This window comes from Streptomyces nojiriensis (genome assembly GCF_017639205.1).
In the GTDB taxonomy this organism is placed as follows: Bacteria; Actinomycetota; Actinomycetes; order Streptomycetales; family Streptomycetaceae; genus Streptomyces; species Streptomyces nojiriensis.
Genome location: NZ_CP071139.1, coordinates 2731476 through 2958492 on the forward strand (window position 1 = coordinate 2731476; position 227017 = coordinate 2958492).

The following is a 227017-nucleotide window of genomic DNA, read 5'->3' on the forward strand; positions in this document are numbered from 1 at the left end:
GGTGCGCAAGCTGTCGTGGGCGCTGCTCGCGACCACCCTCGTCCTGATCGCGGCGGGCACCGTCGTGACCGGCTCCGGTCCGCACGCCGGCGACAGCAGCGAGATCAAGCGCATGCCCTTCGACTGGGACACCACCGTCCACGTGCACGCCGCTGCCGCCTGGCTGGTGTGCACGCTCGGCATCGCGCTGTGGCTGGTCCTGCGCGTCGTGGACGCTCCCGCCGACACCCGTGCCCGCGCCCGCGACCTGCTGATCGTGCTGCTCGCCCAGGGCGCGATCGGCTACGTGCAGTACGCCACCCAGGTCCCCGAGGTCCTGGTCGCCGCCCACATGCTCGGCTCCTGCCTGGTGTGGATCGCCGTGGTCCGGATCGCGCTGAGCCTGCACGAGCGGCCGGCCGAGCAGGCGGAGATCCCCGCCCAGAACGACCCGCAGCTCTCCGCCGCCTAGGTCGTCTCGTCCCTGTCCAGACGGTAGACGCGGCGGGCGTTGCCCGCCGCGACCAGGGCGGCCACCCGTTCCGCGTCCCGCCAGGACCAGGAACCCTCGGCCGCCCAGCCGCCCAGCACCCGGCCCAGCGCCTCGCGGAACACCAGGGCGCCCACCGCGTGCAGTTCGGGCAGCTGCCGGCCGCCGCTGGAGAACAGCACCTTCCCGAACGGCGCGGTCTCCAGCAGCTCCGCCAGGACCGCCGCGGCCCGCGCCCCGGTCCGCCCGAGGGCCGCGCCGGTATCGGCGTAGACGTGCGGGAAGGCCGCCGCGAGCTGCGCGGTGCGGCGGTGGTGCGGATATCCGCCGAGCAGGACCAGCCGTGTCCCGAAGCCCGCGGTGGCCCGTACGAACCCGGTCAGCGCGGCCGGGTCGGCCTCGTCCGTGTGCAGCTGGAGCGGCCGCCCCGACGCCACCGCGCTCCACAGCAGGTGGGCCAGGAGTACCGGGTCCCGGACGGCTCCGCCCCGCGGCCGCCGGGCCAGCCACCGTCCGGCCGCCCCGCGCACCGCGCCGGGACCGGGCGGCTCGGGGTCGACCGCCGGGGTGTCCCCGCGGGTGAAGGCCGTGGCACAGGTGAAGGCCACGGCCCCGGTGGCGGCGTGGTGGACGGCCTCGGCGAGATTGGCGAGGAAGGCGCCCACCGTCCCGGAGGTGTCGGCGACCTGCTCGGCCAGTAATTCGAGCCGGACCGATTCGAAGGCCTCGGCGTCCCCGGCGAGCGCCAGTTCCTTGGGTCCGGTGAGGTCACCGGGCACCCCGGTGTCGACCAGGTAGGCGGCGACGCCGGACCCCCTCAGCAGCAGCCGGGCGGTCTCGGCCGCGCCCAGCTCGCGCCGCCGCGCCAGATAGCGGGCGGGGGTGGCGTGCGGCTCCAGCCCCAGCAGCGGCGGACACCAGCGGCGCACCGCGAAGCCGGTCTGCGTGTCGAAGGAGGTGGTGCCCGCGGCGGGCGGGCCGGCCGAGCGCATCAGCTGGGCCTCGAAGGTGCCCAGGCCCAGCTCCGTACGGAGTACTCCGTGGCAGTACTGGTCCACCAGGGGCGGCGTTTCGATCATCCGGTCATCCCGTTGCGGACGTGAGGAAGGGGCTTCCACACGTCCTAACGGGTGAGCGGGGTGTGAGGTGTTGCTCGGGCTGTTGACCGAGCGGGCACTTTCGGGTCCCCCGGCCGTTCGCCCTGGTCAGGCCGCCGGGTTCGCGGCTCCGCCGATCTGGATTCCGGCCATCCGCGTCCACTCGTACGGGCCCGTGCGCACGCGCGCGGCGAACTCCCCGTCGAACTCGTCGTGGAGGGTCAGCGCGGCCTTCTCGGCGGCCAGCCGGGCCACCTCGAAGGTGGGGGCCACCAGGTCGCCCCAGCCGCCGTCCGTACCCACGAGCACGATCCGGGTGCCGGCCTGGCCGATGTGGGCGAGCTGGCCCTCGGCGCCGCCGTGCTGCTTGGCGAACGCGCCGATCTGCTTGGCCAGCTTCGCGGCCCTACGGTCCTGCTTCTTGTCCGCGGCGCCTGCGGCGGCCGCCGTGTCTGCGGTGTCTCCCATGGAACCCATGCTACCGGCGAGTAATCAACGGAGGAAGGGATCCACGGCCACCGCCACGAACAGCAGCGACACGTAGGTGATCGACCAGTGGAACAGGCGCATCTCCTTGAGCTTCGCGCCCATGATGCCCGCCTTGGCCCGGGCGTGGAGCGCGTGCGCCTCCCACAGCCACCAGCCGCCCGAGACCAGCGCGACCGCGGTGTAGAACCAGCCGGTGTAGCCCAGCGGGGTCAGCAGCAGCGAGACCGCCACCATCACCCAGCTGTAGAGGACGATCTGGCGCGCCACGGCCTTGTTGCCCGCGACGACCGGGAGCATCGGCACGCCGGCCCGCGCGTAGTCGTCCTTGACCTTCATCGACAGCGGCCAGTAGTGCGGCGGCGTCCAGAAGAAGATGACGAGGAAGAGGATGACCGCGGCCCAGGAGACCTCGTTCTTGACGGCCGACCAGCCGATGAGCACCGGCATGCAGCCCGCGATGCCGCCCCAGACGATGTTCTGCGCGGTGCGCCGCTTCAGCAGCATCGTGTAGACCACGACGTAGAAGAGGAGCGCACCGAGCGACAGCGCCGCCGACAGCCAGTTGACGAGCAGGCCGAAGAAGAGGGTGGAGACGACCGCGAGGGTGAGGCCGAAGGCCAGGCACTCCCGCGGGCTGACCATGCCGGTCACCAGCGGGCGCTGCGAGGTCCGGTCCATCAGCGCGTCGATGTCGCGGTCGATGTACATGTTCAGCGCGTTGGCGCCGCCCGCGGACAAGTAGCCGCCGAGGCAGGTCACGAGGACCAGCCGCAGCGACGGAACGCCCTGCTCCGCCAGGAACATCACCGGCACTGTGGTGATCAGCAGAAGTTCGATGATCCGCGGCTTGGTCAATGCCACGAAAGCCATGACGCGGGTCCCGAGCGGCCGGTGACCGGGGCTCGTCCCGAGCACCCCCGCTGGACGGGATTCGACGGCCGTCACGCACACCCCTGAGAGAGAATCCAGCAAGCTCCGACTCGGGCCTTTCACAACATGAAGGCCCGGTTAAGGCTTGCGCGTACCACGCCACTGTAGACGTTGCGCTTCCGTCGCCCCGCGCCGGGGTCGCCTCGTGTTGAGCCGATCGGACCGTGCATACATACGGGGGACCGGCCTCGCCGGACGCCGGTGTGCGGGTGAACGGGGGTCGGCGGCGCGGTGACGGACTGCCTGCACCCGAATAGCTGCACGCCGTTGCGGGGGTAGGCTCGGAATCGCGCCGGTGCACCGTTCGTCACCGGGATTCATACATGTGGAGAGGAGCCCTGACCCACGGTGAGCACCAAGCCGACCACCACAGAGCTCGAGTGGACCGAACTGGACCAGCGGGCCGTCGACACCGCCCGCATCCTGGCCGCTGATGCGGTCCAGAAGGTCGGAAACGGCCACCCCGGTACGGCGATGAGCCTGGCCCCCGCCGCGTACACCCTCTTCCAGAAGGTGATGCGGCACGACCCGGCGGACCCCGAGTGGGTGGGCCGCGACCGCTTCGTGCTCTCCGCGGGGCACTCCTCCCTGACGCTCTACACCCAGCTCTACCTCGGCGGGTTCGGGCTCGAGCTGGACGACCTGAAGGCGTTCCGCACCTGGGGCTCGAAGACCCCCGGCCACCCGGAGTACGGCCACACGGCCGGCGTGGAGACCACCACCGGCCCCCTCGGCCAGGGCATCGCCAACGCGGTGGGCATGGCCATGGCCGCCCGCTACGAGCGCGGTCTGTTCGACCCGGAGGCCGAGCAGGGCGCCTCCCCGTTCGACCACATGGTCTACGCGATCGCGGGCGACGGCTGCCTCCAGGAGGGCATCTCCCACGAGGCGTCCGCGCTGGCCGGCCACCAGAAGCTCGGCAACCTCGTCCTGCTGTGGGACGACAACCACATCTCCATCGAGGGTGACACGGAGACGGCCGTCTCCGAGGACACCCTGAAGCGCTACGAGGCGTACGGCTGGCACGTCCAGCGCGTCGAGCAGCAGGAGAACGGCGACCTCGACCCGAAGGCGCTGTTCGCCGCCCTCCAGGCCGCCAAGGCCGAGACCGGCCGCCCGTCCTTCATCGCGGCCCGCTCGATCATCGCCTGGCCGGCCCCGCACGCCCAGAACACCGAGGCCGCCCACGGCTCGGCGCTCGGCGACGACGAGGTCGCGGCCACCAAGCGCGTCCTCGGCTTCGACCCGGAGCAGACCTTCGAGGTCTCCGACGAGGTCATCGCCCACACCCGCAAGGCCCTCGACCGCGGCCGCGAGGCCAAGGCCGAGTGGGAGAAGGAGTTCTCCGCCTGGCGCACCGCCAACCCGGAGCGCGCCGCCGAGTTCGACCGCATCAACGCCAACGAGCTGCCCGCGGGCTGGGAGGACAAGCTCCCCGTCTTCGAGGCCGGCAAGGGCGTCGCCACCCGCGCCGCCTCCGGCAAGGTGCTCGGCGCGCTCGGCGCGGTCATCCCGGAGCTGTGGGGCGGCTCGGCCGACCTGGCCGGCTCCAACAACACCACCATCGACAAGGACTCCTCGTTCCTGCCGGTGGGGAACCCGCTGCCGGAGGCCGACCCGTACGGCCGGACCATCCACTTCGGCATCCGCGAGCACGCCATGGCCGCGTCCATGAACGGCATCGCGCTGCACGGCCACACCCGCATCTACGGCGGCACCTTCCTGGTGTTCTCCGACTACATGCGCAACGCCGTCCGTCTGTCCGCGCTGATGCACCTGCCGGTGACGTACGTGTGGACGCACGACTCCATCGGTCTGGGCGAGGACGGCCCGACCCACCAGCCGGTCGAGCACCTCGCCTCGCTGCGCGCCATCCCGGGCCTGAACATCGTCCGCCCGGCCGACGCCAACGAGACCGCCATCGCCTGGCGCGAGATCCTGCGCCGCCACACCAAGGTCTTCGGCAAGGGCGCCCCGCACGGTCTCGCGCTGACCCGCCAGGGTGTGCCGACCTACGAGCGCAACGAGGGCGCGGCCAAGGGCGGGTACGTCCTGTTCGAGGCCGAGGGCGGCCCGGCGCAGGTCCTCCTCATCTGTACCGGCTCCGAGGTGCACCTGGCCGTCGAGGCCCGTGAGCAGCTCCAGGCGCAGGGCGTCCCCACCCGGGTCGTCTCGATGCCGTCGGTCGAGTGGTTCGAGGAGCAGGACCAGGAGTACAAGGACAGCGTCCTGCCGCCGTCGGTGAAGGCCCGCGTCGCGGTCGAGGCGGGCATCGGCCTGACCTGGCACCGCTACGTCGGCGACGCCGGCCGGATCGTCTCGCTGGAGCACTTCGGTGCCTCGGCGGACGCGAAGGTGCTCTTCCGCGAGTTCGGCTTCACCGCCGAGAACGTGGCGGCCGCCGCCAAGGAATCCCTCGAAGCCGCTGCGCGCTGACGCCGGTCCGGAACCAAGTAGGAGATGTAATCCCATGACAGACGCACTCAAGCGCCTCTCCGACGAAGGCGTCGCGATCTGGCTGGACGACCTGTCCCGCAAGCGCATCACGTCCGGCAACCTGGCCGAGCTCATCGACCAGTCGCACGTGGTCGGTGTCACCACCAACCCGGCGATCTTCCAGAAGGCCATCAGCGGCGGCGAGGGCTACGAGCAGCAGCTCACCGACCTCGCGACCCGCAAGGTCACCGTGGAAGAGGCCCTGCGCATGATCACGACGGCGGACGTCAGGGACGCCGCCGACATCCTGCGCCCGGTCTACGACCGCACCGACGGCCAGGACGGCCGCGTGTCGATCGAGGTCGACCCGCGCCTGGCGCACAACACGGCGGCGACCATCGCCGAGGCCAAGCAGCTCGCCTGGCTGGTGGACCGCCCGAACACGCTCATCAAGATCCCGGCGACCAAGGCCGGCCTGCCGGCGATCACCGAGGTCATCGGCAAGGGCATCAGCGTCAACGTCACGCTGATCTTCTCGCTGGAGCGCTACCGCGAGGTCATGGACGCGTACCTGGCGGGTCTGGAGAAGGCCAAGGCCGCCGGCCTGGACCTCTCCCTGATCCACTCGGTCGCCTCCTTCTTCGTGTCCCGCGTGGACTCGGAGATCGACAAGCGCCTGGACGCGGTCGGCACGGACGAGGCGAAGGCCCTCAAGGGCAAGGCGGCGCTCGCCAACGCCCGTCTGGCCTACGAGGCCTACGAGCAGGTCTTCGCCAGTGACCGCTGGGCCGCCCTGGAGCGTCTCGGCGCCAACAAGCAGCGTGCGCTGTGGGCCTCGACGGGCGTCAAGGACCCGGCGTACAAGGACACCCTGTACGTGGACGACCTGGTCGCCCCGAACACGGTGAACACCATGCCGGAGGCCACCCTGGAGGCCACCGCCGACCACGGGCAGATCACGGGCGACACCGTGCGCGGCACCTACGAGCAGGCGCGCGCCGAGCTCGACGCGGTCGCGAAGCTGGGCATCTCGTACGACGATGTGGTGCAGCTGCTCGAGGACGAGGGCGTCGAGAAGTTCGAGGCGTCCTGGAACGACCTGCTGAAGTCGACCGAGGCGGAGCTTGAGCGCCTCGCCCCCACGGAGGCCTGAACACCTTGTCTGTAAACGGAGCGAACCCGCTTCGTGACGCACAGGACCGGCGGCTCCCGCGCATCGCGGGGCCGTCCGGCCTGGTCATTTTCGGCGTTACGGGTGACCTGTCGCGCAAGAAGCTGATGCCTGCCGTCTACGACCTGGCCAACAGAGGCCTGCTTCCGCCGGGCTTCTCGCTGATCGGGTTCGCCCGGCGCGAGTGGCAGGACGAGGACTTCGCGCAGGAGGTCCACGACGCGGTCAAGGAGCACTCCCGGACGCCCTTCCGCGAGGAAGTGTGGCAGCAGCTGGTGCAGGGCTGCCGTTTCGTCTCGGGCGATTTCGACGACGACGCCGCCTTCGAGACGCTGAAGGCGACCATCGAGGAGCTGGACAAGGCACAGGGCACGGGCGGCAACTTCGCCTTCTACCTGTCCGTCCCGCCGAAGTTCTTCCCCAAGGTGGTCCAGCAGCTCAAGGACCACGGGCTGGCGCAGAAGGAGGGCTCCTGGCGGCGTGCCGTCATCGAGAAGCCCTTCGGACACGACCTGAAGAGCGCCGAGGAACTCAACAAGGTCGTCCACGAGGTCTTCCCGCGTGACGAGGTCTTCCGGATCGACCACTACCTCGGCAAGGAGACCGTCCAGAACATCCTGGCGCTCCGCTTCGCCAACACGATGTTCGAGCCGATCTGGAACCGGTCGTACGTCGACCACGTGCAGATCACCATGGCCGAGGACATCGGCATCGGCGGCCGGGCCGGCTACTACGACGGTATCGGCGCCGCCCGAGACGTCATCCAGAACCACCTGCTCCAGCTGCTCGCGCTGACCGCGATGGAGGAGCCGGGCTCCTTCCACCCCAAGGCGCTGGTGGCCGAGAAGCTCAAGGTGCTCACCGCGGTGCAGCTGCCGGAGGACCTGGGCAAGCACACCGTGCGCGGCCAGTACGCGGCGGCCTGGCAGGGCGGCGAGAAGGTCGTCGGGTACCTCGAAGAGGACGGCATCGACCCCAAGTCGAAGACCGACACCTACGCGGCCATCCGCCTGGAGATCAACAACCGCCGCTGGGCGGGCGTCCCGTTCTACCTGCGGACGGGCAAGCGCCTGGGCCGCCGGGTGACCGAGATCGCGGTCGTCTTCAAGCGGGCCCCGTACCTGCCCTTCGAGTCGGGCGCGACCGAGGAGCTGGGGCAGAACGCCCTGGTCATCCGGGTCCAGCCGGACGAGGGCGTGACGGTCCGCTTCGGCTCCAAGGTCCCGGGCACCTCCATGGAGGTCCGGGACGTCACGATGGACTTCGCCTACGGCGAGTCCTTCACGGAGTCGAGCCCCGAGGCGTACGAGCGGCTCATCCTCGACGTGCTCCTCGGCGACGCGAACCTCTTCCCGCGTCACCAGGAAGTCGAACTGTCCTGGAACATCCTCGACCCGATCGAGGAGTACTGGGACAAGCACGGCAAGCCCGCGCAGTACCCGTCGGGCACCTGGGGGCCGGTCGAGGCGGACGAGATGCTCGCACGAGACGGACGGAGCTGGCGCCGGCCATGAAGATCGACCTCACGGAGACCAACTCCAGCAAGATCAATGCCGCGATGGTGCAGGCACGCCGGGACATCGGCACGCCGGCCATCGGCATGGTCCTCACGCTGGTGATCGTGACCGACGAGGAGAACGCGTACGACGCGCTCAAGTCGGCGAACGACGCGTCCCACGAACACCCCTCGCGGATCGTCGTCGTCATCAAGCGGGCCAGCCGCTCGCCACGCAGCCGCCGCGACGCCCGGCTCGACGCGGAAGTCCGCGTCGGGGCGGACTCCGGCAGCGGTGAAACGGTTGTGCTCCGCCTTCACGGCGAACTGGTCGACCACGCCCAGTCGGTGGTTCTCCCGTTGCTCCTGCCGGACGCCCCGGTGGTCGTCTGGTGGCCGGACGGTGCCCCCGCGGACCTGGCGGGCGATCCGCTGGGTGCGCTGGGACAGCGCCGGATCACGGACACGTACTCCTGCGAGGACCCGATCAGGGCGCTCAGCGGCCGTGCGGGGGCGTACGCCCCCGGGGACACGGACCTGTCGTGGACCCGGATCACCCCGTGGCGCTCGATGCTGGCGGCCGCTCTGGACCAGCAGGCCCTGTCGGTCGTCTCGGCGACCGTCGAGGGTGAAGACGAGAACCCGAGCTGCGAACTGCTGGCCATGTGGCTGGCGGACCGGCTCCAGGTCCCCGTCAAGCGCACGCTGTCGTCGGGCCCGGGCCTGACGGCCGTACGCCTGTCCACCAAGGACGGCGACATCGTCCTGGACCGGGCGGACGGCGCGCTGGCCACGCTGTGCATGCCGGGGCAGCCCGACCGTGCGGTGGCGCTCAAGCGCCGCGACACGGCCGAGCTCCTGGCGGAGGAGCTGCGCAGGCTGGATCCGGACAACACCTACGAGGCCTCGCTGAAGTTCGGCGTGGCACGGCTGGAGGCGTCCTCCCCGGAGCCGGTGGAGCCCGAGGCTCCGGCCAAGGCCGAGGCCGCCGCTCCGGCCAAGGCCGAACCCTCGAAGCCGGCCGCCAAGCCGGCGAAGAAGGCCTCGACCAAGTAATACCCCTGCGGGTCCGCTGCTGGGGCTCCGCCCCAGACCCCGCGCCTCAAACGCCGGCGGGGCTGAACTTCAGCCCGTCCGGCGTTTGAGGACCGGGGCCGCGCAGCGGCACCCGCACCCCCGATCTACCGACAAGGCGGCAGCACATGGGTATGACGACTCCCCAGGTCGTCGTCCACCGGGACAAGGAACTGATGGCCCAGGCCACCGCGGCCCGGCTCATCACGAAGATCGTGGACGCGCAGACGGCCCGCGGCACCGCGTCCGTCGTCCTCACCGGCGGACGCAACGGCAACGGCCTGCTCGCGGCGCTGGCCGCCGCCCCGGCGCGGGACGCGATCGACTGGTCCCGACTGGACCTGTGGTGGGGTGACGAGCGGTACGTCCCCGCCGACGACCCCGAGCGCAACCACACCCAGGCCCGCGAGGCCCTCCTGGACTCGGTCCCGGTGGACCCCGCCCGCGTGCACGTGATGCCCGCCTCGGACGGTCCGTACGGCGGTGACGTGGACGCCGCGGCGGCCGCCTACGCCGCCGAGCTGGCGAAGGCGGCCGGTCCGGAGGACCACGGTCCGGTCCCCCGGTTCGACGTGCTGATGCTGGGCGTCGGCCCGGACACGCACGTGGCCTCGCTGTTCCCGGAGCACCCGGCGGCCCGCGAGACGGAGCGCACGGTGGTCGGCGTGCACGGCGCCCCGAAGCCACCGCCCACCCGGATCTCGCTCACGCTCCCGGCGATCCGGGCGGCCCGTGAGGTCTGGCTGCTGGCCGCGGGTGAGGACAAGGCCGGGGCGGTCTCCCTGGCCCTCGGCGGCGCGGGCGAGATCCAGGCCCCGGCCGCGGCGGCGTACGGCCGCTCCCGCACCCTGTGGCTCCTGGACCGCGCGGCGGCGGCCAAGCTCCCGGCCGGCATGTACCCCCCGGCCTCTTCCTGACGACGGCCGACGCAGCAGGGCCCGCCTCCCGGTACCGGGAGGCGGGCCCTGCTCGTACCCGGGTCAGCTACGGCCGCGCAGCTTCCGGTACGTGGCCACCAGCGCCTTCGTCGAGGCGTCCAGCCCCGGCACGTCGGCGCCCTCGCTCAGCGCGGGCTCGACCCGCTTGGCGAGCACCTTGCCGAGCTCGACGCCCCACTGGTCGAAGGAGTCGATGTTCCACACCGCGCCCTGGACGAACACCTTGTGCTCGTAGAGCGCGATCAGCTGGCCCAGCACCGCCGGGGAGAGCTCGCCCGCCAGGATGGTGGTCGTCGGGTGGTTCCCGTGGAAGGTCTTGTGCGGGACCAGCGACTCCGGGGCGCCCTCGGCACGCACCTCGTCCGCCGTCTTGCCGAAGGCCAGCGCCTGGGTCTGCGCGAAGAAGTTCGCCATCAGCAGGTCGTGCTGGGCCGCCGGGGCCGCCTCCAGCTCCGCCACCGGCCGGGCGAAGCCGATGAAGTCCGCGGGGATCATCCGGGTGCCCTGGTGGATGAGCTGGTAGTAGGCGTGCTGCCCGTTGGTGCCGGGCGTGCCCCAGACCACCGGGCCCGTCTGCCACTCCACCGGATTGCCGTCGCGGTCCACGGACTTGCCGTTGGACTCCATGTCGAGCTGCTGCAAGTACGCCGTGAAACGAGAGAGGTAGTGGCTGTACGGCAGCACCGCGTGCGACTGGGCGTCGAAGAAGGCGCTGTACCAGATCCCCAACAGACCCAACAGCAGCGGGGCGTTCTCGTGCGCGGGCGCCGTGCGGAAGTGCTCGTCCATGGCGTGGAAGCCACCGAGCATCTCCCGGAAGGCGGCCGGGCCGATCGCGATCATCAGCGAGAGGCCGATGGCCGAGTCCAACGAGTAGCGTCCACCGACCCAGTCCCAGAACTCGAACATATTGGCCGGATCGATGCCGAAGTCGGTGACCTTCTCGGCGTTGGTGGACAGCGCCACGAAGTGCCGGGCCACGGCGGCCTGGTCGCCGCCCAGCCCGGCGAGCAGCCAGCCGCGCGCCGAGGTGGCGTTGGTGATGGTCTCGATGGTGGTGAAGGTCTTGGAGGCGATGATGAAGAGCGTCTCGGCCGGGTCCAGGTCCCGCACGGCCTCGTGCAGGTCCGCACCGTCGACGTTGGAGACGAATCGCACCGTCAGATCGCGGTCGGTGAAGGCGCGCAGGGCCTCGTACGCCATGGCCGGGCCGAGGTCGGAGCCGCCGATGCCGATGTTGACGACGTTCTTGATGCGCTTGCCGGTGAAGCCGGTCCACGCTCCCGACCTGATCCGGTCGGAGAAGTCCGCCATCTTGTCGAGGACGGCGTGCACGCCCGGGACGACGTTCTCGCCGTCGACCTCGACGGTGGTGTCCGCCGGTGCGCGCAGGGCGGTGTGCAGCACCGCCCGGTCCTCGGTCGTGTTGATCTTCTCGCCGTGGAACATCGCCTCGCGCAGCCCGGCCACATCCGTGGCCTCGGCCAGCTCGCGGAGCAGCGCGAGCGTCTCGTCCGTGACGAGGTGCTTCGAGTAATCGATGTGCAGGTCCCCGACCTGCAGGGTGTAACCGGCGCCGCGGCCGGGATTCTCCTCGAACAGTTCCCGCAGATGCGTCTGCCCGAACTCCTCCCGGTGCTTGCCGAGTGCCAGCCACTCGGGCGTCCGGTTGAGCTTCGTACGGCTGCCTGCGTTCATCTCGGACATCAACCCACTTCTTCCGTCCTGTCGTGCCCCGCCGTTCACCAACCTAAGGGATCACAAGCGGCAGAACGCACACAAAGAGGCCCGGCCCCACAGGAGAAGTTCCTGCGGGGCCGGGCCTCAGGTCACACTCTTCGAGCTCTCAGATCTCGCCGCGGAGCTTGGCGAGCGCCTCGGCGAGGATCGCCTCGCCGTCGGCGTCCGAGCGCCGTTCCCGTACGTACGCCAGGTGCGTCTTGTACGGCTCGGTGCGCGGCGGCGCGGGCGGGTTGTCCCGGTCCTGACCGGCCGGGAACCCGCAGCGCGGGCAGTCCCAGGTGTCCGGCACCTGCGCGTCGCTGGCGAAGCTCGGCTGCGTCTCGTGCCCGTTCGAGCACCAGAAGGAGATGCGCAGGCGGGGCGCGGACTCGCCGCGCTCCGCCTCACCCATCGGCCCCGCTCCGACCCGGCTACCACGGATCGCGTTGCCACTTGCCACGGTCGTAACTCCCTGCGTGATGGTGCCGCGGAAGGTGAGTGGAATTCCGCCGCGGAGCGCCCAAGTCTACGTAAGGCCCAACGCACGTCCAGTGAGCGGAGTTACTGATTCCACGCGATGGACGCCGGACCTCATGATAGGCCGGGCGGTGCCGACCGGACTGCCGGAATGGCCAGAACGGTCAGCTGCTCGACTTCGTCAGCAGACCGAGCGCGACGATGGACGCGAACCACAGCAGACCGACGACCACGGTGATGCGGTCCAGGTTGCGCTCCGCGACGGAGGAACCGCCGACCGACGACTGCATACCGCCGCCGAACATGTCGGAGAGGCCGCCGCCCTTGCCCTTGTGCATCAGCACGAGCAGCATCAGCAGGGCGCTGAAGACGATCAGGGCGATCGAGAACCCCATAATCACGGCTGATTCCTACTTTCTGGCTTTTTCGGGCTTTCCGGCATTGCGAGATGTGCACGGGGGCCAGGGGCTGATGCATCAGCCTCTGGCCCCCGCAAGGGTACGACGGATCCGCCCTACCGCATACTCACTGGTCGCGGAAGCGGACGATCTTGACGAACTCGTCCGCGTCCAGCGCCGCGCCGCCGATCAGGGCGCCGTCGACGTCGGGCTGGGCCATGATCGCCGCGATGTTCCCGGACTTCACGGAGCCGCCGTACTGGATGCGGACCTTGTCGGCCAGCTCCTGCGAGTACAGCTCTGCGAGGCGGCCGCGGATCGCCCCGCAGACCTCCTGGGCGTCGTCGGGGGTGGCGACCTCGCCGGTCCCGATGGCCCAGACGGGCTCGTAGGCGATCACGATGGACTCGACCTGGTCGGCCGGGACGCCTTCCAGGCCGCCGTCGAGCTGGCTCAGCGTGTAGGGGACCTGCTCGCCGGCCTTGCGGATGTCCAGGCCCTCCCCGACGCACAGGATCGGGGTGATCCCGTGCCGGAATGCGGCCTTGACCTTGGCGTTGCAGATCTCGTCGCTCTCGCCGTGGTACTGGCGGCGCTCGCTGTGGCCGACGGCCACGTACGTGCACTTCAGCTTCGAGAGCATCGGGCCGGAGATCTCACCGGTGTAGGCACCGGAGTCGTGCGCGGAGATGTCCTGGGCGCCGTACTTGATCTTCAGCTTGTCGCCGTCGACCAGGGTCTGGACCGAGCGCAGGTCGACGAAGGGCGGCAGGACCGCGACCTCGACGGCGTCGTAGTCCTTGTCGGTGAGGGCGAAGGCGAGCTTCTGGACGTGGGCGATGGCCTCGAGGTGGTTGAGGTTCATCTTCCAGTTGCCCGCCATGAGCGGGGTGCGCGTGGTCATACGGGTTCAGCCCTCCAGGGCGGCGAGGCCGGGGAGCGTCTTGCCCTCGAGGTATTCGAGGGAGGCGCCGCCACCGGTCGAGATGTGGCCGAATGCATTCTCGTCGAAGCCCAGGATGCGGACCGCGGCGGCGCTGTCGCCGCCGCCGACGACGGTGAAGGCGCTGCTGTCGAGCAGGGCCTGGGCGATGGCTGCGGTGCCCCCGGCGTAGTCGGGGTGCTCGAAGACGCCGACCGGGCCGTTCCAGAAGACGGTCTTCGCATCGGCGATCTTCGACGCGTACAGCTCGCGCGTCTTGGGACCGATGTCCAGGCCCTCCTTGTCGGCGGGGATCTTGTCCGCGTCGACGGTCTCGAAGACGGCCGGGGTCTTGCCCTTGAGGTCCGGGAACTCGGCGGAGACCAGCACGTCGACCGGGAGGACCAGCTCGACCCCGGTCTTCTCGGCGCGCTCCATGTACTCCTTGACCTTCTCCACCTGGTCCTTCTGGAGCAGGGAGATGCCGACCTCGTAGCCCTTGGCGTAGAGGAAGGTGTAGGCCATGCCGCCGCCGATGAGGATGCGGTCGGCCTTGCCGAGCAGCTCGTCGATGACGGCGAGCTTGTCGGAGACCTTGGCGCCGCCCAGGACCACCACGTACGGGCGCTCGACCTCGGCGGTCAGCTTCTTCAGGACGCCGACCTCGGTGGCGATGAGGTAGCCGGCCCCCTGCGGGAGGCGGGCCGGGAGGTCGAAGACCGAGGCGTGCTTGCGGTGCACGGCGCCGAAGCCGTCGCCCACGTAGAGGTCGGCGAGCTCCGCGAGCTGGTCCGCGAAGGCGCCGCGCTCGGCGTCGTCCTTCGAGGTCTCACCCGCGTTGAAGCGCAGGTTCTCGATGACGGCGACCTGGCCGTCGGTCAGGGCCGCGACGGTCTCCTTGGCGGAGGCGCCGACGGTGTCGGTGGCGAACGCCACGTCCGCACCGAGCAGTTCGCCCAGGCGCGCGGCGGCCGGGGCGAGCGAGAACGCCGGCTCGACGCCGGCGCCCTTGGGGCGGCCCAGGTGCGATGCCACGATGACGCGGGCGCCGGCTTCGGCGAGCTTCGCGATCGTGGGCTGGACGGCGCGGATGCGGCCGTCGTCGGTGATGGTGCCCTCGGCCAGCGGGACGTTCAGGTCCGCGCGGACGAAGACCCGCTTGCCCTTGACGCCTTCGGCGAGCAGTTCATCGATCGTCTTCATGTATTTCTACTCCTTTGAGCCTTCACTCGAAGGGCGAGGAAGGATAACGAGGCAAGCAACAGGGCCCGTGCGGCGCATCGTCGCGCTGCTCGGACCCTGTGCTTCACATCGTGGTGCCTTGCCCTACGTTTTTAGAGCTGACCGCCGACGAAGACGGTGAGGTCGACGAGACGGTTGGAGTAGCCCCACTCGTTGTCGTACCAGCCGACGACCTTGACCTGCGTACCGTCCTGAACCATGGTCAGGGACGAGTCGAAGGTGCAGGACGCGGGCCAGTTCACGATGTCGGAAGAGACGATCGCGTCCTCGGTGTAGTCGAGGATGCCCTTGAGCTGCCCCTCCGAAGCCTTCTGGAAGGCCGCGTTGATCTCTTCCACCGTGGTCTCGCGGGAGAGCTCCAGCACCAGGTCGGTCACCGAGCCGGTCGGGACCGGGACGCGCATGGCGATGCCGTCCAGCTTGCCCTTGAGCTGCGGGAGGACCAGCGCGGTGGCCTTGGCGGCACCGGTGGAGGTCGGGATGATGTTCTCGGCGGCGGCGCGGGCGCGACGCAGGTCCGAGTGCGGGAAGTCCAGGATGCGCTGGTCGTTCGTGTACGCGTGGACCGTCGTCATCATGCCCTTGACGATGCCGAAGTTCTCGTCGAGGACCTTGGCCATCGGCGCCACGCAGTTGGTGGTGCAGGAGGCGTTGGAGATGACGTGGTGGTTGGCCGCGTCGTACTTGTCGTGGTTGACGCCCATCACGATGGTGATGTCCTCGTCCTTGGCCGGAGCCGAGATGAGGACCTTCTTCGCGCCCGCGGCGATGTGCTTGGCGGCGTCGGCCTTCTTCGTGAAGATGCCGGTCGACTCGATGACGATGTCGGCGCCGAGCTCGCCCCAGGGGAGGTTGGCGGGGTCACGCTCTGCGAAGGTCTTGAAGGTCTGGCCACCGACGGTGATGCTGTCGTCGGTGTGGGAGACCTCGGCCTTGAGGCGGCCCAGGATGGTGTCGTACTTGAGCAGATGCACCAGGGTCGCGTTGTCAGTCAGGTCGTTGACACCGACGATCTCGATGTCCGCTCCCTGCTCCAGGAGCGCCCGGAAATAGTTGCGGCCAATTCGGCCAAAACCGTTGATGCCTACGCGGATCGTCACGAACCGATCTCCTCGTTGGTGCGCCGGTAAGAGCGCCGGCGAGCTGTATGGGATGTCCCCGACCGCTTACGACCCTACCTCTCCGTGAGCTTTTGGGTGACATCGGTCGGGGCCTGACACTCCCCCTACTTCCCGGGGGTACTCCCGCGACGGTCCCGTTCCGGACACTCCGGAACGGGACCCTCGGACTTCGGCCCCCGTCACTCAGGGTGAGTGACGACCGGGGCTCCGATCAGCGGTGCAGTGTGCGCAGTGCCTTACCGACGAGTAGGGCACGGTCCGCCGCGGTCGGCATGTGCTCCAGGCCGAAGCCCAGCAACACGGTGTCACGCGTGGTGACCGCAGCGTAGGACTTGAACAGCTCCCCGGACCGGGCCCAGTCGCCGGGAACCTCGGGACTTCCGGCCGGTGCGGCCTGGGCCGTCCAGGCTCCGAGGGACGTCTCGAATCCCTCCACGGGCTGGTCCGCGCCCTTGACGGAAAGGCGCGCCTCGTCCGCGAAGACGCCGCGGCCGCCCGAGCCCGGGTCCGTGATGTAGGAGAGCGAGAGCTCAACGCTCTTGCCGGCGTAGGCGCTCAGGTCGAAGGAGACCTGCTTCCAGCCGCCGGAGGAACCGGTGAAGCTGTTCCACTGGCCGCTGGTGCCCTGCGCGGTGCAGCCGCCGGCGTCGAGCGTGAGGTAGTGGCGCAGGAACGGGTGTCCGTTGACGAAGAACCCGGCCGCGCACTCCTCCGGGACGGTGGAGCTGGTCAGGCCGCCCGTGTCCGGCAGGGTGGTCCAGTCGTCGCCGCCGGAGGTCCGGGCCTCCAGCGCGGCGTGGTCGTAGCCCTCCTCGACGTTCCAGTTGAGCGCCAGCTTCAGCTGGGGCTGGTCGGCCGCGGTGACCCCGGTGAGGTCGATCGTGCGGACGAGGCGCTTCCAGTCGTCGTCGGCGTGCAGGGCCGCGGCCATGCCGGTGCCGGCGTAGGGGGCGTACGGGTTCACGACCCCGGTGAAGGCTCCCGCCTGGGCGCTCTTGAACTGCGGGAACTGAGCCGGCGCCAGGGTCTCGGAGGTCACGGTGTACCCGCCGGGGGCGTTCAGCGGGTTGCCCGCGGCGTCCCCGACGTTGCCCCGGGCGCCGTTCAGGGCGCCGGCGCCGGCGAAGCCGGTGGCTCCGGGAGTGCTCGCCCGGCTGTACGCGCCGAGCCAGTACTGGCTGAAGTCGTTGGTCACGGCGCGGCCGACCTGGGCGTTGCCGCCCGCCAGCTCACCGGCCTCGATCAGCTTGCCGCCCTCGTTCAGGAAGTCGCGCACCGCCAACTGGGTGTCGCCGCCGGGGGTCTTGGCCCCCGTGTAGTGGACGGCCGTGCCGAAGTGGGAGAGGACGCCGAGGTGGTGCGGGGTGCCCTGGACGGCGACGTCCCAGACTGCCGCGGACTTGCCGTTCGCGCGCAGGGCGTCGACGTAGGTCTGGGCGTGCTGGGCCTTGGCCCCCTCTTCCGCGATCACCAGGACGTCCGCGCGCGGCCGCTCGGCCACCGTGTACGTGAAGTGCTCGCTGGAGACCTGCTTGCCGGAGCGGTCGCGCCCGGTGAACCAGACCTCGACCTTGTCGCCGGGCTTCGCGCCGTCGACCTCGGCGCGGTACTCGTCGAACCAGTTGTTGTCGTCGCCGCCGTAGACCTCGCCGCCCTTCCAGGCCTTGAGGTCCTCGTCGTGCGTGCGGCCTCCGTTGATCCGGAAGTTGAGTTCCTTGTCCTTCAGCGCCTTGCGGGCCGTGACGGAGACCGTCTGGTCCTCGCCGCGGGCGGCGTAAGAGGTGGCGAAGGCGTCCACGGTGAAGTCGGCGGCGCTCAGGCCCAGCGAGGACTTCGGCCGGTCCGGGGTCGCGGCGCTCTCGCCGACGGACAGGGCGAAGGGGACGTTCTTGGCGAACTCCGCCTGGATGAGCTTCTCGTCGTCCGGGAAGTTGAATCCGGAGGCGCAGTCCTCGGGCTTCCACTGATCGTTCGGGTCGCTCGCCGAGGCGGTCTGGCAGGTGGTCATCTCCGGCGTGAACATCATGATGCCGTTGACGTTGGAGGCGTGGCCGTCGGCCTCGCCGTTGGTGGTGTAGAGCTCGGAGGAGACCTGCGGGTAGTAGCCCGGGACGGCGGGGTTCTCCGGGGTGCCGGCGAGCGCCTTGTAGGCGACGTCGTCGGGGGTGGGGGTGGCGACCTGCCAGCCCACGCCGTAGAGCAGCAGCTCGGCCGCGGAGTGGTAGTTGATGGCGTAGTCGAAGCCGATCCGCTTCTCGAAGCGGTCGAGGGCGACGGTCTCGGGCTCGGAGGAGGCGCTCGGGCCGCGGTAGGTCTCGTTCGACTGGGTCGGCGAGGAGCCCTCGTTGTCGTAGCCCCACTTGAAGGCGAAGTTCCGGTTCAGGTCGACCCCGTCGCCGGGGCCGGTCTTCCCGTCGCCGTTGTTGTCGCGCAGGTTCTTGCGCCACAGCCGCTGGCCGTCGGCCGCGTGCGTGTAGTCGTACCCGTCCGGGTTGGCGGAGAGCAGGAACCACAGCTCGCTGGAGTCCACCAGCTTGGTGATCCGCTCGTCCTTGCCGTAGTTGTCGATGGTGTGGTGCATCAGCCGCCGGGTCATCTCGGGGGTGATCCACTCACGGGCGTGCTGGTTGGACATGTAGAGGACCGACGGCTTGTCACCGTCCTTGGTCTTCTTGGCGTTCTTGCTGACCTTCAGGGCGAGGATGTCCTTGCCCTGGACGGTCTTGCCGATGGAGACGACCTTGGTGAGCCCCGGGTTCTCCTGCGCGGTCCGCAGGATCTCCTCCTGGAGGCCGCCCTTGCCGCTGTACGGGCGGAACACCCCGTCCCCGGCCGCCTTGGCACGGGCGAGTCCCTGGGCGGGGACCTTGCGCTCGGCCAGCTTGACGCCCTGGGCCGCGAGTTGCCCGGCCTGGCCGGCGCTGAGGAAGAGCTCGACCCGGGCGGTTCCGGTCTCCGGGGCCCGCTCGGTGAGCTCGTGCGCGTCCTGCCCCGCGGCGAGGACGAGCGGGACCTGTTCCCTGGTGATGTCGGCGTCGTAGACCCGTACCTCGTCGGCGCCGGTTGCGGCGCCGGGTCCCGGCTGGGCCTGCGCCGCGGCGGGCAGCACGGCGAGTGTGGTTCCGAAGACGAGTGCGCTTGCGGCGAGGATCGATCTCGCGCGGTGACTCATGTGCCCCCCTGGGCGTCGTCTGCCACGAAAGCGTTCGGACGCCAGACTCAAGACCGGCCCATGCTCATGTCAATGGGGCGTGCGGCAAAGGGGCCCGCACGAGTGATCGCGCGAGCCCCTTCAGCCGTACGGGAAAACCTAACCGGCCATGTTGTCGGCCATCTCCTCGCTGAGGTCGAGATTCGACTCGGTGCCCGGGATGCCGAGGTCCTGGGCGCGCTTGTCGGCCATCGCCAGCAGGCGGCGGATCCGGCCGGCGACCGCGTCCTTGGTCAGCGGCGGGTCGGCGAGCGCGCCCAGCTCCTCAAGGGAGGCCTGCTTGTGCTCCATGCGCAGCCGGCCGGCCGCCGCGAGGTGCTCGGGGACCTCCTCGCCGAGGATCTCCAGCGCGCGCTGCACACGGGCCCCGGCGGCCACCGCGGCGCGCGCCGAGCGGCGCAGGTTGGCGTCGTCGAAGTTGGCCAGGCGGTTGGCGGTGGCGCGCACCTCGCGCCGCATCCGCCGCTCCTCCCAGGCCAGCACCGACTCGTGCGCGCCCAGCCGGGTCAGCAGCGCGCCGATCGCGTCGCCGTCGCGGACCACGACCCGGTCCACCCCGCGCACCTCGCGCGCCTTGGCGGCGATGGACAGCCTGCGGGCGGCGCCCACCAGGGCCAGGGCGGCCTCCGGGCCGGGGCAGGTGACCTCCAGGGAGGAGGACCGGCCCGGCTCGGTGAGCGAGCCGTGGGCCAGGAAGGCGCCGCGCCAGGCCGCCTCCGCGTCGCAGGTGGCCCCGGAGACCACCTGCGGGGGAAGACCCCGGATGGGGCGGCCGCGGCCGTCCACGAGGCCCGTCTGGCGCGCCAGCTGGTCACCGCCGGCCACGACGCGGACCACGTAGCGGCTGCCGCGGCGCAGTCCGCCGGGGGCCATCACCACCAGGTCCGAGGAATGGCCGAAGATCTCCAGGATGTCCTTGCGCAGGCGTCTGGCGGCGATGCCCGTGTCCAGCTCCGCCTCGATGACGATGCGGCCGCTCACCAGGTGCAGCCCGCCCGCGAACCGAAGGATCGCCGAGACCTCCGCCTTCCTGCAGCAGGTCCGGGTGACGGGCAGGCGGGAGATCTCATCCTTCACCGCAGGCGTCATCGCCATGGGCCGATCCTTCCATGCATCCGAAAAATACGGTCGTACGCGGCGGCCAGCAGCTCCGGGTCGTGCTTCGGAGAGCCGTCCTGCCTGGCCACGGGCGCCAGCTCGACCGCGGCACCGAACCGTTTCGCGGCATCGGCGAGGGACTCGCGGTCGGGCACGGCGGCCTCGTCGGCCAGCACCACGTCCAGGGCGAGTTTAGGGGCGTGTCGGGCCAAAACCTCCAAATGACGCTGCGGAGAGAAGCCCTCTGTTTCGCCGGGCTGCGGCGCGAGGTTCAGCGAGAGGACCCGCCGGGCCTTCGTCTCCATCAGCGCGTCCAGCAGTTCCGGGACCAGCAGGTGCGGGATGACCGAGGAGAACCAGGACCCCGGACCGAGCACCACCCAGTCGGCGTCCAGGACGGCCGCGACGGCCTCCGGCACGGCCGGCGGGTCGCTGGGCACCACCTGTACGGAGAGCACCTCGCCCGGGGTCAGCGCCACCGTGGCCTGCCCGCGGACGGTGTCCACGTCCTCGGGGCGGGCCGGGTCGTGCCCCCGGACCAGGGCCTGCAGCTCCAGCGGCACCGCCGACATCGGCAGCACCCGGCCCTGGGCCCCGAGCAGCTTGCCGACCAGGTCGAGGGCCTGGACGGGGTCGCCGAGCTGTTCCCACAGGGCGACGATCAGCAGGTTGCCGACCGCGTGCCCGTGCAGGTCGCCCTCGGACTGGAAGCGGTGCTGGATGACCCGGGCCCAGGTCTGGCCCCAGTCGTCGTCGCCGCACAGCGCGGCCAGCGCCTTGCGCAGGTCGCCGGGCGGGAGCACGCCGAGCTCCTCCCGGAGCCGGCCGCTGGAACCGCCGTCGTCGGCCACGGTGACCACGGCGGTGAGGTCGCCGGTGATCCGGCGCAGGGCGGCGAGGGAGGCCGACAGGCCCTGGCCGCCGCCGAGCGCCACCACCTTGGGCGTGGCACCGCGTCGGCGGCCGGAGCGGCCGGAGCGGCCCACGCCGTCCTCGCCCCGGCCCGGGGTGAGGCGGCGCAGGCGGCTCAGCCGCGGGGTCCGTGCGGTCACTCGCGCCCCATGTCCCGGTGGACTACGACGGTCTCGACTCCCTCGGAGGCGAGGCGGGCGGCGAGCTTCTCGGACATGGCCACACTGCGGTGCTTGCCGCCGGTGCAGCCGACCGCGATGGTCACGTACCGCTTGCCCTCGCGGCGGTAGCCGGTGGCGATGAGCTGGAGCAGCTCGGTGTAGCGGTCGAGGAATTCCTTGGCGCCGGGCTGGCTGAAGACGTACCCCGACACCTCCTCGTTGAGCCCGGTGAAGGGGCGCAGCTCCGGGACCCAGTGCGGGTTGGGGATGAAGCGGCAGTCGACGACGAGGTCGGCGTCGACGGGGAGGCCGTACTTGTAGCCGAAGGACATGACGGTGGCCCGCAGCTCGGGCTCCTCGTCCCCGGCGAACTGGGCGTCCATCTTCGCGCGCAGCTCGTGCACGTTCAGGCTGGAGGTGTCGATCACCAGGTCGGCGTCGCCGCGCAGCTCGCGCAGCAGGTCGCGCTCGGCGGCGATGCCGTCGGTGATGCGCCCGTCGCCCTGGAGCGGGTGCGGGCGGCGGACCGACTCGAAGCGGCGGACCAGCGCGTCGTCGGAGGACTCCAGGAAGACGATGCGGCGGGTGACGCCCTTGCTGTCCAGGTCGGCGAGGGACTCGCGCAGGGCGTCGAAGAACTGGCGGCCGCGGACGTCGACGACGACGGCGATGCGCGCCACGTTGCCCTGGGAACGGGCGCCGAGCTCGACCATGGTCGGGATCAGGGCGGGCGGGAGGTTGTCGACGACGAACCAGCCGAGGTCCTCCAGACACTTCGCCGCCGTACTGCGGCCGGCCCCGGACATGCCGGAGATGATCACCAGCTCGGGGATGGCCGCCTCGGCGGTCTCGCCGGGCTCCACTGTCGTGCCCGTACTCACCTGTGCTCCGTCTCGGTCGTGCGCGGTCTCGTGCTCGGTCATTGCTCGGTCCCCCGTTCGGACGATGCTCCCGCGGGCGCGGGGGTCTCATCCTCAATGATCTCCCCTGTGGCCGTATTGACGGCAGGACCAGCGGGAACCGCCTGGGCGAGGGCCGCGGCCACGGTCTCGGCCGTCTTACGGCCTATGCCCGGGACCTCGCAGATCTGGTCGATTGTCGCCTGTCTCAGCTTCTTCACCGAACCGAAGTGCTTGATCAAGGCCTGTTTGCGGCTTTCGCCCAGGCCGGACACCTCGTCCAGCGGCCCGGATTTCAGGCGCTTGCCGCGCTTGCTGCGCTGGTACTGGATGGCGAAGCGGTGGGCTTCGTCACGGACCCGCTGGAGCAGGTAGAGGCCCTCGCTGGTGCGCGGCAGCACGACCGGGTCGTCCTCGCCGGGCAGCCAGACCTCCTCCAGCCGCTTGGCCAGGCCGCACACGGCGACGTCGTCGATCCCGAGCTCCTCCAGGGCCCGCTTGGCGGCGGCGACCTGCGGCTGCCCGCCGTCGACCACGACGAGCTGGGGCGGGTAGGCGAACCGCTTGGGCCGCCCGTCGTCCTCGGGAACCGCTCCCTCGCTCTCCTCCGCCTCCCACTCGCCGGTCTTCAGCTTCTCCTGGAGGTAGCGGCGGAAGCGCCGGGAGACCACCTCGTGCATGGAGCGGACGTCGTCCTGCCCCTCGAAGGACTTGATCTGGAAGCGCCGGTACTCGCTCTTGCGGGCCAACCCGTCCTCGAAGACGACCATCGACGCGACGACGTCGTCGCCCTGCAGGTGGGAGATGTCGAAGCACTCGATGCGCAGCGGGGCGCCGTCGAGGTCCAGGGCCTCGGCGATCTCCTCCAGGGCCCGGGAGCGGGTGGTGAGGTCACTGGCGCGCTTGGTCTTGTGCAGGGCGAGGGACTGCAGCGCGTTGCGGTGGACGGTCTCCATCAGGGCCTTCTTGTCGCCGCGCTGCGGTATCCGCAGGCTGACCTGGGACCCCCGGCGCTCGGCGAGCCACTGGTTCAGCGTCGGCGTGTCCTCGGGGAGGGCCGGGACCAGCACCTCCTTGGGCACGGCCTCGCCCTTCTCCTCGCCGTACAGCTGCTGGAGGGCGTGCTCGACGAGCCCGGCCGTGTCGACGGCCTCCACCTTGTCGGTGACCCAGCCGCGCTGGCCGCGGACCCGCCCGCCGCGGACGTGGAAGATCTGCACCGCGGCTTCGAGCTCGTCCTCGGCCACGGCGATCAGGTCGGCGTCGGTGGCGTCGGCGAGCACCACGGCGTTCTTCTCCATCGCGCGGCGCAGCGCCCCGATGTCGTCGCGCAGCCGGGCGGCCTTCTCGTACTCCATCTCCTCGGCCGCCGCGTGCATCTCCTTCTCCAGCCGGGAGAGGTAGGTGCCGGTGCGGCCGGCCATGAAGTCGCAGAAGTCCTCGGCCAGTTCGCGGTGCTCCTCGGGGGTGACCTTGCCGACGCAGGGGGCGGAGCACTTGCCGATGTAGCCGAGCAGGCAGGGGCGGCCGATCTGGGCGGAGCGCTTGAACACGCCCGCCGAGCAGGTCCGGACCGGGAACACCCGGAGCATCAGGTCGACGGTCTCGCGGATCGCCCAGGCGTGCCCGTACGGACCGAAGTAGCGCACGCCCTTCTTCTTGGGCCCGCGCATGACCTGGACCCGCGGGTACTCCTCATTGAGGGTGACGGCGAGGGAGGGGTAGCTCTTGTCGTCCCGGTACTTGACGTTGAACCGGGGGTCGAACTCCTTGATCCACGAGTACTCCAGCTGGAGCGCCTCGACCTCGGTGGACACCACGGTCCACTCGACGGAGGCGGCCGTGGTCACCATGGTGGCGGTACGGGGGTGCAGGCCGGCGATGTCCTGGAAGTAGCTGGCCAGGCGCTGGCGCAGGCTCTTGGCCTTCCCGACGTAGATCACCCGGCGGTGCTCGTCGCGGAACTTGTAGACCCCCGGGGAGTCCGGGATCTGTCCCGGCTCGGGGCGGTAGCTGGAAGGGTCGGCCATGCCAACCACCCTACTTGCGCACACCGACAACAGACCGCAGGCCTCCGGCCCGGTGCGCGGCGCCCGGTGGTCCGCCGCCCGGCGCTTCCCGGGCTCCGCCCGGACCCGCGCCTCAAACGCCGGCGGGGCTGAATTTCAGCCCGTCCGGCGTTTGAGGACCGGGGTCCGGGGCGGGGCCCCGGGACGCGGCGGGTCAGGTGGCAACGGACCGTGGGGCGGCTAGGTCGTCTCTTTCGGATCTTGCCGGTTAAGCACGCGTCGTCTGGTGCCGTGCCTCGCAAGGCGGAGGGGCGCCCAAGTACTGGACGTACTTGGGCGCCCCGACAACGCGGCGAGGTGCGGTGCCAGACGACGCGGGCCAGGCAAGATCCGAAAGAGACGGCCTAGGCCACGGCGGCCCGGCGGCGTCGCAGGGCCGGCGCCCCGGCCCCGACCAGCGCGAGCGCCCCGGCGGCGGCCAGCACCCCGACAGGGGTCCCGGCAGCCTCCGCCGAGGCTTCGGCATAGCCACCCGCCCCTCCCCGCGCGGCATAGGCGGAGCCGGGGAGCTTGTCCCCGTACGCCTCGACCACCCGGGCCCGGTAGGCGGCCAGGCCGACACCCCCGGCGCCCACGGCCCGTACCGCGTCCTCGTCCAGCGGCAGCACCCGATCGCCCCCGGCCACGTACCAGGCGTCGATCTGCGGCTCCCGGAACACCGTCCCTCCGGGCAGTTTCGCCGCGCCGAGCCGCGCATAGCGGAACTCGTCGTCGCCGGTGGCGATGTTCACGACCTCCCAGCCGGCCTCCGTCCGCGCGGTCCACAGCGCGGCCTGCTGCCCGTCGGAGGAGACGGCCTTGCTGGCGAGGAATTCCAGGCGTGAGACGGATGCGCCCGCTCTGCCCGCGACGAACTCCGGGGAGAGGTGGTTGACCGGTATCGCCTCGCCCTCGATCCGGGGCTGCGCGGCCGTGAGGGAGACCTTGCCCTCCCGGGCGAAGAAGCGGGAGAGGGTGGCCAGGGTGTCGGGGGCGGTGGCCGCCCGCTCGGCGGCGGCCTTGTTCTCGGCGGTGGCGGCCCGGGGCTGCGGCACCGGACCCCCGGGAGCCGCGGTGGCCTGCGGGGCGAGGCCGAGGAGGGCGGTGGCGGCGAGGACCGCGGCTGCAGCGGCGGTGGCGGCGCGCAGGGTCATGGCGGTCACGCCCCGATCCGGTAGAGGGAGTGGGTCCAGGAGAAGGTGCTGTTGTTCACGTACCAGGAGTGCGAGGCCCAGTTGTAGCGGTCGCTGGAGGGCCAGGGATCGCCCCAGTAGACCCAGTTGCTCGCGGTGTCGTAGCCGTAGACGACGTGCATGTGGCCGCCGCCGTTCGACCACTGGATACGGGTCTCGATCGGCCGGTCGGCGTTGATCTCGGTCTGGACGGTGGAGTACTGGAGCCAGCCGCTGACGTACGAGCCGGGATTGATTCCGGCCCAGCGCAGGCCGGTCTGGACGTTGCCCAGGGTGGCCTGGTTGTTGGGGCATTCGCTGCCCTGCTGGCGGTTGAAGGCGGCGTTGCAGAACTGGTTCTGGCTGTGGTTCCGGCCGAACCAGGTGGCGATCGTGTTGCCGCCGGCGGCCCAGCACCAGTTGGTCTTCGTCTGGGCCTGCATGGTGATGTTCAGGCGCTTGGCGGCGAGGGCGGAGCCGGTGCCGGCCTCGGCGGCGACGGCGGTGCCGAGGCCGAGGGGCAGGGTGAACAGCAGAGCGGTGAGCACGGCGGTGACGCAGGCGGCTGGGGAGTGCCGCCGGTTTCGGTTGCGCATCGCGTTCCTCCCGATGTGGGGTGTGGGGGGTGGAGGAGCGCGTCCGGACGCTGTGCAGGAGCATCAGGCAGTTGTCGCGATCAGGTCAACACGCTTCAATACGCGATGACATTGCTGTGTGAACGGTGGGGCTGCGGTGTGAACGGTTGCTGCCGTGTCACCTGGACCCCCGGAGCCCCCGCCGCGAGACCCCGCGCCGGCCCGTGTGAACGTTCACGAAGGAGTCGCCATGCGACCGACCGAGGACACGGCGGAACTCGGCCAGTTGCTGCGCGGCGGCCCCTTCCACCTCGCCCTGCGCGCCGCCCTCGCCGCGCGCGGTCTGCCCCTGCACCGGGTGCAGCACCGGCTCGCGGCACAGGGGATCAAGGTCGGGGTCACCAGCCTCAGTTACTGGCAGCAGGGCGCGCGGCGGCCGCGGCACCCGGAGTCGCTGCGGGCGGTCGGCGCCCTGGAGCGGATCCTGGAACTGCCCGACGGCGCCCTCCTGCGCCTGCTGGCCGCCCAGGATCCCGGACCCGGGCCCGCACGCCCGCCCACCCGCTCGTACCGGGCCCTGTTCAGCCTGGGCGGGACGGTGGAGCGGCTGCTGGACGGGATGGACCTCCCGCCGGACGGCGGGCTGCACTCGGTCGGCCACCACGAGCGGGTCCGTATCGGACCGGCGGGTGAGCTGCGGGTCCGCGAGTCGCAGCAGATCGTCCGGGCGCACCGCGACGGAGTCGACCGCTACCTGGCCGTCCACCACGGCGACCCCGGCTGCGACGTGTCCCGGATGCGCGTGACGGCGTACGAGAACTGCCGCACGGGCCGGGTGCGGTGCCACCCGGAGTCCGGGGTGGTGGTCGCCGAGCTGCTCTTCGACGCGCGGCTGCGGCGCGGGGACACCCACGTCTTCGGCTACGGGATCGAGGACGGCACCGGAGCCCGCAGCGGCGAGTACGTGCGCGGGTTCAGCTACGCCGGCGGCCAGTACATGCTCCAGGTCAGCTTCGACGAGGCGGCCCTGCCGGTGCGCTGCCGGCGGTTCGCCCGGGGCGGGCCCGAGGCCCCGCGCACCGGCCTGGCGGACCTGACGCCCAGCGGCCGGCACCGGGCGGTCCACCTGGTGGAGCAGTCGGTGCGGCGCGGGATCCTCGGGATCGCCTGGGACTGGGACTGACGTCCGGGTGCCGTCGCGGTCGCGGTCGCAGGCGCGGTCGCGGTCGCGGGTCAGCCCGCGACGAGCTTGCCGTTCTCGGCCCGGACCGGGACGGCGGGCAGCGGGGCGGCGGCCGGACCGCGCAGGACCTCGCCGGTCTTCACGTCGAAACGACTGCCGTGGCAGGGGCAGTTCCCCTCGCCCTCGACGATCTTGTCCAGGACGCAGCCGGCGTGCGTGCACTGGGCGCTGAAGGCCTTGTACTGGCCCTCCGCCGGGCAGCTGACGATCAGCTTGTTCTCCCGGTAGAGCTTCGCGCCGCCCACCGGGACATCGGCCGCGGCGCCCAGCTCCACCGGCGCGGTGGGGGTGGCGGGGGTGTGGCCGCCGCTGTTGCTCTCGGTGGAGCAGGCCGCGAGGGTCGCTCCGGCGCCCGCGGCCCCTGCGAGCGCGGCGGCGCCCTTGAGGACGGTACGGCGGGCGGGCGACTGCGGCGCGGGCATGCGGTTCTCCTGAGGTGCGGGCACGTGGGGAAGGGGGGCGGGCGGGGCACCGGCCGGAACCCGGCCGGGGCACCGGCCCACCCGACGATACCTCCGCCTCATGAGGTAGCTTCCCCCGCGTGATCGTCGTCGGCGGAGAAGCCCTCATCGACCTGGTGCCCGTGGCGCGGCCGCCCGGTGCGCTGCTGCCCCGGCCGGGCGGCGGACCGTACAACACCGCGCTCGCGCTCGGGCGGCTCGGCGCCGAGGTGGCCTTCTGCTCCCGGGTCTCCTCGGACGGCTTCGGGGAGAGCCTGCTGGCCGGACTGCGGGCCGCCGGGGTGGACCTGTCGCTGGTCCAGCGCGGACCGGAGCCGACCACGCTGGCCGTGCCCTCGCTGACCCCGGACGGCTCGGCCTCGTACGGCTTCTACGTCGAGGGCACGGCGGACCGGCTGTTCACGCTGCCGCCCGCCCTCCCGGAGGGGGTACGGGCCCTCGCGCTCGGCACCTGCTCGCTGGTCCTGGAGCCGGGCGCGAGCGCGTACGAGGCCTTGCTGCGCCGGGAGTCCCGGCGCGGGGTGCTGACCCTGCTGGACCCCAACATCCGGCCGGCGCTGATCGCGGACCCGGCGGCGTACCGCGCCCGCTTCCTGGAACGGCTGCTGCCGCACACGGGCGTCCTCAAGCTGTCGGAGGAGGACGCGGCCTGGCTGGGCGGCCGGGCCGAGGACTGGCTGGCGGCCGGACCGTCGGCGGTGGTGCTGACCCGGGGTGCGAAGGGCCTGACGGCCTGGACGCGGGAGGGCGGCCGGTACTCGGCGGCGGCCCGCCCGGTGGCGGTGGTGGACACGATCGGCGCGGGCGACACCGTCAACGCCGCCCTGCTGCACCGGCTCACCAGTGCGCCGGGCGGCCCGGTGGACTGGCCGGAGGTCCTGGCCCACGCCGCCCACGCGGCGGCCCTGACCTGCACGCGGGCGGGCGCGGAGCCGCCGTACGCGGCGGAGCTCAGCGAATAGCGGCCCAGACGGTGCGGGCCACGGCCGGGGCGAACTCCTCGACGGGCTGGACCACGTGGGCCCCGGAGAAGTGCAGGAAGAAGGCGCGCTGGAAGCAGGCGCCGAGCAGCAGGGCCGCGGCGGCCCGCGGATCGGCGTCGGGCCGCAGCCGGCCGGCGTCGAGCTCGCGCCGCAGCCGGCCGGCCAGCGCGTCCAGCACCACGTGCGGTCCGGCCCCGATCTCCTGGACGCCCTCGCGGTGGCGGGTGAGCAGCGCGGGGTCGGCGAAGAGCGAGCCGGCCATCGGCATGGCGTCGGCGTAGAAGAGCGAGGCGTGCCGGGCGATCTCGCCGAGGGTCTCCTCGACCCCCCGCTCCCCCGGACCGGCCTGTAGGACGGCCATGAGCGGGCCGGCGTTGGGAGTGCGCTCCATCAGCACCCGCACGAACAGCTCTTCCTTGTTCGCGAAGTACTTGTAGAGCGCGGCCTCCGAGCACCCGGCCTCCCTGGCGATGGCCTTCGTGGTGGCGCTCGCCAGCCCGACGGTGCGCATCAGCTTCTCGGCGGCGTCCAGCAGCCGCTCGGGGGTGGGGCGGCTTGACTTCGGGGTGAGCATTCACTCACCCTAGCGGAAGCAGGAGTGAGTGAATGCTCACCCACCTCTCGTCGCGGGGGTATGACGATGAAGATCACGGTGTTCGGGGCCACGGGCGGCGTCGGCCGCGAGGTCGTCCGGCAGGCGCTGGACGCGGGACATGAGGTGACCGCTGTCGTGCGGGACCCGGCGCGGCTTCCCGTTCCCGCCCACGAGCGGCTCCACGTGGCCACGGTGGCCGATGTGACCGACGTCGAGGCGGTGCTCCCCGTGGTGAGCGGGCGGGACGCGGTGGTCTCGGCGCTGGGCGCGGCGACCAACAAGCAGGCGAAGGCGAAGCCCGTCGCGGGCCCGGCCCTGAGCGCGATCACCTCGGCCATGGACCGTGCGGGGGTGCGGCCGCTGTCGGCCGTGAGCGCCGCACCCGTCGGCCCGCTGCCGGAGGGCGCGGGGATCTTCACCCGCGCCGTGGTCTTCCCGCTGCTGCGCCGACTGCTGCGGGACGTCTACGCGGACCTCGCGGACATGGAGGCGGCGATGGCCGCGAGCGGGACGCGGTGGACGGTCGTCAGGCCGCCGATGCTGCAGAACAAGCCCCGCACCGGCACCTACCGGCGCGCCATCGACGCCAACGTCCCCGGCGGCCGGGTCATCCCCCGCGCCGATGTGGCGGACGCCCTCCTGAGCGTCCTCACGGACCCGTCCTGCAGCGGCCACGCGGTGGGCGTCGCCTCCTGAGCGGGGTCCGGAGCGGAGCGAACGCGGGAGGGCCCGGCCATGGGCCGGACCCTCCCGTCGTACGCGAACCCGAGCGCTGCTCGGCGGCTACGCCTTGCGCGTCCGGGCCGCCGTCTTCTTGGCCGGGGCCGCCTTCTTCGCGGCGACGGCCTTGGTGGCCGCGGCCTTCTTCGCCGGGGCCTTCTTGGCCGCCGGCCGTGCCACGGGCGCCCCGTCCGACACCCGGTCCGCGCCGAGGATGTCCCGCAGGAACTTGCCCGTGTGGCTGGCGCCGACCGAGGCCACCGCCTCCGGTGTGCCTTCGGCCACCACCAGACCGCCGCCGTAGCCGCCTTCCGGGCCCATGTCGATGACCCAGTCCGCGGTCTTGATGACGTCAAGGTTGTGCTCGATGACGATCACCGAGTTCCCCTTGTCCACCAGCCCCGACAGCACCTTGATCAGCTTCGAGATGTCCTCGAAGTGCAGACCCGTGGTCGGCTCGTCCAGCACGTAGACCGTCCGGCCCGTCGACCGCTTCTGGAGCTCGGAGGCCAGCTTCACGCGCTGGGCCTCACCACCCGACAGGGTCGGCGCGGACTGGCCGAGGCGGACGTAGCCCAGCCCGACCTCGTTGAGCGTCTTGAGGTGCCGCGCGATCGTCGGCACCGCCTCGAAGAAGCCCAGCGCCTCCTCGATCGGCATGTTCAGGACTTCCGCGATGGACTTGCCCTTGTAGTGGACCTCCAGCGTCTCCCGGTTGTACCGGTCGCCGTGGCAGACCTCGCACGGGACGTAGACGTCCGGCAGGAAGTTCATCTCGATCTTGATCGTGCCGTCGCCGGAGCAGTTCTCGCACCGGCCGCCCTTCACGTTGAAGGAGAAGCGGCCCGGCAGATAGCCGCGCACCTTCGCCTCCATCGTCTCCGCGAACAGCTTGCGGACGTGGTCGAAGACACCGGTGTACGTGGCCGGGTTGGACCGCGGGGTGCGGCCGATCGGCGACTGGTCGACGTGCACGACCTTGTCGACGAGGTCGTCGCCGTCCACCCGCGTGTGCCGGCCCGGCACCGAGCGGGCGCCGTTCAGCTCACGCGCGAGGTGCGTGTAGAGGATGTCGTTGACCAGCGTCGACTTGCCCGAACCCGACACGCCGGTCACGGCCGTCAGCACACCCAGCGGGAAGGACACGTCGATGTCCCGCAGGTTGTTCTCCTTGGCGCCGTGGACGGTCAGCTTGCGCTCCCCGTTCACGGGCCGGCGCACGTCCGGGATCTCGATGGACTTCTTGCCCGACAGGTACTGCCCGGTCATCGACTCGGTGTTCTTCAGCAGCTCCTTGAGCGAACCGCTGTGCACCACCTTGCCGCCGTGCTCGCCCGCGCCCGGACCGATGTCCACGACCCAGTCGGCCACCTTGATGGTGTCCTCGTCGTGTTCGACCACGATGAGCGTGTTGCCCATGTCCCGCAGCCGCACCAGGGTCTCGATCAGCCGGTGGTTGTCCCGCTGGTGCAGACCGATGGACGGCTCGTCCAGCACGTAGAGCACGCCGACCAGACCGGAGCCGATCTGGGTGGCGAGCCGGATGCGCTGGGCCTCGCCGCCCGACAGCGTGCCGGCGGCCCGGTTGAGCGAGAGGTAGTCGAGACCGACGTCCACGAGGAAGCGGAGCCGCTCGTTGACCTCCTTGAGGACCCGCTCGGCGATCTTCTTGTCGCGGGCGTCGAGGCGCATCCGGCCCAGGAAGTCCGCGCACTCGCTGATCGACATGGCGGCGACCTCGGCGATGGACTTCTCCATCACCGTCACGGCGAGCACGATCGGCTTGAGGCGGGTGCCCTCACAGGTCGGGCAGGGCACCTCGCGCATGTAGCCCTCGAAGCGCTCGCGGCTGGCGTCGCTCTCCGACTCCGCGTGCCGCCGCTTGACGAACGGCACGGCGCCCTCGAAGGCCGTCGTGTACGCCCGCTCCCGCCCGTACCGGTTGCGGTAGCGGACCTCGATCTGCGTCTTGTGCCCGTACAGCAGGGCCTTCTTCGCGCGGGCGGGCAGCCCGGCCCACGCGATGTCGGTGCGGAAGCCCAGCTCCTGCGCGAGCGCGCCGATCAGCCGCTGGAAGTAGTCCTTGGTGTGGCCGAGCGACCACGGCGAGACCGCACCCTCGTCCAGGGACTTGTCCTCGTCCGGAACGATCAGCTCCGGGTCCACCTCCATGCGCGTACCGATACCCGTGCACTCGGGGCAGGCGCCGAAGGGCGAGTTGAAGGAGAAGGAGCGCGGCTCCAGCTCCTCGAAGGACAGGTCGTCGTAGGGGCAGTAGAGGTGCTCGGAGTACATCCGCTCACGCTCGGGGTCGTCCTCGGCGAGGTCGACGAAGTCCAGGATCACCATGCCGCCGGAGAGGCCGAGGGCGGTCTCCACGGAGTCGGTGAGCCGGCGCTTGGCGCTCTCCTTGACGGTGAGGCGGTCGATGACCACCTCGATGGTGTGCTTCTCCTGCTTCTTCAGCGTGGGCGGCTCGGAGAGCTGGATGGTCTCCCCGTCCACCCGCGCCCGGCTGTAGCCCTTGGTCTGGAGATCGGAGAAGAGGTCGACGAACTCGCCCTTGCGCTCGCGCACCAGCGGCGAGAGCACCTGGAACCGGCTGCCCTCGGGGAGCGCGAGCACCTTGTCGACGATCGCCTGCGGCGACTGCCGCGAGATGGGACGGCGGCACTCGGGGCAGTGCGGCTTGCCGATGCGCGCGAAGAGGAGGCGGAGGTAGTCGTAGACCTCGGTGATGGTGCCCACGGTCGAGCGCGGGTTGCGCGACGTCGACTTCTGGTCGATCGAGACGGCCGGGGAGAGGCCCTCGATGAAGTCGACGTCGGGCTTGTCCATCTGCCCGAGGAACTGGCGGGCGTACGACGAGAGCGACTCGACGTAGCGGCGCTGGCCCTCGGCGAAGATCGTGTCGAAGGCCAGGGAGGACTTGCCCGACCCGGAGAGTCCGGTGAAGACGATGAGTGAGTCGCGGGGCAGGTCGAGCGAGACGTTCTTCAGGTTGTGCTCGCGAGCGCCACGAACGATGAGACGGTCGGTCACGCCGGTCCGCACCTTTCTTGAGAGAGCGGGGGCACGGGCCCCCGTCCCAGGGTATGGGGGGCGCCTCTGCGATGGACTTGGTCCTTGGACTTCCGAGCGTATAGCACGCACATTCGATTTACGGCACTCCGCAGACCGCTTCACCCAATCGTGTGGCCGTGCCCGGTGAGCCACTAGGCTCGGCGTCATGACTGATCATGTGCACGACCTGCGATCTGTACGTGAAGCCACGGACCGGCTGCTGACCGCAGTCGCGAAACTGGACAACGCAGCCCTCGCCGAGGAGTCACACCTCCCGGGCTGGACCCGCGGCCACATCCTGGCCCACCTCGCACGCAACGCGGACGCGCTCGTCAACGTCTTCGAGGGACGCCCGATGTACGAGAGCGCCGCCGCCCGCGACGCGGACATCGAGCGCGACGCCGGCCGGCCCCTCGAAGAACACCTGACGGACCTCCGTGATTCCGCGGCCCGCTTCATGGCCACCACCGAGCCCGACCAGGACTGGTCGCGCACGGTCGAGCTGCGCAACGGCATCACGGACCTCGCCGCCAACGTGCCCTTCCGCCGCTGGGTCGAGGCCGATCTGCACCACGTCGACCTGAACGTCGGCTACGAGCTCTCCGACCTCCCGGACGAGTTCACCGAGCGCGAGATCGTCTTCCTCGCCGACCGCTGGTCCGGCCGCCCCGAGGTGCCGCCGGTGGCCCTCGTCGCGACCGACGGCCGGAGCTGGCGCACCGGCTCCGCCGGGGATCCCGCCGTGACCGTGTCCGGCACCCCCGCGGGGCTGCTGGCCTGGCTGGCCGGCCGCGGCGACAAGGGCGCCTCCCTGACCACCTCCGGCGGCCCCCTCCCCGGGCTCCCCCCGCTCTAGGATCAAGACATGACGTACACCGGAGAGGTCAAGGTCGGCGGTCCCGCCGACGTGCACGAACTTGCGGACCTGATGATTTCCAAGGTCGCGGTGGGCCCGATGAACAACAACGCCTACCTGCTGCGCTGCCGCGCCACCGACGAGCAGCTGCTCATCGACGCGGCCGCCGAGGCGGGCACCCTGCTCAGCCTGATCGGCGACGACGGCATCGCGTCCGTGGTCACCACGCACCGGCACGGCGACCACTGGGGCGCGCTCGCCGAGGTGGTCGCGGCGACCGGCGCACGCACCCTCGCGGGCGCCCTCGACGCCGAGGGCATCCCGGTGGCGACGGACGTACCGGTCGCCGACGGGGACACGATCACGGTCGGACGGGTCACGCTGACCGCCCGCCACCTGGTCGGCCACACCCCCGGCTCGATCGCGCTGGTCTACGACGACCCGCACGGCCACCCGCACGTGTTCACCGGCGACTGCCTCTTCCCGGGCGGCGTCGGAAACACCCACGACGACCCGAAGGCCTTCGCCAGCCTGATCGACGACGTGCAGCACAAGATCTTCGAGCAGCTGCCCGACGAGACCTGGGTCTACCCGGGACACGGCAACGACACCACCCTCGGCGCCGAGCGTCCGCACCTGGCCGAATGGCGCGAGCGCGGCTGGTAGGCACCGCAACGCGTCAACTTCCGAGCGCGACGCACTCCTTCCGGTCGCTTACGGCCGAACTCAAGCCCTGAGCGGCGGGGAACGGGTATCTGGTGCGGCATGCCACACGACCCGTCCCCGCCCCTGGCCTCCGCCGCCCCCGAGGCCTCCCCCGCCCCTCCCTCCGCCGCGCCGCCGGAGCCCCCGCCCATCGAGGCCGACGGCTCCGCCGGGCCCGGCATGCTGCGGCTGGCCACGGCCTCGCTCGCCGGCACCGCGATCGAGTTCTACGACTTCTTCGTGTACGGGACGGCCGCCGCCCTCGTGCTCGGCCCGCTCTTCTTCCCCTCCTTCTCCCCGCTCGCCGGAACCCTCGCCGCCTTCGGCACCTTCGGCGTCGGCTTCCTGGCCCGCCCGCTCGGTTCGGCGGTCTTCGGCCACATCGGCGACCGCTACGGCCGGCGCCCGGTACTGCTCGCCTCCCTCCTGCTCACCGGCCTCGCCACGGTGGCCGTCGGCTGCGTGCCCTCGTACGGCTCGATCGGCATGGCCGCGCCCGTGCTCCTGCTCCTGCTGCGCTTCCTGCAGGGCCTCGGGCTGGGCGGGGAGTGGGGCGGCGCCGTCCTGCTGACCGCCGAGCACGCCCCCGAGCGACGGCGCGGACTGTGGTCGAGCTTCCCGCAGATGGGCCCGCCGGTGGGCTTCCTGCTCGCCAACGGCCTGATGCTGGGGCTGTCCGCGTCGCTGACCGACGCCCAGTTCACCGCCTGGGGGTGGCGGGTTCCGTTCTGGGCTGCCGGGGTGCTGGCGCTGGCCGGGCTGTGGCTGCGCCGCTCGGTGGAGGAGACCCCGCAGTTCCGGGCGCTCGCCGCGACGGACCGGCGGGCCGACGCCCCGCTGACCGAGGTCTTCCGGGGCCACTGGCGGCTGCTCCTGCTGACCGGCGGGGCGCTCGCCGTCGGGTACGCCGTCTTCTACGCGGTCACCACCTGGTCCCTCGCCTACGCCGCCGGTCACCTCCCGGTGGGCCGCACGGCGATGCTGGCCTGCATCATGGTCGCGGTCGCGGTGATGGGTCTGGTGACCCCGCTGGTCGCGGTGCTCGGCGACCGCTACGGGCGGCGGCCGCTGTGCCTGATCGGGTGCACGATCTGCGCGGTGTGGATGTTCCCGCTGGTGGCCCTGTTGCGGACGGCCGATCCACTGCTGATGACGGTGGGCTTCGTCGGGGCGCTGGTCGGCATGGTGACGATGTTCTCGGTGGTGGCCGCGTACCTGCCCGAGCTCTACGCGCCGCGGATCCGCTGCACGGGCGCGGCCGTCGGCTACAACCTGGGCGGGGTGCTGGGCGGGGCGCTGACCCCGATCGTGGCGACGGCGCTGGCGGACGGTTCCGGTCCGCCGTGGGGTGTCGCGCTGTACCTGACCGGGATCGCCCTGGTGAGCCTGGTCTGTTTCGCGCTGCTGCCGGAGACCGGTCCGGCGATCGTCTCGCAGCGGACGGCCGCGGACCGGACGACGGAAACGGGGGCGGCCGAAACGGCCGCCCCCGTGTAGATCTGCAGATCCTTCGGATCCTGCGATCCGGTTACGCGTCGACGTTCTCCGGGCGGGCGGCGGCCTCGGCCGCCGCCTGCTTCCTGGAGGCCATCAGGCTGGTGATCGTGGTGATGACCAGGACACCGCAGATGACGCCGAGGGAGACCGGGATCGAGATCACCGGAACGTGGACGCCGTTCTCGTGCAGGGCGTGCAGCACCAGCTTGATGCCGATGAAGCCCAGGATGATCGAGAGGCCGTAGCTGAGGTGGACCAGCTTCTTCAGCAGGCCGCCGATGAGGAAGTACAGCTGGCGCAGACCCATCAGCGCGAAGGCGTTGGCCGTGAAGACGATGTACGGGTCCTGCGTGAGGCCGAAGATGGCGGGGATGGAGTCCAGGGCGAACAGCACGTCGGTGGTGCCGATGGCGAGCATGACGACCATCAGCGGGGTCAGCACGCGCTTGCCGTTGTTGACGACGAAGAGCTTGGTGCCGTGGTACCGGTCGGCGACGCCGAACTTCTTCTCGACCGACTTGAGGAGGCGGTTCTCCTCGAACTCCTCGTCGTCCTCGTCCTTGCGGGCCTCCTGGATCAGCTTCCACGCGGTGTAGATCAGGAACGCGCCGAAGATGTAGAAGACCCAGGAGAAGCTGGCGATGATCGCGGCGCCGGCGGCGATGAAGACCGCGCGCAGGACCAGGGCGATCAGTACGCCGATGAGCAGCACGCGCTGCTGCAGGTGGGACGGCACCGCGAACTTCGCCATGATCAGGACGAAGACGAAGAGGTTGTCGACGCTCAGCGACTTCTCGGTGATGAAGCCCGCGAAGAACTCCTGGGACGCCTGCGGGTTGCCGAAGAACCACAGGCCGAGGCCGAAGAGTGCGGCGAGGACGATCCAGACGACCGTCCAGGTGCCGGCTTCCTTGATGGATACGTCGTGCGGCTTGCGGCCGATGAAGAAATCGGCACCGATGAGGAGGGACAGACCAAGAATGGTCGCGACCCACAGGGCCCAGGAAACTTCCATGGTGAACACGCCTCCGGCGGATGGCTCAGCACTTCGTCAGCGTCATCGCTGCCGGAGGTCTCTTCCACCCGGACGGCCTGGAGGCCGTGGGCCGACGCCCCGGGACCGACCGCGCTCGTGTGGCTGCAGTGGTCCGTATTGACGGGTACGCCGTAGCAGGAAAGCAGGAATACTCCCCTCCGCACGTACGAGCTTACCCGCCGAAGGCGGTAAAGGTAAAGGGAACACCAAAGAATGGTCACGGGCGGGTAGTGCGCCGGGCCTCCGCCACCCGGTCCAGTGCCTGGTCGAGGACCCTGCTGCCCTGCGGGGGCAGGTCCGGTTCGAAGGTCCAGGCGTGATGGACCCAGGGGTCGGCGAGGTGGTTGTCGGGCACCGGCGAGAGCCGCATCAGGGAGCGCCACAGCGGATCGAGCAGCGGCCCGTACGCCGAGGCCTCGTCGCGGTCCGCGACCATCAGCAGGTGCACGCCGACCGCCGCGCCCTCGTCGGCGAGGTAGCGCAGCTGGGTGACGGCGCGGTCGTCGAAGCCGTGCGGGAAGTCGTGCACGATCAGCAGCTGGTCGGCCGTGTCCACGTCCGGCGGCAGGTCCTCGGGGGCGCCGGCCCGCAGCGCCATCTGTACGAGGTCCACCCGCCGGGTCAGCCGGGCCAGGGTCTGGGTGACCCCGGTGGCCCCGGCGGCGGGCGGACCGGCCAGCACCCCGGCGCGCACCAGCGGCGCCAGCGAGGCGGATCCGGCCCCGGCCGCGTCGATGACGTGCACGGAGAACCGGTCGGCGGGGTGGACGGCGAGCAGCCGGACCGCCAGGGCGACGGCCATGTCCATGGCCGCGCGGCGCAGCCGGTCGGTGTCCATGGTCATCGCGGCCTCGGAGCCGGTGCGGCCGTTGTCGATCCACAGTCCGCGCTCCAGCGGGAGGCGGGTCAGCATGGGGATGCGCAGATCGGGCCGCTCGGGCAGGTGCAGGTCCCCCAGGCGCAGGGCCAGCGGGCTCTCCTCGGGCGTGCGGTGACCGTGCCACACGGGGTTGTCCCAGCGGGCGTACGCAGCCGGCAGCGCGGGCTCGACCACCTCCGACTCGGCGATCAGCTGGGCCAGGTCCCGGTCGAGGACGGCCTGGGCCTGGGCGACGAGCTCCTCGCGGCGGGCCCGCGCGGTGTCGCGGGCGGCGTTGCCGGAGCCGCCGAGGCGGTGGCGCGGGTCGGACAGGGCCTCGTCGAGCTCGCGGTCCATGCGGGAATCGGCGAACTCGACGGCGCCTCGGTAGGCGGAGACCGTGCGGGCCAGGTCCTCGAACATCCCCCAGACCTGGTTGTAGAGCCGCTCGTCCATGGACCAGCCGCTGGCGTCCCCGGCGACGGGCCGCGGGTGCTGTCCGGGTTCCTGCGGGGCGGCGGGCCGCGGCGCGGGCTCGGGCGGCTCGGTGCTGGTGCGTCGGCGCCGCGGGTGGGAGTAGCTGATGGTGGGCGGGGAGCCCCCGGTGTCGCCACCGGGCGCGGGTCCGGGCGCACCCGCGTAGGGGTGGCCGGAGACGGGGAGCGGGTCCGGCGGTTCGGGGGCGGGCGCGGGGGGCTGCGGCGGGGCCTGGGGGGTGCGCAGGTCGCCGACGTGGGTCGGCATGGTCGCGAGCGTGGCGTCGGCCCCCGCGGTGCGCGGGGTCGTGCCGAGCACGGCGGCGGCGAGCTCCGCGGCAGCCGGTGCGGGCAGCCCGCCGTCGGCGAGCAGGGCGCGGAGGCCCTCGGCGTAGCCCTGGCCCACGGCGCGGACCTTCCAGGCGCCCTGGCGCCGGTACAGCTCCAGGGCGACGACGGCCGTCTCGGCGTCGAGCCCGGTCAGGGTGTAACCGGCGAGCTCGGCGCCGTCCGGGTCGGCCACGGCCACGTAGGAGGCCGGTACCGCGCCGAAGCGGACCGGGCCGCCGGGCGGGAGGACGAGCAGTACGCCGAGCCGGTGGACGTCCGCCGCGACCTCGTCGAGGTCGACGGTGAAGGTGTGCCGCTCGGCGAGCTCGCCCGGCGACTCGACGCCGGGAAGGGACCTGGCGCCCGGGTGGGCGAGCATCCCGTTGCCGGCGAACCGGCCCTGTTCGTCGGCGAGCGAGGCCAGGGCGAGCACGGGCGTGCCCGCCGAAACCCTGATCTCCACCCGGCTCTGGGACACGGGGTGGTTCTGCCCCCGGACCAGTTCAGCCGTCATCGTGCAGCCCCTCCCCCGTGCCTTCTTCTCTTGTCCGGTACTGCTACAGGTGCGGCAGGATCGCCGGCATGAGGTCCTGGAAGGTGCGGCCGTTGGCCGGGTTCCCGAGGGCCGTCATCTGCCAGCCGGCGCCCGAGCGGGACACCTTGGCCATGATCTGCGCGGTGTACTGACCGCCGCCGTCGAGGGTGTAGCGGGCCAGCTCCTGGCCGTTGGTCTCGTCGACGATGCGGCAGAACGCGTTCTGCACTTCCTGGAACGTCTGGCCGGTGAAGGAGTTCACCGTGAAGACGATCTGGTCGATGTGCACCGGCACGCGCTGGAGGTCGACGAGGATCGCCTCGTCGTCCCCGCCCTGGCCGACGCCGCCGACGAGGTTGTCACCGGTGTGGCGCACCGAGCCGTCGTCGCTCTGCAGGTGCCGGAAGAAGACCACGTCGACGGGCTGCTTGTCGGCGAAGAGCACCGCCGAGGCGTCGAGGTCGATCTCCCGCGTCCGCGAGCCGAACAGTCCGCGGCGCTTGGCCGCCTGCCAGCCGAGGCCCATCCGGACCGCGGTCAGCGTGCCTCCGTCCGCCTTCTGCAGACTGATGGCCTGACCCTTGGTCATGTTGACCGTCACGTACTGTCCCCTCTCCCTGGCCCGCCCCATGACGGGCGTGCAGCATGTACCTGCGGCTGTGACCCAACCCTACTGACCGGCTCCCGGTCAGGCGAGGCCCGCTTCCTTCATCTGCCGCAACTCCTTCTTCAGCTCGCCCACCTCGTCCCGGATCCGGGCCGCGACCTCGAACTGGAGCTCGGCGGCCGCCCCGCGCATGCGCTCGGTCATCTGCTCGATGAGCGCGGCCAGTTCGGCTGCGGGCCGGTCGGTGAGCACCTCGGCACCCGCGGCCCCCTTCGCACCCTTCGTGGCCTTTCCGCCCGTCTTGCCCGTGGCCGCCCGGCCGCCGAGCGCCGGCACCGGGGCCTTGGCGCCCTTGCCGTCCTTCGCCTGCCGGTATCCGGTGCCGAGGAGCTCCTCGGTGTCCAGTTCCTCGCGGGCGATGGTGGCGACGATGTCGTTGATCTTCTTGCGCAGCGGCTGCGGGTCGATCCCGTTCGCCGTGTTGTAGGCGATCTGCTTCTCGCGGCGCCGGTTGGTCTCGTCGATGGCCTTCTCCATCGCCGGGGTCATCTTGTCCGCGTACATGTGGACCTGGCCGGACACGTTGCGCGCGGCGCGGCCGATGGTCTGGATCAGGGAGGTCCCGGAGCGCAGGAAGCCCTCCTTGTCGGCGTCGAGGATGGCCACCAGGGACACCTCGGGCAGGTCGAGGCCCTCGCGGAGCAGGTTGATGCCGACCAGGACGTCGTACTCGCCGGCCCGCAGCTCGCGCAGCAGCTCGATGCGGCGCAGGGTGTCCACGTCGCTGTGCAGGTAGCGGACCTGGATGCCGAGCTCCAGGAAGTAGTCCGTGAGGTCCTCGGCCATCTTCTTGGTGAGGGTGGTGACGAGGATCCGCTCGTCCTTCTCGACCCGCTGCCGGATCTCGTGGACCAGGTCGTCGATCTGCCCCTCGGTGGGCTTGACCACGACCTCGGGGTCGATGAGGCCGGTGGGGCGGATGATCTGTTCGACGAAGCCGTCGCCGCGCGAGAGCTCGTACTTTCCGGGGGTCGCCGACAGGTAGACGGTCTGGCCGATGCGCTCCTGGAACTCCTCCCACTTCAGCGGCCGGTTGTCCAGGGCGGACGGCAGCCGGAACCCGTGGTCGACGAGGGTGCGCTTGCGGGAGGCGTCGCCCTCGTACATGGCGCCGATCTGCGGCACGGTGACGTGCGACTCGTCGATGACCAGGAGGAAGTCCTCCGGGAAGTAGTCGATGAGGGTGTTGGGCGCGGAGCCGGGCTCGCGGTCGTCCATGTGCAGCGAGTAGTTCTCGATGCCGGAGCAGGACCCGATCTGGCGCATCATCTCCAGGTCGTAGGTGGTGCGCATGCGCAGGCGCTGCGCCTCCAGCATCTTGCCCTGCTTCTCCAGCTCGGCGAGGCGCTCGGCCAGCTCCGCCTCGATGCCGCGGACCGCCTTCTCCATGCGCTCGGGGCCGGCGACGTAGTGGCTGGCGGGGAAGACGTACAGCTCGCGGTCCTCGCTGATGACCTCGCCGGTCAGCGGGTGCAGGGTGGAGAGGGCCTCGATCTCGTCGCCGAACATTTCGATGCGGACGGCCAGTTCCTCGTAGACCGGGAAGATCTCGATCGTGTCCCCGCGCACCCGGAAGGTGCCGCGGGTGAAGGCGACGTCGTTGCGCGCGTACTGGATGTCCACGAAGCGGCGCAGCAGCTGGTCCCGGTCGATCTCCTCGCCCACCTTGAGGGAGACCATCCGGTCGACGTACTCCTGCGGGGTACCGAGGCCGTAGATGCAGGACACGGAGGCGACGACGATCACGTCGCGGCGGGTCAGCAGCGAGTTGGTCGCGGAGTGGCGCAGCCGCTCCACCTCCTCGTTGATCGAGGAGTCCTTCTCGATGTACGTGTCCGACTGCGGTACGTAGGCCTCGGGCTGGTAGTAGTCGTAGTACGAGACGAAGTACTCGACGGCGTTGTTCGGCAGGAGCTCGCGGAACTCGTTCGCCAGCTGGGCGGCGAGCGTCTTGTTCGGCGCCATGACCAAGGTGGGGCGCTGGAGCTTCTCGATCATCCAGGCGGTCGTCGCGGACTTGCCTGTGCCGGTCGCACCCAGCAGGACGACGTCCTTCTCACCTGCACGGATGCGCTTCTCCAGCTCGGCGATGGCCGCCGGCTGGTCGCCGCTGGGCTGGTAGGGGCTGACGACCTCGAAAGGCGCCACCGTGCGTTCGATCTTCGATACGGGCCGCATGGGTCAACCGTACGACCCTCCACTGACACTCACGCGCCCCCGCGGGCCGGCGGCGCGCTCCGGCCGCTCCCGGCCGCCCGGACCGCTGTCATTCGTTCTGGTCCGTTTGTCGTAGTTCGGTGGCGGCTCAGTGATCTTCAACCCCATGATCGCGGTGAAGTGCATCGCCACAACGTCTGCCGCTCCGCACCCGTCTGACGCAGGAACAGGGCTCACGACCCGAGGAGAACGCACATGTACGTCCGACCCGCCGCCGCGGCCGCCGCCGCATTCCTGGGCTTCACTCTCACCCTGCTGGGCGGGACGGCGTCGTACGCCGCCACCGGTCCCGGATCCGCCACCGGCACCGGAACCGGCGCCGGCCGGGCCGCGCTGGGGGGCCCTGTCGTGTACGCCCACCGGGGGGCCTCCGCGTACGCCCCGGAGAACACCCTCGACGCGATCGACCTGGCGATGCAGATGGGCTTCGACTGGGTCGAGAACGACGTGCAGCGCACCAAGGACGGCGTACTGGTGGTGATCCACGACGACACCCTGGCCCGGACCACCGACGTCGAGGAGCGGTTCCCGGACCGGGCGCCCTGGAAGGTCAAGGACTTCACCTGGGCCGAGATCTCCGTGCTGGACGCGGGCAGCTGGTTCGGCGGGGAGTACGCGGGCGCCGCCGTGCCGAGCCTGCGGCAGTACCTCGACCGGGTACAGCGCAACCGGCAGCGGCTGCTGCTGGAGATCAAGAAGCCGGAGCTGTACCCGGGGATCGAGGAGCAGACCCTGAAGGTGCTGGACGAAGCCGGCTGGCTCGACGCGCGCCACGTCGCGCAGCGCCTGGTGGTGCAGAGCTTCAGCGCCGACTCCGTACGCATCGTGCACGGGCTGCGCCCGGACCTGGTGACGGCTTTCCTGGGTACCCCCACCGTGGCGGACCTGCCGCGCTACGCGGAGTTCACCGACCGCATCAACCCGTGGCACACGACGATCTCGGCCGACTGGGTCTCGGCCGTGCACGGCCTGCGCGGCGCCCACGGCAAGGCCATGGAGGTGGACACCTGGATCGTGGACGACGCGGCCACCGCCCGGAAGGTGCAGGCCATGGGGGTGGACGGGATCATCACCAACGCCCCGGACGTGGTCCAGGACGCGGTCGGCGGGTTCTGATCCCCGGCCCCCGTCCTGGCGGTCGGACGGGCGGACGGACGGACAGGCGGGCGTGCCGATGTGCCGATGTGGCGATCTGGCGATGTGGCCGATATCCACAACGGTGACCGCCGTGTCGGCGGGTGGTCGTACCGTGGACGCGTGGACAGCACCGAGCGGCCCCGCGGGCCGCACCTCGAATGGACCGTCGTCGCCGGCGACGGCGTCCTCGGCGGGCCCCTGCTCCTGGCCGCGACCCCGGAAGGTCTGGTCCGGGTCGAGTTCCATGCCGAGCCGGACCGGGTCGACCGGATGATCGGCCCGCTCGTCTCCCGGCTCGGCGCCGACGCCCGGCGTCCCGCGCCGGGCGAGGAAGCGCTGCTGGCCGAGCCGATACGCCAGCTCACCGCGTACTTCGAAGGGGCGCTGCGCCGCTTCGAGCTGCCACTGGACTGGCGCCTGAGCTCCGGCTTCAACCGGCAGGTGCTCCAGGAGCTGGACCGCTCCGTGCCCTACGGATCGGTCGTCGGCTACGGGGAGCTGGCCGCCCGCGTCGGACAGCCCGGCGCCGCCCAGGCCGTGGGCAACGCCATGGGCTCAAACCCGCTGCCGCTGGTGGTGGCCTGCCACCGGGTCGTGGAGAACGACGGGGGCATCGGCGGATTCGGCGGTGGGGTGGAGACCAAGCGGCAGCTGCTCGCGCTGGAGGGCGTGCTTCCGCAGCCGCTGTTCTGAACCGTGGCCCTGACCTGCGGACCTGTCCCGCGGACGCGACGGCGGACCGGCCGGGCTCCGGCACGGTTCCGCCGGGCGGTAAGGGCTGGCACACTGCGGCGGTGACTACTCCTGCCGCCGCACCCGGCCTTCCCGCGTCCCCCGCGCCCCGTGTCACGTACCCGCGAAGCCGGTGTACTCCGTGACCGCCTCGCCCGGCACCGACCGGCCCGTGCGGCCCCTCGGCCCGCCCGAGCTGGCCCGGCTGCAGCGCCGCACCTCCCGGGTCCTCATGGCCGGCCAGGTCCTCGGCGGCCTCGGCGTGCCGATCAGCATCGCCCTGGCCCCCGTACTCGCCACCGAGGTCAGCGGCACCGAGGCGCTGTCCGGCGTCGCCTCCACCGCCGCGGTGATCGGCACCGCCCTCGTCTCGCTGCCGCTCGCCGCGCTGATGAACGCGCGCGGCCGGCGCCCCGGGCTGGTCCTGGCCTACGGGATCGGCGCCGTCGGCGCGGGCCTGGTCGTCCTCGCCGCCACGATCAGGAGCTTCCCGCTGCTGCTGCTCGGCATGGCCGCCTTCGGCGCCGCCTCCTCCGCCAACCTGCAGGCCCGGTTCGCCGCCGCGGACCTCGCGGCGCCGGACCACCGCGCCCGGGCCATCTCCGTCGTGGTCTGGGCGTCGACCGTGGGCGCTGTGCTCGGGCCCAACCTGTCCGCGCCGGCCAGCCACAGCTTCGCCGGCACCGCGATACCCGAGACGGCCGGCCCGTTCGTCTGGGCCGCCGTCGTCTTCCTGCTCACCGGCACGCTGATCGGCGTATTCCTGCGCCCCGACCCGCTGCTGACGGCCCGGGCGCTCGCCGCGCCCGAGGAGCAGACCCGCGAAGGGCGCTCGCTGCGGGCCGGCTTCGCCGCGGTGAAGGCCTCACCGCGGGCCCGGCTCGCCCTGCTCACCGTCGCCGTGTCGCACACCACCATGGTCTCGATCATGGTGATGACCCCGATGGACCTGAGCCACCACGGAGCCGGCCTGGAGCTCATCGGGCTGGTGATCAGCGGTCACATCGCGGGCATGTTCGCCTTCTCCCCCGTGATGGGCTGGCTCGCGGACCGGCTCGGCCGGCTCTCCGTGATCGGACTGGCCGCGGGCCTCCTGTCCGTCGCCGCCCTGCTCGCCGGAACGGCCGGCCACAGCCACGGCCGGAGCGCGCTCGGCCTCTTCCTGCTGGGCCTCGGCTGGTCCGCCGGGATGGTGTCCGGTTCGGCCCTGCTGACGGACTCGGTGCCGCAGCCCGCGCGGGCCGCCGTACAGGGGCTGAGCGACCTCACGATGAACGCGGCCGCCGGCGTGGGCGGAGCGGCCGCCGGGCTGATCATGTCCGGGGCGGGCTACGGCTGGCTGAACGCAGTCGGCGCCGCGCTGCTGCTGCCGATGGCGGCGCTCGCCCTGTTCACGGCGCGTCGCCACCCCGTTCCCGTTCCCGCTCCCGCGTCCGCGTCCGCTTCCGCGAAGGACGTCAGTAGCTGATGTGGTAGGCCTTGCGCAGCGTCTCGTGCACGGTCCAGGTGGTCCGGTCGCCCTCCCGGAGCACGCAGGCGGAGCCGGGGCCGACCTCCAGGGTCTCGCCGCCCTCGACCTCGACGGTGGCGCGGCCGCTGACCACCACGAAGAGCTCGTTCGCCTCGACGTCGGTGACGACACCGGGGGTGATCTGCCAGATCCCGCGCACCTGCTTGCCGTCCGCCGACTCCCACAGGACCTTGCCCGTCACGACGGGCTCGCCGGAGACGATCTGCCCGGGGTCGAGGTCGTCCGCCTCCAGTTCGACGTCCGCGACGGAGACGGAGAAGGAGGCGGGTGCGGCGGAGTGATCACTGGTGCTCATGGCGCGCCAGCCTAGTGCGGCCCGCCGCGCGAAGCGGTGACCACAGCGTCCAGGAACGGCCCGGCCTACGAGTCACCCTGTCCAGTCGGACCGGGGCGCCGGGCGGTGAGGACCGGCTGGAGGAACCCGGTGTCCGCCGGTGCGTGCCAGAGCGTCTCGCGCAGGCCGGCCTCCCGGGCGAACCCGGCGGTCCGCTCCTGGGGCAGCGCCCAGTACGTCGCGCTCGACGTCTGCGTGGCCCATGTGTCGCCGGTCGGCAGCAACTGGAAGAGCTCCAGGTCGTAGCGTTCCCCGTCGGCGTGCCAGTGCCACAGCTGGAAGGTGATGGTCCGTCCGTCGGGGCCGGTGCGCACGCGTGGGGCCTCGCTCTGCGGGCGGGTCCGGAGCAGTTCGCCGTACGGGCGGGTGGAGAGCAGGAGCAGTCCGCCGGGGCGCAGCACCCGCCGGGTTTCGGCCAGCGCGGCGCGCACGTCCTCGGCGGTGAGCAGGTGCGGCAGCGCGTTGTCGGCGCAGACCACGGCGTCGAAGGAGGCGTCCGCGAAGGGCAGGGACCGCATGTCGGCGGCGGCGACGGGGAGCGTGAGCGAGCGCTGTGCGGCCTCGCGGGCGGCGCGGGCCACGGAGGCGGGGCTCAGATCGGTCCCGGTGACCCGGTGGCCCAGTGCGGCGAGGCCCAGTGACTGGGTTCCGATGCCGCAGGCGTTGTCGAGCACCGTGTGCGGTCCGGGGCCCAGCGCGGCGGTGAGGAGGGCGTCGAGGGCCCGGCCCTGCCGGGCGACGGACGCGTCCCAGTCCGCGTAGACGAGGTCGTAGCGGTCGGCCAGTTCGTCGTAGAAGCCGCGCGTGTCCATGGGGGAACGCTACTCGGACAGGTTGGGACGGGTGTGGCGGGAGGGCGTTTGGAGGCGCCGATCCCGTGCCATGGATGGGGACATGTCACAGCACAGAGCATCTGAGATCCCGGTCCTGTCGGCAGAGGTGGATGAAGCGCTCACTCGTGGGAAGCCCGTGGTGGCCCTGGAGTCGACGATCATCGCGCACGGTCTGCCCCGCCCCCGCAACCTGACGGTGGGCCTCGAACTGGAGGCCCTGGTCCGCGCGGAGGGCGCGGTTCCGGCGACGATCGCGGTCCTGGACGGGGTGGCGTACGCGGGACTGGACAAGGCGCAGCTGGAGCGGATCGCGGGCGGCGAGGGCGTGCGCAAGCTCGGCCACCGGGATCTGGCGCCCGCGCTGGCGACGGGGGCCACCGGCGCGACGACGGTGTCCGCGACGGCCTTCCTCGCCGCCCGGGCGGGCCTGCGCGTCTTCGCCACGGGCGGGCTGGGCGGCGTACACCGGGAGTGGGCGCAGACGCAGGACGAGTCGGCGGACCTGTCGCTGCTGGCGCGGACGCGGATCACCGTGGTGTGCGCGGGGGTGAAGTCGATCCTCGACGTGCCGGGCACGCTGCAGCGGCTGGAGACGCTGGGGGTGGGGGTGCTCGGCTACGGGACGGACCGCTTCCCCGGGTTCTATCTGGCCGACTCGGGCGAGCCGGTGGACTGGACCGTGCACGGGCCCGAGGAGGTCGCCGCGGTGATGGCCGCTCAGGACGCGCTGGGCGGTCCGGACTCGGCGCTGCTGGTGGCCAATCCGGTGGCGCGGGAGGAGCAGCTGGATCCCGAGCTGCACGACCGGGTACTGGCTGAGGCGCTCGCCGAGTGCCACGAGCGCGGGATCACGGGGCAGGCGGTGACGCCGTTCCTGCTGGGGTTCCTGGCACGGGCGACGGACGGGGCCTCGCTGGAGGCGAACCTGGCGGCGGTACGCGGGAACGTGCGGCTCGGGGCCCGGATCGCGGGGGCCTGGGCGGCGCGGGCGTGACCGGGCCGGGGGCGCTGCTCGTCATCGGGGACGTGGTGACGGACGTGGTGGCCATACATCCGGAGCCGCTGGCTCCGGCCACCGACACGGCGGCCCGCATCCGGACCCTGCCGGGCGGGGCCGGGGCCAACGCGGCCTGCTGGGCGGCCCGAACGGGGACCGCGGAGGTACGGCTCCTGGCGCGGGTGGGTGCCGAGTCGGCGCGCTGGCACGAGCGGGCGCTGGTGGACGCGGGGGTGCGGCCGCGGCTGGTGGTCGACGCGCAGGAGCCGACCGGGACGGTGGTCGCGCTGGTCGGCAAGGACGCGGAGCGGACGTTCCTGACCGACAGCGGGGCCTCGCTGCGGTTGTGCCCGGCCGACTGGGCCCCCTCCCTGCTGGACGGGGCGGCCCATCTCCACCTGTCCGGTTATCTGTTCTTCGCCGACAGCAGCCGGGAGCTGGCCGTGATCGCGCTGCGGGCGGCCCGGGCCCGGGGGGTGCAGGTGAGCGTGGACCCCGCCTCGGCCGGCTTCCTGGCGGCCCTGGGGCCGCAGCGCTTCCTGGACGCCGTGGCGGGTGTGGACGTACTGCTGCCGAACGAGGACGAGGCCCGGCTGCTGGCCGGGCTGCCGGAGCCGGCGGGGGCGGCCCGGGCGGCGGCGGAGCTCAGCCGACGGGTGCCGCTGGTGGTGGTGACCCGCGGCGCGGCCGGGGCACTGATCGCCGAACGGGGCCGGATCACCGCCGAGGTCGAGGCGGAGCCGGTCGAGGCGGTGGACTCCACGGGCGCCGGGGACGCCTTCACCGGGGGCTTCCTCGCGGCCCGCCTGGAGGGCGCGGACCCGGCCGAGGCCGCCCGCGCCGGGTGCCTGGCTGCGGCCTTGGCCGTGACCCGGCCGGGCGGTCGGCCGTAGCGTCCCCGGCCCCGCCGGCGTTTGAGGCGCGGGTCCGGGCGGAGCCCGGGAAACGGAGCAAGGGCGGGGCGGGGAGGAGGCTCCGTGCAGCGGCACCGGCACCCCGCCCCGCCCCGCCCCGCCCCGCAGGGTCAACGCCGCCGGATCCCCGTCCAGGCGGGATGCCTGGGATCATCGGCCCGCACCACCGCATCGGCGGCGGACGCCGGATCCGCCTCGGCCTCGTACCGGGCGAACGCCGCCCCCGTCCACCGCTCCGACTCCTCGGTCCGCCGCGCCAGCGCTCCCGGCGACAACCGCACGTGGACGCTCAGGTCGAAGGGGAACCAGTGGCCCAGCAGCAGCGGGCCGTGCACGAGCAGCACGCCGCCGGGCGGGAGGGTGACGTACGGACTGCGGGTCGCCCGGTCGGTCACCGGGTCCCAGAGGTCCGGCAGCACCCGCCCGCTGCCGCCGGGGTCGGTCGGGCCGAAGACCTCCCGCCAGAGCGCGGCCGTGTCGTACCAGCCGCCCAGGTAGGAGTCCACGTCCTGCCGGCCGAACTCGAAGCGGAGGGAGGCCGGCCGCAGGAAACCGTCGGTCGGCACCACCAGGGACGGGCGTCCGCGCAGCCGCAGCGCTTCGGCGAGCTCGCCGGCGAGCGCGCCGGTCCCGGCGGCGGGGGCGCCGTCGATGCCCACCCGCTGCCAACTGCCCGGCCCGGGGGCCCGGTCGGGGTCGTCGAGGTGACCGGCGAGCCGCTCGGCCATCCGCTGCCATGTGATCGCTTCCCACTGCACGGGCCCATTGTCAGTGGTGGGCCTTAGCGTTTTTCACGAGGGATCACCGGCCGAAAGGGAGCCGGCGGCGCTGCCTTTGGGGAGAGGTTTGTCATGGCTCGGGAGACGACGTATCTGGAGCTGTCGCAGGACGACGGCGCGGCGCACAAGTTCTACGAGGTGACCGTCGACGGCACGGCCGTGTCCGTGCGGTACGGGCGGATCGGCGCCGACGGCCAGCTGCAGACCTCCGCCTTCCCGAGTGCCGAGAAGGCTCGCGCGGCCGCTGCGAAGAAGATCGGGGAGAAGGTGCGCAAGGGGTACGCCCCGGCCGTGCGGGGACAGCGCGCCGCCCGGGCGGTGACCCGCCGCCAGGTGGCCTCGGCCCCGTCGACGGCGCGCGCGGTGGCTCCGGTGCTGTGGCGCTTCCGGACCGGTTCGTCGGCCTTCGGCATCCATGTGGACGAGGACCGCTGCTGGGTCGGCAACCAGGCGGGCGATGTGTACACATTGAGCCACGGAGGTGAGGTGCTCGCCCGGTATTCGCTGCCGGACGGGGTGAAGTGCCTGGTGGCGGACGAGTTCTGGATATACGCGGGCTGTGACGACGGCACGGTGTACGACCTGTCGTCGAAGGTTCCCTTCGGGGCCTACGCGATCGCGGCGGACGTGGACATCTACTGGCTCGACATCCACGAGGGCGTGCTGAACGTCTCCGACGCGAACGGCGGCCTGACCGTCATCGACCACGAGGACGAGCACCAGTGGTCGCGGAAGTCCGGCGGGTCGGGCGCCTGGATGGTCCGGGCGGACGAGCGAGCGGTCTTCCACGGGCACAGCGGCGGTGTGACGGCGTACGCGGCCGACGGCAGCGGGCAGTTGTGGCACACCAAGACCCCCGGCGGGGTGCTGTTCGGCTGGCAGGAGGACCACGCGGTGTACGCGGGCACGGCCCGCAACACCGTGCAGCGGCTCTCGAAGGCGACGGGGGCGGTGGAGGCCTCCTACGCGTGCGACGCCGCGGTGTACTCGTGCGCGACCTCGCCCGACGGGCGGCACGTCTTCGCCGGCGACTCCTCCTCCTCGGTCTACTGCTTCGACGCCGACGGCCGGCGGCTGTGGAAGCTGGGGACGGGCGGCGGGTCGGCCCTGTCCATGCAGTACCTGGACGAGCGGCTGTACCTCGTCACCACGGACGGGTCGCTGGTGTGCGTGGACGCGACCGAGCAGGCGATCGCGGCGGCCCAGCAGGGCTCGGTGCCCGCGCCCGTGGACGTGAAGTCGGCGGCGGCGCTCCCGGTGTTCACCCCGGCCGCGTCGGCCTCGGCGGTGGCGACGGTTTCGATGGCCGCGATGGCCGCTGCACCGGCCGGCGGTGTGGTGGTGGAGTGCGTCCAGCAGGGCGGCCGGATGCGGGTGCAGGTGGTGTCGGACGGCTTCGAGCGCTCGTGGAACGTCCAGTTCCCGCGCGGGATTCGGGAGCCCGGCGCACGGTACGTGGTCGAGGGGCTGCATGCCGCCTCAGGAGGCTTCTACCGGGTCCGCGGAGAGATACGACGGCTTGTGTGAGCGGCAGGCCGCCTGCGTGGCCCCGGCCGGTGCCGGGGTGGGTATCGCGAAGGGCGTCCCCACCGGGAGCGCGGGGGTCACGTGGAGCACGACCGGCTCGGTGCCGAGGTTGTGGCCCAGGTGGATGTGGCCTATGCCGGCGGGCTCCACGAAGGTGGTCCCGGCCGTGTGCACCTCGACGGTGCGGTCGTGCAGGACCCGGGTCAGGGTCCCGGCTATGACCACCGCGTCGAGTCTGACCCGGTGGAAGTGCCAGCCGGTGCAGCCGCCCGGCGGTATGACTATCTCCCGGCCAGTCGCGGTCGGGGCGGCGCATGCTCCGCCCGGCCGTGCCGTCATCGTCAGCTGCCCACCCATGTGCCCCTCCTCGACGGACCTCCTGCGGTCCACCGCCCCACGGTAAAAGGGCCGCGGGGCATCAAGGAACACTCGACGAAACATCAACATGCCTTCTTCACCAGGTGATATGAGGGTCATACAGCGGTATCACACCTCTATGAGCCTGGTGGTTTTTGAGTCGCTGAAGCAGATCCACTGCGCCGACTGCCGACAGGGCCCGCTCCGGCACCTCGTCCGCGAGTCCGGCGTACCCCGCTGCCTGGACTGTACGGATCTCGGCCATCTCGTCTATCTCCCGCGGGGGGACACGGCGCTCACCCGCCGCTCCCGCGAGGCCAGTTCGCTCTGCGCCGTCGTCGTGCGCTTCAACAAGCGCCGGCACCGCTACGAGCGCCTGGGCCTCCTCGTCGAGGAGGCCGCACTGGCGCGCGCGGAGCGCGCCTGCCTGGCGGACTCCGAGGCGCGGGCGCGCCGCCGGGAGCGCGACCGGCGGCGGCGTTCGGCCGAGGACATCCGGTTCACCGCGGCCTTCGCCGCCGAGATCGTGCGGCTGTTCCCCGGCTGTCCGGCCGACCGGGCCGTGGCCATCGCCACCCATGCCTCGGTACGCGGCAGCGGCCGGGTGGGCCGTACCGCGGCCGGCCGGGCCCTCGACGGACTGGCGGTCTCCGTCGCGGTCCGGGCGGCGGTGCGGCACACCGACACCGAGTACGACGCCCTGCTGATGGCGGGTGTCCCCCGGTTCGCGGCCCGCGCCCGACTGGCCGCGCGGATCGACGCCATCCTGGACGGGTGGCGTACACCGCCCCCGGGTCCCGCGTCCCCGCCGGATCCGGACCTGCCGGCCTGACCCGGGTCAGTTGAGGCGGAAGCGGCGGTAGAGGAGTACCCCGCCGAGGAGGAGGGCGCCGCCGCCGGGCAGCAGGTAGCCGACGCCGTCCGATCCGGTGTGGGCGAGCGCCGCACTGTGCCGCGGCGGGGCGGGCGGAGCCGGGCGGGGGGCCGTGGGCGGGGGCGGGGGCGTGACCGGGGGCGTGATCACCGGATTTTCGACGACGGGCGGCTGGACGGGCTTGCCGCCCGTGGGCTCCTCGCCGTTGACGGACGTGTTGCCGTGCGAGGAGTTGCCGACGCCGACCACGCTCACCGCGTTGCCGCTGATGTTCAGGGGGAGGTCGACCGGAAGCTGGAGCCCGTTGCCGGACAGCACCCCCGGAGAATCCTTTCCCCGTCCCTCCGCGACTGCCCCTCCGCCGTTCCCGCCCCCTGGTTTCACGGAATCCGTGGAGCGCGTACCGGAATGTCCGCCGCCGGCGGATGCCTCGTTGGTGCAGCGGTTCCCGGCGGCGGAGTTGAGCACGCCGACCACGCTCACGGTGTTCCCGCACGCGTTCACCGGGATGTTCACCGGCAGTTGTACGAGGTTTCCGGACAGCAGTCCCGGCGAGCGCTCGGCCCGGCCGCCCGCGTCCGCGTCGGCGTGGGCGAGTCCGCCCACACCCGCGACCGCCAGTCCGCCTCCCGCAACCACGGCCGCGATGAAGCCATTCCGACGACTGTGACGCATCAGTTTCCCTGCCTTCCGGACGAGTTCGCGGGCAATGTCCCCGCACCGGAACAACGCTCTGACCCCATTCGGGTTATAGAGGCGGTAGGCATTTCACTCAATCGTGTACTGGGTAGTGGGTACTTCATGACCGATCGCCCGCTGCTCCTCCTCGACGTGGACGGCCCCCTCAACCCGTTCCGCTCGCCCCTCGCCGGTCTGCGCGGATACCGGAGCCACCGGATGTGGCCCGACGTCTGGCTCTCCTACCGCGACCCGGAGTCCCGCAAGGCCCGGCGCGGCGCCCGGGTGCGCCTCCACCCCTCCCACGGCGCCCGGCTGCTGGCCCTGCCGTTCGAGCTCACCTGGGCCACCGCCTGGACGCACCAGGCCAACACGATGATCTCCCCGCACATAGGGCTGCCGGGTGACCTCACCGTCGTCGAGTGGCCCGAACTCTTCGCCGACGACCCCGACGGCCTCTCCTGGAAGACCCGCCACCTCCGCGACTGGGCGGCCGGCCGCCCCTTCGCCTGGGTCGACGACATGATCACCCCGCGCGACCGCGCCTGGGTCGCGGAACACCATCCGGCCCCGGCCCTCCTGCTGCGCATCCACCCGCGCCACGGCCTGCGCGACCGCGACTTCACCACCCTGACCCGCTGGGCCGAGGACATCAGCCCAGCAGGGCGGTGACCGGGTCCGGGGAGGGGCGGCCCGTCGGCCACCAGTCCTGGTCGCCCTGGCGGTCCTCGTAGGAGTACCAGAGGCCGTCGCGGCCGAGGCGGAGCTGGCGGGTGCGGATCGTCAGGCGGTTGCGGTCGGGGCGGAAGGAGCCCTGGCCGGCGGCGAGCAGGGCCGGGCGGGCCCGGTCGAAGGGGCCCGCCGGCGGGTCCCAGGGCTCTTCGAGGGCGTCGAGGGCCGGGCGTCCGCCCTGGCGCCAGGCCGCCGCGGCCCGGGCGAGATCGGTGGTGCTGCGGCCGGTGGCGCGGGCCAGGTCCCGGTACAGGGTGCGGGCCGCGCCCGTCAGACCCGCCGTGGGGTGCGCGGACGCCAGCCGGACGGCGTCCTGCCACACGGTGAGCCCGGCGATCGGATCCTCACCGGTGGTCAGCAGGGCCAGGGCGCGGGCGGCCGCGTCGGAGGCGAGCTGGTCGAGGGCCAGCGGGTCGGGCGCCGCCGGGTCGGCCGGGTAGGCCGGCGGAAGGCCCGCGGCGGCGGGCGCGGGCAGCGGCGCGGGCAGCAGCGGCAGGCTGGTGCGGGCGAGCGCCGCACGGGCCGGAACGCCGGGGAAGCCCGGTGCCGCGTCGGGCTGTTCGCGCGCGGCATGGGCGGCATTGCGGCGGGTCAGCTCGTCGAGGAGCTCCCGCTCCCCCCGGCCGCGCAGGAGCAGCAGGACGAAGGGGTCCTCGTCCAGGAGCCGGGCCGCCCGGTAGCACAGGGCCGCCGCGTGCTTGCACGGCGGACGCCCGAAGTCCGGGCAGGAGCAGTGCGGGACCAGCTCGCCCGCGCCGGGCAGGACGGCCCCCGCGAGCGACTGCGGGACCTCCCGTTCCAGCAGGGCGGCGAGCGCCGTGGGGGCGGCCGCGACCGTCTCCAGCAGTTCGTCCCACTCCGGGTCCGCGAAGGCGGGCAGGGTCAGCTCGGTGCGGTACGGGCGGGGCCTGCTGCCCCGGACGTAGGCCACGATCCGGCCGGGGGTGACGGTGACCGCGCTGACGTGTCCGGCGTCGGCGTACGTACGGCCCCGGGCCAGGCGGGCCCCGTCGTGCGAGACCTCCTCCAGCGCCGACACCCAGGCCCGGCCCCACCAGCTGACGGCCTCGGCCCCGGCGGGCACGGTCTCGAAGGTGCGGCGGCGGTCGTCCCGCGCGGTGATCATCCGGGCCTCCGCAGGGAGACGAGGTCGGCCAGCTCGCGGTCGGTCAGCTCGGTCAGTGCCGACTCGCCGGAGCCCAGGACGGCGTCGGCCAGGGCCCGCTTCGACTCCAGCATCTCCGCGATCCGGTCCTCGACGGTGCCCTCGGCGATGATCCGGTGGACCTGTACGGGCTGGGTCTGGCCGATGCGGTAGGCGCGGTCGGTGGCCTGTTCCTCGACGGCCGGGTTCCACCAGCGGTCGAAGTGGATGACGTGCCCGGCCCGCGTGAGGTTCAGCCCGGTGCCGGCCGCCTTCAGGGACAGCAGGAAGACGGGTACCTCGCCCGCCTGGAAGCGGTCGACGAGCTCCTCGCGATGCGGCACCGGCGTCCCGCCGTGCAGGAACTGCGAGGCGATCCCGCGGCCGGCCAGGTGCCGTTCGATCAGGCGGCCCATCGTCACGTACTGGGTGAAGACCAGCACCGAGCCGCCCTCGGCGAGGATCGTGTCCAGCAGCTCGTCCAGCAGGGCGAGCTTGCCCGAGCGGTGCGGGATCCGGGGCTGCTCCTCCTTCAGGTACTGCGCGGGGTGGTTGCAGATCTGCTTGAGCGAGGCCAGCAGCTTCATGATCATGCCGCGCCGTTCCATGCCCTCGCTCGACTCGATCACGGCCATCGCCTCGTCCACCGCCGCCTGGTAGAGCGAGGCCTGCTCCCTGGTGAGGGAGACCGGATGGTCGGTCTCCGTCTTCGGTGGCAGCTCGGGCGCGATGCCGGGGTCGGACTTCTTGCGGCGCAGCAGGAACGGCCGCACCAGCGCGGACAGCCGGGCGACCGCCGCCTCGTTGCCGCCGTCCTCCTCCTGCTGGTGCTCCACCGGGCGGGCGTGGCGGGCCCGGAAGGTGGTGAGCGGGCCCAGCAGCCCCGGCGTGGTCCAGTCGAGCAGCGCCCAGAGCTCGGAGAGGTTGTTCTCCACGGGGGTACCGGTCAGCGCCACCCGGGCCGGCGCGGGCACCGTGCGCAGTGCCTTCGCGGTCGCCGAATGCGGGTTCTTGACGTGCTGCGCCTCATCGGCGACGACCAGGCCCCAGCGCTGTTCTGCGAGCAGGGCCGCGCTGGCGCGCATCGTGCCGTACGTGGTGAGGACGAACCCGCCCGCGCAGGACGTGAGGTCCTCGGTGCTGCGGCTGTTGCCGTGGAAGCGGCGCACGGGCGTGCCGGGGGCGAACTTCTCGATCTCCCGCTGCCAGTTGCCGAGGAGGGACGCGGGGCACACCACGAGGGTGGGCTCCGGCCGGTCCCGGTGCAGGTGCAGCGCGATCAGCGTGACGGTCTTGCCGAGGCCCATGTCGTCGGCGAGGCAGCCGCCGAGACCGAGCGAGGTCATCAGGTCGAGCCAGGCCAGGCCGCGCGCCTGGTAGTCGCGCAGGGTGGCCTTGAGGGCGGCGGGCTGCGGCAGCGGGGCCTGCTCCCCCGTCAGCCGGTCCCGCAGGGCGGCCAGCGCTCCCACCGGCACCGCCTCGACCGTGGCGCCTTCGATCTCGGCCGTCCCCGACAGTACGGTGGCCAGCGCGTCGACCGGGTCCAGGACGCCGAGCTCCCGCTTGCGCGCCTTGCGCACCAGCTCCGGATCGACGCGCACCCACCGGTCGCGCAGCCGGACGACGGGCCGGTGCGCCTGGGCCAGCGCGTCCATCTCCCCAGGGGTGAGCCGGTCGCCGCCCAGCGCCAGCTCCCAGGAGAAGGCGAAGAGGTGCTCGGCGTCGAAGAACGCGGTCCCGTCGATCGCCGAACCGGGCGCGGTGGACCGTACGACGGCGGTCGCCGACAGCGTACGGGCCAGCTCGCGCGGCCAGTGGACCAGGACCCCGGCGGCGGCCAGCCGGCTCGCGGCCACCCCCAGCAGGTCCTCCAGCTCCGGGTCGGACAGGGCCAGGGCATCGGGCACGGGCTGGTCCAGCAGGCGCAGCAGCGGCGGCCAGACCCGGGCGGCCCGGCGCAGCGCGAGCACGGCGTCGATCCGGGCGCGCGGGCCGAACCCGGCCGCCGCCGTGCCCGCCCACAGCTGCGCGGCGTCGGTGACCAGGGTCGGGTCGGCAAGGCTGTGCACCTGGACGACGGCGGCTCCGGCGCGTCTCGTGTCGGCGTCCTCGGCCTCGTCGAAGAGCCGGAAGGAGGACAGGTCGAGCCGGAGCGAGATCCCGACGCCGGTGTCGGAGCCGGCCGCGACCTGCGCCGCCCAGTCCTGTATCCCGGGGACCCGCTGCGGGTCCCGCGCGGCGAACGGCCGCCCGGCGGCCACGGCAGCGGCCGGGGTGCGGGGCAGGCCGTCGGCGACCGCGTCGAGGAACGCGCGGACCAGTGCCTCCGGTTCGGGCAGCTGGAGCGGGCGGCGCCCGGCCAGGGGCGTCGCGTACCCCTCGTGCGGCAGCGCGGCGGCGACCGCGCGGAGGTGATCGACGTCGGCGGCGTCGAGCGGCCCGGCACGCCAGGCGTCGACGCCCTCGGGGGTGAGTCCGGGGAGGAGCCGGCCACGGGCGGCGAGGGTGAGCGCCTGCCGGGCGGCGGTGCCCCAGGCGCGGGTGGCGGGATGCGCGGCGGGACTGTGGGGCGCCTGCGCGAGCAGGGGCAGGGCGGCGGTGACGGAGAAGCTCACCGCGGGGACGGTCCGGCTGCGGACCCCGTCACCGTGCGGGCGTACGACGGTGAGCGGCGCCGCCGTTCCCGCCTCGGGCAGGGCGTCCCCGTCAGGCGCCCAGAAGGCGACGCGCCCCTCGCGGGGGACGGCGGCGGGCAGGAAGACCGCAGCGTGGCGCAGCAGCGCGGCGGCCTCACGCGGCCACGGTCGCTGCGGCTGCGGCTGCGGCTGCGGCTGCGGCTGCGGCTGCGGCTGCGGCTGCGGCTGCGGCTGCGGCTGCGGCTGCGGCTGCGGTGTCATGGTGCGTCCCCCTCCCGTCTCCCCGTCGATGGCCTTGCGCCCCTACCGGTCCCCTCTGCCGACGAGTCTAGGCGCGACCACCGACAACACCCCCTGACCTGCGGTTCAGCGGGCCCAGCGGCCCTGCTCCGGCGCGTACCCGTACACGGGCCGGCCGGGGGCGGCGCTCGTGCGCAGCGGCCGCCCGCCCTCGTCGATGCGGAGGGTGCCCGACCCTGACGGGCCGGTCCACCTCAGGTCGAGGAACCAGTCGCAGTCGCATCCCGTGGTGGCCGCCGCCACCCGCAGGACGGCCGGTTCGGCCGCCGAGACGCGCAGCGGGAAGGCGGGGGCGGGCAGGGTGCTGCCGCCGTCGTTCCCGGCGACGGGCCGGGCCAGCGGGCGCGGCGCGTCCAGATTGACGGCGAACGCGGCAGGGGTGAGCCCGCCGCCGCAGCCCTGCGACATCTGGTAGACGTTCCAGGCCGGCGGCTTGCGGCGGGCGGCCACCCGTACCTCCAGGTCCTCCAAGACCACGGCGCCCCCGCCCGTGCCGTGCAGGGTGACCTCCACGATCTGCGTTCCGGCGTGCACGGCGCGCTGCGCCGCCGCCCAGGCGGGCGCGTCCGCCTCCACGGGCGGCGGGGGCACCGATCCCGGACCGCGCTCGGACAGGTAGGCGTGGTCGCAGCCCGCGGTCCACACGTGCGACCGTACCGCCGCCTTGAGGGGCGCGACCGGGTCCCGGCCCGGGGCCGACGCCGACGGTGACGCGGAGGTCCGGACGGGCTCCGGGGCCGTCGCCCCGGCCGACCCGGCCGGCGATGCGGGTTCCGGTGCACCCGTCGCCACCGGTGCCGGGGCGGACCCCGATCCCCCAGGCGTCGGTGCTCCCCTGGCCGCACCCGTGGCCGCACCCGTGCCCGTGCCCGTGCTCGTCCCCGGGCTCCCACCCGCGTGCGGCGCACCCGGCCCGGGGCCGGTCGCCGCCAGCAGCGCCACCGCCACCGCCCCGGCCGTCACCCCCACGGCGGCGACCACGGCCGCCCGCCGCCGCCGGTACCAGGCCCCCCGGGCCACCGGCTCCGGCTCGGGGCCCGGCATCACCACCACGGTCGGCTCAGGCTCCGGCTCCGGCGCGGGCCCGGGTACCGGCTCCGGCACCGGCACCGGCACCGGCATCTCCGCGACCCCCGCGCGCCGTCGCGCATCCGCCAGCAGCCACGCCCGGTGCAGGTCCAGCGCCTCCTCCCGCGTCGACCCGCAGGCCCGGGCGAAGCGGTCCACCACCGCGAACTCCGCCGGCAGCGCCTCCCCCTTGCAGTACCGGTGCAACGTCGACGTACTCGTGTGCAGCCGGCGCGCCAAGGCGCCGTAACTGAGCCCGGCCCGCTCCTTCAGCTCCCGCATCAACCGCGCGAAATCCTCGGCCTCGCTCACGCTCTCCCCCGTTCCGCGTCCCGCGACCGCGTTCCATGTATGAGGTGTTCCCCCAGGTGACGGCGCGTACGGCCGTTCCGGCGTCCCGGATTCGCCGCGATCCGTCGCCCGCCGCGCCGTCCGGGGAACAGGCTCGTCAGGCACACACCAGCACGCCCACGGCACTCACGGGGAGAACCGACCATGTTCCGACGTTCCGGCACCGCCACCACGCCCACCACACTCACCACCGCCCTCGTCGCGGCGGCGGCCGCCCTGGTCCTGACCGCCTCCACCGCCACCTCCGCCGCGGCCGCCACCGCGCCCGGCTTCCTGACCGGCACCGACCTTCCGCCGCACCCCGCCTCGCCCTGGTACGCCGGCGCGGTCACCGCGGGGCTGCCCGAGTCCGCGCCGTTCTGCCTGGAGGGCGTGCTTCCGTCCGCGGGCAGCTGGCACCGCGTCTTCGGCACCGAGTACGACACCGGCGCCGTGCAGGTCTCCGTGCGGTCCGCCTCGCCCTCCGCGGCGGCCCGGCTCGCCGGCGTCCTGGAGCGCAAGGTCGCCGCCTGCGCCGCCGACTGGCTGCGCAGGACCCCGGGCGGCACCGCCTCCTGGCAGGACTACGGCACCCTCCCCGTCGAGGAGGGTGCGCACGTCTACGGGGTCCACACCTCGATCCCCGACTCCGAGCCCGGGGTGCACCTGTACGGGATCGGGCGCGACGGCTCCACCGTGACCGTCGTGCAGTGGGGCGAGATGGGCGACCTGTCCCACGCCCCGGTCGCCGGCTTCAAGAAGACGACCACCAAGGCCGTGAACAAGCTCAACCCCTGACCGCAGGGGGTGGGACCATGGACATGAGAGGCGATGGCCATGCGTTCCGGGAATGAGCCGGTGACCGCCCGCAGTCCGCTGCGGCTGCGGTTCTGGCTGGGTGTCTGGGGCCTGGTCTGGTCTGCCTTCGGCACGGCCTTGTTCTCGCTGGTGGGCCGTCCCGGATGGGCGGCCGCCTGCGGGGCGCTGACGGTGGTCGTGGCCGTGGACCTGTTCATGATCGTGCGCCATATCCACCAGGGGCCCCACTACCAGCCCGGCCCGGACATCCCCCCGTACGAGCCGCCCCGCAGCCGGTGAATCAGGCGGGGCCGGCCCCGGCCGGGCCGTCTGCGTCCGGGCCGTCTGCGTCCGGGCCGTCTGCGTCCGGGCCCTCGAAGCGGGCCGCCGCCAGGTACTCGGGCCTCGGGTCGAGGGCCGCCGCGAGGCGGAAGTGCCTGCGCGCCTGCTCGGGCCGGCCCGAGCGCTCGAACGTACGGGCCAGCGCGAAGTGGGCGAAGGCGTTGTCCGGTTCCCGCTCCAGCACCAGCTCGAACTCCAGCTCGGCCGGTCGCAGTTGCGCCGCGGCGAAGAAGGCCCGGGCGCGCAGCAGCCGAGCCGCCGTGTTCTCCGGGTGGGCGGCTATGACCGAGTCGAGCAGCTTGACCGCGCCGCGCGGGTCCCGGGCGGCGAGCAGCTGCTCGGCGGCCCGGTAGTCGATGACGTGGGTTTCCGGGCTGGACGGGGTGGGGCGCGTGGTCTCGGACACGTTCGAAATCCTTCCCTCTCCGGGCGCGTTCAACGCCCCCGCCCCACCCGCTATTCCATGCACACGTCAGCCGCGGAGATCGGCCGCACACATCAGCCGCACACATCAGCCGGACAGAGCAGCCGGGGAGATCAGGAGGCCCCGCCGGCCGCCCGCACGGTGAGCTCGTCCCACACCTTGCGCACCTGCGGCTCCAGCGCCTCCAGCGGCCCGTCGTTGTCGATCACGAGGGTCGCCACCGCGAGCCGCTGCTCCCGGGTCGCCTGCGCGGCCATCCGGGCCCGCGCCTCCTCCTCGGCCATCCCGCGCAGCGCCGTCAGCCGTGCGAGCTGGGTCGCCGGGGCCGCGTCCACGACCACGACCAGGTCGTAGAGGGGCGCCAGCCCGTTCTCGGCGAGCAGCGGTACGTCGTGCACCACGATCGCGTCGGCCCCCGCGGCGGCTTCCAGCTCCGCCGACCGGGCCCCGACCAGGGGGTGCACGATCGCGTTGAGGGTCTGGAGCTTCGCCGGGTCCGCGAACACGATGGACCCCAGCTTCGGCCGGTCCAGCGTCCCCTCCGCGGTCAGCACCGACTCCCCGAAGGCCGCCACGACGGCCGCGAGCCCCGGCGTACCGGGCTCCACGACCTCGCGCGCGATCCGATCGGCGTCGACGACGATCGCCCCGTACCCCGCCAGCAGTCGCGAGACCTCGCTCTTGCCGGCACCGATTCCGCCCGTCAGGCCTACTTTCAGCATGCCCCGCAGCATAGGGGGCCCCGCCCGTACGTCAGTTCTCGCCCTCGCGCTCCGCCAGGAACCGCTCGAACTCGCGCCCGATCTCGTCCGCCGACGGCAGCTCGGCCGGCTCGGCGATCATGTTGCCCCGGGTCTCGGCCCCGGCGGCCGCGTCGTACTGGTGCTCCAGCCCCTGCACCAGGCTGACCAGCTCCTCGTCGCCCTCCCGGATCTGCCGGTCGATCTCCGTCTGCGTGCGGTGCGCCTCGGTGCGCAGGGCGTGCGCCACGGCCGGGAGCACCAGCCCGGTCGCCGCCGTGATCGCCTCCAGCACGGTCAGCGCGGCGTCGGGGTACGCGGAGCGCGCGATGTAGTGCGGTACGTGCGCGGCGACACCCAGCACGTCGTGCCCCGCCTGGGCCAGGCGGAACTCCACCAGGGACTCCGCACTGCCCGGTACCTGGGCCTCGTCGAAGGGGCTGCGGTGGCCCGGCATGAGGTCGGTGCGGTTGCCGTGCGGGGTGATGCCCACGGGACGGGTGTGCGGGACGCCCATCGGGATGCCGTGGAAGTTGACCGAGAGCCGGACGCCGAGGCGCTCGACGATCTGCCGGACGGCGACGGAGAAGCGCTCCCACTCCACGTCCGGCTCCGGGCCGGACAGCAGCAGGAAGGGCGCTCCGGTGGCGTCCTGGACGAGCCGGAGCTCCAGCCGGGGCTCCTCGAACTCCGTCCAGTGGTCGCGCTGGAAGGTCAGCAGCGGGCGCCGGGCCCGGTAGTCCACCAGCCGGTCCGCGTCGAAGCGGGCGACCACCTGGTGGGGCAGGGTGTCCAGGAGCCGCTCGACGATCTGCTCGCCGGCCTCACCCGCGTCGATGTACCCCTCGAAGTGGTACAGCATGACCAGCCCGGCCGAGTCCTGGGCGACCGCCAGGTCGGCCACCGCCAGGCCCTTGGCGTCCCATTCGTACAAACCCTGTGGATCAAGCACCGTCACCACTCCTCCTCGCCTCGTTCTCAGCCAAGAACGTCCAAGGCGGCCCGGCCATTCCCCAGTTGGCCGCATTCACAGGAACGCAACGGATCACGCACCGGATCACGCAGCGGATCACGCGCCGGAGCGCGAGCGGAGACCGGACGGGGAAACGCGGTAAGGCCCGCCCCCCGAAGGGGACGGGCCTTACCGTTCAACGCAGTTCAGCTCGGCTCACACCGGAGTGTGATGCGCGCTGCGATCAGCTCTGGCCGCCGGCCAGCTTCTCGCGGAGCGCGGCCAGGGCCTCGTCCGACGCCAGGGCGCCGGAGGTCTCGTCCGACTCCGAGGAGTACGAACCACCCGAGATGCCCGCACCGGCGTTGCCACCGGCGGCCGGGGCGGCAGCGCCCTCGGCAGCAGCGGCCTCGTCGGCCTCGCGGCTCTTGATGACCTGAGCCTGGTGCTGCTCGAAGCGCTGCTGCGCCTCGGCGTACTGGGTCTCCCAGGCCTCGCGCTGCTTGTCGAAGCCCTCGAGCCAGTCGTTGGTCTCGGGGTCGAAGCCCTCGGGGTAGATGTAGTTGCCCTGGTCGTCGTAAGACGCGGCCATGCCGTACAGGGTCGGGTCGAACTCGACCGACGCCGGGTCGGCACCGAAGGACTCGTTGGCCTGCTTCAGGGACAGCGAGATCCGGCGACGCTCGAGGTCGATGTCGATGACCTTGACGAAGATCTCGTCGTTGACCTGGACGACCTGCTCCGGGATCTCCACGTGGCGCTCGGCCAGCTCGGAGATGTGGACCAGACCCTCGATGCCCTCGTCCACGCGGACGAACGCACCGAACGGAACCAGCTTGGTGACCTTACCCGGGACGACCTGACCGATCTGGTGGGTCCGGGCGAACTGCTGCCACGGGTCCTCCTGCGTCGCCTTCAGCGACAGGGATACGCGCTCGCGGTCCATGTCAACGTCGAGAACCTCGACGGTGACCTCCTGGCCGACCTCGACAACCTCGGACGGGTGGTCGATGTGCTTCCAGGACAGCTCGGAGACGTGGACGAGACCGTCGACGCCACCCAGGTCCACGAAGGCACCGAAGTTGACGATCGAGGAAACGACGCCGGAGCGGACCTGACCCTTCTGCAGGGTGGTGAGGAACGTCTGGCGAACCTCGGACTGGGTCTGCTCCAGCCAGGCGCGGCGGGACAGGACCACGTTGTTGCGGTTCTTGTCCAGCTCGATGATCTTCGCCTCGAGCTCCTTGCCCACGTAGGGCTGGAGGTCGCGGACACGACGCATCTCGACGAGAGAGGCCGGCAGGAAGCCGCGGAGGCCGATGTCGAGGATGAGACCACCCTTGACGACCTCGATGACGGTACCGGTGACGATGCCGTCTTCTTCCTTGATCTTCTCGATCGTGCCCCAGGCACGCTCGTACTGAGCGCGCTTCTTGGACAGGATCAGGCGGCCTTCCTTGTCCTCCTTCTGGAGAACCAGGGCCTCGATCTCGTCGCCGACCTTGACGACCTCGTTCGGGTCGACGTCGTGCTTGATCGAGAGCTCACGGCTCGGGATCACGCCTTCGGTCTTGTAACCGATGTCGAGCAGGACCTCGTCCCGGTCGACCTTCACGATGACGCCGTCGACGATGTCGCCGTCGTTGAAGTACTTGATCGTCTCGTCGATCGCGGCGAGGAAGGCTTCCTCGTTACCGATGTCGTTGACCGCTACCTGCGGAGTGGTAGAGGTGGTCTCGGTGCTGCTCGTCATGTGGGAAAGGGCTCCGGTTACGGACAGAAAGTCGTAGGTACTGCTACGCCGGGAGCCCTTATCGGCATCTGCCGAAGAAGCCGGACAGCCAAGGAGACCCCCTTCCGCGAAGAGCGGTGGGGCCTCGAAAACCGAGGGGACATCAACAGATGCAAGCGCAGCCTGCTAGGTCTGAGGAGCACAGGCTCGCAGCGCAACTTGTAGCATACGGGGGCAGCCGGACAGGGTCAATGCGCGAAGGCGCACACCCCGGGCGGATCGCCGCACAACCGGCACAATTCATGGGCAGGAAGCCCCTCATGGCGCTTCCTGCCACATTCAGAAGACATTCGCAGACTACGACGACGGGCCCCATGAACCAAGAGGACTACGCCTCCGAAGTAGCGTCCGAAGCCGATCCGGTCTCCCTGGAAGACCCCGAGGCCACACGGCGTGACGCGGGGGAAGCGGAGAGCAGCCGGGCGAGCCGCAGCTGGTGGGACCGCAACGCCGACGAGTACCAGAGCGACCACGGCGCCTTCCTCGGCGACGACCGCTTCGTGTGGGGACCCGAGGGGCTGGACGAGGCGGAGGCGGCCCTCCTGGGCCCCGCCGCCTCCCTCCGGGACAAGGACATCCTGGAGATCGGCGCCGGCGCCGCCCAGTGCTCGCGCTGGCTCGCCGCCCAGGGCGCCCGCCCGGTCGCCCTCGACCTCTCCCACCGCCAGCTCCAGCACGCCCTGCGCATCGGCGATGACCTCCCGCTGGTCGAGGCCGACGCCGGACGGCTGCCCTTCCGCGCCGGCTCCTTCGACCTGGCCTGCTCCGCCTACGGCGCCGTCCCCTTCGTCGCCGACCCCGTCAACGTCATGCGCGAGGTGCACCGCGTACTGCGCCCCGGCGGCCGCTGGGTCTTCTCCGTGACCCACCCCGTCCGCTGGGCCTTCCCCGACGAGCCCGGACCCGAGGGGCTGTCCGTCGCCGCCTCCTACTTCGACCGCACCGCGTACGTGGAGCAGGACGAGCAGGGCCGCGCCGTATATGTGGAGCACCACCGCACGATCGGCGACCGGGTGCGCGACGTGGTGGCGGGCGGCTTCCGTTTGCTCGACCTGGTCGAGCCCGAGTGGCCGGAGTGGAACAGCCAGGAGTGGGGCGGCTGGTCCCCGCTGCGCGGGAACCTGATCCCGGGCACCGCGATCTTCGTCTGCGAGCGCGACTGACGTGATCCGTACCGCCGCCCTCGACGCCCTGCCCGTACGGGAGGCCGTGCCCGCGCTCGTCGCGGCGCTGGACGGCCACGGCACGGCGGTGCTCTGCGCCCCGCCCGGCACCGGCAAGACCACGCTGGTGCCGCTGGTCCTGGCCGGGCTGGTGGGCGGCGGGCCTCGGCGCCGGGTCGTCGTCGCCGAGCCCCGGCGGATCGCCGCGCGGGCCGCGGCGCGCCGGATGGCCTGGCTGCTCGGCGAGCAGGTCGGCGGCGCGGTCGGCTTCACCGTGCGCGGGGAACGGGTGGCGGGTCCGGACACCGTGGTGGAAGTGGTGACCACCGGGGTGCTGCTCCAGCGCCTCCAGCGGGACCAGGAGCTGACCGGGGTCGACGTGGTGGTCCTGGACGAGTGCCACGAGCGGCACCTGGACGCCGACACGGTCGCCGCCTTCCTCCTCGACGTACGGGAGACCCTGCGCCCGGAGCTGCGGCTGGTGGCCGCCTCGGCGACCACGGACTCGGCCGGCTGGGCGCACGTTCTCGGCCAGGGAGGCCTGGGCGGCGCGCCGGTGGTGGAGGCCGCGGGCGTCTCGTACCCCGTGGAGACGGTCTGGGCCCCGCCGGCCCGGCCGGTGCGGCCCCCGCACGGGATGCGGGTGGATCCGGCGCAGCTGGCGCACGTGGCCGCGGTGGTGCGGCGGGCGCTGGCGGAACGCGACGGCGACGTGCTGTGCTTCCTGCCCGGCGTCGGTGAGATCGCCCGGGTCGCCGGGCAGCTGGGCGGGGTGGACGCGGAGGTGCTCCAGATACACGGCCGGGCCCCGGCGGCGGTCCAGGACGCGGTGCTCTCCGTCGCCCGCCACCGCAGGGTGATCCTGTCCACCGCGGTGGCGGAGTCGAGCCTGACCGTCCCCGGGGTACGCGTGGTGGTGGACTCCGGGCTGGCCCGCGAGCCCCGGGTGGACCACGCGCGGGGGCTGGGCGCGCTGGCGACCGTACGGGCGTCCCGCGCGGCCGGGCGCCAGCGGGCGGGCCGGGCCGGGCGCGAGGCACCGGGCGTGGTGTACCGCTGCTGGGCCGAGGCGGAGGACGGCCGCCTGGCCGCGTTCCCCTCGCCGGAGATCCGCATCGCCGACCTGGCGCAGTTCGCCCTGCAGGCCGCGTGCTGGGGCGACCCGGACGCGGCCGGGCTCGCCCTGCTGGATCCGCCCCCGGCCGGGGCCATGGCCGCGGCGCGCGAGGTGCTGGTGGCCGTCGGCGCGGTGTCCCCGGCCGGTGCGGTCACCGCGCGCGGACACCGGATGGCCCGGCTCGGGCTGCACCCGCGGCTGGCCCGGGCCCTGCTGGACGGCTCCGCCGCGCTCGGGGCCCGCCGGGCGGCGGAGCTGGTGGCCCTGCTGAGCGAGGAGCCGCCGCGGGAGTACGGGGACGACCTGGCCGGCGCCTGGCGGCAGGCCCGCGCGGGCGGCGACGCGTACGCGGCCCGCTGGCGCACGGAGGCCCGCCGCCTGGAGCGCGCCGTTTCCCCTGCGGGGCGCACCGCCGAAACCGGTGCCGGGGCTGCGGCCGGGACTGCACCCCGCACCCCGCTCGGGCGCGGCACCGCTGCCGGGGACCAGCCCCCGGACCCCCGCGCCTCAAACGCCGGCGAGGCTGCTTCTCCAGCCTCTGCGGCGCTTGAGGAGACGACTCCGGGGCGGAACCCCGTCCTTTCAGCCTCGCCGGCGTTTGAGGCGCGGGGTCCGGGGCGGAGCCCCGGCAGCGGCGCTGCACCCGACGATGCCGCCGCAGGCCTGATCGCGGCCCTGGCCTTCCCCGAGCGCGTGGCGAAAGCCAGGGGTGAGGGGGCCTTCCTCATGGCCAACGGCACCGCGGCCGAGCTCGGCGACGGCTCGCGGCTGCGCAGCGCGCCCTGGCTGGCCGTCGCCGTCGCCGACCGGCCCCCGCATTCGGCGTCCGCCCGGGTCCGGCTCGGCGCCGTCATCGACGAGGACACCGCCCGCACCGCCGCCGCGCACCTGCTCACCGCCGGGGAAGAGGTCCGCTGGGAGGACGGCGACCTCGTCGCCCGCGCCGCCGAGCGGCTCGGGGCGATCGAGCTGGCCGTACGTCCGCTGCGCACCCCCGACCCCGCACTCGTCCGGGCCGCCCTCCTCGACGGGCTGCGCGCCGAGGGGCTCGGCCTGCTGCGCTGGTCCCCGGACGCGCTGACCCTCCGGGCCCGCCTCGGCTTCCTGCACCGCACGCTCGGCGGCGCCTGGCCCGACGTGGCCGACGACCGGACCCTGCTGGAGCGCGCCGACGACTGGCTGGAGCCCGAGCTGTCCCGGGCCCGGCGCCGCGCCGACCTCGGGCGGATCGACGCCGGGCAGGCCCTGAACCGGCTGCTGCCGTGGGCCACCGGGGAGGCGGTCCGGCTGGACGAGCTGGCTCCGGAACGCCTGGAGGTGCCCAGCGGGTCCCGGATCCGGGTGGACTACTCCGCCGAGCACGGCCAGCCGGTCCTCGCGGTGAAGCTGCAGGAGCTGTTCGGGCTGGCCGAGACCCCGCGGGTGGCGGGCGTACCGGTGCTGGTGCACCTGCTGTCGCCCGCCGGCCGGCCCGCCGCCGTCACCGCCGACCTCGCCTCGTTCTGGCAGGGCGGCTACCGGGCCGTACGCGCGGAGCTGCGCGGGCGCTATCCCAAGCACCCCTGGCCGGAGGACCCGGCCACCGCCGAGCCCACCCGGCACACCAACGCCCGGCTCAGGCGCTGACGCGGCGGCCGCGGGCCTCCAGCCACAGCGCCGCGCCGAGCAGGACGAGCCCGCCGGCGGCCAGCCCGATCGGCGCGTAGGTGTGCAGCGCGAGGACCTTCGTACGGTTCGACCTGACGAGGTCGACCGTGTAGTCGGAGTAGTCCTGGCGCATGGTGACGTGTCCGGCGAAGGCGGTGAGCTTGCCGTCGGGGCCGCCGGCCGCGATGCCGCCGCGCATCTCCTGCTGGATGTCCTGCTCGGCGTTGACGGGCGCGCCGGTCACCGGGTCGACCCAGAACCTCGCCTTGACCGTGTACCAGAGGGTGGTGCCGGTGGCCGCCTCGATCGTCGACGGGTCGATGCCCTCGATCGGCATCTTCTTGGGCATGGCGACTTTGGTCCACGGGACGGTCTGCTCGAAGTAGTAGACGGCCATGCCCTTGAACGTGCGCGGCCCGACGTAGTGGATCGGCGAGGAGGTGCGGGTCTGCGCGTCGAAGTAGAGGTAGTCGCGCGGCTCGGTGAAGAAGGGCCACTTGAATTCGATGCCCTCGCGCTTGACGGGGTCCCCGTCGACCATCTCGCCGGTGGCGTGGACCGGGTCCTGGGTGTGCGCGTCGAAGATGTAGCGCTCGGGGATCTGGGAGACCATCTTCCCGTCCGGGCCGATGATGTAGGACAGCGTGTCCCAGACGACGACGTCCTTGCCCGCGCTCGCCTCTATCTCCTTCGACGCGTCGACGTTGCCCTTGAGGGTCTGGACGATGGTGACCTTGTCGACCTTCTTCGGCTGCATGCCGCCGGTGTAGTCGAGGAGCGTCGCGTCCTTCGCCTCCAGGACCATCTCCTGGTACTGGTTCGGCGGGATCTTGGCGAGGCGGGGGTACGCGTACCAGCGCAGCAGCGGCGCGAGGGCAGCGCAGAACACGGCAAGGGCCAGCAGGACAAGGCTCGCTCTGCGTCGCACCGTCGGGCCCTCCTCTACTTTCCGGGCGCGGGGGGCGCGGTGGTGAGCAGGGGCTTGGGTGAGGTCTCGCCTTCGGGCACCCCGAACGCCGTGATGGCGAACACGAGGGCCAGCGCGGCCGCGAGGCCGATGGCGGCGGCGACGAATGCGCGCATGCCGGGGCTCCGAAATCTGATGAGGCGTCAGAGATGGGGCACCGTAGCAACGCGGGGGCGAGATGAGAACCGTTCGGGCCGCAGATCAGCACTGGGCCGCCCGAGGGATCTCGGCGCCCGCCGGCACGCCCGCCCCCGCGTTGCACGCGGCGGGGCACCCACCCCGTGGAACACTGATCATCAACGGAACGTAATCAAACGATTACACACGATGATCGGAGAAGTGATGCAGAGACGTCGACTCAAGGCTGCGGCCCTGGTTGTGCCGGTCGTGGCCGCGCTCAGTCTCGGCAACACCGCGGACGCGACCTCCCTGGCGGCCATTCCGTGCGACGTCACCGCACTCAACAACGCGATCGACGCCGCGAACAACAACACCGGACCGCACACCATCCGGCTCGCACCCAAATGCGTCTACAACGTCCTCACTCCCGCGTCGACCGGCGGTCTCGGCCCCAACGCCCTGCCCCGGATCACGGGCACCGTCACGCTGCTGGGAGACAAGACCACCATCCGACGGGATCCCGACGCGACCGAGGGCTTCCGCATCGCGGAGATCGACGGCCCCGGCGGGCGCCTGACGGTCGAGGGCGTCACCGCGACCGGTGGCGGCTATCTCGACTACGCCGGCACCTACCTGCCCACGGACGGCGGGACGCTCATCCTCAAGCACAGCACCGTGACCAACAGCACGGCGAACCAGGGGGGCGCCATCTATGTGAACCAGAGCAGCACCCTTGAGATCCACGACAGCGTCGTGCGGGACAGCGCGGCGCAGCGGGGTGGCGCCATCTACAACGGGCCGGGAAGCACCACCCTGCTGCAGAAGGCCAAAGTGGTGCGGAACCAGGCCACGGAGCTGGGGGGCGGCCTCTTCACCGCCGGGGTCTCCATGACCATCAAGAACTCGCACATCGAGGGCAACCGCGCCTTCCAGCAGGGCGGCGGAATCTACAACGACCGCTCTCCGCTGGACATCTCCTCGACGACCATCGCGGACAACCGCGCGGGCCAAACGGGTGGCGGCATCGCCAATGACGGCACCACCACGCTGACGGACACAAAGGTGCGGCGCAACATCGCGCTCAACGGCGGCGGCGTCTGGCAAGGGCCCAATGCCAGCGCCCTGACCCTCGTCAGGAGCCGGATCGTCGAGAACACGCCCAACAACTGCCGGCCCGTCGGGGCGATTCCCGGCTGCACCGGCTGATTCCGGCTCGCTCCGCGAGCCCGGCATGATCCACGAGACGCGGCCCGGCCTCGTACAGCCGGCGAACCACTAGGTGTGTTGCCCGGGGGTCGGCCGGGGCACCGCCGGGGTGGAGGACGGGGACGCGGTGGGCTTCGGCGTGCGTGACGAGCTCGGCGTCGGGCTGGACGTCGGGGTCGGCGTGGGAGTGGGCGTCGGGGTCGGTGAGGGCTTCGGGTCCGGCTTGGGCGTAGCCGTCGGGGTCGGCGTAGGCGTCGGATCCGGCGTTGGGGTCGGGGTCGGGGTGGGAGTGGGCGTCGGGGTCGGGGTCGGGGTCGGTGAGGGCGTAGGCGTGGGCTTCGGGTCCGGCGTCGGGGTCGGCGTAGGCGTCGCCTTCGGGTCCGGCGTAGGCGTAGGCGTCGGGGTCGGCTTCGGGGTCGGCTTCGGGGTGGGGCTCGGGGGCGGCGTCGTGGGGGTCGCCGGGCCCGTACCGGGCCGGTCCGGGACCTCGTGCGTCCCCTTCAGGTAGTACGTGAACCAGGACCGCACCGTGCGCAGGTACTCCGTGGAGTGGTTGTAGGAGAGCACGGCCCGGTCCAGGTCCGCCTCCACCCGCAGGTCGCGGCTGCCCGCGCACAGGTACCGGGCGGCCGCCAGGGCCGCGTCGTGCACGTTGTTCGGGTTGCGCCGGCCGTCGCCGTCCGCGTCCTGGCCCCACGCCGCCCACGTGGAGGGGATGAACTGCATCGGCCCGACGGCCCGGTCGTAGCGGGAGTCCCCGTCGTAGGCGCCGCCGTCCGTGTCCGAGATGTTCGCGAAGCCGTTGCCGTCGAGCACGGGCCCCAGGATCGGCCGGAGGGTGGTCCCGGCCGCGTCGACCTGCCCGCCGCGCGCCTGCCCGGACTCCACCTTGCCGATCGCCGCGAGGAGTTGCCAGCGCAGTCCGCAGCCGGGGTCGCTCTGCCCGACCTTCTTCTCCGCGCCCAGGTACGCCGCGAGCACGCTCGCCGGTATCCCCTGCGCCCCTTCCGCGGGCCCGGTCGCGGCCGGCACCCCGGCCGCGGCCTCGGGGACCGCCGGCGGCTGCGCGGGCTTCGGCCCCTCCTCCGGCAGCAGCACGTCCGGTGGCTGCGGGCTCACCAGCGGCGGGAGTTCGGTGAAGTAGGCGGAGTCGCCTCCGGCCGTGTCCGCGGCCGCCTGCGGCTGCGGTTGCGGCTGCGCGGCGGACTCCCCGGCGGCGGAGAGCCGGTCGGTGCTCCCGCCCGCCGGGCCCTGGGACGCGGTCACCGCGGCGACCACCAGAGCGGAGACCAGCGCGGCGGTCGTTCCCCTGCGCAACCTGCGTCCGATTATTCGAGCCGACATGAGCCGGACCCCTCCCCCTCGACGTCCGCGTGACCCTACGTCAACTCGCTGCACACAGCACGCAAGGAGGGCGGGAATTCACCACATCCCCACGTCCCGAGGCAGGTCACGGATACTGGCTGGACCCTTCGGGAGCATTGGCCCGAAGTAAGGAACGTCCACAGGAAATCCCAGGAGAGGCGCCATGCCGTTCACTCTCAGCCACGCGGCCGCCGTACTTCCGGCCATCCGCCGGACCGGGCGTGCGCGCGGCCCCCTCGTCGCCTCCGCGCTCGTCCTCGGGTCGTTCGCGCCGGACACCTTCTACTTCACGGACGCGGTCGTCGAGGGCGTCCTGACGTACGGGGCCTTCACGCACTCGCTGCCGGGCGTCCTCACACTGGACGCCCTGCTGACCGCCGTACTGGTGGGCTTCTGGCTCCTGCTGCGCGAGCCGCTGATCGCACTCCTGCCGCGCCGCCAGCGGGGCAGGGTCCACGCCTTCGTGCGGGGCGAGGCATGGCGCGAGCGTCCCCGGCCGGCGGCGCTCGTCGGCTGGTTCTACGTCTCGGCGGCCCTCGGGTCCCTGACCCACGTGGCGTGGGACAGCTTCACCCACCACGACCGCTGGGGCACGAACGCGCTGCCCGATCTCGCCGAGCCGCTCGCCTACGGCCTGCCGGGCTACTCCTTCCTGCAGTACGGCACTTCGGCCGTCGCCGCATGCGCCCTGCTCTGGTTCACGGCGACCGCCCTGCGCCGGCTTCCCGCGCTCCCGGCCCCCGCGTCCGTGCCGGTGCTCTCCCGCGCGGAGCTCTGGGGTGCGCTCGCCCTGCTCGTGGTGTGCGTGGCGGCCGGGGTCACCAGGCGCGTACTGCGCTTCTTCGACTTCTTCGACCGGATCCGTACGCCGCTCGACATCATCCCGACCGTCTGCTTCGGCGCGGGCGCCGGACTGACCGTGGCGCTGCTGCTCTACGGGGTCCTCGTGCGGCTGCGGCACCGCCGCGACCGCACCGGGCGCCCCGCGGACGAGGAAACGCGGACGCCCGTCCCCACCGCCTGAGCGGCGGGGACGGGCGCCGGGTGTGCCGTACGGCGATCAGTGCGCGGCGGACTCCCAGTCCGGGCCGACGCCCACCGACACGTCCAGCGGGGCCCGGAGCTCGACGGCGGCGCCCATCTCGCGCCGGACCAGCTCCTCGACCTGCTCGCGCTCGCCCGGGGCGATCTCCAGCACGATTTCGTCGTGGACCTGGAGCAGCATCCGCGACCGCAGGCCGGCCTCGGCGATCGCCTTGTCCACGCGCAGCATCGCGACCTTGACGATGTCGGCGGCGGTGCCCTGGATGGGGGCGTTGAGCGCCATCCGCTCGGCGGCCTCGCGGCGCTGGCGGTTGTCGCTGTTGAGGTCGGGCAGGTACCGGCGGCGGCCGAAGATCGTCGCCGTGTATCCGGTGGCGCGGGCCTCGTCGACGACCCGGCCGAGGTAGTCGCGGACCCCGCCGAACCGCTCGAAGAAGGTCTCCATCAGGCCGCGCGCCTCGGCGGGCTCGATGTTCAGCTGCTGGGCGAGGCCGAACGCGGAGAGCCCGTAGGCGAGTCCGTACGACATGGCCTTGATCTTGCGGCGCATCTCGGCGTCGACCTCGGACCGCTCCACGCCGAACACCTGGGAGGCGACGGTGGTGTGCAGGTCCTCGCCGGTCGCGAACGCCTCGATCAGGCCCTCGTCCTCGGAGAGGTGGGCCATGACGCGCAGCTCGATCTGGCTGTAGTCGGCCGTCATCAGGGACTCGAAGCCCTCGCCGACGACGAAGCCGCGGCGGATGGCCCGGCCTTCGTCGGTGCGCACCGGCACGTTCTGCAGGTTGGGGTCGGTGGAGGACAGCCGGCCGGTCGCGGCGACGATCTGGCTGAAGCTGGTGTGCACCCGGCCGTCGGCGCCGATGGTCTTGACCAGGCCCTCGACGGTGACGCGCAGCTTGGCCTGCTCCCGGTGCCGCAGCATGATCACCGGGAGTTCGTGGTCGGTCTGCGTGGCCAGCCAGGCCAGCGCGTCCGCGTCCGTGGTGTAGCCGGTCTTGGTCTTCTTCGTCTTCGGCAGGTCCAGCTCGCCGAAGAAGACCTCCTGGAGCTGCTTGGGCGAGCCGAGGTTGAACTCGTGGCCGACGGTGGCGTGCGCCTCCTTGACGGCCTGCTGCACGGCTCCCGCGAACTGCTGCTCCATGGCCTCCAGGTGGTCGCGGTCGGCGGCGATGCCGGAGCGCTCCATCCGGGCGAGGAGTTCGGAGGTGGGCAGCTCCATGTCGTGGAGCAGCTCCGCGGCGCCGACCTCGGCGAGCTTGTCCGTGAAGGCGTCGCCCAGGTCCAGGACCGCGCGGGCCTGTCCCATCAGGGCCTCGGCCTCGGCGGTCTCGTCGGCGCCGAAGGCCAGCTGCCCGTCGGCGGCGGCGGGCGCCAGCTCGCGGTGCAGGTACTCCATGGACAGGGCGTCCAGGGCGAAGGACCGGCGGCCCGGCTTGACCAGGTAGGCGGCGAGCGCGGTGTCCATGGCGACACCGGCGAGGGTCCAGCCGTGCTCGGGGAAGACCCGCATCAGGCCCTTGGCGTTGTGCACGACCTTGGGCCTCGCCGCGTCGGCGGCCCAGGCCGCGAAGGCCCGCTCGTCCGCCTCGTCCAGCTCGGCGGGCGTGAACCAGGCGGCGGCGCCGCCGGCCGCGGCCAGCGCGATCTCGGTGACGCTGCCCTGGCCGAGCGCCCAGCTGTCGACGGTCGCGATGCCCAGCGGGCCGCCCGCGTGGCTCTCCAGCCAGGGCGCCAGCTCGCCGGTGGCCAGGACGGAAGCGTCCAGTTCCACTCCGGCCGCCGGAGCCGGGGCCTCCTCCACGGCAGCGCCCGGGTCCACGGCGAGCAGCCGCTCGCGCAGCGAGGCGTTGCGGATCTCCAGTACGTCCAGCACGCCGAGCATGGCGGTCCGGTCGTAGGGGACGCGGACCAGGTCGGCCGGGGTCTTGGGCAGCTCGACGTCCTTGACCATCTCGGTCAGGACCCGGTTGAGCTTGACGGCCTCCAGGTGGTCCCGGAAGTTCTGCCCGGCCTTGCCCTTGACCTCCTCGGCGCGCTCCACGAGCTCGGCGAACGACCCGAACTGGGTGATCCACTTGGCCGCGGTCTTCTCACCGACGCCCGGGATGCCCGGCAGGTTGTCGGACGGGTCGCCGCGCAGTGCCGCGAAGTCCGGGTACTGCTGCGGGGTGAGGCCGTACTTCTCCTCGACCTTCTCCGGGGTGAACCGGGTGAGCTCGGAGACGCCCTTGGTCGGGTAGAGCACGGTGGTGTGCTCGGAGACGAGCTGGAAGGAGTCCCGGTCGCCGGTGACGATCAGCACGTCGAAGCCGGCCGCCTCGGCCTGCGTCGCCAGCGTCGCGATCACGTCGTCGGCCTCGAAGCCCTCGACCGCGAACCGCGGCACGTGCATCGTGTCGAGCAGCTCGCCGATCAGCTCGACCTGCCCCTTGAACTCGTCGGGGGTCTTGGAGCGGTTCGCCTTGTACTCGGGGAACTCCGTCGAACGCCACGTCTTGCGGGAGACGTCGAACGCCACCGCGAAGTGCGTAGGGGCCTCGTCGCGCAGCGTGTTCGCCAGCATCGACGCGAATCCGTAGATGGCGTTGGTCGGCTGCCCCGTCGCGGTCGTGAAATTCTCCGCGGGCAGCGCGAAGAACGCCCGGTACGCCAGGGAGTGCCCGTCCATGAGCATCAGGCGGGGGCGGTCCCCTGCGGTCGTCTGGTCCGTCTTCTTCGATGCTGAATCTGCCACGCACCGATCCTAGGCGCCCCCACCGACAATTCCGGCCCGCCGCCTCCCCCGGCGCATCCTCCCCACCGGACGCCCCCGGCGCACGCGGCCGGGGCGCGGTGAGCACCGGACCGCCCTCCCCGGATTCCGTGGTCCGTGCAAGGATCGACGGACGCGGCCACACGTGCTGCATACGGACAAACGCTCGAAGGGGAGCGCGATGGCGACCAAGCCGCCCACGGACGATCCGGTACAGGACGCACCGCAGTTCACACCGCCCAAGCGCGCCGCCGCAGGCCTGCCGGCGATCGGCCACACCCTGCGGATCGCCCATCAGCAGATGGGCGTGGCCCGCACCGCCCGCACGCTCCTCAAGGTCAACCAGAAGGACGGCTTCGACTGCCCGGGCTGCGCCTGGCCCGAGGGCGACAAGCGGCACACGGCCGAATTCTGCGAGAACGGCGCCAAGGCCGTCGCGGAGGAGGCCACGCTGCGCCGGGTCACCCCCGAGTTCTTCGCCGCGCATCCGCTGGCCGACCTCGCGACGCGTTCCGGCTACTGGCTGGGCCAGCAGGGCCGCATCACTCAGCCCATGCTCCTGGAGACAACAGGGGCCGGGTCCGGTGACGGCGACGGCGACCGGTACGAGCCGGTCAGCTGGGAGCGTGCCTTCGCGATCATCGCCGAGGAGCTGAACGCCCTCGGCTCCCCCGACGAGGCCCTCTTCTACACCTCGGGCCGCACCAGCAACGAGGCCGCGTTCCTCTTCCAGCTCTTCGCCCGCGAGTTCGGCACCAACAACCTGCCCGACTGCTCCAACATGTGCCACGAGTCCTCGGGCTCCGCACTGACCGAGACCATCGGCATCGGCAAGGGCAGCGTCTCCCTCGAAGACCTCCACCAGGCCGAGCTGATCATCGTCGCCGGGCAGAACCCGGGCACCAACCACCCGCGCATGCTCTCCGCCCTGGAGAAGGCCAAGACCGCCGGCGCGAAGATCATCTCGGTGAACCCGCTGCCCGAGGCCGGCACGGAACGGTTCAAGAACCCGCAGACCCCGATCGGCATGTTCAAGGGCACCGCCCTCACCGACCTCTTCCTGCAGATCCGCATCGGCGGCGACCAGGCCCTCTTCCGCCTCCTCAACAAGCTCGTCATCGAGACGGAGGGCGCCACCGACGAGGCCTTCATCCGCGAGCACACCCACGGCTACGAGGAGCTCGCGGCCGCCGCGAAGGAAGCCGACTGGGACGAGACCCTCACCGCGACCGGCCTGACCCGCCCCGAGATCGAGCGGGCCCTGGCCATGATCCTGGCCTCGAAGCGCACCATCGTCTGCTGGGCCATGGGCCTCACCCAGCACAAGCACGCCGTCGCCACCATCCGCGAGGTGGTCAACCTCCTCCTGCTGCGCGGCGACATCGGCCGCCCCGGCGCCGGCGTCTGCCCCGTCCGCGGCCACTCCAACGTGCAGGGCGACCGCACCATGGGGATCTTCGAACGCCCCGCGCCCGCCTTCCTCGACGCCCTCGACAAGGAATTCGGGATCACCTCGCCGCGCGGCCACGGCTACGACGTGGTCCGCTCCATCCAAGCCCTGCGCGACGGCAAGGCCAAGGTCCTCTTCGCGATGGGCGGCAACTTCGTCGGCGCCACCCCCGACACCGAGGTCACCGAGGCCGCCATCCGCAAGGCCTCCCTGACCGTGCACGTCTCCACCAAGCTCAACCGCTCCCACGCGGTCACCGGCCGGCGGGCCCTGATCCTGCCCACCCTCGGCCGTACCGACAAGGACGTACAGGCGAGCGGCAAGCAGTTCGTGACCGTCGAGGACTCCATGGGCATGGTCCACGCCTCCCGCGGCAACCTCGCCCCCGCCTCCCCGCACCTGCTCTCCGAGCCCGCGATCGTGGCCCGCATGGCCCGCGCGGTCCTCGGCGCCGCCTCCGCCACCCCGTGGGAGGAGTTCGAGCGCGACTACGCCTCGATCCGCGAGCGGATCTCCCGCGTGATCCCCGGCTTCGAGGACTTCAACGCCCGCGTCGCCCGCCCCGCCGGCTTCCAGCTCCCGCACGCCCCGCGCGACGAGCGCCGCTTCCCGACGAAGACCGGCAAGGCCAATTTCACCGCCGCGCCCGTGGAGTACCCGCGCGTCCCGGCGGGACGGCTGCTCCTGCAGACCCTGCGCAGCCACGACCAGTACAACACCACGATCTACGGCCTCGACGACCGCTACCGCGGCATCACCGGCGGCCGCCGCGTGGTCATGGTGCACCCGGCCGACGCCGCCGAGCTGGGCCTGGCCGACGGTTCGTACACGGACCTGGTGAGCGAGTGGAAGGACGGCGTGGAGCGGCGCGCGCCCGGCTTCCGCGTCGTGCACTACCCGACCGCCCGCGGCTGTGCGGCCGCGTACTACCCGGAGACCAATGTGCTGGTCCCGCTGGATTCGACCGCGGACATCAGCAACACCCCGGCCAGCAAGTCCGTCGTCGTGCGCTTCGAACCGGCCTGATAGAACGACCTCAGGACAAGATGGTTAACGATCGTTGACGAACGGAGCCTGACCATGGGCGAGCAGCACGCAGTGAAGTTCCCGCAGGAGGTGCTCGACGAGTACACGGCCCTGGGCATCGACCTGCCCTCGCTGTTCTCGGCGGGACACCTGGGCGAGCGGATGGACATCCGCATCCTGGAGGCCTCGGCCGACCGCGTCGTCGGCACCATGCCCGTCGAGGGCAACACCCAGCCGTACGGGCTGCTGCACGGCGGGGCCTCGGCCGTGCTGGCGGAGACCCTCGGCTCGGTCGGTGCCATGATGCACGGCGGCATCACCAAGATCGCCGTCGGTGTGGACCTGAACTGCACCCACCACCGGGGCGCCCGCTCCGGCATCGTCACCGGCGTCGCCACCCCGGTGCACCGCGGCCGCTCGACCGCCACCTTCGAGATCGTCATCACCGACGAGCAGGACAAGCGGATCTGCACCGCCCGCCTGACCTGTCTGCTGCGTGACGCCGACCAGGTCGCCGCGGGCGCCTGACACCGGGCCGCCGGGCCGCCGGCCCGGCCCGCCGGCCACACGGCTCCACGGCACCACAGCGCCGCCCTGCACCACCCGACAGGCCCGGACCCCGCCCCTGCGGCGGCGGATCCGGGCCTGCGTGCGTTCCCGGACGGCACCGCACCCGCCAACCGCCCGGAATCCGCCAGTCCGCACGCTTGGCGGTGACATCTGTTGTGTCACCAATGGTCACCGCCTACCGTCCCCCCATGGGGACCATGCCACGCACGGCCCGGTACGCCGCCCACATCCTCCTCGCGGCGCTCGCCCTGACCGGATGCTCATCCTCCGCGCCACCCCCCGCGGCGGCTTCCGCGAGCCCTTCCACCACTCCCCCCTCGCCCGTACAGGTGTGCACGAGCCTCGTGTCCTACTGGGCGAAGGAGACCCTCATGGGCACGAAATGGTCCGGCCTCGACTGGGAGCAGAAGGGCCTGTCCAACGACCAGTACGCGATCCACGAGGACGCCGTGGCCGCAGGGCGCGCCGAGGAGCGAACTACCGGGCGGGACAAGGCACTTGAGCTGATCGACCGGTTCGTGGCGCAGCGCTGCGCCGACGAGGGCGGCGCGATGCGCAGTTCGGAGAACTGGCGCCCGTCGACGTGACCGAGGTCACCGCATTTCCGAGCACGCTGTCCGGCTTCCGGGCACATGCCCCGGCAGGAACGAACCGCAGGTGAAGGGCCGTGCCGCCACCCGAACAAGATCCATTCGGATTCGAAAGTGCCCTCTTGACCGTCACCCTCCGTAATGCACGCAAGGGTCGGAATCCGCCTTTTCCCTTAAGAAAGACCACTCGGAGGATTCCTTTGGACACGCGCAGCCACATTCGGCCGAAAATGATCTAAGACAGGTGCATGAAGGCCTCAAGCCCCTTAGGAGAACTGGTAATTCTCAGGATGCGGACACCCCCCAAGGTAAGAAAACGTCCGATTTGTCCACACTCCCGCTACACATTCTTGGCCTTGGCATAACAAGAGCGTCACATCCTCCTTTCCCTGCTCCCCGTGCTCGCCACCTCGGGCCTAGAGTCACGGCCAGTCACCGCGCCGCAGGGCGCAATCAGCACGGCCGTGGACCTCCCAGTGCGGCCCGGCGACCTAACGGCACCTCTCCACGAGAGAGCCGCGCCAGGGAAAGGAAGAATCGTGCGACACCGTTCTTTGCTCGTCCTCACCACCGTGATCACCACGGGAGCACTGACCCTCACCGCTTGCGGATCGCGCGACGGCGGAGACTCCAAGGACAACGGCGGCGGCAAGAAGACCACCGTCATCATCGGTGTGGACGCCCCGCTCACGGGCTCGCTCTCCGCGCTCGGCCAGGGCATCAAGAACTCCGTCGACCTCGCGGCCAAGACGGCCAACAAGAACAACGAGGTCCCGGGCATCGAGTTCAAGGTCGAGGCCCTCGACGACCAGGCGGTCCCCGCCTCCGGTCAGGCCAACGCCACCAAGCTCGTCGGCAACAAGGACGTCCTCGGCGTCGTCGGCCCGCTGAACTCCGGCGTCGCCCAGCAGATGCAGGGCGTCTTCGCCTCCGCCAACCTGGCGCAGGTCTCCCCCGCCAACACCAACCCCGCGCTCAGCCAGGGCGACAACTGGGGCAAGGGCGAGTTCAAGCGCGGCTTCAAGACCTACTTCCGCACCGCCGCCACCGACGTGGTCCAGGGCAAGTTCGCCGCCCAGTACCTCTTCAAGGACGCCGGCAAGAAGAAGGTCTTCATCGTCGACGACAAGCAGACCTACGGCGCCGGCCTCGCCGCGATCTTCGCCGAGGAGTTCAAGAAGCTCGGCGGCGAGGTCGTCGGCACCGACCACGTCACCGTGAAGGAGACCGACTTCTCCTCCACCGCCGACAAGGTCAAGTCCTCCGGCGCCGACTCCGTCTACTTCGGCGGCCAGTACCCCGAGGGCGGCCTGCTCGCCGACCAGATCAAGAAGACCGGCGCCAACGTCCCCCTCATGGGCGGCGACGGCATCCAGGACCCGGCCTTCATCAGCGCCTCCGGTGAGGCCAACGAGGGCGACCTCGCCACCTCCATCGGCTACCCGGTCGAGAAGCTGGACACCGCCAAGAAGTTCATCGAGGACTACAAGACCGAGGGTTACAAGGACCCGTACGCCGCCTACGGTGGCTACTCCTACGACGCCGGCTGGGCCGTCATCCAGGCCGTCAAGGCCGCCGTCGCCGCCAACAGCGGCAAGCTGCCCACCGACGCCCGCGCCAAGGTCGTCGAGGCGCTCGGCAAGGTCTCCTTCGAAGGCGTGACCGGCAAGGTCGCCTTCGACGAGTACGGCGACACCACCAACAAGCAGCTCACCGTCTACAAGGTCGAGGGCGGCAAGTGGGTCGACGTCAAGAGCGACACCTTCAACCAGTAAGCCCGTAATCCCCAGCAACACCCGTACCACCTGAACCAACGCCGCGCGAGGGCGCAAACAGCGCCCTCGCGCGGAGTCTTATCCGACACGCTCATCGGAGGCCCTGCGGTGCACGAACTGCCGCAACAGCTGGCCAACGGCCTGGCCCTCGGTGCTCTCTATGGTCTCATCGCCATCGGGTACACCATGGTCTACGGCATCGTCCAGCTCATCAACTTCGCCCACGGCGAGATCTTCATGATCGGCGGCTTCGGCGCACTCAGCGCCTACGCCATCCTCCCGACCGGCACCTCCCTGCTGATCGCGATACCCGTCATGATCGTCGGAGGTGCCGCCACCTCCGTCGCCGTGGCCTGCGCAGCCGAACGCTTCGCCTACCGCCCACTGCGCAGCGCCCCCAGGCTCGCACCCCTCATCACCGCAATCGGCCTCTCGATCGCGCTCCAGCAGCTCGTCTGGCAGTTCTACCCGGACGCCAAGAAGGCCGTCAGCTTCCCTGAGTTCAAGGGCGCCGCCTTCAAGATCACGGACAGCCTCGCCATCCAGCGCGCGGACCTCTTCGTCCTCATCCTCGCCCCGCTCTGCATGCTCGCCCTCGGCATCTTCGTCCAGAAGAGCCGCAGCGGCCGCGCCATGCAGGCCACCGCGCAGGACCCGGACACCGCGAAGCTGATGGGCATCAACACCGACCGCATCATCGTCATGGCCTTCGCCATCGGTGCCGCGTTCGCCGCCGTCGCAGCCGTCGCCTACGGCCTCGACAAGGGCCAGATCAACTTCGAGATGGGCTTCATCCTCGGCCTCAAGGCCTTCACCGCAGCCGTCCTCGGCGGCATCGGCAACATCTACGGAGCCATGGTCGGCGGCGTCGTCCTCGGACTCGCCGAAGCCCTCTCGATCGCCTACATCGAAGACATCCCCGGCATGTCGCAGCTCGGCGGTGGCGCCTGGTCCAACGTCTGGGCCTTCGTACTCCTCATCGTCGTCCTCCTCGTGCGGCCACAAGGCCTGCTCGGTGAGCGCGTCGCGGATCGGGCGTGAGAACCATGACCACCAACACCACCCCGCAGACCGCCGACACGGTGAAGCAGGGCCCCGCGCCCACCACCCTCCTCTACGCGGTCATCGCCGGCAGCCTCCTCACCATCGTCAGCGCCTTCCTCGCGTGGACCTGGACCTCCGAATTCCCCGGAGACCTGACCTACTACGGCAGCCCCGCCGACATCCAGTACGTCACCCTCGCCGGAGCAGCCCTCACCCTCGCCTTCGCGCTCTCCGCGCTCGGCGTCAAGGGCTTCCGCTGGCTCGCCCCCGCCGGCACCCGCAAGGCCCTCTTCTTCCTCACCCTCGGCAACCTCGCCGCCACCTGGTTCACGGTCATCGCCATCACCGTCGTCCTCGGCGGAGTCGTCAACCTGGAACCCGGCTCCTACGTCGCCCTCCTCGGCACGTTCATCCCGGTCCTCGCCGTGAACAAGCTCGCCGACGACACCCGCAAGGCGGCCCCCGCCAAGCAGCTGCCCTCCTGGGCCGAGATCCTCATCATCACCGGCGTCTTCGCCATCGGCCTCTTCGTCATCACCTTCGGCATCGACACCGATGACAAGGAACCGCAGCTCTTCGTCGCCTACCTGATCACCGTCGGCCTCGCCGCCTTCGCGCTGAACAAGTCCGGCCTCTTCGCCCGCCTCGGCGGCCTCACCGCCAAGTACCGCCAGGTCACCCTGATCGGCACCGCGGCCGCCGCCATCGCCTTCCCCTTCATCCAGCAGAGCGGCGACACCTACACGCTCATCGCGGTCAACATCCTGATCTTCGCGACCGTCGCCCTCGGCCTCAACGTCGTCGTCGGCCTCGCCGGCCTCCTCGACCTCGGCTACGTCGCCTTCCTCGGCGTCGGCGCCTACGCCGCAGCCCTGGTCTCCGGAAGCACCGCATCCGCCTTCGGCATCCACCTGCCCTTCTGGGCAGCGGTCATCGTCGGCGCCCTCGCCTCGCTCATCTTCGGCGTGGTCATCGGAGCCCCGACCCTGCGCCTGCGCGGCGACTACCTCGCCATCGTCACCCTCGGCTTCGGAGAAATCTTCCGCATCGCCATGGGCAACCTCGACGGCACCTCCGGCCCCGACATCACCAACGGCCCCAACGGCATCCCCAACATCCCCCACCTCGAACTCTTCGGGTGGAACTTCGGGGAATCCCACGTGGTCGGCGGCATCACCCTCGGCGCCTACGCCAACTACTACTTCCTGATGCTGCTCGTCATGGCCCTGGTCGTCGTGGTCTTCGCCCGCGCCGGCAGCAGCCGCATCGGCCGCGCCTGGGTCGCCATCCGCGAGGACGAGACCGCCGCCGAAGCCATGGGCATCAACGGCTTCAAGGTCAAGCTCATCGCCTTCGCCCTCGGCGCCACCCTCGCCGGCCTCGCCGGCACCGTCCAGGCACACGTCAACAGCACGGTCGTCCCCGAGAACTACGTCTTCGCCGGGCCCGTCCCGCCGAACTCCGCGTTCCTCCTCGCCGCCGTCATCCTCGGCGGCATGGGCACCATCCGCGGCCCCATCCTCGGCGCCGCACTGCTCTTCCTGATCCCCGCGAAGCTGGCCTTCCTCCAGGACTACCAGCTCCTCGCGTTCGGCATCGCCCTCATCCTGCTCATGCGCTTCCGCCCCGAAGGCCTCATCGCCAACAAGCGCGCGCAGCTCGAGTTCCACGACGACACCGCTGACCAGGCCCCCACGGACCTGGCCACCGCCAAGGCGGGGGCGTGAACAACATGACGACCACCACGGACACCACCACCGCAACGAAGACCACGGTTCTCGAAGCCAAGGGCGTCACCATGCGCTTCGGCGGCCTCACCGCCGTCAAGGGCGTCGACCTCCAGGTCAACTCGGGCGAGATCGTCGGCCTCATCGGCCCCAACGGCGCCGGCAAGACCACCTTCTTCAACTGCCTCACCGGGCTGTACGTCCCCACCGAGGGATCCGTCAGCTACAAGGGCACCGTCCTGCCTCCCAAGCCCCACAAGGTCACCGAGGCCGGCATCGCCCGCACCTTCCAGAACATCCGGCTCTTCCACAACATGACCGTGCTGGAGAACGTCCTCGTCGGACGCCACACCCGCACCAAGGAAGGCCTCTGGTCCGCCCTGCTGCGCGGCCCCGGCTTCAAGAAGGCCGAAGCCGCCAGCGAAGCGCGCGCCATGGAACTCCTCGAGTTCATCGGCCTGGAGAACAAGGCCCAGCACCTGGCCAAGAACCTCCCCTACGGCGAACAGCGCAAGCTGGAAATCGCCCGAGCCCTCGCCAGCGACCCCGGCCTCATCCTCCTGGACGAGCCCACCGCCGGCATGAACCCGCAGGAAACCCGCGCTGCCGAAGAACTCATCTTCGCCATCCGCGACATGGGCATCGCCGTCCTCGTCATCGAGCACGACATGCGCTTCATCTTCAACCTCTGCGACCGCGTCGCCTGCCTCGTCCAGGGCGAAAAGCTCATCGAAGGCACCGCGTCCGAGGTCCAGGGCGACGAGCGCGTCATCGCCGCCTACCTCGGCGAGCCCTTCGAGGGCGACCCGGGCGCCGCCGACGACGCCGCGGTCGAGGCGGCCGAAGCCGCCGCCGACGCCGCAGCACCGGCCGAAGCCGAGCCCGAGGCGGAGACCGAGACGGAGGCCGAGACTGCGGCCGACGCCGAGGTTGAGGCCGAGGCTGCGGCCGAGGTCGAGGCCGACGCCGCCGAGACGGACGCCGAACCCGAAGCGGAGGCGGACGCCGACGGCGACACCGACGCCCCGGCCGACACCGACTCGGACAGCACCACCAGCACCACCAGCACGGAAGGAGAGGCCAAGTGACCGCACTGCTCAAGGTCGAAGACCTCAAGGTCGCCTACGGCAAGATCGAAGCCGTCAAGGGAATCTCCTTCGAAGTCAACGAAGGCGAAATCGTCTGCCTCGTCGGCACCAACGGCGCCGGCAAGACGACCACCCTGCGCACCCTCTCCGGCCTCATCAAGCCCAAGAGCGGCAGCATCACCTTCGACGGCCAGCCCCTCGCCGCCGTCCCCGCCCACAAGATCGTCTCCCTGGGCCTCGCCCACTCCCCCGAGGGACGCCACATCTTCCCCCGGCTGACGATCGCCGAAAACCTCCAGCTCGGCGCCTTCCTGCGCACCGACAAGGAGGGCATCGAGAAGGACGTCCAGCGCGCCTACGAGATGTTCCCCATCCTGGGCGAGCGTCGCAAGCAGGCCGCCGGCACCCTCTCGGGCGGCGAGCAGCAGATGCTCGCCATGGGCCGCGCGCTCATGTCCCGCCCCAAGCTCCTGATGCTGGACGAGCCCTCCATGGGCCTGTCCCCGCTGATGATGCAGAAGATCATGGCGACCATCAAGGAACTCAAGGCCACGGGCATGACCATCCTGCTCGTCGAGCAGAACGCCCAGGCTGCGCTCTCGCTCTCCGACACCGCGCACGTGATGGAGATCGGCAAGATCGTTCTCTCCGGCACCGGCCGCGACCTCCTCCACAACGAGGACGTCCGCAAGGCCTACCTCGGCGAGGACTGACACAACGTGTGAGGCCCGCCTCCCCTCGGGGGGAGGCGGGCCTCACGCATGTCCGGGGGCGGCCGCTACTTGCCGCTCTCCTTCTTCTTCGCCTCAGCGTCCTCGATGACCACCTCGGCGACCTGCTGCATGGACATCCGACGGTCCATGGACGACTTCTGGATCCACCGGAAGGCGGCGGGCTCGGTCAGCCCGTACTGGGTCTGCAGGATGCTCTTCGCCCGGTCCACCAGCTTGCGGGTCTCCAGCCGCTGCGAGAGGTCCGCGACCTCCTGCTCCAGCGCGCGCAGCTCCGCGAAGCGGGAGACGGCCATCTCGATGGCGGGCACCACGTCGCTCTTGCTGAACGGCTTCACGAGGTACGCCATGGCACCGGCGTCCCGGGCCCGCTCGACGAGGTCGCGCTGCGAGAACGCGGTGAGCATCAGGACGGGCGCGATGGACTCCTCCGCGATCTTCTCGGCCGCGGAGATCCCGTCCAGGACGGGCATCTTCACGTCGAGGATCACCAGGTCGGGACGGTGCTCGCGCGCGAGCTCGACGGCCGTCTGCCCGTCGCCGGCCTCGCCGACGACGGAGTAGCCCTCTTCTTCGAGCATCTCCTTGAGATCGAGACGGATGAGCGCCTCGTCCTCGGCGATGACGACCCGGGTCGTCAGCGGCGGAACGTGCGACTGGTCGGCGTCGGGCGTGGGCGTCGACTCGTGCTCGGCGGTCACGGATGCTCCTCGGTGCAAGGCGGTTAAGCTCCCACGAGCCTACCTAGCTCCTGTATGTTTGTGACACGGAGGGTCTTAGGTATCCTTCGTTTCGAAGGGGCCCCGGTAGCCCAGCGGTAGAGGCGATGGATTCAAAACCCATTCAGCGTCGGTTCGAATCCGACCCGGGGTACTTCTCCTTCAATTTCAAGGTCGCCAAGCAAAATATTGCGATCTTCACTCGTCACGGTGAACGAAACTTCGAATTGCGACCAACCGGGCGAATAACAGCGAAGCTCCTGCCTCGTGGAGCACAATCCCGCGATACGCGAACAAGCCGTCCTGCTGCTGCGCCGAGGCGTGACCAATCGAGCAGTGGCCGAGAATCTCGGTGTACCCCGGGGCACTGTCGGCTGGTGGCGACACCAGGACCGGAAGAGCCGCGGCGAAACCTACGAGCCGCTCACCGACTGCCCGAGGTGCACCGGCCTCGACCTCGACCGGCCCACGTACGCCTATCTCCTCGGTCTCTATCTCGGCGACGGCCACATCATCTCGAAGTACAAGCAGCACCACCTGTCCATCTTTTGCGACGCCACCTGGGTGGGCCTCATCGACGCCGCCGAGGAGGCCATGCATCTCGTGATGCGCATCCCCCGTGTCAGCCGTCGGCAGCGACAGGGATGTGTCGAGGTGCAGTCCCACTCGACCCACTGGACATGCCTGTTCCCGCAGCACGGGCCCGGCAAGAAGCACGAGCGGCGGATCGCTCTCGAAGGGTGGCAGCAGGAGATCGTCGACGCTCACCCGTGGGCGTTCCTGCGGGGGCTGATTCATTCCGACGGGTGTCGGGTCACCAACTGGACCGTCCGGAACGGGAAGCGCTACGAGTACCCGCGGTACTTCTTCACCAACAAGTCCGACGACATCCGGAAGCTCTGCACCGACACGCTGACCAAGGTCGGGGTCCGGTGGACGGTGCTGGCTCGGGGCAGTGATCCGTTCAACGTGTCCGTCGCGCGGAAGGACTGCGTCGCCCTCATGGACGCCCACATCGGGCCGAAGTACTAGGTCTGCGCGCCCGGGCCGCTCCCTTGCGCCCCGGGGCGACCCGTTGCCATGACCGGCCCCGGGTCGGACGATTCCCGGCGAGAGAAGAGGGCCCTTCGCCTCCAGGGGGATCCATGGACTCCAACACGATCATCACCACCTGCGCGACGGCCGCGGCGGTGGGCTCGCTCTGGGCCAGCACCGTCCAGGCCCGGGCGCTGAAGGTGCACAACCGGACTTCCGTAATGCCCCACCTGCAGATCCGGCAGGTGAAGAACTACGAGAACGGCCGCACGGGGCTCCAGGTGCTCAACGTGGGTCTGGGCCCTGCGCTGGTCACCCGGTCGACGGTGGAGCTGGACGGGGTACCGGTCGGGCAGTGGGACTGGCCGACTTTCGAGTCCATGTCCGCGGACTGGCCCCAGAGGCCCAGCATGTACGCGCTGTTCGGCGGCGTCAGCTTCCCCATGGGCGATTGCCAGTACCTCGTCCACCTCGACGACTACGACGAGGCGCGGCACGCCTGGTTCTGGGAGCTGGTGGCCGGTCGGCTGTCCATCGAGATCGAGTACGAGTCCTTCTACTGGGGGGACAACCTGAGGGCTGTGCCCCCGCCACTCTAGGCCGGGTCCGACAGGGCTGCTTGGGCCGTGGGGTTCAGGGGTGTGGTTCCGGGTCGGTGGCGAGGCGGGCGTGGAGGTGTTCGTCGTGGTGGGTGCCGTCGCCGAAGAGGTGGGACTGGCGGAGGGTGCCTTCGGGGAGGTATCCGCAGCGTTGGGCGACGTGGCAGGAGGCCTGGTTGCCGGTGGCGTGGGCGAGCTCGATGCGGCGGGCGTCGGCGGTGTGGAAGCCCCAGGTGGTGACGGCGCGGGTGGCGCGGGTGGCGAGGCCGCGTCCGCGGGCGTGGGGCAGGAGCCAGTAGCCGATCATGGCGAGGCCGTCGGTGCGGTCGACCCAGCGGAGGTTGACGGTGCCGAGGAGGGTGCCGTCGGTGGTGGTCCGGGCGGCGAAGGCGGCGCCGGTGCCGTGGTTCCAGGCGTTGTCGCGGGATTCGAGCCAGGTCTGGGCGGCTTTGTGGTCGGCTGTGGCGAGGGGGTTCCAGAGGGCGATCGCCGGGTCGGCGGCGGCGGCGACGAGGTCGTCCAGCAGTTCCGGTCCTGCGGGTTCTCGGCCCCATGGGTGGAGGAGTGTGTCGCCGAGGTCGAGCGTGGTGCGGACGAACGTCGGTGGGTGGGTGCTCATGGTGCTCTTCCTACTGGGGCGTCGGGTCTGTCGCCAGCTCTTTTCCTTCGGTTGCGGGGGGGGGTGGGTGGGTGTCCGCGTCGGGCGCGGTGCCCGACGCGGTGTGTTGCGTGGGTCAGTGGACCGCGTCGCCGATGTGGTGGATGCGGACGAGGTTGGTGGAGCCGGTGACGCCGGGGGGTGAGCCGGCGGTGATGACGACGGTGTCGCCGGGTACGCAGCGGCCGATGCGCAGGAGTTCTTCTTCGACTTGGGCGACCATGGCGTCGGTGGAGCCGACGTGGGGGCCGAGGAAGGTTTCGACGCCCCAGGTGAGGTTGAGCTGGGAGCGGGTGGCGGGGTCGGGGGTGAAGGCGAGGAGGGGGATGGGTGAGCGGTAGCGGGAGAGTCGGCGGACGGTGTCGCCGCTCTGGGTGAAGGCGACGAGGAATTTGGCGTCGAGGAAGTCGCCCATTTCGGCGGCTGCGCGGGCGACGGCTCCGCCTTGGGTGCGGGGTTTGTTGCGGTCGGTGAGTGGGGGGAGGCCCTTGGCGAGGATGTCTTCTTCGGCGGCTTCGACGATGCGGGACATGGTGCGGACGGTTTCGATGGGGTATTTGCCGACGCTGGTTTCGCCGGAGAGCATGACGGCGTCGGTGCCGTCGATGATGGCGTTGGCGACGTCGCTGGCTTCGGCTCGGGTGGGGCGGGAGTTTTCGATCATCGAGTCGAGCATTTGGGTGGCGACGATGACGGGTTTGGCGTTGCGCTTGGCGAGTTTGATGACGCGCTTTTGGACGATGGGGACTTGTTCGAGGGGCATTTCGACGCCGAGGTCGCCGCGGGCGACCATGATGCCGTCGAAGGCGGCGACGATGTCGTCGATGTTTTCGACGGCTTGGGGCTTTTCGATCTTGGCGATGACGGGGAGGCGTCGGCCTTCTTCGTCCATGATGCGGTGGACGTCTTCGATGTCGCGGCCGCTGCGGACGAAGGAGAGGGCGATGACGTCGGCGCCGGTGCGCAGGGCCCAGCGGAGGTCTTCGATGTCTTTTTCGGAGAGGGCGGGGACGGAGACGGCTACGCCGGGGAGGTTGAGGCCTTTGTGGTCGGAGACCATGCCGCCTTCGATGACGCGGGTGTGGACGCGGGGGCCGTCGACTGCGGTGACTTCGAGGGTGACGCGGCCGTCGTCGACGAGGATGAGTTCGCCGGTGGTGACGTCGGTGGCGAGGCCTTTGTAGGTGGTGCCGCAGGTGTGGCGGTCGCCTTGGTGGTCTTCGACGGTGATGGTGAATTCGTCGCCGCGTTCAAGGAGTACGGGTCCTTCGTGGAAGCGGCCGAGGCGGATCTTCGGGCCTTGAAGGTCGGCGAGGATGCCGACGCTGCGGCCGGTCTCGTCGGAGGCCTTGCGTACGCGCTGGTAGCGCTCCTCGTGTTCGGCGGTGGTGCCGTGGCTGAGGTTGAGGCGGGCGATGTCCATTCCGGCTTCGACCAGGGCTTTGATCTGGTCGTATGAGTCGGTTGCGGGGCCCAGGGTACATACGATTTTCGCTCGGCGCATGAGGCGAGCGTATTCCCCTACCTGCGGGTAGGTAATCGCTTCCAGGTGTCCACTCAACAACCTTTGAGCAAAAGCTTGTTGACAACTGTTGAATGTGCATGGGGGTGCTCTGATGAGCACCCCCGGGCGTGGTTTTTGTAGGTTCTTCAGAGTTGTGGAGGGGTCATGGTGAAGCGGGCGTTCACCTGTGCGTAGACGGTCTGGCGCTGGGGTTCGAGGTCGAGCGGCGGGGGGCCGGCATCCTCGGCGGCGCTGAAGGCCATGGTGCGCATGCCGGCGCCGGGGGTGGCGGCGAAGGGGGCGGCGTTCTCGGCGCCGAGGTCGGCGAGTTCGACGAGGGCGGCGAGGTTCGCGCCGAGGGCGTCGGCGTATTCGCGGGCGCGCTGGACGGCTTCGAGGACGGCTTGGCGGCGGGCTCGGCCGTGGGCGGGTGAGGTGGGGCGCAGGGCCCACCAGGGTCCGTCGATCTGGGTGAGTTCGAGGTCGGCGAGGCGGGTGGTGAGTTCGCCGAGGGTGGTGAAGTCGCTGAGTTCGGCGGTGATGTGGACGCGGCCGTGGTAGGCGCGGATGCGTTCGGCGCGGCCGTGGCGGGTGAGTTCGGGGGTGATGGAGAAGGCGCCGGTTTCGAGTTTCTCGACGGGGTCGCCGTAGCTCTTGATGAGGTCGAGGGCGGCGTTGTTGCGGCGGGTGAGGTCTTCGAGTGCGGTGCGGCGGTCGGTGCCGCGGGCGCTGACGGTGATTCCGATGCGGGCGATCTCGGGGTCGACTTCGATGCGGGCTTCGCCGCGGACTGCTACGCGGGGTACTTCGGGGGTTCCGTAGGGCTGGTGCGATGCGTCCTGGGTCATGGTTTCACTGTCGCACCGTCGCTCGTTCGGGTGCGGTCATCGGATCGAAACCTGGTGGGGGTGTTGCGGCTTGTTACTCGTGGGTCAGAATCTACGCGCGTTGTTCAGGCCTCAAAAGGGAGATGGCATGGCGTTCGACCGTAGGACTTTCCTGGGTAGCACGGCGGCGACGGGTGCTGCGGTGGCGTTGGCGGGGGCCACGGGCTCTCCGGCCGCGGCGGCCGTGCAGGAGGTGAAGGGGTCCGGGTCCGGGGCGCGGACGTACGCGTTCACGGTGATGGGTACGACCGACTTGCACGGCAATGTCTTCAACTGGGACTACTTCACGGACAAGGAGTTCGACGACAAGGCGCACAACGACGTCGGTCTGGCGAAGATTTCCACGTTGGTGAACCAGGTGCGGGCGGAGAAGGGGCGGCGCAACACGCTGCTGATCGACGCGGGTGACACGATCCAGGGCACGCAGCTTTCGTACTACTACGCGAAGGTGGATCCGATCACCGCGCGGCGGGGTCCGGTGCACCCGATGGCGCAGGCGATGAACGCGATCGGTTATGACGCGGCGGCGCTGGGGAACCACGAGTTCAACTACGGCATACCGGTGCTGCGGAAGTTCGAGGAGCAGTGTGATTTCCCGCTGCTGGGGGCGAACGCGCTGGATGCGCGGACGCTGCGGCCGGCGTTCGCGCCGTACAGCATGCACAAGCTGCGCACGCCGTGCGGGCGGGACGTGAAGGTGGCGGTGCTGGGGCTGACGAACCCGGGTATCGCGTTGTGGGACAAGGCGAACGTGCAGGGCAAGATGACGTTCCCGGGGCTGGAGGAGCAGGCGGCGAAGTACGTGCCGAAGCTGCGGTCGATGGGTGCCGATGTGGTGATCGTGTCGGCGCATTCGGGTTCGAGCGGTACGTCGTCGTACGGGGACCAGTTGCCGTACGTGGAGAACGCGGCGGCGCTGGTGGCGGAGCAGGTGCCGGGGATCGACGCGATCCTGGTGGGGCACGCGCACACGGAGATTCCCGAGTACCGGGTGAAGAACAAGGCGACCGGCAAGGACGTGGTGCTGTCCGAGCCGCTGAAGCGGGGTCAGCGGCTGACGCTGTTCGACTTCGAGCTGTCGTGGGTGAAGGGCCGCTGGTCGGTGGCGAAGGTCGCGGCGAAGGTGCTGAACTCGAACACGGTGGCGGAGGACCCGAAGATCACGGGGTTGCTGTCGGACGAGCACCGCAAGGTCGTGGCGTACGTGAACCAGGTGATCGGTACGTCGACGCAGGCGATGTCGTCGGCGGAGGGGCCGGTCAAGGATGTCGCGATCATCGATCTGATCAACCATGTGCAGGCGGAGACGGTGAAGGGGGCGCTGGCCGGTTCGGAGTGGGCGGCGCTGCCGGTGCTGTCGCAGGCGTCGTGTTTCTCGCGGACGGCGGCGATCCCGTCGGGTCAGGTGACGATCAAGGATGCGGCGGGTCTGTATCCGTTCGAGAACACGATGGAGGCGCGGCTGCTGACGGGTGCGCAGGTGAAGGACTATCTGGAGTACTCGGCGCGGTACTACGTACAGACGGCGCCGGGTGTTCCGGTGGATCCGGCGAAGCTGACGAACGCCGAGGGCGTGCCGGACTACAACTACGACGCGGTGTACGGGTTGGTGTACGACATCGACATCGCGCAGCCGGTGGGTTCGCGGATCACGGGGTTGTCGTTCCAGGGGAAGCCGGTGGATCCGGCGGCGCAGTTCGTGCTGGCGGTGAACAACTACCGGGCTTCGGGTGGCGGTAACTTCCCGCACGTTCCGCAGGCGAAGCAGGTGTGGGCGAACTCGGACGAGATCCGTAACACGATCATCCAGTGGGTGAAGGCGAAGGGGACGGTCGATCCGGCGCAGTTCGCGTCGGTGGACTGGCGTCTGACGCGGGCCGGGGTCGCGGTTTTCTAGCGTCTTCGGGATCCTGTCGGATCGGCCCGGCGGGGTGGCCGGCCGCGGTGTGCTGCGGCCGGCCACTCCTGGTGGTGCGGGTCCGGTCAGCGTGCGGCGCCTGCGCGGCGCATGCGGGCGGCGAGGAGCAGTCCGGCGCCGGCGGCGAGCGCGGTGCCCGCGCCGCCGGCGATCAGGGTGGTGTGGTCGCCCGCGCCGGTGGTGGCGAGGGGGGAACCGTTGTGGCCCTGGCCGGTGACGGCGGTGTTGCCGGTGCCGGTGGTGCCGGTGCCGGTGGTGCCGCCGGTGCCGGAGTCCGTTCCGGTGCCGTTGCCGTCACCGCCCTTGCCGTCCTTGCCGTCCTTGCCGGGGGTCGGCTTTTCGTTGTCCTTGGCGGCCTGGTCCTTGGCGCGGGCTTCGTGCTGGCCCGTCTTGAGGAACCCGGTCCGGTCGGCGGGGGTGCCGGCGAGGGCGGCACGGCCGGCCTTGACGAGTTCCGGACCGCCACCGTCGATGATCTTCGCGATGGCGACGCGGTTGTCCTGGTCGCGGAGCTCGTACTGGGTCACTTCCAGGAAGTGGCGCAGCTCGGCCGGGGTCGGCGATCCGTTCATGAGCTTGCCGATGGCCTCGGTCAGGATCGGGCCGTCCCAGCCCTCGTCGATGCGGGCCAGCTCGACCAGGTCGTCCTGGGCCTGGGCGAGGTGGCGGCCGGTCTTCAGGAACTCCGCGCGGTCGGCGGGGGTGCCCTGGAGTGCCTTCTTGCCGGCTTCCTTCACGCCGGTGCCGCCGGTGCCGATGAGCCGGGAGATCTCGACCTTGTTGTCGTCGTCGCGCAGCTCGTGCTGGGTCACGTCGTAGAAGTGGCGGAGCTTTTCGATGGTGTTGCCGTTGCTGAGGACCTTGTTGATGCCCTCCTTCAGGCCGGGGCCGGCGCCCGGGAGGAGGCGCAGGATCTCGATGCGGTAGTCGTCCATGCGGATGTTGTGCTGGTCGACTTCGATGAACTTGCGCATGGCCTTGGGGCCGTCGGCGATGGCCTTGCGGCCGGCTTCTTGCATGAACTCGCTGGCCATCGGGTGGGCGATGATCGCGAGGATGGTCTTGCGGTCCTCTTCGGCCTGGTCGGGCGCGGTCTGGTCCGGCGTGGTCTGGTCCGGCACGGTCTGGTCCGGCGTGGTCGGTGCCGGGTGGTTGCCGTTGGCCGGGGCGTCGGGGCCGGCGGCGAACGCCGGTGACGCGATGAGGACGGCCGGAGCAAGGGCAGCGGTGGTGACCGCTGCGGCGATCCGGGAAAACTTCACAGACAAAACCCCCTGGAAACGTTTCTTCGACAGAAGAGACGTTCGGCCTGCGCAGATAGTTGTACCGGTCACGCGCCCGCCCCTCGTGGCGGCCCCGGGACGGTGGGGGCGGGGTCTCGATCACCGGACTGCCGTGCCTCTCAGGGGTGTTCGACGAGCGGGAGGAGTTCGCCCGTGGGGCGGGGGCGGCTTGGTTCGCGCTGGTCGAGGCCGAAGGTGGTGAAGGCGGTGCGGGCGGGCTGGGGGTAAGGCTCTTTGCCGGTGAGGGTGTTGAGGATGGCGGCGCTGCGCCAGGCGGCGAGGCCGAGGTCGGGGGCGCCGACGCCGTGGGAGTGGCGTTCGCCGTTCTGGACGAAGATGCTGCCGGTGACGGTGGGGTCGAGGATCATCCGGTAGCGGTCGTCGATGCGGGGGCGGCCGGAGGAGTCCTTGCGCAGGTACGGGTCGAGGCCGGCGAGGAGGCTGCCGAGGGGTCGCTCCTGGTATCCGGTGGCGAGGATGACGGCGTCGGTGGTGAGGCGGGAGCGGGTGCCCTGCTCGATGTGTTCGAGGTGGAGTTCGACCTTGGTGGTGGCGACGCGGCCTGCGGTGCGGACGCTGACTCCGGGGGTGAGGACGGTGTCGGGCCAGCCGCCGTGGAGGGTGCGGCGGTAGAGCTCCGCGTGGATGGCGGCGATGGTGTCGGCGTCGATGCCCTTGTGGAGCTGCCACTGGGTGGGGACGAGCTGGTCGCGTACGGCTTCGGGGAGGGAGTGGAAGTAGCGGGTGTAGTCGGGGGTGAAGTGTTCGAGGCCCAGCTTGGAGTACTCCATCGGGGCGAAGGAGGGGGTGCGGGCGAGCCAGGTGAGGCGTTCGCGGCCGGCGGGGCGGGCGCGGAGGAGGTCGAGGAAGACTTCGGCGCCGGACTGGCCTGAGCCGATGACGGTGACGTGTTCGGCGCCGAGGATGCGCGCGCGGTTGTCGAGGTAGTCGGCGGAGTGGATGACGGGGACGGTGGGGGCGTCGGCGAGGGGGCGCAGGGGTTCGGGGACGTAGGGGGCGGTGCCGATGCCGAGGGCTAGGTTGCGGGTGTGGGTGCGGCCGAGGGCTTCGGCTTCGCCGGTGGCGTCGAGTTGGGTGAAGTCGACTTCGAAGAGGTCGCGTTCGTGGTTCCAGCGGACGGCGTCGACCTGGTGGCCGAAGTGGAGTCCGGGGACGCGGTCGGCGACCCAGCGGCAGTAGGCGTCGTATTCGGCTCGGTGGATGTGGAACTGCTCGGCGAAGTAGAAGGGGAAGAGCCGTTCCTTGTGCTTGAGGTAGCTGAGGAAGCTCCAGGGGCTGGCCGGGTCGGCGAGGGTGACGAGGTCGGCGAGGAAGGGGACCTGGAGGGTGGCTCCCTCGATGAGGAGTCCGGGGTGCCAGCGGAAGTCGCGGCGCTGGTCGTAGAAGGCGGTGGCGAGTTCGCCGGCTCCTTGGCGGGGCAGGCCGTGGGCGAGGGCCGCGAGGGACAGGTTGAAGGGGCCGATCCCGATTCCGACGAGGTCGTGGGGGGCGTCGAGCTGGGCGGTCATCGGTGGGTGCTGCCTTCCAGGAGGGAGATGAGGGTGTCCAGGTCCCCCGCTGTGGTGTGCGGGTTGAGCAGGGTGGCTTTGAGCCAGAGGCGGCCGTCGGCGTGGGTGCGGCCGAGGACGGCGCGGCCTTGGTGCAGGAGGGTGCGGCGCAGGGTGGCGAGGTGGTCGTCGTCGGCGTGGGTGGGCCGGAAGAGGACGGTGGTGATGGTGGGGGGTGCGTGGAGTTCGAAGCCGGGGTGGGCGTCGAGGAGCCGGGCGAGGTGGTGTGCGGTGTCGACGGTGCGGTCGATGAGTGCGGCGAGGCCGTCGCGGCCGAGGGCGCGGAGGGTGGTGGCGATCTTGAGGGCGTCGGGGCGGCGGGTGGTGCGCAGGGAGCGGCCGAGGAGGTCGGGCAGGCCCGCTTCGGTGTCGTCGGTGGCGTTGAGGTAGTCGGCCTGGTGGGCGAGGGGGGCCAGGAGGGTGGTGTCGGGGACGGCGAGGAGGCCTGCGGCGACGGGCTGCCAGCCTTGTTTGTGCAGGTCGATGGTGAGGGAGTGGGCGCGGCCGAGTCCGGCGAGTTTGTCGCGCTGGCGGGGGCTGAGGGCGAGGAGGCCGCCGTAGGCGGCGTCGATGTGGAGGTCGGCGCCGTAGCGGTCGCAGAGGTCGGCGATGCGGTGGATGGGGTCGATGAGACCTGCGTCGGTGGTGCCGGCGGTGGCGGTGACGAGGGTGGGGCCGGGTGTGGTGGCGAGGGCTTCGGCCAGGCGGGCGGGGTCGAGGGTGCCGGCGGGGGTGGGGAGTTCGGTGGCCGGGGGCAGGCCGAGGAGCCAGGCGGCGCGGGGGACGGAGTGGTGGGCGTTGGCTCCGTGGAGGACGGTGAGGGCGGGGCCGTGGCGTTCGCGGGCGAGGAGGACGGCGAGTTGGTTGGCTTCGGTGCCGCCGGTGGTGACGAGGGCGTCGGGGTGGGGGGTGTCGTAGAACTCGGCGGCGAGGGTGCGGGTGAGGAGGGCTTCGACGGCGGAGGCGGCGGGGGCCTGGTCCCAGGAGTCGAGGGAGGGGTTCAGGGCGGAGGCGGCGAGGTCGGCGACGGCCGCGACGGCGAGCGGGGGGCAGTGCAGGTGGGCCGCGCACAGGGGGTCGGCGGGGTCGGCGGCGCCGGCGGCGAGGGTGTGTACGAGGGTGCGGAGGGCTTCGTGGGCGCCGGTGCCGTGGGCGGGGAGTAGGCCGGCGTCGCCGAGGGCGGCGTGGACGCGGGCGGTGACGGCGTCGGGGCCGCCGGCGGGGAGGGGGCCGCCGCGGTCGTGGGCGCCGGTGGTGAGGGCGTCGAGGACGGTGTCGAGGAGGGGGCGCAGGGCGGTGGGCCCGTGGGGGCCGCCGGCGAGCGGGGGCGGTGGGGGTGTGCCGGGCTGCGCGGTCATCGGGGTCCTCCGGGGCTGGCCGGGTGCGGTGGGAGGCACCCGGCCTGTACAACGATCAGACCCGAATGGGGTAACCGCCGGGGTTTGTCCGGAGCCGGGAGACCGTTCCCTGCGGGTCCCTGCCGGGGGCTGGGCTGGACGGGGCAGAACCCGGGCCGAAGCCGGACCCCGGAAGCGGCCGGGTCCGGTACCGAGCCGAGCCGGGGCCGGAGCCGGAGCCGGAGCCGGGGGCAGCCTGGACCGGGGCTGGGTCCCCGTTCGTCGGGTCCTGTCTTCCGGTTCCCGGCCCCGGCTTCCTGCCCCGGCCCCTGGGCCCCCGGCTACCCGCTAGCTCTCGGCAGAGGGCCGGCGGACCTTGAGGGCGCGGGCGAGGTCGTCGAGTTGGTCGACCAGCTTGCGGCGCAGGAGGGGGAGGATGTCCGGGTTCGTGAGGCAGGTGTGGCCGGCCTGGAGGTTGGCTTCGTCGATGGCGTACGCCGGGAACGCCCAGCGGCCGGCGGCTTCGCCGATGGCCGGGCCGCGGCGGGCGCCGAGGGCGACGGCCTCCGGGTAGTAGCGGGTGACGTACGGGGTGAGAAGTTCGGCCTGTTCTGGCTGCCAGAAGCCCTGGGCGGTGGCGCTGAAGAGGTAGTTGGACAGGCTGTCGTCGTGGAAGAGGCGGTCCCAGGCGGCGGCCTTGGCCTCGGCGGTGGGGAGGGCGGCGCGGCAGCGGGCGGCGCCTTCCTGGCCGGTGGCGCTGGTGTCGGCGGCGAGGGCGGCGTCGATCTCGGTCTCGCCGACGGCGCCGAGGACGGCGAGGCGGCCGAGGATGCGCCAGCGCAGTTCGGGGTCGAGTGCGGGGCCGCCGGGGACGGTGTCGTCGGTGAGCCAGGCGGCGATGGTGTCGGGCTGGGTGGCGCTGTCGACGAGGGTGCGTACGGCGGTCAGCCGCATGCCGGGCTCGGAGCCGTCCTCGGTGCGCCGGAGCAGGTCGCGGGCGATGGTGGTGAGGGTGGCGAGCGCGGCGGTCTGCTCTTCGGGGGCGAGGTAGCGTACGGCGACCTGGGTGCGGGCGAAGCCGAGGACGCCCTGGACGATGGCGAGGTCGTCCTCCTCGGGCAGGTGCGCGGCGGCGGTGGCGAGGTAGTCGTGCGGGGCGAGTTCGCCGTCGCGGACCATGTCGCGCAGGGCGTTCCAGACGACGGCGCGGGTCAGGGCCTCGGGGATGCCGGAGAGGCCGCGCAGGACCGTTTCGACGGAGGTTTCGTCGAGCCGGACCTTGGCGTAGGTGAGGTCGACGTCGTTGAGGACGAGGAGCGCGGGGCGGGCTCCGGTCACGGAGATGATCTCGTCGGAGGGGATGTCGAGGTCGAGGAGTTCGCGCAGTTCGAGGAAGCGGTCGTCGGCGGGGTCGCGGTCGTAGACGCCGACGGCGATGTGGTGGGGGCGGCTGCCTCGGCGGTCGACGGCGAGGGTCCAGCCGGCGGGGGTGTCGGGGCGGCCCTCGGACTCCTCGACGCGGGGGGTGAGGGTGTCGATGCCGGTGGTGCGCAGCCAGATGTCGGCCCAGGCGCGGACGTCGCGTTCGGTGTGGGCGGCGAGGGAGTCGATGAAGTCGGCGAGGGAGGCGTTGGCGAACTTGTGGCGGGCGAAGTGGGTGTTGATGCCGGCCAGGAAGTCCTTCTCGCCGAGCCAGGCGACGAGTTGGCGCAGGGCGGAGGCGCCCTTGGCGTAGGAGATGCCGTCGAAGTTGAGGAGGGCGGAGGCGGTGTCGGGGACGTCTTCGGGGGCGGGGGCGACGGGGTGGGTGGAGGGCCGCTGGTCGGCGTCGTAGCCCCAGGGCTTGCGGGTGACGCCGAAGTCGGTCCAGGTGTCGGTGAAGCGGGTGGCTTCGGTGAGGGTCTGGTAGCCCATGTATTCGGCGAAGGATTCGTTGAGCCAGATGTCGTCGAACCAGGCCATGGTGACGAGGTCGCCGAACCACATGTGGGCCATCTCGTGGGCGATGACCATGGCGCGGGACTGGCGTTCGGTGTCGGTGACGGCGGAGCGGAAGATGAACTCGTCGCGGAAGGTGACGAGTCCGGGGTTCTCCATGGCGCCGGCGTTGAACTCGGGTACGAAGGCCTGGTCGTAGGAGTCGAAGGGGTAGGGCTCGGTGAACTTCTCCTGGTACCGGTCGTAGCAGGCCTTGGTGATGGAGAGGATCTCCTCGGCGTCGACGTCCATGTGGGGTGCGAGGGACTGGCGGCAGTGGATGCCGAAGGGCAGTCCGGCGTGTTCGGTGCGGATGCTGTGCCAGGGGCCGGCGGCGACGGCGGCGAGGTAGGTGGAGATGAGGGGGGTGGGGGCGGACTGCCAGATGGCGGCGCCGCTGTTGTCGGGGGCGGCGCCGGTGCGGGTGGTGATGCCGTTGGCGAGGACGGTCCAGTGGGCCGGGGCGGTGACGGTGAACTCGAAGACGGCCTTGAGGTCGGGCTGGTCGAAGGCCGGGAAGACCCGCTGGACGTCGTCCAGGAACATCTGGCTGTAGACGTAGGTCTGGTTGTCGGCGGGGTCGGTGAAGCGGTGCAGGCCCTCGCCGGTGCGGGAGTAGCGCATGCGGGTGTCGAGGCGCAGCTCGTGGGGGCCTTCGGTGAGGCCGGTGAGCGGGAGGCGGTCGTCGGCGAGGGCGGCCGGGTCGAGGGGGTTGCCGTCGAGGGTGGCCGAGCGCAGTTCGACGGGCTTCAGCTCGATGAAGGTGTCTGCGGCGGTGCGTGCGGTGAACCGGACGACGGTGGTGGAGTCGAAGGTTTCGTCGTCGCCGGTGAGGTCGAGGGTGACGGCGTAGTGCTGGACGTCGAGGAGCTGGGCTCGGATCTGCGCTTCGTTGCGCGTCAGTGCGGACATGGGGCCCATGCTGCCCCAGTGGGCGGCCGGACCCCCTGCTTCTACTCTTCGCCCGCAGCGATCGTCTCGTGGTGGCGGATGACCTCGGCGATGATGAAGTTGAGGAGCTTCTCGGCGAAGGCGGGGTCGAGTTTGGCGTTCTCGGCGAGCTGGCGCAGGCGGGCGATCTGGCTGGCTTCGCGGCCCGGGTCGGCGGGGGGCAGCTGGTGCCTGGCCTTGAGGTGGCCGACCTGCTGGGTGCACTTGAAGCGTTCGGCGAGCATGTGGACGACGGCGGCGTCGATGTTGTCGATGCTGTCGCGCAGTCGGGCGAGTTCGGCGGTGACGCTCTCGTCGATGCCTGCGGCGTCGTCTGCCGCGCCCGCGCCGGTGCCGTTGTCGAGGTCGCTGTTGTTCATGGTTCCCGAGAATACGTGGCGGCGGCCTGCGGTTCCTCGGGCAGTCGGCCTGTGAGACGGCGACCGAATACTTGCCAGAGTGGAAAGTATTCGCCATAGTGGAAATCAATGGACGATCGTCCGTGTGCGAGCGAGGGGGAACCATGCAGGATTCGGCGAAGGCGGTCGGGGCGTTGGGGCGGGCGGCCGGTCTGGAGCGGGCGGCGCGGCGGCGCAGTGGCTGGTACGCGCGCTACCTGTGGGTGTTCGCGGCCGGGCAGCTGGTGCTCGTACCGATGGCCGTGCTGTGGCGCGGGCCGGTCTCGGGGGTGGTGTTCGGGGTGACCAACGCGCTGCTGGTGACCGGGCTGAGCGTGTACGCGGTGCGGCAGCGCGTGATGCGGCGGGGGTTCGGCATGAAGCACGGGATGATGATGGCGTCCTGGACGGTGGTGTTCGCCCTGACGATCACGGTCGGCACGGCGGTGTTCGGCCACGGCGCGCCGTTCGCGGCCGTGGGCGCGCTGGCGTGTGCGCTGCCGCCGGCCGTCGGCGCGTGGACCGAGATGCGGGGTGCGGTATGACGGACGAGCCGACCGGGGGCGCCGGGGCGGAGGCGAAGCGGGGCGGGCATCCGCGGCACGACCTCGCGCCGCTGCTGAACGCGCCCGTACGGCTGTCGGTGGTGGCGGCGCTGGCTCCGCTGGACAAGGCGGAGTTCGCTTTCGTACGGGACCTGGTCGAGGTCTCGGACTCGGTGCTGTCCAAGCAGGTGGCGGCGCTGGAGGAGGCGGGCTGGGTGGAGGTCCGCAAGGGCCGGGTCGGGCGGCGTCCGCGCACGTGGGTCGCGCTGACCCCCGAGGGCCGGGCGGTCTACCAGCGGCATCTGGCCGCACTGCGGTCCATCGCGCTGGGCTAGGCCGCCTCTTACGGATCTTGCCGGGCCCGCGACGCCCGGCACCGCACCTGGCCGCATTGTCGGGGCGCCCGAGTACGTCCAGTACACGGGCGCCCCTCCGCCTTGCCATCCACGGCACCGGACGCCGCGGGCTCGGCCGACAAGATCCGAAAGAGACGGCCTGGGCCGTCTCCTCCGGATCCCGCGCGAGCCTCCCGGGGTTCCGCCCCGGACCCCGTGCCTCAGACGCCGGCGGGGCCGGAACGGCCGGGGGCCGTGTGCCCTGTCGGGCGGGACGGGGGAGTCGTCGACGGCTGCCGCCCGCGACCGCTTCAACCAGCACGGCCGGGCCTGCGTCCTCCAGGAGGGGGCCGGCTGCTCCGCCGTGGAGCGCCGCGTGGACGTACCCGTCGAGGGCCGAAGGTGGTGACGATGGCGATGTGCGGTGCACCGGGGCTGCCGGACGGGCGGCGGGTGGCCTCTAGGCCGTCGAGCCCCGGCATCCGGGAGCTGGTTCCGGCCCTGTCCCGGTCGTCCGCGAGGACCGCTCGCCCGCTGCCGCCTCCGGTCGCCTCCCATGGCACCCGGGTGCGGGTCGGCCGGCAGTCGCGCGGCGGGGTGCCGCGCCCTTCCGGCCGGTGCGTGACCGGCCGGAAGGGCGGGCGGGACGGGCGGGTGGAGCGGGAGGAGCTACATGCCTGCCGCGGCGCTCTTGATCGCGGCGGCGAAGGTGGAGACCTCGGTGTAGACGCCGGGGTAGTTCGGCCGGGCGCAGCCTTCGCCCCAGCTGACGATGCCGACCTGGATCCAGGCGTTGTTGTTGTCGCGGCGGAACATGGGGCCGCCGGAGTCGCCCTGGCAGGTGTCGACGCCGCCCTGGGGCAGGCCGGCGCAGATCTCCTCGCCGGGGACGAGGTCGCTGCCGTACGAGCTCTGGCAGCTGACGTCGGAGACGAAGGGGACGTCGGCCTTCAGGAGGTAGCGCTGCTGGCCGCCGCCTTCGCGGGCGGCTCCCCAGCCGGCGACGGTGAAGGTGCCGCTGTCGTAGGCCTTGGTGTCCGCGATCTTGAGGGTGGGCAGGTTGATGGGCTTGGCGAGCTTGATGAGGGCCCAGTCCTTGCCCTTGCCGTTGTAGCCGGGGGCCTGGAGGACCTTGGTGGACTTGACCTTGATGGCGCTGGAGCTGTTGAGGTCGACGACTCCGGCGGTGGCGGTGATGGAGGTGTTGTTGCCGGAGCCGCTCACACAGTGGGCGGCGGTGAGGACGATCTGCTGGGTGTAGAGGGCGCCGCCGCAGCCCATGGAGAGGCGCACCATGAAGGGGAACTCGCCCTGCGCCGCGCGGGTGCCGCCGACGACGGGTGCCGGGCCGGCGGTGGCGGTGCCGGGCTGGAGGCTGACGGCGGCGAGCGCGACCGCGCCGACGGCGAGGGTGCGCTTCATCAACTGCACGAGGGTGGTCACAGTCAACACACTGCCTTTCGTGGGGGGTTGGGCTGTGCGTGTGCGTCATCGGGTGAATGACGGGTCCATGACACATCAGGCGTGTGGTGGACATCAAGAAGGCAATTTCGGCCAACTCCCGCCATGGCGGCAGGGATTGCTGTAAGGAGGGCTCCGTGACGGAGAACCGGGGGCCGGGCAGCCCCGTCGAGCACGGATTTCCGCATCTGGTGACCGTGCGCGCCTCGATCACCGCGCTCTTCCGCCGGCTGTCGGCCGACGGGATCCGGACCTACGACACGAGCTTCGCCCCCGCCGACGCCGCCTTCGGCGCCACCGACGACCTCCACCTGGGCGCGCAGCGGGTGGCCGCCGCGACGGTGCGCGCGCTCCGGCTGCCCGACGCGCGCATGGTGGTCTCCTTCCGGGCGATGGAGCAGGCCGCCACCGTGGAACTGGCCGCGGGGCCGGAGTACTTCGTCGAGGTCAACGACCGCTTCCGCACCCATCGCCGCGACCTGGCGGCCGCCCTCGCGCACGAGGTGGCCCATGTCCTGCTGCACCGTCTGGACCTGCGCTTCCCCGGCACCGCGGAGAACGAGATCCTCACCGACACCGCCGCCGCGTACCTGGGGGCGGGCTGGCTGCTCCTGGACGCCTACCGCGAGGACGCGCTGACCCACCAGAGGTTCGGCTACCTCACGCCGGAGGAGTTCGGCTACGTCCTCGCCAAGCGCGCCGCCCTGTTCGGCGAGGACCCCGCGCCCTGGTTCACCAGCCCCCAGGCGTACGAGGCCTACGTGCGCGGGCGCGCACTGGCCGAACGCGACCACCGCCGGGCCCCGCTGACGGCCGCCGGGCCGCTGGCGCGGCGCCGGTACGCGAAGGCGCGCCGCGCCGGGGCCGGTCCCGCCGACGGCCCGGCCGGCGGCTCCGCGTACCGCTTCGAACCGGAGGCGGCCGGCGCCGGGTTGCGGGTGAGCTTCCCGTGTCCGGTGTGCGCGCAGCGGCTGCGGGTGCCGGTGCGCGGGCGCCTGCGGGCCCGGTGCGGGCTGTGCCACACCGTCCTCGACTGCATCACGTAGATCATTCATCACGCGGCCACGAAAAGTTTCCTACCGGCCAGTAGACATGGGTGCGATTCTCGCCAACTCTGGTCACGTACATGCCAACTCGTGACCGAGGAGCGCCCCCCATGCGCAGCACCCGCCGCACCCGTACGCCCCGTTCCGCCGCCGTCGGCGTGGCCGCGGCCGCCGCCGTCCTGACGCTGGTTCCGGCCACCGCCGCCCAGGCCGCGCCCGTCCCGGCGCCGGCCCCCGTGTCCGCGCCTGCGGCCGCGTCTCCTGCCGCCTCCGCGCCCGGCGGCAACGCCGCGATCCTCGGCATCGACTACGCCACCTGGCAGCGGGACGTCGCCGCCGTGATCGACGCGGCCCGGCCCGCCATCGAGGCGCGCATCGCCGCCTCGCCCGCCGGGGAGAAGCCCGCCCTCGTCCTCGACATCGACAACACCTCGCTGGAGACGGACTTCCACTGGTTCTGGACCTTCCCGACCCCCGCGATCACCAAGGTCCGCGCGCTGACCCAGTACGCGCACGACCGCGGCGTCGCGGTCTTCTTCGTCACCGCCCGCCCCGGGATCATCCACTCCCTCACCGAGCGCAACCTCAAGGCCGTGGGCTACCCCGTCTCGGGGCTCTACGTCCGTGACCTGCCCGACCTGTTCGAGGAGGTCAGCGCCTACAAGACGGGCAAGCGGGCGGAGATCGAGGCGCGCGGCTACACGATCATCGCCAACATCGGCAACAGCCCGACCGACCTCGTCGGCGGGCACGCCGAGCGCACCGTCAAGCTGCCGGACTACAACGGCAAGCTCTCCTGACCTGACCGAGCCGACCCGGCGGCGGGCAGTGCGAGCCCGCCGATCGGCCCGCCGTCCTCACGGAGCACCCGGCCGTCCCCGCCGGTGACCGGGCCGCCCTTGGTGCCGATGCCCCCCCCGGGGACGATGCCGGGCGGCAGCGCCCCGGGACATGGGTGTCCGCAGTTCTGGAGGAGCTCCGGAGAGCTCCGGGAAGAGCTCTCCGGAGGCGGGGTTCAGTGTGCGAAGAAGTCCGCGGCGAGGCGGTTGAAGTCGTCGAAGGCCTCGGTCTGCGCCCAGTGGCCGCAGCGCGGGAAGACGTGCAGGCGGGCGTCGGGGATGGCCTTGAGGGCGAGCAGCGCGCCGTCGAGGGGGTTGACCCGGTCCTCGCGGCCCCAGGTGAGCAGGGTGGGGTGGCCGATGCGGTGGGCCTCGCGCCACAGCAGGGTGTCCTGCTGCCAGGCGGGGTTGGCGAAGGAGGCGCCCATGCGGGCGCCTCCGATCCGGGCGTCCGGGTCCATGGCCTGCGTGTAGCGCTCCTCGACGAGTGCGTCGGTGACGAGCGAGGGGTCGTGGACGAGCGTGGTGAGGAAGGCGCGCATCTGCTCGCGGGTGGGTTCGGCGGCCGCGGCGAACGCGATGAGGCGCCGGATGCCTTCGGTGGGGTCGGCCGAGAAGAGATTGACCGAAATACCGCCGGGGCTCATGAGCAGCAGCTTGTCCACCTTGCCCGGGTGGTCCAGCGACATCCGGACGGCGGCGCCTCCGCCGAGGGAGTTGCCGATGAAGTGGGCTTTCGCGATGCCGAGTTCGTCCATGAGGGCGGCGGTCGCGGCGGCGCTGAAGCTGAAGTAGTCGCGATCGGGTTCGGGCTTGTCGGAGCGGCCGTAGCAGGGCTGGTCGATGAGCAGGGTGCGGAACCGCTCGGCGAAGAAGGGCAGGTTGGGGCCGAAGTTGGACCAGGCGGAGGCGCCGGGTCCGCCGCCGTGGAGCAGGATGAGGACGGGGGCGTCGGGGTGGTCCGGGCCCGCCTCGTGGAAGTGGAGGTTGAGGTTTCCGGCCTTGGCCGTGCGCGAGGTGCTCTCGTAAGTGATCATCACAACATCGTGTCCTGGATGTCGAGGCCGAGCGCACCCCGGCCGAAAAGGACCGGGGCCCGCTGGGGCCACGACCGGGAGGAGAGCCTCCGCGGCATCTGCTGCGTGGCGGCGCGGCCCTGCGCGGCGCGGCCCACGCCCGGACGGCCCGGCCCGGCCCGGGCCGGCCCGGCCCGGGCCGGGCCGGGCCGGGCCGGGCCGTCCGGGCGTGGGCCGCGCGGCCCCGGGAACCGCGGCCGGCGGACTCCGAACAGGAAATGGACAACATGATGGGCTGGTTGCGGTTCAGCGGGTGGATGTAGCGGGTAGTCATATCCCACCGCAAGAAACGAAGACCCGGTCCCGACCCCTCGCCAGGGGGCCGGGCCCGCTTCGTTTACGGGCCCGGGACGGGTGGCCCCACCGGCTCCACCGTGCCGGAGCAGCGGGCCCGTTCGGCGGCCAGGACCGTCAGGTGGCTGGTGAGCGACTCCCGCGGGCCGGACCTGACCAGGCCGGGGTCACCGGTGGCGATGGCGGCGACGAAGGCGTCCATGAGGCCGGCGTCGCCGCCGCCGTGGCCGCCCGCGGCGTCCATCGGCCCGCCCGCGCCGATGGCCACCTGCTCCTCGGTGCGGGTCAGGAAATCGTAGACCGTGATGGTGCTGCCGTCGCCCCGCAGTTCGCCGCGGGTTCCGAAGATCCGGGTGTGGCGGTCCGCCTGCTCGGTGAAGGCGGTCATGGTGAAGGTGGCCGTCGCCCCCGAGTCGAACTCCATGGCCACCACCTGGTGGTCGACGACGTCGTTGTCGCAGGCGTACACGCACCGCCCGTAGGGCCCCTCCCGCAGCGCGGTCTCCAGGGCCCGCGGGGTGAACTCGTCGATCAGCACGCTCAGCGGCCAGCGGTGGCGGCCGTCGGCCAGCCGCTCGCCGTACTCGCGTGCCGCGGAGTACGGGCAGTCCGGCTCGACCGCGCAGTCCAGGCAGCGGTCCGCCGCACCCGGCGGCCTGTTCTCGGGCCGGAAGTGCGAGAGGCGGCCGAAGCTGGAGACCCGTACGGGAGGGTGCCCCAGCACGTACTGGAGCCAGTCCAGGTCGTGGCAGGACTTGGCCATCAGCATGGTCGTCGCCTCGTCGGCGCGCCGCCAGTTGCCCCGTACGAACGAGTGGGCCTGGTGCCAGAAGCCGACCGGCTCCAGGTGCTGGACGCTCACGATGTCGCCGATGCGGCCGGAGTCGACGACGTCCTTGAGGGTCCGCGTGTAGGGCGTGTAGCGCAGGACGTGCCCGACGGAGAGGATGACGCCGGCCCGCTCGACGGCGTCGACGATCCGCCGGCACTCGTCCTCCGTGAGGGCCATCGGCTTCTCCAGCATGATGTGGTAGCCGAGCCCGGCGAACGCGAGGACCGGCTCCAGGTGGTCGCGGTCCAGGGTGCAGACGAGCACCGCGTCCGCGATCCGGCCGAGGGCGGCCAGCTCCCGCCAGTCGCCGAGCACGTGGCAAGGGTCGATGCGGTGGGCGGCGGCGAGCCGCTCCCGCCGGGGCGCGCGCGGTTCGGCGACCGCGACCACCCGGGCCCGGTCCGGATGGGCCAGGGCCCATCCGGCGTGGCCGCTCCCCCGGTCGCCCGCCCCGACGACGGCGAGCGTGATGGTGTCGGACATGGGCCCAGCCCCGCTTCCCGAACCGATTGCCGTGCGCAGCAAGCGCTTCCCCCGGAGAAGCTAGCGGCCGCGCGTCCTGCCGGACACCCCCCTTCACCCGTACGTGACGACCCGGCAGCAGCAGGCGCTGCAGGCGCCCTCCCGGCAGGAGTACGGGGCAGGCATGCGCCTCGGCCGGCCCCCACAGCTCGTCCCGGAAGATCACCGACTCGCCGTCCCGGTCGGCGTACAGCGGGGCGACCCGGCCCCGGCCCGCGGCCGGCGCCGACTTGGCGGCCCGGACCAGCCCCGGCCGGGCCTCGCCGGCTCCTTAGCCCGGCCCGGCCCGGCCGGGTACGTCACGCGCCCGCGCTGGGCGGGGCCGCGACGTTCAGCTGCCAGGAGACGCCGAAGCGGTCGTTCACCCAGCCGAACCGGTGGCTGAATCCGTACGAGCCCAGGGGCATCAGCTCGGTGCCCTGCTCGGCGAGGGCTCCGTAGAGGCGGTCGATCTCGGCCTCGTCCTCGCACTGGACGTACAGCGACACCGCGGGCGTGAAGCCGAACTCGTGCCGAGCCGGGCTGTCGATGCACATGAACTGCTGTCCGGCCAGGGAGAACGTCGCGTGGCGCACGGTCCCCTCGGGTCCGGCTCCGGGTCCGGTCTCGTCGGGGCCGTAGCGGCTGATGGCGATCACCTCGGCGTCGTCGAACAGCGAGAGGTAGAAGGTCATCGCCTCCTCCGCCCGCCCCTCGAACATCAGGAACGTGGTGATCTTCTGCGGGGTCGGCGTGACGGCCATCGTCGGTTCGTGTCCCTTCGGCTCTTGTCCCGGACCAGGAACCTTAGCGTCCGGCCCCGCCGCCGGGACCGGACCGGGGCCGCTACCGCGCGCCGTACACGGGCAGCGGGGCCTGCGCCGCCGCGAGGAGTTCCAAGGCGGCCTTCCCCGCCTCCGCCGGGGTCCGGCGCGCGCCCCGGTCCGCCGTGGGGCCGGGCCGCCAGCCCTCCATCACCGTGATCCGGCCGCCCTCGGTCTCGAAGACCCGGCCCGTGACCCCCGCCGAGGCGTCCGCCCCCAGCCACACCACCAGCGGGGAGACGTTCTCCGGGGCCATGGCGTCGAAGCCGCCCGCCTCGGGGCGGCCATGGTCTCGGCGAAGGTCCGTTCCGTCATCCGGGTCCGTGCCGCCGGGGCGATCGCGTTGACCTGGACCCCGTAGGGGCCCATCTCCTGCGCCGCGACCGCCGTGAGGGCGAGGATCCCCGCCTTGGCCGCGCTGTAGTTGCCCTGGCCGACCGAGCCCAGCAGTCCGGCCCCGGAGGAGGTGTTGACCACCCGGGCGGCGACGGGCCTGCCCGCCTTCGCCTCCGCCCGCCACCACGCGGCCGCCGACCGCAGCGGCAGGAAGTGGCCCTTCAGGTGGACCCGCATGACCGCGTCCCAGTCGTCCTCGTCGAGGTTGACCAGCATCCGGTCCCGCAGGAAGCCCGCGTTGTTGACGAGGGTGTCCAGGCGCCCGAAGGTGTCCACGGCCGTCGCCACCAGCGAGGCCGCCCCCTTCGACGTGGCGATGTCCCCGCCGTGCGCGACCGCCGCACCGCCCAGCGCCTCGATCTCGGCGGCCACCCGGGCCGCCGGGCCGTCGGGCCCCGGCAGCCCGTCGAGCCCGACCCCGAGGTCGTTGACGACGACCTTCGCCCCCTCCGCCGCGAAGGCCAGCGCATGGGCGCGGCCCAGCCCCCGCCCCGCGCCCGTCACGATCACGACCCGGCCTTCACACAGTCCCGCCATCTCAGTTCTCCTTGTTGACAGTTGCCGCGTCCAGGAACGCCGGGCGCTCGCCGCCCCCGTGCACCAACAGGCTCGCCCCGCTCACGTACGCCGCCCGGTCCGAGGCCAGGAACACCGCCGCCGCGCCCACGTCCGAGGGTTCCGCCAGCCGCCCCAGCGGGACGGTGGCGCCGACCGAGGCGATGCCGGCCTCGTCGCCGTAGTGCAGGTGGGCCAGTTCGGTCCGCACCATGCCGAGGACCAGTGAGTTGACCCGTATTTCGGGGGCCCATTCGACGGCCATGGTCCGGGCCAGGTTCTCCAGCCCCGCCTTGGCTGCGCCGTACGCGGCCGTCCCGGGCGAGGGGCGGGTCCCGCTGACGCTGCCGATCATGACGACCGAGCCCCGCGCCTCCCGCAGCCAGGGGTACGCCGCGAGCGAGGCGGTCATCGGCGCGAGCAGGTTGAGCTCGACGACGCGCGCGTGGCGCTGCGCCTCTCCCTCGCCCAGCAGCCGGTACGGGGTGCCGCCCGCGTTGTTGACCAGGCAGTCGAGCCGCCCGTACCGGCCCGCGACCGCACCGAAGAACTCGTGCACGGCGGCGGGATCACGCAGGTCGACCGGGGTGAAGGCGGCCGTCCGGCCGTCCGCCGCCACCGCCTCCGGCGGAGGCTGCCGGGCGCAGACGACCACGTCCGCGCCGGCCGCGAGGAACGACCGGGCGATCCCGGCGCCGACGCCCCGGGTCCCTCCGGTGACGACGACGACCCTCCCGTCGAGCTCCATAGGCTGCTACCTTCCTCACCTAACAAATGTTTGGTGGAAAGGTAGCTGATCCGCTCATGGGTGTCTCCACCTCCAGCCCCGACAAGGGCATCGCACTCGTCACAGTCGACTTCCCGCCCGTCAACGCGCTCCCGGTGCAGGGCTGGTACGACCTCGCCGACGCCCTGCGGGCGGCCGGCCGCGACCCCGGGATCCGGTGCGTCGTCCTCGCCGCCGAGGGCCGCGGCTTCAACGCCGGCGTCGACATCAAGGAGATGCAGCGCGACACCGGACACGCCGCCCTCGTCGGCGCCAACCGGGGCTGCTACGAGGCCTTCGCCGCCGTGTACGAGTGCGAGGTGCCGGTCGTCGCGGCCGTGAACGGGTTCTGTCTGGGCGGCGGCATCGGGCTCGTCGGCAACGCCGACGCGATCGTCGCCTCCGAGGACGCCACCTTCGGGCTGCCCGAGCTGGACCGGGGCGCGCTCGGCGCCGCCACCCACCTGGCGCGGCTGGTCCCGCAGCACCTGATGCGCGCGCTGTACTACACCTCGCGCACCGCGACCGCCGCCGAGCTGCACGCCCACGGCTCGGTCTGGAGGGTGGTCCCGCGCACGGAGCTGCGCGCCGCCGCCCTGGAGCTGGCCGCCGAGATCGCGAAGAAGGACGGCTACCTGATCCGGCTCGCCAAGGCGGCCATCAACGGGATCGACCCCGTGGACGTGCGCCGCAGCTACCGCTTCGAGCAGGGCTTCACCTTCGAGGCCAACCTCAGCGGGGTGGCCGACCGGGTCCGCCACACCTTCGGGAAGGGAGAACGCGCATGAGCGGCAGGACGGACAAGGTACTGACCCCCGAAGAGGTGGTCGGGCAGTTGCGCAGCGGCATGACCATCGGCATCGGCGGCTGGGGATCCCGGCGCAAGCCCATGGCCCTGGTGCGAGCGCTGCTCCGCTCCGAGATCACCGATCTCACGGTGATCTCCTACGGCGGCCCCGACGTCGGCCTGCTGGCCGCCGCCGGCCGGATCCGCAGACTGGTCGCCCCCTTCGCCACCCTCGACTCCATCCCGCTGGAGCCGCACTTCCGGGCCGCCCGCGAGCGCGCCGCCTTCACCCTCACCGAGTACGACGAGGCCATGTTCATGTGGGGCCTGCACGCCGCGGCCAACCGGCTCCCCTTCCTCCCCGTCCGCGCCGGCCTCGGCTCCGACGTGATGCGGGTCAACCCGGAGCTGCGTACGGTCGCCTCCCCCTACGACGACGGCGAGGAGCTCGTCGCCGTCCCCGCCCTGCGCATGGACGCCGCCCTGGTCCACCTCAACCGCGCCGACCGCCTCGGCAACGCCCAGTACCTGGGCCCGGACCCCTACTTCGACGACCTCTTCTGCGAGGCCGCCGACACCGCCTACGTCTCCTGCGAGCAGCTCGTCGAGACCGCCGAGCTCACCAAGGCCGGCCCCCCGCAGTCCCTCCTGGTCAGCCGGCACTCCGTGACCGGGGTCGTGGAGACCCCGAACGGCGCGCACTTCACCTCCTGCGTCCCCGACTACGACCGTGACGAGGCCTTCCAGAAGCTGTACGCGGCCACCCCCTGGAACGAGTTCGCCGACCGCTTCCTGTCCGGGGGCGGCGAGCACGACTACCAGCTGGCCGTCCGGACCTGGCACGAGGAGCAGCAGTGACGACCACCGGCACCGAAGCCACCACCGCCCCGCGCACCGTCTCCCGCGCCGAGTACTGCGTGATCGCCTGCGCCGAGGCCTGGCGCGGCAACGGCGAGGTGCTCGCCAGCCCGATGGGCCTGATCCCCGCCTTCGGGGCCCGGCTCGCGAAGCGGACCTTCGCCCCCGACCTGCTGCTGACCGACGGCGAGGCGATGCTCGTCGGGCTCGACGGCACGGCCGAGGGCTGGCTCCCGTACCGGCGCCACCTGACGATGGTCACCGGCGGCCGGCGGCACGTGATGATGGGCGCCAGCCAGATCGACCGGTTCGGCAACCAGAACATCTCGTGCATCGGCGACTGGGAGCGGCCGGCCCGCCAGCTCCTGGGGGTGCGCGGCGCCCCGGTGAACACCCTGAACAACCCGGTGAGCTACTGGGTGCCCAAGCACTCCACCCGGGTCTTCGTCGCGCGCGTCGACATGGTCAGCGGCGTCGGCTACGACCGCGCGGAGGCGGCCGGGGTGACCCGCTTCCACCGCCTCCCCCGGGTGGTCAGCGATCTCGGCGTCCTCGACTTCGGCGGCCCCGGCCACGCGATGCGGCTGGTCTCCGTGCACCCCGGGGTCACCGTCGCGGAGGTCCGGGCGGCCACCGGGTTCGAGCTGACCGCCGCCGAGGAGGTCCCGTACACCCGCGAGCCGACCGCCGAGGAACTGCGGCTGATCCGCGAGGTGATCGACCCCAAGGGGCTCCGCGACCGGGAAGTGCGGGTCTGACGCGATGGCGATGGCGACGGCGTTCACGAAGCTGGTCGGGGTCGAGCACCCCCTCGTACAGACGGGCATGGGCTGGGTCGCCGGCCCCCGCCTGGTGTCGGGCGCGGCGAACGCGGGCGCGCTGGGCATCCTGGCCTCGGCCACGATGACGCTGGACCAGCTGCGTTCGGCGGTCCGCGAGGTCAAGTCCCGCACGCCGGACGGGACCCCCTTCGGGGTCAATCTGCGGGCGGACGCCGGGGACGCGGCCGAGCGTGCCCAGCTGATCATCGACGAGGGGGTGCGGGTCGCCTCGTTCGCGCTGGCGCCCTCCGAGGAGCTGATCGGGCGGCTCAAGGACGCGGGCGTGGTCGTGATCCCGTCGATCGGGGCCCGCCGGCACGCCGAGAAGGTGGCCGCGTGGGGCGCCGACGCCGTGATCGTGCAGGGCGGCGAGGGCGGCGGCCACACCGGGGACGTGGCCACGACGGTGCTCTTGCCGCAGGTCGTGGACGCCGTGGACATCCCGGTGATCGCGGCGGGCGGCTTCAGCGACGGGCGCGGCCTGGTGGCGGCCCTGTCGTACGGGGCCGCGGGCATCGCCATGGGCACCCGGTTCCTGCTGACCTCGGACTCGACCGTCCCGGACGCCGTGAAGGCCGAGTACCTGAAGGCCACGGTCAAGGACGTCACCGTCACCACGGCCGTCGACGGGCTGCCGCACCGCATGCTCCGTACGGAGCTGGTCGAGTCCCTGGAGCGGGCGGGCCGCGCCCGGGCGCTGGTCCGGGCGGTCCGGCACGCGGCCGGCTTCCGGAAGCTGTCCGGGCTGAGCTGGCCGCAGATGGTCCGCGACGGCCTCGCGATGAAACACGGCAAGGACCTGTCCTGGAGCCAGGTCCTGCTCGCCGCGAACACCCCGATGCTCCTCAAGGCGTCCATGGTCGAGGGCCGTACGGACCTCGGCGTCATGGCATCGGGCCAGGTCGCGGGGGTGATCGACGATCTGCCGTCCTGTGCGGAGCTCGTCTCCCGCGTCATGGCCGAAGCACGACAGGCACTGGAATCACTCGAAGCACTGCACTCGCTCCGCACCCTGCCACCACCAGGGTGATCCCCCTTCTCCGTCACAGGAGTCGCCCCCATGAGCCGTGCCCGCATCCGCCTGGCGACCGCGGCGGCCGCCGCCGCTCTCGCCGTCGGGACCCTGCCCGCCTCCGCATACGCGGCGGCGGGCACCGGAGCCGGGGTCAGCGCCCGGCACCACCAGCACCAACAGCAGGCCGAAACCATTCGCCAGATCCCCCTCCAGAGCGCCGTCAACCTCCGGGACATCGGCGGCTACCGCACCTGGACCGGCGGCCAGGTCCGCCAGGGGCTGGTCTACCGCTCCGACGCACTGAGCAAGCTGACCGACGCCGACGTCACCACCGTCTCCGGTCTCGGCCTCACGAAGGTCGTCGATTTCCGCATTCCGATGGAGCTCCAGTACGACGGCGCCGACCGGCTGCCCACCGGGCTCTCCCCCACCTCGCGCCCCGTCAGTGACCTCGGCCTCTACGGAACCCTCATCGGCGCGATCGGCAGCGGCGATCCAGCCGTCCAGGAGCAGATGCTCGGCGGCGGCCGCGCCGAGGCCTACATGCGCGACATCTACCGCACCTTCGTGAGCAGCCCCGAGAACCGGGCGCAGTTCGCGGCGACCCTGCGGGAGATCGCCGACGGCCGGCAGGGCCCGGTCCTGTACCACTGCACGTCCGGCAAGGACCGGACCGGCTGGATGAGTTACGTCCTGCTGCGCGCCCTCGCCGTCCCCGAGGACACCGCGGAGCGCGACTACCTGGCGTCGAACACCTTCCGCGCCGCCTACGACGCCCGGGTGCGGGCGGGCCTCAAGCAGTCCGGCCGGATGCAGAACCCGGACCTGCTGATCCCGCTGCAGGAGGTCCGCCAGGACTACCTGGACTCGGCGACAGCGCAACTGGAGGCCGACTACGGGAGCTTCTACGGCTACCTGACGCAGGGCCTCGGCCTGGATCTGCGGACGCTGGCGAAGCTGCAGGACAGGATGGTCCGGTAGCGGATACGGCTGCGCCGGGCAGCGCGCGATGCGCTGCCCGGCGTAGGCGTGCGTACGTGTGTGCCCGTTAGGGGTCAGACCGCCCGGCGGCGGCCCTGGCCCCCGGAGCCGACCCGGCTGCGCGCGGAAGCCGCGGCCGCGCCACCACCGGCGCCACCGCCGCCCGTGCCGCGCCGGCCGCGCTCGCCGGAGCCACCGGCCGCCGCGCCGCCGCCCTGGCCGCCGCGCCGGGCCTGGCCCGAACCGGAGGCCGACGGGGCCTGCCCGGAGGCGCCCCCGCCGGAACGCCGGCTACGACCGCCGGCCGCCGGAGCGCCGCCCGTGGCGGCACCGGTGCGCGGCCCGCCGCCCGAGCGGCGGCGCGAGCCGGATCCCGCACCGGAGCCGGAGCGCGGCTTGGGCGCGGTCGGCTGCGGAACCTCCAGCACGACCGGGATGCCCGAGGGCTCCTTGGCGCCGGTCAGCCGGGCCAGCTCCTCGTCGGAGGACTTGATCTGCGCGGTGCGCGGGGAGATCCCGGCGTCCGACATCAGACGGGTCATGTCCCGCTTCTGGTCGGGGAGGACCAGGGTGACCACGCTGCCGGACTCGCCGGCACGGGCGGTACGGCCGCCGCGGTGCAGGTAGTCCTTGTGGTCGGTGGGCGGGTCCACGTTGACGACGAGGTCCAGGTCGTCGATGTGGATGCCGCGCGCCGCGACGTTGGTGGCGACCAGCGCGGTGACCTCGCCCGTCTTGAACCAGTCGAGGGTGCGGTTGCGCTGCGGCTGGGAGCGGCCGCCGTGCAGGCCGGAGGCGCGCACGCCGTCGGCGAGGAGCTTCTTGACCATGCGGTCGACCCCGCGCTTGGTGTCGACGAACATGATCACCCGGCCGTCGCGAGCGGCTATACGCGTCGCCACGGCCTTCTTGTCGGTCTCGTCCATGACGTACAGGACGTGGTGCTCCATGGTGGTGACCGCACCGGCCGACGGGTCGACGGAGTGGCCGACCGGGTCGGTCAGGAACATCTTGACGAGCTTGTCGATGTTCTTGTCCAGCGTTGCCGAGAACAGCATCCGCTGGCCTCCGGCCTCGACCTGCTTGAGCAGCGCCGTGACCTGCGGCATGAAGCCCATGTCGGTCATCTGGTCGGCCTCGTCGAGGACGGTGATGGAGACCTGCGAGAGGTCGGCGTCACCGCGGTCGATGAGGTCCTTCAGGCGGCCGGGAGTGGCGACGAGCACCTCGGCGCCGCGGCGCAGGGCGCCCGACTGCCGGTTGATCGACATGCCGCCGACGACGGTCGCGATGCGCAGGTTGACGGCCGTGGCGTACGGGGCCAGGGCGTCGGTGACCTGCTGCGCGAGCTCACGGGTCGGTACGAGGACCAGGGCGAGCGGCGCCTTCGGCTGCGCGCGGCGGCCGGCGGTACGGGCGAGCAGCGCCAGGCCGAAGGCCAGCGTCTTGCCGGAGCCGGTACGTCCGCGGCCGAGCAGGTCACGGCCGGCGAGGGAGTTCGGCAGCGTCGCGGCCTGGATCGGGAACGGCTCGGTGACGCCCTGGGCGGCGAGGGTCTTCAGCAGCGCCTCGGGCATGTCCATGTCCCCGAACGACTCGACAGGCGGCAGCGCCGGGGCGATCGGCTCGGGCATGGTGAATTCCTGAGGCCGGGCGACGGGCGCGGACTTCTGCCGTCCCGCGCCAGACTTCGGACGCCCCTGGGCCGCACCTCGACCCCGGGTGGGGCGGCGGCTGGGTCGTGCGGAGCTGGAGCTGGTCATGCGAGAAAGCCCTCCTGAAACCGGCAGGTAAAACAAAGGTCGAGACAGCAGACAAGCCGGGGCCCGCACCTCGCGGTGCGGACCCCGGCATGCTGAAGAACTTAGGCGGGGATGATGTTCTCCGCCTGGGGGCCCTTCTGGCCCTGGGTGACGTCGAAGGACACGCGCTGGCCCTCCTGGAGCTCACGGAAGCCCTGGGTGGCGATGTTCGAGTAGTGGGCGAAGACGTCCGGGCCGCCACCGTCCTGCTCGATGAAGCCGAAGCCCTTTTCCGAGTTGAACCACTTCACGGTGCCAAGTGCCATTTTAAATCTCCTGAATAGGCGGCAAAGGGCCCCATCCGGAGATTCCGGCAAAACAATAAAAGCGCCTGAGGATCATTCCCGTCAGGCGCACATAAAGTTCATGGGTACCACAACTGCAACGAGATCTAAGCTAGCACACCTCGCTGCGGGGAGTCCCGGGGCGAGGGGTGTGACCTGCGCCCTCCGTCCCGTCGGCCTGCGGTGCAGCGGCCGGCCCGGGGGGCGGTCGGCGGGCCGGAGCCCCCGTCCCCCTTGGGTCGTGGGCGGCCCGGCCCCTTCCGGACACCCGCCCCGGCCCTGCGGCCCGGCTCCGCCCTCGGCGAAAAGTTCACCCCTACGTGTCCGCCCGGGCCGACCGGTGCGGGGCGGTACGGGCGGTACGGGCGGTTACGGGCCGCGGAAGTCCCTGGCGGCCGCCGACCCCAGCTGGTTTGATCACGGAATGGCAGCGATCAAGGAGCCCTGGGGGCTCAGTGTGCTCGGCGCGGGCAGCGTGTCCGCCGAACCCCGGCTCGCCCACGTGGACCTGGCGGTGGACCTCCTCGCCCCGACACCGAAGGCGGCCTTCGCCGAGGCGGGCGCGGCGGTGACCCGGCTGCGGGACGTGCTGCGCGAGCACGGCATACCGGACTCCGACGTGTCCGGCTCACGCCTGCAGCTCACCTCGCAGTACAAGGGATACGGCGCGGACCGGACCTTCCACGGCTACGGCTGCGTGGCCACGTACACCGTGCGGACGGAGGCCCTGGCCGGGCTGGAGCTGCTGATCGAGGACGCGGTCACGGCCGGCGCGAACCGCGTCGACGCCGTGCGGTTCGAGGTGGAGGACAAGCCCGCGATGCGGGACGAGGCCCGGCGCCGGGCGGTGGCGGCCGCCCGGCGCAAGGCCGAGGTGTACGCGCAGGCGTGCGGGGTCCGGCTGGGGCCGGTCATCCACATCGAGGACGTGGACCCGGAGTCGATGGGGGGCCACAGCCACGGCCGCCGCACGGGCGGGGACCCCGAGGACGACGGCGCCCTGACCCCGGGCTCGGTACGCGTCGAGGCGGCCGTCCTCCTCGGCTTCGCCCTGCTCCCGGAGTGACCGCCGGGCCGCCGCCGCCCCGAGCCGGGCGCCGACAGCCGCTCGATGATCGTCACGTTGGCCCGGCCGCCGCCCTCGCACATGACCCCTCCCCTCACGGCCCCCTCGCACCGCTCGGCCCGGGGGGCCTCGCAGGCTTCGGCGGCCTGCGCCGGCCTCCGGCCGACGGGTGCCGCTCCGAGCCGGGGCCTACAGCCGCTCGATGATCGTCACGTTGGCCTGGCCGCCGCCCTCGCACATGGTCTGGAGGCCGAAGCGGCCGCCGGTGCGTTCCAGTTCGTGCAGGAGGGTGGTCATCAGCTTCACCCCGGTCGCCCCCAGGGGGTGGCCGAGCGCGATCGCCCCGCCGTTGACGTTGACCCGCTCCGGGTCGGCGCCGGTCTCCTTCAGCCAGGCCAGCACCACCGGGGCGAACGCCTCGTTGATCTCCACCAGGTCGATGTCGGCCAGTGACATGCCGGTCTTCTTCAGTGCGTACGCCGTGGCGGGGATCGGCGCGGACAGCATGCGGATGGGGTCCTCGCCCCGTACCGAGAGGTGGTGGATGCGGGCCCGCGGCCGCAGTCCGTGTTCCCGTACCGCCCGCTCGGAGGCGATCAGCATGGCCGCCGCCCCGTCCGAGACCTGGGAGGAGACGGCCGCCGTGATGGTGCCGCCCTCGACCACCGGCTTCAGGGTGGCCATCTTCTCCAGGGTCGTGTCCCGGCGCGGGCCCTCGTCCACGCTCACGTCCCCGTACGCCACCGTCTCGCGCGCGAAGCGGCCCTCGTCGATGGCCCGGATCGCCCGCCGGTGGGAACGCAGGGCGAACTCCTCCATGTCCTGCCGGGTGATCCCCCACTTCCGCGCGATCAGCTGGGCGCCGTGGAACTGGTTCACCGGGGCGTCTCCGTACCGGGCCCGCCAGCCCGCCGAGCCCGCGTACGGCCCCTCCGTGAAGCCCAGCGGCTCCGCCGCCTGCCGCGAGGCGAAGGCGATCGGGATCATCGACATGTTCTGGGTGCCGCCCGCGACCACCAGGTCCTGGGTGCCGGACAGGACGCCCTGCGCCGCGAAGTGCACGGCCTGCTGCGAGGACCCGCACTGGCGGTCGACGGTGACCCCGGGGACCTCCTCGGGCAGGCCGGCCGCCAGCCAGGCCGTCCGGGCGATGTCCCCGGCCTGCGGCCCCACCGTGTCGAGGCAGCCGAACACCACGTCCTCCACGGCGGCCGGGTCCACCCCGGACCGCTCGATCAGTGCCTTCAGGACGTGTGCGCCCAGGTCGGCCGGGTGGACGGCGGACAGGCCGCCGTTCCGCCGCCCCACGGGGGTGCGTACCGCATCGACTATGTAGGCCTCGGGCATCGGGTCTCCTCGGACGGTCGGGTCGGTCAGGTGGGGCGCAGTGCGATCCCGTCCAGCACCATCGACAGGTACTGGCGGGCGATCTCCTCGGGGCTGTGCTGGCCGCCCGGCCGGTACCAGGAGGCAGCCACCCACACCGTGTCGCGCACGAAGCGGTAGGTGAGGCGGATGTCGAGGTCGGCGCGGAAGACCTTGGCCGCGACCCCCCGCTCCAGGGTCCCGAGCCACGCCTTCTCGAACTTCTGCTGCGAGTCGGACAGGTAGTGGAAGCGGGGCTGGGCGGAGAGGGTGCGGGACTCCTTCTGGTAGATGGCGACGGCGGCGCGGTGCCGGTCGATCTCCCGGAAGGACTCGGTGACGAGGGCCTCGATGGTCTCCCTGGGGCCGAGGCCTGCGGCGAGGACGGTGTCGTACCCGTCCCACAGTTCGGTCAGGAAGGCCGAGAGGATCTCGTCGAGCATCGATTCCTTGGAATCGAAGTGGTAGTAGAGGCTGCCGGCGAGCATGCCGGCGGCGTCGGCGATCTTGCGGACGGTGGTGGCGTTGTAGCCCTGCGCGGCGAAGACCTCGGCGGCGGTGTCGAGGAGTTCACGACGCCGTTCCGGGGAGGCCGTCACCTGCGGCTTCTTCTTCTGGGCTGTCGGCTTGTTCGTTGGCACGCGCCCATTCTCGGCCAGGACACCCCTTAGGCGTGCTGGCTGCTGACCGACACCGTCTCGCCGGTCATGTACGACGAGTAGGCGCTGGCCAGGAAGACGATGACGTTGGCGACCTCCCACGGTTCGGCGTACCGGCCGAAGGCCTCGCGGGCGGTGAGTTCGGCCAGGAGCTCCTCGCTGGTGACCTTCGCCAGGTGCGGGTGCATGGCCAGGCTCGGGGCGACCGCGTTGACGCGTACGCCGAACTCCGCGGCCTCCAGGGCCGCGCAGCGGGTCAGCGCCATCACCCCGGCCTTGGCGGCGGCGTAGTGGGCCTGGCCGGTCTGGGCGCGCCAGCCGATGACGGAGGCGTTGTTGACAATCACTCCGCCGCCGCCGGAGGCCTTGAGGGCGCGCAGGGCGGCGCGGGTGCAGCGGAAGGTTCCGTTCAGGGTGACGTCGAGGACGCGGGACCACTGGGTGTCGGTCATGTCGACGAGGGCGGCGGTGCCGCCGAGGCCGGCGTTGTTGACGACGATGTCGAGGCGGCCGTGGGTGTGCTCGGCGAGCGCGAAGAGGGCCCGGACCTGGTCCTCGTCTGTGACGTCGCAGGGCAGGGAGGTGACGCGGTCCGCGCCGAACTCGGCGGCGAGCGCCTCCTCGGTCTCCTTCAGGCGGCGGGCGTGGGCGTCGCCGATGACGATGCGGGCGCCCTCCTCCAGGAGGCGGCGGGCGGTGGCTCCGCCGATCCCGGCCCCGGCGGCGGCGGTGACGACGGCGGTGCGGTCCTTCAGCAGTCCGTGCCCGGGGACATAGTCGGGGGTGTTCACGCCCGTACCTCCTTGGGAAGGCCGAGGATCCGCTCGGCGATGAGGTTGCGCCGGATCTCGTCCGAGCCCGCGTAGACGGGCCGGCCGATGCAGGTCCAGCCGTGGGCCGCCATGTGGCGCTCCCGCGCGAGGCGTTCGGCGAAGGCCTCGTGCTCCCGGCCGGGGCCGCCGCGGCCCTTGGGGCCGGCGAACTCGCCGTTGAGGCGGGCCCGTAGCCACCCCCGGACCCCGGTGCGGAACTCCTCGACGCTGCTCATGGCCGTACGTTAACCTACCAAACACTTGTTAGGGAAGCTCGCTCGTGAAGGATGGCCACCGCATGCCCGACGACCGCAGGCCCGACGACCGCCCGCCCGACGGCACACCCGTGCGCGCGCCGGGCCGGCATCAGCCCGCCCGCCGCGCAGGCCCCGCGCACCGAGGCGATCACCGGCTTCGGCAGCTCCCGCCGGCGCCGGCACATCCCCGGCTACACCTCCGACTCGCGCGCGAAGCGGGCCTCGGCGCCCGGCCGCCCGGTGTGGTCCCACCACAGGCCGGCCCGCCGCTCGAAGGGCAGGTGGGCGCCGCGCCCGGGGGTGCCGATGTCGTGGCCCGCGGAGAAGTGCTCGGCATGGTCAACCGGGTCGTGGAAGCGGCCGAGCCGGCGGCCGAGACCGAGCGGCCGGCGCTGCCGATCGCCGGGATGCCCGCCTGCGGACCGGCGCCGGCCAAGCGGGCCGTCAACCAGGCCGAGGACCTCCAGGGCCTGCACACCGGCATGGACTCGGTGTGCGGGCTGCACCACCACGCCCACGCGCACAACGCGGAGACGGCGGCGGACTCGCTCGGCGGCGTGAACACGGCCGCCCCGAAGGAGGCGAACACCTGATGGAACTCACGCACACGGCGGACGTGGAGGCCTTCCGGGCCGAGGCCCGCGCCTGGCTCCGCGCCCACGTCCCGGCCCGGCCCCTGCCCTCCCTGGAGACGGCCGAGGGCTTCGCGGCGCACCGGGAGTGGGAGGCGCTGCTGCACGCGGACCGCTGGTCGGTGGTCTCGTGGCCCGAGGAGTACGGGGGCCGGGGCGCGGACATCGTCAAGTGGCTGGTCTTCGAGGAGGAGTACTGGGCCGCGGGCGCGCCCGGCCGGGTCTCGCAGAACGGCATCAACCTCCTCGCCCCCACCCTCTTCGACCACGCGAGCGCGCCGCAGCGCTCGCGGGTGCTGCCGTCGATGGCGAGCGGCGAGGTGATCTGGGCGCAGGCCTGGTCGGAGCCCGAGTCGGGGTCCGACCTGGCCTCGCTGACGTCGCGGGCGGTCCGCACGGACGGCGGCTGGCTGCTGACCGGGCAAAAGACCTGGTCCTCGCGGGCGGCCTTCGCGGACCGCGCCTTCGGGATCTTCCGCACCGACCCGGACGCCCCGAAACCCCATCAGGGGCTGACGTACCTGATGTTCGACCTGCGGGCGCCCGGGGTGACGGTGCGGCCCATCGGCCGGCTCGACGGCAAGCCGGCCTTCGCGGAGCTCTTCCTGGACCAGGTCTTCGTACCGGACGAGGACGTGATCGGGGAGCCGGGGCAGGGCTGGCGGATCGCGATGTCGACGACCGGCAACGAGCGCGGGCTGACCCTGCGCTCCCCCGGCCGCTTCCTGGCCGCGGCGGACCGGCTGATCGGGCTGTGGCGCGCGCACGGGGACCCGTCCGACGGCGCGCTGCGGGACCGGGTGGCGGACGCGGTGGTCGGGGCGCGCGCGTACGAGCTGTTCACCTGGGCGAACGCCTCCCGCTTCGCGGCGGGCGGCACGATCGGCGCCGAGTCCAGCCTGAACAAGGTGTTCTGGTCGCAGTACGACATCGCGCTGCACGAGACGGCGCTGGACCTGCTGGGCGCGGACGCGGAGCTCGCGGAGGGCGAGTGGGCCGAGCCGTGGATCTTCTCGCTGGCCGGGCCGATCTACGCGGGGACGAACGAGATCCAGCGCGACATCATCGCCGAGCGGCTGCTCGGCCTCCCGAAGGGCCGCCGCTGATGCGCTTCCTGCCGACCGACGAGCAGTCGGACTTCGCCCGTACGCTGCGCTCCCTGCTGGGCTCGGCACAGGTTCCGGGGGCGGTACGGGCCTGGGCGGACGGCGACGCGGGGCCCGGGCGGGCCCTGTGGTCCCGGCTCGCGGGGACGGGCCTGTTCGCGCTGGCCGTCCCGGAGGCGTACGAGGGGGCGGGCCTGCTCCCGCCGGAGCTGTCCCTCGGTTTCGTGGAGCTGGGCCGGGCCGGGGTGCCGGGGCCGGTGGTGGAGAGCGCCGCGGTGTCGGTGCTGCTGGCGGAGCTGGCGGACGAGACGCTCGCCAAGCGGTTCCTGCCGGGGCTGGCGCAGGGCGAGAGCTCGGCCACGCTGACCCTGCCGGGCGGGAGCCCGTACGCGCTGGACGCGGACGCGGCGACGTACTGCTTCACGGTGTCGGCGGCGGGCGAACTGCGGCTGGCGGGCGGCGCGGGCGGCGCGGACCCGGCAGGCGAACCGGTGCGGTCGACGGACCCCGCGCGCCGGCTGTCCCGCCCGCCGGCCGGCGGGGGTGAACTGCTGGCGGCGGGACCGGCGGTGGCCCGGGCGGCCGGGGCGGCCGGACGGTGGGCCCGGTTGCTGACGGCGGCCCAGTGCCTGGGCGTCGGCGAGGCGCTGCTGGCCAGGACGGTGGAGTACGCGAAGCAGCGCACGCAGTTCGGGACGCCGATCGGGACCTTCCAGGCCGTGAAGCACCGGCTGGCGGACACCCTGCTCGACCTGGAGTTCGCCCGCCCGCTGGTGTGGGCGGCGGCGCTGTCGCTCGGCCCGGGCGAGGTGGCGGCGGCGAAACTGGCGGCGGGCGAGGCGTCCTACCGGGCGGCGCTGACGGCGCTCCAGATCCACGGCGCGGTGGGCTACACCGAGGAGCTGGACCTGTCCCTGTGGCTGCGCAAGGCCCGCCCCCTGAGGGACGCCTGGGGAACGCCGTCGGCCTGCCGGGCCGAGGTCCTGCGGTCCCTCACACCACCGCGACGCTGAGGTTCACGACGTACTGCTCCTCGACGATGCCGTCCGGGAAGAGCGGGTTCAGCAGCTCCCGCTCCCCCGCGAAGTACGCGCGGGTGCGGTCCTCGCCCAGGACCAGGAAGGCGGAGTGACTGGCGAGGTTGGCGAGGTGGTCGTCCAGCGTGATGCGCCGGGTCCACGTCACGGACCGGGTGGTGAACCCGCCGAGTCCCTCGGGCAGCGTGCGGTGGGTCTCCTCCTCGACCCCGAAGAAGACGCGGAGCCGCTCCTCCTGTGCGGCGATCCACGGCACGGTGGCGTCCGCGTCGTTCCACCAGAGCGCGAGCGCGCCGCCGGGGCGCAGCACCCGCCGGGCCTCGGGCACGGAGCGGGCCGGGTCGGTCCAGTGCCAGGCCTGGGCGTAGGTGAGCAGGTCGAACGCGCCGGTGGCCAGCGGCAGCCGGTCCCCGTCGCCGCGCACGATCGGGATCCCGGGGTGCGCGCGGCGGAACTCGGCGGCCATTCCGTCCCCGGGCTCCACGGCGAGGACCTCCGCGCCGCGCTCGTGCAGCAGCGCGGTGGCGATCCCGGTCCCGGCTCCCACGTCGGCCACCCGGGCCCCGGCGAGCGGCCGCCCGGTGAGGGACTCGACGGCGTCGAGGAGGGCCGGGGGGTAGCTGGGGCGGTGGGCCGCGTACGAAGCGGCTGCTGCATCGAAGGAACGGGCACGTGTGGTCATGCGTCCATTGTTTTCGATCACACAATCGGTAACAAGATCGAGGTACTTGCACCATGCGAAGGACGATGACCACCGTGACCGCGTGCGCCGCGGCGGCCGTACTGCTCACCGGCTGCGGGGGCGCGAAGCCGAAGCCGGAGCCGGCCGACGGGAGCAAGGGGCCCGCGGCCTCGGCGAGCGCCCCGTCCGCCCCCGCCAAGGCCGGCGGTGCGACCCACGAGGTGACCCTGGAGGTCGGCGGCACCGGCACGACGGCGGTCATGTACAACGGCATCGGCAGCGGCTTCGGGCAGCAGACCCTGCCGTGGTCGAAGAGCGGCACCGCGGAGCTCACCGCGGCGGAGCAGAAGGTGGGCTACCTCGTGAGCGTGATCCCGGGCACGATCAACGGCGCCGACGGCACGCTGCAGCAGGCCCCGTGCGTCATCAAGGTCGACGGGAAGAAGGTCGCGGAGAGCGACGGCGTCACGACCGCGAAGGGCTGCTCCTACACGATCAAGTAGCCGCGGGACCCCCTAGGTCGTCTCTTTCGGATCTTGTCGGCCGAGCCCGCGGCGTCCGGTGCCGTGGATGGCAAGGCGGAGGGGCGCACCGTGTACTGGACGTACTCGGGCGCTCCGACGACGCGGCCAGGTGCGGTGCCGGGCGTCGCGGGCCCGGCAAGATCCGGAAGAGACGGCCTAGCTGCGGGGGCGCAGGGAGAGGCGGCCGGTGAGGGCCGTCTGGAGCAGGAGCAGGGTCCCGGTGGCGGCCGCCGGCCAGAGGGGGTGGTCCGGGCGGGGGCCCACGGCCCAGGCCGGGCCGTCGGGGTCCACCGTCACGGTGAGGCGGGCGCCGACCGGGAGGTCCTGCTCCACCGGGCCGGGCAGGTCCCGGCCGGCCTCCGTGCGCAGCCGCAGCGACGGGGACGAGGTCGAGCCGTCCCGCGCCACGGTCCGTTCGGCGACGACCGCCCGTTCCTCCCGGCCGCGGTCGTGGAGGGTGTGCCGGTCCCAGGTGATCCCGCCGGCCACCGTGACGCCGACCGCGAGGAGGGCGACGCAGATGCGGGCGACGAACTCCGCGCCGGTGCCGTGCGGTACCGCCGCGCCGACGACGAAGACGGCCAGCAGGACCGGGATCCAGGCTCCCCCGGGTCCCCGGAGCAGCCAGATCGCGCCGAACTCCACCGCCAGGAGAAGGCAGTTGCGCACGGCGGCGCCCGGCAGTCTCCGTATCAGTTCAGCCATGGACACATCATGCCCGGGAGCCCGGTAGGATCCGCCACCCGGGCGGGGTCGTAGCACAGAGGCAGTGCGCCTGCTCCATTGCAGGAGGACGCCGGTTCGAATCCGGCCGCCCCGCCCTTCCCGCCCCCGCCACCCAGGCCGCGGCCGCCCGCAGCGCGGCGGCACCCTCCGGCAGCGGCAGGCCCAGGAAGCCGTGGAAGACCCCCGGGTGGAGCTGGAGCGTGCAGTCGACGCCGGCCGCCGCCAGCCGGCGGGCGTACGCGAGGCCCTCGTCGCGCAGCACGTCGCAGTCGGCGAGGACGATCAGGGCGGGCGGCAGGCCCGACAGGTCGGGGGCGCGCAGCGGCGAGACGTGCGGGTGCTCCGGGTCCCCGCCGTAGCGGTCCCAGTACCAGGCCATGTGAGCGGCGGTGTGGAAGTAGCCCTCCGCGTACGCCTCCACGGAGGCGGAGTCCATCCGGGCGTCCAGCGGCGGGTAGAACAGCACCTGTCCCGCTACGAGTCCGGGCGCGCGCAGGGCCGTCACGGCCGCGAGGTTGCCACCGCTGGAGTCCCCCGCCAGCACCACCCGGCCGGGGTCGCAGCCGAGCGCGCGGGCCCGCTCCCGGGCCCAGAGCAGGACGGTGAGCGCGTCGTCCGGCGCCGCCGGCCAGGGGTGTTCCGGGGCCAGCCGGTAGTCCGCCGAGACGACCACCGCGCCCGCGGCCACGGCCAGGGAGCGGCAGGTCGCGTCGTGGGTGTCCAGGCCGCACATCACCCAGCCGCCGCCGTGCAGGAAGACGACCAGGGGGCGGCCGGACCGGCCGGGCTCGGGGTCGTAGACGCGGACCGGCACCCCGTCCGCGACGGCGTCGGACACCGAGGCCACGGCCGGGCCCTCGCGGCCGGACCCGGACGCCGCGGCCGCCCGCAGGGCGTGGAGGTCGCCCGGCCCCGGGAAGCCGGCGGTCATCGCGTCGCACAGCTGCCGGGCCCGTGGTGAGAGGGGGTCGGGTGCACGGAGGTCGCTCATGCGGTCGTCATCCCCCCGTCCACGGTGAACTCGCTGCCCGTCACGTACGAGGACGCGTCCGAGCAGAGGAAGAGGACCAGCTGCCCGACCTCCTCCGGGCGGCCCATGCGCCCCAGCGGTACGTGCGACCAGTCCCGGCCCGCCACCGCCTCGGCCACCATCGGGGTGTCGATGGCCCCCGGGTGCACCGAGTTGACCCGGATGCGGTCCCCGGCGAGGTCGAGCGCCGCCGACCGGGTCAGTCCGCGCAGCCCGAACTTGGTGGATCCGTAGGCGGCGTGGCCCGGTATCCCGACCAGTCCGGCGGTGGAGGAGATGTTGACGACCGAGCCGCCCCCGCCCGCCCGCAGCACCGGAGCGACCGCCTGGATGCCGAGGAACGGGCCGAGCAGGTTGACCCGCAGGAGCGCCTCGAAGTCCTCGAGCCGCTGCTGCTCCACGTGGGCGGTGCGCCACAGGGCCGCATTGTTGACCAGCGCCGACACCGTCCCGAAGGCGCGGACCGACCGCTCCATCACGCTCGCCCAGCTCGCCGCGTCCGCCACGTCGTGGCGGACGTACAGTCCCTGGTCGCCGAGTTCGGCGGCGACCGCCCGGCCCTCGTCCTCCCGTACGTCGGTGACGACGACCCGGGCTCCCGCCTCCGCGCACAGCCGGGCCTCGGCGGCACCCTGGCCGCGACCGGCGCCGGTGATCACGACGACCTTCCCGTCGAGCCGCTCCCCCACGGCTCAGCCCTCCAGCGCGCGGAAGTGCGGGATGACCTTCTCGCCCCACTGGCGGATGGTCTCCATGCACGCCTCCTGGGGGACGGTGCCCATCTGGATCAGGCACATCACCTCGTCGACGCCGATCTCGCGGAGCTGCTCGACGTAGGCGACGGCGGTCTCGGCACTGCCGTACGCGTGCTCGGCGTTGTAGGTGCCGGTGTCGACGGGGCGGGTGGGGATGTTCGCCTCGTGCAGCTTGGCGACGAGCTCCTCCCGGCCCTTGGCCAGGGCCGCCACGTGGTCCTCCTCCTCCGCGTATCCGGTGGGCTCGGGGCCGTTCCCGTACCAGTGCGCGATGGACTCGGCGAAGAAGCGCTGCCCGCGCGTACCCAGCCGCAGGGCCCGCTCGGCGTCGTCGAGGACGATGGTCGGACAGAGCGCGGAGAGGTGGTCGTTGACCTCGGTGGAGACCAGCCGCTCGCCGCTGCGCGTGGCGATGGCCTCGTCGTAGACCTTGCGCATGGCGCGTACGTCGTCGGCGCCGGCGAAGCCCATCACCAGGGCCCCGATGCCGAGCTCGGCGGCCAGCTTGAGGGTGTCGTGCCGGGAGCAGGCCATGAACAGGGGCGGGTGCGGGTCCTGGACCGGGCGGGGCAGGATCGCGCCGGGTCCGATGTCGATGGAGCCGTGCCATTCGAACGCGTCCTCCTTCCAGGCCGAGGAGAAGATCCGCAGGGCCTCCTCCGTCTGCGGCTGGGTGTCCTCGGGCCTGACCCCGTACATGGACATCTCCTGGCGGGTCGCGCCGCGCCCGGCGCCGATGTCGACGCGGCCGCCGGAGAGCACGTCGAGCATGGCGGCGCGCTCCGCGACGCGCACCGGGTGCTGGTACCCGAAGGGCATGGTGACGACGCCGTGGCCGATCCGGATCCGGCGCGTGCGGGCGGCCACCCAGGTCAGGAAGATCTCGGAGGCGCTCATGTGCGCGTACTGCGTCAGGGAGTGGTGCTCGACGGCCCAGATCCGGTCGAAGCCCATCTCCTCGGCGTAGACGGCCTGTTCGACGCAGTCGTGGATGACCTGGCGTTCGCGTTCGGGGGTGGGGTCGACGAGCTGCGCCTCGAAGATCATCGAGAACTTCACGGTGAGGTCCCTCCGTCCGGCGTTCCTACCGTTATTTCGAATAGGAATACTTCTAGCAGCCATATCGCGTAGGGGGAAGGGTGCCGTGAGGGCCGGTCGTAGACTGCGCTGCGTGGCAGACGAGACGAACAAGCGCGCGCTCCCCGCGACCAGCTGGGCGGTGCTCGGGCTGCTCTCCTTCGGAGAGGAGCTCTCCGGTTACGACCTGAAGAAGTGGTCGGACTGGTCGCTGCGGTTCTTCTACTGGAGCCCGTCGTTCAGCCAGATCTACAGCGAGCTCAAGCGCCTGGAGAAGGCGGGCTACGCGTCCTCGCGGATGGTCGCCCAGGACACCGGGACGCGCGACAAGCGGGTCTACCGGATCACGGACGAGGGCATGGCGGCCGTACGGAAGTGGGCCCGCGAGGCCCCCGTCGACCCGCCCGTCCTCAAGCACGGGCCGATGCTGCGCCTGTGGCTGGGCCATCTGCTGGAGCCGGAACAGATGCGCGAAGTCCTCGTCCAGCACCAGGAGTTCGCGGAGGGGATGCGCCGTCGCGCGGCGGCCGACGTGGAGGGCGCGAAGGACGAGAGCGCCTGGGTGTACCCGGCGCTCACCCTCAAGTGGGCCGAGCGGTACTACGCCTCCGAGCGCGACCTCGCGGCGGGCATGCTCGCCGACCTCGACGAGCTCGGCGGGCTCCGTCCCCGCCCGTGACGGCGAACCGGCCGCACGGCTCCTCCTGCTCGGCTCTCCGGCCGCGCACCGGGCGCGGCCGGCGGCCGACCTCGTTTTCACCGCGGCGGGCCGACGGGCCGGCGCACTGCCGTACGCTCGCCGCATGACGGGCAGTGCGATCAACCTCCGCAAGGTCGAGGAGACGGCTCCGGCGCTCGTGAGCCTGTACAAGAGCGCCGGGGTCTCCCTGCGCAAGTACGGCATGGAGAGCGGCCGGGCCGCGGTCTACCTGGTGCTGGACTACTCCGGGTCGATGAAGCCGTACTACGCGGACGGCAGCGTGCAGGCCCTCGCGGACCGGGTGCTGGGGCTGTCCGCGCACCTGGACGACGACGCCCGCGTGCCGGTGGTCTTCTTCTCCACCGAGGTCGACGCGGTGGAGGAGATCTCCCTGGCCGGGCACGAGGGCCGGGTCACCGAGATCGCCTCCCGGCTGGGCCACATGGGCAAGACGGCCTACCACGCGGCGATGGACGCCGTCATCGACCACTACCTGGACTCGGGGGCGACGGCGCCCGCCCTGGTCGTCTTCCAGACCGACGGCGGGCCGATCAACAAGCTCGCGGCGGAGCGGTACCTGTGCAAGGCGGCCCGGCTGCCGCTCTTCTGGCAGTTCGTCGGCTTCGGCAACACCCGCAGCACGCAGTTCGACTTCCTGCGCCGGCTGGACGAACTGCCGGTCCCGGCGCGGCGGGCCGTGGACAACGCGGGCTACTTCCACGCGGGAGCGGACCCCCGCAGGGTGCCGGACGGCGAGCTGTACGACCGCCTGGTCGGGGATTTCCCGGCCTGGCTGGCGGCGGCGCGCGGTGCGGGCATCGTGCGCGCCTGACCTGCGCCCGCCGGTGCCCGCGCTTTGATGGACGTATGACGCATACCAGCTGGGCCGTCTTCGAGAAGGCGGAGCCGGAGTTCGCCGCGGCCGTCCGGGCCCGCTTCGCGCAGTACCCCCACCACGTCCTGGCCACCCTCCGCAGGGACGGCTCGCCCCGGGCGACCGGACTGAACGTCGACATCCGGGGCGGGGAGCTGTGGCTCGGCATGATGTTCGGGTCGATGAAGGCGAGGGACCTCCAGCACGACCCGCGCTTCGCCCTGCACACCAACCCGGGCGCGGTCGAGGACATGCCGGACGGGGACGTACGGATCTCCGGGCGCGCGGTGGAGCTCGTGGACCCGCCCGAACTGCACCGGTACGCGGAGGAGACCGATACCCCGCACCCCTTCCACCTGTTCTACGCCGATCTGACGGAGGTCGTCCGCGTCCGGGTGGAGGGCGACGAGCTGGTGCTGCGGTCATGGACCCCGGAGCACGGCCTGCGCACCCTGCGCCGGGGCGACGACGACGAACCGCCCCGCGAGGAGACGGCCTAGCTCAGCGGGGGCAGGCCGCCGATCGGGCCGAGGGCGGCGGGGTTCACGTCCACCCGGCTGCGGTCGATGGTGAGGGTGATCCCGCCGTAGGTGGCGTCGTGGTCGCCGCGGAACTGGTGGGCCCGGCGCGGGCCGGCCCACTGGGCCGTGCCCGCCGGCAGGCCCATGTCGGCGTCGCCCACGGACGCCGAGAGGTTCCAGCGGGCGGCCCAGAGCACGTCCGGCATGGCCTGGGGGGCCTGGTGGTAGTGGGCGCTCAGCGCCTTGACCCCGGAGCTCGCCGAGACGTAGGCGGCGGAGCGGAAGCCCAGCTCGTGCAGCCGGTCCGTCCAGGCGGTCAGGTAGGCCACGACGGGGGCGTCCCAGGTGGCGCGGTCCGTGTAGTTCTCCAGGTCGTTGTAGAGCACCGTGCCCTCGGCCAGCCCCAGTGACCGGGCCGCCTCCACCGCGCCCTCGGCGGCCTCCCGGCCCTGTCCGTTGGCCTCGGAAGGATCGGTGGGCAGGCCGGTGGCGGCGTTGTGCCAGGGCTGCGGGCCCACCCAGATCGGCATCAGGTGCCAGCCCGCGGCGGCCTGCCGCTCCACCCAGCGGGCCGTGAGCCGCGGCTGGGCGCAGGCTCGTGCCCGGCCGCCGATGTAGACGCCGATCGCGCCGAAGGGCGAGTCGGCCCGCCAGGTGTCCATGGTCTTCTGGGTGGGGGCGGTGCAGGCGTCGAAGCCCTCGCCCTTGAAGGGCTCCTGGGCGCTACGGGGCTTCGGGCCGCCGGCGGCCGGCACCGCCACGGCGGGGGCCGGGGCGGGCGGGGGCGCAACGTTGCGGGCCTGCGCCAGGACGGCGCGTACGGCGTCGGGCGTGGCCCCGTAGGACACGGTGGCCATGAGCGCGGCGCGGCGCAGGGCGTACCGCAGTTCGTTGCTGTCGGAGCGGGGCGGGATCTCGCGCAGCACGTTCCGGGAGTCGACGGCGACGGTCGGGATGTCGGCGCGCTCCGGAGCCCCGTCGAGGGGTTCGAGGTGCAGGGTGTCGGCGCGGCCGGCGACGGCCCGGCCGGTGCACTCGGCCTGGGTGCCGGCATGGCCGAGGTACAGGGTGGGCAGGTCGAGCCGCAGGCACGCGTCGGGGTTCCGGTCGAGGTCGACGACCCGCCAGTCGGCCGGGAGGGTGACGCGCAGACCGCGGTAGTCGAGGGTCCGGCCGTCCTGGTCGGCGGCGGCGTAGGGCTGGACGGGGAGGAGCAGCGCGGCGCCGAGCAGGCCGCTCAGCAGCGTTCGGATGGGGGCCATGATCCAGATGGGTACCAGACTCGGGACCGCGTGAACTGTGCACGCTTGCTGCACAGTTGGCCCGTGCGGCCCAGCCCGGCCCGGCGGGGCCCGTCGGTGTGGGTCACCTGCACGAGTGACGCGGGGTCGGGCCCGCCGCGCGGGGGCGAGTAGGGTCGAGGGGGCGGCCGAAGCCAGTTGCGTTGGCTTCGGCCGCCCCTCATCCCCTCGTCCGGGTCAGGCCGGTCAGGCCGCCCGACGGCGCAGCCACCAGGCACAGAACCCGGCCAGCAGTCCGGAGAGCGCGAGGAAGATCCCGGTCTCGATCCACTGGAAGGTCCAGTAGCGGTCGGCGGGCTGGTAGTCGACCTCTATGTGGTGCTTCGAGGTGGCGAAGCACGCGAAGGGGTCCGCCTTGGGCTCCGCGCAGCCCTCGGCGCCGCGGACCTCCTTGCCGGAGGCGTCCAGCACGGTACCGAGATCGGACACGACCCAGACGCCGGGCCTGAGCACCCCGATCCGCAGGTGGGCGTCGTTTCCGGAGCCCTTCAGCTGGATGTGGTTCCCGTTCCAGCCGTCCTTCATCGCTCCGGACTCCTCGCCGCCGCCGACCGGTGCCATGACGAGGGAGCTGAGCGCGACATCGGTGTGTTCCGGCGCCACGAAGTGCGGGCGGACCGCGTAGGGCACGAAGATCTGCACCGCGAGGAAGGCGGCGAGGGTCGCGGCCATCGCGGGCACGGTGCGCCGGATCAGGAGGCCGGCCGAGGCGCCGAGGGTGAAGGCGAACGCCGCGTAGCCGAGGGGGACGACCCCGCGTCCGCTGAACATGAGGGCGGTGAACCGGTCCAGGTTGACCCGGTCGATGGGGCTCGCCCACCAGGTCACCAGGAGGCTGAGCACCCCGGTGACGGCGACGGCGATCAGGCCGACGGCTCCGAGCTTGACCAGGAGCCAGCGGCCCCGGGAGATGCTCTGGTTCCAGATGAGCCGGTGGGTGCCGGTCTCCAGTTCGCGGGCGATCAGCGGGGCGCCCCAGAAGATCCCGATGATGCCGGGTGCGGCGAGCAGCAGGCTCGTGACGTAGTAGGTCAGGGTCTGGTACTCGACGACCAGGGCGTTCTTCGCCGATTCGCAGTCGCTGCCGCAGCCGGCGACGGTGCTGTCGTAGACCTCGCGCATCCGGAGGCCGGTGACCACGAGGAATATCGCGATCGCGGCCAGGGCGGCGAGCGCGGCGAGGGTCTGGACGCGGTACTGGCGCCAGGTCAGCCAGATCATCGCTGGTTCTCCCGGGTGGGTCGGGGGCCGGTCCCGGCCGTGGCCTGACTCATGTAGGTGAGGACGAGGTCCTCCAGGTTGAGCGGCTCCAGGACCCAGGAGGGGTCCTGGACCGCCTTGTCGGAGCGCACGATGAAGGTGCTCTGCCGCTCGGTGCGGGTCTCCTGGATGACCCGCATGCCCTGGGGCAGGGTGGCCGCCTCACGGCGGGCGGTGGTGAGCCGGAAGTGGGTGGCGAGCAGGTCGTCGACGTCGCCCGCGACCTGGACCCGGGAGGCGACGAGCGAGATCAGGTGGTCGCAGACCCGTTCCAGGTCGGACACCAGGTGCGAGGAGAGCACGACCGTGGTTCCGTGTTCGGCGACGACCTCCATCAGGCTCTGCAGGAACTCCCGGCGGGCCAGCGGGTCCAGGGCGGCGACGGGTTCGTCGAGGATCAGCAGCTCGGGCCGCTTGGCGACGGCGAGGGTCAGCGCCACCTGGGCGCGCTGGCCGCCGGAGAGCCTGCCCGCCTTCTGGGCGGGGTCCAGGCCGAGCTGCCGGATCCGGTCCTGCGCCAGCTGTGCGTCCCAGCCGGGGTTGAGCCGGGCGCCCAGCTTCAGGTGGTCGGCGATGGACAGCCCGGCGTAGGTGGGGGTGTCCTGGGCGACGAACCCGACCTTGGCGAGCTGCTCGGGCCCGGACGCGGGTCGGCCGCCGAGGACCTCGATGCTGCCGGAGGTCGGGCCGATCAGCCCGCAGGCCAGCTGCAACAGGGTCGACTTGCCGGCCCCGTTGGGCCCGACGAGGCCGACGACCCGCCCGGACGGCACGCTCAGGGTGCAGTCGCTCAGCGCCTCTTTGCGGCCGTACCGCTTGCCCAGCGCGCGGGCTTCCAATATTGCGGTCATTTCTCCTCTTCGATGTGCGGGTCCGTGCCGGTGCGGGCGCGGAAGGTGCTCAGGAACAGGGCCTCGATGCTCTCCTCGCCCAGCCCGGCGGCCCGGGCCTTGTCGAGCCACAGCTGCAACTCCCGCCGCAGCGGCTCGTGTTCGGAGAGCGAGTCGTCGCTGAGCGTGCCGGAGATGAAGGTGCCGACCCCGGGCTTCTTCGCGACCAGGCCCTCGTACTCGAGCTCCCGGTAGGCCTTGAGCACGGTGTTCGGATTGATCGCCACGCCGGCCGCGACGTCCTTGACGGTCGGCAGCCGGTCCCCCTCGGACAGCAGCCCCAACCGCAGGGCCTGACGCACCTGGTGGACGAGCTGCATGTACGGAGCGACGCCGGACCGGGCATCGAGGTGAAACTCGATCACTGTCCTCCTCTATTCATCTAGCTTCCTAGCACTATAGGACTCTACGTATGCGGTGACTGTCAACCGCCCTTCGGGTGAGCGAAGTTGCCCGGACCCCGAGCTACTCACTCTTGCTAGATACCGGTAGTCAGCGATACGGTGTACCGGTACTCAGCAACACCGAATAGCTCAGGGAGGAGGCGTTCCATGCCCAAGCTGCTGACGGAAATGCTCAAGGGCACGCTGGAGGGAATCGTCCTCGCGACCCTGTCCGGCCGGCCCGCGTACGGCTACGAGATCACGGCATGGCTGCGGGAGCAGGGGTTCTCCGACATCGCCGAAGGGACCGTCTACGCGCTGCTCGTCAGGGTCGAGAAGCGCGGTCTCGTCGATGTGGAGAAGGTCCCTTCCGAGAAGGGGCCGCCGCGCAAGGTGTATTCCCTCAACGCCGTGGGGCGGGAGTACCTCGAAGAGTTCTGGAGGACCTGGAGCTTCCTCACGGAACGACTGGACCAGCTCCGCGAAGGGGGCGAGTAGGCATGTCCGATGGTGAGAAGAGCGGCTTCGTCGCGAAGGTGATCGGACCGAAGAAGCGCTGGAGGGCGTACAAGGCGCGCGTCAAGGAGCTCCCCGAGAGCCGGCGCACGGCGGTCGGGGCGATCGAGCGGTACCTGATGCACTTCGTGCCGACCGACGGCGACAGCAACGCGTCGATGTTCGAAGACCTGGCCGACCTCTTCGAGCAGGCCGCGGCGGACGGAACACCGATCCGCGCGATCGTCGGGGAGGACCCGGTGGAGTTCGCCGACGCGTTCGCCCGGAACTACTCGGAGGGCGGCTACGTCCCCGCCCGGGCGAAGAAGCAACTGGCCGAGGCCATCTCGCACGCCGAGGCGGCCGAGGACACGGCCGGGGGCACGGCATGACGGCGTTATGGACCGGCATGGTGCCGGTCGACGACACGGCCCTGGCCGTCACCGACACCGGCGGCCCCGGCACCCCCGTGGTCTACCTCAACGGCCACTTCGCCACCCAGGGGTACTGGCGGCGGGTCATCGCCGACCTGGGGCCCCGGTGGCGGCACATCACCTACGACGAGCGGGCCCGCGGCAGGAAGTCGAAGCGCTCGGCCGACTACTCCTTCGAGGCGGCCGTCCGGGACGTCGACGCCGTGCTCGCGGCCAGGGACGTGGACCGGGCGCTGGTGGTGGGCTGGTCCTACGGGGCGTTCGTCGGGGCGCACTGGGCCGGCCGCAATCCGGACCGCGCCCTGGGTGCGGTCCTGGTGGACGGCGCACAGCCCTACGACTGGCTCACCGAGGAGACGGAGCAGGGGATCCGCCGGTTCTTCAGGCGGATGGGCCGGCTGATGCCACTGCTTCGCCCCACGGGTCTGACCCCGCGGATGACCGCCGAGGAGATGGCCGACAGCAACATCGAGGTCGGCCGGCTCGCCCGCGAGCGCGAACTGGGCCCCGTACTGGACGCCATCACCGTCCCGGTGCGGTACGTACTGGCCTCGGGATCGTCCTTCGGGAGCAAGGGCGACGAGCAGGAACGCATCCGCGCCGGCCTCGACCCGGTGTTCCGGCGCAAGCCGAACATCCAGCTCAGCGCGAAGGTCCCCAGCAACCACGGCGCGATCCTGAGGAAGGACGCCCCGGCCGTCGCCACAGCCGTCCGCGAGGCCGCCGCCCTCGCCCACGACCGATCCTGAAGCCCGGCACGTCCGTCAGGTCCCCGACCGGGGACCTGACGGACGCCGTGGAGATCAGACCCGACCCTTCACGGCCCGGATGAACGGCGCCCACGCGGCGGCGGGGAGCAGCAGCACAGGACCGGCGGCGGCCAGCTTGGTGTCCCGGACCGGGACGACGCCGGGGAGGTCGTCGGACACCTCTACGCACTCGCCGCCCTCCCCGTTGCTGTACGAAGACTTCCGCCAGGACAGACCGTTCACGTCTGCGCGCATCTCGCGTGCTCCTCCGCCACCGACTCAATCAAGGCCAGGGACGCCTCCGGCGACAGCGCGGCAGCCCTGGCAAGATCGTATGACCTCCAGTGACGCCGAACCAGTGCCGGGCAGTCGAGCAACTGCCCTGCGTGCGGGCCTTCCGTGTAAGCGGCGTCGGGTGCGTCGGCGAACTGCATGATGCGCACGTACACCCCCAGAGCACCATGGGCACCCGCCGCAAATGGCACCACCTGAACGGTGATCCGATGCGCGCGAACGCAGGAGGAGATATGCCGCAGCTGGGCAGCCATCACAGCGTGCCCGCCGACTGCCGTACGCAGTACGGCTTCGTGCAGAACAACCCACAATTCGGGGGTATCCGGGTCGTCGAGAATTCGGGCACGCTCCATACGAGCCGCGATCAGGGAATCGACGCGGTCCGCCGGACCGGTGGGACTAGCGGCCCGAATCACGGCGCGCGCATAGTCCGCTGTCTGGAGCAGCCCGGGAACGAGCGTGGGGCCATAGTCGAAGATGGCCGTCGCCAGACGTTCCAGCTCAGCCGCTTCGGCGAAGTACTCGACATGCTTGGACTTGAATGCCCTGGCCAGGCGAGTGAAGTAGTCCCCGGTGCCGAAAACCTTGTCGATGAGCTCCGCGATCTCCGGCCGCAGCCTCCGCGTGCCGCACTCCATCTGGCCGACGTACGCCCCGCTCGTGAAGATCCGCTCGCCCAGACCGTCCTGTGTCAGCCCGGCCGCTTCCCGGTGGCGCCGCAGCTCCTCGCGGGCGAACTCCTCAGGTGTCTGCGCCCCGCTCAGATCCTTCTGCTTGACCACGAGCCAACTCCCCGCTTCCGCAGTGCCCTTGTTCCGCGAAAAAGCGTAGACCGCGCCAGGCCGGCGAAGCATCGGAACGGATTGATACGACTACGTGGCGACGCAACCGGGTGGTGGCGTAGGCCTCGATGGCGTCGCGCTGGTACGCGGCCAGGCCAGGAATGTCCCGTTCCACGAGGAGGCGCTGGTGGTGGCCCCGCAGGGCATCCACCTCGTCGACCTGTTCGGACAGGATCCGGCCGATCTCCTGCAGCCCGACACCCAGCGCCCGCAACACGAGGATCTGCTGCAGCCGCAGGAGCTGGCGCTCCTCGTGGTAGCGGTGCCCATTGGCGCCGATCCGGGCTGGTGGCAGCACGCCTGTCTCGTCGTAGTGGCGCAGTGTCCGGGCGGTGACGCCCGACATCCGGGCCACCTCCGCCCGCTGCCGAACCGGGGCTGTCCGAGGGGTTCGTTGCGCGGTGCCTGCCCTCGCGGAGCGAGCAGGCAACCAGCAGGCTTCGCCGAGGCCGGCCGCCTTTACTCCCGGGGCTCATGGTGCACAGCGCTCGATGACCCGAACGACAGCCCCTGGGCTACTTGCCGTTCAAGTGTGTGGTCAGGCGTGACAGCAGAGGCAGCGCCGCCTCGAGCGTCTTTCGTTCATCGGAACTGAGGACATCGTTGATCGCGGTGCCGAGCCAGTCCGCACGCCTTCGGCGCTCCTCGGCCAGACGGCCGCTTCCCGTCGGCGTGAGGTGGAGCAACAGCTTGCGCCCGTCGCTGGGGTGCGCCTCGGCATGCACCAGGCCCTGAGCCAGAAGTTCTTTGACCGCCTTGGCAGCCGACTGGTGACTGACTCCCCGCTGTTGTGCGATGTCGGCGGTGGTCAGCGGGCCGCTGCGGTCCAGGTAGCCCAGGACGGCGGCCTCGCCGGGCGGCATCTTGTCGGCCGTGCGCACAGTGCGTACGAGCCGTCCGATGGTCAGGCGAAGTTCTTCGGCCAGCTGATTCTCGTCCATGACGCCAGCTTACCCACGACCATCAACCAAACTGTACAGTCTGGTTGTAGACATTCGGTCGTTCGGAAAGGACCCGCTGTGAAGCTCACCAAGCACGCCCATGCCTGCGTCACGCTCGAGAAGGACGGCACCCGCCTGGTCATCGACCCCGGCACCTTCACCCCGGACGCGGCAGAGGCCGTCACCCGGGCTCACGCCGTCCTGATCACCCACGAACACTTCGACCACTTCGACGAAAAGCTCGTCGCCGCCGCTCTCGAAGCCCAGCCCGGGCTGCAGGTGTACGGCACAGCCACGGTCGCAGCCACCCTCGGCAGCCACGATGGCCGCGTCCACGCCGTCGCCGCGGGCGACACCTTCAGCGTCGGCTCCATCACCGCCACCGTCCACGGCCACCGCCACGCGCTGATCCACGCCGACATCCCGTGCCCCGACAACGTCGGCTACCTCCTCGACGACGGAGCCGTCTACCACCCCGGCGACGCCTACTTCGCGCCCGACGCTCCCGTACGCACCCTCCTGCTGCCGACCAGCGGCCCGTGGACAAAGCTCGGCGAAGCCGCCGACTACGTCCGCACCGTCAAACCCGAGCGCATCATCCAGATCCACGAACTCATGCTCAGCGACCTCGGCCAGCACTCCACCGCCAATCTCCTCGGCGAGAAGGGCCTGACCGGCACCCCGATCGACCGCCTCGAGCCCGGCACCACGGTCCAGCTGTAAGGGCTCGCTCCCGGAAGCCCCGGAGCCAGGCGATGGTCCGTCCCACAACCCACCGGTGGAGGTGCCGACTACGCAACGCCAAGGCGCCGACCGGGAAGAGGAAGGCCGCTGTCAGTACCGCTGGCTAGCGTGATCGGTGTCAGTCGGACCGAAGACACCACAGGGGGGACCACATGAAGCAGGCACACGGGCGCGGCAAGGCCGCAGCGATCGCCGCGCTGGCCACGGCACTCACGCTGACGCTCGCCGCCGGCACGGCCCAGGCCTCGGCGGGGGACGAAATCGTCGGCCACCCCGGGCCCGACGGGCTGATCTGGATTCCCGAGCTGACCGGCTCCAGCGGCTTCGTCTCGGGCGGCCTCTCGCCCCGGCTGGACACGTTCATCACCTTCGGCTGTGCGGGCGGCGGGAGCATAGAGGTGGCCTTCCACCTCGCCGACCACCCGGACCGTGACCCGGCACCCTTCACCGTCGACTGCCCCGCGAGCGACCCGGCGCGCGTCACCGTCCCCCTCGGCACCGGCCTCCAGGGCGGGTTCGGGGCCTCGGTGACGGCTTCGGCCCCGTCCATCCGCTGGGGCGCCACGGTCATCCAGCCCGAGTAGCCCCGAGCACGCCACAGCGCCCGCCACCCCTGGTCGGGGACGTGGCGGGCGCTGTGTCGGGTGTTCCACACGTCATTGTGCGGACCGTATGAGGGGTCCCGCCCCTTCGCGGGGGCGGGGGTACTGCGCGTGGCCCCGGCCGCGCACCGCCGGTCGGAGGCCGGCGCAGCCGGGCGAAGCCCGGGAGGCCGCCCGCGGCCGAGCGGTGCGAGCACGGCATCCAGAAGGAGTCGTGGCGGGCGCTGTGTCGGGTGTTCCACACGTCATTGTGCGGACCGTATGAGGGGTCCCGCCCCTTCGCGGGGGCGGGGGTACTGCGCGTGGCCCCGGCCGCGCACCGCCGGTCGGAGGCCGGCGCAGCCGGGCGAAGCCCGGGAGGCCGCCCGCGGCCGAGCGGTGCGAGCACGGCGTCCGGAAGGGTTACACCGTCAGCGAGCGGTCCGTCGGCTTGACCGGGTACGGGAGGGCGCTGCTGCCGGTCAGGAAGCGGTCCACGCCGCGGGCGGCCGAGCGGCCTTCCGCGATGGCCCAGACGATGAGCGACTGGCCGCGGCCCGCGTCGCCGGCGACGAAGACGCCGTCCACGTTGGTCGCGTAGGAGGCGTCGCGGTCGATGTTGCCGCGCGCGTCCAGCTCCAGGCCGAACTGCTGGACCAGGCCGTTCGCCTGGTCGGTGCCCGTGAAGCCCATCGCCAGGGTGACCAGCTGCGCGGGGAGGACGCGCTCGGTGCCGGGCTTCTGGACGAGCTTGCCGTCCTCGAAGGCGACCTCGACCAGGTGGAGGGCCTGGACGTTGCCGTCCTCGTCGCCCTCGAAGTGGGTGGTGGAGACGGAGTAGACCCGCTCGCCGCCCTCCTCGTGGGCCGAGGTGACCTTGTAGAGCATCGGGAAGGTCGGCCAGGGCTGGTTGGCGTTCCGGTCCTCGCCCGGCTTGGGCATGATCTCCAGCTGCGTGACCGAGGCCGCGCCCTGGCGGTGGGCGGTGCCCACGCAGTCCGCGCCGGTGTCGCCGCCGCCGATGACGACCACGTGCTTGCCCTCGGCCGTGATGGGGGGCGCCATGAAGTCGCCCTCCTGGACCTTGTTGGCCAGCGGCAGGTACTCCATCGCGAAGTGGATGCCGTTCAGCTCGCGGCCCGGGACCGGCAGGTCGCGGGAGACGGTCGCGCCCGCCGCGATGACCACCGCGTCGAACCGCTTGCGCAGGTCGGTGGCGGTGATGTCGCGGCCGACCTCGATGCCGGTGCGGAACTTGGTGCCCTCCGCGCGCATCTGCTCGATGCGGCGGTTGATGTGCACCTTCTCCATCTTGAACTCGGGGATGCCGTAGCGCAGCAGGCCGCCGATGCGGTCCGCGCGCTCGTACACGACCACGGTGTGGCCGGCCCGGGTCAGCTGCTGGGCGGCGGCGAGACCCGCCGGGCCCGAGCCGATGACGGCGGCCGTCTTGCCGGACAGCCGCTCCGGCGCCTGCGGGGTGACGTCGCCGTTGTCCCACGCCTTGTCGATGATCGAGACTTCGACGTTCTTGATGGTCACGGCGGGCTGGTTGATGCCGAGCACGCACGCCGACTCGCAGGGGGCCGGGCACAGCCGCCCGGTGAACTCCGGGAAGTTGTTCGTCGCGTGCAGGCGCTCCGACGCGGCGGTCCAGTCCTCGCGGTACGAGAAGTCGTTCCACTCCGGGATCAGGTTCCCGAGCGGGCACCCGTTGTGGCAGAACGGGATGCCGCAGTCCATGCAGCGGCCGGCCTGCTTGCTGATGATCGGCAGCAGCGAGCCCGGGACGTAGACCTCGTTCCAGTCCTTCAGCCGGTCGGCGACGGGACGGGTACAGGCGGTCTCGCGCGGGGTGGTGAGGAAGCCCTTCGGGTCAGCCATGGGTCGCCGCCTCCATCATCTTCTCCGTGGTCTCGGATTCCGAGAGTCCGGCGAGCTCAGCGGCGTCCTTGGCGGCGAGCACTGCCTTGTACGTGGTGGGGATGATCTTGCTGAAGCGGTCCACTGCGGCGGACCAGTCAGCCAGGAGCTTCGCGGCCACGGTCGAGCCGGTCTCCTCCTCGTGGCGGCGCACCACATCGTGCAGCCACTGCTTGTCGGTGTCGGACAGGGCCTCGACGGCGCCCGCGTTGCCGACGTTGACGTTGTGCGGGTCGAGGTCGATGACGTACGCGACGCCGCCCGACATACCGGCCGCGAAGTTGCGGCCCGTCTCGCCCAGGACGACCGCCCGGCCACCGGTCATGTACTCGCAGCCGTGGTCGCCCACGCCCTCCGAGACGACCAGCGCGCCCGAGTTGCGGACGCAGAAGCGCTCGCCGGTGCGGCCGCGCAGGAACATCTCGCCGCCGGTGGCTCCGTAGCCGATCGTGTTGCCGGCGATCGTGGAGTACTCGGCGAGGTGGTCGGCGCCGCGGTCCGGGCGGACCACGATGCGGCCGCCGGAGAGGCCCTTGCCGACGTAGTCGTTGGCGTCGCCCTCCAGGCGGAGGGTGATGCCCTTGGGCACAAAGGCACCGAAGGACTGGCCGGCGCTGCCGGTGAACGTCAGGTCGATGGTGTTGTCGGGCAGGCCCGCGCCACCGAACTTCTTGGTGACGTGGTGGCCGAGCATGGTGCCGACGGTCCGGTTGATGTTGCGGATCGCGACCTGGGCGCGGACCGGCTGGGCCGCCTCGGCGGTCTCGGCGTTCAGCGCGTCGGCGGCGAGCTCGATCAGCTCGTTGTCGAGGGCCTTCTCCAGACCGTGGTCCTGCTCGATCAGGGCGTGGCGGACCGCGCCCTCGGGCAGCTCCGGCACGTAGAAGAGCGGCTCCAGGTCGAGACCCTGCGCCTTCCAGTGCGTGACGGCCTGGGTGGTGTCGAGGATCTCGGCGTGGCCGACGGCCTCCTCGATCGTGCGGAAGCCCAGCTCGGCGAGGATCTCGCGCACCTCCTCCGCGATGTACTCGAAGAAGTTGACGACGAACTCGGGCTTGCCGGAGAACCGGTCGCGCAGGACCGGGTTCTGGGTGGCGATGCCGACCGGGCAGGTGTCCAGGTGGCAGACGCGCATCATGACGCAGCCGGAGACGACGAGCGGCGCGGTCGCGAAACCGAACTCCTCGGCGCCGAGCAGCGCGGCGATGACCACGTCGCGGCCGGTCTTGAGCTGGCCGTCGGTCTGGACGACGATCCGGTCGCGCAGCCCGTTGAGCAGCAGGGTCTGCTGGGTCTCGGCGAGGCCGAGCTCCCAGGGGCCGCCCGCGTGCTTGAGCGAGGTGAGCGGGGAGGCGCCCGTTCCGCCGTCGTGGCCGGAGATGAGGACGACGTCCGCGTGGGCCTTGGAGACACCGGCGGCGACCGTGCCCACGCCGACCTCGGAGACCAGCTTCACGTGGATGCGGGCGACCGGGTTGGCGTTCTTGAGGTCGTGGATCAGCTGAGCCAGGTCCTCGATGGAGTAGATGTCGTGGTGCGGCGGCGGGGAGATCAGGCCGACGCCCGGGGTGGAGTGGCGGGTCTTGGCGACCCACGGGTACACCTTGTGGCCGGGCAGCTGGCCGCCCTCGCCGGGCTTGGCGCCCTGCGCCATCTTGATCTGGATGTCGTCCGCGTTGACCAGGTACTCCGAGGTCACGCCGAAGCGGCCGGAGGCGACCTGCTTGATGGACGAGCGCCGCGCCGGGTCGTACAGGCGGTCCGGGTCCTCGCCGCCCTCACCGGTGTTGGACTTGGCGCCCAGCTGGTTCATGGCGATGGCGAGGGTCTCGTGCGCCTCCTTGGAGATGGAGCCGTACGACATGGCGCCGGTGGAGAAGCGCTTGACGATGTCGGCGACCGACTCGACCTCGTCGATGGAGATGGCTTCGCGGTCGGAGCTGAAGCCGAACAGGCCGCGGAGCGTCATCAGGCGCTCGGACTGCTCGTTCACCCGGGCCGTGTACTGCTTGAAGATGTCGTACCGGCGGTTGCGGGTGGCGTGCTGGAGGCGGAAGACCGTCTCCGGGTCGAACAGGTGCGGCTCGCCCTCGCGGCGCCACTGGTACTCGCCGCCGATCTCCAGCGCGCGGTGCGTGGCCGCGATGCCGGAGACGGGGTACGCCTTGGCGTGGCGCGCGGCCACCTCCTTGGCGATGACGTCCAGGCCGGCGCCGCCGATCTTGGTGGCGGTGCCGTTGAAGTAGGTCTCGACGAACTCGTCGTTCAGGCCGACGGCCTCGAAGACCTGGGCGCCGCGGTAGGAGGCGACGGTGGAGATGCCCATCTTGGACATGACCTTCAGGACGCCCTTGCCGAGCGCGTAGATCAGGTTCTTGATGGCCTGCTCCGGCTCCAGGCCGGACAGGAAGGTACCGGCGCGCAGCAGGTCCTCGACGGACTCCATGGCCAGGTACGGGTTGACCGCGGCAGCGCCGTAGCCGATGAGCAGGGCGACGTGGTGGACCTCGCGGACGTCACCGGCCTCGACCAGCAGACCCACCTGGGTGCGCTGCTTGGTGGCGATGAGGTGGTGGTGCACGGCGGAGGTGAGCAGCAGCGACGGGATCGGCGCGTGCTCGGCGTCCGAGTGGCGGTCCGAGAGGACGATGAGGCGGGCGCCGTTGGCGATGGCCGCGTCGGCCTCGGCGCGGATCTCCTCGATGCGGGCGGCCAGGGCCTCGCCGCCGCCGGAGACCCGGTAGAGGCCGGAGAGCGTGGCGGCCTTCATGCCGGGCATGTCGCCGTCGGCGTTGATGTGGATGAGCTTGGCCAGCTCGTCGTTGTCGATCACCGGGAACGTCAGGGTGACGCTGCGGCAGGACGCGGCGGTCGGCTCCAGCAGGTTGGACTGCGGGCCGATCGAGGACAGCAGCGAGGTGACGAGCTCCTCGCGGATGGCGTCCAGCGGCGGGTTGGTGACCTGCGCGAACAGCTGGGTGAAGTAGTCGAAGAGCAGCCGGGGGCGCTCGGACAGGGCCGCGATCGGGGAGTCCGTACCCATGGAGCCGAGCGGCTCGCCGCCCGTACGGGCCATGGGCGCGAGGATGACGCGCAGCTCTTCCTCGGTGTAGCCGAAGGTCTGCTGGCGGCGGGTGACCGAGGCGTGGGTGTGCACGATGTGCTCGCGCTCGGGCAGGTCCGACAGCTCGATCTCGCCGGTCTCCAGCCACTCCGCGTAGGGGGCGGCGGAGGCCAGCTCGTTCTTGATCTCGTCGTCCTCGATGATCCGCTTCTGGGCGGTGTCGACGAGGAACATCTTGCCGGGCTGCAGGCGGCCCTTGCGGACGACCTTGGCCGGGTCGATGTCGAGCACGCCGACCTCGGAGCCGAGGACGACGAGGCCGTCGTCGGTGACCCAGTAGCGGCCGGGGCGCAGGCCGTTGCGGTCGAGGACCGCGCCGACCTGGGTGCCGTCGGTGAAGGTGACGCAGGCCGGGCCGTCCCAGGGCTCCATCAGCGTGGAGTGGTACTGGTAGAACGCGCGGCGGGCCGGGTCCATGGAGGTGTGGTTCTCCCACGCCTCCGGGATCATCATCAGCACGCTGTGCGGGAGGGAGCGGCCGCCGAGGTGGAGGAGCTCCAGGACCTCGTCGAAGGAGGCCGAGTCGGAGGCGTCCGGGGTGCAGATCGGGAAGATCCGGTCGAGCACGCCGTCACCGAAGGCCTCGGAGGCCAGCTGGGACTCGCGGGCCTTCATCCAGTTCCGGTTGCCCTTGACCGTGTTGATCTCGCCGTTGTGCGCGACGAAGCGGTACGGGTGGGCGAGCGGCCACGACGGGAAGGTGTTCGTGGAGAAGCGCGAGTGGACCAGGGCGACGGCCGAGGCGAAGCGGCGGTCGGAGAGGTCCGGGAAGAAGGGCTCCAGCTGGCCGGTGGTCAGCATGCCCTTGTAGACGATGGTGCGGGCGGAGAGCGACGGGAAGTAGACACCGGCCTCGCGCTCGGCGCGCTTGCGCAGCACGAAGGCCTTGCGGTCCAGCTCGATGCCCGTCGTCCCGTTGCTGACGAACAGCTGCGAGAAGGCCGGCATGGTGGCGCGGGCGCCGTTGCCGAGGAGGTCCGGGGTGACCGGGACCTCGCGCCAGCCGAGGACCGTGAGGTTCTCCTCGGCGGCGATGGCCTCGATCTGCTCCACGGCGACGGCCTGTGCGGTGCCGTCGGCGGGGAGGAAGGCGATGCCGACGGCGTAGCCGCCGGCCTCGGGGAGCTCGAAGCCGGCCACCTCGCGCAGGAACGCGTCGGGGACCTGGCTGAGGATTCCGGCGCCGTCGCCCGAGTCCGGCTCGGAGCCGGTCGCGCCGCGGTGCTCGAGGTTCCGCAATACGGTCAGGGCCTGCTCAACGAGTGTGTGGGTGGCCTCGCCGGTGAGGTTCGCCACGAATCCGACGCCACAGGCGTCCTTCTCGTTGCGCGGGTCGTACATGCCCTGCTGGGCGGGGCGACCGTCCATGGGCGACCAGGCGGTGGTGCTGGAGCCGGTCGCGGAGTGCGTGGATGCGGAACGCATCGGCTCTCCCGTCGTCGTCGTGGCATATGTGCATAGCCGAGGGACGACGTTGGCCCTCTGCGAAATTTCGTGCAGATTACATGATGACGACAATCCCGAGAAGCGGATACGCCATTCCAGCATGCGGACACTGCACGGGGCAGAAAGAGCGGACTTCCGCGGCACGCCAAGGGTTTTTCGCGGGGCGGAGGTCCGGATCCAGGACGGGCATCGTTGCCCGGAGTCCTGGTCTGATTCCCGGCGGACACGGAATCGAAACCGCCGGGTAACGGACTACTTATGTTGCGTACCGCATAGTGTCTCACTCCAGCCGCGGTCAGCCTATGGCTCCACCGATCCAGGTTCCCAGGATGTACGTCACACCGGCGGCCGCGCCACCCAGGACCAGCTGGCGTGCGCCGCTGTACCACCAGGACCGGGCGGTGACCCGGGAGACGACCGCACCGCAGACGAAGAGCCCGGCCAGCGCGAGCAGCACCGCGGGCCACAGGGCCGTGGCGCCGAGCAGGTACGGCAGTACGGGGAGCAGCGCGCCCAGCGCGAAGGAACCGAACGACGAGACCGCGGCGACCAGCGGCGAGGGCAGGTCGTCGGGGTCGATCCCGAGCTCCTCGCGGGCGTGGATCTCCAGCGCCTGCTCGGGATCGCGCGACAGCTGCATGGCGACCTCGCGGGCGAGCGCCGGCTCGACGCCGCGGGAGACGTAGAGCTCGGCGAGCTCCTCCATCTCGTCGACCGGGTGCTTGCGCAACTGCTGGCGCTCCACGTCCAGTTCGGCGAGGACCAGTTCGCGCTGCGAGGCGACGGAGGTGTATTCGCCGGCCGCCATCGAGAAGGCGCCGGCCGCGAGGCCCGCCAGTCCGGTGATGACGACGGTCTGCGGGGCGACGGCGCCGCCGGCCACACCGGTCATCAGGGCGAGGTTCGAGACGAGCCCGTCCATGGCACCGAAGACGGCCGGCCGCAGCCATCCGCCGTTGACGTCGCGGTGGGTGTGGTTGTCGCGGTGCGCGGTGTGCAGCGGTGCTTCGATGTCGATGATGGACATGCGTGGAATCTCCCCAAATGTGCGAACAGACGCCATGACGCGCCCCGCTCCCCCTGAACACCTCGAAACTACGCACGATTTCTGCTGCCCGCCAGCAAGGAAGGCCGTACTTACCTGGGCTTTTGCGGGTCGGCGACCGGGTGACGGGGGTGTTCGCGGGGTGTTTCGCGACGAGCGACAAACCACATGCCATGGCACAAATCCCCCAAGGGCTCATGATGAGCCCCATCCGATGTGGGAGAGGCGCGCCATGGAGCCGATGAAGCTGATTGCATGCAATCCGCAGGTCCTCCTCGAACGGGCCAGGGGCGCTCTTCTCGGACTCGCCGTGGGCGACGCGCTGGGCGCCCCCGCGGAGAACATGAAGCCGTCGCAGATCCGGGCGAAATGGGGCCGCATCGAGGGGTTCGTGTCGGATGACCCGGCGGGCACGGACGACACCGAGTACGCGATCTTCTCGGGGCTGCTGCTGGCCCGCCACGGCTCGGCGCTCACCGTCTCCCACGTGGAGCGGGCCTGGCACCACTGGATCGCCGACCTCGACGAAGGCCCCTTCCGGGGCGCCGGGTTCTCCGAGCGCGGCACCCTGGAGAACCTCCGCCGGGGCCTGGCCGCGCCGATCTCCGCCCAGCACCGGCACGCGTGGTCGGACGGCCTGGCCATGCGGGCCGCGCCGTTCGGCGTCTTCGCCGCGGGCCGGCCCGCGGAAGCGGCCCGGCTCGTCGCCATCGACGGCTCGGTCAGCCACGACGGCGAGGGCATCTACGGCGGCCAGGCGGTCGCGGCGGGCGTGGCCGCGGCCATGGCGGGCGGCTCCCCCGCCTCGGCGATCTCGGCGGCCCTGTCCGTCATCCCGTCCGACTCCTGGACGGCCCGCTCCCTGCGCCGGGCGGTCACCGCCGCCCCGCGGGGCGAGCGGGCGGTGCGCTCGGCGGTGGTCATCGGCGGCTACCCCTGGACCGACCTGGCACCGGAGGCGGTGGGCCTGGCCTTCGGGGCCTTCGCCGCGTGCCGGGGCGACTTCCCGTCCTCCGTCCTGACCGCCGTGAACATGGGCCGCGACGCCGACACCACCGCGGCGGTGGCGGGCGCACTGGCCGGCGCGCTGTCGGGCGCCGCCGCGATCCCGGCCGCCTGGGCCTCGGCCATCGGCCCGGTCCGCGGCAGCTGCCTCCCCTCGATGCGGGGCTACCACGTCCTGGACATCGCGGACCTCCTCACCCCGGAATGCGAGGCCGCCCGATGACCCCTCCCCCGGACGACCTGGCCACCACGCCCCCGGCGGAGCGGACCTCCGGCACCCTGCCCCCGGCCCCGGCCGAGCGGGGGCCCGGGGACCTGCCACCCGGCACAGGCCCGGCTCCCGCCACACGCGTACCCGGGGGCCCGCCCCCGGACGCCCACGCCCTGCCCGAGGCGCCGCCGCGCACACTGCCGCCCGCCCCGGCGGAGCCGAGGTCCGGGGGCCCCTCCCGGAGTCCGGCCCCGACGGACCTGGGATCCGGGGGCCTGCCCCCGGGCCCGGTCCCGGCGGAGCAGGAGCTCGGGCACCTGCGCCCCGGTACCGGTACGGCCCCGGCCGAGCGGGGGCCCGGGGGCGCGCCCACGGGCGGCCAGGACCGAGCCGAGGCGCCGAGGCGCACACCGCCCGCACTGCCACCACCCCCGGCGGAGCCGAGGTCCGGGGGCCCCTCCCGGGGTCCGGCCCCCGGTACGGCTCCGGCTCCGGCCGGTCAGGCTCCGGCCGGGACGCCGGCGCGTGTGCTGCCCCCGGGTCCGGAAGGGGGCCGGGTGGGGAGCGTCCTCGCGCCCGCTCCCGGGGCAGGGTCCCGGATCGTGGTCCGGGCCGGGGCCGGGGCCGTGGTCCGGACCCCGGAGCGTTCCGCCGAGCTCCCCGCAGGGGGGAGGCGGCCGATCGAGGGCCTCCTCCTCGGGCTCGCCGCAGGCGACGCGGCCGGGTGGCCCGCCGCCCGCCACCGCGCCAGCCGGATGCCCGAGTGGACCCGCCGCCTCACCCGCGAGCTCGACACCTTCGCCGAGCAGAACGCCACCACCACCCTCCCCGTCCCCATCGCCCTCAACCAGCCCCCCGAACCCCTCCGCCTCGGCCCCTCCGACGACGCCGAATGGGCCGCCTTCGTCGCCGAGTCCGTGCTCACCGCCGCCGGTGTGCTGCTCAGCGACCTCTCCCGGTCCCGCCGCATGCGCGCCGCCATCGACCTCGCGTGGAACGCCCTGGCCTCCGAGGTCGCCGCGGCGGCGGAACGCGCGCCCGAGGTCGAGTCCGCCGTACTCCCCCTCCGCGCCCGGATCTCCGTCCGCGCCGGCCTCGGCAATCTCGCCACCGGCCTGCGCCCGCCCGCCACCGGCCACGACAACCCGCACTACTTCGACGACGCCGCCTGCGTCCGCGCCTGCGTCCTGGCCGTCGTCCACCCCGGCGACGCCCGGGCCGCAGCCGACCTCGCCGAGTTCGACGCCCGCTACACGCAGGACGGCGACGGCGTGCACGGCGCCCGCGCCATGGCCGCCGCCATCGCCACCGCCCTCACCGCCTCCGCCTCCTACGGCGAAGACGCCGTCGACGCCGCCGTGGACGCCGCCCTCGCCCAGCTCCCCGAGGCCACCGAGATCGGCCGCAACGCCCGGCACGCCGTCCACCTCGCCCGTACCCACAAGGGCGGCGGCGCCTTCGCCATCGTCCCCACCCTCGAACACGAGATCGTCGACCACGTCTACAGCTACGGGATCGCGGCCGCCGAGACCGTCCCCGTGGCCCTCGCCCTCGCCACCGCAGCCCGCGGCCGGATGACCGAGGCCGTCCCGGCCGCCGCCTGCCTGTCCCGGGTCGCGGACTCCGCCCCCGCCCTGGCCGGCGCGCTGACCGGCGTCCTCGGCGGCGGCGACTCGATCCCCGCCGCCTGGCGCGAGGCCTGCCGCACCCTCTCCGGCTGCGCCCTCCCCCGCCTCGCCGGCACCGACCTCGTGGAACTCGCCGCGCTCCTCGCGGCCACGGAACTCACCTCACCCAAGGGATGATTCGGACATGACGCTCACGTTGGAGGACCGGGCCCGCGGCGCTCTCGTCGGAGCCGCCGTCGGCGACGCGCTCGGCGGCCCGGTGGAGGGCTGGACCCCGGACCAGATCGTGGAACGGCACGGCGGCCGCGTGCACGGCATCGTCGGCCCCTGGTACGAGGACTGGCGCACGGCCCGCCCCATCGCGCCGTACCACAAGGGCGACGGGCACGTCACGGACGACACCCTGATGACACACGCGCTGGTACGGGTCTACGAGGCCGTACGGGACCACCTCGACGCCTACGCGATCGCCGAGCACCTGGTCCCCGACCTGATGTCCACGCCCCGCTGGATCCCCGAACTGGAGGCCGAGGCACTGCCGTTGCAGCGGATCTTCCTCGCCGAGAAGTGGATCGTGACCCGGCTGCACTACGCGCACGCCGACCCCCGCGAGGCCGGCAACGGCAACATCGTCAACTGCGGCGCGGCGATGTACATGGCCCCGGTCGGCATCGCCAACGCGGGCAATCCGGCGGGCGCGTACGCGGAGGCGCTGGACATCGCCGGTGCACACCAGTCCTCGTACGGGCGGGAGGCGGCGGGCGTGTTCGCGGCGGCGGTGGCGGCCGCGTGCGTGCCGGGGGCGACGGCCGCCTCGGTGGTGGACACGGCCCTGTCCCTGGCCAAGGACGGCACCCGCGAGGCGATCGCGGCCGTCCGCGAAGCGGCCGCCGGCCACCGGGACTTCGAGTCGGCGCTGACCCCGCTGCGGGCGGCGGTGACCCCGTACGACTCGGTCGGGCCGGACTACCGCAACCCGTCGCTCGGCGCCCGCCGCCCCTCCCGCCTCCACGCCATCGAGGAACTCCCGGTCGCGCTGGGCATGCTGCTCGTCGCGGACGGACGGTACGAGACCGCGGTGCTCGGCGCGGTCAACTACGGCCGGGACTGCGACTCCATCGCCACCATGGCGGGGGCGATCGCCGGAGCTCTGGGCGGCGAGGCCGTGGTCCCGGCCGCCTGGGCCAAGCAGGTCGCCGAGGCCAGCCGCCTGGACCTGCACGCCCCGGCCGACGCGCTGGCCGCGGTGGCCCGGGAGATCTTCGCTCTCGACCGCTCCCGCCGCCGGTCCCACGAGTCGGTCTTCACCGCACTCGCGGGCCCCCGATGACGGGCACCGCCGGCCCGGCTCCGGCCGCTCCCGCCCGCCCGCCGGGTTCCCCGGACGCGCCGGACCCGGGGGCAGCCCGGGGGCGCGGACCGGCCTGCACACCCCTGCGGGTCACGTGGGCCCAGCCCGAGGACCTGGTCGGGCACGAGCTGCGCCAGGCCGCGGAGGACGGCCGGAACCCGGCCGCAGCCCTGCGCGCCTGGCTCGCGGCCGGCGGCCACCCCGCCCCGGACCGCGCCGGCGCCTCCCCCGCCCCGGCCCCACCGGAACTCCGCGCCCTGGCCACCCGGCTCCTCGACGACCTGGCGCAGCTCCCACCCCGCTCGCCGGCCGACGAGCCCCGGTCCTGGCCGGACATCCAGGCCACCTGGCTCCCGGCCGCCCACGCCCCGCCGGAACCGCCGCCCACCGGAGCCCCGACCCCGTCGGCGCAGCCGCACCCCGCCCCCGACGACCGGCCCACCGGCCTGCCGGACCTTGTGGCGAGCCCGGATGGACAGCGCACCGTCCTGGCCCCCGGACCGCCTCCCGGCGCTCCCGACCCCGCGCCGTCGCCCGCAACGGGGCGGCCATGGCTCGCGGGCCGCGCCCACGTCCGGCCCCACCCGGAGCAGGCGCCCGCGAGCACGGGGCCGGTCCCCGGCCGCATCCCACCCCACGCAGCAGGGGCGCCACCGTCGACAGACGGCGTCCAAGCCCGGTCCCCCGTGCCCGCGGCCGCTCCGCCCCACACGGCGCAGCCGCCGGGCGCGGAGCCGGAAACCCTGCTGCGGACCGGGCCGGAGGCCACCGGGCTGCGGGCCCGGCTGGAAGCCGCCTGGCTCGGGCGGGCCGTCGGGTGTCTGCTCGGGAAGCCCGTCGAGAAGCTGCCCCTGGAGGGGATCCGGGCGCTCGCCCGCGCCGCCGGCAACTGGCCGCTGGACGACTGGTTCAGCGAACGCGGCGTCCCGCCGGAGGTGCTGGCCGCGTATCCGTGGAACCGCCGCTCCGCCCCCACCTGCCTCGCCGAGAACATCGACGGCATGCCCGAGGACGACGACCTGAACTACCCCCTCCTCGGGCTGCTCCTGCTCCAGCGCCACGGCAAGGACTTCACCACCGCCGACGTGGCCCGCCTCTGGCTCGACGAGCTGCCGGCCGGGCGGACCTTCACCGCCGAGCGCATCGCCTACCGCAATCTCCTCCTCGGTCTGGAGCCGCCCGTCACCGCCACCCACCACAACCCCTTCCGCGAGTGGATCGGCGCCCTCATCCGCGCCGACGTCCACGGCTGGACCAATCCCGGCGATCCGTCCGCCGCCGCGGCCCAGGCCTACCGGGACGCCGCCCTGACCCACACCGGCAACGGCGTCTACGCCGCCCTCTTCGTCGCGGCCGCCACCGCCATCGCCGCCACCGGACGGTCGGACGTCCACACCGCGCTCGGGACCGGGCTGGCCTTCGTACCGCCCCGCTCGCGCCTCGCCGAGGCCGTCCGCTTCGGGATCCGGGCGGCCGGGCAGGAGGCGGACTTCGACCTCGTCGTCGACCGGCTGCACGCCCGCTACGGGCACTACCACTGGGTCCACGCCGTCCCCAACACCGCGCTGATCGCCGCCGCCCTCACCCACGCCGACGGGGACTTCTCGCGCTCCGTCTGCCGCGCCGTGTCCGGCGGCTGGGACACCGACTCCAACGGGGCCACCGCCGGCGCCCTCGCCGGGCTGCTCACCGGGTCCCCGGACGCGCTCCCGCACCGCTGGACCGCACCGCTCAAGAACCGCCTCGCCACCACCGTCCCCGGCTTCGACGGCATCGGCTTCGACACCCTCGCCCACCTCACCGCACAGGAGGCAGCACGCTCATGACGGCCATCGCCGTGCTCGGCAGTACGAACATGGACCTCGTCGCCTACGTCCCCAAGGCCCCCCGCCTCGGGGAGACCGTCACCGGCCGGGCCTTCCGCACGGTCCCCGGCGGCAAGGGCGCCAACCAGGCCGTCGCCGCCGCCCGCTCCGGCGGGGAGGTGGTGATGATCGGCGCGGTCGGGGCCGACGAGTTCGGCGTACGGCTGCGCTCCGCGCTCACCGCGGCCCGGGTCGACACGGCGGCCCTGCGCACCGTCGAGGGTGCCAGCGGCACCGCCCACATCACGGTGGACGACGAGGGCGGCAACAGCATCATCGTCATCCCCGGCGCGAACGCCGCCGTCACCGGGCTGGAGACCGGCGACGAGGCCCGGATCGCCGCCGCCGGTTCCCTCCTCCTCCAGCTCGAACTGCCCCTCTCCGCCGTCCTCGCCGGGGCCCGCGCCGCCCGCGCGCACGGCGTCCGTACGGTGCTCACCCCGGCCCCCGCCCAGCCGCTGCCCGCCGATCTGCTCGCCGCCACCGACCTCCTCGTCCCGAACGAGCACGAGGCGGCCGCCCTCACCGGCCTCACCGACCCCCTCCAGGCCGCCGAGGCCCTGCTGGCCGAGGTGCCCGAGGTGGTGATCACCCTCGGCGCGGCCGGGGCGCTGTACGCCGCCCGCGGCAGCGAGCCGCTGACGGTGCCGGCGCCCCGGGTGCGGGCCATGGACACGACCGCGGCGGGGGACACCTTCGTCGGCGCCCTCGCCGTGGCCCTGGGCGAGGGCCGGCCGATGCCCGAGGCCCTGCGCTGGGCCTCGGCGGCGGCCGCGCTCTCCGTCCAGCGCCCGGGAGCCCAGGACTCGATGCCGACCCGCGCCGAGACCGACGCCTTCGCCGCGGCGCAGCGCGGAGCCGCCTCGTGACCCCCGACGGGCGTCGGCCCCCGAGCTGCTCCGGCGGGGCCGGGAGTGTGTCGGGGCGATCCCCGCAGGGCGCCGAACGCACCACCGCCGCGCTTCCCGACCCCGGGCACCGTTCGGCGCCCGAGGAGACGCCCCGGCGCGCGCCCGGCCCCACCGAAGCCACCGCCCCCGCCGAAGCCCGGCCAGGGCAAGGGCCGCTGGCGGGGCTCCGCGTGCTCGACCTGGCCACCCTCTTCGCCGGGCCGCTGACCGCCACCCTGCTCGGCGACTTCGGCGCCGAGGTCGTCAAGGTCGAGCACCCCGGCCGTCCCGACCCCTCGCGCGGCCACGGCCCCGCCAAGGACGGCATCGGCCTGTGGTGGAAGCTCCTCGGCCGGAACAAGCGGACGATGACCCTCGACCTGTCCACCCCGGGCGGCCGGGACACCCTGCTGCGCCTCGCCGCCACCGCCGACGTGGTCATCGAGAACTTCCGCCCCGGCACCCTGGAGAAGTGGGGGCTGGGCTGGCCCGAGCTGGCCGCCGCGAACCCGCGCCTGGTCCTGGCCCGCGTCACGGCCTTCGGCCAGCACGGCCCGTACGCCCACCGTCCGGGTTTCGGCACGCTCGCCGAGGCGATGAGCGGCTTCGCCGCGATCACCGGGGAGCCGGACGGGCCGCCGACCCTGCCGCCCTTCGGGCTCGCCGACTCGATCGCCGCGCTGACCTGCGCGTACGCCGTGATGACCGCCCTCGCCGGGCGGGACCGCACCGGGCACGGCCAGGTCGTGGACCTGGCGATCGTCGAGCCGATCCTCACCGTGCTCGGCCCGCACCCGCTCTGGTACGACCAGCTCGGCTACGTCCAGCCGCGCACCGGCAACCGCTCCGCGAACAACGCCCCCCGCAACACCTACCGGACCGCCGACGGGCGCTGGCTGGCGGTCTCCGCCTCCGCGCAGTCCATCGCCGAGCGGGTGGTGCGGCTGGTGGGCCGGCCCGAGCTGATCGCCGAGCCCTGGTTCGCGACCGGCGCCGGGCGGGCCCGGCACGTGGACGTGCTGGACGAGGCGGTCGGCGGCTGGATCGCCCGGCACAAGGCCGAGGAGGTGGTCGCCGCGTTCGAGGACGCCGAGGCCGCCGTCGCCCAGGTCTACGACATCCGGGACGTGATGGCCGACCCGCAGTTCGCGGCCCTCGACACGGTCACCGAGGTCGAGGACCCGGAGCTGGGCCCGCTCCGCATGCAGAACATCCTCTTCCGGCTCTCCGAGACCCCCGGCGGGATCCGCTGGGCGGGCCGCCCGCACGGCGCGGACACCGACGAGGTCCTGACCGAGCTCGGGCTGACCGAGGCCGAGATCACCGCACTGCGGACCGAGGGAGCCCTGTGATCCTGACCTGGCTGTACGCACCCGGCGACCGTCCGGAGGTGGTCGCCAAGGCGCTCGGTTGTGGGGCGGACGCCGTCATCGTCGACCTGGAGGACGCGGTTCCGGCCTCGCGCAAGGAGTACGCGCGCGCCGCGACCGCCGAGCTGCTCACCGAGCGGCCCCCGCTCCCCGTCCACGTCCGCGTGAACGCCCTGGAATCCCCCTGGGGCGGCGCCGACCTGACCGCGCTCGGCGGGCTGCACGGCCTCGCGGGGCTGCGGCTGCCCAAGATCAGCGCCGCCGGGCAGATCACGGCCGTCGCCGACCGCACCGGCGGGGTGAGCCTGCACGCCCTGCTCGAATCGGCGGTGGGCGTGGAGCGCGCGTACGAGATCGCCCGCGCGCACCCCGCCCTGCGCGGGCTCTCCCTCGGCGAGGCGGACCTGCGGGCCGACCTCGCCGTCAGCGCGGAGACGGGCCTGGACTGGTGCCGCTCCCGGGTGGTGGTCGCGGCGCGGGCCGCGGGGCTCGCGCCCCCGGCGCAGTCGGTGTTCCCCGACATCCGGGACCTGGAGTCGCTGGCCGTCTCGTGTGCCCGCGGCCGCTCCCTGGGCTTCCTCGGCCGGGCGGCGATCCATCCGCGCCAGCTCCCGGTGATCGAGCGGGCCTACCTCCCGGAGCCCGGGGAGGTCGACGCCGCCGTGGAAGTGCTGAGCGCGGCCCGCGCCACCCCGGGGGCGCTGGCCCTGCCGGACGGCCGGTTCGTGGATCCGGCGGTGGTGGCCGCGGCACACCGCACCCTTGCGCTCGCCGCGCGCGGCGCCGCCCGCTGACCCCGGCCGCCATGTCCCCGGGCTGCGCCCGCACCCCGCGCGGCATCCGCCGAGACCGCGCGCGGCGCCGCCTCCCGGGGCTCCGCCCCGGACCCCACGCCTCAAACGCCGGCGGGGCTGGTTTCGGTGTGGCTCCGCCTCCGAGGGGACGCCCCGGACGCCGGCGGGGCTGGATTCAGCGGCTCCGCCTCCTGGGGGGCGGCACCGGCGCTGGCCGGCTGGAGTGGCGGCGGGGAACGTGAAGGGGGTGCCGCGCTGTGCGCGGCACCCCCTTCGTGGACCGGTCAGGTCAGTGCTTGCCCGCTTCCGGGGCCTTGGCCTCGGCTCCGGCGGGAGCGTCCTTGGTGAGAACGGGTGCCCCGGCCTTGGCGGGCTCGGGCTTCGCCGCGTCGGCCGGAGCCGCGTCGTCACCGTCCTTGCCGTCGGAGGTGTCCGGTTCGACGACCGTCTCGCGGCCCGGCCGCAGCTTCGCCGACAGCACCAGGTAGACGACGGCGAGCACGAAGACGACGATCGAGGTCCAGACGTTCAGCCGGACGCCCAGGATGTGGTGCGCCTCGTCGACGCGCATGTACTCGATCCAGCCGCGGCCGACGCAGTACGCGGCGACGTACAGGGCGAAGGCCCGTCCGTGGCCGAGCGTGAAGCGGCGGTCGGCCCACAGGACCAGCAGCGCGACGCCGATGCACCACAGCGACTCGTACAGGAAGGTCGGGTGGTAGGTTCCGGCGTCCCGGTTCGGGCCCGCGCTGATCTCCACGGCCCACGGCAGGTCGGTGGCCCGCCCGTACAGCTCCTGGTTGAACCAGTTGCCCCAGCGTCCGCAGGCCTGCGCCAGCGCGATACCGGGGGCCAGGGCGTCCGCCCAGGCCGGCAGCGGGATGCCGCGCAGGCGACAGCCGATCCAGGCACCCACCGCGCCGAGCGCGATGGCGCCCCAGATGCCGAGTCCGCCTTCCCAGATCTTGAAGGCGTCGACCCAGTTGCGGCCCTCGCCGAAGTAGAGCTGGTAGTCGGTGATCACGTGGTAGAGGCGACCACCGACCAGGCCGAAGGGCACGGCCCACACGGCGATGTCCGCGACCGTGCCCGGCTTTCCGCCGCGCGCGATCCATCGCCTGTTGCCGAGCCAGACGGCGACGAAGACGCCGATGATGATGCAGAACGCGTAGCCGCGGAGCGGGATCGGTCCGAGATGGATCACGCCGGTCGACGGACTGGGGATGTAAGCAAGGTCCATGGCAGACATGACGCTACCTTGCCGGGCGGTGCGCACCGCAACCCGCCCGGCAAGACGAAACCAAATCCAGACCTGGAACGGGCCTCGGTCAGTCCTGCGGGGACCCGGTGGAGGACCGGCCGGACGACGCGCCCGATCCCGTCCGCGAGGCCGACGGCGAGGCCTTCGCCCCGGCCTTCGCTCCGGAACCGGTGGTCGCACCGGCCGACGGTGAGGCCTTCCCGGCCCCCGCCCCGGCGTCCGCGCCTCCCGAGCCCTTGGCCGCGGCTTCCACCTGCTCCTTGAGCTTCTGCGGGGTCACCTGGTTGGCCTGGTCGGAAAGGATGTCCTTGCCGTTGAGCAGCACGGTCGGGGTGCCCCGGAACTGTCCGGCGGTGAAGGCGGCGTCCGACTTGGCCACCCAGGTGTTGTGCGTGCCGTCCTCGACGCACGCGCGGAACTCGGGGGTGTCCAGCCCGTCGACCTTGCCCGCCAGCTCCAGCAGCTTGGCGTTCTTGCCGAAGGCGTCGTCGGTCTCCTGCGGCTGGTTCTGGAAGAGCAGGTCGTGGTAGGCGGTGAACTTGGCGGCGTCCTGCGCGCAGGCGGCCGCGTTGGCCGCCTGCAGCGAGCCGCTGCCGCCCATCCTCCGGTCGATGAGCGTGACCAGGTGGTAGTCGACCTTGAGCAGCCCCTTGGCCTCCAGGTCGTGGATGACGTCGCGGTAGTTGTCCTCGAAGAACTTGCAGGAGGGGCAGCGGAAGTCCTCCCACACGGTGAGGGAGGACTTCGCCTCGGGCTTGCCCGCCTGGATGGCGAGGGCGTCCTTCCCGGTGGCTCCGGAGGGGGCGACCACCGGGCCCGCCTTGGCGGAGCCGTCCTTGCCGGTGTTGGCCGCGATCACGCCGACGACGGTCGCCAGGCCGAGGACGCCGACCACCGCCGCCGCCACGACGAGGGTCCGCCGGCGCTTGTCCCGGGTCTTCTGCCGCTCGCGCTCCACGAGGAGTCGTTCCCGGGCCGATCGTTTCGTCGCATCGCGGTTCGCACCGTCGTTCTTCTCGCTCACGTTCCGCCAAACGAAGCAGGGAGGCACTCGCGTGCCTCCCTGCCCGCACTTCCACCCGATCGGGCTACGGAACCCGATCAGACATCCGTGGCCGTCGTCGAACGCGCGTCAGCTCCGGCGTACGCCTTCCGCGAGCTCGCCGGCGAGCGCCCGTACGGCGTCCAGCCCGGCCGGCAGGTCCGGCGCGTCCAGGAGCAGCTTGACGAAGGCCGAGCCGACGATGACGCCGTCGGCGAAGCCGGCGACCTCCTTGGCCTGTACGGCGTTGGAGACGCCGAGCCCCACGCAGACCGGGAGCTCGGTGGTGGCGCGGGTGCGCCGGACCAGGTCCTGGGCCTGGTTGCCGACGGACTCGCGGGTGCCGGTGACCCCCATGAGGGAGGCGGCGTAGACGAAGCCGGAGCCGGCCGCCGTGATGGTGGCCAGGCGCGCGTCCTTGCTGCTGGGAGCCACGACGAAGACGGTCGCCAGACCGTGCTTCTCCGCGTGCTCGCGCCACAGCGCGGACTCCTGCACCGGCAGGTCGGGCAGGATGCAGCCGGCGCCGCCCGCCGCCGCCAGCTCGGCCGTGAACCGCTCGACGCCGTAGCGGTCGATGGGGTTCCAGTAGGTCATCACCAGGACCGGGGCCCCGGTCGCCTCGTGCGCCTCGCGGACCGTGCGGATCACGTCGGCGATCTTGACTCCGCCGCGCAGGGCGATGTCGTCGGCGGTCTGGATGATCGCGCCGTCCAGCACGGGGTCGCTGTGCGGGAGGCCGATCTCGACCACGTCCGCGCCGCCCTCGATGACGGCCTTGACCGCCTCGATGGCGCCGTCGACGGTCGGGAAGCCCGCCGGCAGGTAGGCGACGAGGGCCGCGCGGTCCTCGGACTTCGCCTTGGCGAGGGTGTCGCTCAGCAGCTGGAGGTTTCCGGTGCTCACTTGTTCTCCCCCTCGCCGTCGTACAGCCCGAAGTAGCGGGCCGCCGTGTCCATGTCCTTGTCGCCGCGACCGGACAGGTTGACGACCAGCAGGCCGTCCTTGCCCAACTCCTTGCCCAGGTCGAGGGCGCCCGCGAGGGCGTGCGCCGACTCGATCGCCGGGATGATCCCCTCGGTGCGCGAGAGCAGGCGCAGGGCCTGCATCGCCGCGTCGTCGGTGACCGCGCGGTACTCGCCGCGGCCGGAGTCCTTGAGGTAGGAGTGCTCCGGGCCGATGCCCGGGTAGTCCAGGCCGGCCGAGATGGAGTACGGCTCGGTGATCTGGCCCTCCTCGTCCTGGAGGACGTAGGAGCGGGAGCCGTGCAGGATCCCGGGCTCGCCGGCGGTCAGCGTGGCCGCGTGCTCGCCGGTCTCCACGCCGTGCCCGGCGGGCTCGAAGCCGACCAGGCGGACGTCGGCGTCCGGGATGAAGGCGTGGAAGAGGCCGATGGCGTTGGAGCCGCCGCCGACGCAGGCCGCGACGGCGTCCGGCAGCCGGCCGGCGCGCTCCAGGATCTGGCGGCGGGCCTCGACGCCGATGACCCGGTGGAAGTCGCGGACCATGGCCGGGAAGGGGTGGGGGCCGGCGACCGTACCGAAGAGGTAGTGGGTCCGGTCCACATTGGCGACCCAGTCGCGGAACGCCTCGTTGATCGCGTCCTTGAGCGTCCGGGAGCCGGACTTCACGGCGATGACCTCGGCGCCCAGCATGCGCATGCGGGCCACGTTGAGGGCCTGGCGCTGGGTGTCGATCTCGCCCATGTAGATGGTGCACTCGAGGCCGAAGAGCGCGCAGGCGGTGGCGGTGGCCACGCCGTGCTGCCCGGCGCCGGTCTCGGCGATGACGCGGGTCTTGCCCATGCGCTTGGTGAGGAGCGCCTGGCCCAGCACGTTGTTGATCTTGTGCGAGCCGGTGTGGTTCAGGTCCTCGCGCTTGAGGAAGACCCGGGCGCCGCCGGCGTGCTCGGCGAAGCGGGGCACCTCGGTGAGGGCGCTCGGGCGGCCGGTGTAGTTGACCATGAGGTCGTTGAGCTCGGCCGCGAAGGCCGGGTCGCCCTTGGCCTTCTCGTACTCGACGGCGACCTCGTCCACGGCGGCGACGAGCGCCTCCGGGATGAACTTGCCGCCGAAGTCGCCGAAATAGCCTTCGGCGTTGGGAACGTGACCCTCCGGGTCCGGGATGAAGAACTCGCTGGACATGTCCAGTGCTCCTACGGGTGCGAGATGCGGCGGGGTGGATTCACCGTATTGCGCCGCCCGCCCGTGCCGCGCACACCCCGCTGGGGGATGTCGTGCGTACGGGGCGGGGCGGCCCGCGTCCGGAGCCGGCGGCCCGGGACGGCAGGCCGTACGGGAGCTGCGCGCGGCGCGGTACGTCTCGCGTACCGGGCCGCGGCGGCCCTCGTTACAGCGCGCCTCCGCGGCGCCATCGCATGCCGTTGACCTGACCGGGTTCGGAGCCGATCACGTACCGGACCCGCCGCCCGTGCACACGCCGGGCCGGGGCGCGGCAGCCGCGGGGGCGGCAGCCGCGCGCCAGGGGCGCGTGGGCCGTCGGCACGCCGACCGGGCGGGAGCCCGGGCGGGTGCGGACGAAGGAGCGGTCGTGGGTCATGGGTACGGGTCAGCTCCGCCCGTGGCGCAGGGCGGGGTGGGCTCCGGCGGCGACGAGGTCGGCCACGGCCGCCTTCGGGTCGCGGCCGGTCACCAGGGACTCCCCGACGAGGACGGCGTCGGCGCCCTCGTTGGCGTAGGCGATCAGGTCGTGCGGGCCACGGATGCCGGACTCGGCGATCTTGACGATGTGGTCCGGGATCTCGCCGACGACGCGCTCGAAGGTGGAGCGGTCGACCTTGAGGTCCTTGAGGTTGCGGGCGTTGACGCCGATGATCTTGGCACCGGCGGCGACCGCGCGCTCCACTTCCTCCTCGTCGTGGACCTCGACGAGCGGGGTGAGGCCGATGGACTCGGCCCGCTCGATGAGGGAGACGAGGGCCTCCTGCTCCAAGGCCGCGACGATCAGCAGGACGAGGTCGGCGCCGTAGGCGCGGGCCTCCCAGAGCTGGTACGCCGTGACGATGAAGTCCTTGCGCAGGATCGGGATGTCCACGCGGGCGCGAACGGCCTCCAGGTCGGCCAGTGAGCCGCCGAACCGGCGCTGCTCGGTGAGGACGGAGATGACCGCCGCACCGCCAGCCTCGTAGTCAGCGGCGAGCCCGGCCGGATCGGCGATGGCGGCCAGCGCGCCCTTGGAGGGGCTGGAGCGCTTGACCTCGCAGATCACCTTGACGCTGTCGCCGCGCAGGGCAGCGACGCCGTCCTTGGCCTGGGGCGCCTTGGCGGCACGCTCCTTGAGCTCGTCGAGGCTCACGCGGGCCTGCCGTTCGGCAAGGTCTTCGCGGACCCCTTCGATGATCTCGTCGAGCACACTCACGCGAGCGGCCCCCTTCCGGGTCGATGACGGTCGGCCGCCTTGCAGACAAGTACAACAGCAAGGTCGGCACTCAAATGGTATCCGCAGGAGGCGTTGCACTCCGCACGCGGTTGACGTCGTCCCAGTAACTGGACATTCGGAATCCGTGCTTCATAGGGCCTGCCCAGGGGGCTCAGGGCGCCAGTGCGGAGCCGAAGGAGAGATTTCGGACAATGGCGAAAACCAGCGCCAGCGCACCGAGGGCCCACGAGTACCTCGGACGCAGGACGATCCTCGGGGTCGGCCCGCCGCGGAACGCGCGGACCAGCCACAGGGCCATGAACCCCGCGAAGACGAAGTAGCCCGCGACCGCGAGCGCGTTCGCCCCGAGGGCGGTGACCAGATCGCCCTGCGCGAAGGCGTGCGCACTGCGCAGGCCGCCGCAGCCCGGGCACAGGACGCCCGTCAGCCGGAACAGCGGGCACACCGGGTAGTGGCCGGGCTCGTTGGGATCCACGGCGCCCACGTACGCGAAGGCCGCGGTGACCCCGGCCAGGTAGGCCACCGGGACGGCGAGCCGCCGGACCCGGGAGGGGGACGGCCCCGCGGCGGGCCGCCCCGGCTCCGCGGGCACGGGCGCCGGTGACGGCGGGGCATCGGGGGTACGGGAGGCGTCCACCTGCTGATTCTCTCCGCTCATGACAAAAGGCGCAGCCCGGCGGGGCCGCGCCTTTCGGCTGCTTCGTTCGCGCGCTCAGACCTTGGCGGGAACCTTGGAGGCGGCGATGACCTCGGCGAGGTCCTTGTGCGCGGGCTTCGGCATGCCCAGGCCCGCCGCCCGCATCCCCAGGCCGACGACACCGCCGAGCGCGACGACGACGAGGCCGGCCCAGAAGCCGAGCGGGTTCGCGAGCACCATGAAGGCGCCGGAGACGCAGAAACCGATGAAGGCGATGATGACACCGGTCCAGGCGGCCGGGGTGTGTCCGTGGCTAGTGCCCGCCATGAGTTGCTCCTCGTTGCTCTGTCGCGCTGCTGTGTCGAACGTGCGGTCTGTGTCGAACGCTCGGCGACCATTGTCCCGCACCGGACGGCCCGGCCGTCCAGGGGGGTCGGGTCGGTGGGCCCGGTCGGTGGGCCCGGTCGGTGGGCCCGGTCAGCCGGTCCGGTCGGCGCCCGGGTCGGTGGTGGGGTCCTCGCCGCGGTCCAGAGCCTTCCACAGATCTTCCGGCCGGTCCGGATCAACCGCCGCGACAGTCCGGGCACGCGGGCTGCCGTCACGCTCGTAGCGGCCTCCCATGGAGGGCCAGCCCCGGCCGAAGCGCAGCGCCAGCAGGCCGGCCGCCAGGATCAGGAGCGCGCCGGCGGCCGTGACGTAGGGCCAGGTCGTCTGGGTCAGCCCGGCCACGTGCGCGGCACTGTCGGCGGTCGTACGGGCGGCCTGCGCGTCCAGGGCGCTGCGGCCGTCGGCGCCGAGAACGGCCGACAGGGCCGCGCCCAGGCCGCTGAGCGCGAGCAGCCCAGACACCAGCAGCCGGCTCCTGCCGCGTACGGCGAAGACGGCGACCAGCGCGGCGAGGCCCACGATGGCCAGCGCCGCGGGGAGGCCGGTGACGGCCCGCCCGTCGGCGGCCAGCTGGAGCGAGTCGCTGCCGATGGCGGCGGTGCCCCGGGCCCAGGTCCGGCCGGAGGCGAGCAGGACGACGGTGGCACCGAGGGCGCCGAGCAGCAGGGCGACGGCCACACTGCGGCGGCCGCCGCGGCTGTCGGGAGCCTCGCGCTCGGACTCGGCGTCGGCGTCGTTTCGGGGCGGGGGTACGGCACTCACGTACCCCACTATCCCCTACGCCCTCAGGAGCCGTGGAGGCGGTTCGCCGCTCCCACCGCGCGCAGCACGGCGGCCGCCTTGTTGCGGCACTCGTTGTCCTCCAGCTCGGGCACCGAGTCCGCGACGACACCGGCTCCGGCCTGCACGTACGCCGTGCCGTCGCGCAGCAGCGCGGTGCGGATGGCGATGGCCGTGTCGGAGTCCCCGGCGAAGTCCAGGTAGCCCACGCAGCCGCCGTAGAGGCCGCGGCGGGAGGGCTCCAGCTCCTCGATGATCTGCATGGCGCGCGGCTTGGGCGCGCCGGAGAGGGTGCCGGCCGGGAAGCAGGCGGTCAGCACGTCGAAGGCGGTCTTCCCCTCGGCCACGCGCCCCGTCACGGTGGAGACGATGTGCATGACGTGGGAGTAGCGCTCGATCGACATGAAGTCGACGACCTCCACCGATCCCGGTTCGCAGACCCGGCCGAGGTCGTTGCGGCCCAGGTCGACGAGCATCAGGTGCTCGGCCCGCTCCTTGGGGTCGGCCATCAGCTCGTCGGCGAGGTCGTTGTCCTCCTGCGGGGTCGCGCCCCGGTGGCGGGTGCCCGCGATGGGGTGGACCATGGCCCGCCCGTCCTCGACCTTGACCAGCGCCTCGGGGCTGGAGCCGACCACGTCGAAGCCGTTCTCGAAGCGGAAGAGGTACATGTACGGGGACGGGTTGGTGGCCCGCAGCACCCGGTAGACGTCCAGCGCGGAGGCCTGGCAGGGGGTCTCGAACCGCTGCGAGGGCACCACCTGGAAGGCCTCGCCGGCCCGGATGCGCTCCTTGATGTCCTCGACGGCCGCCTGGTACTTCTCGCCGCCCCACAGGGCGGAGAACTCGGGCAGCTCGGAGGCGGGCAGCGCGGCCGGCACGTAGGGGGCGGGCCGTGCGAGGTCGGCCTCCATCGCGTCGAGGCGGGACACGGCGTCCGCGTACGCCTCGTCGACCCCGGATTCGAGGTCGTTGTGGTTGATGGCGTTGGCGATGAGCTGGACGGTGCCGTCCCAGTGGTCGAGGACCGCCAGGTCGGAGGTGAGCAGCATGGTCAGCTCGGGCAGCTCCAGGTCGTCGGCGGTGTGCTCGCCGATGCGCTCCAGGCGGCGCACGATGTCGTAGCCGAGGTAGCCGACCATGCCGCCGGTGAAGGGGGGCATGGCGCCCGCGAGGTCGCGGGGGGTGTGCAGGGCCTCGACGGTGGCGCGCAGCGCGTCGAGGGGGTCGCCGTCGGTGGGTACGCCGACGGGCGGGGTGCCGATCCAGTGCGCCCGGCCGTCCCGGGCCGTCAGGGTGGCGTCGCTGCGGACCCCGATGAAGGAGTACCGGGACCAGGAGCGGCCGTTCTCGGCGGACTCCAGGAGGAAGGTGCCGGGGCGTTCGGCTGCCAGCTTGCGGTAGAGCCCGACGGGGGTGTCCCCGTCGGCCAGCAGCTTGCGGCTCACGGGGATGACGCGGCGGTCGGCCGCGAGCTTGCGGAACGTCTCAAGATCCATTTTTGGGGGACCCTACCTAGTCGGCTGCGCGGAGGAGGACATCTTCGTCGAAACAGGTGCGGGCCCCGGTGTGGCAGGCCGCTCCGACCTGGTCGACCTGGACGAGCACGGTGTCGGCGTCGCAGTCGAGCGCGACGGATTTGACGTGCTGGAAGTGGCCGGAAGTATCCCCCTTCACCCAGTACTCCTGGCGGCTGCGGGACCAGTAGGTGCAGCGGCCCGTGGTCAGGGTGCGGTGCAGGGCCTCGTCGTCCATCCAGCCGAGCATGAGCACCTCACCGGTGTCGTACTGCTGGGCGATGGCCGGGACCAGCCCGTCCGCGGAGCGCTTGAGGCGCGCGGCGATGGCGGGGTCGAGGTTGCCGGGGCGGGGGGACGTACTCATGTGGACATTGTGCCGGGCCGGGGCGGGGGTAATGATCCTCGTCCGCCTGATGAGCGGGTGCTCGGCGGGTTCCCGCCGTAGGCTGGCCCGCATGTCTACCCATGCGAAGCGTGAACGCCTGCTCCTGGCGGACCTGTTGGAGTCGGCCGGCCCGGAGGCCCCCACGCTGTGCGCCGGCTGGACCTGTCGGGACCTGGCCGCGCACGTGGTGGTCCGCGAGCGGCGGCCCGACGCGGCGGGCGGCCTGCTGCTGAACGTGCTGAAGGCCCGCCTGGACAAGGCGATGGAGGAGTACACGGCCAAGCCGTACGAGGAACTGATCCAGTTGATCAGGACCGGCCCGCCGAGGATGTCGGTGTACGCGCTGAAGCAGATCGACGAGGCGGCCAACGCGGTGGAGTTCTACGTCCACGCGGAGGACGTCCGCCGGGCGCAGCCGGACTGGTCCCCGCGGGAGCTGGACCCGGTCTTCTCCGACGCGCTGTGGTCTCGGCTGGAGAAACTGGCGCGCCTGACCGGCCGCCGCTCGCCGGTGGGCCTGGTGCTGAGGCGTCCCGACGGACGGACGGTGGTGGCGCACAAGGGTGCGCCGGTGGTGACGGTGACCGGCGAGCCGGGTGAGCTGACGCTGTTCTGCTTCGGCCGTCAGGCGTCTGCGTCGGTGACGCTGGACGGCGAGAAGGAGGCCGTCGCCAAGCTGACGGTGGCGGCCCTGGGTATCTGACCCTGCCGTTGCCCTGGCCGGGCGGTGCGGGTTCTGTTCCGGGTGCGGCCCGGTGGCCGCGCCCTTGCCCTGGCCGGGCGGTGCGGGTTCTGTTCCGGGTGCGGCCCGGTGGCCGCGCCCTTGCCCTGGCCGGGCGGTGCGGGTTCTGTTCCGGGTGCGGCCCGGTGGCCGCGCCTCAAACGCCGGCGGGGCTGGGTTTGGCTTCGGGTGGGGTGGGGCCCCTCCGGGGGCTCTCCTCGGCGGCACCGCACCCCCACCCCCCGGTCCCGACCCCGGCCGGGCGGCACAACCCAGCCCCGCCGGCGATTGAGGCGCGGCCACCGGGCCGCACCCGGAAAGGGACCCGCAGCACCCCGGAACGGCAGGCCGCGCCGGAGGCGAAGGGTCAGCGAACGGGGTGGCCCGATTCGCGGAGGGCCGTTTTGACTTCGGAGATGCGCAGGTCGCCGAAGTGGAACACCGACGCCGCGAGCACGGCATCCGCGCCCGCCTCGATCGCCGGGGCGAAATCGGCGAGACGGCCCGCGCCGCCCGAGGCGATCACCGGGACGGTGACGTGCTTGCGCACCGCCGCGATCATCTCGACGTCGTAGCCGTCCTTGGTACCGTCCGCGTCCATCGAGTTGAGCAGGATCTCGCCCGCGCCCAGCTCGGCCGCCCGGTGCGCCCACTCGACCGCGTCGATGCCGGTGCCCTGGCGGCCGCCGTGCGTGGTGACCTCGAAGGTCCCGGCGGCCGTGCGGCGCGCGTCCACGGACAGGACGAGGACCTGCCGGCCGAAGCGCTCCGCGATCTCCTGGATCAGCTCGGGGCGGACGATGGCGGCGGTGTTCACGCCCACCTTGTCCGCTCCGGCCCGCAGCAGCTTGTCGACGTCGTCGGCCGTGCGGACGCCGCCGCCCACCGTGAGCGGGATGAAGACCTGCTCGGCGGTGCGGCGCACCACGTCGTACGTGGTCTCGCGGTTCCCGGAGGACGCGGTGATGTCGAGGAAGGTCAGCTCGTCGGCGCCCTCGGCGTCGTACAGCTTGGCCATCTCCACCGGGTCACCCGCGTCGCGCAGGTTCTGGAAGTTGACGCCCTTGACGACCCGGCCGTTGTCCACGTCCAGGCAGGGGATCACGCGTACGGCGAGGGTCATTCCGCCACCGCCTTGAACGCCTCGACCTCCACCTCGACGACCATGCTGGGGTCGACGAAGCCGGAGACGATGAGCATGGTCGCGGCGGGGCGGACCGCGTCGAAGAGTTCCTTGTGGGCGCGGCCCACCTCTTCGACGTCCCGGGCGTGCGTCAGGTACATGCGGGTGCGCACGACGTCCTCGGGGCCGAGGCCGGCCTGGGCGAGGGCCTTGAAGGCGACGTCGAAGGCGGCGACGGTCTGGTCGTACGGGCCGCCCGCGTCGGCCGCGGTGCAGCCGGAGACCAGGACCAGGCCGTTGGGGAGGGCCACGGCGCGCGAGTAGCCGATGACGTCCTCGTAGGCACCGCCGGAGGAGATGCGGCGTACGCCGGCCGTGGAGTCGGAGGGGTTGCTCATGCGGAGACCACCTTCAGGGCTTCTTCCAGGGTGAAGGCCTTGGCGTACAGGGCCTTGCCGACGATCGCGCCTTCGACGCCGAGCGGGACCAGCTCGGACAGCGCCCGCAGGTCGTCGAGCGAGGAGATGCCGCCGGAGGCGACGACGGGCCGGTCGGTGGCGGCGCAGACGTTCTTCAGCAGCTCCAGGTTGGGGCCGGTCAGCGTGCCGTCCTTGCCGATGTCCGTGACGACGTACCGGGCGCAGCCCTCGGAGTCCAGGCGGGCGAGGGTCTCGTAGAGGTCGCCGCCCTCGCTGGTCCAGCCGCGGCCCTTGAGGGTGGTGCCGCGTACGTCGAGGCCGATCGCGATCCTGTCGCCGTGCTCGGCGATGGCCTTGGCGGCCCACTCGGGGGTCTCCAGGGCGGCGGTGCCCAGGTTGACGCGGGTGCAGCCGGTGGCGAGGGCCGCGGCGAGCGTGGCGTCGTCGCGGATGCCGCCGGAGAGCTCGACCTTGATGTCCATGGCGCGGGTGATCTCGGCGACGAGGGCGCGGTTGTCGCCGGTGCCGAAGGCTGCGTCCAGGTCGACCAGGTGCAGCCATTCGGCGCCGGAGCGCTGCCAGGCGAGGGCGGCGTCCAGCGGGGAGCCGTAGGAGGTCTCGCTGCCGGACACCCCGTGCACGAGGCGGACGGCCTGTCCGTCGCGGACGTCGACCGCGGGCAGGAGTTCGAGCGTGGGTGCGGTCATCACAGGGTCTCGATCCAGTTGGTGAGGAGCTGGGCGCCGGCGTCGCCGGACTTCTCGGGGTGGAACTGCGTGGCCCACAGGGCCCGGTTCTCCACCGCCGCCACGAAACGCTCGCCGTGGGTGGCCCAGGTGACCTTGGGGGCGCGGATCGCCGGGTTGGTGACTTCGAGGCTCCAGTCGTGCGCCGCGTAGGAGTGCACGAAGTAGAAGCGGGCGTCGGCGTCCAGGCCCTTGAAGGCCTGGCTGTCGGCCGGGGCCTCGACGGTGTTCCAGCCCATGTGCGGGACGACGGGGGCCTTGAGCGGGCCGACCGTGCCGGGCCACTCGTCCAGGCCCTCGGTCTCCACGCCGTGCTCGATGCCGCGCTCGAAGAGGATCTGCATGCCGACGCAGATGCCCATGACCGGGCGTCCGCCGGAGAGCCGGCGGCCGATGATCCAGTCACCGCGGGCGTCCTTGAGGCCCTGCATGCAGGCGGAGAAGGCGCCGACGCCGGGGACGAGGAGTCCGTCGGCGTCCATGGCCTTGTCGTAGTCGCGGGTGATCTCGACGTTCGCGCCGACGCGGGCGAGGGCCCGCTCGGCGGAGCGGACGTTTCCGAAGCCGTAGTCGAAGACGACGACGTTCTTGGTGGGGCGGACTGCGCTCATTCCCAAATTCCCTGGATTCGCAGGACTCCGGCGGCCAGACACATCGCGGAGGCCAGAGCGAGCAGAATGATGACCGACTTGGGCATCTTCTGCTTCTGGAAGGAGTAGACGCCCCCGGCCAGGAACAGGCCGAGGACGATCAGGATGGTGTTCAGGCCGTTCACGGCTAGAGGGCGCCCTTCGTGGAGGGCAGGATGCCGGCCGCGCGCGGGTCGAACTCGGCGGCGTAGCGCAGGGCCCGGGCGAGGGCCTTGAACTGGCACTCCACGATGTGGTGGGCGTTGCGGCCGTACGGGACGTGGATGTGCAGGGCGATCTGGGCCTGCGCGACGAAGGACTCGAAGATGTGCCGGGTCATCGTCGTGTCGTACGTGCCGATCATCGGCGCCATGTTCTCGGGCTCGGTGTGCACGAGGTAGGGGCGGCCGGACAGGTCGACGGTCACCTGGGCGAGGGACTCGTCGAGCGGCACGGTGCAGTTGCCGAAGCGGTAGATGCCGACCTTGTCACCGAGGGCCTGCTTGAAGGCGGCGCCCAGCGCGAGGGCGCTGTCCTCGATGGTGTGGTGGCTGTCGATGTGCAGGTCGCCCTCGGTCTTGACGGTGAGGTCGAAGAGGCCGTGGCGGCCGAGCTGGTCGAGCATGTGGTCGTAGAAGCCCACGCCCGTCGAGACGTCGACCTGGCCGGTGCCGTCGAGGTTTATCTCGACGACGACCGAGGTCTCCTTGGTGGTCCGTTCGACCCGTCCGATGCGGCTCATGCGTGCTGCTCCTTCTTCAGTGCGCGAACCGCTTCCAGGAACGCGTCGTTCTCCGCCGGGGTGCCCGCGGTGACCCGCAGCCATCCCGGTACGCCGTTGTCCCGGACCAGGACGCCCTGGTCGAGGATCTTCTGCCAGGCGGTGTGCGAGTCCTCGAACTTCCCGAACTGGATGAAGTTCGCGTCGGAATCGGTGACCTCGAAGCCGATGGCCCGCAGTTCGGCGACCAGGCGGTCGCGCTCGGCCTTGAGCTGCTCGACGTAGCCGAGCAGGGTGTCGGTGTGTTCCAGGGCGGCCAGTGCGGTGGCCTGGGTGACGGCCGACAGGTGGTACGGCAGGCGCACCAGCTGGACGGCGTCGACGACGGCGGGGTGCGCCGCCAGGTAGCCCAGGCGCAGACCGGCCGCGCCGAAGGCCTTGGACATGGTCCGGGAGACCACCATGTTCGGGCGGCCCTCGATGAGGGGCAGCAGCGAGTCCCGGTGGCTGAACTCCACGTACGCCTCGTCCACGATGACCAGGGAGGGCTTGGCCGCCTGGGCGGCCTCGTAGAGGGCGAGGACCGTCTCGGCCTCGACCGCGGTGCCCGTGGGGTTGTTGGGCGAGGTGATGAAGACGACGTCGGGGGCGTTCTCGGTGATCGCCTGCTCGGCCGCCTCCACGTCGATGGTGAAGTCCTCGCGGCGCGGCCCGGAGATCCAGCCGGTGCCGGTGCCGCGGGAGATCAGCGCGTGCATCGAGTAGGAGGGCTCGAAACCGAGCGCGGTGCGGCCGGGTCCGCCGAAGGTCTGCAGCAGCTGCTGGATGACCTCGTTGGAGCCGTTGGCGGCCCAGACGTTCTCCCGCGCGACCGGGTGCCTGCCGGTACGGGTGAGGTAGGCGGCCAGCTCGGTGCGCAGTTCGACCGCGTCCCGGTCGGGGTAGCGGTTGAGGGTGCGGGCGGCCTCGGAGACGCGCTCGGCGATCCGCCGTACGAGCTCCTCGGGCAGCTCGTACGGGTTCTCGTTGGTGTTCAGCTGGACGGGCACGTCGAGCTGCGGGGCGCCGTACGGGGTCTTGCCGCGCAGCTCGTCCCGGATGGGCAGGTCGTCGATGCCGAAGCTCACTGGGTGGGCACCTTCCATCCGAAGCGCGCCTTCAGGGCGGCGCCGTGCGCGGGCAGGTCCTCGGCCTCGGCCAGCGTCACCACGTGGTGGGTGACCTCGGCGAGGGCGTCCCGCGTGTAGTCGACGATGTGGATGCCGCGCAGGAAGGACTGCACGGACAGGCCGGAGGAGTGGCAGGCGCAGCCGCCGGTGGGCAGCACGTGGTTCGAGCCGGCGCAGTAGTCGCCGAGCGAGACCGGGGCCCACGGGCCGACGAAGATCGCGCCGGCGTTGCGGACGCGTGCGGCCCAGGCGGCGGCGTCGGCGGTCTGGATCTCCAGGTGCTCGGCGCCGTACGCGTCGACGATCTTGAGGCCGTCCTCCAGGCTGTCGACCAGCACGATCGCTGACTGCTTGCCGGCGAGGGCGGGCTTGATCCGGTCCTCGACGTGCTTGGTCGCGGCGACCTGCGGCTCCAGCTCCCGCTCGACGGCGTCCGCGAGCTCGGCGGAGTCCGTGACGAGCACGGCGGCGGCCATCGGGTCGTGCTCGGCCTGGCTGATCAGGTCGGCTGCGACGTGCACCGGGTCGGCCGTGGAGTCGGCGAGGACGGCGATCTCGGTCGGGCCGGCCTCGGTGTCGATGCCGATCTTCCCGGTGAAGTAGCGCTTGGCGGCGGCGACCCAGATGTTGCCGGGGCCGGTCACCATGTTGGCGGGAAGGCAGTCCTCGGTCCCGTGGGCGAACATCGCCACGGCCTGCGCACCGCCCACCGCGTACACCTCGTCCACGCCGAGCAGCGCGCACGCGGCGAGGATCGTCGGGTGCGGCAGGCCGCCGAACTCCTTCTGCGGCGGGGACGCGAGCGCGATCGACTCGACGCCCGCCTCCTGGGCCGGTACGACGTTCATGACGACGGAGGACGGGTACACGGAGCGGCCGCCCGGGGCGTACAGCCCCACGCGCTCCACCGGAACCCACTTCTCGGTCACGGTGCCGCCGGGCACCACCTGGGTGGTGTGCTCGGTGCGGCGCTGGTTGCGGTGCACGATCCGGGCGCGCCGGATCGACTCCTCCAGGGCGGCGCGGACGGCCGGGTCCAGCTGTTCCAGGGCGGCCTTGACGGCCTCCGCGGGTACCCGGACCTGCGAGAGCTCGACCCCGTCGAACTTCTGCGCGTACTCGATCAGCGCCGCCGTGCCACGATGATGGACGTCCTCGCAGATGGGCCGCACCTTCTCCAGGGCAGCTTCTACGTCGAACTCGGCACGGGGCAGCAGATCGCGCAGGGCGCCACCCTCGGGGAGGGCGTCACCGCGCAGGTCGATACGAGAGATCACCTCACAATTCTCTCAGACCGCTTCGCGCCACCGTCCGCCCGTATCACTGGCTGATACAGGCCCCGGATGTCACAGGCGCCCGATAGCGTTCCCCTACACGTAGCTGACAGCGGAGGGGGGCCGCCGTGACCGAGGCGCGCACGGACGGGGAACCGGCGGATCTCACCGCTGCCGAACGCCGGATGTGGGACGCGTACCGCACGGGCAGCGTCTGCGATCTCAGCGCCCGCGCCGCCGACCGGGACGATCCGCACGCCGAGCACGTCTGGGGGCCCGAGCGCAGTGTCCGCGCCCGGGTGGTCGCCCGGCTGCTGTTGCACGGTCCGCCGCCGGTGCCGGGCCGGGTGGCCTCCCTGAAGCTGCGCGGGGTGCGGATCAGCGGACGGCTGGAACTGTCCGGTGGCGCGGTGGCCCCGTACGTGGAGTTCCAGTCCTGCCGCTTCGACAGCGAGATCCAGCTGGCCGAGGCCCGTTTCGGCACGCTGCGCCTGATCAACTGCGCGATACCGCGGCTGGAGGCGGCCCGGCTGCACACCGAGGGCGATCTGCACCTGCCGCGCTGCCGGGTGGCGCGCGGGATCCGGCTCACCGACGCGCAGATCGGCACCGACCTGCTGGTCAGCCAGGCCGTGGTGCAGCGGGACAACAAGGGCCGGGCGATCGCCGCGGACGGGATGTCCGTGGCGCAGGACTTACAGGGGGAGCTGCTGGAGACGTACGGGGAGGTGAGCCTGCGCGGCGCCAAGGTCGGCGTGTCGATGAACCTGCGCGGCGCCCGCCTGCGCAACCCGTACGGGCGGTTCGCGCTGAACGCCCCGCAGCTGACCGTCGAGCGGACCCTGTACCTGACCTCCATCGCGCTGGACTACGCGGCGTACGGGGGCTCCTCCACTCCCCCGTACGGGCTGGGGCCGACGCCCACCCGGGGCCGGCGGGCCCAGCACTTCGAGTGCCGGGGCGGGCTGCGGCTGGACGACGGCCGCTTCGGGGACGCCATCGACTTCTACGGGGCGCGGTTCACGCTCACCTCCGAGCAGGAGATCTCCCTGCGCCGGATCCAGACCCCCGAGTTCCGGTTCGTCGGCGAGCGGCCGGAGCAGGGCCGGGTGGTGGTGTCCGGGGCCAAGGTGGTCAAGCTGGTCGACACCTCCACGAGCTGGCCGGGCCCGGGCGGGCTGTCCATCGAGGGGTTCGTCTACGAGAACCTCGCGCCCCGGGGCCATTTCCCGCTCTCCCGCCGCCTGGAGTGGGTGGCGGCGGCCACTCCCGAGTACTCGCCGGAGCCGTACGAGCGGCTGGCCGCCGTACTGCGGGCGAGCGGCGAGGACCAGGACGCCCGCGAGGTGCTGCTGGCCAAGCAGCGGCGGCGCCGGGCCACGCTGCCGCTCGGGCCGAAGGCGTGGGGGTACCTCCAGGACTGGACGGTGGTCTACGGCTACCGGCCGGGCCGGGCCGCGCTGTGGATGGCGGTGCTGTGGGCGGCGGGGGCGCTGCTGTTCTCCCGGCTCCACCCGCCGGCGATCAAGGAGGACGAGCATCCGCAGTGGAGCGCCGCCCTGTACGCGCTGGACCTGCTGCTCCCGGTGATCGACCTCGGCCAGCAGGGCCAGTGGAAGCTGGAGGGCGGCTGGCAGTGGGGGGCGGCGGGCCTGGTCGTCATGGGCTGGATCCTGGCCACGACGGTGGCGGCGGGGGCTTCCCGGCTGCTGCGGCGGGGGTGACGGCGGCGTGGGTCGTCCGGCGGATCGCCGACGTGACGCCGTCCGCCCCTCAAACGCCGGACACCCTCGGTGGCCCGGGCGATTACCCTGTGCGTCGTGACCACCGTTCGCCTGCCCCTCTTCCCGCTGAATTCGGTGCTGTTCCCGGGACTCGTCCTTCCGCTGAACATCTTCGAGGAGCGCTATCGCGCCATGATGCGCGAGCTGCTGAAGACGGGCGAGGACGAGCCGCGCCGTTTCGCGGTCGTCGCGATCCGCGACGGCCGGGAGGTCGCGCCGACCGCGCCCGGCCTGCCGGACCAGACGTCCCTGCCCGAGCGGGGCCCGGCGGCGGGCTTCGGCCCCGACCCGATCCAGGCCTTCCACCGGGTGGGCTGCATCGCCGACGCGGCGACCGTCCGGGAGCGGGAGGACGGCAGCTTCGAGGTCCTGGCGACCGGTACGACGCGGGTCCGGCTGATCTCGGTCGACGCCTCGGGCCCCTTCCTGACGGCGGAGCTGGAGGAGCTCCCGGAGGACGCGGGCGACGGCGCGGGCGTGCTGGCCGAGGGGGTGCTGCGGGCCTTCCGCAACTACCAGAAGCGGCTGGCCGGGGCCCGCGAGCGGTCCCTGACGGGCGCGGAGCTCCCCGACGAGCCGTCGGTGGTCTCCTACCTGGTGGCAGCGGCGGCGGTGCTGGACATCCCGGCGAAGCAGCGGCTGCTCCAGGCCCCGGACACCGCGACCCGGCTGGCGGAGGAGCTGAAGCTGCTGCGCACGGAGACGGCGGTGATCCGCCACCTGCCGTCGCTGCCGGCGGTGGACCTGACCCGTGCCCCGACGAGCCCGAACTGAGCGCACACCGATGGCGAAGAAGTCCAAGCAGGCGGCGGGCACCCCGGCGATCGTCGCCCTGACGGCGGCGGGCGTGCCGTTCACCACGCACGCGTACGAGCACGACCCGGCCCATCCCTCGTACGGGGAGGAGGCGGCGCAGGCGCTCGGCGTCTCGCCCGCCCAGGTCTTCAAGACCCTGGTCGCGGACGTGGACGGCGTCCTGACGGTGGCGGTGGTCCCGGTCTCGGGGTCACTGGACCTGAAGGCCCTGGCGGCGGCGGTCGGCGGCAAGCGTGCGGCGATGGCCGACCCGGCCCTGGCGGAGCGCACCACGGGCTACGTCCTCGGCGGCATCTCCCCACTGGGTCAGCGCAAGCGGCTGCGCACGGTGATCGACACCTCGGCCTCGGCGCACGCCACGATCTGCTGCTCGGCGGGCCGCCGCGGCCTGGAGATCGAACTCTCCCCGTCGGACCTGACGACTCTCACCTCGGCCACCCTGGCCCCGATCGCCCGGCAGAACTAGCCCCGCCGGCGTTTGAGGCGCGGGGTCCGGGGCGGAGCCCCGGGAAACGGAGAAAGGGCGGGGCGGGGCCGGCTCCGCGCAGCGGCGCTCCCGCACCACCCGGCAGGGTCAGGCGCGCGGGGCCTCCGGGGCAGACGGCGCAGCGTCGGCAGGCGGCGGCGCCTGGTAGTACCCCGACCAGCCGAACACGGGCTCGGGATCCGGATCCCGCGGCGTCCACAACGCGGTCAGCCCCAGATGCAGCAGCACGGCGGTCATCGGCCACGCCAACAGCGCCCCGTGCGCGAGCAGCTCCAGCGGCGCGTCGAACGGAACCCCCTTGCCCGCCTGCTTCGCGGCCACGACCAGGTCCGACGACGGCCCCAGCCACAGCCCGAACCGCCACCCCACCAGCGCTCCGAAGACGGACCCGACGGCGAGCCCGATCACCAGCGGCACACCGCCGGCCCGGCGCCACAGGAAGGTGCCGACGGCGCTGAGCACGCCCAGCCCCAGCGACAGCAGGAAGAAGGTGCCGTCGGAGGCGATCCGCGCCTCGCTCTCGCTGTTGTGCAGGAACACGGCCTCCCCGTTGGAGACGTACTGCACCCGCGGGGCCAGCCACAGCCACAGCAGGCCGAGGAGCAGTCCGGCCGCGCCGAGGAGCAGGGCGACGACGGCCCCGTCCCGGACGTCCTCCGGGGTGATCGCCCCGGCGGCGGCTCCCGGCTTCTCGGTCGGGAGCGACGGCGGGTCGAGGGGGGACTGCGGGGTCACGGCTTCGGTCACCCCCACATCGTGCCAGGTGTGTCCGGCAGCGGCGTCGGCGGACCGTGTCAGCGGACGGCCGCGCGGCGGTACGCCCAGGTCGCGACGGTCAGCGAGAGGACCCCGACGGCCCCGCACACGCCCAGGTCGAAGGCGACGGCGGCCCAGTCCGGTTCCGGGGCGAAGGTGCGGGCGAACGCCTCGACGCCGTACGTGGAGGGCAGCAGGTCCCGGGCCCACACGATCACGTCCGGCATCCGCTCCGGCGGCAGCACCCCGAGCAGCAGCGCCGCCGACATGCCGAGCTGCCCCGCGAGGGTGGCCAGCTCCTGCCGCGGTGCCAGCAGTCCCAGCGCCGCGCCGAGCCCGGCCAGCGCGGCCCCGGCCAGCGGTACCACGGCGGCCAGGATCCACAGCCCGCTCATCGGCAGCCCGAACAGCAGGCATCCGAAGACGGCGGTGACCAGGGTCCCCGGCAGCGTGAAGGAGGCGTACGCGGCGGCCGCGCCGAGCACCACCGACGCGGGCGGCACGGGCAGGGTGGCGTAGTGGTCGAGCCCGCCGCCGGCCCGCAGCTGCCCGAAGTACTGGGCGAGCAGGTTCAGGGCGACGAAGGCGACGACGAGCACCGAGGAGCCGGCGACGACGGCGCGGGCCTCCGAGCCCCCGTCGACCACGCCCCGCATCAGGATCATGATCCCGACGGACTGGAAGGTGGCGACGAACAGCAGCGGGATCCGGGCCACCCGGGCCCGGGACAGCTGGGCCCGGTAGACGGCGGCCAGGGAGGGGAAGAACCGCGCGCCCGGCGCCAGCGGCGCGGGCTGCGGTGCCTGTGCACGCCTGTCGGCGGAGCCCACAGGCGCGGCGCCCGCAGCGGGTGACGGCACGGCATCGGGCGTGAGCACGGCCCGGACGGCCCCCGTCGAACGGTCGCTCACGACTTCACCAGCCCTTTCGTCTTGCCGCCGAGGGCCAGGTACACGTCTTCCAGGCTGGGGGTGGCCAGGGTGAAGTCGTCGAGCGCGGCGAAGGCCGGACCCCCGGTGACCGAGGCCACCGCCGCCCGCGCCTCGTCCGGCGCCAGCCGGAGCACCCAGCGGCGCCCGGACTCGACGGCCCGGTCGCGCAGCCGGGCGACCTCCGGGACCTCCAGCGGAGCGCTCTCGCGCCAGACCAGCTCCAGCCGTACCTCGCCCGAGACGGTGGCCTTCAGTCCGGCCGGGGTGTCGCAGGCGATGACCTTGCCCTGGTCGATGACGGCGACCCGGTCCAGGACGGTCTCGGCCTCGATGACGTTGTGGGTGACGAGCAGGACGGTCGTGCCGTGCTGCGCGCGCCGCCGGTCGACGGCGGACCACACGGCCCGCCGGGCGACCGGGTCCATGCCGGTGGTGGGCTCGTCGAGGACCAGTACGGGCCGCTCCCCGACCAGCGCGGTGGCGAAGCAGGCGAGGCGGCGCTGGCCGCCGGAGAGTTTCTTCAGGGGCCGTCCGGCGATCGGGGTCAGCCCGAGCTCCTCCAGTACGGCGTCGCGCGCGGCCCGGGCGGCGCGGACGCCCTGCCCGCGCAGCCGCCCGGTGGTCTCGGCGGCCAGCGCCACCGTGAGCTCGTCCAGGGCGGTGGACTCCTGTCCGAGGTAGGCGAGCAGCCGGGAGGCCCGTTCGGGGTGGCCCACGAGGTCGTGGCCGAGCAGCGTCACCGAGCCGGAGTCCGGCCGCATCAGGCCGGTGAGCTGGCGGACCAGCGTGGACTTGCCGGCGCCGTTGGGGCCGAGCAGGCCGAAGATCTCGCCGCGCCGGACGTCCAGGCAGATCCCGTCGTTGGCGCGGGTCTCGGGCAGGGCGGGAGCCCCGCGGCGGCCGCGTACCGCGGGATAGGTCTTGACCAGGTCACGCACCGCGCAGATGACGTCCGGCGCCGCTCCCGCGGCCGCTGCCGTGCCTTCTTGCGCCTGTGCTGTGCCCGTACTCACGAGGGAGCAGCCTACGGGGTTCCCGGCCCTACTCGGCCGTCGGGGTCAGCGGGGCCGCGAGGTCGGCGGGTGCGGTTCCGGGTGCGGAGGCCGGTACGGCGGCCACGTGTTCGGCGGCGGCACGGACGTCGATCTCCCGCCAGAACCCGGCGCGGATGGCGTACCGGTCGTGCTCGTCGATCTGGTCGTCCTTGTGTGCGAGCAGACCGAACCGTGCCGCGTAGCGCAGCAGTTCGCCGTCGATCCGGTGCGGGATCCGCGGGTACATCGTGGCCAGCTTCTGCAGGTGCACGGTCTCCGGGAGCCGTTCCATCCAGCGCCGGGCGAACACCTGTCCCACCTCGAACGGGTCCCCGCCGACGGTGGTGATGTCCTCCTCGCGGTCCGCCCAGCGCTGTTCGGCGCTGGTGAGCTGGGCGAGGGTGGGCAGGGAGGCGGTCTCGGCGGGCTCGCCCAGCGGTCCGGCCCGGTCGATCCAGCCCTTGTCGGAGGACCAGCGCAGGGCGCTGGCGGGGGCGTGGGCGCCGCTCGGCCCGGTCTGCGGGTGGCTCTGCTGGCCGGTGGCGCGCAGGGCGCCGGCCAGGTCCTTGGGGGTGGGTACCGGCTTGCCCCCGGGGGTGGCGGGCGTCGGTACGGGGGCCCCGTCGCGGTCCTCCGGCCCGGTGGCGGCGGCGCCGTTGCGGGCGGCCTCGGCGAGCGCCGCCTCGGGCAGCGGGGCCGAGAGGATGGCGGCGATGTCGGGGCGCGGTGCGGGCGGCGGGGAGCACAGCCCGGTGAGGTCCTTGGCGCGGACGGCCCGGGTGATCCAGGCCCGGTCCAGGACGCGGCGTTCGTCGGCCTCGGCGACGAGGTCCTCGGACTGGTTGTAGTCCCCGTCGGCGGCCTGGACGGCCCACAGGTGGACGGCGACCCCGTGTTCCTTGGCGGACATCAGGCCGGGCAGCAGGTCTCCGTCGCCGGTGACCAGGACCACGTCGGAGCAGGCCCGGTTGCGGGCGAGTTCGGTGAGCTCGGCGTGCATGGCGGCGTCGACACCCTTCTGCGCCCAGCGGCCGTCGCTGCGGGTCAGGGCGCCGAGCCGGACGGTGACGCGGGGCATGACGCGCAGCCGCCGGTGTTCGGGCTGGGGCACCCGGTCGGGTGCTCCGTCGAACCAGTAGATGCGCAGCAGGGGCTGTTCGGTGTCGGCCTCGGCCCGCTCGCGCAGGCCCTGGATGAGGGCGGCATGGTCGATGGTGATCCGGGAGCGGGAGGGCTCCCCGGCGAGAAGGCTGGCGGCGGCACCCAGCAGGTAGCCGGCGTCCACCAGGACGACGCAGCGGTCCACGCGTTCCACCCTCTTCCCTGGGGGTCCTCTGTGCTTTGCGGCGGTTCCCCGAGTCTGCCCGACCCCAAGGGTGTTGAAGGCCGGAACTCGATCATCGGCGTGGCGGATCTCACGGTCGACGGGGCGAGAGGCATCGGCTACGCGCAGTAATGATCCAAAATGCGCGGTTTCTGGCGTTGTGTGAGTGTGAAGGCGGTCCTGGCCCCTAGACCCTCACGGAGGCTCCACCATGGCCAAGAACAAGAACCAGAAGCAGCCCGCCAAGCAGCAGCCCCGGTCGGGGCAGGATCCGACCAAGGGCACGTCGGAGACCGAGTCGATGCCCTCCTCCTCGGCGCCGAGCCCGATGGACATGGCGCACAAGCGCAAGGAGAAGAAGTTCGGCCACAACTGACGGCCGTACTCGCACGCGGAAGGGCCCGCCCGGTGCCACCGGGCGGGCCCTTCCGCGTGTACCGCCGGGGGCGCTATCCGGCCAGGCAGGACGGGCCGAGCAGCACCTTGAGGTCGCCGAAGAGCGCCGGGTCGGGCTGGACGCGGTGCTTGTCGAGGCGGAGCACGGTGGTGGTGCGGGGCCCCTGGAGCTTGATCCGCACCTCGGTGTTGCCCTTGTGGTGGCGCAGGATCTCGCCCAGACGGGTCACCATGGGCGGCGTGACCTTGACGGTGGGGATGGTGAGGACCACCGGGGCGTTGGTGCCGGCCGAGGAGAGGTCGGGGACCATCATCTCCATGGCGACCAGGCGGGGGACGTCCTCGCGCTTGTCGAGGCGGCCCTTGACGAAGACCACGGTGTCCTCGACCAGCTGGGTGGAGACGAGCTGGTAGGTCGCCGGGAAGAACATGCATTCGATGGAGCCGGCCAGGTCCTCGACGGTGGCGATGGCCCAGGCGTTGCCCTGCTTGGTCATCTTGCGCTGGAGGCCCGAGATGATGCCGCCGATGGTGACGACGGCGCCGTCGGAGTGCTCGCCGCCGGTCAGCTGGGAGATACCGGCGTCCGTCTTGTCGGAGAGCACGTGCTCCAGGCCGAAGAGCGGGTGGTCGGAGACGTAGAGGCCGAGCATCTCGCGCTCCTGGGCGAGCAGGTAGGACTTCTCCCACTCGACGTCGGAGAACTCCACGTCGAGGCCGAAGCCGGGCTCGTCGCTCGCGTTCTCGTCACCCATGCCGCCGAACAGGTCGAACTGTCCCTCGGCCTCCTTGCGCTTGACCGCGACCACGTTGTCGATCATCGACTCGTGGTGCGCGACCAGGCCCTTGCGGGTGTGGCCCATCTCGTCGTAGGCGCCGGCCTTGATCAGCGACTCGACGGTGCGCTTGTTGCAGACGACGGCCTCGACCTTGTCCAGGAAGTCGGGGAAGGAGGAGAACTTCCCCTTGGCCTTCCTCGTCCTGATGATCGACTCGACCACGTTGGTGCCGACGTTGCGCACCGCGGTGAGGCCGAAGAGGATCACGTCGTCGCCCTGGGCCGCGAAGTTCGGCTCGGACTCGTTCACGTTCGGCGGCAGGACCTTGATGCCCATCCGGCGGCACTCGTTCAGGTAGATCGCGGACTTGTCCTTGTCGTCCTTGACCGAGGTGAGCAGGCCGGCCATGTACTCGGCCGGGAAGTTCGCCTTGAGGTACGCGGTCCAGTACGAGACCAGGCCGTACGCGGCCGAGTGGGCCTTGTTGAAGGCGTAGCCGGCGAAGGGGACCAGGACGTCCCACAGGGCCTTGATCGCCGCGTCGCTGAAGCCCTTGCCCCTGGCGCCCTCCTCGAAGATGACGAAGTTCTTCGCCAGCTCCTCGGGCTTCTTCTTGCCCATCACGCGGCGCAGGATGTCGGCCTCGCCGAGCGAGTACCCGGCGATGATCTGGGCGGCCTTCTGCACCTGCTCCTGGTACACGATCAGGCCGTAGGTGACCGCGAGCACCTCTTCGAGGGGCCCCTCCAGCTCCGGGTGGATCGGGGTGATCTCCTGCTGCTTGTTCTTGCGCAGGGCGTAGTTCGTGTGCGAGTTCATGCCCATCGGGCCCGGCCGGTACAGGGCCGAGACGGCGGAGATGTCCTCGAAGTTGTCGGGCTTCATCAGGCGCAGCAGGGAGCGCATGGGCCCGCCGTCGAACTGGAAGACGCCGAGGGTGTCACCGCGGCCGAGCAGTTCGAAGGTCTTGGGGTCGTCGAGCGGGAGGGCCAGGAGATCGATGTCGATCCCCTTGTTGGCCTTCACCATCTTGACGGCGTCGTCCATGATCGTGAGGTTGCGCAGGCCGAGGAAGTCCATCTTCAGCAGGCCGAGCGACTCGCAGCTCGGGTAGTCCCACTGGGTGATGGTGACGCCGTCGGTGTGCCGCACCCAGACGGGTACGTGGTCGGTGATGGTCTCGCTGGACATGATCACGCCGGCGGCGTGCACGCCCATCTGGCGGACCAGGCCCTCCACACCGCGGGCGGTGTCGATGACCTTCTTCACGTCGGGCTCGTTCTCGTACATCCCGCGGATCTCGCCGGCCTCGCCGTAGCGGGGGTGCTGCGGGTCGAGGATGCCGGAGAGCGGGATGCCCTTGCCGAGGACGTCGGCGGGCATGGCCTTGGTGAGCCGGTCGCCCATGGCGTACGGGTAGCCCAGGACGCGCGCCGAGTCCTTGATCGCGTTCTTGGCCTTGATGGTGCCGTAGGTGCCGATCATGGCGACCTTGTCGGCGCCGTACTTCTCGGTCACGTACCGGATCACCTCGACGCGCCGGCGCTCGTCGAAGTCGATGTCGACATCGGGCATGGAGACGCGCTCGGGGTTCAGGAAGCGCTCGAAGATCAGGCCGTGCGTGAGCGGGTCGAGGTCGGTGATGCCCATGGCGTAGGCGACGATCGAACCGGCCGCGGAGCCTCGGCCCGGGCCCACCGCGATGCCCTGGTTCTTGGCCCACATGATGAAGTCGGCGACCACGAGGAAGTAGCCCGGGAAGCCCATCGAGATGATCGTGTCCATCTCGTACTCGGCCTGCTGCATCCGGTCCTCCGGAATGCCTCCGGGGTAGCGGCGGTGCATGCCGCGCATGGTCTCCTCGCGGAACCAGCTGACCTCGGTGTGGCCGTCCGGGATGTCGAACTTCGGCATCAGGTTCCGGAACTTGAACATGCCCTCGGTGTCGATCTGGTCGGCGACGAGCCGCGTGTTGGCGCAGCCCTCCTGCCAGGCGTCCGAGGAGTCGATCGCGTACATCTCGTCGGTCGACTTCAGGTAGTAGCCGGTGCCGTCGAAGCGGAAGCGGTCCGGGTCCGAGAGGTTCTTGCCGGTCTGGATGCAGAGCAGGGCGTCGTGGGCGCCGGCCTCGCTCGCGTACGTGTAGTGGGAGTCGTTCGTCACCAGCGGCGGGATGCCGAGCTTCTTGCCGATCTCCAGCAGCCCGTCGCGGACCCGGCGCTCGATCTCGATGCCGTGGTCCATCAGCTCCAGGAAGTAGCGCCCCTCGCCGAAGATGTCCTTGTAGTCGGAGGCGGCCTGCACGGCCTCGTCGAACTGGCCGAGCCGCAGCCTGGTCTGCACCTCGCCGGACGGGCAGCCGGTGGAGGCGATCAGGCCCTCGGACCACTTGGAGATGGTCTCCTTGTCCATCCGCGGCCACTTCGTGAGCCAGCCCTCGGCGTACGCGTCGGAGGACAGCCGGAAGATGTTGTGCAGACCGGTGGCGTTCGACGCCCAGATCGTCTTGTGGGTGTAACCGCCGGAACCGGAGACGTCGTCGCGCTTCTGGTGCGGCTGGCCCCACTGGATGCGCCGCTTGTTGCGCCGGGACTCGGGGGCGACGTACGCCTCGATGCCGATGATCGGCGTGATGCCGGCCTTCTGCGCGGTGTGGAAGAAGTCGTACGCCCCGTGCAGATTGCCGTGGTCGGACATGGCGATGTGCGTCATGCCCATCTCGTTGCACGCGTTGAACATGTCCTTCAGCCGCGCGGCACCGTCCAGCAGCGAGTACTGGGTGTGGACGTGCAGGTGCGTGAACGGCGGCTTTGTCACGGCGCGGGTCCTCCGGGGGCGGGGGGTGAGGGGGCAGCTTCGAATCCTACGTCGGCCGGGTGACAGATCACGGGCACTGACCGGTACGGTCGGGCGTTGCAGAACCAGGAGGGCCGATCCGGCGTCCAGTCGGTCGGAACCTGAAACAGCCCGTGCACCAGGAGGAACCCGCCATGGCGGTCCCCGAGACGACCGACGAGCAGCGCGCCGAGCAGATCCTCGACGTGTTCGACACCGCGTTCGGTGAGCTGCTCGCCGCCGACCCCGCTGCCTTCCAGGTCAAATTCCGCAAGATGGCGGCTTCGGCCTTCGCCTTCTACCGGGGTACCGCCTGCCTCTTCTACTCCGACCTGGAGCGGGACCGGCACGGCGGGCCGTTCCTGGACGAGCGGACGGGCCGGGTGTGGATCCACGGCGACCTGCACGCCGAGAACTTCGGCACGTACATGGACTCCAACGGTCGGCTGATCTTCAACGTCAACGACTTCGACGAGGCCTACGTCGGCCCCTTCACCTGGGACCTGAAGCGGTTCGCCGCCTCCGTCGCCCTGATCGGCTACACCAAGGCGCTCAGCGACGACCAGATAAGCGAGCTCGTGCGGATCTACGCCGGTGCCTACCGGGAGCGGATCCACCGGCTGGCCGCGGGCGCCAAGAACGAGGAGGTGCCCTCCTTCACCCTGGACACCGCGGAGGGCCCGCTGCTGGACGCGCTGCGCTCGGCCCGTTCCCGGACCCGCTTCTCCCTGCTGGACTCCATGACGGAGATACGCGACTACGAGCGCCGCTTCACCTCCGGCGGGGGCTCCATCGAGCTGGACGCCGCCACCCGGTACAAGGTGCTGGCCGCCTTCGACGGGTACCTGGAGACCCTCCCCGACGAGTCCCTCGTGCGCCCGGACTCCTACCGGGTCAAGGACGTGGTGGGGCGCCGGGGCGTCGGCATCGGCTCCGCGGGCCTGCCCTCCTACAACATCCTGCTGGAGGGGCACAGCGACGCGCTGGAGAACGACGTCGTGATCTACCTCAAGCAGGCGCAGACCCCGGCGGCCTCCCGGCACATCACGGACCGGGCGGTGCGGGAGTACTTCCAGCACGAGGGGCACCGCACGGTCATCTCGCAGCGCGCCCTGCAGGCGCACGCCGACCCGTGGCTGGGCTGGACGGAGCTGGACGGGGCCGGGCAGCTGGTGGCGGAGGTCTCCCCGTACGCGGTGGACCTGGACTGGTCGGACCTGGACGACCCGGAGGAGATCGCGGCCGTCGTCGCCGACCTCGGCCGGGCGACCGCGACCATGCACGCGTCGGCCGACGAGGCCGAGAGCGGTCAGTCCCTGGTGCCCTTCTCCACCGAGCGGGCCATCGACGCGGCGATCGCCGCCGACGAGGAGGGCTTCGCGGAGCTGCTCGTGGACTTCGCCCACGCGTACGGGGCCCGGGCGCGCGCCGACCACCAGATCTTCGTGGACCTCTTCCGTAACGGGCGTCTCACTCCCTGAACGCCTGTTCCACAGGAACGCATGGCACACTCGCGAGGATGGACATTTCCGGGACGGGACTCAGGGGACTGCGGGCCGCGCTGTTCAGCGCGCTCGTCGTACTGCTCTCCTCGGGCTCGCACGTCCTGATGTCCCAGGTCCCGCTGCCGCGCACGCTGGTGGCCGGGGCCTTCGCGGGTGTGTTCGCGATCGCCTACGCCCTCGCGGGCCGCGAACGGGGCTTCGGCCCCATCGCCGGGCTGCTCGTACCGCTGGAGCTGGCCGCCGACACGGTCTTCACCACCGGCCAGCACCTCTGCTACGGCCCGGCCGGCGGACCCGTCGCGGGCCCGCTGCGCGCCATGGGCCTGGACGCCCTGTGCGGCGGCACGCCGGTGGGCGGGCCGCTGACCGAGGTGACCGGCCCGGCCGACGCGGCCGCGCTGCTGTCCTCGCCGGGGCCGTACACGCCCTGGCTGCTGCTCGGCGCCCATGTCTCGGTCGGACTGCTGGCCGCCGCCTGGCTGCGCCACGGTGAGCGGGCCCTGGGCCGGCTGCTGCGGGCGGTGGCCGCCTTCGCGTTCCGGCCGCTGCTGCTGGCGGCGGCTTCGGTCGCGGTGGCCTGCGGGCCGGCGCGGGCGCTGCCGCGGTCGCTCCGCTCGGCCGCCGGGGCGCGCACCCGCTTCCCGGCACACTCCGTGGGACGGCGGGGACCCCCCGTGCTCGGCGCGCTCGCCCGCGCCTGACGCACGTACGGCAGTCCCTTCCACACGTCACACCCCACGGAGATCATGATGAGTTCACGCAACAGCCACGCGAACAAGGCAGCGGCCCGCGAGCGTCTGCGCGCCGAGCGCGAGGCCCAGGCCAAGAAGGACAAGGTGCGCCGCCAGGTGATCGTGGCGGGCGGGGTCGTGGCCGCGCTCGCCGTGATCGGCGGCATCGCCTACGGGGTCATGCAGGCCAACCAGCCCGGCCACTGGGAGAAGGCTGCCAAGGCCGAGCTGGTCAAGCCGAAGAACAGCGAGGGCGAGGACGGCACCACGGTCGTCATCGGCAAGCCCGACGCCAAGAAGACCCTGGAGCTGTACGAGGACTCGCGCTGCCCGGCCTGCGCCGCCTTCGAGCAGGCGGCCGGCGAGCAGGTCAAGAAGGACGTGGACGCGGGCAAGTACAAGCTCCAGTACATCGGCGCCACCTTCATCGACAACGCCGTCAAGGGCGAGGGCTCGAAGAACGCGCTGAGCGCCCTGGGCGCGGCGCTGAACGTCAGCCCGCAGGCCTTCCTCGACTACAAGGCCGCGCTGTACTCCAAGGACCTGCACCCCGAGGAGAGCGTCGACAGCTTCGCCAAGGACGACTACCTGCTGAAGGTCGCGGACACGGTCCCGGCGCTCAAGGGCAACGCCGAGTTCAAGAAGGCCGTCGAGGACGGTACGTACGACCGGTGGGCGCTGGAGATGTCGAAGTCCTTCGACAAGTCCGGGGTGAAGGGCACGCCGACCCTGAAGATGGACGGCAAGAAGATCGAGACTCCGCAGACGGCGGAGCTGTTCACGGCGGCGATCGACAAGGCCCTGCAGGGCTGATCCCGGGGCAATCCGGAAATCACCGTCCGGATGGGCCGCCTCGAAGGGCGGGCGAACTCCCAGAGTTCGCCCGCCCTTTGCATTCCCGCACCTGGCCCGGCTGGTGTACCCGTCGGTAATGTGATCATCCGTGACCAGTCAACTCACCTCTTCCCAGTCCGCGGCAACTCCCCGCCGCCGCACGGTCGTTCTGGCCGCCGCGGCCACCGCCGCACTGGCCCCCCTCACCTCACTGGGCGCCTCGGCCGCCCACGCGGCGGGCACCGCGCCCGCCTTCCTCCACGGCGTCGCATCGGGCGACCCGCTGCCCGACGGCGTCCTGCTGTGGACCCGCGTCACCCCGACCCCCGAGGCCGTCCCCGGCTCCGGAATAGGCCCGGCCACCCAGGTGAGCTGGGAAGTGGCGGCCGACAAGGGCTTCTCCCGCATCGTCGGCTCCGGCACCGTCACCGCGAGCGCCGCCACCGACCACACGGTCAAGGTGGACGTACGCGGACTCCAGCCGCAGACGCCGTACTGGTACCGGTTCACCGCCGGCGGCACCTCCTCCCCCGTCGGGCGCACCCTGACCACCCCGGCTCACGAGGCGACGACCGAGGGGGTCCGCTTCGGCGTGGTCTCCTGCGCGAATTGGGAGTCCGGCTACTTCTCCGCCTACCGCCACCTGGCGGCCCGCACGGATCTGCACGCGATCCTGCACCTGGGCGACTACATCTACGAGTACCAGTCCGGGGGATACCCGGAGGCGAAGTACGTCGTACGCCCGCACGAGCCGAAGCACGAGATCGTCTCGCTCGCCGACTACCGCACGCGCCACGGCAAGTACAAGACGGATGCCGACCTCCAGGCCCTGCACCACGCCCACCCGGTCATCGCCATCTGGGACGACCACGAGTTCGCCAACGACAGCTGGGCCGGCGGCGCCGAGAACCACACCCCGGGGGTCGAGGGCGAGTGGGCGGCCCGCGCCGCCGCCGCCAAGCAGGCGTACTTCGAGTGGATGCCCGTACGCGCCTCCATCGCGGGCACCGTCTACCGACGGCTGCGCTTCGGCACCCTCGCCGACCTGCACCTGCTGGACCTGCGTTCCTTCCGCTCGCAGCAGACCAAGGTCGGCAGCGGCTCGGTGGACGACCCGGAGCGCACCATCACCGGGCGCGCCCAGCTGGACTGGCTCAAGTCGGGCCTCGCGGGCTCGGAGGCGACCTGGAAGCTGGTCGGCACCTCGGTGATGATCTCGCCGGTGGCCTTCGGCTCGCTTCCCGCGCACCTGCTGAAGCCGCTGACCAAGCTGCTCGGCCTGCCCGAGGGCGGCCTCGCGATCAACGTGGACCAGTGGGACGGCTACACGGACGACCGCAAGGAGCTGCTGGGCCACCTGAAGGACCGGGGCGTCAAGAACACCGTGTTCCTGACCGGTGACATCCACATGGCCTGGGCGAACGAGGTCCCGATGAACATGGCCACGTACCCGGGCTCGGGCACGGCGGCGACCGAGTTCGTGGTCACCTCGGTGACCTCCGACAACCTCGACGACATGCTGCACGTCCTGCCGGACACCCTCTCGCTGGTCGCCGAGTCGGCCATCAAGGCCGCCAACTGGCACGTGAAGTGGCTCGACATGGACGCGCACGGCTACGGCGTGCTGGACGTGACGGCGGAGCGCTCGCAGATGGACTACTACGTGGTGTCCGACAAGCGGCAGCCGGGCGCCACCTCCGCCTGGAGCCGGTCGTACCGGACGCTGAACGGGACCCAGAAAGTCGATCGGGTGTACCAGCCGGTGCGCTGATCGACCGTCAATTCTTCTGCAACATGGGGCGTCTGGTACATACCAGGCGCCCCATGTGCGTCAGAAGCAACAAATCTTTTACGTAAGCCACTTGACCTGAATATGTCATGCACACATAAGCTTCGCGCCAGCTGAAGAAGATCTTCAGGCCACCACCCCCCACCCACCCCCCACCACCCCCCACGCGAGGAGCACACGTGCGCGCCGTTGCCCGCATATCCCCCCTTCTCCGCCGCCGCCTGATGGGCACGGCGGTTCTGGCCGGAACCCTGGCCTTCACCCCGCTCGCGGCCCCCACCACGCTCGCGGCCTCCAAGTCCGCCGAGGTCTGCGCCGACCAGCCCGCCGCCTCCGGCGCCGCCAACGCCCGCGTCGCCCGCGCCCACGACGAGCACGCGGACGAGCCCAACGCGATCAGCGACGCGCAGGCGAAGGCCATGGACGCCGACCTCAAGGCGAAGCTGGACAAGGCCCTCAAGAACCAGCCGCAGCGCAGCCTGGCGGCCGCCGAGGCCGTCGTGAACATCCCCGTGTACTTCCACGTCGTGCACTCCGGCACCACCGGGAAGCTGACGGCCACGGACGTCGGCAAGCAGCTCGCGGTCCTCAACGCCGCCTACGGCGGCCAGGGCACCGGCAACGTCAACACGAACTTCCAGTTCACCCTGGCGGCCACCGACTACACGGACAACGCCGCCTGGTACAACCTGGCTTCCGGCTCCCAGGCCGAGAAGGACATGAAGAACACCCTGCGCAAGGGCGGCCCGGGCGCGCTCAACCTGTACACCGCCAACCTCTCCGGCGGCCTGCTCGGCTGGGCGACCTTCCCGACGTCCTACGCCTCCAGCCCGAAGATGGACGGCGTGGTCGTGCTCGACAGCTCGCTGCCGGGCGGCTCCTCGGCCAACTACAACGAGGGTGACACCGCCACCCACGAGGTCGGCCACTGGCTGGGGCTCTACCACACCTTCCAGGGCGGCTGCAGCGGCAACGGCGACTACGTCTCCGACACCCCGGCCGAGAAGAGCGCCGCGTACGAGTGCCCGACCGGGCGCGACAGCTGCGCGAGCAAGCCGGGCGTGGACCCGATCCGCAACTTCATGGACTACACGTACGACTCCTGCATGTACCAGTTCACCGCCGGCCAGGTCGCTCGCATGTCGAGCAGCTGGACCGCGTACCGCGCGGGCTGACCTCCCGACGACAAGGGCCCGGTCCGGCATCCGCCGGGCCGGGCCCTTCCGTCTTCGCGCCTACAGGCTGTCGAGGAAGCCGATGGCGACCTTCCAGAGCTGCTCGGCGGCCTCGGCGTCGTAGTCGTCCAGCTCCGGGTCGGTGAACAGGTGCCCGGCACCGGGGTAGCTGTGGACCTCCACATCGGCCCCGGCCCGCTGCATCCGCAGGTACCAGGCCGTCAGCCAGTCGTGCGGCTCGAAGGGATCCGGGTCCGCGATGTGCAACTGCACGGGCAGCTCGTCCACCGAGGCGCCGTCCTCCAGGTCCGCGGTCCCGTGCAGGAGCAGCAGCCCGCGCGCCTTCTCGTCGGCCATCGCCAGGTGCTGGGCGAGCGAACCCCCGAAGGAGAAGCCCGCGTAGACCAGTCCCCGGTCCGAGTAGGGGGCGGAGGCCAGCACCGCGCGCTTCAGCAGTTCGTCACGGCCGATCTCGTCCTGGTGGGCCATGCCCTCCTCGACGGTCCCGAAGGTGCGTCCCTCGAAGAGATCCGGCACCTGGACCTGGTGCCCGGCCGCGCGCAGCCGGTCGGCCGCCGCGTGCACCGCGGGCCGCAGCCCGTACGTCGAATGGAAAAGCATGATGTTCATGCCTCCATCGTGCCAGCCGCCGAGGACGAGCCGCCTGCGGACCGCTTCCCGCTACGTTCGTACCCATGGAGATGGAGAACGTCCTGCGCCCCGTCACGGTCATCGGCGGCGCACTGGTCGCCACCCTGATCGCGGGCTGGCTGCTCGACCTGCTGCTGCGCCGGGCCGACGCGCGGCACACCGAGACCCCCTTGTGGGGCCTGCTGCGCCGCTGCCGGCTGCCCTTCCAGGTCGTCCTGTGCGCCTCGCTGCTCAGAGCCTCCTACCGGTGGGCCGGGATCCTGCCCGACCACGCCTTCGGCGTCGGCCGGTTCCTCACCCTGGTCCTGATCGCGTCCGCGGCCTGGCTCGCGGTGCGCATCGCGACGGCCGTGGTCGACTCGGCGTACGCGCGCTACGCGGCGGCGACCGAGGACGAGGCCCGGGTACGCCGGGTCCGCACCCAGGTCACGCTGATCCAGCGGGTGGTCACGGCGGTGCTGGTCGTGGTCGCGGCGGCGGCGATGCTGCTGACCTTCCCCCCGATGCGTACGCTCGGCGCCTCGCTGCTGGCCTCCGCGGGCGTCCTCGGCATCGTGGCGGGCATCGCCGCCCAGGCCTCGCTGGGCAACCTGTTCGCCGGCCTCCAGATCGCCTTCGGCGACACCGTCCGCATCGGCGACACGGTGGTGGTCGACCAGGAGTGGGGCCGGGTCGAGGAGATCACCCTGACCTTCCTGACGGTCCGCACCTGGGACGAGCGGCGCATCACGATGCCTGTGTCCTATTTCACGAGCAAGCCGTACGAGAACTGGTCGCGCGGCGGTGCGCAGATGACCGGCACGGTCTTCTGGCACCTGGACCACAGCGCGCCGATCGACCTGATGCGGGAGCGGCTCCAGCACGTCCTGGCGGAGATCCCGGAGTGGGACGGCCGCGGCGGCGGGCTGGCCGTGACGGACACCACACCGCACACGGTCCAGGTCCGCGCGGTGGTCACGGCGAAGGACGGCGACGACCTCTGGACGCTGCGCTGCGCGGTCCGCGAACGCCTGATCACCTGGCTGGTGGCCGAGCACCCGTACGCCCTCCCCCACATCGCCACGGCCCCGGCCGCGGAGGCCCTCTAGGAGGCCCTCTAGGAGGCCCTCTAAAGGAGCGCGGCCGCGCACTCCTCGGCGAGGTCCTCGGCGTGCGGCGGCAGCGGGCCGCCGGCGCGCAGGTGGCGGCGGACGACCGAGAGCGGGAGGTCGATCAGGGCCAGGGTGACGCGGTCCCGGTCCTGGGGCCCGGTCGCGCCGAGCGCGGCGGCGAGGGTGCCGATGGCGGCGTACACCCGCTGGTTGCCGGCATCGGCCCGGCCGGTGTGCTCCTCGGACCAGCCGGCGCGACCGAACTCCCACGGGCCGTAGAGCAGGAGGGCGGCCTCCTCGGGATGGGCGCGGCTCCACCCCACGACGTGCCGGGCGGCCGCACGGGCGGCCCGGCGGGGGTCGGTGTCGCTGTGCAGGCTGGCGAAGTAGCCCTCCTGGAAGCGCTCCACGCTGCGCAGCCACACCTCGGCGAGCAGAGCGCTGCGCCCGGCGAAGCGGTGGTACATGGAGCCGCTGGGCGCGCCGATCGCCTGGGCCACGGCGGACATGGTCACGCCGCCCGGCCCGGCGGAGGCGGCCAGCCGGACGGCGGCGTCGAGGATCTGGTCGGTGTCGAAGCGGGGTGGTCTCGCCATGAATCAGAGAGTACCCTCCAAATTATTAGAGAGCCCTCTCTAATAATGTGATGGGGAGGACCTTCCATGGGCGTCTACAACGTGCACGAGCGCGTGATCGCGGCGAAGGAGAGCGAGGTCGGCGCACTGATCGACACGCTGGCCGGCGGGGAGGGCGACCGGCTGTGGCCCCGCCACCTGTGGGAGGAGATGGAGTTCGACCGCCCCCTCGGGGTCGGAGCGGCGGGCGGACACGGACCGGTGCGCTACACGGTGGCCGCCTACGTGCCGGGAACCTGGGTGCGGTTCACCTTCACCGGACCCCGGGGCTTCCACGGCTTCCACGAGTACACCGCGCTGCCCCTCGACGCCGAGCGCACCGTGCTGCGCCACACCCTCGCGATGAACCTCAGCGGCCTCAGCCGCATCACCTGGCCACTGGCCTTCCGCCAGGGGCACGACGCCTGCCTGGAGGACAGCCTGGACCGCGCCGAACTGGCCTGCACGGGCACGATCGCCCGCCCGGCCCGCTGGTCCCCGTACGTCCGCTTCCTCCGCGGCCTGGAACGCCTCGCGACCCGGCCCGCCGAGGCGCGGCCGGCCTAGGGGGTCCGCAGGCTGCGTACGTCGAGATGCCGCAGCACCCGGTCCACGATCTCCGGGTCGGAGCCGGGTTCGCTGCGGGCGGCCAGGACCTCGTGGCGGGCGGCGGACATCATCTCCCGCTGGATCCGCTGGACGTCGTGGAGCCGCTCCACGCGCTTCGCGTACGCCTCGCGCCGTTCCTCGTCCACCATGTCGGGGCTGATCCTGGCCCCCACGTCGTACGCGCGCCGGTACAGCTGCTCGACCAGGTCCTCCGGGAGCTCCTCCACCTCCTCGATCTCCTTCAGCCGCCGCTTCGCGGCCTTGGCCGCGCGGATCGCCAGCAGCCGCTCCGCGTCCCGCTCGGCGTCCGTGTCGGCCTCCACCCCCAGCCGCCGCACCAGCCACGGCAGGGTCAGCCCCTGGCACACCAGGGTCGTCATGATCACCGCGAAGGCGATGAAGATGATCTGGTCCCGCCCGGGGAAGGGCTCGCCCGCGTCCGTCCGCAGCGGAATGGCCAGCGCCAGGGCCACCGAGGCCACCCCGCGCATCCCGGCCCACCACATCACCACGCTCTCCCGCCAGCTCAGCGGGATCTCCTCGTCGTAGTCGCGCCGCTGGTGCCACCGCTGGGCGAGCCAGCCGGCCGGCAGCAGCCACACCAGCCGTACGCCGACCACCACCGCGACCACGATCGCCGCCCACCCGGCCATCTCCCACACGCGGTCCTCGGCCGTGCCGAACACGCTGTGCAGCTCCAGCCCGATCAGGCCGAAGGCCACGCCGGTGACCAGCATGTCGACGACCTCCCAGAAGGTGTGCCCGGCGAGGCGCCCCAGCACGTCGTCGGCGTCGCTCGCGTACTCGGCCAGGAACAGGGCCGTCGTCAGCACGGCCAGCACCCCCGACCCCTGCAGTTCCTCGGCCACCACGTACGCGACGAACGGCACCAGCAGCGTCAGCCCGATCTGCAGGGTGGCGTCGCCGAGCCGCCCCATGAGCCGGTTGGCGATCCAGCCGAGCGCCAGCCCGACGGCCACGGCCACCACGGCGGAGAGCACGAACTCCCCGAGCGCCTGGGGCCAGGAGAAACTGCCGCTCACGACGGCGGCGACGGCCACGTGGTAGAGCACGATCGCCGTCACGTCGTTGAAGAGCCCCTCGCCCTCCAGGATCGACACCATGCGGCGGGGCAGCCCGAGCGATCCGGCGACGGCGGTGGCGGCCACCGGGTCGGGCGGGGCGACGAGCGCGCCCAGGGCGAGGGCGGCGGCGATCGGCAGCCCGGGCACGACGGCGTTGGCGACGGCGGCCACGGCAGCGGTGGTGACGAACACCAGGGCCACGGCCAGCAGCAGGATGGGCCGGACGTTGGCGGCGAACTGCCGCCAGGACGTGCGCTGCGCGGAGGCGTACAGCAGCGGCGGCAGGACCAGCGGCAGGATGAACTCGGGCGGGATCTCGACGTTCGGTACGGCCGGCACCAGTGCGAGGATCACCCCGCCGATGGTCATCAGGACGGGCGCGGGCAGTTTGAGCCGGTCCCCGAGCGGCACCGTGACCACGGCCCCGAGCAGGAGCACGAACAGCAGAGCAAGCTGATCCACTCCCCCACCCTGCCAGTCCGCTGCGCTTGGCTGCTGCGGGTCGGGGGCCGTGTCGGGGCTCCGCCCCGAACCCCTACGGCGCTCCGCGCCCGCGCCTCAAACGCCGGCGGGGCTGGAAGATTCAGCCGGGCAGCGGCCAAATCCAGCCTCGCCGGCGTTTGAGGCGCGGGGGTCCGGGGGCAGGGCCCCCGGCAACGGCGCCGCACCGTTCCGGCTACGGCAGGGGGCGTCGCATCGCGCGGTGGGGGATGCCCGCGTCCTGGAACTCCGGGCCGTAGGCCACGTAGCCGAGCCGCTCGTAGAAGCCCAGCGCATGCGTCTGCGCGCCCAGGTCGACCGCCGTCAGGCCCCGACGGGCCGCTTCCACCTCGATCGCGCGGACCAGCGCCACCCCCACGCCCAGTCCGCGCGCGGACTTGGTGACGGCCAGCCGGCCGAGCGAGCCGACGCCCTCCGCGCCGCCGGTCTTCGCCAGCGCCGCGTCCCCGTGCAGCAGCCGCCCCGTGCCCAGCGGCACCCCGTCCGCGGCCACGGCCAGCACGTGCACCGCGTCCGCGTCGTACGCGTCGTACTCGATCGACTCCGGGACCGACTGCTCGACCACGAAGACCTCGGACCGCACCGCGAAGCAGGACTTCAGGTCCTCCTCCGAGACGGCGACCCGGACCTCGACCGCGCCCTCGACCGGCGAGGTCACTCGCTCTCCGCCCGGATCACGTCCAGCGCGTGCTGCAGGTCCGCCGGGTAGGTGCTCTCGAACTCGACCCACTGCCCGTCCGACGGGTGCTCGAAGCCGAGGCGCACCGCGTGCAGCCACTGCCGGGTGAGGCCGAGCCGCTTGGCCACGGTCGGGTCGGCGCCGTAGGTCAGGTCGCCGACGCAGGGGTGCCGGTGCGCGGACATGTGCACGCGGATCTGGTGCGTGCGCCCGGTCTCCAGCTTGATGTCGAGCAGCGAGGCGGCACGGAAGGCCTCGATCAGGTCGTAGTGGGTGACGGACGCCTTGCCGTCCTGGATCACCGCCCACTTGTAGTCCGCGCTGGGGTGGCGGCCGATCGGCGCGTCGATCGTGCCGCTCATCGGGTCCGGGTGGCCCTGCACCAGCGCGTGGTAGCGCTTGTCCACGATCCGCTCGCGGAACTGGTTCTTGAGCGAGGTGTAGGCGCGCTCCGACTTCGCGACGGCCATCAGGCCGGACGTGCCGACGTCGAGCCGGTGCACGATGCCCTGGCGCTCGGACGCGCCGGAGGTGGAGATGCGGTATCCGGCCGCGGCGAGGCCGCCGATGACGGTGGTGCCGGTCCAGCCGGGGCTCGGGTGGGCGGCGACGCCCACCGGCTTCATGATGACGACGACGTCGTCGTCGTCATGGATGATCTCCATGCCGGGGACGGGCTCGGCCACGACCTCGACGGGCCGCGGCGGCGCGGGCATCTCGACCTCGAGCCAGGCGCCACCGTGCACACGCTCGGACTTCCCGACGACGCTGCCGTCGACCGTCACCTTTCCCGCAGCCGCGATTTCGGCCGCCTTCGTCCGGGAAAAACCGAACATACGGGCGATGGCGGCGTCGACGCGCTCGCCCTCGAGGCCATCGGGAACGGGCAGGGTGCGGATCTCGGGAATCGTACTCACCCGTCGAGTATGCAGGACGGGGCGGACGAGCCGTCCCGCGATCAGTCCTTGTGGACGGTCCCGTCCGGGTCCAGACCCTTGAAGGACAGCAGGACGATCAGGATGCCGCCGCACACGATCGCCGAGTCCGCGAGGTTGAAGACGGCGAAATGGGCGGGCGCGATGAAGTCGACGACCGCGCCCCGGAACACACCCGGCGAACGGAAGATCCGGTCGGTCAGGTTGCCCAGCGCGCCGCCCAGCAGCAGGCCCAGGGCGATCGCCCACGGCAGGCTGTAGAGCTTGCGGGCCAGCCGCACGATCACCACGATCACCGAGGCCGCGATGCAGGTGAAGATGATCGTGAAGGCCTCGCCGAAGCCGAAGGCGGCGCCCGGGTTGCGGACCGCCTCGAACTTCAGCAGGTCACCGATGATCTCGATCGGCGGCTGGTGCTCCAGCTTCGCCACGACCAGCATCTTGCTGCCGAGGTCGAGCAGGTAGGCGAGCACCGCCACGACGAGCAGAGCCGTGATCCGACGGCGCCCCTTGGGCCCGGCGGACTCCGGCTGGGCGTCGTCCCCGACCTCCGGCGTACCGATGATGCGCTCCGCCTCTGCCACGTGAGTCCCTCGAACTAGCTCGAACCAGGCTCCTCCTGGACCCTGACGGAACACGAGGGTACGTCAGGGCCCCCGCGCGCCGCCTGCCCCACCTCCCCAACCGTGCTAGGCCGTCTCTTCCGGATCTTGCCGGGCCCGCGACGCCCGGCACCGCACCTGGCCGCGTTGTCGGAGCGCCCGAGTACGTCCAGTACACGGTGCGCTCCTCCGCCTTGCCATCCACGGCACCGGACGCCGCGGGCTCGGCCGACAAGATCCGAAAGAGACGGCCTAGTGCCGCCGTTCCTGCTTCTGCTTGCAGTCCACGCACAGCGTGGCCCGCGGGAAGGCCTGCATCCTGGCCTTGCCGATGGGCTGCCCGCAGTTCTCGCAGAGCCCGTACGTGCCCGCCTCCAGCCGTTCCAGGGCCCGCTCGGTCTGCTCCAGCATCGAGGTGGCGTTCGCCGCGAGCGCCAGCTCGGACTCGCGGGTGATGTTCTTGGTGCCGGTGTCGGCCTGGTCGTCGCCGGCGCCGTCCCCGGAGTCCCGCATCAGGCCGGAGATCGCCGCCTCCGAGGCGTCGAGCTCGGCCCGTAGCCGCAGCACCTCCGACAGGAGCTCCGCACGGGCGTCCTCGACCTCCTTGGGGGTCCAGGGGTCCTCTCCGGGCCGTACGGCGAGCTCGCCGGGGGCCAGGGCCGCCGTGGCCCGTGCCTTGGGGAGCCCGCTGGTGGCGGCCGCGGCCGCCTTCCTCGCCGTACCCGTGCTCTTCTTGGCAACCACTTTCCGGACTCCCGTCTTCTTCGCGGCAGGTGCCGCCCCCTCGGCCGCGGCCTTCTTGGCCGTGGCCGTCCGCTTCTCGACGGCGGTCGTCTTCTTGACGGCGGTCGCCTTCCCGTCCGGAGCGAGCGCGCCGGCAGCGGTCTTTCGGGCAGCGGTCGCCTTCCTGGCGGGAGCCGCGTCCTCGGAGACCGCCGCCTTCCCGGCGGCCTTCCCGACAGCCTTCTTGGCAGTACTCCCGGCGGTCTTCTTCGCCACCATGGCCGCGGCCCCTTCACATACTGTGATCTCTGCTCGCGAATCGTGCCGGAACGATAAATCGACACCGGCCCCCCGGCAACGGGGCACGCATCCATCGAGGTCAACCTGCATCCGTTGTGCCCATCAGGAGCCCTGGTAATCCGCCACTCCCGCCCCACCCGAGTCGGAAGCGGCGGCGCGGGCCCATTCGGGTCACACCGGGGGCGCGCCGGGGTCGCGCGCGGGCCCTCCCCGCGGCCCCGCCACGCCGGGCCGGCGGCCCGCGCAGGGGCCCCCGTAAACCGGTCTGCCGTGCGGCCCCCCGGCCCGTACACTGGGCCCAGCGAAAGGCATGGACGGGGACGAGTAGCGTCGTACGCAGCCAGGAGCGACCCGGGGACGGTGAGAGCCCGGGGGCGAGCGCGATGTGAAGGATCACCCCTGAGCCGCCGGAAGAAAGCCCGCACGGGATCCCCGTACGGCGAGTAGAACCGGCTTCGCACCCCAATGAGGGGGCCACCGGATCCGTCCGGCGGCCAAGGAGGGTGGTACCGCGGGAGCAGCAGTGCTCTCGTCCCTCCGGACGGAATTGACACCCCGCCGGAGGAAGAGTTCAGCCTCATGACCACACCGCCGCAGTACCGCCCGGTACCCGCCCAGGTCGACCTGCCTGCCCTCGAGCACGCCGTCCTCGACTTCTGGCGCGAGAGCAAGACCTTCGCCAAGACCCTGGAGCAGTCCGAGGGCCGCCCCGAGTGGGTCTTCTACGAGGGCCCGCCCACCGCGAACGGCATGCCCGGCGCGCACCACATCGAGGCCCGCGTCTTCAAGGACGTCTTCCCCCGGTTCCGCACGATGCGCGGCTACCACGTGGCCCGCAAGGCGGGCTGGGACTGCCACGGCCTGCCCGTCGAGCTCGCCGTCGAGAAGGAGCTGGGCTTCAACGGCAAGCAGGACATCGAGGCGTACGGCATCGCCGAGTTCAACGCCAAGTGCCGCGAGTCCGTGACCCGCCACACCGACGCCTTCACCGAGCTCACGACCCGGATGGGCTACTGGGTCGACCTGGACGACGCCTACCGGACCATGGACCCCGAGTACGTGGAGTCCGTGTGGTGGTCGCTGAAGGAGATCTTCAACAAGGGTCTGCTCACCCAGGACCACCGCGTCGCCCCCTGGTGCCCCCGCTGCGGCACCGGCCTCTCGGACCACGAGCTGGCCCAGGGCTACGAGACGGTCGTGGACCCCTCGGTCTACGTCCGCTTCCCGCTGACCTCCGGCCCGCTCGCGGGCGAGGCGGCCCTCCTGGTCTGGACGACGACCCCGTGGACCCTGGTGTCCAACACCGCGGTCGCCGCCCACCCCGAGGTCACGTACGTCGTCGCCACGAACGGCACCGAGAAGCTGGTCGTCGCCCAGCCGCTGCTGGAGAAGTCCCTCGGCGAGGGCTGGGAGGCCACCGGCCAGACCTTCACGGGCAAGGAGATGGAGCGCTGGACGTACGAGCGCCCCTTCTCCCTGGTGGAGTTCCCGGAGCCCGCCCACTACGTCGTGAACGCCGAGTACGTCACGACCGAGGACGGCACGGGTCTGGTCCACCAGTCCCCCGCCTTCGGCGCCGACGACCTCGCGGTCTGCCGCGCGTACGGCCTGCCGGTCGTGAACCCGGTCCGCCCCGACGGCACCTTCGAGGAGGAGGTCCCGCTGGTCGGCGGCGTCTTCTTCAAGAAGGCCGACGAGAAGCTGACCGCCGACCTCGACGCGCGCGGCCTGCTCTTCAAGCACATCGCCTACGAGCACAGCTACCCGCACTGCTGGCGCTGCCACACGGCCCTGCTCTACTACGCGCAGCCGTCCTGGTACATCCGCACCACCGCCGTCAAGGACGCGATGCTGCGGGAGAACGAGAAGACGAACTGGTTCCCCGACTCGGTCAAGCAGGGCCGCTTCGGCGACTGGCTGAACAACAACATCGACTGGGCGCTGTCCCGCAACCGCTACTGGGGCACCCCGCTGCCGATCTGGCGCTGTGAGGAGAACCACCTCACCTGCGTCGGCTCCCGCGCCGAGCTGTCCGAGCTCTCGGGCCGGGACCACTCGAACCTGGACCCGCACCGCCCGTACATCGACGAGGTCACCTTCCCCTGCACGGCTGAGGGCTGCTCGCTGGAGGCCGTCCGCGTCCCGGAGGTCATCGACGCCTGGTACGACTCGGGCTCGATGCCGTTCGCGCAGTGGGGCTACCCGTACAAGAACAAGGAGATCTTCGAGAAGCGCTACCCGGCGCAGTTCATCTCGGAGGCCATCGACCAGACGCGCGGCTGGTTCTACACGCTGATGGCGGTCGGCACCCTGGTCTTCGACAAGTCCTCCTACGAGAACGTGGTCTGCCTGGGCCACATCCTCGCCGAGGACGGCCGCAAGATGTCGAAGCACCTGGGCAACATCCTCCAGCCGATCCCGCTCATGGACCAGCACGGCGCGGACGCGGTGCGCTGGTTCATGGCGGCCGGCGGCTCCCCGTGGGCGGCGCGGCGCGTGGGCCACGGCACGATCCAGGAGGTCGTCCGCAAGACCCTCCTCACGTACTGGAACACGGTCGCCTTCCAGGCCCTGTACGCCCGTACGTCGAACTGGGCGCCCTCCGCCTCCGACCCGGCCCCGGCCGACCGCACGGTCCTCGACCGGTGGCTGCTCTCGGAGCTCCACACGCTCGTCGCCGAGGTCACCGAGGCGATGGAGTCGTACGACACCCAGCGTGCGGGCAAGCTCCTCTCCGCGTTCGTGGACGACCTGTCCAACTGGTACGTCCGCCGCTCGCGCCGCCGCTTCTGGCAGGGCGACGCGGCCGCGCTGCGGACCCTGCACGACGTGGTCGAGACGGTGACGCGCCTGCTCGCCCCGCTGACCCCGTTCATCACGGAGCGGGTCTGGCAGGACATGGTCGTCCCGGTCACCCCGGACGCCCCGGAGTCGGTCCACCTCTCCACCTGGCCGGTCGCGGACACCGCGGCGATCGACCCGGCGCTGTCCCAGCAGATGCAGCTGGTCCGCCGCCTGGTGGAGCTGGGCCGGGCGACGCGTGCCGAGTCGGGCGTCAAGACCCGCCAGCCCCTGTCCCGGGCCCTGGTCGGCGCGGTGGGCTTCGACGCGCTCTCCCCCGAGCTGCAGTCCCAGATCACGGAGGAGCTGAACGTCTCCTCCCTGGCCTCCCTGTCGGAGGTCGGCGGGTCCCTGGTCGACACGACGGCGAAGGCGAACTTCCGGGCGCTGGGCAAGCGCTTCGGCAAGGGCGTCCAGGACGTGGCGAAGGCGGTGGCCGCGGCCGACGCGGCGGCGCTGTCCCTGGCGCTGCGGGCCGGCTCGGCGGTGATCTCGCTGAACGGTGAGGAGATCTCCCTCTCGCCGGAGGAGGTCATCATCACGGAGACCCCGCGCGAGGGCTGGTCGGTGGCGTCCGACTCGGGCGCGACGGTCGCCCTGGACCTGGAGATCACCCCGGAGCTGCGGCTGGCGGGCCTGGCCCGTGACGCGATCCGCCTGATCCAGGAGGCCCGGAAGAACTCCGGCCTCGACGTGGCGGACCGGATCGCGCTCCGCTGGTCCTCCGCGGACCCGGAGGTCGGCACGGCCCTGACGGACCACGCGGCCCTGATCGCGGACGAGGTCCTGGCGACGGACTTCGCGTCGGGCGAGGCGGATGCCACGTACGGTGACCCGTTCACGGACGAGCCCCTCGGCCTGACCTTCCGCCTCCGCAAGGCGTAACCCGCGGCCCGAGCGGCCCGTCCCCTCCCGGGTGGGGGGACGGGCCGCTTTCGTCTGCTCCGCCACGCCCTGGGGCCCCGCCCCGGACTCCGCGCCCCAAACGCCGGCGAGGCCGGAAATCCAGCCCCTCCGGCGTTTGAGGGGCGGGGTGCGGGGCGGAGCCCCCGCAGCGGCGCCGCACCGGGGCAGCGAAACGGGCCGGGCCCGGTGCCCCCGAAGGGGAACCGGGCCCGGCCCGTAGAGCGCGGCTGCCGACCGCAGAACGGCGGCGGCGCCTAGTTGTCGTCCTCGTCGATCAGGAAGCCCCGCATCGGCGACGGCGCCTGCATCGGCTGCGGCGCAGCCGGCCGGACCGGAGCCATCGGCTGGGTCATCGCCGGGGACATCTGCTGCTGGTTGCCGCCGTAGGACGGGGCACCCATCGGGGAGGGACCGCCCATGGGGGACGGGCCACCCATCGAGGGACCGCCCATGGAGTGGCCCATCGCACCGGCCGGAGCCATCGAGGGCGACGGCGACGGCGGCAGCGCGGGACCGGCCGGGTTCCGCGGCGGGGCGAGCGAGTCGTCCGCCTGCGTCTCCAGCTGGCGCAGCTGCGACTCCAGGTAGGACTTCAGCCGCGTACGGTACTCACGCTCGAAGCCCCGCAGGTCCTCGACCTTGCGCTCCAGCGTGGCGCGGGCGGACTCCAGGGAGCCCATCGCGACGCGGTGCTTCTCCTGCGCGTCCCGCTCCAGCGCGTCGGCCTTGGCGCGGGCGTCCCGCTCCAGGCCCTCGGCGCGCGACCGGGCCTCGCCGACGATCTTGTTGGCCTCGGAGCGGGCCTCCGCGATCGCCTGGTCGGCGGTCTGCTGCGCCAGCGACAGGACACGGGCGGCGCTGTCGCCACCGGGGCCCTGCTGCGGGAGCTGCGGCTGCTGCATCTGCTGCATGGGCTGACCCATGGGCTGCATCTGCTGCCCCATCGGCTGCATCTGCTGGCCCATGGGCTGCATCTGCTGGCCGAGCGGGTTCTGGCCGCCCATCGACTGCTGCTGCATGCCCTGGGGGCCGCCCATGGACTGCTGCTGCATGCCCTGGGGTCCACCCATGGGGTGCTGCTGCATGGGACCGCCCATGGGGCCGCCCATCGGACCGGGGCCCTGCTGGCCCTGGCCGCCGGGGCCCGGCGGAAGCTGCGGCTGGCCACCCGGAAGCTGCGGCGGGCCACCCTGGAGCTGCGGCGGGCCCATCTGCGGCTGCTGCTGCTGCGGCGGGCCGGATATGGCCGCGGGCACGGGGGCACCGGGGCCGCGCTGGTCCTGGGGTTCCGCCTTGCGCATGCCCTGCTGCTGCTGGCTCTGCGCGGCGGCACGCGTGGCGGCGGCCAGCTTGGCGCGCAGGTCCTCGTTCTCGCGCAGCAGGCGCGTCAGTTCGGACTCGACCTCGTCGAGGAAGGCATCGACCTCGTCCTCGTCATAGCCTTCTCGGAGGCGGACGGTCGTGAACTGCTTGTTCCGCACGTCCTCGGGAGTCAGCGGCATGTCTTCTTCACCTCTACGTAGTCGTCGGCAGTCGGCAAGACCGTATCGGGACTGTCCCCGCGCCCGCGGGGAAGCACATCGTTCACAAGCCGCTCGCAGCGGTGCGCACGAAACTGATGAGGATGTAAACGATGATCATCAGAACGAAGAAGGACAGGTCGAGTGCCACGCCCCCGAGACGCAACGGCGGAATGACCCGCCGAAGAAGCTTGAGCGGTGGATCGGTGACGCTGTAGGTGGCCTCCAGTACGACCACCATCGCCTTGCCGGGTGTCCAGGAACGTGCGAACTGGAACACGTAGTCCATGACCAGGCGGAAGATCAGCACGACGAGGAAGCACCCCAAGGCGAAGTAGATCACTTGCAGTGCGACACCCATTCCGTGCTTCCCTCTCCCCTGCTCCCGCTGTGTTCCCGGCCCCGTGTCTGACGGATCGGTCTAGCTTTGGTTGAAGAACCCGCCCTCCGCGATGCGGGCCTTGTCCTCCGCCGTGACATCGACGTTAGCAGGCGACAGCAGGAACACCTTCTGTGTCACGCGTTCAATGCTGCCGTGCAGACCGAAGACGAGTCCGGCGGCGAAGTCCACGAGACGCTTCGCGTCCGTGTCGTCCATCTCCGTGAGATTCATGATCACCGGAGTGCCCTCACGGAAGTGTTCCCCGATGGTACGGGCCTCGTTGTAGGTCCGGGGGTGCAGCGTCGTGATGCGGTACGGCTCCCGCTCGGAGACGACCTTGGGCATGATCACGGGGGCGTTCTTCTCCAGGTTCGTACGATCAGGTGTGATGGATGCCACGGGGGCGATTCGCGCAGGACGTCCGCTTTCCACCGGGATTGGGATAGGTTCACGCTGCGCCGGAGGCTGTGCGGCTCGTACCGGTTCATCCGATACGGGTGATTGGTGCACGGGCTGCTGTCGGCGATCCCGCTCCCGAGCCCGCTCCATCTCCGGCTCGGGCTCGAACTCGTCGTCGGGGTCGTACCCCGGGTTGTCGTACCGGTCGTCCTCCACGAGGCCGAGGTAGACCGCCATCTTGCGCATCGCGCCGGCCATTCTCCGAGTCCTCCGCTCTGTGGTGGATCGCCCTGTCGCAGGTGCCGCCGTGTCACGAATGTCACCAACTGCCCGCGATCCACTAGGTCTGCCCACTCATCAGCGGGAATGACCATATTTTCTGCTGTGGTCCGACTTTCTTCGCGACGTTACCCGAGCCGGGGTCTCGCGCCGAGTACCGCAGTGCCGACGCGTACATGTGTCGCACCGGCCGCCACGGCCTGTTCCAGGTCTGCGCTCATCCCGGCGGACACCATCGTGGCAGCCGGATGGTCCACGCGCATGCGGGATGACAATTCCATCAGCCGCTCGAAAGCGGCCTGTTCCCGCCCCCCGTAGTGGCCGGACAGCGGGGCGACCGTCATCAGGCCGTCGATCCGCAGTCCCGGAGCCCCGGCGACGAGGTCGGCCAACTCCGCCAGCTGCTCCGGCGCCGCACCGCCGCGGGCCCCCCGCTCCCCCGACTCCGCGTCGAGGGCGATCTGCACGAGGCACCCGAGCTCCCGGCCGGCGTTCACCGCGGCCGCCGACAGGGCGGTCACGAGCTTCGGCCGGTCGACCGACTGCACGACATGCGCGTATCCCGCCACGGAACGGACTTTGTTCGTCTGCAACTGACCGACGAAGTGCCAGCTGAGCGGCAGATCCGCGCAGGCCGCGGCCTTGGGGGCGGCATCCTGGTCACGATTTTCCGCAACATGACGGACGCCCAGGTCCGCCAGCAGTCGTACGTCGCTCGCAGGGTAGGTCTTGGTGACCACGATGAGCGTCACCTCGTCCCGTCCCCGCCCCGCCGCCGCGCACGCGGACGAGATACGTTCCTCCACCCGCGCCAGGTTCTCGGCGAGCTCCGACTTACGATCCGTCATTCTTCTTATCCCCCGGCGGTCCGGGGGACGTCCCCCCGGAAAGCTCCGTCAACCAGACATATCCGGCCAGGCGTCCGGTCACCCGGTCGCGGCGGTACGAGAAGTGGTCCCGCGACTCCAGTGTGCAGACCGGGGAACGGCCGCTGTTCACCACCCCCGCCTCTGCGAGCTGGGCGTGCACCCCGGCGACCACGTCGACGGCCGGTGTCCCCCAGCTCGTCTCGGCCCGGGCGGCGGGGACGACCTCCGCCACCGCCTCCCGCATCTCGGCCGGAACCTCGTAGCAGTGTCCGCAGACGGCGGGGCCGGTCCGGGCGACGATCCGCCCGGGATCGGCCCCGAGGGCGACCATCGCCTCGACGGCGGCGGGCACCACCCCGGCGACCAGTCCCGGCCGCCCGGCGTGGGCGGCCGCCACGACCCCGGCGACGGGGTCCGCCAGCAGGACCGGGGTGCAGTCGGCGGTGAGCACCGCGAGGGCGAGCCCCCGACGGGCGGTCACCACCGCGTCCACCGCGGGGACCTCGGCGTCCGCGCCCCAGGGCCCGTCCACCACGGCCACGTCCCGGCCGTGCACCTGGTTCATCCAGACCACCCGGTCCGGTGCCAGGCCCAGGGACTTCGCCGCCCGTGCCCGGTTCGCGAGAACGGCGGCCGGGTCGTCTCCGACCGCGCCGCCGAGATTGAGCTCCTCGTACGGAACGGCGCTCACTCCGCCCCACCGGTCGGTGAAGGCGAAGTGGGCGCCGCCCACGTGATGCTGCTCTGGTGTCACTTCAAGAAGTCCGGAACATCCAGCTCTTCGGCCGGGCTGTCCTGGTACGGCCGGGCCGTGGGGACCTGCGGCGCGGGTGCCTGGACCTCGACCGGGGCCGCCTCGACCGGAGCCGGGGGCTCCTCGCGCGGGGTGACCGAGCCGAGTCCGCCGAAGGCCGGGCGGGCCGGCTCGGCGGCGCGGACCGGAGCCGGGGCCGGCTCCTCGCGCTTGGTGGACGCGGCGCCGATGACGTTGTCCCGGCGGGCCGGGGGCTGTCCGCCGTCGAACCCGGCCGCGATGACGGTGACCCGTACCTCGTCGCCGAGCGCGTCGTCGATGACGGCGCCGAAGATGATGTTCGCCTCGGGGTGCGCGGCCTCGCTGACCAGCTGCGCGGCCTCGTTGATCTCGAAGAGACCGAGGTCCGAGCCACCGGAGATGGAGAGCAGCACGCCACGGGCGCCGTCGATGGACGCCTCCAGGAGCGGCGAGGAGATCGCCATCTCGGCGGCGGCCACGGCGCGGTCGTCGCCGCGGGCCGAGCCGATGCCCATCAGGGCCGAGCCGGCCTCGGACATCACGGACTTGACGTCGGCGAAGTCGAGGTTGATCAGACCCGGGGTGGTGATGAGGTCGGTGATGCCCTGGACGCCCGAGAGCAGGACCTGGTCGGCCGACTTGAAGGCGTCGAGCACGCTGACCTGGCGGTCCGAGATGGACAGCAGTCGGTCGTTGGGGATGACGATGAGGGTGTCGACCTCTTCGCGGAGCTCGGCGATGCCGTCCTCCGCCTGGTTCGCGCGGCGCCGGCCCTCGAAGGTGAACGGCCGGGTGACCACACCGATCGTCAGGGCGCCCAGCGAGCGAGCGATGTTGGCGACGACAGGTGCGCCGCCGGTGCCGGTGCCGCCGCCCTCACCGGCGGTGACGAAGACCATGTCGGCCCCCTTGAGGACCTCCTCGATCTCCTCGCGGTGGTCCTCTGCCGCCTTGCGACCGACGGCCGGGTTGGCGCCGGCGCCGAGGCCACGGGTGAGTTCCCGGCCGACGTCGAGCTTGACGTCGGCATCGCTCATCAACAGCGCCTGGGCGTCCGTGTTGATGGCGATGAACTCGACGCCCTTGAGACCGACCTCGATCATTCGGTTGATGGCATTGACACCACCGCCGCCGACACCGATGACCTTGATGACTGCGAGGTAGTTCTGCGGTGCTGCCACGTCGAAGGCCTCTCGCCTCGAGTTACGTGTCGCCGCCTCGCGGGCCTGCGTTGCGACGACTGATGCCGAAATAGGGACGGTCCGAACGCGCCGACCCGAACCCTCACCCTGAAGTTTAGGGTTAGGGGTGTGCCTGTTCCTCGGACTCTTCCGAACAGGACACTAAGTCGACAAGTAGCGCGTGTTCAACGAACACGCCGAACCTCCCGTTTTTCTTTTCACCCTATGTGATCACCCGTATCGCTGGCCAACCAGGGTGCGCCGCTGTTGGACCGGACGTCAACTCCCGGACGCAGCAGGGGCGGTGGGGACGCTCACGTCGAAGTGGGCGGCCTTGGGAGCGGCTTTCAACAAAGCGTTCAATGCGCGTCCCTTCGCGTCGCTCTGTTCACCGCTCCCCCACGTCACGGACCGGCCCCCGGTGAGCTCCAGCACGACCGAATCGTAGGAACCCACCTTGACCTGCACCGTTTCCCTGGCGATCGGCCCCGGGAGGGCGCCCGCGACGAGTACGGCCTCGTGCAGCAGCCGTTCCTCGTCGAAGCGGCGGGCGCTCGGCGATCGACCGGCGTTCAATTCGAGGACCGGAACACCCGCGGGTGCTTTCGGAACCGTGTCGAATCGCACACCCGTTGCGTCCACTTCCACGAAGTTGGCGTCCTTTTTGATGAGCAGGACGGGTTTGCGTTCCGTCACTTTCAGACCGATGCCGTGCGGCCAGGCACGCACCACGTCGACCGAATCGATGCGGGGCAGCCGGCCGCGGACCCGGCCCTCGATCTCCTCGGTGTCGACGCTCACCAGGGGCGCGCCGACCGGAACGGCCGCGGCGCCCAGGACCTGCTCGGGGGTGAGCACGTCCATGCCGGTGGCGGCGACCTTCTCCACGCGGAGCCAGGACGAGCCGTAGAGCACCCAGGTGCCGCCCGCGGCGAGGACCACCGCGGCGGCCAGCGATGCCAGCACGGGGCCCCGGCGCAGGCGTGCGCCGGGGCCCCGGGGGCCGGACCGCTGCGCCGGCTTCGGGGCCTTGGCCTTGGGGGCCTTGGGGGCCTTGGAGCCCTTGGGCGGCTTCGTCGGCTCGGGAGCGCCGGTGCCCTTGCGGGCGGCCGGGCCGGACCGATCAGAAAACGGTGTTCCGCGCCGCGCGGTCGTCCCTCCGGCCACTCCCTGCCTCCTGCGTCTGCGCCACCCGCCTCAGCGGGACCTGTGGGCCGCGATCGCCTCGTAGACCATGCCGACCAGGAGCTCGTCGGCGTCCCGGCGGCCGAACTCACCGGCGGCCCGGGACATCTCGTACAGGCGGTGCGGGTCGGACAGCACCGGGAGGACCTGGCTCAGCACCCAGTCGGGCGTCAGCTCCGCGTCGTCCACGAGCAGGCCGCCGCCGGCCTTGACCACCGGCTGGGCGTTGAGCCGCTGTTCACCGTTGCCGATCGGCAACGGGACGTAGGCGGCGGGGAGCCCGACGGCGGAGAGTTCGGCGACGGTCATCGCTCCCGCGCGGCACAGCATCATGTCGGCGGCGGCGTACGCGAGATCCATCCGGTCCACGTACGGTACCGGCACATACGGCGGCATCCCGGGCATGTTGTCGACACGCGGCAGTTCGTTCTTCGGCCCGACGGCGTGCAGGATCTGGATCCCGGAGCGCTGGAGGGTCGGAGCGACCTGCTGGATCGTCTCGTTGAGGCGGCGGGCGCCCTGCGAGCCGCCGGAGACCAGCAGCGTGGGCAGGTTGGGGTCCAGACCGAAGGCGGCGCGCGCCTCCGGGCGGACCGCGGCCCGGTCGAGGGTGGAGATGGAGCGGCGCAGCGGGATGCCCACGTAGCGGGCGCCGCGCAGCTTGCTGTCGGGGGTGGAGACCGCGACGGCGTGCGCGTACCGGGAGCCGATCTTGTTGGCCAGTCCGGGCCTGGCGTTGGCCTCGTGGACGATGATCGGCACCCCGAGGCGCTTGGCCGCGAGATAGCCGGGCAGGGCCACGTAGCCGCCGAAACCGACGACGCAGTCGGCCTTGGTGCGGATCAGGATCTCCTCCGCGGCCTTGATCGTGCCGCGCAGCCGTCCGGGAACGGTGATGAGTTCCGGGGTCGGCTTGCGGGGCAGCGGAACGGCGGGGATCAGGCCCAGCTCGTAGCCGCGTTCCGGCACCAGGCGGGTTTCCAGTCCGCGCTCCGTGCCGAGGGCGGTGATGCCCACTGAAGGGTCCTGCCTGCGCAGGGCGTCCGCGAGGGCGAGCGCCGGCTCGATGTGGCCGGCGGTCCCCCCACCGGCGAGTACGACATGCACCGAATTTCACCGCTCTCCGGACGGACGCTTCTTGACGCGCCGTCTCATCGACTTCCATCTCACCCCGGTCCGCCACCAGCCGGTCTTCGGCTGTCGCATCGCGAGGGCCGCGCGCGCCGCCGGCTCCTCACGCGCGAAGGCGATGAGCAGTCCGACCGCGAACATGGTCGGCAGCAGGGCTGACCCTCCGTAGGAGAACAGCGGGAGCGGGACTCCGGCGATCGGCAGCAGGCCGAGCACCGCACCGATGTTGATCACGGCCTGGGCCGTGATCCAGGTGGTCACGCCTCCCGCGGCAAACCGTACGAAGGAGTCCTCCGTGCGTCCGGCCACGCGGATACCCGCATAGCCTAGAGCCGCGAACAGGGCGAGCACCGACAGCGTCCCCGCCAGACCCAGTTCCTCCCCGGTGATGGCGAAGATGAAGTCGGTGTGGGCTTCGGGTAGTTGCCCCCATTTTTCCACACTTGCACCCAGCCCGGAACCGAACCATCCGCCCGAGGCGAGGGCGTAGATCCCGTGAACGGCCTGCCAGCAAAGGTCGTTCTTGCCCGGTTCTGTCGCCCCGAGGCATTCCAGCCGGTCCATGCGGTGCGGGCTCGTCTTGATGAGCAGTGCGACGATCGCACCCGCGAAGGCGAGCACCCCGACGAACATCCGGGTCGGGGCTCCGGCGAGCCAGAGCAGACCGAACAGGATGGCGCCGAGGATCATCGCGGTGCCCATGTCCCCGCCCAGCATGATCAGCCCGAGCAGCAGGAAGGCCACCGGGACCAGCGGCACCAGCAGGTGCTTCCACTGGCTCAGCAGCCCCTTGTCGCCCTTGCGTGCCAGCAGGTCGGCGCCCCACAGGATCAGTGCCAGTTTGCCGAACTCACTGGGCTGGAGCATGAACGGACCGCCAAGGGAGATCCAATTCTGGTTGCCGTTGATCGAGACGCCTATCCCCGGGACCTGGACCAGGACCATCAGGAAGAGCGTGCCGGCGAGCACCGGGTACGAGAGCGCCCGGTGCAGTTTGACCGGCATCCGGGAGGCGGCCAGCAGGAGTACGCCGCCGATGAGGGCGGCCAGGAACTGCTTCTTGAAGAAGTACGCGTCGCCGAGGCCGAGCTGGAGGGCCTTGATCATCGAGGCCGAGTACACCATCACCAGGCCGAGCACGATGATGAGCAGGGAACTGCCGAAAATCAGGTAATAGGCGGTGAGCGGGCGGTCCCAGGCCTTCTGCAACTGCCGCTGCGTACGCCGCAGCCGGGCCAGCGGCCCGCGCCCGGCGGGCCGCTTCGAACGCACCACAGGGCGTTTGCGGCCCTGCGCCTTCACGGCGGACGGCCGCCGCCCCGGCAGCATCTGCTTGGCCGGCATCTGTGATCTTCCCCTCCACTCGTACGAGGCGAGCTGCCGGCCGGAGGGAACCTCCCGGAGCCCCCGGCCTAGGCCGTGTCCGCAGCGTTCTCGGCGGCCAGTTCGCGCACCGCGTCGGCGAATGCGTCCCCACGCTTGTTGTAGTTCGCGAACATGTCCATCGAGGCACAGGCAGGTGCCAGCAGGACCGTGTCGCCGGGCTCGGCGAGCGCGGCGGCTTCCCGGACCGCTGCGAGCATCGCCCCAGTGTCGGTCCGGTCGAGGTCGACGACCGGGACCTCGGGGGCGTGTCGCGCCAGCGCCTCGGCGATGAGCGCCCGGTCGGCGCCGATCAGCACGGCGCCGCGCAGCCGCTTCGCGGCGTTCTGTACGAGGTCGTCGAAGGTCGCCCCCTTCGCGAGGCCGCCGGCGATCCAGACGACCGGCTCGAAGGCCGCGAGCGAGGCCTCGGCCGCGTGCGTGTTGGTGGCCTTGGAGTCGTCGATGTAGGTGACCGAGGCGACCTCGTCCACGTACGCGACGCGGTGGGCGTCCGGGCGGAAGTCGCGCAGGCCGTCGCGGACGGCGCGCGGCTCCACGCCGAAGGCGCGGGCCAGGGCCGCGGCGGCGAGCGCGTTGGCGATGTTGTGCGGGGCCGGCGGGTTGACGTCCGTGACCTCGGCGAGCTCCTGGGCGTTCTTCTGCCGGTTCTCCACGAAGGCCCGGTCGACGAGGATGCCGTCGACGACGCCGAGCATGGAGGGTCCGGGGGCGCCGAGGGTGAAGCCGATGGCGCGGCAGCCCTCTTCGACGTCGGCCTCCATGACCAGGTTCTCGGTGGCCGGGTCGGCGACGTTGTAGACGCAGGCGACCGTGTTGCCCTCGTAGATCCGGCCCTTGTCGGTGGCGTACGCCTGCATCGAGCCGTGCCAGTCGAGGTGGTCGGGGGCCAGGTTCAGCACGGCCGCCGAGTGGACGCGCAGCGAGGGCGCCCAGTGCAGCTGGTAGCTGGAGAGTTCGACGGCGAGCACGTCGTACTCCTGCTCGCCGAGCACCACGTCGATGATCGGGGTGCCGATGTTGCCGACGGCGGCGGTGCGCAGCCCCGCGGCCTTCAGGATCGACGCCAGCATCTGGGTGGTGGTGGTCTTGCCGTTGGTGCCGGTGATCGCGAGCCAGGGGGCCGGGGCCGTGCGGGGCGCCGGGGCCCCGTCCTCGACGGACCGTGCGGCGCGCCGCTCCTGGCCGACCGCGCGCAGCAGCCAGGCGATCTCCACGTCTCCGACCACGTCCACGCCGGCTTCGGCGGCGGCCTCGAACAGCGGGCTGTCGGGCTTCCAGCCGGGCGAGGTGACGACCAGTTCGGTGCCCTCGGGCAGCACCTCGCCGGCGTGCCCGCCGTCCGCGAGGCGGCCGAGGCGGACGGTGATGCCCTCCGCCGCGAGCTCGGCGGCGCGGGCGCGGTGCGCGTCACCGTCACCGTTGTCGACGACGGTCACCACTGCGCCGAGGCCGGCCAGGGCGCGGGCGGCACTGATGCCGCTCACGCCCAGACCGGCGACGGTGATGTTCTTGTCCTGCCAGGACGTCACTTGTCGGCTGCCCATCCCGCGTAGAAGAGACCGAGACCAACGATCACGCACATGCCCTGGATGATCCAGAAGCGGACCACGACCAGTACCTCGGACCAGCCCTTGAGCTCGAAGTGGTGCTGCAGTGGCGCCATCCGGAAGACCCGCTTGCCGGTCATCTTGAAGGAGCCGACCTGGATGACGACCGACATCGTGATGAGCACGAAGAGGCCGCCGAGGAGCGCCATCAGGAACTCCGTGCGGGAGCAGATGGCGAGGCCCGCGAGCGCGCCGCCGAGGGCGAGCGAGCCGGTGTCACCCATGAAGATCTTGGCGGGCGAGGTGTTCCACCACAGGAAGCCGAAGCAGGCGCCCATGAGGGCGGAGGCGACGACCGCGAGGTCGAGCGGGTCGCGCACCTCGAAGCAGGCGTTCGGGTTGGTGAGGTCACCGGCCCTGGCGCAGGACTCCTGGAACTGCCAGACACCGATGAAGGTGTAGGCGCCGAAGACCATCACGGCGGCGCCGGTCGCGAGACCGTCCAGACCGTCGGTGAGGTTCACGCCGTTGGACATCGCCAGGATCATGAACAGTGCCCAGACCACGAACAGCACCGGGCCTATCGACCAGCCGAAGTCCGTGACGAACGACAGCTTGGTGGAGGCCGGGGTCAGCCCGCGCGAGTCCTTGAACTGGAGGGCCAGCACCGCGAAGGCGATACCGACGATCAGCTGGCCGGACATCTTCGCCTTGGCCCGCAGACCCAGCGAACGGCGCTTGACGATCTTGATGTAGTCGTCCAGGTACCCGACGAGGCCCATGCCGGCCATCAGGAACAGGACGAGCAGGCCCGAGAAGCTCGGCTCCTCACCGGTGAGGACCTTCGTCAGGGCGTACGCGATGAGCGTCGCCAGGATGAAGGAGATACCGCCCATGGTGGGCGTGCCCTTCTTCCCGGCGTGGCCGCGGGGGCCGTCGTCGCGGATGAACTGGCCGTAGCCCTTGCGGGCGAGCAGCTTGATCAGCAGCGGGGTGCCGATGACGGTGAGGAACATGCCGATGACACCGGCGAACAGGATCTGCCTCATCGGTCGGTGACCTCGCCCTCGACAGTGCTGTCGAGAAGGCCCTGGGCCACCCGCTCCAGACCGGCCGACCTGGAAGCCTTCACCAGCACGACGTCACCCGGGCGCAGTTCACTGCGCAACAGGTCGACCGCCGCCTGCGCGTCGGACACGAGCACCGACTCCTCACCCCACGAACCCTCGTTATATGCGCCCAGTTGCAGCCAGGATGCTTCCCTGCCCCCGACTGCGACGAGCTTGCTCACGTTGAGCCGGACGACAAGTCGTCCGACCGCGTCGTGCTCGGCGAGAGCGTCGTCTCCGAGCTCGGCCATCGGGCCGAGCACCGCCCACGTGCGTCCCCCGTTCGCCCTGCCGGCACCGCCCATCGCGGCGAGCGCGCGGAGTGCGGCCCGCATGGACTCCGGGTTCGCGTTGTAGGCGTCGTTGACGATCGTCACACCGTCCGCCCGCTCGGTGACCTCCATCCGCCACCGGGACAGCGTGCCCGCCCCGGAGAGCGCCGTGGCGATCTCCTGTGCGGACATGCCCAGTACATGGGCGACGGCGGCCGCGGCGAGCGCGTTCGACACGTGGTGCTCACCGTACAGCCGCAAGGTCACGTCACTGCACCCGGTCGGTGTGTGCAGTGTGAAGGAAGCCTGTCCCCTGTCCGTCATGCGCACTTCGGTGGCCCGGATTTCGGCGTCCTCGGCCTCACCGAACAGCACCGTACGGGCCTTCGTGCGCCCGGCCATCCCACGAACCAGCAGGTCATCGGCGTTGAGGACGGCGACGCCGCCCTCCGCCTCGGACGGCAGGGCCTCTACCAGCTCCCCCTTGGCCTGTGCGATCTGCTCACGGCCGCCGAACTCGCCGATGTGGGCGGTGCCGACGTTGAGGACCAGACCGATCCGCGGGGGCGTCAGTCCGGTGAGGTAGCGGATGTGGCCGATGCCGCGGGCGCCCATCTCCAGGACCAGGTGCTGGGTTTCCTCGGTGACGCGCAGCGTCGTGATCGGCAGGCCGATCTCGTTGTTGAGGTTGCCGGGGGTCCACACGGTCGGCGCGTGGTGCTGGAGCACCTGCGCGATCAGGTCCTTGGTGGAGGTCTTGCCGGCGGATCCGGTGAGCGCCACGACATCGGTGCCCAGGCGGGTGACCACGGCCCGGGCGAGTGCTCCGAGGGCGGCCACCACGTCGGGGACCACGATGGCCGGTACGCCGACGGGCCGGGTCGCGAGGACGCCCACGGCCCCTGCGGACACCGCGCGCTGCGCGTAGTCGTGACCGTCGACCCGCTCGCCGAGGAAGGCGGCGAACAGGCTGCCCGGCCCGACCTCGCGGGAGTCGTAGACCACGGGGCCGGTGACCTGGACGGACGGATCCGGTATGTCGTGGGGCCGCCCGCCGGTGATGTCGGCGATCTCGGCGAGGGAAAGGGCGATCACTGGTTCACCTCGGCCTGTCGGGCCTTAATCGTTTGATCGAGCGCGGGCGTCCGGTCGAGCACGGCCTGGTGCTCGATCGCGGCGCGGAGCACCGTGCGGTCGTCGAAGGGGCGTACGACACCGGCGGTGTCCTGGCCCTGCTCGTGGCCCTTGCCGGCCACCAGCACGGTGTCACCGGGCCGGGCGCGGGCGACGGCGGCCGCGATGGCCGCGGCCCGGTCGGCGTCGACCAGGACGGTGCCCCGCTCGGCGGGCGGCACGGACACGGCGCCCTCGAACATCGTGGCGAGGATCGCGAGCGGGTCCTCGGAGCGCGGGTTGTCGGAGGTCAGAACGGCGACGTCGGCGAACCGGGCGGCCGCGGCCCCCATCGGACCGCGCTTGGTGGTGTCGCGGTCGCCGCCGCAGCCGAGCACGATGTGCAGCTTGCCCTCGGTGACCTCGCGCAGCGCGCGCAGCACCGATTCCACGGCGTCCGTCTTGTGCGCGTAGTCGACGACGGCGAGGTACGGCTGTCCCGCGTCCACCCGCTCCAGCCGGCCGGGGACCCCGGGGACCGCGGCGACGCCGTCGGCGGCGGTCTGCGGGTCGAGGCCGGCGGCGGCGAGCGTGACGATCGCGGCGACGGTGTTGGCGACGTTGAACGGGCCGGGCAGCGGTGCGGTGGCCCGTACGCGCTGTCCTTCGGGGCCCAGCAGGGTCAGGGTGGAGCTCGCCGGGCCGAAGACCACGTCCTCGGCGCGCCAGTCGGCGGCCGGGTCGCCCGCGGCGGAGAAGGTGACGACCGGGACGGTGGCCTCCTTGGCCAGGCGGCGGCCGTACTCGTCGTCGGAGTTGACCACGCCCAGGCGGGCCCGGCGGGCGGTGAACAGCTGCGCCTTGGCCTGGAAGTAGTCCTCCATGTCGGAGTGGAACTCCATGTGCTCCGGGCTCAGGTTGTTGAAGACGGCGACGTCGAAGACGCATCCGTCCACCCGGCCGAGCACCAGGGCGTGGCTGGAAACCTCCATGGCCACGGCCTCGACCCCGCGTTCGCGCATGACCGCGAAGAGGGCCTGGAGGTCGGTGGCCTCGGGGGTGGTCCGCTCGGACTTGATGCGCTCGTCGCCGATGCGCATCTCGACGGTGCCGACCAGTCCGGTGCTCCGGCCCGCTGCGCGCAGGCCGCCCTCGACGAGGTACGCCGTGGTGGTCTTGCCGGAGGTGCCGGTGATGCCGATCTGGAGCAGGCCCTCACCGGGGCGCCCGTAGATCGCGGCGGCGAGCTCTCCCATCCGGCCGCGCGGGTCGTCGACGGTCAGGACCGGCAGGCCGGTCGCCGCGGCGCGCTCCGCCCCCGCGGGGTCCGTCAGCACGGCTGCGGCGCCGAGGCCGGCCGCCTGGGCGGCGAAGTCGGCGCCGTGCGCCCTGGCCCCCGGCAGGGCCGCGTACAGATCACCGGGGCGGACCGCACGGGAGTCGTGCGTGATGCCGGTGATCTGCGCGGCGCCGGGCGCCGGGATGCCCAGCAGGGTGGCCAGCTCGCCCAGCGGGCTCGGGCTGGCGGACGCGGGCCGGGGCGCTCCCGGCGGCGTTGCCGGGGCTGTCTGGGTCTTTCTGGGCTGATCAGCGTGGGACACGGCGGTGAGCGTACCGGGCGCGGTGGGCCGCCCGCGAAATGAGGCCCCGGCCTCGGGCTCGGCGGTCGTCGGGTTCCCGGGTTTCGGGGTGATCGTTGTCACTGATGGTGCCTCACGCTTTTCTGGCGGGCCGGCCTGGCTGTGGGTCACTGACCGGGCTGCGGACTGGGCTGCGGGGCGGGCTGCGCGGCGGGCTGAGGAGCGGCGTCATAGGTGACGGGGAGCCCGGCGGGGGCGGTTCCCGTGGGGGCCACCTGGAGGGTCTTGAGCGCGAACTCCATGACCTTCTTGTAGATGGGGCCGCAGATCTGGCCGCCGAAGTAGCTGCCCTTCGTGGGGTTCTGGATGGCGCAGTAGACGGTGATGCGCGGGTTGTCCGCGGGGGCGAATCCGGCGAAGGAGGCGGTGTAGCCCTTGTAGCGGCCGGTGGCCGGATCCACCCGGTTGGAGGTGCCGGTCTTGCCGCCGACGCGGTAGCCGGGGATCTTCGCCTTGGTGCCGGTGCCCTCCTGGTCGTCGACCACGGATTCGAGCATCTCGGCGAGGGTCTTGGCGGTCTCCGCGCTGATCACGCGGTTCTGCTCGGGGGCCGGGGCCGGGGTGAAGCGGCCGTCGGGGCCCTTGGTGCCGCGGATCAGCGTCGGCTCGATGCGGACCCCGCCGTTGGCGATGGTCGAGTACACGGAGGCCGCCTGCATGGCGTTGAGGGAGAGGCCCTGGCCGAAGGGGATCGTGTACTGCTGGGAGGTGGACCAGTCCTTGGGGGCGGCGAGGATGCCGCGGGACTCGCCGGGGTAGTTCAGGCCGGTGGGCCGGCCGATGCCGAACTTGGTCAGGTAGGAGTGCAGGACCTCGTTGGCCTCGGGCTGGGTGGGTCCGAGCTGGCCGGTGGCCAGGATGGTGCCGATGTTGGAGGACTTGGCGAGGACCCCGTTGAGGGTCAGGTACCAGGTCGGGTGGTCGATGTCGTCCTTGAACAGCCGGTCGCCGCGGTGGAGCCGGTTGGGGACCTCGACACGGGTCTCCGCGGTGGCCTTCTTCTCCTCCAGCACGGCGGCCATGGACATGACCTTGGCGGTGGAGCCGGGCTCGTACACGTCCTGGAGCGCGGCGTTGCCCATGGCGGCGGAGCGGGCCCGGGTCAGGTCGTTGGGGTCGAAGCCCGGGGCGTTGGCCATGGCCAGTACCTCGCCGGTGCGGGTGTCCTGGACGATGACGTAGCCGCGGTCGGCCTCGGACTTCTGGACCTGCTCGGCGATGGCGCTCTGCGCCGCCCACTGGATGTCCCGGTCGATGGTCAGCTGGATGTCCTCGCCGGGGACGGCGGGCTTCTCGTTGGAGTCGGCGGTGGGGACCTGGCGGCCGCCGGACTGGGCGTAGGTGATCTCGCCGTCCTTGCCGGACAGCTTCTTGTCGAGGGAGGACTCCAGACCGCCGGCGCCCTTGCCCTCGGCGTTGACGTAACCCAGTATTCCGGCGGCGAGGTCGCCGTTCGGGTAGACGCGCTTGCTGCTGGTCTCCTTGAACACGCCGGCGAGGACGTTGGCGCCGGGGCCGTTGGCCCGCTTGTCGGCCGCCGCCTTGTCCGCGAAGACCCGCTTGAGGTCCTTGATCTGGTTCCAGACCTGGGGGGTCTGGCGCTGGGCGAGGACGACGTACCGGGAGTTCTTGGTGCTCAGCCGCTCTGTGAGCTCCTTGGCGTCCTTTCCGAGGATGGGCGCGAGGAGGGCGGCGGCCTGCTGCGGGGCGTCCGGGGCCTTGCTGTCCTGCGGGGTGAACATCTTCGGGTCGGCGGTGATGTCGTACGCGTCGACGCTGGTGGCGAGGGCCACGCCCCGGCGGTCGGTGATCTCGCCGCGCTCGGCGGCCAGCTTGACGCTGGTGTAGCGGTTCTTGGAGGCCTCGGCGGAGAACGCCGCGGCGTCGACGGCCTGGACCTGGAGCAGGCGGACCACGAAGGCCAGCATGACGAGGGTCAGGCCGACGCCGACCAGTCGCAGCCGGGGGCGCGGGCTGCCGAGCCGGATCGTGTGCGGGGTGCGGGGGCCCGCCGGCCGCCGGGTCGCGGGGCGCGAGGCCGGGCGCGGGCCCGGGCGGGCGCCGGCCCGGGCCCGGTCGCCGGCCCGGGGCGGCCTGGCCGGTCCGGGCACCCGCCGCCGGGGCGGCTCCTGCGGGCTCACGCGGTCACCGCCGGGGCGATGCCGGGGCTCCGCCCCGGACCCCGCTCCTCAAACGCCGGAGGGGCTGGACGGGAACGGTGGATCACGGCGTCACCTTCCGGGGGTCTGGTTGGGCTGCGGGGATCCGCCGGCCGCGGGGGACCCGGCGGAGGGCGCCGGCTGGCCCGGAGCGGGCGCCGACGGGGCCGGTGCGCCCGGGGATCCGCTCGGCGGTACGGCCGGGGTGCCCGGGGGCGGGGTCGGTGACGGCGGGGCCTCGGCGACCGCCGGGCTGCCGGCGACCTTGCCGTCGGGGCCGATGAAGACCGGGCTGCCACCGGGGACCAGGCCCAGCTCGTGCGCCCGTCGCTGCAGCGCGTCGGGCGCGGAGTAGGCGTCGACGTCGCGCTGCAGGGCCTGCTCCTCGTCGGTGAGGGCGGTGGTCTCCTTCCTCAGCTTGCTGAGCTGGAAGGAGCCTTCGTTCAGTGCCGAGTTCAGCAGCAGCAGGCTGATCAGGCCGCCGCAGAGCAGGGCCACGACCAGCAGGACGAACGGCATCCGGGCCGCCTGTCCGCCGGGACGCGGGCGGGCCGGGCGGCCGCCGAGCGCCCGGCCGAGGCGGGCCGCCTGCCCGCGGGTCAGCGTGGCGACCTTCCCGGCCTTGGTCACAGTCGCGCCTCCCGGATGCGTTCGACGCCGCGGAATCTGGCCGGGGCGGCCCGCCGGTTCTCGGCGATCTCCTCCTCGGTGGGCAGCTCGGCGCCGCGCGTGAGCAGTTTCAGCTTCGGCTGGTACTTCTCCGGCACCACGGGCAGTCCGGGCGGGGCCGTCGAGGTCGCGCCGGCCGCGAAGACCTGCTTGACCAGGCGGTCCTCCAGCGAGTGGTACGAGAGCACGGCGATCCGGCCGCCGACCGCGATCCGGTCCACCGCCGCCGGAATGGCCCGCTCCAGACCGGAGAGCTCCCCGTTGACCTCGATCCGCAGCGCCTGGAAGGTCCGCTTCGCCGGGTTGCCGCCGGTCCGCTTGGCGGCCTGCGGAAGGGAGTCACGGATCAGTTCGACCAGCCGGGCGCTGTTGCTGAAGGGCTCCTTCTCCCGCTCCCGGACGATCGCCGAGACGATCCTCTTGGCCTGCTTCTCCTCGCCGTACTGGCGCAGGATCCGCACCAGCTCGCCCGGCGCGTAGCTGTTGAGCACCTCGGCCGCGCTGATGCCGGTCGTCTGGTCCATGCGCATGTCCAGCGGCGCGTCCTGGGCGTACGCGAACCCGCGGTCGGCCTCGTCCAGCTGCATGGAGGAGACGCCCAGGTCGAAGAGGATGCCCTGGACGGCCGGGATGCCCAGCCCGTCCAGGACCTCGGCGAGGTCGGCGTAGATCGCGTGGACGAGGGTGGCGCGGTCGCCGAAGGGCGCGAGCCGCTCGCCGGAGAGCCGCAGGGCCTCCTTGTCGCGGTCGAGGCCGATCAGGTGGGCCTCGGGGAACCGGGTCAGCAGGGCCTCGCTGTGGCCGCCGAGGCCGAGGGTGCAGTCGACGACGACGGCCCCGGGCCTCTCCAGTGCCGGGGCCAACAGGTCCAGGCACCGCTGGAGCATCACCGGGACATGTCGGGACTCGCTAGTCAAAGCGCCCTCTCAGATAACGGCGCGGCAGGCGTACGCACCACCGGATCCCCGCATCCGCGACCGGCGCCGGGGAAGGTGGCGCCGGCCGGCCGGTGAGCGGGAGAGGGCCGGGCCGTACGTACGCGCCGCGCACGCGGAGTGTTCATCGGGGGCCGGGCGGCCGGTCAGGGCCGGGCTCCGGCCGGTTCGCGTCACTTTAGTGCAACGGTCGCCGCGGTCAACGAACCGCCCCGCGCGGCGTGCACGGCTCTGGGCACGAACCGGCAAATGCCGCGAATCACCCGAACAGCCGCCTCACACCCACCCCTGTGGGTTAGCTCACAACAAGCCTCGTTGGCGTTCTTTGTCCGCTCTCACGCAGGGCCATGACCCGCCGTGACCACTAACGTCGTAGCCATGACGACTTCCGCATCCCTGCCTGCAGAGTCCACGTCCGAGGCATCCGTCGGCGGATCCGTCACCGACCGGCTGGTCGAGGCGAATCAGCGGTACGCCGCGCAGTTCTCCGACCCCGGCATGGACGCCCGTCCCGTCCTCAAGGTCGCCGTCGTGGCCTGTATGGACGCCCGCCTCGATCTGCACAAGGCCCTCGGCCTGGAACTCGGCGACTGTCACACCATCCGCAACGCGGGCGGTGTGGTCACCGACGACACGATCCGCTCCCTCACCATCAGCCAGCGGGCCCTCGGTACCAGCGCGGTCATACTCATCCACCACACCGGCTGCGGTCTCGAAAACCTCACCGAGGACTTCCGGCACGAGCTGGAGGACGAGGTCGGCCAGCGTCCCGCCTGGGCCGTCGAGGCCTTCCGTGACGTCGACCAGGACGTTCGCCAGTCCATGCAGCGGGTCCGCACGAACCCCTTCCTGCCCCACAAGGACGATGTGCGAGGCTTCGTCTTCGATGTGCACACCGGGCTCCTGCGGGAGATCGATCCCAGCTCTTGAGTGACACAAGGCCGTAACGCCGTCAAGAATGCGGGATGGCACCACCCGGGATCCCCCGGGTCGGTGTCCGTGTTTCGGGGTGGGCCGGTTCATGCGCCAAGGGCGTCGGCCCTGGAAAAGGGCCGAGGAGAACCAAGGTGACGACGTACGACGACCGAGCGAGCCTCGCGGATCTGACCAGCACGGTGGAGCGGGTGCGCCAGTCGGTCGAGAGCGTGATCGAAGGCAAGCCCGAGGTCGTCCGCCTCGCGCTGACGGTGCTCCTCGCCGAGGGCCACCTGCTGATCGAGGACGTCCCCGGCGTCGGCAAGACGATGCTCGCCAAGACGCTCGCCAAGTCCATCGACTGCTCGGTCCAGCGCATCCAGTTCACGCCCGACCTGCTGCCCTCCGACATCACCGGCGTCAGCATCTACGACCAGCAGCGCCGCGAGTTCGAGTTCAAGCCGGGCGCGATCTTCGCGCAGATCGTCATCGGTGACGAGATCAACCGCGCCTCCCCGAAGACCCAGTCCGCACTGCTGGAGTCGATGGAGGAGCGCCAGGTCACCATCGACGGCACGACCTACACGCTGCCCAGCCCCTTCATGGTCGTCGCCACCCAGAACCCGGTGGAGATGGAGGGCACCTACCCGCTGCCCGAGGCCCAGCGCGACCGCTTCATGGCCCGCGTCTCCGTCGGCTACCCCAGCCCCGAGGCCGAGCTCAAGATGCTCGACGTGCACGGCGGGATCTCCCCGCTCGACGACCTGACGTCCGTCGCGCACTCCCACGAGATCGTCAAGCTGATCGAGGCGGTCCGCGAGGTGTACGTGGCCGAGCCCGTCCGGCGCTACGTCGTCGACCTGGTCTCCGCCACCCGCACCCACCCCGACCTGCGGCTCGGCGCCTCGCCCCGGGCCACCCTGCACCTGCTGCGCGCCGTGAAGGCCTCCGCCGCGCTCGCCGGCCGGGACTACGTCCTGCCCGACGACGTCCAGGCCCTGGCCGCCCCGGTCCTCGCGCACCGGCTGCTGCCCACCGCGCAGGCCCAGCTCAACCGCCGCACCGCCGAGCAGGTCGTCGGCGAGATCCTGCAGCGCACCCCCGTCCCGGCCGCGCACGCCCGCGGCGAGATGCCGCCCGGCGCGGGCATCCGGGGCTTCTGATGAGCGCCGGTGCCCCGCGCGGCGCCGGTGGCCCGGGGGACGGCGGCGGACTGCGCGCGTCGCTGTCCGGGCTGACCACCCGCGGCCGCTCGTTCCTGGCCGCCGGGATAGCGGCCGCCGCCTGCGCGTACGTCCTGGGCCAGGGCGAACTGCTGCGGGTCGGCATGCTGCTCGCGCTCCTGCCGCTGATCTGCGTCTACGCCCTCCACCGCACCCGCTTCCGGGTCTCCGGCAGCCGCCGGCTCAGCCCGGGGCGGGTCCCCGCGGGCAGCGAGGCCCGCGTACAGCTGCGCATGGACAACGTCTCCCGGCTGCCCACCGGCCTGCTGATGCTCCAGGACCGGGTGCCCTACGTACTGGGCCCGCGCCCGCGGTTCGTACTGGACCGGGTCGAGCCCGGCGGCCGCCGCGAGGTGTCCTACCGGGTCCGCTCCGACCTGCGCGGCCGCTATCCGCTCGGCCCGCTCCAGCTGCGCCTGTCCGACCCCTTCGGGCTGGTCGAGCTGACCCGTTCCTTCAGCACCTACGACACCCTCACCGTCATCCCGCGCACCGAACCCCTGCCGCGCATCCACCTGGCCGGCGAGTCCAACGGCTACGGCGACGGCAGCCGCCGCTCCCTGGCCCTGGCCGGTGACGACGACGTGATCCCCCGCGGCTACCGGCGCGGCGACGACCTGCGCCGGGTGCACTGGCGCTCGACCGCCCGCTACGGCGAGCTGATGGTCCGCCGCGAGGAGCAGCCGCAGCGCAGCCGGGCCACCGTCCTGCTGGACACCCGGCGCCTGGCCTTCGACGGCGCCGGCCCCGACTCCGCCTTCGAGTGGGCCGTCTCGGCGGCCGCCTCCAGCCTGGTGCACGTCCTGGAACAGGGCTTCTCCACACGGCTGCTCACCGACACCGGCGACGCGGTGCCCGGTGAGGGCGGCGGCGGATTCTCCTCCGGCGGGCAGGAGTCCGCGGAGGCCGCCGGGCTGATGATGGACACCCTCGCGGTCGTCGGGCACTCCGACGGCGCCGGGCTCTCCCGCGCCTACGACGCGGTGCGCGCCGGTGGCGGCGGCTTCGGCGGAGCCGGCGGTGACGGGCTCCTCATCGCCTTCTTCGGCGACCTGGACGACGTACAGACGGAACTGGCCGCCCGGATGCGCCAGCGCACCTCGGGTGCGGTGGCCTTCGTACTGGACTCCGCGAGCTGGGGCGGACAGCCCGCTCCGGGGCACGCCGTGCCCCCGCTGGAGGAGCGGATGCGCAGACTGCGCGACGCGGGCTGGACCGCACTGGCCGCCCCGCCCGGGGTGGCCTTCGGCGAACTGTGGCGCCAGGCCGGGACCGCGCGCGTCGGTACGGGAACCTCCGGAGGTCGGGAATGAGCGGGCGGGCGAAACTGACGCTGTTCGCGGCACTGGCGACGCTGCTCACCGCGTGGTCGCTGAACCCGCTGGTGGACTCGCAGGCCTGGCTGCTGCAGGCGGCGCTGCTGCTCGCCCTGCAGAGCGCGGTGGGTGCCGGAACCCGGCGGGTGCCGCTGGCCCGGACGCTGACCGTGGCCGCGCAGGCACTGGTGTCGCTGCTGGTGCTCGCGTTCCTCTACGCCGGCAAGGGCGAGTCCCACGGGGACGGGCCGCTGGCCTACCTGGTGACGGACTTCGGCGCGCTGTTCGGCCAGGGCGTCCGGGACGTGGGCGAGTTCGCGATCCCGGCTCCGCTGACGGACGGCATCAAGCTGCTGCTGGTGTCCGGCGTGCTGCTGATCGGCCTGCTGGTGGACACGCTGGCGGTGACCCTGCGCACGGCCGCCGCGGCCGGACTGCCGCTGCTGGCGCTGTACTCGGTGGCCTCGGGCCTGGCGGGCGGCGGGGACGCATCCTGGTTCTCCTTCCTGCTCGCGGGCTGCGGCTACCTGATGCTGCTGCTGTCCGAGGGCCGGGACCGGCTCGCCCAGTGGGGCCGCGTCTTCGGCGCGGCCCCGCGCCGGGGCGCCGCCGACTCCGGTCTCGGCAACGGGGCGGGCGGGCAGGCGACGGCGCCCGTGAAGTTCGGGCGGCGGATCGGCGCGGTGACCCTGGGCCTGGCGCTGGCGGTGCCGGCCGTACTGCCCTCGCTCGGCGGCGGGCTGCTGGGCGGCAACCAGGAGGCCGAGGAGAACGGCGGCGGCACGGGCGGGACGATCTCCGCGGTCAACCCGCTGGTCTCCCTGCAGAGCAACCTGAACGCGCAGGACAACCGCGTGATCCTCAGGTACCGGACGAACAGCCCGCAGCAGGGCGACCAGTACCTGCGGATCCTGGCCCTGGACGAGTTCAACGGCGTCAAGTGGGAGGCCTCCGGGCGGGCCCTGATCGACGTGCCGGAGGAGCTGCCGGCACCGCCGGGGCTCCGCGCCCCGGTCAGCGGCACCGCGGTCGAGGTCACCACCAGCATCTCGGCGGCGGACTACTACACCCAGCGCTACCTCCCCATGCCCTATCCGGCGACGTCGGTGGCCGTCGGCGGCAAGTGGCGGTTCGAGCCGGTCGGCCGGACCCTGGTCGGCGACCAGCTGGGCCGGGACCGGTTCCAGAACGTCCAGGGCGCCGAATACACCGTGCGCAGCCTGCTGCTGAAGCCGACGGCCCAGCAGCTCCAGAAGGCGCCGGAACCCGACCCGGCGATCCGGGAGGAGTACACGAAGCTCCCGGACAACCTGCCGCCGGTGGTCGCCGAGAGGGCCCGCCAGGTGACGCAGGGGGCGAAGGACGACTACACGCGGGCCGTGAAGCTGCAGGACTACTTCGCTGTGAACGGCGGGTTCCGCTACAACACGAGGACTGCCTCGGGCACGGGTCCGCAGGCGGTCGCCCGGTTCCTCGACGACAAGGAAGGCTTCTGCGTCCACTTCGCCTTCTCGATGGCGGCGATGTCCCGCTCGCTGGGCATCCCGGCCCGCGTCGCGGTGGGCTTCACGCCCGGCGAGAAGCAGTCGGACGGCAGCGTGAACGTGTCGATGCGCGACGCGCACGCCTGGCCCGAGCTGTACTTCGAGGGCGTGGGCTGGACCCGCTTCGAGCCGACGCCCCGCTCCGGCATCAACATTCCGGACTACTCCCGGGCACAGACGCCGGCCACCCAGCCGTCCGCGCCGGCGCCGCTGCCCTCCCAGAGCTCGGCGGCGCCGTCGACCGCGCCCTCGGCGACCCCCGAGTGCCCGCCGGCCCTGAAGAAGCTCGGCGAGTGCGACACGGCGGCGCCCGCGCAGAAGGCGGGCGACGGCGGCGGGCCGTCGGTGACGACGGTCCTCGGCTGGGCGGCGCTCGCGGTGGCGGTGCTGGGCCTGCCCCTGCTCCCGATGCTGTGGCGGACCCGGCTGCGGTCCCGGCGCCTGGCGACCGGGGAGGCCCTGACGGCCTGGCGGGAACTGGGCGACACCGCCTGGGACGCGGGTGTGGTCCCGGACGGGGCGCTGTCCCCGCGCCGGGCGGCGAGCCGGATCGTGGACCTGGGCCGCCTGGAGCCGGAACCGGCGGCCGCCGTGCACCGGGTCGCGGGTGCGGTGGAACGGGCCCTGTACGCGCCCCCGGGCGCGGAGGTCTCGTACCCGGAGCTGGCGGACGACGTACTGCTGGCCCGTACCGGCCTGCTGGAGTCGGCGGACCGGCTTCCCCGGCTGCGCGCCCTGCTGCTGCCGCGCTCGGCGGCCCGCATCTCCTGGGCCCTGGCGGCCCGCCGGTCCGCGATCACCTCGGCGGTATCCACCCGCCTCACGGCCGCCCGCCTCCGGCTCCCCCTGCGGGGCCGCCGCTAGGGGGAATTCCAGCCCCGCCGGCGTTTGAGGCGCGGGGTCCGGGGCGGAGCCCCGGCAACCGTGGCGCGCTGCCCCACGAGCCGCCGAACCCGCGGACGCGAAACGGCGAGGCTCGATCCCCCCGAGCCCCGCCGCTTCACGTATCGCTTCACCGGGTTCCGTGTCCCCCGTCCCGGTCACGGAAGGAGGCACCCGATCCGCTCCGCAGCCCCGTGTCGGCGGTGCGGACCGGGTCTCCTGTCCGTTGCTCCCAGTCTGGCGTCCGCGCAGGTGGGAGCCCATCCGCGCACGTACTCATTTCCGCACCTAGGTACGGATACTCAGCCGTCGCGGCCGGCCCCACCAGTTCTACGGGGCGGCGCGCCCGCGCGGCACCGCCGACTGGGGGGTGGTGGCGCGCCGGAACTCAGCGGTTCCCGCTGACCCTGCCCCGCAGCAGCAGCGACAGCGCCGAGTGCACGTCGTCCAGGGACCGCTCGCTCTGGAAGGACTGCCAGTCCAGGGCGGCCACCAGCACCATCCCGACCATCGCGGCCGCCGTGAGCGGCACGTCGATCTCGGCGCTCAGCTCACCGCGTTCGACGCCTTCGCGGAGCACCTTCTCCACGACGGCCACCGCCTCCTGACGGACCACCATCAGCGTGGACTGCCACGCGCGGTTGGTGCGCCACAGCTCGGCGACGTAGAGCTGGGTGAAGGCCGGGTACCGGTCGATGAAGACGAGGCCCGCGCGGATCATGGCGTCGAGCGCCTCGACCCGGCTGCCGCCACGGGCCTCCGTCTCCTCCGCTGCGGTCCGCAAGGAGACCGTCAGCAGGCCGACGCCGTGCCGCAGCAGCTCCTCGAACAGCTCGTTCTTGCTGGCGAAGTTGTAGTAGACCGTGCCCTTCGCGACTCCCGCCCGCTCGGCGATCTCATCGACCGTGGTCGCGGAGAATCCCTGCTCGGCGATCAGGGTGACGGCCGCTTCGTAGAGCTTCTGCCGGGTGATCGCGCGACGGCCCCCGCCGGTGCCCGCACCGGTGCTGCTGCTTTCCATGGCGCTGATTGTCACAGGTCAACACGTCCCTACAGGCTCAGTTCCGGGTGCAGCCGGTCCATGGTCCACACCTGCTTGCCGCGGGCGGCGAGCGCGGTGAGGGCCAGGGCGCCCGCGGTGAAGGCCAGCAGGACCGCGCCGCCCTGCCAGACCGGGGCGAGGTCGCCGCCGGTGATGAGCCGGCGCAGGCTCTCGACGATGTACGACATCGGCAGGTACGGGTGGATCCAGTTGAAGAAGTCCGGGCTGGTCTGGACGGGGTACGTACCGCCCGCCGAGGTCAGCTGGAGCATCAGGACGGCCAGCACCAGGATGCGGCCGGCGGCGCCGAACTTGGCGTTGAGCCACTGGACGATCGCCGCGAAGCAGCCGGTGACCAGCATCAGGAAGCCGATGGTGAGGGCCGGGTGGGCCATCTTCAGGCCGAGGCCGGGCGCCCAGTGCAGGACGGACATCAGCAGGGCCACCTGCGCCGTGCCGAGGCCCGCCACGGGCAGCCAGCCGGCGAGGGCGACCCGCCACGGCGAGGCACCGGCGGCCAGGGCCCGCCGGTTCAGCGGGGCGATCAGCATGTAGGCGACCATCGCGCCGACCCAGAGGGAGAGCGGGATGAAGTAGGGGGCGAAGCCGGTGCCGTAGTTGGGCGCCTTGTGCAGGGACTGGTTGGCGAGCTGGATCGGGTCGGCCATGACCTGCGTGCGCTGGTCGCGCTGCTGCTGGTCGTAGTCGGGGATCTTGCCGGCCCCGTCGTGGAGGCCGCCGGCGAGCTGGCCGGTGCCGTCGAC

205 protein-coding genes, 2 tRNA genes and 4 pseudogenes (2 of these 211 only partly in view) are annotated in these 227017 nt (G+C 72.0%); 85 read left to right on the plus strand and 126 right to left on the minus strand.

What is annotated here, in order from left to right:
* Positions 1–451 carry the 3' end of a COX15/CtaA family protein gene (locus JYK04_RS12750; protein ID WP_373297412.1) on the plus strand. The gene continues 518 nt to the left of window position 1, outside the view, so 451 of the gene's 969 nt are visible here — the last part of the coding sequence; its start codon lies beyond the left edge, outside the window; it ends in the stop codon at positions 449–451.
* On the opposite strand, the gene JYK04_RS12755 is transcribed toward JYK04_RS12750, so the two are convergent.
* The 3 genes from JYK04_RS12755 to JYK04_RS12765 form a co-directional block, all read right to left on the minus strand.
* On the minus strand, positions 448–1548 hold the full coding sequence (locus JYK04_RS12755; protein WP_189735913.1) for an amidohydrolase family protein: 1101 nt from the start codon (positions 1546–1548) through the stop codon (positions 448–450). The two genes, JYK04_RS12750 and JYK04_RS12755, sit on opposite strands and share 4 nt — an antisense overlap.
* Before the next feature lie 126 nt (positions 1549–1674).
* The gene (locus tag JYK04_RS12760; RefSeq protein ID WP_189735919.1) at positions 1675–2034 is read right to left on the minus strand and encodes a hypothetical protein; all 360 of its coding nucleotides are present in this window, start codon (positions 2032–2034) and stop codon (positions 1675–1677) included.
* Positions 2035–2058: 24 nt separating this feature from the next.
* Entirely contained in the window at positions 2059–3006 is a 948-nt protein-coding gene (locus JYK04_RS12765; protein WP_189736566.1) for a heme o synthase, read from the minus strand.
* Between the two features lie 327 nt (positions 3007–3333).
* Between JYK04_RS12765 and tkt the strand changes: the two genes are divergently transcribed.
* The 5 genes from tkt to pgl all read left to right on the plus strand — a co-directional run bounded on the left by tkt (position 3334) and on the right by pgl (position 10078).
* A complete protein-coding gene (gene tkt, locus JYK04_RS12770; RefSeq protein WP_189735921.1) occupies positions 3334–5421 on the plus strand; it encodes a transketolase in 2088 nt (695 codons plus the stop codon).
* A 34-nt stretch (positions 5422–5455) separates the two neighbouring features.
* Complete coding sequence (gene tal / locus JYK04_RS12775) at positions 5456–6574, plus strand: transaldolase (RefSeq protein WP_189735923.1); 1119 nt, start codon at positions 5456–5458, stop codon at positions 6572–6574.
* A 5-nt stretch (positions 6575–6579) separates the two neighbouring features.
* Positions 6580–8106 (plus strand): glucose-6-phosphate dehydrogenase, encoded by a 1527-nt coding sequence (gene zwf / locus JYK04_RS12780; RefSeq protein WP_189735925.1) that lies wholly within the window; start codon positions 6580–6582, stop codon positions 8104–8106.
* Positions 8103–9143, plus strand: a complete 1041-nt coding sequence (gene opcA, locus JYK04_RS12785) for a glucose-6-phosphate dehydrogenase assembly protein OpcA (protein WP_189735927.1) — start codon at positions 8103–8105, stop codon at positions 9141–9143. The genes zwf and opcA overlap by 4 nt, the downstream gene beginning before the upstream one ends.
* 152 nt (positions 9144–9295) lie before the next feature.
* On the plus strand, positions 9296–10078 hold the full coding sequence (gene pgl / locus JYK04_RS12790; protein ID WP_189735929.1) for a 6-phosphogluconolactonase: 783 nt from the start codon (positions 9296–9298) through the stop codon (positions 10076–10078).
* A gap of 63 nt (positions 10079–10141) precedes the next feature.
* Here the strand turns inward: pgl and pgi are convergent, their stop codons facing one another.
* The 13 genes from pgi to JYK04_RS12855 form a co-directional block, all read right to left on the minus strand.
* Positions 10142–11797, minus strand: a complete 1656-nt coding sequence (gene pgi, locus JYK04_RS12795; RefSeq protein ID WP_189736568.1) for a glucose-6-phosphate isomerase — start codon at positions 11795–11797, stop codon at positions 10142–10144.
* A gap of 148 nt (positions 11798–11945) precedes the next feature.
* On the minus strand, positions 11946–12281 hold the full coding sequence (locus tag JYK04_RS12800; protein WP_010352468.1) for an RNA polymerase-binding protein RbpA: 336 nt from the start codon (positions 12279–12281) through the stop codon (positions 11946–11948).
* 181 nt (positions 12282–12462) lie between these two features.
* Positions 12463–12693, minus strand: a complete 231-nt coding sequence (secG, locus tag JYK04_RS12805) for a preprotein translocase subunit SecG (RefSeq protein ID WP_189736570.1) — start codon at positions 12691–12693, stop codon at positions 12463–12465.
* A 130-nt stretch (positions 12694–12823) separates the two neighbouring features.
* Positions 12824–13600: a triose-phosphate isomerase gene (gene tpiA / locus JYK04_RS12810; protein ID WP_189735931.1), complete on the minus strand. Its 777-nt coding sequence runs from the start codon at positions 13598–13600 to the stop codon at positions 12824–12826.
* Between the two features lie 6 nt (positions 13601–13606).
* Entirely contained in the window at positions 13607–14821 is a 1215-nt protein-coding gene (locus JYK04_RS12815; RefSeq protein ID WP_189735933.1) for a phosphoglycerate kinase, read from the minus strand.
* Positions 14822–14952: 131 nt separating this feature from the next.
* Complete coding sequence (gene gap / locus JYK04_RS12820; protein ID WP_030009077.1) at positions 14953–15960, minus strand: type I glyceraldehyde-3-phosphate dehydrogenase; 1008 nt, start codon at positions 15958–15960, stop codon at positions 14953–14955.
* 232 nt (positions 15961–16192) lie between these two features.
* Complete coding sequence (locus tag JYK04_RS12825) at positions 16193–19153, minus strand: M14 family metallopeptidase (protein ID WP_189735935.1); 2961 nt, start codon at positions 19151–19153, stop codon at positions 16193–16195.
* Positions 19154–19291: 138 nt separating this feature from the next.
* The gene (whiA, locus tag JYK04_RS12830; RefSeq protein WP_030009075.1) at positions 19292–20287 is read right to left on the minus strand and encodes a DNA-binding protein WhiA; all 996 of its coding nucleotides are present in this window, start codon (positions 20285–20287) and stop codon (positions 19292–19294) included.
* Complete coding sequence (locus tag JYK04_RS12835) at positions 20278–21342, minus strand: gluconeogenesis factor YvcK family protein (RefSeq protein WP_030720408.1); 1065 nt, start codon at positions 21340–21342, stop codon at positions 20278–20280. Before JYK04_RS12835 ends, whiA begins: the two co-directional genes overlap by 10 nt.
* Positions 21339–22286 carry an RNase adapter RapZ gene (gene rapZ, locus JYK04_RS12840; protein ID WP_030009073.1) on the minus strand — a complete coding sequence of 316 codons (948 nt, stop codon included), beginning with the start codon at positions 22284–22286 and terminating at the stop codon, positions 21339–21341. The genes JYK04_RS12835 and rapZ overlap by 4 nt, the downstream gene beginning before the upstream one ends.
* The gene (gene uvrC, locus JYK04_RS12845) at positions 22283–24292 is read right to left on the minus strand and encodes an excinuclease ABC subunit UvrC (RefSeq protein ID WP_189735937.1); all 2010 of its coding nucleotides are present in this window, start codon (positions 24290–24292) and stop codon (positions 22283–22285) included. The genes rapZ and uvrC overlap by 4 nt, the downstream gene beginning before the upstream one ends.
* 383 nt (positions 24293–24675) lie before the next feature.
* The gene (locus tag JYK04_RS12850; protein WP_229875182.1) at positions 24676–25464 is read right to left on the minus strand and encodes a hypothetical protein; all 789 of its coding nucleotides are present in this window, start codon (positions 25462–25464) and stop codon (positions 24676–24678) included.
* 5 nt (positions 25465–25469) lie between these two features.
* A complete protein-coding gene (locus JYK04_RS12855; RefSeq protein ID WP_189735939.1) occupies positions 25470–26078 on the minus strand; it encodes a papain-like cysteine protease family protein in 609 nt (202 codons plus the stop codon).
* Positions 26079–26307: 229 nt separating this feature from the next.
* On the opposite strand from JYK04_RS12855, the gene JYK04_RS12860 reads away from it, so the two are divergent.
* Complete coding sequence (locus tag JYK04_RS12860; RefSeq protein ID WP_189735941.1) at positions 26308–27240, plus strand: hypothetical protein; 933 nt, start codon at positions 26308–26310, stop codon at positions 27238–27240.
* 50 nt (positions 27241–27290) lie between these two features.
* Here JYK04_RS12860 and JYK04_RS12865 read toward each other — a convergent pair whose 3' ends face one another.
* Positions 27291–27722: a Rieske (2Fe-2S) protein gene (locus JYK04_RS12865; RefSeq protein ID WP_189735943.1), complete on the minus strand. Its 432-nt coding sequence runs from the start codon at positions 27720–27722 to the stop codon at positions 27291–27293.
* Between the two features lie 119 nt (positions 27723–27841).
* Between JYK04_RS12865 and JYK04_RS12870 the strand changes: the two genes are divergently transcribed.
* Complete coding sequence (locus JYK04_RS12870) at positions 27842–28723, plus strand: carbohydrate kinase family protein (protein ID WP_189735945.1); 882 nt, start codon at positions 27842–27844, stop codon at positions 28721–28723.
* On the opposite strand, the gene JYK04_RS12875 is transcribed toward JYK04_RS12870, so the two are convergent.
* Positions 28713–29318 (minus strand): TetR/AcrR family transcriptional regulator, encoded by a 606-nt coding sequence (locus JYK04_RS12875; RefSeq protein ID WP_189735947.1) that lies wholly within the window; start codon positions 29316–29318, stop codon positions 28713–28715. The two genes, JYK04_RS12870 and JYK04_RS12875, sit on opposite strands and share 11 nt — an antisense overlap.
* 66 nt (positions 29319–29384) lie before the next feature.
* Here JYK04_RS12875 and JYK04_RS12880 point away from each other — a divergent pair, with 66 nt between their 5' ends.
* A complete protein-coding gene (locus tag JYK04_RS12880; RefSeq protein WP_189735949.1) occupies positions 29385–30035 on the plus strand; it encodes an NAD(P)-dependent oxidoreductase in 651 nt (216 codons plus the stop codon).
* Between the two features lie 87 nt (positions 30036–30122).
* Here JYK04_RS12880 and uvrA read toward each other — a convergent pair whose 3' ends face one another.
* A complete protein-coding gene (gene uvrA, locus JYK04_RS12885; protein ID WP_189735951.1) occupies positions 30123–33101 on the minus strand; it encodes an excinuclease ABC subunit UvrA in 2979 nt (992 codons plus the stop codon).
* A gap of 187 nt (positions 33102–33288) precedes the next feature.
* On the opposite strand from uvrA, the gene JYK04_RS12890 reads away from it, so the two are divergent.
* From JYK04_RS12890 to JYK04_RS12900, 3 genes are all read left to right on the plus strand, one after another.
* Positions 33289–33978, plus strand: a complete 690-nt coding sequence (locus JYK04_RS12890) for a maleylpyruvate isomerase family mycothiol-dependent enzyme (protein WP_189735953.1) — start codon at positions 33289–33291, stop codon at positions 33976–33978.
* 9 nt (positions 33979–33987) lie between these two features.
* Complete coding sequence (locus JYK04_RS12895; RefSeq protein ID WP_189735956.1) at positions 33988–34644, plus strand: MBL fold metallo-hydrolase; 657 nt, start codon at positions 33988–33990, stop codon at positions 34642–34644.
* 219 nt (positions 34645–34863) lie between these two features.
* Entirely contained in the window at positions 34864–36180 is a 1317-nt protein-coding gene (locus tag JYK04_RS12900) for an MFS transporter (RefSeq protein ID WP_189736574.1), read from the plus strand.
* A gap of 31 nt (positions 36181–36211) precedes the next feature.
* On the opposite strand, the gene JYK04_RS12905 is transcribed toward JYK04_RS12900, so the two are convergent.
* From JYK04_RS12905 to uvrB, 4 genes are all read right to left on the minus strand, one after another.
* The gene (locus JYK04_RS12905) at positions 36212–37195 is read right to left on the minus strand and encodes a TerC family protein (protein ID WP_189735958.1); all 984 of its coding nucleotides are present in this window, start codon (positions 37193–37195) and stop codon (positions 36212–36214) included.
* Between the two features lie 238 nt (positions 37196–37433).
* Positions 37434–39395: a TerD family protein gene (locus JYK04_RS12910; RefSeq protein WP_189735960.1), complete on the minus strand. Its 1962-nt coding sequence runs from the start codon at positions 39393–39395 to the stop codon at positions 37434–37436.
* A 43-nt stretch (positions 39396–39438) separates the two neighbouring features.
* Positions 39439–40017 (minus strand): TerD family protein, encoded by a 579-nt coding sequence (locus tag JYK04_RS12915; protein WP_030010820.1) that lies wholly within the window; start codon positions 40015–40017, stop codon positions 39439–39441.
* An 87-nt stretch (positions 40018–40104) separates the two neighbouring features.
* Complete coding sequence (uvrB, locus tag JYK04_RS12920) at positions 40105–42261, minus strand: excinuclease ABC subunit UvrB (protein ID WP_189735962.1); 2157 nt, start codon at positions 42259–42261, stop codon at positions 40105–40107.
* Positions 42262–42495: 234 nt separating this feature from the next.
* On the opposite strand from uvrB, the gene JYK04_RS12925 reads away from it, so the two are divergent.
* The 3 genes from JYK04_RS12925 to JYK04_RS12935 all read left to right on the plus strand — a co-directional run bounded on the left by JYK04_RS12925 (position 42496) and on the right by JYK04_RS12935 (position 45637).
* Positions 42496–43416, plus strand: a complete 921-nt coding sequence (locus JYK04_RS12925; protein ID WP_189735964.1) for a glycerophosphodiester phosphodiesterase — start codon at positions 42496–42498, stop codon at positions 43414–43416.
* Between the two features lie 141 nt (positions 43417–43557).
* The gene (locus JYK04_RS12930; protein WP_189735966.1) at positions 43558–44130 is read left to right on the plus strand and encodes a methylated-DNA--[protein]-cysteine S-methyltransferase; all 573 of its coding nucleotides are present in this window, start codon (positions 43558–43560) and stop codon (positions 44128–44130) included.
* Between the two features lie 271 nt (positions 44131–44401).
* The gene (locus JYK04_RS12935) at positions 44402–45637 is read left to right on the plus strand and encodes an MFS transporter (protein ID WP_189736580.1); all 1236 of its coding nucleotides are present in this window, start codon (positions 44402–44404) and stop codon (positions 45635–45637) included.
* Here the strand turns inward: JYK04_RS12935 and JYK04_RS12940 are convergent.
* Together JYK04_RS12940 and JYK04_RS12945 are read right to left on the minus strand one after the other, a co-directional pair.
* A complete protein-coding gene (locus JYK04_RS12940) occupies positions 45627–45995 on the minus strand; it encodes a cupin domain-containing protein (RefSeq protein WP_189735968.1) in 369 nt (122 codons plus the stop codon). The genes JYK04_RS12935 and JYK04_RS12940 overlap by 11 nt on opposite strands.
* Before the next feature lie 65 nt (positions 45996–46060).
* On the minus strand, positions 46061–46846 hold the full coding sequence (locus tag JYK04_RS12945) for a class I SAM-dependent methyltransferase (protein ID WP_189735970.1): 786 nt from the start codon (positions 46844–46846) through the stop codon (positions 46061–46063).
* Between the two features lie 82 nt (positions 46847–46928).
* Between JYK04_RS12945 and JYK04_RS12950 the strand changes: the two genes are divergently transcribed.
* Positions 46929–47861: a pseudouridine-5'-phosphate glycosidase gene (locus JYK04_RS12950; RefSeq protein ID WP_229875139.1), complete on the plus strand. Its 933-nt coding sequence runs from the start codon at positions 46929–46931 to the stop codon at positions 47859–47861.
* Positions 47858–48757: a carbohydrate kinase family protein gene (locus JYK04_RS12955; RefSeq protein WP_189735972.1), complete on the plus strand. Its 900-nt coding sequence runs from the start codon at positions 47858–47860 to the stop codon at positions 48755–48757. The genes JYK04_RS12950 and JYK04_RS12955 overlap by 4 nt, the downstream gene beginning before the upstream one ends.
* A 131-nt stretch (positions 48758–48888) precedes the next feature.
* On the opposite strand, the gene JYK04_RS12960 is transcribed toward JYK04_RS12955, so the two are convergent.
* Positions 48889–49536: a nucleoside/nucleotide kinase family protein gene (locus JYK04_RS12960; RefSeq protein ID WP_189735974.1), complete on the minus strand. Its 648-nt coding sequence runs from the start codon at positions 49534–49536 to the stop codon at positions 48889–48891.
* A 93-nt stretch (positions 49537–49629) separates the two neighbouring features.
* Here JYK04_RS12960 and JYK04_RS12965 point away from each other — a divergent pair, with 93 nt between their 5' ends.
* Positions 49630–51084, plus strand: coding sequence for a WGR domain-containing protein (locus JYK04_RS12965; RefSeq protein ID WP_189735976.1), 1455 nt, complete (start codon positions 49630–49632; stop codon positions 51082–51084).
* Here JYK04_RS12965 and JYK04_RS12970 read toward each other — a convergent pair.
* Entirely contained in the window at positions 51037–51441 is a 405-nt protein-coding gene (locus JYK04_RS12970) for a cupin domain-containing protein (protein WP_189735978.1), read from the minus strand. The genes JYK04_RS12965 and JYK04_RS12970 overlap by 48 nt on opposite strands.
* Positions 51442–51580: 139 nt before the next feature.
* Here JYK04_RS12970 and JYK04_RS12975 point away from each other — a divergent pair, with 139 nt between their 5' ends.
* A complete protein-coding gene (locus JYK04_RS12975; RefSeq protein ID WP_189735980.1) occupies positions 51581–52273 on the plus strand; it encodes a DUF2293 domain-containing protein in 693 nt (230 codons plus the stop codon).
* Positions 52274–52279: 6 nt separating this feature from the next.
* On the opposite strand, the gene JYK04_RS12980 is transcribed toward JYK04_RS12975, so the two are convergent.
* Complete coding sequence (locus JYK04_RS12980) at positions 52280–52954, minus strand: chaplin (RefSeq protein ID WP_308431021.1); 675 nt, start codon at positions 52952–52954, stop codon at positions 52280–52282.
* Positions 52955–53116: 162 nt separating this feature from the next.
* On the opposite strand from JYK04_RS12980, the gene JYK04_RS12985 reads away from it, so the two are divergent.
* Positions 53117–53665 (plus strand): hypothetical protein, encoded by a 549-nt coding sequence (locus JYK04_RS12985; protein WP_189735984.1) that lies wholly within the window; start codon positions 53117–53119, stop codon positions 53663–53665.
* On the opposite strand, the gene JYK04_RS12990 is transcribed toward JYK04_RS12985, so the two are convergent.
* From JYK04_RS12990 to JYK04_RS41890, 3 genes are all read right to left on the minus strand, one after another.
* On the minus strand, positions 53646–54851 hold the full coding sequence (locus JYK04_RS12990) for an SWIM zinc finger family protein (protein ID WP_189735986.1): 1206 nt from the start codon (positions 54849–54851) through the stop codon (positions 53646–53648). The two genes, JYK04_RS12985 and JYK04_RS12990, sit on opposite strands and share 20 nt — an antisense overlap.
* On the minus strand, positions 54848–57766 hold the full coding sequence (locus JYK04_RS12995) for a DEAD/DEAH box helicase (protein WP_229875140.1): 2919 nt from the start codon (positions 57764–57766) through the stop codon (positions 54848–54850). The genes JYK04_RS12990 and JYK04_RS12995 overlap by 4 nt, the downstream gene beginning before the upstream one ends.
* 105 nt (positions 57767–57871) lie before the next feature.
* Positions 57872–59185 (minus strand): helix-turn-helix domain-containing protein, encoded by a 1314-nt coding sequence (locus JYK04_RS41890; RefSeq protein ID WP_268254141.1) that lies wholly within the window; start codon positions 59183–59185, stop codon positions 57872–57874.
* Between the two features lie 183 nt (positions 59186–59368).
* Here JYK04_RS41890 and JYK04_RS13005 point away from each other — a divergent pair, with 183 nt between their 5' ends.
* Together JYK04_RS13005 and JYK04_RS13010 are read left to right on the plus strand one after the other, a co-directional pair.
* Complete coding sequence (locus JYK04_RS13005; protein WP_229875141.1) at positions 59369–60001, plus strand: hypothetical protein; 633 nt, start codon at positions 59369–59371, stop codon at positions 59999–60001.
* Positions 60002–60040: 39 nt separating this feature from the next.
* Positions 60041–60301, plus strand: a complete 261-nt coding sequence (locus tag JYK04_RS13010) for a DUF6343 family protein (RefSeq protein ID WP_189735988.1) — start codon at positions 60041–60043, stop codon at positions 60299–60301.
* A gap of 1 nt (position 60302) precedes the next feature.
* Here the strand turns inward: JYK04_RS13010 and JYK04_RS13015 are convergent, their stop codons facing one another.
* The 4 genes from JYK04_RS13015 to rpsA all read right to left on the minus strand — a co-directional run bounded on the left by JYK04_RS13015 (position 60303) and on the right by rpsA (position 64212).
* A complete protein-coding gene (locus JYK04_RS13015) occupies positions 60303–60749 on the minus strand; it encodes a tetratricopeptide repeat protein (RefSeq protein WP_189735990.1) in 447 nt (148 codons plus the stop codon).
* A 131-nt stretch (positions 60750–60880) separates the two neighbouring features.
* Positions 60881–61489: a dephospho-CoA kinase gene (gene coaE, locus JYK04_RS13020; protein WP_189735992.1), complete on the minus strand. Its 609-nt coding sequence runs from the start codon at positions 61487–61489 to the stop codon at positions 60881–60883.
* Positions 61490–61520: 31 nt separating this feature from the next.
* A complete protein-coding gene (locus tag JYK04_RS13025) occupies positions 61521–62459 on the minus strand; it encodes a PAC2 family protein (RefSeq protein ID WP_189735994.1) in 939 nt (312 codons plus the stop codon).
* A gap of 244 nt (positions 62460–62703) precedes the next feature.
* Positions 62704–64212, minus strand: coding sequence for a 30S ribosomal protein S1 (rpsA, locus tag JYK04_RS13030; protein WP_030010959.1), 1509 nt, complete (start codon positions 64210–64212; stop codon positions 62704–62706).
* 353 nt (positions 64213–64565) lie between these two features.
* Here rpsA and JYK04_RS13035 point away from each other — a divergent pair, with 353 nt between their 5' ends.
* Together JYK04_RS13035 and JYK04_RS13040 are read left to right on the plus strand one after the other, a co-directional pair.
* On the plus strand, positions 64566–65414 hold the full coding sequence (locus tag JYK04_RS13035; RefSeq protein WP_189735997.1) for a class I SAM-dependent methyltransferase: 849 nt from the start codon (positions 64566–64568) through the stop codon (positions 65412–65414).
* Position 65415: 1 nt separating this feature from the next.
* The gene (locus JYK04_RS13040) at positions 65416–68157 is read left to right on the plus strand and encodes an ATP-dependent RNA helicase (protein WP_189735998.1); all 2742 of its coding nucleotides are present in this window, start codon (positions 65416–65418) and stop codon (positions 68155–68157) included.
* Here the strand turns inward: JYK04_RS13040 and pgfA are convergent.
* Together pgfA and JYK04_RS13050 are read right to left on the minus strand one after the other, a co-directional pair.
* Positions 68147–69106, minus strand: coding sequence for a cell envelope lipid trafficking protein PgfA (pgfA, locus tag JYK04_RS13045; RefSeq protein ID WP_189736001.1), 960 nt, complete (start codon positions 69104–69106; stop codon positions 68147–68149). The two genes, JYK04_RS13040 and pgfA, sit on opposite strands and share 11 nt — an antisense overlap.
* A gap of 14 nt (positions 69107–69120) precedes the next feature.
* Positions 69121–69261 carry an SPW_0924 family protein gene (locus JYK04_RS13050; RefSeq protein WP_150256957.1) on the minus strand — a complete coding sequence of 47 codons (141 nt, stop codon included), beginning with the start codon at positions 69259–69261 and terminating at the stop codon, positions 69121–69123.
* 226 nt (positions 69262–69487) lie between these two features.
* Here JYK04_RS13050 and JYK04_RS13055 point away from each other — a divergent pair, with 226 nt between their 5' ends.
* Complete coding sequence (locus tag JYK04_RS13055; RefSeq protein WP_229875143.1) at positions 69488–70471, plus strand: right-handed parallel beta-helix repeat-containing protein; 984 nt, start codon at positions 69488–69490, stop codon at positions 70469–70471.
* 69 nt (positions 70472–70540) lie between these two features.
* Here the strand turns inward: JYK04_RS13055 and JYK04_RS13060 are convergent, their stop codons facing one another.
* The gene (locus tag JYK04_RS13060) at positions 70541–71815 is read right to left on the minus strand and encodes a lytic transglycosylase domain-containing protein (RefSeq protein ID WP_189736003.1); all 1275 of its coding nucleotides are present in this window, start codon (positions 71813–71815) and stop codon (positions 70541–70543) included.
* 184 nt (positions 71816–71999) lie between these two features.
* On the opposite strand from JYK04_RS13060, the gene JYK04_RS13065 reads away from it, so the two are divergent.
* Entirely contained in the window at positions 72000–72860 is an 861-nt protein-coding gene (locus tag JYK04_RS13065; protein ID WP_189736005.1) for a DUF4184 family protein, read from the plus strand.
* Between the two features lie 36 nt (positions 72861–72896).
* Here JYK04_RS13065 and polA read toward each other — a convergent pair whose 3' ends face one another.
* Positions 72897–75617, minus strand: coding sequence for a DNA polymerase I (polA, locus tag JYK04_RS13070; RefSeq protein WP_189736007.1), 2721 nt, complete (start codon positions 75615–75617; stop codon positions 72897–72899).
* Between the two features lie 199 nt (positions 75618–75816).
* Here polA and JYK04_RS13075 point away from each other — a divergent pair, with 199 nt between their 5' ends.
* From JYK04_RS13075 to JYK04_RS13110, 8 genes are all read left to right on the plus strand, one after another.
* Positions 75817–78111: an FdhF/YdeP family oxidoreductase gene (locus tag JYK04_RS13075; protein WP_189736009.1), complete on the plus strand. Its 2295-nt coding sequence runs from the start codon at positions 75817–75819 to the stop codon at positions 78109–78111.
* Between the two features lie 54 nt (positions 78112–78165).
* A complete protein-coding gene (locus JYK04_RS13080) occupies positions 78166–78639 on the plus strand; it encodes a PaaI family thioesterase (protein WP_189736011.1) in 474 nt (157 codons plus the stop codon).
* Between the two features lie 230 nt (positions 78640–78869).
* On the plus strand, positions 78870–79268 hold the full coding sequence (locus tag JYK04_RS13085; RefSeq protein WP_229875144.1) for a hypothetical protein: 399 nt from the start codon (positions 78870–78872) through the stop codon (positions 79266–79268).
* Positions 79269–79810: 542 nt separating this feature from the next.
* Complete coding sequence (locus JYK04_RS13090; protein ID WP_189736014.1) at positions 79811–81046, plus strand: branched-chain amino acid ABC transporter substrate-binding protein; 1236 nt, start codon at positions 79811–79813, stop codon at positions 81044–81046.
* A 108-nt stretch (positions 81047–81154) separates the two neighbouring features.
* The gene (locus JYK04_RS13095; RefSeq protein ID WP_030762336.1) at positions 81155–82087 is read left to right on the plus strand and encodes a branched-chain amino acid ABC transporter permease; all 933 of its coding nucleotides are present in this window, start codon (positions 81155–81157) and stop codon (positions 82085–82087) included.
* Positions 82088–82092: 5 nt separating this feature from the next.
* The gene (locus tag JYK04_RS13100) at positions 82093–83817 is read left to right on the plus strand and encodes a branched-chain amino acid ABC transporter permease (protein ID WP_189736016.1); all 1725 of its coding nucleotides are present in this window, start codon (positions 82093–82095) and stop codon (positions 83815–83817) included.
* A gap of 5 nt (positions 83818–83822) precedes the next feature.
* Positions 83823–84905 (plus strand): ABC transporter ATP-binding protein, encoded by a 1083-nt coding sequence (locus JYK04_RS13105; RefSeq protein WP_189736592.1) that lies wholly within the window; start codon positions 83823–83825, stop codon positions 84903–84905.
* Entirely contained in the window at positions 84902–85618 is a 717-nt protein-coding gene (locus JYK04_RS13110) for an ABC transporter ATP-binding protein (protein ID WP_189736018.1), read from the plus strand. Before JYK04_RS13105 ends, JYK04_RS13110 begins: the two co-directional genes overlap by 4 nt.
* Positions 85619–85683: 65 nt before the next feature.
* On the opposite strand, the gene JYK04_RS13115 is transcribed toward JYK04_RS13110, so the two are convergent.
* Entirely contained in the window at positions 85684–86337 is a 654-nt protein-coding gene (locus JYK04_RS13115; RefSeq protein WP_030008501.1) for an ANTAR domain-containing response regulator, read from the minus strand.
* A 99-nt stretch (positions 86338–86436) separates the two neighbouring features.
* Between JYK04_RS13115 and JYK04_RS13120 the strand changes: the two genes are divergently transcribed.
* The 3 genes from JYK04_RS13120 to JYK04_RS13130 all read left to right on the plus strand — a co-directional run bounded on the left by JYK04_RS13120 (position 86437) and on the right by JYK04_RS13130 (position 87989).
* Positions 86437–86509 (plus strand) — tRNA-Leu (locus JYK04_RS13120).
* 113 nt (positions 86510–86622) lie between these two features.
* Positions 86623–87387, plus strand: coding sequence for a helix-turn-helix domain-containing protein (locus tag JYK04_RS13125; RefSeq protein WP_229875145.1), 765 nt, complete (start codon positions 86623–86625; stop codon positions 87385–87387).
* Positions 87388–87500: 113 nt separating this feature from the next.
* Positions 87501–87989 carry a hypothetical protein gene (locus JYK04_RS13130; protein ID WP_189736020.1) on the plus strand — a complete coding sequence of 163 codons (489 nt, stop codon included), beginning with the start codon at positions 87501–87503 and terminating at the stop codon, positions 87987–87989.
* Between the two features lie 34 nt (positions 87990–88023).
* Here the strand turns inward: JYK04_RS13130 and JYK04_RS13135 are convergent, their stop codons facing one another.
* The 3 genes from JYK04_RS13135 to JYK04_RS13145 all read right to left on the minus strand — a co-directional run bounded on the left by JYK04_RS13135 (position 88024) and on the right by JYK04_RS13145 (position 90999).
* Positions 88024–88608, minus strand: a complete 585-nt coding sequence (locus JYK04_RS13135; RefSeq protein ID WP_189736021.1) for a GNAT family N-acetyltransferase — start codon at positions 88606–88608, stop codon at positions 88024–88026.
* Between the two features lie 115 nt (positions 88609–88723).
* Positions 88724–90151, minus strand: coding sequence for a pyruvate kinase (gene pyk, locus JYK04_RS13140; protein WP_189736023.1), 1428 nt, complete (start codon positions 90149–90151; stop codon positions 88724–88726).
* Between the two features lie 146 nt (positions 90152–90297).
* Entirely contained in the window at positions 90298–90999 is a 702-nt protein-coding gene (locus JYK04_RS13145) for an SIMPL domain-containing protein (RefSeq protein ID WP_189736025.1), read from the minus strand.
* Positions 91000–91126: 127 nt separating this feature from the next.
* Between JYK04_RS13145 and JYK04_RS13150 the strand changes: the two genes are divergently transcribed.
* Complete coding sequence (locus tag JYK04_RS13150) at positions 91127–92935, plus strand: bifunctional metallophosphatase/5'-nucleotidase (RefSeq protein WP_189736026.1); 1809 nt, start codon at positions 91127–91129, stop codon at positions 92933–92935.
* Between the two features lie 86 nt (positions 92936–93021).
* Here the strand turns inward: JYK04_RS13150 and JYK04_RS41895 are convergent, their stop codons facing one another.
* The 5 genes from JYK04_RS41895 to JYK04_RS13175 form a co-directional block, all read right to left on the minus strand.
* On the minus strand, positions 93022–94218 hold the full coding sequence (locus JYK04_RS41895; protein ID WP_189736029.1) for an ALF repeat-containing protein: 1197 nt from the start codon (positions 94216–94218) through the stop codon (positions 93022–93024).
* 140 nt (positions 94219–94358) lie between these two features.
* A complete protein-coding gene (locus tag JYK04_RS13160; RefSeq protein WP_189736031.1) occupies positions 94359–95768 on the minus strand; it encodes a lysine N(6)-hydroxylase/L-ornithine N(5)-oxygenase family protein in 1410 nt (469 codons plus the stop codon).
* Complete coding sequence (locus JYK04_RS13165; RefSeq protein ID WP_189736033.1) at positions 95765–97165, minus strand: pyridoxal phosphate-dependent decarboxylase family protein; 1401 nt, start codon at positions 97163–97165, stop codon at positions 95765–95767. The genes JYK04_RS13160 and JYK04_RS13165 overlap by 4 nt, the downstream gene beginning before the upstream one ends.
* A 327-nt stretch (positions 97166–97492) precedes the next feature.
* A complete protein-coding gene (pepN, locus tag JYK04_RS13170; RefSeq protein WP_189736035.1) occupies positions 97493–100033 on the minus strand; it encodes an aminopeptidase N in 2541 nt (846 codons plus the stop codon).
* 41 nt (positions 100034–100074) lie between these two features.
* The gene (locus JYK04_RS13175; protein ID WP_189736037.1) at positions 100075–100431 is read right to left on the minus strand and encodes a chorismate mutase; all 357 of its coding nucleotides are present in this window, start codon (positions 100429–100431) and stop codon (positions 100075–100077) included.
* Between the two features lie 143 nt (positions 100432–100574).
* Here JYK04_RS13175 and JYK04_RS13180 point away from each other — a divergent pair, with 143 nt between their 5' ends.
* Positions 100575–100994 (plus strand): hypothetical protein, encoded by a 420-nt coding sequence (locus JYK04_RS13180; RefSeq protein ID WP_189736038.1) that lies wholly within the window; start codon positions 100575–100577, stop codon positions 100992–100994.
* Positions 100991–101329: a winged helix-turn-helix domain-containing protein gene (locus JYK04_RS13185; protein ID WP_189736040.1), complete on the plus strand. Its 339-nt coding sequence runs from the start codon at positions 100991–100993 to the stop codon at positions 101327–101329. Before JYK04_RS13180 ends, JYK04_RS13185 begins: the two co-directional genes overlap by 4 nt.
* A 669-nt stretch (positions 101330–101998) precedes the next feature.
* On the opposite strand, the gene JYK04_RS13190 is transcribed toward JYK04_RS13185, so the two are convergent.
* Complete coding sequence (locus JYK04_RS13190; RefSeq protein WP_373297413.1) at positions 101999–102751, minus strand: S1 family peptidase; 753 nt, start codon at positions 102749–102751, stop codon at positions 101999–102001.
* Positions 102752–102927: 176 nt separating this feature from the next.
* Between JYK04_RS13190 and JYK04_RS13195 the strand changes: the two genes are divergently transcribed.
* A complete protein-coding gene (locus JYK04_RS13195) occupies positions 102928–103836 on the plus strand; it encodes a hypothetical protein (RefSeq protein WP_189736044.1) in 909 nt (302 codons plus the stop codon).
* A gap of 110 nt (positions 103837–103946) precedes the next feature.
* A complete protein-coding gene (locus tag JYK04_RS13200) occupies positions 103947–104636 on the plus strand; it encodes an HAD family acid phosphatase (protein WP_189736046.1) in 690 nt (229 codons plus the stop codon).
* A gap of 215 nt (positions 104637–104851) precedes the next feature.
* Here JYK04_RS13200 and hsaD read toward each other — a convergent pair whose 3' ends face one another.
* The 5 genes and pseudogenes from hsaD to JYK04_RS13225 all read right to left on the minus strand — a co-directional run bounded on the left by hsaD (position 104852) and on the right by JYK04_RS13225 (position 109901).
* Positions 104852–105712, minus strand: coding sequence for a 4,5:9,10-diseco-3-hydroxy-5,9,17-trioxoandrosta-1(10),2-diene-4-oate hydrolase (gene hsaD, locus JYK04_RS13205; RefSeq protein ID WP_189736048.1), 861 nt, complete (start codon positions 105710–105712; stop codon positions 104852–104854).
* A 376-nt stretch (positions 105713–106088) separates the two neighbouring features.
* Positions 106089–107360, minus strand: coding sequence for a Gfo/Idh/MocA family protein (locus tag JYK04_RS13210; RefSeq protein WP_189736050.1), 1272 nt, complete (start codon positions 107358–107360; stop codon positions 106089–106091).
* A gap of 338 nt (positions 107361–107698) precedes the next feature.
* Positions 107699–108142 carry a VOC family protein gene (locus JYK04_RS13215; RefSeq protein ID WP_189736052.1) on the minus strand — a complete coding sequence of 148 codons (444 nt, stop codon included), beginning with the start codon at positions 108140–108142 and terminating at the stop codon, positions 107699–107701.
* Positions 108143–108224: 82 nt separating this feature from the next.
* Positions 108225–109135: pseudogene (locus JYK04_RS13220) on the minus strand (SDR family oxidoreductase).
* A 1-nt stretch (position 109136) separates the two neighbouring features.
* Entirely contained in the window at positions 109137–109901 is a 765-nt protein-coding gene (locus JYK04_RS13225; protein ID WP_189736055.1) for an SDR family oxidoreductase, read from the minus strand.
* A 56-nt stretch (positions 109902–109957) separates the two neighbouring features.
* Between JYK04_RS13225 and JYK04_RS13230 the strand changes: the two genes are divergently transcribed.
* Genes JYK04_RS13230 through JYK04_RS13250 form a run of 5 tightly spaced genes read left to right on the plus strand, consistent with a single transcriptional unit; the run spans position 109958 to position 114381 of the window.
* The gene (locus tag JYK04_RS13230; protein WP_189736057.1) at positions 109958–110707 is read left to right on the plus strand and encodes an enoyl-CoA hydratase family protein; all 750 of its coding nucleotides are present in this window, start codon (positions 109958–109960) and stop codon (positions 110705–110707) included.
* Complete coding sequence (locus JYK04_RS13235; protein WP_189736059.1) at positions 110704–111564, plus strand: CoA transferase subunit A; 861 nt, start codon at positions 110704–110706, stop codon at positions 111562–111564. Before JYK04_RS13230 ends, JYK04_RS13235 begins: the two co-directional genes overlap by 4 nt.
* Positions 111561–112322 (plus strand): CoA-transferase subunit beta, encoded by a 762-nt coding sequence (locus tag JYK04_RS13240; protein WP_189736061.1) that lies wholly within the window; start codon positions 111561–111563, stop codon positions 112320–112322. The genes JYK04_RS13235 and JYK04_RS13240 overlap by 4 nt, the downstream gene beginning before the upstream one ends.
* A 10-nt stretch (positions 112323–112332) precedes the next feature.
* Positions 112333–113415, plus strand: coding sequence for an NAD(P)H-dependent flavin oxidoreductase (locus JYK04_RS13245; RefSeq protein ID WP_229875146.1), 1083 nt, complete (start codon positions 112333–112335; stop codon positions 113413–113415).
* A gap of 30 nt (positions 113416–113445) precedes the next feature.
* Complete coding sequence (locus JYK04_RS13250; RefSeq protein WP_189736065.1) at positions 113446–114381, plus strand: tyrosine-protein phosphatase; 936 nt, start codon at positions 113446–113448, stop codon at positions 114379–114381.
* Positions 114382–114455: 74 nt separating this feature from the next.
* On the opposite strand, the gene JYK04_RS13255 is transcribed toward JYK04_RS13250, so the two are convergent.
* On the minus strand, positions 114456–116144 hold the full coding sequence (locus tag JYK04_RS13255; protein WP_189736067.1) for a DEAD/DEAH box helicase: 1689 nt from the start codon (positions 116142–116144) through the stop codon (positions 114456–114458).
* A gap of 101 nt (positions 116145–116245) precedes the next feature.
* The gene (locus JYK04_RS13260) at positions 116246–116449 is read right to left on the minus strand and encodes a cold-shock protein (RefSeq protein WP_030010141.1); all 204 of its coding nucleotides are present in this window, start codon (positions 116447–116449) and stop codon (positions 116246–116248) included.
* A gap of 442 nt (positions 116450–116891) precedes the next feature.
* Between JYK04_RS13260 and JYK04_RS13265 the strand changes: the two genes are divergently transcribed.
* The gene (locus tag JYK04_RS13265; protein ID WP_189736069.1) at positions 116892–117533 is read left to right on the plus strand and encodes an SIMPL domain-containing protein; all 642 of its coding nucleotides are present in this window, start codon (positions 116892–116894) and stop codon (positions 117531–117533) included.
* A 189-nt stretch (positions 117534–117722) separates the two neighbouring features.
* Here the strand turns inward: JYK04_RS13265 and JYK04_RS13270 are convergent, their stop codons facing one another.
* The 5 genes and pseudogenes from JYK04_RS13270 to JYK04_RS41185 all read right to left on the minus strand — a co-directional run.
* Positions 117723–118880, minus strand: a complete 1158-nt coding sequence (locus JYK04_RS13270) for an acetyl-CoA C-acetyltransferase (protein WP_189736071.1) — start codon at positions 118878–118880, stop codon at positions 117723–117725.
* A 26-nt stretch (positions 118881–118906) separates the two neighbouring features.
* A complete protein-coding gene (locus tag JYK04_RS13275) occupies positions 118907–119539 on the minus strand; it encodes a TetR/AcrR family transcriptional regulator (RefSeq protein WP_189736073.1) in 633 nt (210 codons plus the stop codon).
* Between the two features lie 26 nt (positions 119540–119565).
* Positions 119566–120348, minus strand: coding sequence for an SDR family oxidoreductase (locus JYK04_RS13280; protein ID WP_189736075.1), 783 nt, complete (start codon positions 120346–120348; stop codon positions 119566–119568).
* Complete coding sequence (locus tag JYK04_RS13285; protein WP_229875147.1) at positions 120345–120605, minus strand: hypothetical protein; 261 nt, start codon at positions 120603–120605, stop codon at positions 120345–120347. Before JYK04_RS13285 ends, JYK04_RS13280 begins: the two co-directional genes overlap by 4 nt.
* A gap of 122 nt (positions 120606–120727) precedes the next feature.
* Positions 120728–120955, minus strand: a pseudogene (locus JYK04_RS41185) (enoyl-CoA hydratase); the annotation flags it as partial.
* Between JYK04_RS41185 and JYK04_RS13290 the strand changes: the two are divergent.
* From JYK04_RS13290 to JYK04_RS13300, 3 genes are read left to right on the plus strand one after another with little or no spacing between them, the layout of a single operon-like run.
* Complete coding sequence (locus tag JYK04_RS13290; protein WP_373297416.1) at positions 120938–121219, plus strand: Clp protease/crotonase-like domain-containing protein; 282 nt, start codon at positions 120938–120940, stop codon at positions 121217–121219. The pseudogene JYK04_RS41185 and the gene JYK04_RS13290 overlap by 18 nt on opposite strands.
* Positions 121219–122364: an acyl-CoA dehydrogenase family protein gene (locus JYK04_RS13295; protein WP_189736077.1), complete on the plus strand. Its 1146-nt coding sequence runs from the start codon at positions 121219–121221 to the stop codon at positions 122362–122364. The genes JYK04_RS13290 and JYK04_RS13295 overlap by 1 nt, the downstream gene beginning before the upstream one ends.
* Positions 122364–123377: an acyl-CoA dehydrogenase family protein gene (locus tag JYK04_RS13300; protein WP_189736079.1), complete on the plus strand. Its 1014-nt coding sequence runs from the start codon at positions 122364–122366 to the stop codon at positions 123375–123377. Before JYK04_RS13295 ends, JYK04_RS13300 begins: the two co-directional genes overlap by 1 nt.
* Here JYK04_RS13300 and JYK04_RS13305 read toward each other — a convergent pair.
* Positions 123358–124083: a class I SAM-dependent methyltransferase gene (locus JYK04_RS13305; RefSeq protein WP_189736081.1), complete on the minus strand. Its 726-nt coding sequence runs from the start codon at positions 124081–124083 to the stop codon at positions 123358–123360. The two genes, JYK04_RS13300 and JYK04_RS13305, sit on opposite strands and share 20 nt — an antisense overlap.
* 65 nt (positions 124084–124148) lie before the next feature.
* Between JYK04_RS13305 and JYK04_RS13310 the strand changes: the two genes are divergently transcribed.
* Positions 124149–124586, plus strand: coding sequence for a hypothetical protein (locus tag JYK04_RS13310; protein ID WP_229875148.1), 438 nt, complete (start codon positions 124149–124151; stop codon positions 124584–124586).
* A gap of 177 nt (positions 124587–124763) precedes the next feature.
* On the opposite strand, the gene JYK04_RS13315 is transcribed toward JYK04_RS13310, so the two are convergent.
* Positions 124764–125312, minus strand: a complete 549-nt coding sequence (locus JYK04_RS13315) for a hypothetical protein (protein WP_189736084.1) — start codon at positions 125310–125312, stop codon at positions 124764–124766.
* Between the two features lie 42 nt (positions 125313–125354).
* On the opposite strand from JYK04_RS13315, the gene JYK04_RS13320 reads away from it, so the two are divergent.
* Positions 125355–125428: transfer RNA gene (locus JYK04_RS13320), tRNA-Trp, on the plus strand.
* A gap of 80 nt (positions 125429–125508) precedes the next feature.
* On the opposite strand, the pseudogene JYK04_RS13325 reads toward JYK04_RS13320, so the two are convergent.
* From JYK04_RS13325 to JYK04_RS13335, 3 genes and pseudogenes are all read right to left on the minus strand, one after another.
* Positions 125509–126324 (minus strand): annotated as a pseudogene (locus JYK04_RS13325) (alpha/beta hydrolase); the annotation flags it as partial.
* Entirely contained in the window at positions 126321–127052 is a 732-nt protein-coding gene (locus JYK04_RS13330) for an SDR family NAD(P)-dependent oxidoreductase (RefSeq protein WP_189736086.1), read from the minus strand. The gene JYK04_RS13330 and the pseudogene JYK04_RS13325, both read right to left, overlap by 4 nt.
* Positions 127053–127055: 3 nt before the next feature.
* On the minus strand, positions 127056–128177 hold the full coding sequence (locus JYK04_RS13335) for an LLM class flavin-dependent oxidoreductase (protein ID WP_189736088.1): 1122 nt from the start codon (positions 128175–128177) through the stop codon (positions 127056–127058).
* A gap of 112 nt (positions 128178–128289) precedes the next feature.
* Here JYK04_RS13335 and JYK04_RS13340 point away from each other — a divergent pair, with 112 nt between their 5' ends.
* The 3 genes from JYK04_RS13340 to JYK04_RS13350 all read left to right on the plus strand — a co-directional run bounded on the left by JYK04_RS13340 (position 128290) and on the right by JYK04_RS13350 (position 130269).
* Positions 128290–128874, plus strand: coding sequence for a PadR family transcriptional regulator (locus JYK04_RS13340; RefSeq protein ID WP_189736090.1), 585 nt, complete (start codon positions 128290–128292; stop codon positions 128872–128874).
* Positions 128875–128998: 124 nt separating this feature from the next.
* Positions 128999–129727: a VWA domain-containing protein gene (locus tag JYK04_RS13345; protein ID WP_189736092.1), complete on the plus strand. Its 729-nt coding sequence runs from the start codon at positions 128999–129001 to the stop codon at positions 129725–129727.
* A gap of 35 nt (positions 129728–129762) precedes the next feature.
* On the plus strand, positions 129763–130269 hold the full coding sequence (locus JYK04_RS13350) for a pyridoxamine 5'-phosphate oxidase family protein (protein ID WP_189736094.1): 507 nt from the start codon (positions 129763–129765) through the stop codon (positions 130267–130269).
* Here the strand turns inward: JYK04_RS13350 and JYK04_RS13355 are convergent.
* The 4 genes from JYK04_RS13355 to JYK04_RS13370 all read right to left on the minus strand — a co-directional run bounded on the left by JYK04_RS13355 (position 130266) and on the right by JYK04_RS13370 (position 134106).
* The gene (locus tag JYK04_RS13355; protein ID WP_189736096.1) at positions 130266–131552 is read right to left on the minus strand and encodes a DUF1906 domain-containing protein; all 1287 of its coding nucleotides are present in this window, start codon (positions 131550–131552) and stop codon (positions 130266–130268) included. The genes JYK04_RS13350 and JYK04_RS13355 overlap by 4 nt on opposite strands.
* 225 nt (positions 131553–131777) lie before the next feature.
* Positions 131778–132812, minus strand: coding sequence for an ABC transporter permease (locus tag JYK04_RS13360; RefSeq protein WP_189736098.1), 1035 nt, complete (start codon positions 132810–132812; stop codon positions 131778–131780).
* Positions 132809–133702 carry an ABC transporter ATP-binding protein gene (locus JYK04_RS13365; protein ID WP_189736100.1) on the minus strand — a complete coding sequence of 298 codons (894 nt, stop codon included), beginning with the start codon at positions 133700–133702 and terminating at the stop codon, positions 132809–132811. Before JYK04_RS13365 ends, JYK04_RS13360 begins: the two co-directional genes overlap by 4 nt.
* On the minus strand, positions 133699–134106 hold the full coding sequence (locus JYK04_RS13370; RefSeq protein ID WP_189736102.1) for a GntR family transcriptional regulator: 408 nt from the start codon (positions 134104–134106) through the stop codon (positions 133699–133701). The genes JYK04_RS13365 and JYK04_RS13370 overlap by 4 nt, the downstream gene beginning before the upstream one ends.
* A 186-nt stretch (positions 134107–134292) precedes the next feature.
* On the opposite strand from JYK04_RS13370, the gene JYK04_RS13375 reads away from it, so the two are divergent.
* The 3 genes from JYK04_RS13375 to JYK04_RS13385 are packed head-to-tail and all read left to right on the plus strand — an operon-like array spanning position 134293 to position 135802.
* Positions 134293–134622 carry a PadR family transcriptional regulator gene (locus tag JYK04_RS13375; RefSeq protein ID WP_189736104.1) on the plus strand — a complete coding sequence of 110 codons (330 nt, stop codon included), beginning with the start codon at positions 134293–134295 and terminating at the stop codon, positions 134620–134622.
* A 2-nt stretch (positions 134623–134624) separates the two neighbouring features.
* A complete protein-coding gene (locus tag JYK04_RS13380) occupies positions 134625–135011 on the plus strand; it encodes a DUF1048 domain-containing protein (protein WP_189736106.1) in 387 nt (128 codons plus the stop codon).
* The gene (locus JYK04_RS13385; protein WP_189736108.1) at positions 135008–135802 is read left to right on the plus strand and encodes an alpha/beta fold hydrolase; all 795 of its coding nucleotides are present in this window, start codon (positions 135008–135010) and stop codon (positions 135800–135802) included. Before JYK04_RS13380 ends, JYK04_RS13385 begins: the two co-directional genes overlap by 4 nt.
* A 54-nt stretch (positions 135803–135856) precedes the next feature.
* Here the strand turns inward: JYK04_RS13385 and JYK04_RS13390 are convergent, their stop codons facing one another.
* The 4 genes and pseudogenes from JYK04_RS13390 to JYK04_RS13405 all read right to left on the minus strand — a co-directional run bounded on the left by JYK04_RS13390 (position 135857) and on the right by JYK04_RS13405 (position 137879).
* Positions 135857–136057 carry a DUF397 domain-containing protein gene (locus JYK04_RS13390; RefSeq protein WP_189736111.1) on the minus strand — a complete coding sequence of 67 codons (201 nt, stop codon included), beginning with the start codon at positions 136055–136057 and terminating at the stop codon, positions 135857–135859.
* Entirely contained in the window at positions 136042–136878 is an 837-nt protein-coding gene (locus JYK04_RS13395) for a helix-turn-helix domain-containing protein (RefSeq protein ID WP_229875149.1), read from the minus strand. Before JYK04_RS13395 ends, JYK04_RS13390 begins: the two co-directional genes overlap by 16 nt.
* A gap of 163 nt (positions 136879–137041) precedes the next feature.
* Positions 137042–137284, minus strand: a pseudogene (locus JYK04_RS13400) (MerR family transcriptional regulator); the annotation flags it as partial.
* Positions 137285–137453: 169 nt separating this feature from the next.
* Entirely contained in the window at positions 137454–137879 is a 426-nt protein-coding gene (locus tag JYK04_RS13405; RefSeq protein WP_189736115.1) for a MarR family winged helix-turn-helix transcriptional regulator, read from the minus strand.
* A 78-nt stretch (positions 137880–137957) separates the two neighbouring features.
* Here JYK04_RS13405 and JYK04_RS13410 point away from each other — a divergent pair, with 78 nt between their 5' ends.
* Both JYK04_RS13410 and JYK04_RS13415 read left to right on the plus strand, forming a co-directional pair.
* Positions 137958–138602 (plus strand): MBL fold metallo-hydrolase, encoded by a 645-nt coding sequence (locus tag JYK04_RS13410; RefSeq protein ID WP_189736117.1) that lies wholly within the window; start codon positions 137958–137960, stop codon positions 138600–138602.
* A gap of 173 nt (positions 138603–138775) precedes the next feature.
* Positions 138776–139207: a hypothetical protein gene (locus JYK04_RS13415; RefSeq protein ID WP_189736120.1), complete on the plus strand. Its 432-nt coding sequence runs from the start codon at positions 138776–138778 to the stop codon at positions 139205–139207.
* 420 nt (positions 139208–139627) lie between these two features.
* Here JYK04_RS13415 and JYK04_RS13420 read toward each other — a convergent pair whose 3' ends face one another.
* From JYK04_RS13420 to JYK04_RS13430, 3 genes are all read right to left on the minus strand, one after another.
* Positions 139628–141088: a glutamate synthase subunit beta gene (locus JYK04_RS13420; protein WP_189736122.1), complete on the minus strand. Its 1461-nt coding sequence runs from the start codon at positions 141086–141088 to the stop codon at positions 139628–139630.
* Positions 141081–145619 (minus strand): glutamate synthase large subunit, encoded by a 4539-nt coding sequence (gene gltB, locus JYK04_RS13425; protein ID WP_189736596.1) that lies wholly within the window; start codon positions 145617–145619, stop codon positions 141081–141083. Before gltB ends, JYK04_RS13420 begins: the two co-directional genes overlap by 8 nt.
* A 373-nt stretch (positions 145620–145992) precedes the next feature.
* A complete protein-coding gene (locus tag JYK04_RS13430) occupies positions 145993–146724 on the minus strand; it encodes a VIT1/CCC1 transporter family protein (RefSeq protein ID WP_189736124.1) in 732 nt (243 codons plus the stop codon).
* A 259-nt stretch (positions 146725–146983) separates the two neighbouring features.
* Between JYK04_RS13430 and JYK04_RS13435 the strand changes: the two genes are divergently transcribed.
* The 7 genes from JYK04_RS13435 to JYK04_RS13470 all read left to right on the plus strand — a co-directional run bounded on the left by JYK04_RS13435 (position 146984) and on the right by JYK04_RS13470 (position 155856).
* Entirely contained in the window at positions 146984–147970 is a 987-nt protein-coding gene (locus tag JYK04_RS13435) for an ADP-ribosylglycohydrolase family protein (RefSeq protein ID WP_189736126.1), read from the plus strand.
* Positions 147971–148233: 263 nt separating this feature from the next.
* On the plus strand, positions 148234–149763 hold the full coding sequence (locus tag JYK04_RS13440; RefSeq protein ID WP_373297414.1) for an ADP-ribosylglycohydrolase family protein: 1530 nt from the start codon (positions 148234–148236) through the stop codon (positions 149761–149763).
* A gap of 7 nt (positions 149764–149770) precedes the next feature.
* A complete protein-coding gene (locus JYK04_RS13445; RefSeq protein WP_189736128.1) occupies positions 149771–150916 on the plus strand; it encodes an ADP-ribosylglycohydrolase family protein in 1146 nt (381 codons plus the stop codon).
* Between the two features lie 467 nt (positions 150917–151383).
* On the plus strand, positions 151384–152763 hold the full coding sequence (locus tag JYK04_RS13455; RefSeq protein ID WP_189736599.1) for an ADP-ribosylglycohydrolase family protein: 1380 nt from the start codon (positions 151384–151386) through the stop codon (positions 152761–152763).
* On the plus strand, positions 152760–153671 hold the full coding sequence (gene rbsK, locus JYK04_RS13460; protein ID WP_189736130.1) for a ribokinase: 912 nt from the start codon (positions 152760–152762) through the stop codon (positions 153669–153671). The genes JYK04_RS13455 and rbsK overlap by 4 nt, the downstream gene beginning before the upstream one ends.
* A gap of 197 nt (positions 153672–153868) precedes the next feature.
* A complete protein-coding gene (locus JYK04_RS13465; RefSeq protein ID WP_189736602.1) occupies positions 153869–155044 on the plus strand; it encodes a CaiB/BaiF CoA transferase family protein in 1176 nt (391 codons plus the stop codon).
* Positions 155041–155856, plus strand: a complete 816-nt coding sequence (locus JYK04_RS13470) for an HpcH/HpaI aldolase/citrate lyase family protein (RefSeq protein WP_189736132.1) — start codon at positions 155041–155043, stop codon at positions 155854–155856. Before JYK04_RS13465 ends, JYK04_RS13470 begins: the two co-directional genes overlap by 4 nt.
* A gap of 289 nt (positions 155857–156145) precedes the next feature.
* On the opposite strand, the gene lgt is transcribed toward JYK04_RS13470, so the two are convergent.
* The 11 genes from lgt to hisI form a co-directional block, all read right to left on the minus strand.
* Positions 156146–157096, minus strand: coding sequence for a prolipoprotein diacylglyceryl transferase (gene lgt, locus JYK04_RS13475; protein ID WP_189736603.1), 951 nt, complete (start codon positions 157094–157096; stop codon positions 156146–156148).
* An 88-nt stretch (positions 157097–157184) separates the two neighbouring features.
* The gene (locus JYK04_RS13480) at positions 157185–158141 is read right to left on the minus strand and encodes a DsbA family protein (protein ID WP_189736134.1); all 957 of its coding nucleotides are present in this window, start codon (positions 158139–158141) and stop codon (positions 157185–157187) included.
* A gap of 108 nt (positions 158142–158249) precedes the next feature.
* Positions 158250–159065, minus strand: coding sequence for a tryptophan synthase subunit alpha (trpA, locus tag JYK04_RS13485; protein WP_189736136.1), 816 nt, complete (start codon positions 159063–159065; stop codon positions 158250–158252).
* Positions 159062–160303, minus strand: a complete 1242-nt coding sequence (trpB, locus tag JYK04_RS13490; protein ID WP_189736138.1) for a tryptophan synthase subunit beta — start codon at positions 160301–160303, stop codon at positions 159062–159064. Before trpB ends, trpA begins: the two co-directional genes overlap by 4 nt.
* Positions 160304–160508: 205 nt before the next feature.
* The gene (gene trpM / locus JYK04_RS13495) at positions 160509–160718 is read right to left on the minus strand and encodes a tryptophan biosynthesis modulator TrpM (RefSeq protein ID WP_189736140.1); all 210 of its coding nucleotides are present in this window, start codon (positions 160716–160718) and stop codon (positions 160509–160511) included.
* 9 nt (positions 160719–160727) lie between these two features.
* Positions 160728–161537, minus strand: coding sequence for an indole-3-glycerol phosphate synthase TrpC (gene trpC, locus JYK04_RS13500; protein WP_030012837.1), 810 nt, complete (start codon positions 161535–161537; stop codon positions 160728–160730).
* A gap of 172 nt (positions 161538–161709) precedes the next feature.
* The gene (locus JYK04_RS13505) at positions 161710–162216 is read right to left on the minus strand and encodes a DUF2752 domain-containing protein (protein WP_189736142.1); all 507 of its coding nucleotides are present in this window, start codon (positions 162214–162216) and stop codon (positions 161710–161712) included.
* A 54-nt stretch (positions 162217–162270) separates the two neighbouring features.
* Complete coding sequence (locus tag JYK04_RS13510) at positions 162271–162522, minus strand: HGxxPAAW family protein (RefSeq protein ID WP_189736144.1); 252 nt, start codon at positions 162520–162522, stop codon at positions 162271–162273.
* A 150-nt stretch (positions 162523–162672) separates the two neighbouring features.
* Positions 162673–163353, minus strand: a complete 681-nt coding sequence (locus tag JYK04_RS13515; protein WP_189736146.1) for a TIGR02234 family membrane protein — start codon at positions 163351–163353, stop codon at positions 162673–162675.
* Between the two features lie 14 nt (positions 163354–163367).
* Positions 163368–164858 carry an anthranilate synthase component I gene (locus JYK04_RS13520; RefSeq protein WP_189736148.1) on the minus strand — a complete coding sequence of 497 codons (1491 nt, stop codon included), beginning with the start codon at positions 164856–164858 and terminating at the stop codon, positions 163368–163370.
* Between the two features lie 16 nt (positions 164859–164874).
* The gene (gene hisI / locus JYK04_RS13525; protein WP_030012381.1) at positions 164875–165243 is read right to left on the minus strand and encodes a phosphoribosyl-AMP cyclohydrolase; all 369 of its coding nucleotides are present in this window, start codon (positions 165241–165243) and stop codon (positions 164875–164877) included.
* A gap of 91 nt (positions 165244–165334) precedes the next feature.
* On the opposite strand from hisI, the gene JYK04_RS13530 reads away from it, so the two are divergent.
* The gene (locus JYK04_RS13530) at positions 165335–165967 is read left to right on the plus strand and encodes a TIGR03085 family metal-binding protein (RefSeq protein WP_189736150.1); all 633 of its coding nucleotides are present in this window, start codon (positions 165335–165337) and stop codon (positions 165965–165967) included.
* A 385-nt stretch (positions 165968–166352) separates the two neighbouring features.
* Here JYK04_RS13530 and hisF read toward each other — a convergent pair whose 3' ends face one another.
* The 8 genes from hisF to hisD are packed head-to-tail and all read right to left on the minus strand — an operon-like array spanning position 166353 to position 172069.
* On the minus strand, positions 166353–167108 hold the full coding sequence (hisF, locus tag JYK04_RS13535) for an imidazole glycerol phosphate synthase subunit HisF (RefSeq protein ID WP_189736152.1): 756 nt from the start codon (positions 167106–167108) through the stop codon (positions 166353–166355).
* Positions 167105–167506 (minus strand): RidA family protein, encoded by a 402-nt coding sequence (locus JYK04_RS13540; RefSeq protein WP_189736154.1) that lies wholly within the window; start codon positions 167504–167506, stop codon positions 167105–167107. The genes hisF and JYK04_RS13540 overlap by 4 nt, the downstream gene beginning before the upstream one ends.
* Positions 167503–168234, minus strand: coding sequence for a bifunctional 1-(5-phosphoribosyl)-5-((5-phosphoribosylamino)methylideneamino)imidazole-4-carboxamide isomerase/phosphoribosylanthranilate isomerase PriA (gene priA, locus JYK04_RS13545; RefSeq protein ID WP_189736156.1), 732 nt, complete (start codon positions 168232–168234; stop codon positions 167503–167505). Before priA ends, JYK04_RS13540 begins: the two co-directional genes overlap by 4 nt.
* The gene (gene hisH, locus JYK04_RS13550) at positions 168234–168884 is read right to left on the minus strand and encodes an imidazole glycerol phosphate synthase subunit HisH (RefSeq protein WP_189736158.1); all 651 of its coding nucleotides are present in this window, start codon (positions 168882–168884) and stop codon (positions 168234–168236) included. Before hisH ends, priA begins: the two co-directional genes overlap by 1 nt.
* Positions 168881–169048 (minus strand): hypothetical protein, encoded by a 168-nt coding sequence (locus tag JYK04_RS13555; RefSeq protein WP_030009964.1) that lies wholly within the window; start codon positions 169046–169048, stop codon positions 168881–168883. The genes hisH and JYK04_RS13555 overlap by 4 nt, the downstream gene beginning before the upstream one ends.
* Positions 169049–169050: 2 nt before the next feature.
* Complete coding sequence (gene hisB, locus JYK04_RS13560) at positions 169051–169644, minus strand: imidazoleglycerol-phosphate dehydratase HisB (RefSeq protein WP_030009963.1); 594 nt, start codon at positions 169642–169644, stop codon at positions 169051–169053.
* Positions 169641–170750 carry a histidinol-phosphate transaminase gene (locus tag JYK04_RS13565; RefSeq protein WP_229875151.1) on the minus strand — a complete coding sequence of 370 codons (1110 nt, stop codon included), beginning with the start codon at positions 170748–170750 and terminating at the stop codon, positions 169641–169643. Before JYK04_RS13565 ends, hisB begins: the two co-directional genes overlap by 4 nt.
* Complete coding sequence (hisD, locus tag JYK04_RS13570) at positions 170747–172069, minus strand: histidinol dehydrogenase (protein ID WP_189736162.1); 1323 nt, start codon at positions 172067–172069, stop codon at positions 170747–170749. Before hisD ends, JYK04_RS13565 begins: the two co-directional genes overlap by 4 nt.
* Positions 172070–172194: 125 nt before the next feature.
* Between hisD and JYK04_RS13575 the strand changes: the two genes are divergently transcribed.
* The 3 genes from JYK04_RS13575 to ybaK all read left to right on the plus strand — a co-directional run bounded on the left by JYK04_RS13575 (position 172195) and on the right by ybaK (position 175132).
* The gene (locus tag JYK04_RS13575) at positions 172195–173790 is read left to right on the plus strand and encodes an oxidoreductase (protein ID WP_373297407.1); all 1596 of its coding nucleotides are present in this window, start codon (positions 172195–172197) and stop codon (positions 173788–173790) included.
* 96 nt (positions 173791–173886) lie between these two features.
* Positions 173887–174624 (plus strand): LON peptidase substrate-binding domain-containing protein, encoded by a 738-nt coding sequence (locus JYK04_RS13580; RefSeq protein WP_189736164.1) that lies wholly within the window; start codon positions 173887–173889, stop codon positions 174622–174624.
* Between the two features lie 10 nt (positions 174625–174634).
* Positions 174635–175132 carry a Cys-tRNA(Pro) deacylase gene (gene ybaK / locus JYK04_RS13585; RefSeq protein ID WP_189736166.1) on the plus strand — a complete coding sequence of 166 codons (498 nt, stop codon included), beginning with the start codon at positions 174635–174637 and terminating at the stop codon, positions 175130–175132.
* A 108-nt stretch (positions 175133–175240) separates the two neighbouring features.
* Here ybaK and JYK04_RS13590 read toward each other — a convergent pair whose 3' ends face one another.
* From JYK04_RS13590 to JYK04_RS13605, 4 genes are all read right to left on the minus strand, one after another.
* On the minus strand, positions 175241–175900 hold the full coding sequence (locus tag JYK04_RS13590; RefSeq protein ID WP_229875152.1) for a hypothetical protein: 660 nt from the start codon (positions 175898–175900) through the stop codon (positions 175241–175243).
* 47 nt (positions 175901–175947) lie between these two features.
* A complete protein-coding gene (locus tag JYK04_RS13595) occupies positions 175948–176739 on the minus strand; it encodes an ABC transporter permease (protein ID WP_229875185.1) in 792 nt (263 codons plus the stop codon).
* A 77-nt stretch (positions 176740–176816) separates the two neighbouring features.
* Positions 176817–177854, minus strand: a complete 1038-nt coding sequence (locus tag JYK04_RS13600; RefSeq protein ID WP_189736170.1) for an ABC transporter ATP-binding protein — start codon at positions 177852–177854, stop codon at positions 176817–176819.
* Between the two features lie 28 nt (positions 177855–177882).
* Positions 177883–179190, minus strand: a complete 1308-nt coding sequence (locus JYK04_RS13605; RefSeq protein ID WP_229875153.1) for an NYN domain-containing protein — start codon at positions 179188–179190, stop codon at positions 177883–177885.
* Between the two features lie 220 nt (positions 179191–179410).
* Between JYK04_RS13605 and JYK04_RS13610 the strand changes: the two genes are divergently transcribed.
* Positions 179411–179575, plus strand: coding sequence for a hypothetical protein (locus tag JYK04_RS13610; RefSeq protein ID WP_189736171.1), 165 nt, complete (start codon positions 179411–179413; stop codon positions 179573–179575).
* Positions 179576–179648: 73 nt separating this feature from the next.
* On the opposite strand, the gene dnaE is transcribed toward JYK04_RS13610, so the two are convergent.
* A complete protein-coding gene (dnaE, locus tag JYK04_RS13615; protein WP_189736174.1) occupies positions 179649–183191 on the minus strand; it encodes a DNA polymerase III subunit alpha in 3543 nt (1180 codons plus the stop codon).
* A 173-nt stretch (positions 183192–183364) separates the two neighbouring features.
* On the opposite strand from dnaE, the gene JYK04_RS13620 reads away from it, so the two are divergent.
* The 5 genes from JYK04_RS13620 (at position 183365) to JYK04_RS13640 (ending at position 189243) form a co-directional block, all read left to right on the plus strand.
* Positions 183365–184690, plus strand: coding sequence for a DUF2252 domain-containing protein (locus JYK04_RS13620; protein WP_189736176.1), 1326 nt, complete (start codon positions 183365–183367; stop codon positions 184688–184690).
* A 38-nt stretch (positions 184691–184728) separates the two neighbouring features.
* The gene (locus JYK04_RS13625) at positions 184729–185415 is read left to right on the plus strand and encodes a hypothetical protein (protein WP_189736178.1); all 687 of its coding nucleotides are present in this window, start codon (positions 184729–184731) and stop codon (positions 185413–185415) included.
* A gap of 48 nt (positions 185416–185463) precedes the next feature.
* Positions 185464–186258 (plus strand): DsbA family protein, encoded by a 795-nt coding sequence (locus JYK04_RS13630; protein ID WP_189736180.1) that lies wholly within the window; start codon positions 185464–185466, stop codon positions 186256–186258.
* A gap of 130 nt (positions 186259–186388) precedes the next feature.
* Entirely contained in the window at positions 186389–188050 is a 1662-nt protein-coding gene (locus JYK04_RS13635; RefSeq protein WP_189736182.1) for an alkaline phosphatase D family protein, read from the plus strand.
* Positions 188051–188292: 242 nt separating this feature from the next.
* Positions 188293–189243 carry a zinc metalloprotease gene (locus tag JYK04_RS13640; protein ID WP_189736609.1) on the plus strand — a complete coding sequence of 317 codons (951 nt, stop codon included), beginning with the start codon at positions 188293–188295 and terminating at the stop codon, positions 189241–189243.
* Positions 189244–189303: 60 nt separating this feature from the next.
* Here the strand turns inward: JYK04_RS13640 and JYK04_RS13645 are convergent, their stop codons facing one another.
* Positions 189304–189873 (minus strand): dienelactone hydrolase family protein, encoded by a 570-nt coding sequence (locus JYK04_RS13645; RefSeq protein WP_189736184.1) that lies wholly within the window; start codon positions 189871–189873, stop codon positions 189304–189306.
* A gap of 71 nt (positions 189874–189944) precedes the next feature.
* On the opposite strand from JYK04_RS13645, the gene JYK04_RS13650 reads away from it, so the two are divergent.
* Positions 189945–190982, plus strand: a complete 1038-nt coding sequence (locus tag JYK04_RS13650) for a mechanosensitive ion channel family protein (RefSeq protein WP_189736611.1) — start codon at positions 189945–189947, stop codon at positions 190980–190982.
* Positions 190983–191002: 20 nt separating this feature from the next.
* Here JYK04_RS13650 and JYK04_RS13655 read toward each other — a convergent pair whose 3' ends face one another.
* Positions 191003–191581 (minus strand): TetR/AcrR family transcriptional regulator, encoded by a 579-nt coding sequence (locus JYK04_RS13655; RefSeq protein ID WP_189736186.1) that lies wholly within the window; start codon positions 191579–191581, stop codon positions 191003–191005.
* Positions 191582–191647: 66 nt separating this feature from the next.
* Here JYK04_RS13655 and JYK04_RS13660 point away from each other — a divergent pair, with 66 nt between their 5' ends.
* On the plus strand, positions 191648–192166 hold the full coding sequence (locus JYK04_RS13660; protein ID WP_189736188.1) for an SRPBCC family protein: 519 nt from the start codon (positions 191648–191650) through the stop codon (positions 192164–192166).
* Here JYK04_RS13660 and JYK04_RS13665 read toward each other — a convergent pair.
* From JYK04_RS13665 to JYK04_RS13685, 5 genes are all read right to left on the minus strand, one after another.
* Entirely contained in the window at positions 192163–193755 is a 1593-nt protein-coding gene (locus JYK04_RS13665) for a Na+/H+ antiporter (RefSeq protein ID WP_189736190.1), read from the minus strand. The two genes, JYK04_RS13660 and JYK04_RS13665, sit on opposite strands and share 4 nt — an antisense overlap.
* Positions 193756–193969: 214 nt before the next feature.
* Positions 193970–194452, minus strand: coding sequence for a GNAT family N-acetyltransferase (locus JYK04_RS13670; RefSeq protein ID WP_189736192.1), 483 nt, complete (start codon positions 194450–194452; stop codon positions 193970–193972).
* The gene (locus tag JYK04_RS13675) at positions 194449–195390 is read right to left on the minus strand and encodes an RluA family pseudouridine synthase (RefSeq protein ID WP_189736194.1); all 942 of its coding nucleotides are present in this window, start codon (positions 195388–195390) and stop codon (positions 194449–194451) included. The genes JYK04_RS13670 and JYK04_RS13675 overlap by 4 nt, the downstream gene beginning before the upstream one ends.
* Before the next feature lie 41 nt (positions 195391–195431).
* Complete coding sequence (gene lspA / locus JYK04_RS13680; RefSeq protein ID WP_189736196.1) at positions 195432–195992, minus strand: signal peptidase II; 561 nt, start codon at positions 195990–195992, stop codon at positions 195432–195434.
* A gap of 270 nt (positions 195993–196262) precedes the next feature.
* Positions 196263–197012, minus strand: a complete 750-nt coding sequence (locus JYK04_RS13685) for a TraR/DksA family transcriptional regulator (protein WP_189736198.1) — start codon at positions 197010–197012, stop codon at positions 196263–196265.
* 600 nt (positions 197013–197612) lie between these two features.
* Between JYK04_RS13685 and ileS the strand changes: the two genes are divergently transcribed.
* Positions 197613–200759 carry an isoleucine--tRNA ligase gene (ileS, locus tag JYK04_RS13690; protein ID WP_189736200.1) on the plus strand — a complete coding sequence of 1049 codons (3147 nt, stop codon included), beginning with the start codon at positions 197613–197615 and terminating at the stop codon, positions 200757–200759.
* 275 nt (positions 200760–201034) lie between these two features.
* Here ileS and JYK04_RS13695 read toward each other — a convergent pair whose 3' ends face one another.
* The 16 genes from JYK04_RS13695 to rsmH form a co-directional block, all read right to left on the minus strand.
* Positions 201035–202282, minus strand: coding sequence for a DivIVA domain-containing protein (locus JYK04_RS13695; RefSeq protein WP_189736202.1), 1248 nt, complete (start codon positions 202280–202282; stop codon positions 201035–201037).
* Positions 202283–202364: 82 nt separating this feature from the next.
* Positions 202365–202661: a YggT family protein gene (locus tag JYK04_RS13700; protein ID WP_030012625.1), complete on the minus strand. Its 297-nt coding sequence runs from the start codon at positions 202659–202661 to the stop codon at positions 202365–202367.
* A 60-nt stretch (positions 202662–202721) separates the two neighbouring features.
* Positions 202722–203339, minus strand: coding sequence for a cell division protein SepF (locus JYK04_RS13705; protein WP_189736204.1), 618 nt, complete (start codon positions 203337–203339; stop codon positions 202722–202724).
* 149 nt (positions 203340–203488) lie between these two features.
* Positions 203489–204208: a YggS family pyridoxal phosphate-dependent enzyme gene (locus JYK04_RS13710; RefSeq protein WP_189736206.1), complete on the minus strand. Its 720-nt coding sequence runs from the start codon at positions 204206–204208 to the stop codon at positions 203489–203491.
* Positions 204195–204962, minus strand: coding sequence for a peptidoglycan editing factor PgeF (pgeF, locus tag JYK04_RS13715; protein WP_229875154.1), 768 nt, complete (start codon positions 204960–204962; stop codon positions 204195–204197). Before pgeF ends, JYK04_RS13710 begins: the two co-directional genes overlap by 14 nt.
* 17 nt (positions 204963–204979) lie before the next feature.
* Positions 204980–206185 (minus strand): cell division protein FtsZ, encoded by a 1206-nt coding sequence (ftsZ, locus tag JYK04_RS13720; RefSeq protein ID WP_052872570.1) that lies wholly within the window; start codon positions 206183–206185, stop codon positions 204980–204982.
* Between the two features lie 279 nt (positions 206186–206464).
* Complete coding sequence (locus JYK04_RS13725; RefSeq protein ID WP_189736210.1) at positions 206465–207352, minus strand: cell division protein FtsQ/DivIB; 888 nt, start codon at positions 207350–207352, stop codon at positions 206465–206467.
* A gap of 30 nt (positions 207353–207382) precedes the next feature.
* Positions 207383–208477 carry an undecaprenyldiphospho-muramoylpentapeptide beta-N-acetylglucosaminyltransferase gene (gene murG / locus JYK04_RS13730; RefSeq protein WP_030010979.1) on the minus strand — a complete coding sequence of 365 codons (1095 nt, stop codon included), beginning with the start codon at positions 208475–208477 and terminating at the stop codon, positions 207383–207385.
* A gap of 6 nt (positions 208478–208483) precedes the next feature.
* Entirely contained in the window at positions 208484–209845 is a 1362-nt protein-coding gene (gene ftsW / locus JYK04_RS13735; protein ID WP_189736212.1) for a putative lipid II flippase FtsW, read from the minus strand.
* A 68-nt stretch (positions 209846–209913) separates the two neighbouring features.
* Positions 209914–211431: a UDP-N-acetylmuramoyl-L-alanine--D-glutamate ligase gene (murD, locus tag JYK04_RS13740; RefSeq protein WP_189736214.1), complete on the minus strand. Its 1518-nt coding sequence runs from the start codon at positions 211429–211431 to the stop codon at positions 209914–209916.
* The gene (gene mraY, locus JYK04_RS13745) at positions 211413–212483 is read right to left on the minus strand and encodes a phospho-N-acetylmuramoyl-pentapeptide-transferase (RefSeq protein WP_030724430.1); all 1071 of its coding nucleotides are present in this window, start codon (positions 212481–212483) and stop codon (positions 211413–211415) included. The genes murD and mraY overlap by 19 nt, the downstream gene beginning before the upstream one ends.
* The gene (locus JYK04_RS13750; RefSeq protein ID WP_189736216.1) at positions 212480–213910 is read right to left on the minus strand and encodes a UDP-N-acetylmuramoyl-tripeptide--D-alanyl-D-alanine ligase; all 1431 of its coding nucleotides are present in this window, start codon (positions 213908–213910) and stop codon (positions 212480–212482) included. Before JYK04_RS13750 ends, mraY begins: the two co-directional genes overlap by 4 nt.
* Positions 213907–215631, minus strand: a complete 1725-nt coding sequence (locus JYK04_RS13755) for a UDP-N-acetylmuramoyl-L-alanyl-D-glutamate--2,6-diaminopimelate ligase (RefSeq protein WP_189736218.1) — start codon at positions 215629–215631, stop codon at positions 213907–213909. Before JYK04_RS13755 ends, JYK04_RS13750 begins: the two co-directional genes overlap by 4 nt.
* Before the next feature lie 44 nt (positions 215632–215675).
* Positions 215676–217709 carry a peptidoglycan D,D-transpeptidase FtsI family protein gene (locus JYK04_RS13760; protein WP_189736220.1) on the minus strand — a complete coding sequence of 678 codons (2034 nt, stop codon included), beginning with the start codon at positions 217707–217709 and terminating at the stop codon, positions 215676–215678.
* Positions 217710–217799: 90 nt separating this feature from the next.
* Positions 217800–218357, minus strand: a complete 558-nt coding sequence (gene ftsL, locus JYK04_RS13765; RefSeq protein ID WP_373297408.1) for a cell division protein FtsL — start codon at positions 218355–218357, stop codon at positions 217800–217802.
* On the minus strand, positions 218354–219313 hold the full coding sequence (gene rsmH / locus JYK04_RS13770) for a 16S rRNA (cytosine(1402)-N(4))-methyltransferase RsmH (RefSeq protein WP_189736222.1): 960 nt from the start codon (positions 219311–219313) through the stop codon (positions 218354–218356). The genes ftsL and rsmH overlap by 4 nt, the downstream gene beginning before the upstream one ends.
* A 396-nt stretch (positions 219314–219709) precedes the next feature.
* Here rsmH and JYK04_RS13775 point away from each other — a divergent pair, with 396 nt between their 5' ends.
* From JYK04_RS13775 to JYK04_RS13790, 4 genes are all read left to right on the plus strand, one after another.
* Positions 219710–220261 (plus strand): beta-class carbonic anhydrase, encoded by a 552-nt coding sequence (locus tag JYK04_RS13775; RefSeq protein WP_189736225.1) that lies wholly within the window; start codon positions 219710–219712, stop codon positions 220259–220261.
* A gap of 137 nt (positions 220262–220398) precedes the next feature.
* Positions 220399–221409 carry an AAA family ATPase gene (locus JYK04_RS13780; protein WP_189736227.1) on the plus strand — a complete coding sequence of 337 codons (1011 nt, stop codon included), beginning with the start codon at positions 220399–220401 and terminating at the stop codon, positions 221407–221409.
* Positions 221409–222782 (plus strand): DUF58 domain-containing protein, encoded by a 1374-nt coding sequence (locus JYK04_RS13785; RefSeq protein ID WP_189736229.1) that lies wholly within the window; start codon positions 221409–221411, stop codon positions 222780–222782. Before JYK04_RS13780 ends, JYK04_RS13785 begins: the two co-directional genes overlap by 1 nt.
* Positions 222779–225193 carry a transglutaminase TgpA family protein gene (locus JYK04_RS13790; protein WP_189736231.1) on the plus strand — a complete coding sequence of 805 codons (2415 nt, stop codon included), beginning with the start codon at positions 222779–222781 and terminating at the stop codon, positions 225191–225193. The genes JYK04_RS13785 and JYK04_RS13790 overlap by 4 nt, the downstream gene beginning before the upstream one ends.
* Before the next feature lie 406 nt (positions 225194–225599).
* Here the strand turns inward: JYK04_RS13790 and JYK04_RS13795 are convergent, their stop codons facing one another.
* Entirely contained in the window at positions 225600–226232 is a 633-nt protein-coding gene (locus tag JYK04_RS13795; RefSeq protein WP_229875155.1) for a TetR/AcrR family transcriptional regulator, read from the minus strand.
* A 29-nt stretch (positions 226233–226261) separates the two neighbouring features.
* Positions 226262–227017, minus strand: partial view of a YhgE/Pip family protein gene (locus JYK04_RS13800; RefSeq protein WP_189736235.1) — the 3' end only. Its footprint extends 1341 nt past the window's final position; 756 of the gene's 2097 nt are visible here — the last part of the coding sequence; the start codon falls outside the window, past its right edge; it ends in the stop codon at positions 226262–226264.

Excerpts from the sequence above, each read along its gene's own strand:
- JYK04_RS13285 (WP_229875147.1), bottom strand. The coding sequence starts at position 120,605 with ATGAGCAGCGTCGAGGAGTTCCGCACCGGGGTCCGGGGGTGGCTACGG.
- murD (WP_189736214.1), bottom strand. The coding sequence starts at position 211,431 with ATGGGCAGCCGACAAGTGACGTCCTGGCAGGACAAGAACATCACCGTC.
- JYK04_RS12815 (WP_189735933.1), bottom strand. The coding sequence starts at position 14,821 with ATGAAGACGATCGATGAACTGCTCGCCGAAGGCGTCAAGGGCAAGCGG.
- JYK04_RS12880 (WP_189735949.1), top strand. The coding sequence starts at position 29,385 with ATGAAGATCACGGTGTTCGGGGCCACGGGCGGCGTCGGCCGCGAGGTC.
- JYK04_RS13610 (WP_189736171.1), top strand. The coding sequence starts at position 179,411 with ATGGCCAAGAACAAGAACCAGAAGCAGCCCGCCAAGCAGCAGCCCCGG.
- JYK04_RS13085 (WP_229875144.1), top strand. The coding sequence starts at position 78,870 with ATGGGGACCATGCCACGCACGGCCCGGTACGCCGCCCACATCCTCCTC.
- coaE (WP_189735992.1), bottom strand. The coding sequence starts at position 61,489 with ATGCTGAAAGTAGGCCTGACGGGCGGAATCGGTGCCGGCAAGAGCGAG.
- JYK04_RS13010 (WP_189735988.1), top strand. The coding sequence starts at position 60,041 with ATGCGTTCCGGGAATGAGCCGGTGACCGCCCGCAGTCCGCTGCGGCTG.
- JYK04_RS13350 (WP_189736094.1), top strand. The coding sequence starts at position 129,763 with ATGACGCATACCAGCTGGGCCGTCTTCGAGAAGGCGGAGCCGGAGTTC.
- whiA (WP_030009075.1), bottom strand. The coding sequence starts at position 20,287 with ATGGCGATGACGCCTGCGGTGAAGGATGAGATCTCCCGCCTGCCCGTC.
- ileS (WP_189736200.1), top strand. The coding sequence starts at position 197,613 with ATGACCACACCGCCGCAGTACCGCCCGGTACCCGCCCAGGTCGACCTG.
- lgt (WP_189736603.1), bottom strand. The coding sequence starts at position 157,096 with ATGGACCTTGCTTACATCCCCAGTCCGTCGACCGGCGTGATCCATCTC.
- JYK04_RS13105 (WP_189736592.1), top strand. The coding sequence starts at position 83,823 with ATGACGACCACCACGGACACCACCACCGCAACGAAGACCACGGTTCTC.
- JYK04_RS13225 (WP_189736055.1), bottom strand. The coding sequence starts at position 109,901 with ATGGAGCTCGACGGGAGGGTCGTCGTCGTCACCGGAGGGACCCGGGGC.
- JYK04_RS13405 (WP_189736115.1), bottom strand. The coding sequence starts at position 137,879 with ATGGACGAGAATCAGCTGGCCGAAGAACTTCGCCTGACCATCGGACGG.
- JYK04_RS13160 (WP_189736031.1), bottom strand. The coding sequence starts at position 95,768 with ATGACCGCCCAGCTCGACGCCCCCCACGACCTCGTCGGAATCGGGATC.
- JYK04_RS13700 (WP_030012625.1), bottom strand. The coding sequence starts at position 202,661 with ATGGGTGTCGCACTGCAAGTGATCTACTTCGCCTTGGGGTGCTTCCTC.
- JYK04_RS13355 (WP_189736096.1), bottom strand. The coding sequence starts at position 131,552 with ATGGCCCCCATCCGAACGCTGCTGAGCGGCCTGCTCGGCGCCGCGCTG.
- JYK04_RS13345 (WP_189736092.1), top strand. The coding sequence starts at position 128,999 with ATGACGGGCAGTGCGATCAACCTCCGCAAGGTCGAGGAGACGGCTCCG.
- JYK04_RS13530 (WP_189736150.1), top strand. The coding sequence starts at position 165,335 with ATGTCTACCCATGCGAAGCGTGAACGCCTGCTCCTGGCGGACCTGTTG.
- JYK04_RS12825 (WP_189735935.1), bottom strand. The coding sequence starts at position 19,153 with ATGAGTCACCGCGCGAGATCGATCCTCGCCGCAAGCGCACTCGTCTTC.
- JYK04_RS13435 (WP_189736126.1), top strand. The coding sequence starts at position 146,984 with ATGAAGCTGATTGCATGCAATCCGCAGGTCCTCCTCGAACGGGCCAGG.
- JYK04_RS13065 (WP_189736005.1), top strand. The coding sequence starts at position 72,000 with ATGCCGTTCACTCTCAGCCACGCGGCCGCCGTACTTCCGGCCATCCGC.
- JYK04_RS13060 (WP_189736003.1), bottom strand. The coding sequence starts at position 71,815 with ATGTCGGCTCGAATAATCGGACGCAGGTTGCGCAGGGGAACGACCGCC.
- JYK04_RS13640 (WP_189736609.1), top strand. The coding sequence starts at position 188,293 with ATGGGCACGGCGGTTCTGGCCGGAACCCTGGCCTTCACCCCGCTCGCG.
- mraY (WP_030724430.1), bottom strand. The coding sequence starts at position 212,483 with ATGAGGCAGATCCTGTTCGCCGGTGTCATCGGCATGTTCCTCACCGTC.
- hsaD (WP_189736048.1), bottom strand. The coding sequence starts at position 105,712 with ATGATCACTTACGAGAGCACCTCGCGCACGGCCAAGGCCGGAAACCTC.
- JYK04_RS13520 (WP_189736148.1), bottom strand. The coding sequence starts at position 164,858 with ATGGATCTTGAGACGTTCCGCAAGCTCGCGGCCGACCGCCGCGTCATC.
- ybaK (WP_189736166.1), top strand. The coding sequence starts at position 174,635 with ATGGCGAAGAAGTCCAAGCAGGCGGCGGGCACCCCGGCGATCGTCGCC.
- gltB (WP_189736596.1), bottom strand. The coding sequence starts at position 145,619 with ATGGACGGTCGCCCCGCCCAGCAGGGCATGTACGACCCGCGCAACGAG.
- JYK04_RS13685 (WP_189736198.1), bottom strand. The coding sequence starts at position 197,012 with ATGGTGGCGAAGAAGACCGCCGGGAGTACTGCCAAGAAGGCTGTCGGG.
- JYK04_RS13265 (WP_189736069.1), top strand. The coding sequence starts at position 116,892 with ATGGCAGCGATCAAGGAGCCCTGGGGGCTCAGTGTGCTCGGCGCGGGC.
- JYK04_RS13270 (WP_189736071.1), bottom strand. The coding sequence starts at position 118,880 with ATGCCCGAGGCCTACATAGTCGATGCGGTACGCACCCCCGTGGGGCGG.
- hisI (WP_030012381.1), bottom strand. The coding sequence starts at position 165,243 with ATGAGTACGTCCCCCCGCCCCGGCAACCTCGACCCCGCCATCGCCGCG.
- JYK04_RS12985 (WP_189735984.1), top strand. The coding sequence starts at position 53,117 with ATGACCGATCGCCCGCTGCTCCTCCTCGACGTGGACGGCCCCCTCAAC.
- JYK04_RS13310 (WP_229875148.1), top strand. The coding sequence starts at position 124,149 with ATGACCACCGTGACCGCGTGCGCCGCGGCGGCCGTACTGCTCACCGGC.
- JYK04_RS13510 (WP_189736144.1), bottom strand. The coding sequence starts at position 162,522 with ATGGCGGGCACTAGCCACGGACACACCCCGGCCGCCTGGACCGGTGTC.
- JYK04_RS13620 (WP_189736176.1), top strand. The coding sequence starts at position 183,365 with ATGGCGGTCCCCGAGACGACCGACGAGCAGCGCGCCGAGCAGATCCTC.
- rapZ (WP_030009073.1), bottom strand. The coding sequence starts at position 22,286 with ATGACCGAGCACGAGACCGCGCACGACCGAGACGGAGCACAGGTGAGT.
- JYK04_RS13705 (WP_189736204.1), bottom strand. The coding sequence starts at position 203,339 with ATGGCCGGCGCGATGCGCAAGATGGCGGTCTACCTCGGCCTCGTGGAG.
- JYK04_RS13300 (WP_189736079.1), top strand. The coding sequence starts at position 122,364 with ATGCGCTTCCTGCCGACCGACGAGCAGTCGGACTTCGCCCGTACGCTG.
- hisH (WP_189736158.1), bottom strand. The coding sequence starts at position 168,884 with ATGAGCGCAGTCCGCCCCACCAAGAACGTCGTCGTCTTCGACTACGGC.
- JYK04_RS12940 (WP_189735968.1), bottom strand. The coding sequence starts at position 45,995 with ATGAGCACCAGTGATCACTCCGCCGCACCCGCCTCCTTCTCCGTCTCC.
- JYK04_RS12855 (WP_189735939.1), bottom strand. The coding sequence starts at position 26,078 with ATGCGCAACCGAAACCGGCGGCACTCCCCAGCCGCCTGCGTCACCGCC.
- JYK04_RS13200 (WP_189736046.1), top strand. The coding sequence starts at position 103,947 with ATGCGCAGCACCCGCCGCACCCGTACGCCCCGTTCCGCCGCCGTCGGC.
- JYK04_RS12990 (WP_189735986.1), bottom strand. The coding sequence starts at position 54,851 with ATGATCACCGCGCGGGACGACCGCCGCCGCACCTTCGAGACCGTGCCC.
- JYK04_RS12875 (WP_189735947.1), bottom strand. The coding sequence starts at position 29,318 with ATGCTCACCCCGAAGTCAAGCCGCCCCACCCCCGAGCGGCTGCTGGAC.
- trpM (WP_189736140.1), bottom strand. The coding sequence starts at position 160,718 with ATGACCCACGACCGCTCCTTCGTCCGCACCCGCCCGGGCTCCCGCCCG.
- JYK04_RS13655 (WP_189736186.1), bottom strand. The coding sequence starts at position 191,581 with ATGGCGAGACCACCCCGCTTCGACACCGACCAGATCCTCGACGCCGCC.
- JYK04_RS13790 (WP_189736231.1), top strand. The coding sequence starts at position 222,779 with ATGAGCGGGCGGGCGAAACTGACGCTGTTCGCGGCACTGGCGACGCTG.
- JYK04_RS13650 (WP_189736611.1), top strand. The coding sequence starts at position 189,945 with ATGGAGAACGTCCTGCGCCCCGTCACGGTCATCGGCGGCGCACTGGTC.
- JYK04_RS13235 (WP_189736059.1), top strand. The coding sequence starts at position 110,704 with ATGAGCGGCAGGACGGACAAGGTACTGACCCCCGAAGAGGTGGTCGGG.
- JYK04_RS12895 (WP_189735956.1), top strand. The coding sequence starts at position 33,988 with ATGACGTACACCGGAGAGGTCAAGGTCGGCGGTCCCGCCGACGTGCAC.
- JYK04_RS13130 (WP_189736020.1), top strand. The coding sequence starts at position 87,501 with ATGGACTCCAACACGATCATCACCACCTGCGCGACGGCCGCGGCGGTG.
- JYK04_RS13210 (WP_189736050.1), bottom strand. The coding sequence starts at position 107,360 with ATGTCCGACACCATCACGCTCGCCGTCGTCGGGGCGGGCGACCGGGGG.
- JYK04_RS13215 (WP_189736052.1), bottom strand. The coding sequence starts at position 108,142 with ATGGCCGTCACGCCGACCCCGCAGAAGATCACCACGTTCCTGATGTTC.
- JYK04_RS13365 (WP_189736100.1), bottom strand. The coding sequence starts at position 133,702 with ATGACCGCAATATTGGAAGCCCGCGCGCTGGGCAAGCGGTACGGCCGC.
- JYK04_RS13100 (WP_189736016.1), top strand. The coding sequence starts at position 82,093 with ATGACCACCAACACCACCCCGCAGACCGCCGACACGGTGAAGCAGGGC.
- JYK04_RS13050 (WP_150256957.1), bottom strand. The coding sequence starts at position 69,261 with ATGCGCGCATTCGTCGCCGCCGCCATCGGCCTCGCGGCCGCGCTGGCC.
- pgi (WP_189736568.1), bottom strand. The coding sequence starts at position 11,797 with ATGAACGCAGGCAGCCGTACGAAGCTCAACCGGACGCCCGAGTGGCTG.
- JYK04_RS13180 (WP_189736038.1), top strand. The coding sequence starts at position 100,575 with ATGCAGGATTCGGCGAAGGCGGTCGGGGCGTTGGGGCGGGCGGCCGGT.
- JYK04_RS13135 (WP_189736021.1), bottom strand. The coding sequence starts at position 88,608 with ATGAGCACCCACCCACCGACGTTCGTCCGCACCACGCTCGACCTCGGC.
- JYK04_RS12755 (WP_189735913.1), bottom strand. The coding sequence starts at position 1,548 with ATGATCGAAACGCCGCCCCTGGTGGACCAGTACTGCCACGGAGTACTC.
- JYK04_RS13625 (WP_189736178.1), top strand. The coding sequence starts at position 184,729 with ATGGACATTTCCGGGACGGGACTCAGGGGACTGCGGGCCGCGCTGTTC.
- uvrC (WP_189735937.1), bottom strand. The coding sequence starts at position 24,292 with ATGGCCGACCCTTCCAGCTACCGCCCCGAGCCGGGACAGATCCCGGAC.
- secG (WP_189736570.1), bottom strand. The coding sequence starts at position 12,693 with ATGGGGTTCTCGATCGCCCTGATCGTCTTCAGCGCCCTGCTGATGCTG.
- uvrB (WP_189735962.1), bottom strand. The coding sequence starts at position 42,261 with ATGCGGCCCGTATCGAAGATCGAACGCACGGTGGCGCCTTTCGAGGTC.
- priA (WP_189736156.1), bottom strand. The coding sequence starts at position 168,234 with ATGACCGCACCCACGCTCGAACTCCTGCCCGCGGTCGACGTCCGCGAC.
- JYK04_RS13420 (WP_189736122.1), bottom strand. The coding sequence starts at position 141,088 with ATGGCTGACCCGAAGGGCTTCCTCACCACCCCGCGCGAGACCGCCTGT.
- JYK04_RS13150 (WP_189736026.1), top strand. The coding sequence starts at position 91,127 with ATGGCGTTCGACCGTAGGACTTTCCTGGGTAGCACGGCGGCGACGGGT.
- JYK04_RS13260 (WP_030010141.1), bottom strand. The coding sequence starts at position 116,449 with ATGGCACTTGGCACCGTGAAGTGGTTCAACTCGGAAAAGGGCTTCGGC.
- JYK04_RS13430 (WP_189736124.1), bottom strand. The coding sequence starts at position 146,724 with ATGTCCATCATCGACATCGAAGCACCGCTGCACACCGCGCACCGCGAC.
- JYK04_RS12965 (WP_189735976.1), top strand. The coding sequence starts at position 49,630 with ATGGCTCGGGAGACGACGTATCTGGAGCTGTCGCAGGACGACGGCGCG.
- JYK04_RS13775 (WP_189736225.1), top strand. The coding sequence starts at position 219,710 with ATGACGACTTCCGCATCCCTGCCTGCAGAGTCCACGTCCGAGGCATCC.
- JYK04_RS12850 (WP_229875182.1), bottom strand. The coding sequence starts at position 25,464 with ATGACCCTGCGCGCCGCCACCGCCGCTGCAGCCGCGGTCCTCGCCGCC.
- JYK04_RS13645 (WP_189736184.1), bottom strand. The coding sequence starts at position 189,873 with ATGAACATCATGCTTTTCCATTCGACGTACGGGCTGCGGCCCGCGGTG.
- JYK04_RS12950 (WP_229875139.1), top strand. The coding sequence starts at position 46,929 with ATGTCACAGCACAGAGCATCTGAGATCCCGGTCCTGTCGGCAGAGGTG.
- JYK04_RS13080 (WP_189736011.1), top strand. The coding sequence starts at position 78,166 with ATGGGCGAGCAGCACGCAGTGAAGTTCCCGCAGGAGGTGCTCGACGAG.
- JYK04_RS12865 (WP_189735943.1), bottom strand. The coding sequence starts at position 27,722 with ATGCCCGCGCCGCAGTCGCCCGCCCGCCGTACCGTCCTCAAGGGCGCC.
- JYK04_RS12945 (WP_189735970.1), bottom strand. The coding sequence starts at position 46,846 with ATGGACACGCGCGGCTTCTACGACGAACTGGCCGACCGCTACGACCTC.
- JYK04_RS12760 (WP_189735919.1), bottom strand. The coding sequence starts at position 2,034 with ATGGGAGACACCGCAGACACGGCGGCCGCCGCAGGCGCCGCGGACAAG.
- JYK04_RS13375 (WP_189736104.1), top strand. The coding sequence starts at position 134,293 with ATGCCCAAGCTGCTGACGGAAATGCTCAAGGGCACGCTGGAGGGAATC.
- JYK04_RS13255 (WP_189736067.1), bottom strand. The coding sequence starts at position 116,144 with ATGACCAGCTCCAGCTCCGCACGACCCAGCCGCCGCCCCACCCGGGGT.
- JYK04_RS13175 (WP_189736037.1), bottom strand. The coding sequence starts at position 100,431 with ATGAACAACAGCGACCTCGACAACGGCACCGGCGCGGGCGCGGCAGAC.
- JYK04_RS13185 (WP_189736040.1), top strand. The coding sequence starts at position 100,991 with ATGACGGACGAGCCGACCGGGGGCGCCGGGGCGGAGGCGAAGCGGGGC.
- JYK04_RS13075 (WP_189736009.1), top strand. The coding sequence starts at position 75,817 with ATGGCGACCAAGCCGCCCACGGACGATCCGGTACAGGACGCACCGCAG.
- hisB (WP_030009963.1), bottom strand. The coding sequence starts at position 169,644 with ATGAGCCGCATCGGACGGGTCGAACGGACCACCAAGGAGACCTCGGTC.
- JYK04_RS13695 (WP_189736202.1), bottom strand. The coding sequence starts at position 202,282 with ATGCCGCTGACTCCCGAGGACGTGCGGAACAAGCAGTTCACGACCGTC.
- JYK04_RS13005 (WP_229875141.1), top strand. The coding sequence starts at position 59,369 with ATGTTCCGACGTTCCGGCACCGCCACCACGCCCACCACACTCACCACC.
- JYK04_RS13035 (WP_189735997.1), top strand. The coding sequence starts at position 64,566 with ATGAACCAAGAGGACTACGCCTCCGAAGTAGCGTCCGAAGCCGATCCG.
- ftsW (WP_189736212.1), bottom strand. The coding sequence starts at position 209,845 with ATGCCGGCCAAGCAGATGCTGCCGGGGCGGCGGCCGTCCGCCGTGAAG.
- JYK04_RS13660 (WP_189736188.1), top strand. The coding sequence starts at position 191,648 with ATGGGCGTCTACAACGTGCACGAGCGCGTGATCGCGGCGAAGGAGAGC.
- JYK04_RS13630 (WP_189736180.1), top strand. The coding sequence starts at position 185,464 with ATGAGTTCACGCAACAGCCACGCGAACAAGGCAGCGGCCCGCGAGCGT.
- JYK04_RS13315 (WP_189736084.1), bottom strand. The coding sequence starts at position 125,312 with ATGGCTGAACTGATACGGAGACTGCCGGGCGCCGCCGTGCGCAACTGC.
- tal (WP_189735923.1), top strand. The coding sequence starts at position 5,456 with ATGACAGACGCACTCAAGCGCCTCTCCGACGAAGGCGTCGCGATCTGG.
- JYK04_RS13165 (WP_189736033.1), bottom strand. The coding sequence starts at position 97,165 with ATGACCGCGCAGCCCGGCACACCCCCACCGCCCCCGCTCGCCGGCGGC.
- JYK04_RS12935 (WP_189736580.1), top strand. The coding sequence starts at position 44,402 with ATGGCCGGCCAGGTCCTCGGCGGCCTCGGCGTGCCGATCAGCATCGCC.
- JYK04_RS13415 (WP_189736120.1), top strand. The coding sequence starts at position 138,776 with ATGAAGCAGGCACACGGGCGCGGCAAGGCCGCAGCGATCGCCGCGCTG.
- JYK04_RS13360 (WP_189736098.1), bottom strand. The coding sequence starts at position 132,812 with ATGATCTGGCTGACCTGGCGCCAGTACCGCGTCCAGACCCTCGCCGCG.
- pgl (WP_189735929.1), top strand. The coding sequence starts at position 9,296 with ATGACGACTCCCCAGGTCGTCGTCCACCGGGACAAGGAACTGATGGCC.
- JYK04_RS12860 (WP_189735941.1), top strand. The coding sequence starts at position 26,308 with ATGCGACCGACCGAGGACACGGCGGAACTCGGCCAGTTGCTGCGCGGC.
- JYK04_RS13795 (WP_229875155.1), bottom strand. The coding sequence starts at position 226,232 with ATGGAAAGCAGCAGCACCGGTGCGGGCACCGGCGGGGGCCGTCGCGCG.
- opcA (WP_189735927.1), top strand. The coding sequence starts at position 8,103 with ATGAAGATCGACCTCACGGAGACCAACTCCAGCAAGATCAATGCCGCG.
- hisF (WP_189736152.1), bottom strand. The coding sequence starts at position 167,108 with ATGACCCTCGCCGTACGCGTGATCCCCTGCCTGGACGTGGACAACGGC.
- JYK04_RS12975 (WP_189735980.1), top strand. The coding sequence starts at position 51,581 with ATGAGCCTGGTGGTTTTTGAGTCGCTGAAGCAGATCCACTGCGCCGAC.
- trpB (WP_189736138.1), bottom strand. The coding sequence starts at position 160,303 with ATGTCCAGCGAGTTCTTCATCCCGGACCCGGAGGGTCACGTTCCCAAC.
- JYK04_RS13445 (WP_189736128.1), top strand. The coding sequence starts at position 149,771 with ATGACGCTCACGTTGGAGGACCGGGCCCGCGGCGCTCTCGTCGGAGCC.
- JYK04_RS13055 (WP_229875143.1), top strand. The coding sequence starts at position 69,488 with ATGCAGAGACGTCGACTCAAGGCTGCGGCCCTGGTTGTGCCGGTCGTG.
- JYK04_RS13245 (WP_229875146.1), top strand. The coding sequence starts at position 112,333 with ATGGCGACGGCGTTCACGAAGCTGGTCGGGGTCGAGCACCCCCTCGTA.
- rbsK (WP_189736130.1), top strand. The coding sequence starts at position 152,760 with ATGACGGCCATCGCCGTGCTCGGCAGTACGAACATGGACCTCGTCGCC.
- JYK04_RS13380 (WP_189736106.1), top strand. The coding sequence starts at position 134,625 with ATGTCCGATGGTGAGAAGAGCGGCTTCGTCGCGAAGGTGATCGGACCG.
- tpiA (WP_189735931.1), bottom strand. The coding sequence starts at position 13,600 with ATGACCACGCGCACCCCGCTCATGGCGGGCAACTGGAAGATGAACCTC.
- pepN (WP_189736035.1), bottom strand. The coding sequence starts at position 100,033 with ATGTCCGCACTGACGCGCAACGAAGCGCAGATCCGAGCCCAGCTCCTC.
- JYK04_RS13540 (WP_189736154.1), bottom strand. The coding sequence starts at position 167,506 with ATGAGCAACCCCTCCGACTCCACGGCCGGCGTACGCCGCATCTCCTCC.
- JYK04_RS13295 (WP_189736077.1), top strand. The coding sequence starts at position 121,219 with ATGGAACTCACGCACACGGCGGACGTGGAGGCCTTCCGGGCCGAGGCC.
- JYK04_RS13230 (WP_189736057.1), top strand. The coding sequence starts at position 109,958 with ATGGGTGTCTCCACCTCCAGCCCCGACAAGGGCATCGCACTCGTCACA.
- JYK04_RS13785 (WP_189736229.1), top strand. The coding sequence starts at position 221,409 with ATGAGCGCCGGTGCCCCGCGCGGCGCCGGTGGCCCGGGGGACGGCGGC.
- JYK04_RS12910 (WP_189735960.1), bottom strand. The coding sequence starts at position 39,395 with ATGACGGCTGAACTGGTCCGGGGGCAGAACCACCCCGTGTCCCAGAGC.
- JYK04_RS12995 (WP_229875140.1), bottom strand. The coding sequence starts at position 57,766 with ATGACACCGCAGCCGCAGCCGCAGCCGCAGCCGCAGCCGCAGCCGCAG.
- JYK04_RS12925 (WP_189735964.1), top strand. The coding sequence starts at position 42,496 with ATGTACGTCCGACCCGCCGCCGCGGCCGCCGCCGCATTCCTGGGCTTC.
- JYK04_RS12905 (WP_189735958.1), bottom strand. The coding sequence starts at position 37,195 with ATGGAAGTTTCCTGGGCCCTGTGGGTCGCGACCATTCTTGGTCTGTCC.
- JYK04_RS12900 (WP_189736574.1), top strand. The coding sequence starts at position 34,864 with ATGCTGCGGCTGGCCACGGCCTCGCTCGCCGGCACCGCGATCGAGTTC.
- JYK04_RS12970 (WP_189735978.1), bottom strand. The coding sequence starts at position 51,441 with ATGGGTGGGCAGCTGACGATGACGGCACGGCCGGGCGGAGCATGCGCC.
- JYK04_RS13505 (WP_189736142.1), bottom strand. The coding sequence starts at position 162,216 with ATGAGCGGAGAGAATCAGCAGGTGGACGCCTCCCGTACCCCCGATGCC.
- JYK04_RS13145 (WP_189736025.1), bottom strand. The coding sequence starts at position 90,999 with ATGACCCAGGACGCATCGCACCAGCCCTACGGAACCCCCGAAGTACCC.
- pyk (WP_189736023.1), bottom strand. The coding sequence starts at position 90,151 with ATGCGCCGAGCGAAAATCGTATGTACCCTGGGCCCCGCAACCGACTCA.
- JYK04_RS13390 (WP_189736111.1), bottom strand. The coding sequence starts at position 136,057 with ATGCGCGCAGACGTGAACGGTCTGTCCTGGCGGAAGTCTTCGTACAGC.
- JYK04_RS13710 (WP_189736206.1), bottom strand. The coding sequence starts at position 204,208 with ATGACGGATCGTAAGTCGGAGCTCGCCGAGAACCTGGCGCGGGTGGAG.
- JYK04_RS13305 (WP_189736081.1), bottom strand. The coding sequence starts at position 124,083 with ATGACCACACGTGCCCGTTCCTTCGATGCAGCAGCCGCTTCGTACGCG.
- JYK04_RS13250 (WP_189736065.1), top strand. The coding sequence starts at position 113,446 with ATGAGCCGTGCCCGCATCCGCCTGGCGACCGCGGCGGCCGCCGCCGCT.
- JYK04_RS13190 (WP_373297413.1), bottom strand. The coding sequence starts at position 102,751 with ATGAAGCGCACCCTCGCCGTCGGCGCGGTCGCGCTCGCCGCCGTCAGC.
- rpsA (WP_030010959.1), bottom strand. The coding sequence starts at position 64,212 with ATGACGAGCAGCACCGAGACCACCTCTACCACTCCGCAGGTAGCGGTC.
- JYK04_RS12890 (WP_189735953.1), top strand. The coding sequence starts at position 33,289 with ATGACTGATCATGTGCACGACCTGCGATCTGTACGTGAAGCCACGGAC.
- JYK04_RS13385 (WP_189736108.1), top strand. The coding sequence starts at position 135,008 with ATGACGGCGTTATGGACCGGCATGGTGCCGGTCGACGACACGGCCCTG.